Raw genomic sequence first — 230,686 nt, 5'->3', positions numbered from 1 at the left:
ACTTTTTTTAACGACCAATTGTTCCTCTTCATCGTGTTCATCATATATTTCCCCTACGACTTCCTCTAGAACATCTTCCATCGTAACCAATCCGGCAGTTCCTCCGTACTCATCCGCAACAATTGCTAAATGTTGTTTTTCTAATTGTAACCGGGTAAGTAAATCTGAAACGCGCATTGTATAGGAAACATACATTGGATCACGCATCACATCTGCAATTAAAAGATCATCTGTTGATCCATTTTCAATAATAGCAGAAAATAAGTCACGTTCATAAAGAATACCAACTATATTATCACGCGATTCATCGTAAACGGGAATACGTGAATATTTTTCTTCAAAAAATACATTTTTAACATTTTCAGTAGAATCATGAACATCTACGGCAACAACATCAACACGAGGAGTCATAATATCTTTTACGAATGTTTCACTTAAATCAAGAACACTCTGTAACATTTCAACCTCATCCTGTTGGAGTACCCCTTCTTCTTCCATAGTATCGATAATTACATTCAGTTCATCTTCCGTAACTGAAGGTTCGTCTTCTTTTTTACTGTATAATTTAGCTACAAAATCCTTTAATACCATAAAGATAAAGATTAAAGGCTTCATTACTTTTATCATATAATAGTAGATAGTACCTATTGACAATGCTAACGATTCAGAGTTTTCCTTTGCGTAAGATTTGGGTAAAATTTCACCAAAAATGATAATTAAAACGGTCATGACAGCCGTCGCAATTGGAGCACCCGAAGCACCTAGATTTAAAACTTCTGTTGCGACAATCGTTGCAAGCGATGCAGAGGCTAAATTAACAATATTATTTCCTATTAAAATTGCTAATAATACTTCATCAAATCGTTCCGCTACATTTAGTGCCTTTTTAGCTCCAGGTCTACCATCGTCTACATATTGACGTAAACGAATTAAATTTACACTTGAAAAGGCAGTCTCAGAGGCACTAAAAAAGGCAGATAGAATAATCATGATAACAAGTATTACATAATACATGGACGGGTCCAAGGCAATTCACACTCCTATAATTTTCTATTTTTATTATGTAGTTTACTATATCAATTTCAAGGGTATTTGTCAATAATACGTCCAGGTTTATACAAATTCACTACAAACTAGATAACAAAAAGAAACCCCTAATAATTAATATGCTCTAGAGTATATTAATTATTAGGGGTTTTCATTCCTTTAATTAATAAAAATCTAACGGATTAGGTGCGTAGCTTGGTTGACTTCCCGTATTTGGACGAATTTCAAAATGTAAATGTGGTCCTGTTGAGTTTCCGGTATTTCCAGCTTCACCAATCGTCTGTCCACCTTGGACACTGTCTCCTGCCGAGACATTCAATGAATTTAAATGCGCGTAACGAGTATAATAACCGTTTTTATGATCAATTAAGATATTATTTCCATATCCATTACTATATCCAGCACTAATTACAACACCGCCATCAGCTGCATAAACAGGTTGCCCAATATAAGCCTGAATATCGATAGCATAGTGTCCGCTATAACATAAATAGCCACAGGTTACTGAACGCGTAGTCGTTGGCCAAATCCAATTCCCACTTCCTACACCAGAAATAACCTTTGTCCCTCGTTTTACAATTTGTTTAACCGGTTCTGATAGTTGTGAATCTTCTACGACTGATAAAGAAGATTGTACGCCATTTTCGTAGACAATATTCAGCCGCTTTAAACTTTGCCCATTTTGGCCTTCTTGTTCAATGACAGTCTCTCCTTTTGGTAACGTACTATCATCAATATATTCCACGTCATATGGCAATTCTGTAATTTCAACTTTTTCTTTTTCAGTCTCTACAATAATCATTGGATTCAATGGCGTTACATCTAACTCCATTCCTAATAGCTCATTCCAAGATAAACCGTTGATTTGAGGATTTAATAAGTGTAATTCCTCTTCAGTCAAACCATTCTCTGTGGCAATATCCCATAATGATGAATCTTCATTAAAAAGTACCGTCTTTTGAGGCTGCGTTTGACGATATAACACCATTCTTCGCGTTTCCTCACGACTTAAAATACCATCTAAATTAGCATATTCAGTTTCTACCTTAACCGGTTCTAATAGTTTTGCACCAATATATTGTGAACCCGCCTCAGTTAAAGGAGTAATCTCATTTTCAATATCCATTATTTTCTGAATATCTTCCACTCCAGTGTAATGCACCATTAACTCTAAAAGTGTATTAGTCACTACATTGGCATCCTCTACTACAAACTGTTCCTCGTTAATTGAAATTTTATAGGCCGAAACCTGGAAATTTGCTTTTTCAGCCACTGTTTCTAAAACGGATTGACTATCTAGCGTATTTAACGGTAATAAAGTAACCTCTTTTTCAAGTCGAACATTAGTCGGCGATTTAATAACTGTTTGCTTTTCATATTTCTTTGATAATTCCTCTTTTTGTTTATTTACTAAATTATCATATTCACTTTTATCTGTTATAAGCCCAATAGGCTCTTCATCTACATATACACGATAAACAACATTTTGTGTTGTTACTGGAGCTGCCTCCACTAGTTTTTGCCTATTCCCCGTTATACACATGGTGACAATTAATGCACCAATTATCTTGTTCTTCATATCATTACGACCTCCACGCCTTATTTCACAATACAATAAGGTAATTTTTTAGTCTTGGTGACTGTTAGAATCTATATAAAATTAATTTTTTATCTAAGTTCCCTCTCTGACTTTAATTTTTTCACACAAATGTGTCCAATTTGTGTCTTTCTAAAGATTTTCTTAATAAAACGACTATAAATGAACAATTTTATCAGAAATTATACATCTTTTCCACATTAATTGTTGAATTTTTTCTATTTAATTAAAAATATTAAAGCGTGTCTCCTTTAGTAATGCTTAATTAATTTTTAACGATTAATATTTACCCTTAGTAATTCCAAGCCTTACCTTTTTAAGTATTTTTTATTATAAACTTTAAGGCATTATATCTTAAGATAAAGAAGAAAATTTTAAGTTTCTCAAGGTATCCACTCTAATCAATTAGATACCGAGTTATAGGATCTCTATTTGTCTTTGTTTAAATAATACCGAAACCGTGTCATTACATAAGAAAAAGCACCTCTCTCATAGAACTAAAACCAGACTAATCATAAAATATCATTTTTCTGGTTTATATCTATTATAAGGGCACTTTATTTCCCGTTATTTAATTACCTTTTCTAATTCACTATTGATGCAGTCTACCGTCTCATTCATAATCGTTTCAATCTGATACGGAAGTCGTAACATTTGTTGGGAAGCTCTTTGAAAAGGAAGGTACACAAAACTAAATTCAACTTGATTAGGCAATGGGATTGAGCGATGTAATTGTTTTTTCACGACATTATAATACTCCTCCTGAGAGATAATAGTAGCATAATCTACAGGGGCTATTCCCTTTGTTAAATCATATCGTACTTTCGCCACCTCTTCGGTTAATAAATAATTTAAATACTTGGCAGCTAACTCCTGATTCTTCGACGATTGAGTTATTTGATACGTGTCGATTTTTGTATATGTATACGGTAAAATATCCTCTACAAAGTTAGGAATCGCTTGATAGCCTAAATTAGGATACACCTCTAATAGAGAAGATACTAATGAGGCTGGAGCAATTAACAAATCTGATGACTGATTGATAAACGATCGATACACTTCAAATTCGGTTTGATAAACCAATGATTTATCTAATAAATAAAACATTGCGGCTATTCCTCGAATAGCATCCTCATTGTTTAACCCAATATCATAAAAATTAGTATCACCAAAATTATCAACACCCACGGTATATCCCCCAAATCCAGTAACAAATGGATTAATATGATATATACTTTGATAATCAATCGCTAAAGATATGTCCTCATCAAATAACTGCGAAAAAGATTGTATGCCGTATTTAAACATTTCCTTATTATAATACAAAATATCGGTCTGCGCATTATAAGGTACCCCATAATACTCGCCCTTTACCTTAAAAGCCGATTTTACATTAGGCAATATATTAAAGGAATCGAAAATATCACTCATTGGATGAATGGCATTCATTTCTACTAGATCAGAAATTAAAGTATGTGAAACATTAATAATATCCGGATACTCATTAGACTTTTTATATAGCGGCAGATTGGTTATGACTTTATCGGAGGGAATAATTTTCAATTGAACCTCTACGTTATACATACTCTCAAAAATAGGATTTACAGTTTCTAATACCTCATAATCCGATTCATTAACCCATACTTGCAATACCTCAGATGACTGTAGATTAATTTGATTAATGTACTTATATAAACCTAGCATTATAAAAATTAAAAAAATCAGATATACCATTCTCTTCATCCAAACACCCTCTCATATTCATTTATAAAGGATTATTTTTAACTATCATTTCCATTTATCTGATGTTTATTATATCAAAAAAAGAGGTGGCAAACACCACCTCTTTTCTATATAAAGGATAAATATAATTTATATTAAAGTTATAGAGTAACCTAAGTTTATTTGGCAGTTACTGACGACACTCTCTTATGCTTCGTACTAAACCGTAATGCTGTTAACAATCGAGGGGAAATTAATTCATATACACCCAATACAATTAAACCTTTCAATGCGTTAAACGGAACATAAACAAGCGCAATGGCAGCTCCATAACCTAAGTTAAAAGGTAATCCTGGAATAAAAGAATCCAAAGTTGCCCATTCTATAACATCTGTAAACCATAATCCCCCGAAATAAATAGGTGTAATAAAGAGATAATTACATATCGTTAAAATAAGAGAAAACCCTGTAATAACTAAAATGAATCGTAATGCCTTTTGTCCTATTTTTGATCCAGAAATATATTTTTTTATGATAACGTACAGAAACGCTAAGGTCGTAGAAGCAATAAAGGCTGTAATAGATCCGATATGCATAGGTGTTGCACTAAGACCTAGCATAATATTTAATAGGGACTTAAAGAAAGCCACCATAATTGCCGGAATCAATCCAAATAATTCAACAGTTAATAGTACAATTAATTCACTTAAATCAAATTTTAAGAAGGGAACTAATGGATAAGGAATTTCAATGAGCATTAAAATTGTCCCCAATGCAATAAAAACCCCTAGTAAAATTAAATTCTTTGTTTCTTTGAAACTTGTTGTTGCGTTTTTCATACACTCTCCTCCAATACATTTAAAGTTTTAGTGAAATGCAAAAAGATCTCACGTTAATAAACCTTCGTGAGATATATCCTAAAAAGAGTATATCAAAAACGAATCTTCTCCCATCCAGACTTTAACTGTCGGCTCTGGAATTTATACCAGATCAACCTTACGGCTTGCGGGCTTTACCGCCGGTAGGGATTTTCACCCTGCCTCGAAGATTTATTAAATGGATTCAATTTACACTGTCATTTTACCCCTTTATGACTCTCATGTCAATAATCCCCTACGGATTATTTCTTTATTTTACCATTTTCTTCGCGAATGAATACGTACCGTATAATTTTGGGGATTAGCGTATGTTTCAACAAATTCCAAAACTTGGCCATTCATTAAAACCGAAGTTAATTCTAAATAGAGTAAAGGTTCATTTAATGGTACCTCTAATAATCGAGATACTTCCTCGTTAGCCTTAATGGCTGTTACAGTTTGTGACCCGGATGCAATTTTAACATTTAATGCCTCATCCAAAAATGCATAAATCGAGGTATTAATAACTGATTGAGGTAACTCTTTAATCACAGATACAGGAATGTAATTATGTTCCAATGTCATTGGACGATTATCCGCCATACGAAGTCTTAATAAACTATGTACACGGTCATGAATCTTAATTTCTAACTTTTGGGCTAATCTCTCGTCCGCCTCAATTAGCTCATAACTAACAACCTTTGTATGAGGTCTCATTCCCTTACTACTTATTTCAGAAGTAAAACCTACTAATTCTGCAATAGGTTCATGCAGTTTATCATCAGCAACAAATGTTCCCACCTTATCTTTACGATATAGCTTCCCCTCCTGGATTAATGATTCAATCGCCTTTCTCACGGTCATGCGAGATACCGAATATTTTACGGCTAAGTCACGCTCTGATTGAATAATAGCATTAGGTACCAATTGTTTAATTTCCTCTTCAATTAACCCCTTTACCTTTAAATAAATTGGCTGTGTCATGTCCAAAACCCTCTTTCATAAAATAAAAGGGACGAATCGCCCCTCTAACTATTCAATCTCCATCAGATTATGATAAACACTTAAAACATCCTCATAATTAAATCCTTTTCTTATTAAAGCCGAAACAACCTTTGTTTTACGTTGATAGTCATTTAGACTCCGGTGCTTTTGATAATACTTTTGCACCTCTTTCCTTAAAATAGCTTGTTGATTATCTTGAGTATCTTCCACTTCTAACTGATTCATAACCCTATCGATTATTTGTTGATTAAATCCTTTATTAATTAACTGATTTATAACTTTTTGTCTAATAACGTGCACTCCGTATTTATAGTTACTATTGATTATACGATGGGCAATTTTTAATGCATGTTCAGTCTGATATTCCTCTCCATACGCAGGAAGATACTGATCAATTACCGATTCAGATACCCCTTTTCTTATTAACTCTAACTTTATTTTATTGGGACCCTTTTTCCCCATTACCATTTCTTGATGAATATACGATCTTACATATTCTCCATCATTTAATAATCCAGCATTAATTAAACGTCCTAAAACCTCATTAATAACATGAGCAGCATAATTTTTAGATTCTAATTTTTCTTGGATTTGAGCAGTAGTGTAAGAGCGCCGTGATAATAATTTTAACGTGTATTGATAGGCATCACCTAAATCCAACTTACCGTTCAATTCATCAATTTGTAACTCGTCTAATTCTTTCCCAACGACTAGCCTAAACTTTAAAACGAGCTCTTCATGAACGGGCAACAAAACAATTTGCCCATTCGGAACTCTTAAAGCAATTTCATAATCGGGACCATTTACATGGGTAAGCTTTAATACTTTATAGTTGTTGTTCGTAGTACTCATCACTATCTTTCAACACATCCTCAACAATTGTTTTAGCCGAATATGCTCGCGCTAACTGTTTAATATTACATTTCATTTCGTCCAGTAACCCGTCTTCATTTAAAATGATTAATACATGATAGATTAACTCTGCTTCACTCGTCACAATCACGGCAGCATTTTTATCTGAGAAATATTTTGCATTCTCTAATTCTTGTCCGTAAACTGGATTATATAAAATAACCGGAACACCTTTAATTGCAGCCTCAGTTAGTGAGATTCCACCTGGTTTCGTAACCATTAAATCAGCAATTGAGAGCAGCTCATGCATTTCCTGACAGTAACCTAATACCTTGAGATTTTCATATTCATCCAACAATTGAATTACTTGATCATATAACTTTGTATTATTTCCACAGACAACAATAACCTGAATCTGAGGTTGGGAAGCTAAGCGGGCTGCAATCTCATCAACATGTGAAACAACACCATGTGCCCCTGCTGCAACTAAAACTGTACGCTTTTGAGGGTCTAACCCATATTTTTTATAAATCTCTTGGCGGTTAAGCTCCTTATAAAACTTCCCATGAACAGGTATTCCTGTTAACATAAATTGACTTTGTGTCAATCCATTAGCGACTCCCCAAGCCACCATTCGATTATTGGCCACATAGTGACGGCGTGCCCCCTTGTAAAGCCATAGCCCACTTGCGTAATAATCAGTAATAACTGTGTAGATTGGAATTTTAAATCCTTTATCTTCTAATGTATATAAGGAAGTTACCGGAAAGACACTAATAATAGCATCGGGATTAAAAGACTCGATTTTATTTCGCAATGATCGCATTCCAAACTCCAAATAGGGTTTCAAAATTTTAGCTTGAAATGAATCATGAACGGCGTAACTAGACCCGTAATATAACATGCGATAAACGTCTTTACCAATCGGTTTATAACTTTTTAAATAAGCCTTTTGAATAGTTTTAGATAATGTCGGAAACTCTTCAGAATATAAATCATATTCTTCTACAATAACATTTTCGTACTTGGAGAATTCTTCCGTTAGTGAACTAGACACTTGTAAATGCCCGCTACCAAAAGGAGCAGTTAATATTAATACTTTCTTTTGATTTTTCATTATTTCCTCTCCCTCTCACTTAATCTCTATTACTATAAAATGTTAAAAATCTAAATAATATGATATCATAAAAAATATTTTGTATCCATTATTAAGAAATAATATCCATTAATTTAACACCTGTCAGGCACCTCTTAATTAAAATGTTAATTTACCATAATAACCTTTACCTTTTCCGTTAAGATTATACGTCCATTCTATACTCCACTCCCACATTCAACATAGGAAACTCTACCAAAAATAAAAAGGGGGATTCCCCCTTTTTATTTTTGGTATTTTACTCCAAGATACTCCACCGTTGCTTTTACAACCGCTTCGCCCCATGATTTCCAATCCGCAATCCATTCCTTATAATCTTTAGGATTATCGAGATATGCATATTCAATGAGTAGCGTTTCTGACCCATAATGTGGAATTGAATCATAGCTATTATTATGTTCAACTAATTCTGAAGACTGTGATAATGCCCCTCCTGTTTCACGAATAATGTATAAATAGTCAAGAGAATCATTAAGACAACCATATTTTTCTTCATAAGAAGATCCGCGGCAAACAAAATATTTTTTATATGACCCTTCTGAAGAACGAAATTCACTCTTTACCGAATCACGGGGATCTTGTCCCGCCTCCTTTAAGGCAGTAGAGACCCTTGAAGACCAATCATCGTCATTGATAACAGAACTATAAACCTCAAATCCTTCTAATGACTCATTAAAAGAATTCAAGTGATTAGAAATCATATATTTTGTCTGATAACGATAAACTTGCTCAACCCTTCCCTCGTCATAAAAAGGCGATTTTCCATAATCAGATTTACCAGGACCAGCAGGATCTACATCCTCAGTACGAGTTAACTTAACCTTCAGTCCATGATCCTCCAATCTTGAAGCTATATACTTAGACAGCTTAAGCGCCTCATTTGCCTCCGTTAATTCACCTGCAACCGTTCCGCCATCCAATCCCCCATGACCAGGATCAATTAAAATATCATACACATCTTCAGGAACTTCCTTCACTGAACGAACGATAAGATAGAGTAAGCCATTTTCTGATTTCAGCGTCACATGATTAGCTACACCATTTCTCAGAATACAGTACCACTGCTCGCTTAAGACTTCATCCGTGTATAAAGGAAGATCGTTTAACTTAACCACGTAATTTCCTTCCTTAAGATCCGCCAATTCAATCGCTTTATTTCCACCCTCTAAGTAAGCCTCATCAACAATAATATTACGAGATGCATCAACTAGTTGATACGTTAAAATATCCGTTGTCCCTATATTGAGGTGTAAGGATTCTGCATAAAATTGATGATTTTTATAATTCAGGTGGGGAAGGTCCTTATTAACTAAAATAAGGTTATCTGATTGAGGTAATAATTCGTAGCCATCTAAACCTTTGAATACCTGACTCCCTTTATTTACTTGAACAGGAATCGAGAGGGTATGATTATTTATCTCCATTCTCATTCTTAAAGCTAACACGGGTGCCTGCACTAACTTCTCAATCGGTATTTCGACTTGAAGATTAACCTCTTCTCTATCCTCGCTCTTGATGGTAACATCACCCTCAATGACAGATTGGTTAATCACATCGATGATTTCATAACGAATCTCTTCGGAATCAAATTTCATCTCTTTAGTTTTCTTTAGCGCGTGACTAAATAATAAAACATGATCCTTAATCTTTAAATCAGCAATTGATTGTTCTATCCTTTCATTATCGGCAAATGTACGAATCACGTCTTTTACCTTTTTAGAAAAGAACAGCCCCTTCCTCCTTGCCTGGAAGGTAATTTTATAATCGGTGTTAGGAGCCGACAAATCAACATCGAATCCTGTAGCCGTATTATCTAATACGTAGGACTTATCATTAATGTTGATTTGAATTTCCTTATAAGCATCTTTTTTCAACGGCTCCCAACTCAACGATAGTCGATACAAACTTTCCCCTTCCTTAGGATTAAGATCGTCCGTTAACGCTAAGGAAACATCAACCTTATCGGTTAATATCAGCTTTAATCCAAAACCGATACCGCTAAGAATAAGTAAACAGCTTAAGATAAATAGCGTAAATCTTACCTTATTAATTTTAATTTTCTTTTTTCTCTGACTGGGATAATAACTATAACTTCTATATTTCTTCTTCATTGCCATCTCTCTTTCAACATTACATTAAATATTCTTGCGGTTAATCGTCTTTCGTCTATACAACAAAAAATTTTATTTTCCTTAATAATGTCTCTAAAAAATAAAGCTATATTGTATCACGTATCTCCTAAAGTCGGTTGTTCTATCTCTAGGTTTACCATTAACATTAAATTTATCAAATAATTAATTGAGATACTGCTTCATGTTAAGATACCGCATTTTTAAACTATCATCGCATGACTTTTATCACATGCAAGTCCTTCAGTATTTTATCATAGGTCACGGGTAAATTAACTCTTTTACAAACTTTTTATAAAATTTTGTATACGTAAAACGCCTGCTCGCAACGTTTCAAAGTCACAACAATAAGATAAACGAACATATCCCGAATCATTTGGTTCAAAGGCCATACTAGGAACAATGGCTACTTGTTTACTTTTTAGTAAATTCATTGCGAACTCATATGAAGTTAACCCGTAATTACTTACGTCTATATAGAGATAAAAGGCTCCCTCCGGCAATACAACATGCTTAAAATACGGTTTTAACTGTTGGTAAACATAATTTCTATTTTTTTCGTAAAGTTGCTGAATGTTTTTCGTCAATTCTGGGTGATTTAATGCCTCAAGAGCCGCATATTGAGAAATAGTTGAAGCAGAAGCAACGAAGTTTTGATGAACAACGGCTACCGTATTGATAAACTCTTTTGGGCCTAATACGTACCCTATCCGCCATCCCGTCATCGCATATGACTTAGAGAAACCATTTAAAATAAATAAACGATCCCTTAATCGTGGATATTTTGAAAGCGAACAACATTTTTTCTGTTCAAACACGATTTCACGGTATATCTCATCACTAATCACAAAAATAGGTTTATCCTTTATACAGTTGTATATCACCTCATTTTCCTCTTCAGAAAATATTTTCCCCGTAGGATTACATGGAGAATTCACTAAAATAGCTTTCGTTTTTGCAGTAATTAACCTGCTTAATACCTCTTCCTTTACCTGCATATCATTTTCCACCATATCATATAAAACAACTTTTCCCCCATACATTTGAACATTCGTATTGTATAAAGTAAAGGATGGAGAAAAAATGATAACCTCATCGTCTTCCTCTAAAATTGTTTTAAAAACCGCACTAATAGGTTCAGAAACACCTGTTGTAATGATAATCTCTGAATATGGATCATAAATCTGGCCGTAATTATGCTTACAATACTCTGAAATTGCCATTCTTAACTCTATAATTCCATATTGATGAGAATAACCCAACGAAGATTCCATCATTTTATGATGTAACCCCTCTTGAATAACCTCATAGGTATGCCGAGATATATGGGGTTCCCCTAATGTAAAATCAATAACATCATTATATTTATCCGCTAACACTTTCATTTCCCGAATCAATGAAGGTTTTAGCATTGAAGCGTACCGATTAATTTTTAATTCCATTTGATCATCCCCCTAATTTTAAAATAATAAAAAGGCCATTTGTAAATAACAAATGACCCTCATATATTCCCCCTATTCATCAAAGTCTGGATCTACATTTAAATCGAAATAAAACTTTACACCTCGTGAGGTATTAACGACCCCGTAATGACTTTGGTGCATCTGCAAAATTTTACTCGTAATTAGTAGTCCTAGACCTGTTCCCCCACTGTCCCTATTTCTTGACTTTTCTAAACGATAAAAAGGTTCCCATATTCGATCCAATTCCTCTTCTGGAATAAAAATCCCCGTATTTTCAATTTCAAACTGAACCTTACTTCCAAAGCGTTTAAGACTTACATAAATGTGGTCACCATCAGGAGTATAACGAATAGCATTAGAATATAAATTTGTAACGACGGTCATAATCTTCGAAGAATCTGCCTCTACATATTCATCGTCCAAATCTAAATGAATATGTAATTTCTTCTCTCCCATTATATGCTTAACCTTATTATTTAAATGCTCAATTAACATTTTTAAATTGAAACTACTGTATTCTAAAATATCCTCCGGATTTTCCATCTTCATATAATTTAATGTATCTTGAACCATCACCGTCATCCGATTAACCTCTTCTATGATAGAGTTTAATTGTACCTTAACCTCGTCGGGAGACATTGAACGCGATTGAATTCGAGTAGCAATTCCCTTAATAATTGTAAGTGGAGTTTTTAATTCATGCGAAATTGTGGAAAAGAAAGTTGAGCGCATTTGTTCAAATTCTCGCTCGCGAGCAATATCATCTTTTAATCGTTCATTCGCTACTTGTAATTCAGTTAACGTCCTGTTTAAATTCTCACTCATAACATTAATATTTGTTGCTAACTCTCTTAGCTCATCATCTGAATTTACTTCACATTTTTCGCTAAAATCAATATTTGCAATATTAGTAGTAACCCGCTTCATATGCAATAAAGGTTTAGTAATATGCTCTGTTAACCAAATAGCAAAAATGAGTACCAAGATAGCTAAAATCATAAAGATAAAGATATAATAATTCGTAAAAACGGATAACATTTCACCTAAAACTTGTAAAGAATAGGAGATTTCAATAATCCATTCTTCTCCTTCCTTAAATTTAATTTTAGTATAGTAATGATACGTTGTCACATTTTTATCAGTCGTCGATTCGAAAAAGATATCATTATCCGTTAAATATTCTAAATTTAGCTGCGAAGTATTTGAACTATGTAATTTATATTTAATCAAATATTTATCTTCGATCCCATTCATATACGAAAAAAAATCATTCGTGAAACGTTGAAAGTTCGGAACCTCATCTTTTATTTCATAAACCAAGCGATAAATTTGATTTTGTTTATAACCCGGATAAGCAAAATCATAAAAATAGTATTGGGCAACAATATCTAAAAGAAGCGTCGTAAAAAACAAACCAAATAAAAGTAAAAAAATCTTTGTTGCTAAACGCAAGACTATATCACCTCAAACTTATACCCAACACCAAAAACAGTATGAATATATTTCGAATAGTCCCCCAATTTTTTTCGAATTTTTTTTATATGCGTATCCACAACACGAGTATCACCAAAATAGTCGATTCCCCAAACCGCATCTAAAATTCGATCGCGATCCAACGCAATTCGGTGATTTTCAATTAAAAAAACTAATAAGTCAAATTCCTTAGGTCTAAAATCCATCAGTTCATTATCCACACGAACCGTCCTCGATAATTTATTAACAACCAGACCATCAAAAGCTAATTCATAAGTTTCTACTTCATCGTCTTCATTAATACGAGATAGCAATCGATGAACTTTTGCTAATAAAACCTGATTATCAAACGGTTTTGTGACGTAATCATCTACCTTTAAATCATAACCACGCACTTGATCTTCCACACTAGAACGTGCCGTTAACATAATGACAGGTACCTTAGAAACCAAACGAATCTCTTTTAAAACAGAAAACCCATCTTTCTCAGGCATCATAACATCTAATAAAACTAAGTCAAACTGTTGTGAATGAAATAACCGAAGTGCTTCTAACCCATCTTTTGCCTCAATCACCTCGTAATCATCCATTAAGCAGTCTACAAGAATCTCTCTAATCTTTAACTCATCCTCAGCCACTAAGACCTTATATTTTATACTCATCCTAACACTCTCCAATAGGAAAAAAATCTCTCTTTAAAATTTAACATAAATGGATACAATTTGTACACAAGAAAAACATAATTTTTTTATTATTATATATAGAGGTAACTTCGCCTTTATCGGGCCTTCCTAATAAGTAAATCCAATGATTATATTTTATAAGCCTTTGACTGAATCACTTACTCTAACCACTGTTCATCTTTCCTTGCTAAATAAATTCATAAAAAATGAGGAGGAACTACCATTCATCGAATTAATTATCAGAAAATTATTGTTGTTCTACTCACCTGTACATTAATTACCCTTATCTTTCTATTATACTCACTTCTTTCAGAATTACTTGTTTTTCCAGGTGAAACAAAAAAAAATCATATCTCGGACGAGAACCTTCAAACGACTATTCAACTTTCACACCCAATAAGTGATAAATGCGAACTAATCGTCACATCTAAAAATAACGATTATTTAAAACAACTAAATCAAACATATCCCGATTGTAAAATTATTAATAAATCTAAAATTTATGGATTCCACCTTATTCACCAATTACTTCTTTTGTTCGACAATTAAAAGGTATACACTCCCTTTGAGATTATCCTACATCCCATGACCCTTTTTCGTTGCCCTCTCTTCTTTCCCTTTGATCAAAAGACCATGCATCGACCATCGTAAAAAGGCACCCTAAAAGTTCAGGGTACCTTACCATACGTATTTGATTTATTTATTATTTTTCTGCAAGATTAGAAACTGATGCAGCAACTGAAACTAACTCCTCTGTCTCTAATGTTTCAGAAACTAAGAAGCACTCAACGCCTCCCTCAACCCATGTAATTGAGTTATCGCTTAATGCTCCAATTGTACCATTAATCATTACAGGTTGTCCTGAAACAGGTTCTACCCCTGTAGACTCATTATATGCAGCAGGTTCTTGAATCATTGTAAACTCTTGATCCCCGCTAAATGTCATAATCACGCGCTCTCCATCTTGAATATCGATAGCTTGCTTATTAACTAATGTTGTTCCTTCAGGTAAATAAGCAGGATAGAGTTCACTTTCTAAATTTGCTAAAGCTCCCTCTCCCATTGTTTCCTGTGAATATTCCATTGTTTTTTGGCAATCGAAATATCCATCTTTAAACTTTTTATCAAAATCAAATGATGAAAACTTCATTGAAATACGTGGCTCACCTTTAGAATCTAAAACATAAACTTCTGTTGGTGTTAATTCTTTTTTATCAAAAGTAATTTTTTGAGAGACTAAATCGCGATTTCCGTGATAATTCGCTTTAGTTTCGAATGTATATGCATCCTCTGTGGCCTCGAATTTAGCTTCTGCATCATTTAAAATATCCGTAATTAATGATTGGTATAAATAAACTTGTGAACTTGATAATGGCCAATCACTTTGGAATTTAAATTGTTTATTTAATGCAGGTGTTAAAACGAAAACTCCCTCATCATTTTTTAAAATAATTTGCTCATTGTTCGTTGTTTCATTTTTTAGTGTTACTTTGTACTTGTTATCTTTTTGATAAGCCACTTCTACGTTGTACTGATACACTTGTCCATTATTATCAACTTCCATTACCCCTGTTGCATAATAAGACTTAGCATCTTCTACGTTACTAGTTAATTTGTCAACAACATCTTGCTGCGACATTTCCCCACATGCAGTTAATAGCACTGTAAGTACTACTGTGAACATTAAACATAATTTCTTCATCGCTATCCACCTCTTTATTAAGTTCAATTTCAATTAATCCTATGAGGAAGCAACTGAATTTATGCTTTACTAAAAGAAAAACTTATCGATGAAGTAAACACTTACCTCTCCTATCCTAAAATAAAATAAGAATTATATCTTTATTACGCAAAATTTATTCCATTTTAGAAAAGGTTGCCCTTCAGACAACTAACATTGTCTAGAATCGTCATTAGTTGCCTGAAACGATTCCTATTTTAATTATTCCCAAACAACAAAAGCCACCGCATAATGATCACAATGACTTATACTAAGATGAACATTTTCTATTACTGGCTTTAATAAGTAGGGTTTCCCCGTCTCATCATTGACAATACTAAAATCTTGATATTTTTTCCCGTGGCAAAATGACCCTAATGCCTTATATAAGGCCTCTTTAACAGCCCATCTCCCTGCAATAAATTCATTTTTTCTCTTTTCACTAACAAATTGGGAATACAAAGTGACTTCTTCCTCACTTAAAATTTTATCAATAAATCGTTCCTTTTGCCGCACTTCACTTATTCTTTTAATCTCAATGATATCAGTACCAATTCCCTTCATAAAAAAACCTCCATTTCCTCTTTCCTTTATAATAAAAAAAATCTCTAGAAAAATCTAGAGATTTTTTTTTACATCATTCCCATACCGCTCATGTCAGGTGATGCCGGTGAAACTTGAGGTTTTTCAATTTCTACAACCGCTGCTTCAGCCGTTAAGAAAGAAGCAGAAATACTAGCTGCATTCTGTAATGCTGAGCGAGTCACCTTCGTTGGGTCAACAATACCGGTTTTAAACATATCTACAAACTCATCTGTCGCAGCATTATATCCATATCCGGCCTCTAACTCTTTCAATTTATGAATAATAATAGATCCTTCAATTCCCGCATTTTCAGCAATCTGACGAACTGGAGCCTCTAATGCCTTCAATACAATCTGAATTCCTGTTGCTTCATCACCTGATGCCTCAATTTTTGATACCTCATTATAAATATTCATGTAGGCTGTTCCACCACCTGCGACAATTCCTTCCTGAACTGCTGCACGAGTTGCATTAAGGGCATCTTCAATGCGTAATTTTCTTTCTTTAAGCTCCGTTTCCGTTGCGGCTCCAACCTTAATAACAGCCACACCACCGCTTAACTTCGCTAAACGCTCTAATAATTTTTCTTTATCAAACTCCGATGTTGTATTTTCAAGTTCTGCGCGAATTTGAGCAATTCTAGCATTAATGTCCATTTGTGAACCTGTTCCTTCAACAACGGTTGTATGATCTTTGGTTACAATCACTCGTCCAGCACGTCCGCACTGATCCAACGTTGTATTTTTTAATTCTAATCCTAATTCTTCTGTTACTAACTGTGCACCCGTTAAAATAGCAATATCTTCTAACATGCGTTTGCGACGATCACCAAAACCTGGAGCCTTAACAGCTACAACATTAAATGTTCCACGTAACTTATTAACAACTAATGCTGCCAATGCCTCATTTTCAATATCGTCTGCTACAATGACCATTGGACGTCCTGTTTGAACCAATTGTTCAAGAATAGGTAAAATATCCTGTAAAGTACCTACCTTAGAGTCGGTTACTAAAATATAGGGATTATCCAAAACGGCTTCCATTTTATCCGTATCAGTCACCATATAAGAAGATAAGTATCCGCGGTCAAACTGCATCCCCTCAACAATATCCATTGTCGTTTCAAAACCTTTTGACTCTTCAAGTGTAATAACACCATCATTTCCAACTCGCTCCATTGCCTCAGCAATCAGTTTACCGATTTCCTCATCTGCTGCTGAAATAGCTGCTACGTTAGCAATTGATTCTTTGCCTTCAATTGGTTTTGAATTAGCCTTTAATGCTTCTACCGCTACTTTCACGGCACGCTCAATTCCACGGCGAATCGTTATTGGATTGGCTCCAGCCACAATATTTTTATTTCCTTCCCTAATCATCGCCTGTGCTAAAACTGTCGCTGTTGTCGTTCCATCACCCGCAACATCATTTGTTCGACTTGCAACTTGAGCAACTAATCTAGCTCCCATATTTTCAAATTTATCCTCTAACTCAATTTCCTTAGCTATTGAGACACCATCATTAATAATTTGGGGCGTTCCAAACTTTTGTTCTAAAATAACATTTCGTCCCTTTGGTCCTAAAGTTACCTTCACCGTATCAGCTAACTTATCCACACCACGAATCATTGCACGGCGGGCATCTTCTGCAAATAAAATCTCTTTTGCCATACTATAAAATCCTCCCTTATATTAATATCTATTTATAACTTACTCAACAACCGCTAAAACATCATCCGATGATAAAATAACTAAATCTTTTCCTTGATGGGAAACTTTTGTTCCCGCAAATCCATTATAAATGACACGTTGTCCTACACTAACAGAAGGCGTCTTAAGCGTTCCATTCTCTAAACACTTTCCTTCCCCAACGGCCACGATAACACCCTCTGAGTGACTTGGCTTTGAAGTCTCTTTTGAAAGAATGATCCCACTTGCCGTTTTCTTCTCAAGCTCAACAATTTCGATAACAACATTATCGTTTAATGGTCTTAACATGTCTTTCCCTCCTCGTTTTTATCACTCTATTATAATGAGTGCTATTAAATAAATTATACAGAGATGAATAAATAATGGCAATAATTTTAAGAAAAAATCCTTTTTATTATTATCTACCTACTGATTAATATGCTTCTTAGATCTATTTATTCCAAATACATGGGAGAGCCTTTTATTTATGATAAAAAAAGACCAAGTGTGGCACTTGGTCCCTATTTTTTAAAAGGTTTAAAATCCGCCTTTATTTTTATGATAAATGATTCTCATTCCTTTAAATGCAAGATCTGGATCATAAACATCAATCATATCAGTTTCGTTATATATAATGCGCCCCAATCCCCCTGTGGCCACTACTTTGATATCCTTTCCAACTGCCTCTTTTACCTTCTTAATAATATATTCTGTTTGGCCAATGTAACCGTAAACCAAACCACCTTGCATACTAGTAATCGTATTACGGCACATAATCGTTTCTGGCTTCTTAATTTCAATCTCTGGTAATTTAGCTGCCTGCGTCCATAGCGCCTGTGCCGAAATTTCAATCCCTGGAGAAGTTACTCCAAATTCAAACTCCCCGTTCTCATTTACATAATCATAAGTTGTGGCAGTTCCAAAGTCAATAACAAGCGCAGGGCCTCCATAAATATAATAAGCAGCCGCAATATCTACAATACGATCCGCCCCAACTTCACGAGGATTTTCCGTTCTAACACTAATTCCAGTCTTAATTCCAGGCCCTACAATCATTGGTTCAATATTAAAATATTTACGAATAGCATTAGTTAATGAATGCATAATTTTAGGAACTACACTCGAAATTAAAACAGCCTCTACCGCTTGGGGATTAATATCCTTTGTTTGAAGAAAAGAAAATAACGTAATTCCAAACTCATCAGATGTTCTTTGTAATTTAGTTGTTAAACGAAATGTAGCAATTAAATCGTCTTTATCATATACCCCTAACGTAATGTTAGTATTTCCGACATCAATAACGATTAACATATTGTTCCCCTTTTCTTTATTAAAATCTTCAATAACTGTTCCATAATTTCATATCCGAGGGCTTCCTTAGACATCTTATTCAATTTCACGATTCCATCTCTTTGAATAAGCGTCACCACATTTGTATCCCCCTTAAAACCTGCAAATTCTTCATTTAATTGGTTGGCAACGATTAAATCCGCATTTTTACCTAACAATTTTTTAGTGGCGTTTTCTTCTAAATTTTCAGTTTCCATTGCAAATCCACATATCACTTGGCTATCTTTTTTTTCTTTCCCCATAGCTAATAAAATATCTTTGTTCATGACTAAATCAAGTGTCGTCTGTTGACTTTGTTTCTTTAACTTATGTGGATTCACAAAAGAGGCCCTATAATCAGAGACTGCGGCAGATTTAATTAAAATATCATACTGATCTTTTAATCCAGATACTTCCTGAAACATTTCATCTGCTGTTCTTACTTCGATAATCGTCATAAAAACAGGTTTTCTCAAAGAAGTAGGCCCCGTTATAAGCGTCACCTCAGCACCTAAATTACGTGCGGCTCTCGCTAAGGCGTACCCCATTTTACCACTAGAATGATTCGTTATAAATCGTACAGGATCAATATCCTCCTGTGTAGGCCCGGCCGTCACAACAACCTTAATCCCAGCTAAAGGCTTATCCTTAATCAATAAACACTCAATGGCATCCTCAATATCTTCAATTTCTGCCAGGCGACCTTTTCCGACATCTCCACAAGCTAAGTAACCACTAGCAGATTCAATAATAGTCATCCCAAATTCCCTACATTGCTGGATATTACGTTGAGTAATTGGGTTATTCAACATCCCTGTATTCATTGCCGGAGCAATTAATTTAGGACAATTGGCAGCTAAAAAAGTTGTTGTTAACATATCATCAGCAATTCCATGGGCAATCTTCGCAATACAATTGGCTGATGCAGGTGCTAAGACAAATACATCCGCACGTTTAGCCAATGAAATGTGGTTAACGTCATACTGAAAATTTCGATCAAATGTTCCTACTGATACCCGATTATGCGTTAACGTTTCAAACGTCATCGGAGTAATAAACTCCGTTGCATTTTTTGTCATAATCACATGGACATCATAGCCCTTTTTATATAAATTACTCGCTAACTGTGCAGTCTTATAAGCGGCAATCCCCCCACAGATTCCAATGACTACTGTTTTTTTTTCCATTTACATCACCTTCTTAGTTATAGGTTCTAAAACCTTAGTTAGTGGTGCCACGATAACAACCGCTAAAATAGCTTCTAATAAACTATTTGTTGTAATAACACCTAATAATAAACCAAACAATGCTGAAACTTCAACACCCTTTGCCGACGCATAGCTTGGGCCAAAAAATACATAAATCATGCCTAATACTAAAATAGAATGAATAATTGTGCACACTAATGCCGTAAAACTACTTCCGATAACGGATAATTTATTGCCCTTATGTTTAAATAATTGATAGATTATCGCAGCTAAAACACCCAGTAATACGCGCGGCACAATCGCAATCACAAGACTCCAAAAATTTCCGCTATAATCGCCCAATGAATAAAAAGGAGTAAACACAAAAGACGTAATCGTAGGCGTCAATGTATTAATAACGACACTACTTACCCCAAAAACTAAACCTGTTATAGCCCCACCTTTTATGCCTAACAAAATTCCAGCTAAAATAACAGGAATATGCATCGTTGTAGCACGTACAAGTCCTAAAGGAATATACCCAAGCGGGGTTAACATTAAAATAACCTGGATACTGCAAAACATAGTTACTAAAATTAAAAACTTCATTCTCTTTCTTGCCTGATTCATCTTATCTTCTCCTCCACTGTCGCTCTCCTTTAGATGCAACGTCTCGAATAATCGTATGAAAAACGTTAGCTTCTTCTTAATTGATGTCAAAATAATCACCATTAACAACCGCTAACATTCTCATCGCCCACAATTATACCTATTTTTATGAATAATGGCAACAATTTACCATTAATAGAAAAAATCTATTCTCATATGAGAATAGATTTTTCATTCGACTTATTTTTTTAGCTGTTCGCGTTGAAAAACATAAAAGAATAACGTTTCTAACTCCATATTTAAATCAACTTCATGAACAAGGATATCCTCACTCACATTAATAACAGTTGAAGAAAGATTCAGAATTCCTTTAATACCTAATCCCTCTAATGAAGTCGCTACTTTTTGAGCAACAAATGGTGGAACCGCTAAAATCACATAGGTTACATGATTCTCTTCAATGTATGAAGATAAATTATCTAAATGATAGATCGGCAACTCCCCAATATGCTGACCCACTAAACTTTCATCTATATCAAATCCTGCGACTAAATTAACAGGTGTTCTAAATAATCGTCTTTTAAACTTATCCGAACTAAAATACTTTACTAAAGCGCGCCCTAAGTTTCCAACCCCAATCAAAATACAACGTTGCGCGTCATCTGGTTTCAATAAATTATTAAATGCCTCTAATACCACACGTACTTCGTATCCATAACCTTGGCGACCTAATTCACCTAAATATGAAAAATCACGTCGGATAGTTGCAGAATCAATCCCTATTTTTTGACTTAACTCTCCCGATTGAATTCGTCTCACTCTCATCTCATCGAGTTCTACGAAACAACGACGATAAAGTGCTAATCGTTTAAGTGTTGCGTTTGGTATATTTGATAGCATACAAAACCTCCTTTATCATATTTAAATAATAACATGAAAACAAATCATTGTGAATAGTATCCACAAATAAAACATCTATATGTTAAATTTTAAAGATTATTTGAGGCACTCCGTTGCCTATCTCTGATTTAAGCATTATACTTAAGATATTATCTTAAATGAGTGAATCTTCTAAGAAGTTAGTAAAGGAGAAACAAAATGATTTTATTACAAACAAGTAAACTAACTAAACTTTATTCGGGGACCCCAATTCTTGAAAATGTTCAATTTGAGGTAAAAAAGGGGGAACGCATTGCCGTTGTTGGGCGTAACGGGGCAGGAAAGTCTACCTTACTAAAAATGATTGCAGATGAAATTGACTATGATAGTGGGGAAATCCATAAGCCGCAAAGCGTCATCCTCGGATATTTTGCGCAATCTAGCCATATCAATTCAAATGATACCATTTATAATGAAATGTTAAAGGTTTTCCAAAAAACAATTATGCTTAAAGGTCAATTAGAAGCACTAAGTTTAAAAATGGCTGAAGAAGATCCAACGAGCGAGAACTATCTAAAAATTATTGATCAATATCAACAATTAAACCATCAATTTGAATTAATGAGTGGGTATACTTATGAATCAGAAATTAATAATATTTTAAATCGTTTTAAATTTAACGAAATCGGATTCGACCAAAAAATTTCTAACCTCAGTGGAGGACAAAAAACGAGATTAGCACTCGCTAAATTATTACTTCAAAAACCTGATCTTTTAATTCTCGATGAACCAACCAACCATTTAGATATTGATACCATTGAATGGCTTGAAGGTTATTTAAAAAAATACCCAGGTGCTGTTGTTATTGTTTCCCATGATAGATACTTCCTTGACCAGATAGCCACAACCGTCTATGAAATTGAGTACCGTAAATGTACAAAGTATAAGGGGAATTACTCAGACTATATGGATCAAAAGGCCATTTCCTACGCTGCCTTAATGAAACAATATGAAAAGCAACAAAAAGAAATCTCGAAGATGGAAGACTTTATTAGCCGAAATATAGTTCGTGCCTCAACAACTAAAAGAGCTCAATCGCGTAGAAAGCTCCTAGATAAAATGGAACGAATCGAAATGCCTAAATTAAATGATAAGTCTATAGGGATTACCTTTGAAATCGATCGTCGTAGTGGAAACGATGTTCTCAAGGTAGAAAATGTAGCCGTTGGATATGATGATAATAAGCCAATCTCAGATCATTTGGATTTCCATATCAATCGCCTTGAACGCGTGGCTCTCATCGGACCCAATGGAATTGGAAAATCTACAATCTTAAAAACAATCGCCGGGGACCTTCCACCACTAGAAGGTGATATTTTCTACGGAAAAAGCCTTGATATGGGATACTTTGATCAAGAGCAGGCTAATTTAACCTCAAATAATACAGTACTAAATGAGGTTTGGAACGTTTTCCCGAATAGACTAGAAAAAGATATTCGAACTCTACTTGGAAACTTTTTATTCACCGGTGATGATGTATTTAAAACAGTGCACCAACTCTCGGGTGGAGAAAAAGTCCGTCTTACCCTATGTAAACTCATGCTCCAAAGAAATAACTTCTTACTTTTAGATGAGCCAACTAACCACCTTGATATCGATAGCAAAGAAATGTTAGAACTTTCCCTCGAAGATTATGAAGGTACACTCTTTTTCATTTCACATGATCGTTACTTTATCGATAAAATTGCTACACGTATTTTAGAAGTAACGCCACATGGGGTCGTCTCTTATCTAGGAAACTATTCTGACTATATCGAAAAGAAACGTCTGATTAATGAACAAATGGCGTCTCAACAAAATGAAATGGCGAACAGTTCAACAAATAGCATTACCGACTATCAAAAACAAAAGGAACAACGACGATTAGAACAACAACGTAAACGACAATTAGAAGACATTGAAAATAAAATAAATGCGTATGAAGAAGAACTGGCTTACAAAAAGGCTGAGCTCTTCCAAGAAGAAGTTTACTTAGATTCGCAAAAATCGGCTCTAGTCCAATCTCGTATTGAAGAATTGGAGGAACTTCTTTTAGAAGCTATGGACACCTGGGAATCACTAGCACAAATAGATTAATAAAAACTCTATCTCATATGAGATAGAGTTTTTTCATATAATGAATCATCTTATCTACAGGAGGACAGGCATGGAAGCTAAAGAAATAACTATTCACAAGAAGGCATTTTTAACTTATCAACAATGGAGTCAATGGAAAAATGATAATCATTGTCAGACAATCTCTCCTGATTTTGATTGTGTCATTCAATCTGGGGATAACCCTGAAAATTCGACATCATACTTACTTAAAAGTATAGAAAATCAAATACAAGGTATACTTCAACTTGATCGCTCAAATCAAGATAACCGCTGTCTTCGTTTAGAATTCGAACTCGATTTAGAACATTCCTACATAGAAATGAAGAGGGTCTTAACACGACTAATCACCCAACTATTTGAAGAGGACATTCATCGAATCGAAATTGAGACTCCCCTCTTAAAACCTATACACCATCAATTTTTAACGGAAATAGGATTTAGGCATGAAGGCATTCGGCAACAAGCATTTTACAGCAAAGGGTCATATGAAGATATACATCTATATGGACAAATAAAAAAAGAACCAAGCAGACAGTTACAGGACTACCTCGATTATGCACTTCCACATTATCACAATCCTGAATCGCTTTACTCTATCATAAACCATCTTGGATTTTTTAATCCCGAGCAGTTAAATACTTCAAAATTATACTTTCTAGCAACATTCTGTGGATTACTTGAAAAACTACAAACTAATAGTAAGTTTATTCATGAAACCCTAATTAAATTAAACGATCTAAATTGGTCTGCTAAAGAAATTAACGAGGCATTACATAGCTTAGCTCGACAGTTATCCACACCTCTTACAGAGGAAGAAAAAATAATCCATGATCTTTATTATATTGAACAGATTAGCGCCTCTACCCTCATGAAAGTCATTTCAACAGAAGGATTAAATTCTAGTCTCATTCATAAAATAATAGAGGGCGATTTTCAATTTTTCACTTCCATAGGAAAACAAATGGGGTTAGAAAGATTAGAATATACGCAAAAAATAATTGCTCAATTATAGTGTTTCTCCTTATTGATAAATATAGCTCAATGGGGATGAGATCGTCATGATTTATAAGATGACTTAATTAATAGAGCTAACTATTAAACGAATCAACTCTATATAAAGAAAAGGCTCCTTCATCTTTTATTACCTACTTTGGGTACTAATCATTAGGCGGTAGAGATGTCAGACAATCATCTTGATCAAAATCTTAGACGATGTCTTTTATATAAAAAAACGGACCAATGTCGTCCGTTTTTTTATTCCTTTAAATAGATTTTAATTCCATACCTGATTGCCCATTCATCTCCATATTACTACGATGACCTCTTAAATAAGCCTGTGTTCCAGCGGCTCCAATCATTGCAGCATTATCGGTACACAACGAAAGCGGTGGAATTGTTAGTTTGAATTGCCCCTGTGCCTTAACCGCATTTTCAAGTGCGTGTCGCAATCCTTTGTTTGCCGAAACACCACCGGCTACAATAATTTGTTTAACATGAAACTCTTTTGCCGCACGCATCGTTTTCTCAACTAAAACTTCTACCACACTCGCTTGGAAACTTGCCGCTAAGTTTTCAGGTATAATCTCCTCGCCCCTTTGCTTAGCATTATGCACCGTATTGATTACTGCTGACTTCAGTCCAGAAAAACTAAAATCATACGAATCCTTATCCAGCCAAACCCGTGGTAATTTATAAGTGTCTTCCCCTAAAGCAGCTAAGCGGTCAATATGCGGACCTCCCGGATACGGTAATTTTAAAGTGCGCGCAACCTTATCATAGGCTTCCCCTACAGCATCATCTAACGTCTCACCAATAACCTTAAACTGATAATGGTCTTCCATATAAACTAATTCCGTATGTCCCCCCGAAACAACCAATGCAAGTAAAGGAAATTGAAGAGGTTCTACAAGTTGATTAGCATAAATATGCCCGGCAATGTGATGTACCCCCACAAGTGGAATATCATGTGCAAAGGCAAGTGCTTTAGCAGCATTAATCCCAATAAGTAATGAACCAATTAATCCCGGCCCCTCTGTTACCGTGATAGCGTCTATATCTTTCCAATCTATATTAGCCTTTAATAAAGCTTCTTCAAATACCATCGTTACATTCTCAACGTGATGGCGGCTTGCCACCTCTGGCACCACCCCCCCGAAACGTTTATGACTTTCAATTTGTGAAGAAACAACATTCGACAATATCTCAATACCATTTTTAATAACGGCCACACTTGTTTCATCACAACTACTTTCAACAGCTAATACTATAATATCCTTGTCCATGACCATCACCTACTTCTAATTAATTTTACGAGTCATTAATACGGCATCTTCAGAATCCGCATAATAATTTTTACGAATCCCTGCTGAAAGGAATCCACACTGTTCATATAAATGAATAGCTACATAATTACTACGTCGAACCTCTAACGTCATATTTTCTCCTCCATTTTCAGAGGCATCCAGAATAAAACGTTCCACAAGCAGTTTACCATAACCTAGTGAGCGATACCGTGGGTCAATCGCGACGTAAAATAAATCTGCCATTTCAAAAATAATTTGCCCAACCAAATAGCCCACAATCGTACAATCTACTTCAATGACAATACCATAATAAAAGTCTTGCTGCACCGCATAATCGATAAAGTTAAAGGCCTGGGAAAATAAATTCTCATGTAATAATGAGACCTCTGGAATATCCTCTACTGTCATTAATCTAATTAACATAACCATCTATTCCTTTATTTTTTGCTCCGCTAACCAATTAACCTCAGCTTCTGGTAAGCGATGATACGTCGGGCAAAAATGATGGATATCATTAACAGGTTTCCTATTCACAGCAATTTGAGCTAATATCGAAGCATGCGGAATATTTAAATCGGCATCTTCTACCTTAATCGCCTTATTTCCTAAAGTTTGTGTAATTACTTCCCAATACTTAACAACATCATTACCTAGGAAATATATTTTTTTATCCTTTTTCGATAAAATTTCTAGTAACTGAGATAAATCATAGTGACCATCGGCAATTACTGATTCATATGTTTTCCCATCATAGACTCCCGCAAAAACTGATTGGCGGCGCGCGTCAAATAAAGGGACTACATAGCCCTCTTCATAGAGATTACGAGCTAATATCTCTAAACTTGAAACTCCAACTAATGGTTTCTTTAACGTCCACGCCAATGTTTTAGCAACAGTAACACCTATCCTTACTCCCGTATAAGATCCTGGTCCCTTTGCAACCGAAATTAAATCTAAATCTTTAGGAAAACGTTGAGTTTGTTTAAACATACGATCAATTGCAGGCATTAAGCGTCTTGAGTGATCATTTTTAGTTGTCTCAATGATCTCATATAATATTTGATTATCTTCTACTAAGGCAATTGATAAAGTAGTATTGGACGTATCAATAGCGATTGTTAACATATTTACAACACCTTTCCAATCGTTTCATAATTTTTTCCTATAGGAGTTAATTCAATACAACGTTGATTTTCTCCCTCTCTAAATATTTTTATATCTAATCTTTCCATCGGAAGTAAATCCTCGATGCGACTTGCCCATTCAATAACACATACCCCATCACCAAACAAGTAATCATCTAATCCGATATCATCTCCACCACTTTCTAAGCGATAGACATCCATATGATATAAAGGAATTCGACCTTGATACTCCTTTATAATATTAAATGTTGGACTGTTTACATTGCGATTAATTCCTAATCCCTTCGCGAGCCCTTTAGTAAAAGTGGTTTTTCCGGCACCTAAATCACCCTCTAATGTTAAAATCATTCCATTACTTACCCATTTACCAATTTTATATGCGATATCTTGCGTCTGTTCCAACGACGTCGTTCTGATTTTATATGTCATACTATCACCTTATACCTCATAGAATAAAACTTACATTATTATGGATTAATTTTCATCAAAAATAACTTTCTAATCTATAATATTTTCTAATTATATTATAACATATCTATATCACATAATTATTGTTAATACGACATTTATCTATAAAAGCACTGAAAAATGATAGAAAACGACAGCCTTCTAAATGTTCTATCCTGTTGGTAACACGATGTAGCTATCTAAAAATTATTTATTTTTCTATTTATAAAGGTTAACAATTAAACCGATGGGTATAATAAAAAACTTTAATTAAATAATAGACACCTTAAATTAGAAACCCTTTTCATTGTACTCTGTCCCTCTATAGAAGAACAGCTAACTATGGACGTATAAAGAAAATCTCTAAGATAATTATGTACCATCCTATATTTAATCGACAACAAATAAAAAATTCCTGTGGATAAGGGGGAAATACAGCTACTTATATCCACAGGATTTAATTTAATTCTCGCCTGTTTAATCGTTCAAGAAATTAACTGATATAAAGCTAATAAAATAATCATAATACTCGCAACGTATTCGGCATACTTAACAGTATTTTGGCTCAACAAATTGTATGTTAATCGGCATCCTAGTTCGATAAAAAATATACTTAAAATCAGACAGGTTATTGATGTCAAATAAATATTAAGGCCTGTAAGGGCAGCGCCGATCCCAAGTCCAAAATTATTTATACATAGAAAAAAACCTAGCATGCACGCTTCCCGTAAATCGATAGATTTAGAATGATCCATATCAAATTGTTCAGCAACATTGGCAGCATCATCTAAGATTTCGCGATCATTTTTAGTTTTTAAATGCTTCCTGAATGACTGATAAAACATATAAATACCAAATAAAAATAGTAAGGCACTACCTATATACTGGGCAATCGAACCAACACAAAATCCATCAAATAAATTACCTATATACATTCCACCTAGGGTACCTAGGCATGAAATCATACCAACAATTAAATTGCTTAAAAAGCAAATTTTTATTTTTCTTGCACCATAGCTTAAACCTATTATGAGATTATCACAGGTAACCGATGCGGAAAATAATAGAATAGCTAAAAAGTTCATTTTCTATCCCTACCTTTACTTTATTACAAGATACTATATGAAATAAAGTAGTAATAGGGACTACAAAACAAAAAAAACATCCCAAAGGATGTTAATTGGCTATTTGGAGCGGGTGAAGAGAATCGAACTCTCACAGTCAGCTTGGAAGGCTGAAGTTCTACCATTAAACTACACCCGCATTTTTTTATGGCCTAGCGACGTCCTACTCTCGCACTTGCGTACTACCCTCGGCGCTAAGGAGCTTAACTTCTGTGTTCGGTATGGGAACAGGTGTGCCCTCCTTGCCCTTATCACTAGACCTTCTGTCAGATTTCATCAATCTCACAAAACTAGATATCTTCTGCTTACTTCTTCTTGTCCGGCAACTCTCGCATCACAGTGGTAAAGTTCAATAACTGTTCATCACCTTCGTGATTCCTCAGTTCTTTTCACTTTCTGCCTGTGATAATCGCTCGTTTTTGCCTTTCCTATTTAGTTAAGTCCTCGATCGATTAGTATCAGTCCGCTTCATCTGTCACCAAACTTCCACTCCTGACCTATCTACCTCGTCGTCTTCAAGGGATCTTACTTCTTTCGAATGGGAAATCTCATCTTGAGGGGGGCTTCACGCTTAGATGCTTTCAGCGTTTATCCCTTCCACACGTAGCTACCCAGCTATGCTCCTGGCAGAACAACTGGTACACCAGCGGTGTGTCCATCCCGGTCCTCTCGTACTAAGGACAGCTCCTCTCAAATTTCCTACGCCCACGACGGATAGGGACCGAACTGTCTCACGACGTTCTGAACCCAGCTCGCGTACCGCTTTAATGGGCGAACAGCCCAACCCTTGGGACCGACTACAGCCCCAGGATGCGATGAGCCGACATCGAGGTGCCAAACCTCCCCGTCGATGTGAACTCTTGGGGGAGATCAGCCTGTTATCCCCGGGGTAGCTTTTATCCGTTGAGCGACGGCCCTTCCATTCGGTACCGCCGGATCACTAAGCCCGACTTTCGTCCCTGCTCGACTTGTTGGTCTCGCAGTCAAGCTCCCTTCTGCCTTTACACTCTTCGAATGATTTCCAACCATTCTGAGGGAACCTTTGGGCGCCTCCGTTACTCTTTGGGAGGCGACCGCCCCAGTCAAACTGCCCACCTGACACTGTCCCCTGACCAGCTCATGGCCACGGGTTAGAACCCCAGTAACACAAGGGTAGTATCCCAACAGCGACTCCTCCAAGACTGGCGTCCTGGTCTCTTCGTCTCCTACCTATCCTGTACATGTGTCACCAGTGCTCAATATCAAGCTACAGTAAAGCTCCACGGGGTCTTTCCGTCCTGTCGCGGGTAACCTGCATCTTCACAGGTACTATGATTTCACCGAGTCTCTTGTTGAGACAGCGCCCAGATCGTTACGCCTTTCGTGCGGGTCGGAACTTACCCGACAAGGAATTTCGCTACCTTAGGACCGTTATAGTTACGGCCGCCGTTTACTGGGGCTTCAATTCAAAGCTTCGCTTGCGCTAACCTCTCCTCTTAACCTTCCAGCACCGGGCAGGCGTCAGCCCCTATACATCACCTTGCGGTTTAGCAGAGACCTGTGTTTTTGATAAACAGTCGCCTGGGCCTTTTCACTGCGGCTTGCTTTCACAAGCACCCCTTCTCCCGAAGTTACGGGGTCATTTTGCCGAGTTCCTTAACAAGAGTTCTCTCGCTCATCTTAGGATTCTCTCCTCGCCTACCTGTGTCGGTTATCGGTACGGGCACCTAATAAATTATCCCTAGAAGCTTTTCTTGGAAGCGTGACATCAGCTGACTTCACCCTTTCGGGCTTTCGGCATCACAGCTCAATGTTTCGCCATGCGGATTTGCCTACATGACCACCTCACTGCTTACACGTGAATCCATTCACACGCTCAACTTAGCCTTCTCCGTCACTCCTTCAGTTTATTAAGTGGTACAGGAATCTCTACCTGTTGTCCATCGGCTACGCCTTTCGGCCTCACCTTAGGTCCCGACTTACCCAGGGCGGACGAGCCTTCCCCTGGAAACCTTAGGCTTTCGATGGATAGGATTCTCACCTATCTTTCGCTACTCACACCGGCATTCTCACTTCTAACCGCTCCACAGCTCCTTCCGGTACTGCTTCTCCGCTGTTAGAACGCTCTCCTACCACTGACACTTCGTGTCAATCCGCAGCTTCGGCGGTCCGTTTAGCCCCGGTACATTTTCGGCGCAGAGTCACTCGACTAGTGAGCTATTACGCACTCTTTAAAGGATGGCTGCTTCTAAGCCAACCTCCTAGTTGTCTGTGCATCTCCACATCCTTTTCCACTTAACGGACACTTGGGGCCTCAGCTGGCGGTCTGGGCTCTTTCCCTTTTGACCATGGACCTTATCACCCACAGTCTGACTCCCGATCATATCTATCTGGCATTCGGAGTTTGATTGAGATCAGTACCCCGAGGTGGGGCCATCACCCATTCAGTGCTCTACCTCCAGTAGACTCTTATCGAGGCTAGCCCTAAAGCTATTTCGGAGAGAACCAGCTATATCCGTGTTCGATTGGAATTTCACCCCTAGCCACAAGTCATCCAAGCACTTTTCAACGTGCCCTGGTTTGGCCCTCCAGTCAGTGTTACCTGACCTTCAGCCTGCTCATGGCTAGCTCACACGGTTTCGGGTCTACAACATCGTACTCCTCGCCCTATTCAGACTCGCTTTCGCTTCGGCTCCGTCTCTTCAACTTAACCTTGCACGATATCGTAACTCGCCGGTTCATTCTACAAAAGGCACGCCATCACCCTTTAACGGGCTCTGACTAGTTGTAGGCACACGGTTTCAGGTTCTCTTTCACTCCCCTTCCGGGGTTCTTTTCACCTTTCCCTCACGGTACTGGTTCACTATCGGTCACTAGGTAGTATTTAGCCTTACGAGATGGTCCTCGTTGCTTCCGACGGGATTTCTCGTGTCCCGCCGTACTCAGGATCCCTTCCCTGCTTCACACAATTTCACCTACGGGACTCTCACCCCCTCCGGTTGGCCTTCCCAGACCATTCGGCTATCATGTTCAGTCATTTCTGAAGGTCCTTCTACCCCGGATTTCTCCGGTTTGGGCTCCTCCCTGTTCGCTCGCCGCTACTTGGGGAATCGATGTTTCTTTCTTTTCCTCCAGGTACTTAGATGTTTCAGTTCCCTGGGTCTGTCTCCTCTATGGCTATTGATTCACCATACGGTGCTAGCGTATGACCACTAGCGGGTTTCCCCATTCGGATATCCCCGGCTCTTTGCTTACTTACAGCTCCCCGAGGCGTTTCGCCGTTTGTCGCGTCCTTCTTCGACTCCTAGTGCCTAGGCATCCTCCGTGCGCCCTTTATTACTTAACTTTTCTTCTTCAGAAGATATCTAGTTTTCAAAGATCAATTCCAGGAAAATCGAAATTCTCCCAAAACTAAACAGAACGTCTCTTTCTCCATAGAAAGGAGGTGATCCATCCCCACCTTCCGGTAGGGATACCTTGTTACGACTTCACCCCAATCATCTACCCCACCTTAGGCAGCTCCCTCCTTGCGGTTAGGCCACTGACTTCGGGTGTTGTAAACTCTCGTGGTGTGACGGGCGGTGTGTACAAGACCCGGGAACGTATTCACCGCGACATTCTGATTCGCGATTACTAGCGATTCCAACTTCATGTAGGCGAGTTGCAGCCTACAATCCGAACTGAGATTGGCTTTATGAGGTTTGCTCCACGTCACCGCTTCGCTTCTCTTTGTACCAACCATTGTAGCACGTGTGTAGCCCAGGTCATAAGGGGCATGATGATTTGACGTCATCCCCACCTTCCTCCAGTTTGTCACTGGCAGTCTCGTTAGAGTCCCCATCTCACTGCTGGCAACTAACGACAGGGGTTGCGCTCGTTGCGGGACTTAACCCAACATCTCACGACACGAGCTGACGACAACCATGCACCACCTGTATCCATTGTCCCCGAAGGAAACCCTCTATCTCTAGAGGCGTCAATGGTATGTCAAGACCTGGTAAGGTTCTTCGCGTTGCTTCGAATTAAACCACATGCTCCACCGCTTGTGCGGGTCCCCGTCAATTCCTTTGAGTTTCAGTCTTGCGACCGTACTCCCCAGGCGGAGTGCTTAATGCGTTAACTTCAGCACTGAGGTTCGACCCCCAACACTTAGCACTCATCGTTTACGGCGTGGACTACCAGGGTATCTAATCCTGTTTGCTCCCCACGCTTTCGCGCCTCAGTGTCAGTTGCAGACCAGGAAGCCGCCTTCGCCACTGGTGTTCCTCCATATCTCTACGCATTTCACCGCTACACATGGAATTCCACTTCCCTCTTCTGCACTCAAGTCAACCAGTTTCCAATGACCCTCCACGGTTAAGCCGTGGGCTTTCACATCAGACTTAATTAACCACCTGCGCGCTCTTTACGCCCAATAATTCCGGATAACGCTTGCCACCTACGTATTACCGCGGCTGCTGGCACGTAGTTAGCCGTGGCTTTCTCATAAGGTACCGTCAATTGATAGTCATTTCCTCCTATCACCTTTCTTCCCTTATAACAGAATTTTACAACCCGAAGGCCTTCTTCATTCACGCGGCGTTGCTCGGTCAGGCTTTCGCCCATTGCCGAAGATTCCCTACTGCTGCCTCCCGTAGGAGTCTGGGCCGTGTCTCAGTCCCAGTGTGGCCGTTCACCCTCTCAGGTCGGCTACGCATCGTCGCCTTGGTAGGCCTTTACCCCACCAACTAGCTAATGCGCCGCAGGCTCATCCATCAGTGATGCCAGAAGCATCTTTAAACTTTCGTCCTATCCGGTATTAGCGATCGTTTCCAATCGTTGTCCCCGTCTGATGGGCAGATCACCTACGTGTTACTCACCCGTTCGCCGCTTCCCACCGAAGTGGTTCGCTCGACTTGCATGTATTAGGCACGCCGCCAGCGTTCATCCTGAGCCAGGATCAAACTCTCCATAATTGTTTGTTTCCTTAGCTTGCGAAATTTCTTTCGCTCATGATTCTTGACGTTCTGTTTAGTTTTCAAAGAACTTCTCTCGCCTTTTGGCGACTTCTTTATCTTACCACATTCGACTTTTTCTGTCAAATGTTTTTTTGTAAGATTTCTTGTCCACCTCTCTTGGCGACTTTTCTAGTTTATCATGTTCAACAACTTCTGTCAAACACTTTTTAACTTTTTTCTAACCACTAAATAATTTAATAAAATAATTATCCTATTAAAAAATTAAATGGTGACCCGTACGGGATTCGAACCCGTGTATGCATGCGTGAAAGGCATGTGTGTTAAACCGCTTCACCAACGGGCCATATAATATGGCGGTCCAGACGGGAATCGAACCCGCGATCTCCTGCGTGACAGGCAGGCATGTTAACCGCTACACCACTGGACCAAGAACATGAATTATACTATCATAGTTCACATTTCATGTCAATATTTTTTTTTTTTTTTGCAAAACACAGTCAATTATTTTACTGATCTCTCGCTCGTATAGATAATCGCATAACAACCATATAAATCGTGATTCCGCCCCTCCTCTTTCTATCTCTAAAATAGGAAATTCAAAAGCTCCATCTTCAATCAATATTTATTTATATTCAATAAATTATAAGTTTAATGTCTCTTTTTACGAATGATATTAATTTCTAAATATTTTTCTTCTCTCAGCAAATATTTTTATTTATAAAAACAAAAAAGAGTTCTTACAAACTCTTACTGTTATCTTTATTATGGCGCGCCCAAGAGGAGTCGAACCCCTAACCTTTTGATCCGTAGTCAAACGCTCTATCCAATTGAGCTATGGGCGCTGTTCTAGTTGTTTTTATGGTGCGGCCGAGAGGACTCGAACCTCCACAGGATTGCTCCTACCAGCCCCTCAAGCTGGCGCGTCTACCATTCCGCCACGACCGCCTATCATGGCTTTTTAACGGCATTTCACCAAAAAAAATTGGAGCGGGTGAAGAGAATCGAACTCTCACAGTCAGCTTGGAAGGCTGAAGTTCTACCATTAAACTACACCCGCTTATATATGGTCGGGAAGACAGGATTCGAACCTGCGACCCCCTGGTCCCAAACCAGGTGCTCTACCAAGCTGAGCCACTTCCCGAATAAATGGCGGTCCAGACGGGAATCGAACCCGCGATCTCCTGCGTGACAGGCAGGCATGTTAACCGCTACACCACTGGACCTTTTATTAAATGGTGACCCGTACGGGATTCGAACCCGTGTATGCATGCGTGAAAGGCATGTGTGTTAAACCACTTCACCAACGGGCCATACAACATTTTTTTATTATGGCGGAGCAGGAGGGATTTGAACCCTCGCGCCGGTTGCCCGACCTATACCCTTAGCAGGGGCACCTCTTCAGCCACTTGAGTACTACTCCGTTTGTTTTTTTAGCTCATCCCTGAGCACACATTTATAATACCATGTCCCCCATTAAAGGTCAACACTTTTTATAAAGTTTTTTTAAAAATTTATATTTTATTAGAATAATAGCTTTTATCCCCACTTTTATTAACTCATAAACAACATTTATCCCTAGAAATATTATCTAAAAAGAGCCTCCCATATCACTATGAGAGGCCTCATTTACTTACTGTTCTTCTTTTTCCCAACGTCTTAAATGCGGATAAGGATTAAATGCCCACTCACAGCGTCCATCATATTTATATAATCCAAAGTGTAAGTGAGGTGGAAACTTCCCACTCGTCCCTTCTTTACCATATCCTGTACTTCCAACATATCCAATAACTTGCCCCGGTTCTACGATATCCCCCTCCTTCAAATCGCCTTCATAACCTTGTAAATGAGCATAGTATTGATAAGTATTATAAATATCACGAATACCTATACGATAGCCACCATAATCATTCCATCCCATTATTTCTACCACTCCATATGCAGTTGCTAAAACGGGAGTTGAATAATTTGCAAAGATGTCAATTCCCTCATGAGACCGAGCACCTCCCCAACTTCGAGCAGTACCATAATTATCTTGAAAACTATAACTATATCTTTTAGAAACTGGAAGGCATCGCTTATCTAATACGATAGTATCAAAATGTTTGAAAAGCTGTGCAATTTCTTCAATAATTTTAACCGCCTGATCCTGTTGATAATAAGAGTTCAAGGCTTCTTTAAATGTATCAAATGATCTGATGTACTCAACCATCGTATACATCACATCTTCCTCATTATTAATATCAGCAACCCCGTCCCCATTTCCGTCTTTTCCAATTCCCCCAAACAAGTTAATCGTATAACTATCATTATCATAATAGTAAGGATTTTCAGGACCAGACCATCGCTCATTTGTAATAAAAATAGAAATGGTATCATACTTCAACTTATCTGATCCCTCTTTAAATTTATATGTATTTCTTTCATATTGATCGATAGCCGCGATTTCATACCATGGAACCCCTGATGCCAATTCATAATCCTTATACATTTTTAATCGTGCTTCATGATTACTATCTTCGGCATCAACAATCAGATTCGGAATGGACACTATAACAAACAGTAACAGTGGTATTAAAAGTCTATGCTTCATATTTTCACCCATTTCCAAAATTGAATTTACTTTACTAATAAACAGAAAGGTACTAAAGTCTCCTAACAGGATCATCATTTCCTCTTTATTAATAGTCTAATAATAGTATGCCAATTTTAAAAATATCGTATGCAAGATACGCGCATCATCCTTTTACCTTTTTTATACATTTAATTGCGGTTAACTTAAATCCCCACACCGTAAATCCAAAGCTGTAAAACTAAAAAAACAAACAAAAAGAAAGAGCAAAACAAACTCCCTATAAAACCAATTTTCTCATATTTAATTTTATACAGATAGTAAAACCCTCCACTTCCTAATAATAAAACAATAAACAAATACGTGATTATTCCTATCCCTCCGCTTATTATTAACAAAAGAGTGATTATGATATTAAAAACGATTGCTAATTGTACCCAACGGTCTTTTCCTTGAAAATTTAACTTTTTAGACTGAATAAGATAGTAAAATAGTACAATAAAAATAAATACTATTAATAATAAACCATATGCTAATGACATTGTTACACCTACTTTTTTTCCATTTCCTTTATTATAGCAGGATTAAAAAGGAATAACGAATTTATAATCATTGTTTTTTTAAAATTATGTCCAAACATTAGCCTACACCTATGCGTCATAAAGAATCCATTAATAAAAGACGACTTTCAGAGTTAGTAACTTTCCCTTTTAAATAGATTCAAAAATCATTCTTATCATCAGTTACGAATACTAACTATTAAAAACTCATAAAAAAACTGTTTCAAAGCATGGACAAATCACCCGCTTTAAAACAGTTTTTTATTTTATTATCCAATCGCAAATGTTAGTTCGGCCTCTACAGCAACCTTACCATTTAAAGTTGCAATTGCTTTGCCGACTCCAATACTCCCCTTCACTTTAACTAGTTCAGTTTCTAGAGTCAACACATCTCCAGGAACAACCTTTTGACGGAACTTCGCCGTTTTAATACCTGCAAAATAGGCAATTTTCCCCTTATTAGCTTCCAAACTTAAGATGGCAACTGCCCCTACTTGAGCAAGGGCCTCAATAATAAGAACCCCAGGCATCACATGTTGTTGCGGAAAATGTCCCATGAATTGCATTTCATTTGCAGAAACACATTTCGTCCCTAATGCTCTCTTACCAGGTTCTAATTCATCTATACGATCAACTAATAAAAATGGATAACGATGAGGAATAATTTCCTGAATCTGATTACTATTTAAAACCATTTAAGCACCCTCCATTTAATACATATAATATAGAAAGAAAAGTTAATCTTTTATCCGGCATATTTTTTGAAAATAACACACGCATTATGTCCACCAAATCCTAACGAATTTGATAACGCATATTCAATATCCATTTTACGTCCCTGATTTGGAACAATGTCTAAATCACATTCAGGATCAGGCTGTGAATAATTAATAGTTCCTGGAACAAAACCATCCTGTAACGATTTAACTGTAATAATGGCCTCCACTGCTCCCGCTGCCCCTAGAAGATGCCCTGTATGCCCTTTAGTTGAACTAAGCATCACATTTGTCTGATCACCAAATACCTTTTTTACTCCTAGAGTTTCTAACTTATCATTTAATGGCGTCGATGTTCCATGTGCGTTAATATAATCTATTTGATCTGCTGTAATATTTGCATCATTTAATGCCATTGTAAAACAAGCGGCAGCACCATTTGCCTCTGTATCAGGAGCTGTCATATGGAATGCATCACAACTTACACCATATCCAATAAGCTCGGCATAAATAGTTGCTCCACGTTTTTTGGCATGCTCGTATTCTTCCAAAATTAATGCTCCTGAACCTTCTCCCATAACAAACCCATTACGCTCAGCGTCAAAAGGGATAGATGCACGATTTTTATCTGTTGCTGTAGATAAGGCCTTCATTGAAGAAAATCCACCGATACCAAGCGGTGTAATTGAAGCCTCTGCACCACCCGCTAACATAATATCAGCATATCCATCACGGACATATTTAAAGGCCTCACCAATTGAATTAGTCCCAGCGGCGCATGCAGTTACAATATCTAAACAAGCTCCTTTAGCCCCTAGCATAATAGCAACATTTCCGGCAGCCAAATTTCCAATAGCCATTGGGATAAAAAATGGTGATACACGTTCATATCCCTTTTTGATTCCTTTTTCCTTTTCCGATTCAATTGTTCCAATTCCACCAATTCCCGAACTTAAAATAACTCCAAAGCGATTGGCTTCAATCTCATCCATATTAATTTTTGAATCCTCATAGGCTTGCTTAGCAGCTATTAAGGCCAGTTGGCTAAAACGATCCAATCGTTTAGCTTCTTTCTTATTAATATAATCTTCAATATTTAAATCTTTAATTTCTCCAGCTAATTTAACTTTAAAATCAGTTGTATCAAAATGAGTAATTTCATCGATTCCACAAACACCATTTTTAATATTTTCCCACATCGTATCAACATCATTACCAACGGGACAAACAGTTCCTAATCCTGTCACTACAACCCTACGCTTATTCACAGTCATTACACCCTCTTTCATTAAATAGCCATTCCACCGTCTACAACTAAGACTTGCCCTGTAATATATCGTGCCTCATCACTTACTAAAAAGGCCACGGCATTTGCAATATCCTCTACTTCTCCAAGTTGACCTAACGGGATATTTTCCAAAACTTTTTCAGTAACATCATCTGATAGTTTAGCTGTCATATCCGATTTAATATAGCCTGGAGCGATCGCATTTACTCGAATTTTACGTGATGCAAACTCTTTCGCTAATGATTTAGTCAATCCAATAACTCCAGCTTTTGAGGCTGCATAGTTTGCTTGTCCAATGTTTCCATTCATTCCAACAACAGACGATAGATTAATAATAACTCCCTCTCGCTGTTTTAAGATAGAGCGTGTCACACTTTTACAAACATTCCACGTTCCTTTTAAATTAACATCTATTACAGAATCAAAAGATTGTTGATCCATTCTCATCATTAAATTGTCCGCCGTAATCCCTGCGTTATTAATAATAATATCGAGATGTCCAAAATCTTTGATAATTTGCTTAGTCATGACCTCTACCTCGTCATAATTAGCCACATTAGCCTGATAAATTTTAGCATCTACACCTAACGATTGAATACGAGCTAATGTTTCTTCTGCTTTGTTAACATTCCCCGCGTAATTAATAGCCACATGGCATCCTAGTGATGCCAACTTTAACGCAATAGCGGCCCCAATTCCACGTGATCCTCCCGTTACTAGAGCTACTTTCCCTTGTAGTTTCATTTAAAATTCCTCCTATGCGCTCAATTCATTTAATGTTTTTTGTAATGAATCCATATCTTCAACGTTTAAGACTTTAGCCTGACGATTAATTTTTTTCACGAAACCGCTTAATGTCTTTCCGGGACCAATTTCAATAAAAGTATCCACTCCCGCATCCATCATTTGACGAATACTTTTTTCCCACTCAACACTCGTCGCCATTTGAGAAACCATTAACTCCCTTAAGTCTCTATCTGAACGATAGTAATCCCCGAGTACATTTAGAACAAGTGGAATCTGAGGCTCATTTATCTCTTTAGACTCTAAAAGTTCACCAAAATCTTTTGCCGTCTCTTGTAATAAAGAGGTATGGAAAGGACCACTGACCGGTAAAACAATGGCTCGTTTTGCTCCATAATTTTTGGCAATTTCACAGGCATAGTCAATTGCTTCTACCGTTCCACCAATCACAATTTGTCCTGGACAATTTAAATTAGCGACTTCAACAATTCCTTTATCTGATGCCTCCTGACAAAGAGCCTCTGCCTTTTCTTTATCTAGTCCAAGTATAGCTGCCATTTTTCCATTCGTAACTGCTCCCATTAAAGCTCCACGATCTGCAACTAATGAAACACCTGCATTAAAATCAAACACTCCTGCTGCACAAAGGGCTGAGTATTCCCCTAAACTAAATCCCGCTAAAACGTCTGGTTTAACCCCCGCCTCTTCTAATAATGATAATGCCATTTGAGAAACAACGAAAATAGCGGGTTGTGTATAAGTCGTTTCATTTAATCTTTTTTCCGCATCTTCAAAACATAATTCCTTTATGTTAAAGGGTAAGATTTCGTTCGCTTTATCCATTAATTGACGCGCTCTCTCATTAGATTCATAAAAAGATTTACCCATTCCAGCATATTGTGATCCCTGACCAGAAAATAAAAATGCGATTTTCGCCATAATATGATTGCCCCTTTCTCTCTTAGCTGACTTTTAAATCTTCCATAACCTTTGATGCATGGTTATAAATATCCTCAATAATTTCAGAGACTGTTTGTACTTTTGAAAGCATTCCGGCCACTTGTCCAACCATAACCGAACCACCTTTAACATCCCCATCAAGAACAGCCTTACGTAATGATCCTAATGTTAAATACTCAAGTTCCTCAGCAGAAACTCCTTTTTTCTCAAGAGCCACGTATTCTCTAGTCATTGGATTTTTCAAACAACGAACAGGGACTCCAACACTTCGTCCCGTAACAACTGTATCCGTATCCTTCGCCTTTAAAATAGCCTGTTTATAGTTCTCATGAACCGGACATTCCTTTGCTGTTAAGAACCTTGTTCCAATTTGAACACCACAAGCTCCTAGAGCCATCGCCGCCACCATTCCGCGACCATCGGCAATTCCACCTGCCGCAATAACCGGTAAATCAACGGCATCAACTACTTGAGGTAAAAGGGCCATCGTTGTTAGCTCACCTACATGTCCGCCCGATTCTGTTCCTTCAGCAATAATAGCATCTACACCTAATCGCGCAACACGCTTTGCAAGAGCCACCGAAGGCACGACAGGAATAATTTTGATTCCAGCTGCTTTAAACATCTCGATATATGGACCGGGGCTTCCAGCACCCGTAGTAACAACTTTAACTCCCTCTTCTACAATAACTTTAGCCAGCTCATCACAATGTGGGTTCATTAACATTAAATTAACCCCAAATGGCTTATCTGTTAACTTCTTGCATTTTACAATCTCATCTCTTAATCGATTGGCATCCCAGCCACCAGAACCAATAATACCTAATCCGCCTGCATTAGAAACTGCTGCTGCTAGCTCCGCTAAAGAAATATTCGCCATTCCTCCTTGAATAATTGGATATTTAATATTTAATAAAGTTGTCAAAGACATCTTTTTATCCTCCCTTATGTTCATATTTTAAATAGAGACGATGCATCCGCCCCATGTTAATCCCCCACCGAATCCTATTAGCATGACACGATCCCCAGATTTAACTATCTGTTTATTCATTGCTTCATTTAATGCAATTGGGATACTCGCTGCCGATGTGTTTCCATATTCGGAGACATTTAAAAAGAATTGCTCAGATGACGCGCTTAAATCTTTAACAACTTTATCAATAATCCTTTTATTAGCCTGATGTGGGATAATTAAATCAATATCTTCTAATGTTAGTTGATTTTCCTTTAATAATTTTTCAATAGTTTCTTTAATCGCTGTTACGGCAAATTTAAAGACTGCCGCACCATGCATATGAAAAGAAATAGGTGTTATCTCCGTTTGATAAAGCGGATTGTTAACAGGAAATTTACTTGTACCTAGTACACCTTCTTCGTCACCCTTACAATTTAAATAAAAGCTTGGCGACGGCGTACCATCATACTCAATAACAGCCGCACCTGCACCATCACCAAATAATACGCAGGTTGAACGATCATTCCAATCCATAATTTTCGATAAAACTTCTGCACCAATCACTAAAGCTTTCTTGATTGGATTAGCTTTTAAAAATTGTTCCGCAGTTACAAGTGCGTATACAAAACCGGTACAGGCAGCATTCATATCAAATGCAATAACAGGTTGACTAATACCTAACCTTGCCTGAATTAGACATGCTGTTGACGGTGTTAATTGCTCAGGAGTAAATGTGGCAACAATAATTAAACCAATCTCATCAAAATCAATAGCCGCAGATTCAATCGCACCTTTGGCTGCACCATAAGCTAGATCCGTTGTATCTTCGGTTGTAGCAATATAACGATTCGATATCCCGGTTCGTGTAAAAATCCATTCGTCCGTTGTATCCACAATGGACTCTATCTGCTTATTATTTAATTTAGCAGCGGGAACGCAATATCCACTCCCTAAAATCTTAATCCCCACTCAGTTCACCTCTGCTTTCTTAAATGCTAACGATTAAGGGAATCGTATTCCCCAATCAATCTATATTTTTTATAACGTTTATTTAACAATTGTCTTGTTGTCATTTTTTTCACCTGTGAAAGGTACCCATTTAGCTGTTCTTTTAATTGGTCAAATACGTATTGTGGAAATTGATGGGCCCCACCAATAGGTTCTTTTATAATTTTCTCAATAATTCCTCGATCTAAGTATTCCTTAGCTGTTAGTTTCATCACCTCGGCCGCTTCCTGCGCGCGTGATCCATCCTTATATAAAATAGAGGCGAATCCCTCTGGGGATAAAATAGAGTAAATCGCATACTCTAACATCCAAATTTCATCGCTAACTCCCAAGGCTAAAGCCCCACCACTTCCACCTTCACCAATAACAATTGATAAAGTTGGAACCGTTAAATTTGACATCTCACGTAAGCACTCTGCAATAGCATGACCTTGCCCACGTTCCTCGGCCTCGGGTCCCGGATAGGCCCCTGGTGTATCAATAAAAGTGATAATCGGACGATTAAATTTTTCAGCCTGTTTCATCAAACGTAATGCCTTTCTATATCCCTCAGGATGAGGCATTCCAAAATTACACTTAATATTTTCAGCTGTTGTACATCCTTTTTGGTGGGCAATAACAGTGACTGCTTGATTCCCTAACTTTGCAATTCCCCCAATAATCGCTTCATCATCACGATATAACCGATCACCATGTAACTCAATAAAAGAATCAAAAATATATTCTATGTAATCACGTGCCTTAGGACGTTTGGAGTGACGGGCTAATGTAACATGATCCCATGCTGTTAGATGTTGATAGGCGCGTTTTTTATAACGATTTAATTGTTGCTGTAGTTCCTCTATCTCCTCCTGATCGTCTAATGAAATTTCATTTAATTTCATTTCAATCTCAGAAATCTTTACTTCTAAATCAAGAATAGACATCTAACATTCACTCCCTTCGTGCAATTCAATTAACATTGCAAGTTTATCTCTTAACTCATATCGACTAACAACTAAATCCACTAGTCCTTTTTCCTGTAAAAATTCAGCTGTTTGAAAATGATCAGGAAGTTTTTGTTTAATCGTCTGTTCAACAACACGACGCCCCGCAAATCCAACAGAGGCACCCTTTTCTGCAATGATAATATCTCCTAAAGTAGCAAATGAGGCAGTAACTCCACCCATCGTTGGATGGGTCAAAACACTAATATATAACAAGCCTGCTTGGTTATGTTTAGCAAGTGCCGCCGATGTTTTAGCCATCTGCATAAGGGAATAAATTCCCTCCTGCATCCGCGCACCACCCGATGTACACACCATAATAAGTGGAATTTTACGTGAAGTAGAGACCTCGATTAAACGCGTAATCTTTTCACCAACGACTGAGCCCATACTTGCCATTAAAAAATGGCTGTCCATAATACCGATAGCAACGCTGTATCCGGCAATTTTACCAATTCCGGTCACTACTGCTTCATTTAATTGAGTTTTCTCCATTAATCCTTCGATTTTTTTCTCATATCCTGGAAAGGATAACGGATTAAGCGTATGTAAGCGACGATTTATTTCTTTGAAACTTCCCGGATCAATCAGACTATCCAACCGTTGTTGTGCCGTCATCCGATGATGAAATCCACAACTTGGACAAACTCCTAAATTAGTGTTTAATTGTCTAACCGATACAACCTCTTTACATGATTCACATTTTGTATAAACTCCCTCGTTGATATCTCGTTTAGGAGTTGATGATTTTAACTTCTTCTGCCGTTGTAGAAAAAATCCCATTTATTATCCCACCTCCAATTCACGCATATGTTGTTGAATAAAACTCGTATCATAATCATTACTAATAAAATCTGGATGATCCATAATTGCATATTGGAAATCAATATTTGTATCAATCCCCGTTACTACCAATTCCTCTAATGAACGCTTCATTTTTGCCACAGCCTCATCACGGTTCTCCCCGTGAACAATTAACTTTCCAACCATTGAATCATAAAATGGAGGAATTTCATATCCTTGATAAACAGCCGTGTCAACACGTACACCAAATCCACTCGGTAGATTTAAAACCTCTATTGTCCCCGGAGAAGGTTTGAAATTTTGATGCGGATTTTCAGCGTTAATTCTACATTCCATGGCATGCCCTTGAATCTTAATCTCATCCTGTGTAAAAGATAACGGTAAATTAGAAGCAATTTTAATCTGTTCTTTAATTAAGTCAATTCCCGTGATCATCTCTGTAATCGGATGCTCAACTTGAATTCGTGTATTCATCTCAATAAAGTAAAACTGATGATGCTTATCTAATAAAAATTCAATGGTTCCCGCATTTTCATAGCCAACCGTTTTTGCAGCAAGGACCGCCATCTCTCCCATCCGCTGACGAGTCTTTTGGTCTAAAACAGGAGACGGTGCTTCTTCAATAACTTTTTGATTACGTCGTTGTACTGAACAATCGCGATCATATAAATGAACGACATTTCCATATTGGTCAGCTAAAATTTGAAATTCGATATGTCTTGGATTCTCAATAAACTTCTCCATATACATCGAATCATCCCCAAATGCCATCTTGGCTTCTAACTTAGCCGTTTGAAATAGCTCTTCAAATTCAGAATCATCACGAATAATACGCATCCCACGTCCTCCGCCGCCGGCAGAGGCTTTGACTAACACAGGATAACCGATTCGATTTGCAATTGCTTTCCCCTCTTCAACAGTTTCAATTAATCCATCTGAGCCCGGTACAACCGGTACGCCTGATTGAATCATCATCTCACGTGCTTTAGCCTTATTCCCCATCTGATCAATGACAGTCCCTTTAGGACCGATAAATTTAAGACCTAACTCCTCTGTTAATGTTGCAAAGGTACTATTTTCGGATAGGAATCCAAATCCCGGATGAATAGCATCGCACCCTGTAGCAACAGCAGCACTCAAAATATTATTCATATTTAAATAACTATCCTGAATTTTAGTAGGTCCTACACAAATCGCCTCGTCAGCTAAATCAACATGTAATCCCCGATCATCTGCCGTTGAGTAAATTGCTACGGTTTCAATCCCCATTTCCTTACATGCTCGAATAATTCGAACCGCAATTTCTCCACGATTCGCAATTAATATCTTGTGTAACATTTTTACACCTCACCTTTTTCACCAAAAACTTAATCATTCTATTCAATACGCATTAATACTTGATTGAATCCAATAGCCTCTTCATTCTCAACCATAATGTCCTTCACAACCCCATCATAAGGCGATTCAATCTCATTCATGACTTTCATTGCCTCAACAATGCATAAAACCTGTCCCTTTTTAACGGTATCACCGACAGAAACAAATGGTTTCCCACCAGGTTCATTAGAACTATAGAACGTTCCTACTAATGGCGCCTTCACTTCTTTAAGGTTATTCGTCGAAGAAACTTCAACCCCCTCATTATTAACCGAAACAATCTGTGTTTGTGTCACTGGAACAACTTCCGTCACCGAAGGTTGAACCGATGAAATTGTCTGAATAATCTCCTTAACCTCTCTTTGAAGTGAAACTTTAAACCCCTCAACTTCTACCTTTAACTGTGTCATATCACTATTTGAAAATCGATCCATTAACTGTAAGACATTATCCATATAATCAGTCGTTACGTCATTACGATCTAATTCTTTCACTGATTGACTCATCTCTATTCCTCCTTTGTTCCAAAATCAAATATTAACCTTTTCAAATATTTTGAAGTTCAAATATATTATTTAATATAAAGGACAGTTAGATATCTGTCAACCCTAGAGGGCTATTCTTTTACTTTTTTATTAGGCAGATAAGAGTTCCTGCTTTAAAGTTTGCATCAGATCATCGACAGTCGTTAACTCATTGACTCGATAGGCATTTGACCCACAAAAAAGTAATGCTTCATCTACCTCACCACGCACCGCATGTAATAAGGCTTTACTAATACAATAAATGGTCGTCGCCGGATTACACGGTTTTACGCAGTTATAACATTTTCTAATTTTTTCACGTTTAATTCCGTACTTTTGACTAAATGGATTTAAAATTGCTCGTCCTGGCATTCCAACCGGACTTTTTACTAAAATAATATCTTCCTTTTTTGAATTGATAATGGCGTTTTTGAAATTTATATGCGCATCACATTCTTCTGTTGCAATAAATCGAGTTGCCATTTGAACACCAGAGGCTCCTAATTTTAAATAATGAGCAATATCATTTCCGTCAAAAACTCCCCCTGCAACAATAACTGGAATCTCCTTCTGATACTTTTGCGCATAATCATTTGAAATTTCGATAACATCTTTAACAATTTGGTCTAGATCGATAGTATCCTTCTCAATATCCTCTAATTTGAACCCTAAGTGTCCCCCAGCCTTAGGGCCCTCTATCACTATCATATCCGGTGCAACTTGGTATTTACGGTCATAATTTTTAAGTAACGCTTTGGCAGCACGGGCACCTGAAACGATAGGTGCAAACATTGTATCAGACCCTTTTAGCAACCCTGGTAAAGTAAGCGGTAATCCAGCCCCCGAAATAATAATATCAACTCCCGCATCAACAGCAGCTTGTACATGTTCCTCGTAGTTTTCCATCGCAACCATCAGATTAATTCCAATCATCTTCCCATTGGTTGCTTCCTTTGCCTTTTTAATATGTTTTTTAACAGCTCTTAGATTTGCTTGTAACGTGTTCGTCTCAAAATCAGGTTCATCATGGCCAATTTGTGCACCTGATAGGACACCTAGCCCACCGCTATTTGAGACAGCCGCCGCTAAATTTGAGCGCGAAATTCCGATTCCCATTCCACCTTGAACGATTGGAAGATCCAATTCGAATTTTCCAATTTTTAATGATTTAAATTCCATTTTATCCACCACCTATAATTATGTAGTATTTAAAACTATATAATAGGTTTAAATACTCTATTTATTAACTATGGTGGAATTATAGCACATCTCTTTTCTAAAAGGAGATTATTTTTTTGAATTTCAAAGTTTTTTTACATTATCTCGTGAAAATAGGAAACATTTATTTCTCTATCTCACCCATTAACTATATGTTTAGCGTCTTTTTTTTTGAACATTAGGCCTTATTTTTAGCAAATACCTCCCTAATCAAAGGAGAAAAAAACTCACCGAAACCGCTTTCTAAGTAGAAGAAATTAAAATTTACACGAATACCGTATAAATAACGTCTTCACAGAAATGTAGCCGCTCGTTCCAACTTATCCCCCCTCTTTCGGCACTATGATTTAAAAACTGTTTATCACCACAATCGAATCTCCACTCAGTATGGCTAGCTTCTATTATTAAAAAGCTGTAATATATAAGTAGACGACGGTTACTACGGAAGATTTCACATCATTAACGATTTAAAAAAGCCTAAAAGGAAGTATTACCTATCACAAGGGTGGAATCCTAATGAAGATATTCATTACTAAATCACTTCATTGATGAACGAAAGAAATGGAGGTCTATTCACATGAAACAATTTCTTCAAAACTACGTGCCCGCTATTAAACAATTGCCCTTGAAAAAAAAATACACAAAAGAGGAATTACTCACACGTGATTTTCTAATTGAAGAAGGAAATGGTGTTCAAATTTATTACGCTCCTCACAATGAATATATCAATCCCCACGCTAAAATTTTTATTGTAGGTATTACACCGGGGTTCGAGCAAATGAACACGGCTATTAGCACAGCCCGCTCCTGTCTCGAAACAGGATGTTCACTTGAGGAAATAAAATATCAATGTAAAGTTCAGGCAAGGTTTAGTGGGGCACTACGTAAAAACCTATTAGACTTACTTCGCCAATTAAAACTAAATGAATTTCTCCACATCGACGATGTGGAGGAACTCTTCACAACTCACGATGAATTACTCCACACCCTGTCCCTCATTCCCTACCCTGTATTTGTAAAAGGAAAAAATTATACCGGGCATCAACCTAAATTATTAAAAACCCCCATTTTACTCAAATATATCGAACACTACTTTGTGGATGAACTATCAAATCTCCATAATGTACTCATTATTCCGTTAGGAAAAGGCGTGGAGGAAGCTTTGTTATACCTAGCAAATCACCAGATGATAAATGAAAAGCAAATCCTCCGGGGGTTTCCCCATCCATCTGGGGCCAATGCCCACCGCTTTAAACAATTAGAAGATAATAAACCTTACATGATGAAGCAGTTAAACGACTATTTTCTAGGAGGTAATAAATGACAATAATAAGAAAAATGGGAGATTCGGATATTGATTCGATAATGGATATTTGGTTTCAAAGTACGGTAGATGCCCATCCCTTTATTGATCTTCACTATTGGGAAAAAAGTTATGAAGTTGTGAAGCGGGAATATCTTCCACAATCAAAAACTTTAGTGTTTGAAGAAGGCGGAGTCATCAAAGGATTTATTAGCCTTATAGAGGAAGCTTTTATTGGTGCACTCTTTATCTTGCCTCGCTATCAACATCAAGGAATTGGCAAAAAACTATTAGAAGCTGTTTTTCGGCACCAATCAGAACTTACCCTAGCTGTCTATGAAGAGAACAAAAATGCCGTCCTGTTTTATAAAAAAATGGGATTTCAAATCATCGATCGTCAACTGAATGTAGATTCAGGTAAAGCTGAATACATCATGAAAAAAAGGGTCTTAATGTAGTGAACCCCAAAAGTTGAACTTAATATTATGCAGCTAATTGGCTGGTACGAATTCGGTATTTGACTGGACTCATACCAGCCAATTTTCTTTTAATTCGTTTATGATTATAGTAGTAGATATAGTTTTCAATGGCTTCTTTTAACTCCTCATAGGTTTTAAATGTCTTTCCATAGTACATTTCTTGTTTAAGGATTCCAAAGAAGTTTTCCATCGGTGAATTATCTAGACAATTTCCTTTTCGTGACATACTTTGAAAAATTTTATGTGTTTTTAATGCTTTAACCCATTTTTGATGTTGATACTGCCAACCTTGATCGGAATGAAGGGTTATTCTATATTTTGCTTGTTTGAGAATAGGTAGGACCTGATTCAGAGATTCCATGACAAAATTCAAGTCAGGTTTATGGCTCATTGAATAGGACAAAATTTCACCGGTTGCCATGTCCATGATTGGGCTTAAATATAATTTCTTTCCTTCCTGCGTTTTAAACTCAGTCACATCTGTTGTCAATTTCTGATACGGATAAGGGGTATTAAATCGGCGGTTAATTCGATTCTTAGCCACTGTTCCAACAGTTCCTTTATACGAACGATATTTACGTGATTTATGACTAAACTTAACGCAAATAATTCCACGCTTTTTCATCAGACGATAGACTTTCTTATGGTTAACCCGATGACCTCGATGATGAAGCTCATCTGTGATTCGACGATAACCATAATTCTCATCATTTTCTTTAAAAATGCTTAAAATAAGATTTTCAAGTTCTTGATCTGGATTCTCTTGCGCCATCTTTTTAACCCAATAATGATAGGTTGATTTAGGAAATTTTGTGACCTTTAAAATATCACTTAATTTAAAATTAGCCGTTAATTCTTGGATGATTCTTGTCTCGATTTGATTCTTTGGTTCCATGGCGTAATCCCATGGGCGTGACACTTTTTTAAGTATTCATTCTCAATTCTGAGTAATTTAATTTCTTCTTCTAATTGTTGTTCACGTGTTAAAGTTTTCGGTTGTTTAGATGCTTTTAATTTTGGCATAGGGCTTTGAGACCTTCCTTTCGGTTTAAGTAATGCCTCTACACCGCCTTTTAGAAACGTTGCATTCCAATTCGCAATCGTTCCTATATCTGATATTCCAAAATGAATAGCAGTTTGGCTATATGAAGCACCTGTTGTCTTGATATAGTTTAATACATTTAATTTAAATTCTCCAGTATATACTTGTTTTTCTTTTGGTTGTAATCCGTTTTTTCCTTCTTGTTTATACTGTCTAACCCATGTTTCAATTTGTGATTGACTTGGAATCTGATATTTCTTAGCAAGCGATCGATAACCTAAAGTCCCTTGTAAATATTCATTAACAATCCTTAATTTGAATTCTGGACTATATTTAGCCATAGAAAAAACACCCCTAACGTTAGATTTTTTAGTCTAACATTTGGGGTGCACATCATAATTAGACCCTTTTTAAAATAGTGAAAATCCGGTGGTTGGAATATCATGTACCTCTACATCAACCGTTATAATAGTGGTCGCCCCATTAGAATCTTGTACGCGATAGGTCACTTCATAAATACCTATTTCATTGACATTAACAGTATTATTAATTACTTCGATGTTAGCAGTCAATTCGCCGTCTTCTTCATCCATTGCCGTCACACCTTCTAATGGATTAAAGCTATCTCCCTTGTTAACAATACGATTCTGTGCATTAATAACTGGAGATTGGTTTCCGATAACTGGAGTCGCAACAGTCACAAGTCGGTGCACGGTTTCGATCTGACCCTCACTATCCGTTACGCGGTAAATAATTTCATAATCCCCTGCTGTAAAAACATCAATTTCTCCTTCAACTACAATTTGTTCCGTTAAATCTACCCCCTCAGCATCTTGCGCCGTAACTCCCTCTAATAAATCAAATTCTTTACCATATGGAATCTCAATATCATCTACCCCGTATAAAATAGGCAACCCGCCTAATGTTGTTTGAATATCCATTGTCACCGTACCAGTGAAATCAATTTTCCCCCCATACTTAGGATAGTCAATCGTCGCTTCAAAGGCGTATTCCACCGTTTGATCCTCCGTCACATTTTCTATCATAATCTGATTGGTAGACTCATCATATATTCCGTTTTTAACCGTAATATCCTCGACTCCCCCTTCAACAGTCTTTATTGGATTGTCGATAATCACATCGCTCCCTTTTTTCACCTTTTGAGTAGGAAGGACTATCTGTTGTTTAGTTAAATCCCCATATCGTAATTCATGATATCGGGTTAGACAACTAATATCACTGACTTGATTACCTGAATAATCAAATACATCTAGTTTTTCCAAATGAGCTGTCGGGGAAATATCTTTAATTTGGTTATTATTCACATACAAATAACCTAGGCCATGAATCTTAGTAAGAGATTCTAACGTTCCTAAGTTATTACCATTAAGATTTAAAGAGACTAAATGTTCTAGGCCTTCTAGGGGGGAAATATCTTCAAGTTGATTACCTTGTAAATCTAAAATATTAAGGTTATCCAACTTATGTAATGGGGTGATGTCTGTTAGTTGATTAAACCCTAATTGTAGATGATTAACATTTTCAAAATACTGAATCCCCTCTAGATTTTGAATTCCCTTATTTGAAAGGGGTAAAAATTGTACCTTTTGTGCCTCTGCTACTGAAATCTTATCGTTTTCCTTTTTCCCCATTTCCTCAAGAATCGCAACTTCTAAACGCTCATCTGGAAATTCAATAAACTCACTCGCATAAACATTCAACGAGGAAATAAATAAAAAGCTAATCAGGCTTGTCATTAGAAGAAGTCTCTTTCTCATTTCGATTACTTCCTTTCAAAAATTTGTTATTTTTAATATGTGTCGTTAAAGGACGATTTATGAATTATTTTTAAAACTTCTCTTTTTTACATTTTTATGGAACTAAAAAAGGATGCCTAAAAGGCATCCTTTTAATTCGTATAATGAGACGTTTCTACCGGTAATCCTTTATAACGCAATCTCGCCTCAATAATATCTTTAATAATTGAATAAATAACCGCAAACATCGGCACCCCAATAATCATTCCTATCAATCCAAATAATTTTCCAGCAACTAATATCGCAAATAAAATCCAAAATGCTGAGATTCCAATGGAATCACCTAAAATCTTAGGTCCGATAATATTTCCATCCACCTGCTGAATGACAAGAACAATAATTAAGAACCATAAAGCTTGAATAGGTGAAACAAATAAGATAATGATGGCCGATGGAATAGCTCCAATAAACGGACCAAAGAATGGAATAACATTCGTAATACCAATAATCACCGAAATTAAAACCATATATGGCATTTTAAAAATTGCCAAGATAATCAGGGTGAGGATCCCAATAATCACCGAATCGACAATTTTTCCTCCAATAAACTTTCCAAATGTTAAGTTAGTTCGATTCGCTAAATCAAGAATAATGGTTGTATGTTTTGAATTAAAGAGTGAAGTTACTATCTTTTTACCTAAAGCAAAGAATTTTTCTTTATCCGTTAACAAATAAATAGAGATAATAACTCCTAAAATAATATTCCAAATACTTGAGGCTACCGACATGACCATATTTCCTATTAAAGGAAGAATATTCGTTAACAACTGGATGACCCAGTTAGTAATTTCTACAAATTTTTCATTAATAATGGCCATATATTCTTGATCTATATTTCTTTCATATAGTTCTGTTTCAATAAGACTTGTTAACTCTCTTACATATCGTGGAATATCATTAATTAATCCACTAATACTTTCAATCAATTGAGGAAGAACAAATTGCATAAAGAGGTAAACAATGATGAGTGCTGTCACATAAGAAAACAAAATCCCTAATCCTCGGGAAGGAAAATTTCTTATTTTTTTTATCATCTTTATTTTAAAGACTTTTTCTTCATAAAACTTAAGAATAAAATTTAATAAATAAGCAATAACAAATCCAATAATAAACGGTTGGAAAACGACCAGGATTTGATTTAACTTTCCAGTAAAAACATCTAGTTTAGAAATCACATTATTAAATACGATACTTAAACTAATCACAATTAATGCATAAACAGCAATTGTTGTATACTTCTTATCCCAATTGATTTTCATAGCTCCTCCTTAAAACAAACTTTCCCTAGTATTTTTATGCCACTACCTAACGATATAAAAACAGAGCCGTTTTCTACATTTAATACAACAACCAATATCTAAACTGAAGAGATTAGTTAAGAGAACCTCATCTACAACACAAGGTTTTTTTATGATGTAAAAAACTTATCTAGACTTATATACTTATATATATCATAAAACAAAATAAACTTATATATTTATGGATATTTTTATAATTTTTTTCTACATCTATACGTAGCGCTCATACATTTTGGATGATGGATCTAAAATAGAAAAACTGTGTAAATGATAAACATCCCGGTGATTCCCATTATAAAAAGTTAAATGCACATCATCACGGAGATAAATAGCATTGTATCTCCCCTTTCAATAGCCGTATCTTGAATATCGCTATAAGGAGAATAAAACAATAAAAAAAGCACCCCTAACATTAGATTTTTAGTCTAACATTTGGGGTGCACACCAAAGATGATTTTTATTTTAATTTAACATTTCCTGCTAATACATCATATCCCGTATAAGCAAGAGCCGTTGTTGCTATCACTAAGCGATCATGGGCAAAATCTGTAACAGTTGCATCTACCATCTGTTGAGAATGTCCCGTAATTTCACAATCAGCAATTCCGATATACGGATGAATAGTTGGACAAATATTACTAATATTTCCGATATCTACTGACCCTGTGCTCTTAGACGGCTTTTTAATTTCTTCGATTCCTAATGAACGAATATTCTCATTAAATGTCTCTGAAAGAAGTTCATTTGTTTTTAAATCGTCATATGAAATCTCGTAGTTACTCACCTCTAAAGTGGCTCCCGTCATTAAAGCAGCGCCGTTAGCAATCCCTAATACCTTTTCCTTCACAACGGCTAGGTACTCTTTCGTTGCTGCACGAATATAAAATTGGGCGGTTGCATGTTCCGGTACAATATTTGCTGCCACTCCACCGTTCGTAATAATTCCATGCATTCTTACATCTGGCGTCACATGTTGGCGTAAGGCATCAATCCCATTAAATAATTGAATCACCGCATTTAATGCATTAATTCCCTTTTCTGGTGCGGCGGCCGCATGCGCTGGACGGCCTGTGTAATCAAATTGCAACGCCTCCATTGCTAACGATGTCCCGCTCTCTGTCGTAAATCCCGAGGGGTGCACCATCATTACAGCATCCATTCCATTGAACAATCCGGCCTCTGTCATTGTAACTTTAGCACCATTTGTTTCCTCTGCTGGTGTTCCGAAGACATAGACTTTTCCACCAATCTCATCAATTACCTTACTTAATGCAACACCTGCCCCTGCACTCATTACACCGATCATATTATGTCCACAACCGTGTCCAAGTTCAGGTAGGGCATCATATTCACACAAATAAGCCACTGATAATCCAGGTTTTTTACTATCATAAACCGCCTCAAAGGCTGTGTCTAATCCGGCAACTGGACATTTAATTTCAAATCCATTTTCTCGTAAAAAAGTTGTTAATACATTTACCGCTTCGTGTTCCTGATTTCCAAGTTCAGGATGGTCATGAATATATCGATTCATTTCAACTAAACGATCTTTTAACGACTCACTAATTACTTTTAATTGTTCTTTCATGATAAATCCCCCTTACGACCATCCCATAAGAATAGCAATAGTAATAAAAATAATAGCTAAAGCACCAAAAATTAATTGTAATGGCCAAATCCATTTCATCCATTTAGACCATGGAATTCCCGATACACCAAGACAAGCCATTAAGACAGCACTTGTTGGGAAAATCGCATTTGAGAATCCGTCTCCAAATTGGAAAATTAAAATTGATGTTTGTGGCGTAATACCGACTAATTCACCAAGTGGAGCCATAATTGGCATCGTTAATGCCGCTTGTCCAGAACCTGATGAAATAAAGAAGTTAATAAACATTTGAACAAAGAACATCACATAACCTGCTACTAATGATGGTAATTGACCAATAACGTTCGATAAATTATATAAAATGGTATCAATAATTTGACCGTCTTGGGCAATAATCACAATCGCGCGGGCAAAACCTACAACAACAGCAGCACTAATCATATCTTTTGCACCGTGAATAAATGCTGTAGCCATATCATCAAAACTTAAACGTCCGATGATTCCACAAACAATTCCTGTCGCTAAGAACACCGCAGAAATTTCAGGAATAACAAAACCAAATTTCAAGACCCCTACAATGATAATGCCTAAACAAACTAAGATAGAGGCTAAAATTACTTTATGACGCATCGTAAATTCTAATTGTTCTGACTCCATTGCATCCATATCCTGGCGACGAGCTTGATCGATTTCATAAGCTGGACTTAAAGTTGGATTCTTTTTAATACGTCGTCCGTACCACATTAAATATAAGGTTGAAACGATGGTTGTCACTAACCAAATAACTGTACGGAAACCAACACCTGTTCCGGCTGGAACTTGCGCAATGCTTTGAGCAATCCCAACAGAAAATGGATTTAACATTGCCGTAGCAAATCCGACAATACATCCCATATAAGAAAGCGCCATCGCCATGATACTGTCATAACCTAATGCTAAACATAAAGGAATTAACATGGCGATAAATGGAATTGCTTCTTCCGTCATCCCAAAGACAGCTCCACCTAATGAGAAAAGACCCATAATAACAGGAATCATTAATAATTCTTTTCCTTTAAATGATTTAACCGCGTTTGTAATACCCGCGTCAATAGCACGAGTTTTAGTAATAATCGCAATCGAACCACTCACAATAAATAAAAAGGCAATAATTTCAGCTGCCCCCACGATTCCATGGATTGGAGCCTGTAGTAAACTAAATAATCCTTGAGGTGTTGATTCAACATATGAAAATGAATCATTTACAACGACCGTATTTCCTAAATCATTTACGACACGTTCATACGTTCCGGCTGGGATAATCCAAGTTGCAATGGCAACCAAAACTAAAATTGCAGTTACAATCACCAACGTGTGTGGAACTTTAAATTGTTTTTTTTCTTTCACACTTGCACATGTTGTTTTGTTTTCTAAACTGATCATAATACTCCCCCTACTCTTTAATTTTTAAATAGTTCTAGATAAAAAAAGCCTTGAGCTTTTCACTCAAGACTTCTCAAAAAGAATACACGATTCCTATTGGGGATTCTTAAATGATAGCTCTCCACGATGATCAAACCGTGACAATGTTAAATATATTTTATTTAACACCAGCTCTATAATCTTAAAGTATCAATTATAGGCTTCGGCGAGAATTCCTTTCCTATTGCATCAACATCTTCACTCCTCAATAGTACTCTTAATTACCGCACCTCTATCTAAAAACTATTCAAATAAATATGTTCTTATCATACCCTATTCCCTAGTGAAAGACAAGGTCCTTTTCATTAAATTTCCCTGTCCTACTCCTGTTTTTTCAATGAATACGCTCTCTGTTTAATTAAACTAAAAAAAAGAATCAAACAGATCCACTGTTTGATTCTTTTTCCATGATAATATGCTAACAGGATTCCCCTGTGATTTATCATAATAGATTGCTCCCCAACCCTAATTCTCTTTTTTATTTAATTCTTTAAAAAGCCCTGAGGGCCATATCAGGACTTTTTAGATATAACCGTACTAAGTTGGGATGATTTAAATGCGAAATGATAGCGATCCATAAATTATCCACAGATATACATTGAATTGGGTTAACCCTGTTTGACTTAACTCCCTCATCCTAATTTCCACTGTTTCATTACGGTTTCTTACAAAAATTAATTTCTTATCAAGCATTCGTCCTAATCCGTCAATAAGATAGTTAATCTTCGCAATGCTATCCACAACGTATTTAATTACACTGTCATTTTATCTTACTTTTCAACTAAATACAACGTTTTATATCCGTTAAAATGTCAAATTTTCTATTTTTATCGATTAATACGCATAAAAATAGAAAATTATCATTTATTTTATGTTTTATCCCTTCGAAATGTCGAAAAAAGATATTATATGTAGGCGGAATAGCGTTGTGGATAATCTATCCCAAACCTGTGGATAATTGAATCAAACTGTGGAAAAAGGCACAAGATAGACTCACTCTATTTTATGTCTTATCTCATCCATCAAACTATTTTTTTAATGAGATCGAGCGGATGAAGCGGTCGGTATCCATTAAAAAAGCGATTATTATTTTGAATCAAAAAATTTTCGAAAAAAATAACAATCTTTAATTCCCATCATAAACTACATTGAAGGGGGCGATTTAATGAGTACCTTTAATGAGAATAAGTTATGGGTCAATAACCGATTAAACCGTTTATACCAATTACACCCTAGACGGTACACATTGACCCACTCTGATCAGACGGGAGAACTCTTTTTAGTCATTGGATCCGAATTTGCCTATGAACAACTAACAACAAAGCGTGATGAGGTCGTTGGTGAATGGTTAGCTCATCAGTCTGGTCACCCTTACTTTTATATTTACATTCGGCTTGATGGAATTGATGGAACTGCCTCAACAGAAAAAAGAAATGAAATCTTTCTACGCGAACTCCCTTTAGCATTAAAAGCTATTAAAAAGGGGGATGAATCCTTTTTTCAATTCTATCCCCAGTTTCTACAAGCCCCTATTTATGTTTTTTTCCAATCCCAAGATTCCCACCTAAATCGGACGGATTGTTTTGGTTGCTTTAATGACTATTGAATCCTTTTATAAAACCCGGTACATTCGTGAACACGTTTGTACTTTTTCTTTATCTTCTCACTATCCTTTCCAACATACTGACAAAAAGTTTGTACCGGAATTAATCCATCAACTTTGGATGCGATCCCATCACTGCCCTCAATGTAAACATGTAAATAGGTCCCTAATTTTTCAAATTGTTGATGAAGGTACCATTCATGAACCCATAGATCGTCACGGGTCCACGCCTCGAGATAAGTAATCTCACTCTTAACTAATCTATTTTGTGCTTCTAATAACAAAGCCTGCCCTACCCCTTGCCTACGATAATCCGGGTGCACGGCCAAATGCGTAATCATCCCCCCTAACGTCTGATCCGCCGTGCAAAGAGTCATCGGTTTCTCTTCACACTCGATATCTAAAAGACCAATGACTTTATCATCCTCTATCGCAACGAGTTCAATAGCCGGGTTTCTATAGGTTTCCTTTTGATTAAGGACAATATCATAGTAGGCTGTATCTAGAAAAGATAACACCCGACAATGTAACCACCCACGCTCATCCTCCTGTTGATAAGTGCGAATTTCCATTTCATCATCTCCCCAACCTTTTTATTTTTATTATATACATCCGTCCTAATGACCATGCCATTTTTATCTACATTGAATCATTCAAAGTTTCATTTATTAATTTATCTTAGCATATCCTTTACTGTACAAGAATGAGTTCTTTAAATCCTTTCATGGGGAAGTGATAACATGGGATGGTTTAACGGAAGAACGGCTGCTATTTGTATTATTCTATTCATCGTCTTTGCCTTGTTATACACTGATTTCTTTGATGAAATTAAACGGTAAGACGATAATAAAGGGTACCTTCGTCTTCGGTTTCATGTATGAACTATACGACTGGTACCTTTTCTTATGACCCAAATTATGACTCAAACAGGAAGTCAGAGAATACATCTTGCGCAAAAGATTTATTCCTAATTGCTCAAAAGGAGAAAATAAACTAAAAGATACGTCCTACCGTACTCGTCTAAACTGTCTCCGACTAAAGAAATCGCCTATTCGTTTTATTCAACAAGTAACTTTTCCCACGTGATGCGATTAAATTTTTTTCCTGATAAAACATGATTCGCATTTACGGCCCCTGATTCAAAATAAATTTCTAACGGTTTCAGATGATGAGATTACCTACGTTAAACGCCACTCACATGATAGGCAATAAAAAAACAGATGGAGTCATCCACCTGTTTTTTTATTGCCTATGAATGTCAACTGACAACGCTCCATTTAAACTTACACCAATGGTCGGTCATATAATCCCCACTCTAAATGTACATAACGATACATAGGATTCCCCTCTTGCATTCCCACGTTAAGGCCACTTATTAATGTTTTGGTTCCTTTTTCATTCGCCCATTGTTCACAGGCCCTAATTAATTGCATTAAATATTCCCGACATCGATAGTCTTCCTTTAAAAATAAACCTTCTAAATAAGATTCCCCCTGTCTTAACCTCACATACGCTAGACCAATTACCTCATGATTCAAAATGGCTAAAAAGTATGCCGCGTCTTTTCCTTGAATCGATTCTAATACGTTAAGTGCCATCGCATGTAACGAATGATCTGGCCACAATACAAGGGCCAATTGGGCTACATCCAATACATCTTTTACATTTCCTCGTCTAACCTCCACTAAATTCCCTCCCCGTCTATTATCATAAATCTTATAAAAGCAATCTCTATTCAATCAACACGACTTCCCTTCATTTTTACACTAATTAACTGATGGGCCCCTTTTATTAAAGCGCATACAGTTTCATTAACTCTCATTATAACATATGCAAAAAAGTGCTTACAAATAATCTTACTTACTTATTTAAAATATGGTATAATGTCTTCGAGAAGGAGGGGATTTTAGACTATGTACTGCTTCAAACCAAAAGCTGACTACTCACGACTAGACTTTATGCTTTACTACTGTGGAACAAGTCAAGTAGAAAAACATCAGTCTTGGGGACCGGGGATTCGTGACTACTATAGTTTATATTATGTAACGGAGGGGTCTGGCTACTTAACTATTGATGGACAAGATTATACGCTAGTGGAGGAAACGTGTTTTTTAGTTCCGCCCGGTGCAATCGTTAACTATAAACCAGACCTACTAAATCCATGGACCTACTACTTTGTGAGTTTTAATGGTGAACACGTCCCAGAATATTTAGAGCGAATTGGTTTATCGGAGAAAACACCTATTTTAAACTGTCAAAATAGCAAACAAATCGAAACGTGCTTTGATTATATTTTAGAATCTGCTAAACATCCAAAAAGCGCAGATTTACAAGCAATCAGTGGATTTTACTCTCTACTTGGGGCACTTTGTGACCACAGCTTGCCACAACCGCCTAAAGTTAAAGTATCTAATCGACAATCGGATTATATTCGTCAAGCCATCGAATATATTGAAACCAATTATTCACGACCGATTACGATCGAAGAGATTTCAAATCATATCGGAATCAATCGCAAATATTTAACAAAATTATTTAATGAAAGAATGGATAACTCTCCTAAAAATTATCTCATTCATTATCGAATAGACAAGGCCTGTCAACTTCTTAAACAATCAACGCTTAGCATCAAAGAGATTTCACATTCAGTCGGGTATACGGATGCACTTGTCTTTTCTAAAATATTCAAAAAAGTAACGGGAACATGCCCCCGAAAGTATCGTAATACCCACAACGCAACTTAAAGATGCCCTATTGGGCATCCTTTTTTTGTGATAATCAACGGAAAATAAGCGTATGATAAAAAAAGCAAATAGATATAACTTTTTAGGATAACGTTGCTAGACTTACGATTCAATGAATCTATTTCAGCACCTATAACGCCTTTTTTACATCCTACATACATTTATAATTTGGAGGAAAAAAAGAATGATTTTTTACTTATTTATTAGCCTAATACTCATTGGTATGGGTGCCCATTATAGTGGTCGTTTATTTGAACGAATTAAACTACCTTCATTAATTGGAATGATGCTACTCGGAATGGTAATTGGCCCCTCTTTCTTAAATATTGTTCCTAATGTGACTCTTCAACTTTCACCAACCTTAAAAGATATTGCACTCGTTACCGTCTTATTTATCGGTGGACTTGGGATAAGCTTAAAACAAATGAAACAAATTGGACGCCCTGCTATTTTACTAAGTACCATTCCCGCTACTCTTGAGGGATTCACGATCGCCCTTTTAGCGATGCCCCTGCTTCATTTTAATTTTATTCAGGGGGCTATTTTAGGTTTTATTATTGCAGCTGTTAGTCCAGCCGTCCTTATTCCCTCTATGATTGATTTAATTGATCGTCGAATCGGACAAGATAAGGCCATTCCTCAAATGCTTTTAGTCGGGGCAAGTGCGGATGATACCATAGCCATTACTTTATTTACTACTTTTTTAGGAATTTATACCCAAGGAGGACGTACCCCATCAATTGGATTACAAATTTTAATGATTCCAATTTCCATCATCTTTAGTCTCTTTATTGGATACCTTCTTTATCTTCTTACCAAGCCCCTTCTAAAACATACGACTTCCATTTATATAAAAACTTTGATTTGTTTTGGAATTTGTTTAATTTTACGTTTCATCGAAAAAAAGTTTCACCTTGAATTATTTAATTCACTTTTAACAGTTATGATTTACGGATTTTGGATTCGAAATTTCATCGTTGATAACGCCCCTTCTATTTTAGCGCTCATGAATTCAATCTGGAAAGTTGGGAAACTCTACTTATTCGCCTTTGTAGGGATGGCTATTAATCCAAATCTCGTCGGGCAATTTTTCTTAATTGGTTGCGCCCTTTTAATTGTTTCATTAACCCTTCGCTCGATTGGGGTTTTAATTGCCCTAATTGGAACAAACCTCTCCTATAAAGAAAGATTATTTTGTGTGATTGCCTATCTTCCAAAGGCAACTGTTCAATCAGCAAAGGCCGCCATTCCGTTAGAAATGGGGGTTGCCGGCGGAGAAATTATGCAAGCAATCGCTATTTTAAGTGTGCTAATTACAGCTCCAATTGGTGCCATTGGAATTAAACTAACAAGTGATAAGTTTTTGCAAAAGGAAACAAAAGAAGCCGGGTCCCATTAGGACCCGGCTCTCTTTTATTTTATTAGGCATTTGATGATGATTGACGAATTTCATTTAATTTATCTTCAATCATCTTTAATACTTTTTTCTTATCATTTTCATTATTAACGTAGTCAACCTCATCAATATTAATGACTAGCACCTCACTTGCTTGATAATGCTGCTCAATCCATTGATCGTATCCCTTCCAAAGTTCGTAATAATAAGAAACAAGTCCTTCATCTAATTCATATTCACGTCCACGTTTTTTAATACGGTCAATAATAGTTTCGAAACTTCCTGATAAATAAATCATTAAGTCCGGTGCCTTTTTAGGCATCCCCTCTAACTCTTCCATCATATTATTCAAAAGTGATTCGTATAAACTGAATTCTAAGTCAGAAATACGTCCTAAATCTTTATTTACCTTTGCAAAATACCAATCTTCATATATACTTCGATCTAATACATTATTATCCTCAACTAACGCTTGCTTAATGCTTTTAAAGCGAGTGTTTAAAAACCATAATTGTAGTAAAAAAGGATATCGTTTGGTTTGAATCTCTTCATCAGATGCTGTATAAAATAAAGGTAAAATCGGATTATCATCCACACTCTCATAAAAAACTTCCGAATTGAAATGTTTAGCCACCAATTCTGCTAAACTTGTTTTTCCTGCACCAATCATCGCTCCAATTGTAATCAACATTATTCACCCATACCTTTCATACTGTCCTTTAAAATGATAAAACTTTTAAAATGATGTTTTAAAAAGTTTGAACGTTGTCAATAATAGCACAAATATCGACGAAAATCACACATAATACTTAGCCAAATTCATCCATATTTTTCATTCCACATGAGATGTGGATAAACGCTAAAGAATAAGTCCTATGCCTTCCTCTATTCCTTCTCCCTATCCTAATTATTTAATACACTTATCCACAAATAAAAAATATTTTAAAAAAGTTTCCTCCTGTCGACATCTTCACCTGATTTCTCTTGATACAATAAAATTATTCACGTTGAAGGAGGAGCCTTTTCATGGAACGAACATTATATGGATTAAGAGTGATTAGTGTGTTAGGATTTTTCATTCAAGCATTTCTTTTAGTTCTTAACTTAATTCTAGGTCTATTTTTTAAATCGTTAGATCGAATTCTCTTATACTCCTGGAAACTATTCTTTATTGTTGCGATGCTTGCCTTAGTTGCAGCACTGGCTGGTTACTTTTTAAACAAACCCAATAGCAGTCTTTAAATCAAAAAATAGCCCAAGTCATGAGCCTGGGCTATTTTTAGTTTGAATAAATTCCTTTGATGGTTTCCTGTGCTAAAATATGGCCCTCCATCTGTTGATAGAGTTCATTATAGTAAAAGCCAGGTTTTAAATCTAGCATTTTGTCTAGGGCATACACATGAAGTTCGTAAAGGTGTGGAGCATCCGGTGGTGCCATTCCTCCATAGTAGGAACAAGCCTGTGCTGGGGTATTTCCCCCCTGATCACTGATCCAACTATTCACACCTTGAACGAAATCTGTTGCAGTTTGACTCTCATTCTCTTCAATCACCGTTCGCACAATATTAGCAGCTGTCCAATGAATCCACGAGAATCCTGATACCGGAAAGGCATCTTTATCTTCTAACACCAGTGCATAAGACACTGTCCCCTGAGGGGCATCTTTAATCGTAAGGGGTAAAGAATAGGTCGGCATTTCATACTCGTTCATTTCGCCACGGCATCCATATTGATCCATAATCACACCGTTTACAATACCCGAACTTGTCACTTTCATGTCATCACCTCCAACTTTAACTCCCTTTATTATACAACGTTTAGGTGATATTTAATCCTGTAATAGAACGTTTTAACCAAACTTCTTTTTTAATTTTGGAAGATCCTCAGGATCAATCCACTCTTCGGCGTATCCGCACTCACAACAAACATATCTCGGTACTTTGACATAAGAAAAAATCGTAGCGCCAATTGCTATATTATTCCCCGTTCCGTAAGGGCCGGCAGTCCCCTCTACGCGAATCATCTCTGTACTCTCACATTTTGGACATCTCTTTGACACTTTCATTTTAATCCCCCTAAATTTATAGCTTTCGGATAATTCCTATACTCTTCAACTTATTCACTTAAATCAGGAATATTTCATTTGTTTAATTAACATTGTTATCCTTCTTATCAACACGATATGGTATAATAATCATGTAATTTTTACCATATCGTGTTGATAAGTTCAAGACCTGAGGAAAATTTAGATGTTCAAACTTTAGATTACTGTAAACTTTTATCAATTAAATGACCATCAAACATTTGTGGAGGGATATGTTATGACTAATGAGTTCGTGGGAAATATGATCATTTGTTGTTTATTATCTTTAATCATTGGAGGAATTGGATTTTTACAATATAAATCTAATATTCTTTTTAATGTGAACTATTCTTCAAATCAAAAAATTTGTAAAATTATAGGATTACATGTTATCTTTGCTGCAGTCGTTATATTCGTTAGCCCCTTTATTTTAGAAGTACTTCAAGATACGCATTATCTATTAAAAAAAGCAATTCCAGTGACGTCGATGTTGATTATTATATTAGACATGTTTATCCGCATCAGAAAGTTGGAATCCTAACTTATGGCGTAAGAATCCATTAATCGTTATCTATCGTGTGATAAGACCTGATTACTAGCTAGCGTTCTAGGGCGCTAGCTTTTACTTTGTTGAAGTCTCTATCGTTGCCACTTTTGCTCATTTTTTTAAGACGTGTTTACTGTAGTAGCTACTTCCTAAAAGAGCACCCTATTTCTTGTCCACTTCATTTATCCATCACACCATCATCAGTATACAGCTTCCGTTTAAGCTCTCCTTAGGGATACACACAAGAGCCCATGCGCCCCTCTATTTCGGACGCTCACCCGGTTGTTTGATTCACCGTAAACCTAATCACCTTCTCTTCTAAACTAATAGCTTGAACGATTCTACGATAAAAAAAGGGGGGGATGTTGCACACACTTTACGTACTCAACAGACTGAATTCTTCCAAAAAAGGGACGGTTTAAAAGCCGTCCCTTTAATCATTCAAAATCCATACTTTTTCATACACTTGTCCATATTCAATATAGCACGTAAATCCATTCCGATCGTGTAAAAATAATTTATCAGTCATGGAATCTTTCTTTAATTCACCTGAAAGATAAACCATTTCATCATAACATTCAATTTGTAGCTTTTGTCCGAGCTTCACCGAATCTAAAAATTCTCTTGTAAAATAATCATAAATATGCAATTCATCTTGACCTAACATAAATAAAACATCTTTAAACACAATCGTCACATCCCCACTTTTTCTCAGATTTTTCTTATCTGTACTATATCACAGAACTAAAGATAAATTAAGCAATATGCTATCAAATCTCCTCTGCAGGATGCCCTCACAACGCTATCATAGATAGGACTGAATATCTATGATAGAAAACTTATCTGCACTTATATAGAATGTGTTACGGCTTACCAGCTAGGTCATGTCATTTCACTCCCTTTTATTTGCTATCTTAAGAATTTATTAAGAATTTCTTTATAATTTGGATGGCTGTTTCTTAATATTTACACGCTATACTTGATTCAAGAACGCAGATGAGCATTTTAAAGGAGGTTTCTTATGTTAGAGATGAAAAATGTAACGAAACGTTATGGGAAAAAAGTTGTTCTCGATGATGTTTCCATTCAATTTCAAAAAGGAGCAATTACTTGTTTACTTGGACTCAACGGGGTGGGGAAAAGTACGACAATGAAATCAATCATGAAACTCGTCCCTATTAATAAGGGAGAAATTTTAATTGATCAAACCCCCATTACGTCACAAAATATTAACCAATTAGCCTATGTTCCTGATATTCCAATTCATGATTTAGGATGGACCATTCCTAAAAACTTAGAATTTGCCCAAGTCTTTTATGAAGGATTCGATATTGAAAAAGCGTGGCGAATGATTAAATTTTTTAAGGTACCTACTGATAAAAAACTAAAGGAACTTTCAAAGGGAAATTTAGCTCGCTTTAACATTATTATTGGATTATGCCAAAACACCCCTTATCTATTATTAGATGAGCCATTTAGTGGAATTGACGTCTTTACCCGTCAAACATTTATCAATTTACTTAAATCAGAGTTTTTAGAAAAAGATCAAACCGTCATCTTAACAACTCATGAAATTGATGAAGTTCAAGACATTGCCGATCATATCGTTCTCCTTGAAGACGGAAAAGTATTTGCAACGTTCTCAAAAGATGAGGCTGAAAAAGAAGGATTGACGATTGTTGAAAAAATGAAATCTTTATATAGCGAGGTATAATTATGAAATTTTTAACACTAATTGAAATTGAGATAAAGAAGCTGCTTCCATGGATGTTAACCTTATTTATCACACTAAGTGCCGTATCGACCGGCCTATTTTATAAACTCATTAATAAAACTTATCAAAAAGAAATTCTCCCACAAATTATGGAGAGCTCTTTAGAAACCTATGTCAAAGAAAATGGTCGTGTCAGTCTAACACTATTATTTGATTCAACACCCGTTCCCCTTCTCTTTTTATTAAGTGCCATTCTATTAGTTTGTTTTGCCTTTTATCTTTGGTATAAAGAATGGTTTGGGGCATCAAAACGAATCTATATGTTACTGACACTTAAAGGAAGTCGTCTGAAAATCTTCTTCTCTAAATTACTCGTCACCGTCTTCTCGGTTTTTTGCTTTTATGGATTAATTCTATTCATTTTATGGATTTTAAGTTTTGTCATGACACTTGTCTTCCCTAAAGAGTTAATTGCTCCCCAACCGGTAACGAGTTTATTGCATTACTCTAACTCAATTGGTCTTGTTTTACCACTTTCTATGGGAGATTTTATTTATAAACTAGGATTCATTATTTTAATGTTTAGTCTGATCTCTTTCTTCGTCTTGTGCGATCGTTCAAAAAAAGTGATTGGAATTATTTGTGGCGGTGCCTTTTTATTGGCTAATATCGCTCTCTTCCTCTACACTAAAACACTATACTTATATATGGATGAACGTTTAATCGTCGATTACGGATTTGTGTTTGTTATGAGTGCACTGACGATGGGCTTATGTACATGGTTAATCAATAAGAAAGTTTCAATTTAGGTGAGGTGAGAGAAATGAAGTTATATCATATGATTGGATTAGGTACGGCTGGCCTATTATCACTAACGGCCCTTGGATTTATGACACCTAAGAGTGAGGTTCCAGAAAACGTTGAGTATAAAATTGAAACATTATCGGGCGATGCGAATCTTTTAGCCGATTTACAATTCGAAGCCATTGCGAAAACGGGGCCCAACCAATACTCGAAGGTTGTCTTAACCCATGATGGTGCACAACTGACGAAGACAAAGTATGACCCTTTAAGAGGTGCTGGTGAAAAGGTTTTAAATAACCGCGATTTATTTCGTCATTTAGGATGGGCAACAAAACTTGAAACAACAGATTATATTGTGCTTGCAGAATTTAACTCGTCTTATCTTTATACGAATGAAGAGCCTCTTTTAAGACTTCGCTCAAAAGAATTGAGTACAGGCGAAGTACTTAAAAAGGATATTATCTTAAAAGAGTTAAATTACGGAGAAAGTACATTAGATGAATATTTAACTGAATATGAGGGAGACTATTATTACATTACAAGAGTTTATAGTCAGTTAGCAGATAAAAATAATAAACTTTTAATCTATCAATTAAATCCTCAAACATTAGAATTAACACTTAAATTCGAAGAGGAATTTTCAGCAACTAACTACCCTGCCATTTTGGTAGAAGGCGGTAAGATGTATGAGGTAGATTTATCACTTGGACAATTAAAAGTACGCAACTTAAAAACGAATGAATCGACGGTTTATTCATTATCTTATAAAGATGAAAATGCCTCTATCAATGAGCTTGTTCCATTAAATAACGATTACTTCTTCAATCTAGCAGATACATTAGTTAAAGGTATGGTCAATGAGGAATCGAAATCGATTGAGTTGGTCGAAATGGTTCAACCTAAATTTCTTGCGACATTAAATGAAAAGTATGATTTAAGTTATATAAAATCGATGGTTTCCCACGATGATCTCCTTTATGTCACATACGTCGGACGTAAAAACACATCAAGTGCAGAGTTTATTGCCATCATCAATCCAAAAACAAATGAAGTAGTTTACGAAGGAAAACTAGATACCTCTTTAACGCAAGGATTAGCAGAGGATTACAAACTTCATTTTACAGATAATGATTCCAAATAATTAAAATTAATAGAAGGAGGATGGCACGTTTATGATTGCCGATTTCAAAAAAACAATCATTAATGTTCTGAAGGAAATCAAATTATCAAACATCGGGTTTTTACTTTTAATTATTCTATTCCTTATTGTCGCCTTGCCGACGCTAACCCCTAAACTTTTCTCTTCACTTCTTAAATTTATCTTCCCTTTCCTCCTTCTCTCCCCATTGCTTTTCTTTCTTTTAAAATAAACAAAAGCATTCTAATGAAAAACGTTCCCTTGGGACGTCGTTCAATTAGAATGCTTTTTCTGTTTCCTTTTAACCAACTTCTGCTTTTCTCACCTGTCGTTGCAACGTATAAGCTCGCATGAAGCATAGGAACGCTAAAACAAAATTAACACCGGGGAATATGATTGAAATCCGAATAAATACCGCTAATATAACCCCAATTAACAACCAAAGATTTCGTTTGGCTTTTAACCCCATTCTTTTTCACCCCCTTTCAATCACCCAATGAAACAAGGGATGGTATTAGTTTTTTTATGAAATATGAAAAAATTTCCTATTTTTATCTCGCTATAAAAAATTATAACTTTTTTTTCTTAATTAATAAATAGTTTATATCACATTGTAAAAACTATAAATGGTTAGAGATTAATCTTCTAACCAAAGTTCCTCCTTTTATCTGATTTTACGCTCCTATTTTAAAGCCCACGCCAACTGATCATTGACGTGGACTTTTCGCGTTCAAAAATAATGATCCTCCCTTTAAACTAGCGAGATGCATCAATCAAAAACTCAATGAGTACCTGTTGATAAAATATAGCAACGTGAACAAAGGAATCTATCCTCTTTTAAAATAATGACTCCTAACCCTCTTCACTCTATCGGTCTTCGCTAAAAACCACTCCTTAAGGAGTGGTTTTTAGTAACTTCAATACATTAAAAGAATACATGGCCATTAAACAGGTTAACGAGTTTGCTCATCTTTGCTTTTCGATTTAAGGTGATCTTTATAAATCGCTGCCTTCGTAAGCGTACTTCCTCGTTTTAAATTTAATTCATTAAGACTATGTAACTGAGCAGGTGCTAATTTCATAACACGCGCCTCCTTTAATATTAAGTTACAGTCTTAATATTCCAAACTGTTCCAACCTTTATGCGTTATTTGTTTAAGATATTTAAAATGGTGACTAATCGATTCACCATTTCTTGATCAACGACTTGGAAACTTGCAAGGGCGCGAATAGGCATCTCTTGGATCATCCCTATATCTAATTGATAATCTTCTTTCATCGTCTCAATTAATTCCGTTATCATTTGACTCAACTTCGGATTTTTAATAAGTTCATTAAACGTTGTATTCGTCGTTATTCCTGTTGGTACCTTTGTTTTCCCTTTTACTTTAATGGTTCCCCTAAGAACAATATCTCTCGATGATTTAGCTAAAAGGATTCCATACTCCCCCGTCTCTACATACCAATCATGAAGCGTCGGATGATAATATGAAAAATCACGTTTAGTTAACGTAAAAGTCACCGTCTGCGTCTGTTTAGGACTTAATGCAACTTTCTTAAACTGACGTAACTCCTTCACTGGACGAATTGTATCACCAGTGGGATTTTCAACATAGAGTTGGACAACCTCTTTACCAAAATAATTTCCTGTATTCGTTACATTCACCTGAACCACCAACGGCTCATCCTCAGCTATTTGTCCCCGACTGAGTTTTAATTGATCATACTGAAAAGTCGTGTAACTACATCCATGACCAAACGGAAATAAAACATCCATCTTTCTTGCATCATAATAACGATACCCCACAAACAGACGCTCATTATAATACACGCGATGGTCAACCACTTTTGTGGATAAGTAAGCTGGATGATCCTCTAAACGAAGAGGAAACGTTTCCGCTAACTTCCCTGATGGATTCGCCCGACCAAATAATAAATCCACCGTCGCTTCCCCAACAGCCTCGCCAGATAAATACATCTCTAAAATGGCGTTTACTTCATTCACCCACGGCATCTCCACAGGTGCTCCATTATGAAGAACAACAACCGTATTTTTCTGAACCTTCGCAACCTCCTGAATCAGTTTATTTTGAACAGCAGGTAACTTCATATGGGGACGATCATAAAATTCCGTTTCAAAGGATTCTGGCAACCCTGCAAAAATAACAGCAACGTCACACGATTTTGCCAACTCAATCGCCTGATGTAATAAACGCTCATTAAGCGGGTGGTCCTCGAGTAAAAACCCTTGAGCAAACGACACATCCGTTATCCCCTTCACCGCTTCTAATGCCGTATCTATCTGATAAGGGTGAATATGCGAACTCCCCCCACCTTGATACCGCGGCGCCTTGGCAAACTCCCCAATAAACGCAAGTCGATTTCCCGATTCTTTAAGTGGCAATACCCCCTGGTTCTTTAATAAGACCGCGCTCTCTACCGCAATTTCTTTCGCCAGTTGATGGTGTTGATCTTTACTAACTACAACCTGCTTATTATTCTCATAAGACTTAAAAACCTTTTTTAATAGGCGCTTCACACTCTGATCTAAAACTTCTTCATCTATTTCGTTATGTTTTACTGCCTTTAATAAAACATCGTCATTCATTCCATGATGACCCGGCATCTGTAAATCCATCCCCGCCTTTAAAGCAGAAACCCGGTCATTCACGGCACCCCAATCGCTGACTATAAATCCATCAAATCCCCATTTATCTCTTAGAAGATTCGTTAGTAGCGAGTAAGACTCGCCAACATACTCCCCATTTAAACGATTATACGAAGACATCACACTCCAAGGCTTTGCCTCTTTTATTGCCTTCTCAAATCCAGGAAAATAAATTTCATGCAACGTCCGCTCATCAACTTCTGAGCTCGCCGTCATCCGATAACTTTCTTGATTATTGCAAGCGAAGTGTTTGAGACACGCTCCAACCCCTTTTTGCTGTAAACCTAAAATATACGCGGTTGCCAACTCACCTGTTAAATGAGGATCCTCTGAAAAATATTCAAAGTTTCTTCCTCCTAACGGCGAACGTTTAATATTAATGGCAGGACCGAGTAAAAGACCTACCTTTTCAGCTTGGCACTCCTCCCCAAGCGCTTGCCCTAATCTTTTCAATAACTGGACATCAAACGAACAGGCTGTCGTGGCAGCCGTTGGAAAACAGATGGCTTCTTCGCTATCATTCATCTCTAAAAAATGAGCATCCCCGGGTTGCTTCCTTAGCCCATGAGGACCATCACACATCATCAGACTCGGAATATTAACATGAGGAATTGATTTAGTATGCCAAAAATCTTCTCCCGAGCAGAGTGCTACTTTTTCCTCTAACGACAACTGACTAACTAACGTATCGAGTGATTGCATTCTCTCTCCTCCTCTCTTTTACCCAGTATATTCACAGGGTTTAAAAGTTATTTATACCAATAAAATAAAGTTTTCTTACACTTTTTAGGACGTAATAATGATATACTAAGGTTAAGCGTTTATTGGAGGGGATTTTAATGCATACAACGGACACGCGATCACACGAGTATCAGGAGGAGAAGGTCGAATCAGAAACACGAATGATGCGCACACTGTTTGATTCTATGACTCACCTAATGGGGGCCTCAATTAAAAAGGGGTTAGATACTTTACGAAAAGATAATCGTTCGTTGCTGACGGGATTACTTGTTGTCAGTGCACTATCGTGCCTTTTTACTGGAACGATTGCCTACTATACGATGAAACAACCACAACCGTCTCGCGAAGAAATTATCGCAAATTACATGAATGGAAACCCTTATTACTTTGATTCTCAAATTCCGGGGGACCTTCCAACTGAAATTGAAGAGTTTTTAGAAGAATGGTTTTTCGACTTTACGAATCCTTCTACTTCTCCTGAACAACCTTTTCAAGAATTTTAATTCAATACGATAACCATAAAAGCGAATCCTTCACACGGTTCGCTTTTATACAGTGCATCGCTTAGCGCTAACAATGCGCACCTCTTGTTTTTCTTAAGGAACTTCTCAAAATTTAAACAATAGGAACCCTTTTTTTCCCTGATGTCTAGACTCATCGTTAAAGTCATGACATAATTTTAACGATATCGCCTAAAGGAGTGAAGTTATGAAACGAATTCAAATTAAAGATACGACCTTATCCTTATGTCCAATTGGCTTTGGAACCGCAAATGCCGGAATTGCTTGGGATAATGAAGAGGCCTTTAAAATGCTAGATTTATATGTGGAACTAGGTGGAAATGTCATCGATACTGCCCGTATTTATAGCGATTGGGTTGCTGGGGAAATTGGCCGTTCTGAACGTGTCATCGGTGATTGGTTAAAACATCGAGGACATCATGAGGATTTAGTTATCATTTCAAAGGGAGGTCATCCCCCACTAAACGAAATGAACACGAGCAGACTCAGTAAAGAAGAGATGACCTACGACTTAAATAAAAGTTTAGAGGCCCTCGGAATTGACTGCTTGGACATTTATTTTTACCACCGTGATGATCTAAATCGTCCTGTTGCCGAACTCATCGAAACGATGCAGGACTTTGTTCGTGCCGGAAAAATAAAATATTACGGTTGTTCAAACTGGACAACTGCGCGAATAAAAGAGGCCATGGACTATTGTAAAGAAAAAGGGTACCGCGGATTCGTTGCTAATCAAGCACTTTATAATGTAGCTTCTAACACGATGGCACCTTATCCCGATGAAACAATGGTGACGATGGATGAGGAAATGCTAGCCTTCCACAAGGAATCCAACGTGTTAGCTATGCCTTATTTTAGTTTATGTAGCGGATTCTTTACAAAGCTTAACAATGGCGTTGATGTGAGTCAAAGCCCATACTATACAGAAGAGAATCTTCGTCTTGCTCATCACTTAAATCATTTAGCAACAAAGTATGACGCAACGCTATCACAAATCATCATGGGTTATTTAACGACGCAAACACTGCCAATGTGTGCATTGGCCGGCGCAAGTCGCCCTGAGCAGTTAATGGATTTTATGAAAACTCTCGATTTGCCTATCGATGCCAAAGATTACTATTAAACTTTTCTAGGGCAAGCAATTTTAAACTAGGGAGGATTCCATGGACGATTTAACTGGTAAAATAAGTTTATTTTTGAAGATTCGAAAGGTGATGGTCTATTCTAGCCTTTTACTCGGTTTATTTCTAATTATTTTCTTAAAGGCACACTTGGGTTTAGCCACGCTGTTGCTTCTGATTAATGGATTCTCTCTTTGTTATGATCTTTTGACGGATAGGAAAAAGGAGCGGTTAATTAAAACCTGTCATCGCTTGCGTGAGACTAGTGGTCGCTCTAAGGCTTACCTCTTCTTAGGAATTACCCTACTCTTCGTCCTATTCATTAAACTTATCTTTCCTATTATTCTGATCATCTACACTTAACTTTTTAACACTATTTATCATTAGAGGTATGATTTTAATATTTTAGGACAATATAATAAACGGCTATCTATAGTCTTATATGCTAAGTAATTCTAACTTTTAGCCTTCTTTCTACTTCCTAAACAAAAAGAAAGCCACGATGGATTCCCCTTCGTGGCTTTCGTCATTTATAAATAAATTACCATAAGTACCGAAATAACAATATTTAAAATCAACACCAAGTGATCGGTTAAATACCCAATCATAAAATAACTCGCTTTTTCTTTTCCGGCAATTAACTGTTCTAAGGCAAAATCACCAATTAAGTGAAACATCGATAATAAAAAACAGGCCATTGTCACCCCAGGACGTTGATAAATAAAGGCCCCAATCACAGGATGGAAGACCAATGCCATTCCCATTAATCGAACAATCCGATTAATCAGTGCGCTAACATCTACAACAATCCCCGCTTCCTGATACGTCTCCGTCGCTACCTGAACAATATCAGTATTTAATTCCGCAATCCCCGATTTTACTCCCTCTACATATCTTTTATATGAGATTAATCGCTCACGTCTAATAATCGATCGAATACTCCTAATTGTTAGAAAAATAAAACTAAATAAAACAGCCGCCTTTACAATAAACATAGCTTTCCTACTTTCTCCCCAAGTGGTCAAATTTCGACATTACCTCTCTATCATAAAAAAATAATCCGAGATAATCAAGTCTAACGAACGAGATTCTTAATATTTCTTCTCTCCCTCCTTATATCTTATGATAAAGTCCTTAAATCATTAAAAAAATTAAGATAAAAACGATGACAATCCTGCCATCGCTTCAAAATAGACCTAAGGGGAAAAAGAATGAGACGATTACCTAAACCTTATCCATCCCCATTAGCTTAACCGATTTCCCCTTGATATTCCACAAACTTATAGAGAAGATAAGCGGGCAATCCATATTTAAACCCCGCTTTTACAATAGCGCCGGATAGCTTCAATATAAGGAGTAAAAATATAATTAAACACGTTAAGGTTAACATCATAACCTTCCTCCTACCCATTAATATAAGGACTTTTAGCAATACCGAAAAGACTCCCGCCCAACGTTAAAAGCTATTTTTTTATCAAACCCATTTACATATAAACAAAACCACCCTTCATCCTTTATAGACCTAATTCCAACACCCATCAGATGATGATACAACTAGACCTGTTAACCCTGTCAAAAAAGTATCGGTTCTGTTATCACTGGCCCCATCTTTGATTCTCGGCATCTTCCAAGTAAGCCATTGAATACAGGGCGTGTTATCACATATGCCATCCGTTGTGCATGGTATATAGACTTATATAGTTTATGTTCATGAATAAAAAATGGTCTTTACTTTTGGTATTTTTTTAAAAATTGTTCGTTCCATTTAGCGTGTTGTCTAATATATGGCGTAATGTCTTTTCCCTTTAAAAGGGCAATCAACATCGGGGAAAGAGTTACTAATGTATCCCGATAACCCATTTGAATCTTTTCTGTAATTGATGCCTGATTAAAGTTTAGAGTTCCTGATCCATTGATTAATTCTAATGAGTTAGAGGGATAAATCTCAATCAAGCGGGCATGTGGATAAAGTCGTCGGTCGACTTTATCCGTATAAGTTAAGTGGACTACAATAATTAAATCTAAATCATGATTTTTTAACGGGGCAATGGGGACATTATCCGCATTAGCCCGACTGTATCGAGGATTATTAATCCCCCCATCAGCATACTGCTTTCCTTTAAACGTGATTGACGGAAAAATATACGGAACCGCACATGAGCCGAGTGTAATATCAATGACCTCTTCTTCACTATACTCGTTTAATTTAAAATATTCTGGATAACCATCTGTCACGTTATATGCGCAACAATAAACCTCTATCTTCGTTTGATTTAGTGTCCCAACGTCTACAAACTCCTGAATGTAATCACGGATACCTTTTTGCGAGATTAATCCTAACTCACTTAACTCAAGACCGGAAGCTTTAGTGAAATCACCGGTATGCGTTGTAAATCGTTTAATCAGGTCACTCAGATAACTAAGTTTAATGGAGTCCGATTTAGTAACGATTTTCGAATACGAGAGTGATCGCCAGCTACGTTCGATCAAATCCTTATCTTTCATGCATAAGCAAAGGGCATTCAATGTACCAATTGAAACGCCGGATACGACATCGATATTATTAATTAAGTCTAGATCCCACAATGCGCGTATGACTCCTGCTTGGTAGGCCCCTTTAGCCCCTCCACCTGCTAATACTAAACCAACTTTCAAGTTAAATAGCTTTCGTCCACGAAATATCATCGTATCCCTCCTAGTTCACATCCATAGATGATGAAAAAAGTCTAACGAGCAGCTAGACTTTTCTTTCCTTTATAATAAACATACTTAATATATCCACAAATAGCGAATAAGCTCATAATAATAATGATGCTAATAATCATAAATAGTTGCTCAGGTAACGCTAAGATAACAGGATCTGTTCGATAATCAAACATCCAATAATTATTATTAAAAAAGAGTTTATGAAACACGGTGAATGTTCCCGAAAAATTGATAGTAATAAAGAAGATTAAAATTCCAAACGTTAAGAAGGTTAAATTAGCCCCTCGATTAAACGTCGATAAAATACATTTATCCTTATGATGATGTCGTGTGACAAGAAATACCCCAAATGCTAGAATAAATAACAGAACAATCACGTATAACACAAGAAAGATATGCTTAACTTCCGCAAAGTGTATCATTCCCGCCTCACTCATTGAAAAATCCGGTAACTGTAACATCCCACGTGAAGGGCTTTGTAAATAGGAAATCATACTTTTATAATTGAGCATTAGTTTTTCCTCTGATAACCCAGTTATCGTTGTTAATTGGTACCGATTAATCACATATCGATAAATTGGAGTACAATTTAGTACAATTAATACCACCGTTGAAACGAGCGCTAAAAAAAACCAAATGGCGCCTACTCCCTCTACAACGACTTCTTTAATTGACTTACGCTTTAACATCTCTTAACTCTCCCTTTAAATAATATTATTTCATCATACAAAATAGCTTCTTTAAATAAGGTAAATGACTTTCACCCCTGATGAAACGGATTCAGTTGTTTGATTAGGATGATAGAAGAACGGTCTAATTAGACAATAAACTATTCAAAGCTTTATTCAACGCCACATCGACCTCTTGTTGCCATTATCTTACCACCATTACGGGGCTAAGTCTATAGACTGATTCAAACGAATACTCCTCCTCCATCCTGGCGTTTGATACCACATTCTATTCACTCTGTCCTAAAATTATGCCCCATTTTTTATAAAATAAAACAACAAATTCTCTCCCCAACAGTCACTAAGCTGAAGGGGCCACTGTCAATTAATGATGATAAGTAATCTCCTCTAAAAACTTCTAAAACAACTGAAATGTGATAGAATAGTACTATTACGAAAATTTTTAAAGGGAGTGATAAAGTTTGAATTTCAATCAGGTTGAAGAAAAAACAGAGACAGATATCTGTAAAAAACGCGTACATGCGATTAGTCAAGAAATTGAAAGCTATATCGGTCATGGTCCACTTGAAGTCATGGAATTCGGATGTCAAACAGGTCTAATCTCCTTAAATCTACAACACAAAATCGCATCAGGACTCATGGTGGATAGCTCAAAACGAGACATAGAAGTCTTCGAGAACACACTTAAAGCACATCATATTAGTCATATTAAAACATTTACGGGAGATATTCTAACGTCTAACTTCGATCAAACCTTTGACGTTATTTACGCCGCCATGGTGATGAGTCCTATCAAAGACGTCCAACCTATCATCAATAAGTTAGCGAGTTATTTAAAAAAACATGGAAAACTCATTATTGTCGATTTACTTCGTGATAACGGAGCCTTTTACTCTGAAGAACCAAATTTTGAAGGACATCATGGATTTAAAATTAATGAAATGGTGACTCATTTAACAGATGCCGGACTAAAAGACGTTCTCGGACGTAAGTTTTATTCGGGATACAAGCCATTAAAACATAAAAACCATCCTTATAGCCTATTTAGTATCGTTGGGGTAAAATAAATCAAAAAAAAGATGACCACCTAAGTCATCTTTTTTTATTATGTTGTTGTTGACACTTAGTAATAAAAGCTAAGATTGCCTCTTCTAATTGTGTCCCCTCATCATTTCGATAGTAGAAATGCCCCGATTCGCATAATTCAAGCAGTTCGTAATCATGTCCTCTCAATTTATTCTTTAAAATTTTTGTGGTTTTACCGCGGACAAATTCGTCCTGTTGACAGTGAATAAAAAGCAAAGGTTGTCTCACCGAAGGAAGCTCTCTTTTCGTTTCGTACATTAAATGAAATAAATCCAAATACCTTGGAATCCAATGAAGATAATCGCCCCACGATCCCTTCGAAATACTCCATGCCCGATAACTGGCCAAAACGTAATCATCCTCTTGACTATATCGCCCGGTTAAAACCTTTAATGAACAAATAAACCCTTTTAAATTGACCTTTACTGCTAAAGGGGTTGCTAAACAAACGACACCAATAATCGAGGGATGCTTACGACAAGCAAGTAATGAAAGCAAAGTCCCCATTGAATGTCCGACCAAAATAATTTGTGGATATCTTTTTGAAATCGCCTCAATTTGACAATCGACATAACGGACCCATTGACGACGATGACTTTTCGCAAACTGTCTCGCACTTCCTCCATGACCTGGGAGTAAAAGACCAAATGAGGAAACCCCTAAGTCTAAAATTTTCTCAGATAATCCATGAAATTGATACGGACCTTCTAAAATTCCGTGGATAAAAATAACGGCCGTTTTAGCGCCTGCAATTTCACATGAAAATGGTTGATGCGCAACTTCCTTTTTTAAATTCATAATATCATTCCCTATCTTATAGTACTCTTATTCTTACAATATTTCTCAATTTTTATTCGAGCGTTTAACACTTTTAATGAGAATAAGTGCCTCCTATTTAGGACAAGCTATAGATAAACAAAAATTTATCCGTTAGATGAAGACTCCTAATTTTCTTACCCAACATAAATGACAACTAATAATGAGGAATATTTCATGAAAAAACAACGACTTTCTTTGCTATTCATACTCGGTTTTCTTTACCTTATCCTTTTTAATTTTGGGCGCCCTCCTGTCCATGCGGCAGATGAAAAGCAGATTTTTTTAAACAAGACGGCTGCGGATTGTCCCTATAAACTCATTCATCATAAACAGGAATTGCTAGTTCCATTCGAATGGTTCATAAAAAATATGGGCGGCACTAACTACTCCTATCACCCAGAAACAAAAACCATTTCTGTTACTGTTGATAATTATCTCAAACAACAAGAATACTTATCCTACCTCAATGGATTGGCCAATGCCTCTTTAGATTACCCTCTTGCAAGTCGACTTCAAGGATTCACCCTATCGCCCTACCCTATTTCTAATGACAGTCCCGCTATTCTTAATCAGACGCCCCTTTACCTTGAAATCCATTCCGGTTCCTTTGCGATTACGTTTACCCTTTACGATTACCAACTGGGCACAGAACAACTGTATGTGGGTGCTAACTGGTTAAACACTTTATTTCTCGCAACCATTGATGAAACAAAATCGGAAGTTCACATTACTTATCCAACCCGTGACATGTTAGACGAAAAAATCACTCATTTCCAACGCGTCCTCTCCCCTTTGACTAAAGAAGAAGCACTTGCTTTGTGGATTCACGGGCTTCAATATCGTAACGGGGGACTTCAATACGTCGCACTTTCTAAACCATTAAGATCTAAGGTCCTATCCTATATTCAAACAAATGGATTCGTAACAGGGGGATCATCTCCATCATTAGAAACAGCCCACGTCGTCTCTGCTACGATGCCTTCTGATGATGAAGTCATCTATACGGTTGAATTTCAGGAACGCCTCGTTTCTAACGAATATGCCCCTCATCCATTAACGCAAATCATTACTATAAAAAAAGAAATCGTTGATTCAAAGGAATTTTGGTTTATCCAAAAAGTTGAAGGGCGTTTAGACTACTATACTATTCTCAATTAGGAAAAAGGGATTGCCAGCTGGTAATCCCTTTACTCATTAAGGAAACGTTCATATAAATTAATCGCATCAGAGATGTTGGTTTGTTCAGTTCTTGGACCTCCTGGTGCCCCCGCAGTAACTAAAATATACTCAGACTCACCATCTGACGCTAAACTCGCAAGACAAAGGCCCGCCTCTTCTGTATATCCCGTCTTCCCACCTAAAAATTGACCGCCCCTAAAGGTCACATCATTTAATTTAGCGAACATTCGACTCGCCATGAATAGACCTGAAGGGTGATTGGTTGTGGATGGCATTTCATACTGAATAGCGGTAAAAATCTGTTTAAATCGTTCATTCGAAAGCGCGTCATTTAATAAAATGGCGAGATCCTTCGCTGTTGTATAATGTCCTTTGTCATGAAGTCCTGTCACGTTTTCAAAATGGGTCTGATTCATTCCAAGTTCTCGTGCTTTTTGATTCATCAATGCAACAAAATTATCCACAGAACCCGAAATATTCTGTGCTAAACTTTCTGCCGCCTCTGCCCCTGATGAAAGCATGGTTCCGTACAGTAAATCGATCGCACGAACAGTCTCTCCTGGGAAAAATCCAGCAAGCGCCGCCCCCGACTCATATAAATTTGTAAAATCAGAAATAACAGTCATCTCTTCCTCTTCTAATTGCTCAATGGCCACTAACACAGTCATGATCTTAGTTAAAGATGCCGGATACATCTTTTGGTTTGCTTTTCGTTGGTATAAGACACGTCCGGTTTCTCGGTTCACAAGCAAAGCATATCGACTCTGAATATTCCATGAAGAATCGTCCACGGGTTGATAAGCATTAAGATCAAAACCAGGTTGTTGATTTGAGTGTCGTTGGAGAGATAAACCCTCTTGTGGATCAAGTATTCCTTGTCCAAAATGAAATAGTAATCCTATTAAAGTGATTAAAACAATCCCTCTTAAAAAAATTTTTGCTCGTTTCATTTTTTCACGCCCTCTCATAAATGATGTATTTGAAAACAGAGATACGGGTTTTCATCCATTGAATCAACCCATTCTGTTATCTCCTCATTCTCTACTCCGGTCCAACCCTTATTTCCGGATACCTTTATTTAACCATCATTGATGAGAAAGTTTTTTAACGGCGTCTTTCAAAAACCTTACGAATTTCTTACGATCGCATCTACCTTTCGTGATTAACAAATCAAGAAGCGTGAAAAAATATCACAACTTGCGATAATCTTTTTCAACACACATGCCTAATAACAGGCATAAAAAAAGACACCAACTCATGTCGTGCCCCTTTCATCCATCAACTAGTATAAACATCTATCTTTCGCCTATGTTAAGATCAGCTTAATCACCTCTTTAACATCCCTTAACACACATAACCCTGACCCAAAACATTAAAGGCTCATTAATATTTTTCACTCCTTTGACTCCTTTATCTAATATCCGCTTTCCTAAGTCGTCTCACTTAATAACTTTCACTTAACTTCTTCTGAGTAATACCTCTAATCCCCTTAAACTCCCAATCTTTAAGGATTAAATAATGTCCCAATATTCTATATTCAACATGAAGATACGACAACAGATAAGATAGATTAAAAAATAAATCACCAAAAATAACTTTTTCATTATCTTGAAAAGCTTTTTTCCCCACAAGAGTATCATCACCAAGATGAGGAAGTAATTTAAATGAACCTACTACAACAATAATGAATAACATTAAAACTATTAAAATCTCCCTAACTTTTTTTACTTATCCCTCTTAAAATTCTTCGAACAAAATAATACATAAAATAAAATAATAGAAATAATAATGATATCGACTAAACTTCTCTTCACTCTCATTTCCTCAAAACAAAAGTCATAAAACCCCATCCTTTGTATAGGAATCGCATAAAGAAAGCATATAAAAAGAACGACTAAAATAAAGTAATCTTTATCTGTTTTTATTTTACTTATTTTTATGAAGAAAAAAAGTTTATCGTCTTCCTTTTGTTTCATTTCCTTCCTCCTATCTTTTGATATTTTAGGATCCACTTAACCCCTTATTTTTTCACAAGGTATAAAATAACCTCTCTTATTTAATTTTAAAACATATTTTTTTATTTAATGTCCCAGGCTCGTTGATTCAGTTTGACATGGTAGTTTAGATTTAGTTTTGTTGAAAAAGATTTAATCGCCTGAAAGACTTTCTTAGAGAAATAGAATTTTTCAAAAGATTCTTTATTAAAGTCTGGTTGTGTGATGAAATGGACATAGAGTGCCCCATTAATAATGGATACATCGATACTATCGATGTATTGGATTTCATTTAATCCATCAATCTGATAACCTGCTGGAGCAAGACGTTGGTTTGTAATATCAAGTTTATCTGCAAGAATGAGAACAAGTGTCATGAGATTATTACATTCAAAACCATTACTATGTTCTTTAATCGCATCAAGAATAAGTTTTTCATGTCTTAAATTTAAACGGTGATGCTTAAAATAATTTTTAGCATATTCGTAACTCCGTTGAGCGTGATCTGCTTTCCCATCTAGACTACCAATGTCATGTAAGAGAGCCGCTACTTTAACTTCTTCAATGAAAAATTCATCTTGATTTAAATGACGAAGTAATTGTTCCGTTAAATTCGCTACATTTTTAACATGTGTAAGATTATGATATGCCCAACCTCCGGTCTCTACTTCCATTTTTTCTATTTCATGATAAATCGCTACAATTTCTGAATCATTTAAAATTTGCTCTACCATTTTAAGTCCCCTTTATCAATAAAATTTTTTCTTCATCCCATCATGAACCATTATTTTAATGTCCTCGGTGCTACCTTCAATGAAGTCATCAAAATCTGAAAGATTTACTTTATCTTTTAATTTAGAATTAACCTTATATTTAATCACATTTTCATGATGATTTACGATGCTCACCGTTTCAACGGCCGACAAAAGTTCTTCTTCAGCAAATACCATAAATAGAATTAAAATCATCAACCTTTTTTTCATTTAGTTCCCTTTTAATATCCTAATATTACCACACCCTATCTATGCGTTCTATCATTATTTACATATAAGGTGTAAAAAACCTTTTTTTATTAAATTTCTTCCTTATTAAATGATTTTTATCGATAAAAAACAAAAATCGACTAACTATCTTGTAGAAAAATGTATATTTTTGATTGATGAAATGCATAAACCATGTTATAAATAAATGGCACTGAGTGAGGACAATTGTCAATTTATAACTAAAGGAGTTTTACAACATGAAAAAATCATTAATAACTTTATGTGCTATTGCGGTTATCGCACTAACAGCAATGGTTGGATGCTCAAATTCATCAGCAAAGGATGTGCAGCCGTTAGGGATTATCGGAGCGATGGAGGAAGAAGTAGAAATAATTAAATCAAAAATGAATGTTCAAGAGACTGTTGAAATCGCCAATATGACGTTTTATCGTGGAACAATTGATGGGAAAGAAATCGTATTAGTGCGTTCAGGAGTTGGTAAAGTCAATATGGCTGCTTGTACACAACTTTTAATCGATCAATTTAATGTGGAGGCCCTAATTAATTCTGGTGTTGCCGGAACACTAAATCCTGAATTAAATCAAGGTGATATCGTTCTATCAACTGCAGCAGTACAACATGATTTTGATACAACAGCGGTTGGTGGAAAATTAGGTGAAATTGATCGTTTAGGGATCGACTTTTTCCCAGCAAGTCAAGAACTCTTAGCAACTGCAAAGAAAGCGGCCAGCACTCTAACTGACATTTCAGTCGTAGAAGGAGACGTCGCATCAGGTGATCAATTCGTTGCTGGTGGTGAAACAGCACAGAAAATTAAAGATCATTTCGGTGAGGTTTCGGCCGTAGAAATGGAAGGTGCAGCAATGGCACAGGTTGCCTACTTAAACGAAATTCCCTACCTCATCATTCGTTCAATTTCTGATAAAGCTGACGGTGGGGCCGACTTATCCTATGAAGAATTTTTACCTTTAGCAGCGAAAAACTCAAGTGAGTTTGTCTTAAAACTCATCGAACTTTACTAATCCAACTCCCCTCTTCTAAATACAGAAGAGGGATTTTTTATTTAATCCCTCCCACTCCATGCCCCCTTCACTTTATAAAATTTCCAAATTGTGATAGACTATTATTCGTAAGCAGATAGGTAGGGGGTACTTTATGAATAACACAGTTAAAAAAACACTAATTGTTTTAGTAACAATTTTAGGGGTATTCTTTGTTCTTTTTCTTGGGGTCGTTTTACTTTATAACCTTTTATTCCTTCCATAATAATATTAAGTTGTATTAGACAAAAATATTAATCATAGACAGATAGATGTTGATAGCTAAAATGGACGCGTAAATACGCGTTCATTTATATAAAAAAGAGATGTACATTTTAGTACACCTCCCTTTGAGCGATTTTAATGATTAATTTATTAACTTAATGACATTGAAAAAAGTTCTACATTTTTTCTTATATTACAAGATAGACTAGAGATATGTGCACATATCCCTAGTCTATCTTTCATTTAAATAATGTTCATAACTTATTTCTTTTACTATTGTTGGATCAAAACTTATGATGTCGTATACTGCAACATTAGTATCAACAGGTGGTTTATGAGCTCCAGTAAATGTTTCAAATTCTATCGTTAATCTATACAAATAGGGTTCAGGATAATATCCACGTTCAATGTTTATGATTCTATAATCCCAAGATGTTCTTTTATTCTCTCCATAAACATTGTTTACTGATTTTTCAATGGATTTGTAAAGAATTCTTTCTACCATTAATTGATATTCTGATATTTGTTCTTCATAAGATAAGGAATTAAATGAAGTTGAATTATCATTTGCAAAAATATTACTTGGAAATTTATTAAGTATTTTTAAATCAATAAGTATGGTTAAAAATAACATTAAAATTATTGTAATTTCATATTTTTTTTGACATCGTTTAACCCCGTTTTGATTAGATTTTACGATGTTATTATTTATTTTTAGTACAGGTTACTATAAATCCTTATAAAGCTATTATCTCATCTAGGACATCTATTTATACCGATAACATGAATGTAAGGCCTATAAAAAATGAAGATTTTGTTCTGGCAGGGTCATTCATCATTATGAATAGCAATAAAAATTTCATTGGGGATAAGTGATTTCTCTAATAGAATTCCTTATATTTTTTTAGGGAGAGATTTATACGATTTTATAATAGGAAAATAATAATAATAATAATATATAGCTTTTATGAAAGGAACCTTATGAATCAGCATTTAATCAAATTAATGCAGAAAATGTTTTTGGTTTAAAAGCTGGAGAATTTGTTAATCAAGTGCGGGCTCTAGTTTAATAGTAGCCCTCACTTTCTTTATTAAAATCCTGGAACTTTAATTACCCATAAAAATTAATAACTAAGTGCTTAATACCCATCACTAAAAACCCCCTCTTGCTATCCACACGTAACAAGAGGGGGGTTCTTTATTTAGAATAAGGAAGCGTAATGGTGAAGATCGTTCCCGCTTCACTACTTTCGACTTCAATAGTTCCTTTATGAGCAACGACAATTTCTTTAGCAATGGCTAATCCAAGTCCCGATCCCCCAGTTTGGGAGGTTCTTGAAGTATCTAAACGATAAAATTTTTCAAAGATCGTTTCTAGTTTGTGTTTAGGAATCGTCTTTCCTTGATTCTTAAAGGTCAATGTAACTTCCGCTACCGTTTTAAAAATATGAAGTTCAATGATCGATTGGGGATAACTATAAGCAACGGCATTTTTCAATAGGTTATTAAACACCCGCACTAACTTATCCACATCTCCATAAAATTCAACTTCTTCTTCATACATAAGATTAATCTTTAAGTTCTTTTCTAGCAAAAGAGGATAAAACTCATCCACTAATTGTTCCATCATAAAGGTTAAATTAAATGTCTCTTTTTCAAGGACGACTTCGTGAATATTAAAGCGAGTAATCTCGAAAAATTCATTAATTAATGTTTCCAAACGATAAGATTTATCTAAACAAATCCCCGTATACTTCTGCCTAAAGGTGCTCGGTAATTCTTGAGATTCCTCAAGTAAACTCAAATATCCAATAATAGAAGTTAACGGAGTCTTAATATCATGAGCCAAATACATGACCAAATCATTTTTACGCTGTTCACTCTCTCGGGCCACTCGTTCGCGATGTTTAAGAACGCGCTTCACCTCGTTTAACTCAGTTGCCATAAACTCGAGACCATCACTCATGACAATCGGCTCATCTGATTCATCTAATAATTTGTGCACCGCTTGGGCCATTTCTTGGTAATAGCGCGTTAACCTCATCCCCATCACATAAAGAGCCCCGCCAAGTAACAATAAAAAAGCTCCACCTAAAATCATCGGCTTATTGTAGACAAAGATTTTAAGATAAATCTGACGTGCCGCATAATAATCTAGCCCCATCCAATTTTGAAGCCACGTCACAAATCCTTCAGCAAACCATGATTCCAAGACACCATCCACAAATAAATGTAAAAATATCGCGCCCAAAATGACACTCATCACAATGAGACCAATCGCCTCTAAAAGCAACTTCCGTTTTAACTTTTTAAAATTATCCTTCAATTTTATAACCTACTCCCCATACCGTCTTAATCAGCTTAGGTTTCCCGGGTGGCTCATGCAACTTCTCACGAAGGCGCCGTATATGGACCATCACCGTATTATTCTCGTTTTTAAAATACTTATCCTTCCAAACCGCCTGAAACAACTGCTCCGAACTTACCACGCATCCACGGTTCTGACATAAATACCATAAAATCGAAAATTCTGTTGGGGTAAGAGAAATAGGCTGATTATTCAAAAAACATTGATGAGTTTGATAATTGATCGATAATCCCGCAATATCAATCACCTCTTCATTTTTTAAGACAGTGATTTCATGATACTGAGTCAGACGTCTCATCTGAGCTTTCACGCGTGCCACAATTTCTAATGGATTAAAAGGCTTCGTCACATAATCATCCGCTCCTAGTGTTAATCCCGTTATCTTATCCATATCTTCGTTTCGCGCCGTTAACATAATAATCGGAAACTTATAATGTTCGCGAATTTTTGAGCAAATCGTAAATCCATCCATATCAGGTAACATTAAATCTAAGATTGCCAAATCATAGGTGTTCTCTTGGAGTGAGTCCAATGCATCTTTCCCATTAGGAAATAAAAAACACGAGAATCCTTCATTTCTTAAATAAAGCGCCAACAACTCCAAAATTTCTGGTTCGTCATCCACAATTAAAATTCGTTTATTCATTCCATTCTACTCCATTATCATTAAATTCTACCTTTATTATATACCAATTTAATTAGTTTGAACTAAAAAAGGAAGATTCTATCTTCCTTCTTCCTCTATTTCGCAATCAAGTACTGGGCACCACTTTGTAAATCTTCAATCAAAACTTCCTCTGACTCCTCATCATTTAAAAAATAATCATAGGCAGTTAAGGCATCTAATACATGATATTGTGGTGTATATGAATTTCCATTGGCATGGGTCGTTACAAGCGCATATTCGTTCTCCCCATCTGTTGCATAACTTGCAAGACAAAGGGCCGCTTCATGTGTATAACCTGTTTTCCCACCAAGAACCTGACCGCCCTCGAAGTTTGGATCTCCCATGCGATCAAACATTCGGCTCGTAAAAATTAATGGTTCCCCATTACTACCCGCGACGCTTGCTTGGTACGATGGTGCTGAAAAAATTTCACGAAACTCATCATTTGATAAGGCTACTTTTTCTAAAATCGCTAAATCCCATGGCGTGGAGTAATGATTATCATCATGAAGACCAACGACATTCGTAAAATGAGTATCTTTCATGCCTAAACGTTGGGCCTTCTCGTTCATCAGTTCAACAAACCCTTCCTCCGAACCTGCCACAACTTTAGCTAACATCTGTGCCGCATCGGCCCCTGAGGGTAGCATGACACCGTATAATAAATCATCATAACTTACCGATTGTCCATTATAAAAGCCAGCAATGGCTGCCCCCTCATCGGCTAATATTGCAAAATCAACGTCCATCACAATATCAACATCCATTCGATGTTCCAGTCCCACAAGAACCGTCATCATTTTCGTCAATGAAGCTGGATACGTTCGTTCATGTGCCCGTTTTTCATAAATAACCTCATTCGTTGTTAAATTAACAAGCAGTGCATAATCGCTCCTTAAAGGAACATCAACATCTGTCTCCATTAAGGCATGACGATCATTAAACCCGAATCCATACTTGATAATATCTACTACCTCTTGCCGATTCGTTTGATAAAAATCTTTATACGTCAAATGAAACTCCATTTGCTCTTTATCTATCGCTAACGCATGGAATCCCCCACTTAACGCTAATCCTAATACTAGAACTCCCGATGTTATCTTTCCTAATTTCCACATAAAAAAATCAACTCCTCTTATATGTCTATTAAACCATATAATCGAAATTGATTCCTTATAATTTTTTTGACATCATTTTCCTTAATTAGTGATAGTCGAACAAGTTTTACTCGATTCACTCCAATTTTTGTTCCATCACTTCATCCTATCTGTTGAAGTCGGTTCCGTTTGATGTAATCCCGACGGATACGTCTTTTTACTGTTGATGTTTTTCCTGCAACTTTTTAAAGAAGCGGTAAATACTTTCTAAAGCTAGAACTAAATCTTCGCGAAACTCTAAATCTTTTAAAGCAGCATTCACTAACTCTTCATGAAAAGCCTCATGGATTTCAAACACCTGTTGACCTTTCTCTGTTAAATCGAGTAGAACAACACGACGATCATTCACATCACGCTTACGTGTGACATATCCTTTTTCCACTAATCGATTCACTGAAGTCGTTAATGTACCCATCGTAATCATCAATCGCTTAGACACGGTTCCCATGGTCGGCGGTTCACATTTACGAATCGCTTCAATGACATGAATCTCGGTCATCGTCACATCGACTGCATCATGCTCTGTTAAATTTCGCTCTTCTAAAATCAAAATTTGGTTAAAGACGTCAGTTAACAAATCATTGACCACTTTTCTCGAACGATCCATTAGCCTCACCTCCTTATATCTTTCTCTTTAAAAAACACAATCGCTTACATTATTTAATCTCTACCCTTAGAGTGAGCGAATTTATCTAAATTATAACTTTTATCTTCTTGTTTAAAAAACTAGGAGAATGACTCAAATCACGCTCCTAGTTTGGAATCAAATTATTGATGACTTTCAATATAATCAACGATGTTTTTAACGCTTTTCATTGTTTTTGCATCGTCTTCAGCGATTTCTAAATCATACTCTTCTTCTAAAGCCATGATTAATTCTACAGCATCTAATGAGTCAGCCCCTAAATCTTCTAATGTTGATTCAATTGTTACTGATGCCTCTTCTACACCTAATTCATCTACAATAATTTCTTTCACGCGATTAAATACCATTTTTACTTCCTCCTTCATCTAACTTATAATATTATTATAATTAGTTTGAACTACAAAGTAAATAGTTTTTTACGCTTTTTCAACTGTGTATTTTGATTTTAATCCTTGAGTGAAGTTTGAATACATCTCATTTTGTTTTTTAGACATTAAATATTGCTCGATTTGTCCTTTTACGTCTGTAAATGGAACCTCATCTTTTTTATCTAATAATTTAATTAAATGGTATCCAAATTGTGTTTTCACAATTCCTGAAACCTCTCCGATGTTTAAGGCAAATGCTGCTTGTTCAAATTCAGGAACCATTTGTCCACGTCCAAAATCACCTAAGTCTCCTCCACGTGCTCCTGATGGACATTTAGAGTTGGCACTTGCTAACTCGTGGAAATCTGCTCCCCCTTCGATAGCTGCTAATAATTCTTTAGCTTGTGCTTCTTCCTCAACTAAAATGTGAGCTGCACGAACCATTTCTTCTTTAAATTGCTCTTTATTTTCATTATAGTAAGCTTCACATTCAGCATCTGTTACCGTAATTGTTTTAAACATTTGTCCAATGCTGTGTTGGAAAACAAACTCACGGTATAATTTTTGGAATTCCTCTGTTTGTGTTAAACCAGATTCAATCGCATCTTCAACGACTAACTGACGAGCAATTAATTCATCTAATAAATCTTGCTTTTGTTCTTCTGATGTAATGTTAATATGTTGTTGAGTACGTAACGCATCAACTGTTTCATTTAACATCTCCTCAGTAATCGCATAATCTTTAACTTTTGCTAATACTTTTGACATAGTCTGTAACATCCTTTCAGGTTTCTTTTATAAACCTATTGTATTATTTATTCCTATTTAAGTAAACCTATATCCCAGATTATTCATGAAACCTTTATCATTATACCTATTTTTTGTATTAAAAGACCACGTATTCTTCTTGATCATTGGTGTACTCCCTTAAATACCCCTCATAAATTAACTCAACGTCCTCAATCATTGAAAAATCATAAGGTCTCATCATTCGTCCCGAATGAGATTCACGAATAATATTCACTTGCATTAATAAATGAGCGACGAACTCGGAGCAAACAAAGTGATAGCGACGATTGAGTGGAATCCCCATCCATATAAAAGGTAATCCTAAAAAATTATAGCGGTATTGCTCGGGATTTTTTAAAAATGGATCTAATGCTAATAAGAGTTGCTCATACTGCTTTGGGGTTAATGGTAATTTGTACACCTGACATCGTGTTTGTGTTTTTATCTTGAACATTCCCTCATCTGGATTCTCTTCAATAAATCCAGCAATCCATGGACAATAAATATTTCTTCGGGCGAAGCTGTACATCGCATTTAATTCCCGATCTAACGAAATCGAGACATGATTGTAAGGATGCCGTGTAGCTACCTTTAATGCCCGGGAAAAAAGAGTCCCTGTTTGGGAAATAACAATATAAATTTCTGGCAATTCATAACTCATCCTACGTTCCTCTTTTTCTCTTGTTATCTCATCTCTCTTACTATATATAGACATTTACCAACAAAAAAGTCTTGTTTTTTAAAAATCTATCGTTTATCTAGTTATTCATTCAAAAAAAATAAAAAAGAGAAAATATTATTTCATCAAAATTCTCTCTTTTTTCGTTATTTATCTTAAGTACTAAATAAGACAGTCCCCGATGGGAAACCAATTAATTAAAAAAATTAAATTATTCCAATTCAAACGCACTCCGAATCTAACCCCTACCGTTTAATTAATAGGCGGATATTTAACTGTTTTGTTGGTTACTCCTATTTCCACATTTTCACTGTCATAAACAAAGCATCGCATACTATCTTTTAATTCTTTTTCACCTGGAAAATATATATATTCATATCGATAATCTGGGTCATCTGCATATACTATAGATATTGTGTATCCACCTATTTTGTAATCTTTAAGAATTTCTTTAGATTGTATAACTGCACTCGATGTTCCTTGGATAATCATATATTCTTCTAAATTTTTTTCTGCAAAATATTTTTGAACAGGATAAAAATATATTGCATATGAAAAGAATGCAATTGAGATAAGTAACAATATTTTAAACTTCATAACTCTCCCCCCTCCTTCTACAAATTCACCATATAATACCATAGAAACATCAACACTATTTTAAAACAGAGCCTTTATTTCAAATTAATATTAAAATCTTTAAAGTGTCCTAACGTATAAATCGCAACAATGAACGCATAGATCCCATTTCCAATGAAAGGTTGAGTCTGTGCTTGAAAACAACCTATTCATTTATTCCCTATCGGTTGCTTCCGATCCATGACCTCATCTCCTTTAATGGATTATTATAGATTGATTCATTTATTTTTTTATATTTTTTATAATAAGTTTGATTGATAATAAGATACACAGTATAGCCCCTATGAAGGAAATCAAATGTGTGATGTAAAATATGCAATCCCCTAGATAACTACCGAACATTATTAAATTTCCTAAAAAACCATTCCGTAGGTCATCCGAAATTCCTAAAGCATATACGTGAGAAAATCCTAGAGCGTCTTGAAATGGCGAGCTCCTTATTAAAACCAGCACAAAACATCCTATGATAGAATAAATCAACGACATATTTTCTTTATCCAATTCTTTCACCCCTTTTTAACAAACTATAACATAATTATTCAGAATTATCCATTATTGTATATTCCTTTCCATAAACGAAGACGACTCTCATTCTAACTACTAAGCTGCTATCACGAAATGTTTTTTTAACACTAAGGGCTCCTACAAGTCATAGCTATTCAACAGGTTATGCCAATGAAACGACTTACTACGCAAGCACCTCTATTCAATTTCCATATACTTATTCACTCTATTACAATTTATCTCACGGATCTATCTCCCCTATTAATGATGAAGAGATAGAGCCCTTTTGCTTCTTCAAACCTTTAAATAACTAACTCATCTCTAATGATCGAGAATGCGTTGTCCGATAATGGTTCAATCACTATTCAATAAGGGCTCTAGAATCTATTTTTATCGGCAAAACAAAAAGGCTACTTCTAAACGTAGCCTTTTTTGTTTTATTTCGCTTCTGGTTCAATCATGGTTAGAGCCAATCGCTTACGTTGTAAGTCAACAGATTCTACCCAGACTTTAACAATGTCACCTACTGAAACAAGTTGCATCGGATGTTTTAAAAATTGTTTGCACATTTTTGATAAGTGGACAAGTCCGTCCTCTTTAACCCCACAGTCAACAAAGACACCAAAGTCAACGACATTACGTACTGTTCCTTGAAGCTCCATTCCTGGTTTTAAATCTTCAAGCTTTAAGACGTCTGAACGTAAAAGTGGGGCCTCTATATCATCACGCGGATCGCGATTTGGGGCAACAAATGCATCTAAAATATCATTCAATGTATGCTCTCCGACACCGAGCTCATCGACTAAAACAGAACGATTCGCTTTCTCTACTGCCGACTTTAGCGCCTCCGTCCCTAAGTCATCTTTTGTAAATCCTAATGTCTTTAATACTTGTTCCGCTATTTTATAGCTTTCCGGGTGAATCCCCGTTTTATCTAACGGATTTACACCATCCACGATACGCAAGAACCCAATGGCCTGCTCATAAGTTTTCGCCCCTAAACGAGAAACTTTCTTTAATTCCTCACGCTTTGTAAACTTTCCAACTTCATCGCGGTGTTTAACAATATTATTGGCAATCGTTGTTGAAAGTCCCGCTACATATTTAAGTAACGCTGGAGAAGCTGTATTGACGTTAACCCCTACCTGATTCACCGTCGTCTCAACCACGAAGTTTAAAGAATCATTCAATTTAGATTGTGTCACATCATGTTGATACTGACCAACACCAATCGATTTCGGATCAATCTTTACAAGCTCTGCCAACGGATCTTGAAGACGTCTTGCAATCGAAACCGCCGAGCGTTCCTCAACCTGTAAATCTGGAAACTCCTTACGGGCCAATTCTGACGCCGAGTACACAGATGCCCCCGCCTCATTCGTAATAATATAATAAATAGGATGCTTAATCTCTTTTAAAACATCGGCAATAAAACTTTCCGTTTCACGAGAAGCCGTTCCATTTCCGATAGAAACAATCTCCACTTGATATTTATTAATTTTATCAATGACTTTCGCACGAGCCTTTTGCACAAGAGCAGGATCTGCTTTCGAACCTTTAGATTTTTCATGTGGATAAATCACATCGATATCTAAAACTTTCCCTGTTTCATCCACCACAGCTAACTTACATCCCGTACGATAAGCCGGGTCAACACCTAAAACAACCTTTCCTTTCATCGGTGGTTGCAATAATAACTGGCGAACATTTTCAGAAAAGATATGAATGGCTTGATTTTCAGCCACTTCTTTTAAACCAGCACGAATCTCACGTTCAATTGATGGCTTAATTAAACGTTTATACGCATCTTCAATTGCTAAACGAACTTGTTTCGTTGCTTCTGTAACCTCGCGTATTGGAATTAATTCTTTGACCAAATAACGATGTACACCTTCTGCATCATCTAAAATAGAAATACGTAAAATCTTTTCAGATTCCCCTCGATTCATCGCAAGTACGCGGTGTGGCACTACGCGTAAAACAGGTTCACTATACTCATAGTATTGCTCATATACTTTACGCTCATCTAAAGTGGCATCACGAACCTTTGATTGAATTTGACCCTTTTTCGTCATATACTCACGAATCCATTTTCGGTAATCCGCATGATCTGCAATCATTTCTGCAATAATATCTCGCGCTCCTTGTAAAGCCTCGTCAACGCTCGTCACTTCTTCATTTAAATATTTCGCTGCTTCCGTTTGTAACTCACCTTCTGGATAAGTTAATAAATACTTCGCCAACGGCTCTAATCCTTTCGCCTTCGCCTGTGTGGCGCGTGTTTTTTTCTTTTCTTTAAACGGACGATATAAATCCTCAATCTCTGTTAGCTTTTCAGCCTTTAAAATATCCTGTTTTAAGGCTTCTGTTAACATCCCTTTTTCATCAATTAAACGAATAACATCTTCTTTACGTTGTTGTAAGTTAACACCATACTCATACGTCTTAGAAATTTCACGAATCTGTTCTTCATCAAGTGCCCCCGTTACTTCTTTACGATAACGTGCGATAAACGGAACAGTTGAACCTTCTTCTAATAATTTAAGAACCGCGTTAATCTGGTTTGTTGTAATATTTAACTGCTTTGCAATTTGTTTATATAATTTTTGCATAAATTGTTGTTCCATTTAACTTGTGCCCCTCCTCTATCTTTACTCCAAAAAAAGATTGCTCGATTTTCTATCAATAACGTAAAATATTGTATCACAAAACTTAAAATAAAGAAGTAATCCCTCATTTTTTGCTAAAATTCTACATAATCCCTTAACCCTCCCTCTAAAATCTAATAATCCTTATTGTCTCCTTTATTTTTATTCAAAAATCACATTCCATTTCCCCGATTTCCCTTTATAATTACGGAATAATCTCGCAACAGACGTTATAAAAAACGTTAGTTTTTACCAAACTAAAAGAAATGACATCGTTTTAAAGGGGAATGCTTATGACAGATATTAAATACGGTTTAACTCAAGAAGAGGTTCAAAAACGTCGCTCACTTGGGCAAGATAATCATCTTATTGAATACAAAACAAAATCAGTTAAACAAATCCTGATTGATAACTTGTGCACATTTTTTAATATGATTAACTTTATTTTAGGGCTCTTTATTTTGACCACAGGTTCTTACAAAAATCTTTTATTTTTGGGCGTTATTGTGTGCAATATTATTATTGGGATTGCAGTCGAACTTCGGGCAAAACGATCCCTCGATAAAATTAATCTCATTACCCGTACAAAAGTTTTCGTGCAACGAGAAGGAAAAAAACAAGAATGTTATCCAGAGGACCTCGTTTTAGGTGATATTCTCTATCTCACTACCGGAAATCAAATCGTTGTGGATGGACAGGTCGTCGATGGACACCTTGAAGTAAATGAAGCCTTACTAACGGGTGAGAGTGATACAGTCATAAAGAACGTTGGAGATACAGTCTATTCCGGTAGCTACGTGGTGGCCTCAAGCGCCCTTATTGAAGTCACTGCCGTTGCGGAACAAACCTATGCTAATCAATTGGGAAAAGAAGCAAAGGAATATAAAAAACATCCTTCGCAACTCAGAGAAACACTAAATCTTATTTTAAAGACAGTGAGCCTGTTCATTATTCCCGTTGGACTCTTGATGCTAGGTAAATCCCTCGTTTTCAATCATCTCCCATGGAATGATGCCATTTTAAAAACGGCTGCTGCCCTTATCGGAATGATTCCCGAGGGTCTATTCCTCCTCTGTAGTATTTCCCTTACCGTCGGGGTCATTAAACTCATTAATAAGAAAACACTCGTTCAAGAAATGTTTTGCATTGAGTCAATGGCCCGAATTGATACACTTTGCCTTGATAAAACAGGAACGATTACCCAAGGAAAAATGCAAGTCCATGAAGTTAAATGGTATGTGGATCAAAAGATTTCGAGTCGGATCGGAAACTTGCTCCACGAGTTAAACGAGACTAACTTTACAGCGCAGGCCCTTAAAGCCTACTTCACAGAAAATGATCAAGCAACACCGAGTGAACTTTATTACTTTACTTCTGCTAATAAATATAGCGGTGCAAAGTACAGTGATGGCGTGTACCGAATTGGATCTTATCCACATATAGTCGAGCATCCGGATGAACAAATAACGAAGGAGATTGAAGCCCTAGCAAGTTGTGGATATCGTGTCCTAACTGTTGTTAAAACCGTTAATGACCATCATGAAGTCCTTGCACTCATTACTCTCATTGATCCCATTCGTGAAAATGCCCCTCAAATTTTCGATTATTTCTTAAACCAAGGGGTTGATTTAAAGGTAATTTCGGGGGATCACCCTCAAACGGTCGCACATATTGCTAAACAAGCAGGATTAAAAAATGCTGATCGTTTTGTGGATATGTCACAATACCCAGACGATCACTTAGACGGTTTAGTCAATGAGTATACCGTATTCGGTCGTGTCAGTCCTAAACAAAAAAAATCACTGATTCAGGCCTTGAAAAAACAAGGACATTTCGTCGCTATGATGGGAGATGGAATTAACGATGTTCCAGCAATGAAAGAAAGCAACTGCAGTATTACAGTGAATAATGGGAGTGAAATCACTAAAAGTATTGCCGACATTCTACTCCTTAACTCCGATTTTTCCTCACTTCCCGCTGCGTTGCTTGAAGGACGTCGGGTCATCAATAATATTCAACGAGTTTCAACGCTCTTTTTAACCAAAACAGTTTATTCGATTTTAATTGCCTTTATCGTTTTACTTACCCCGCTTAGATATCCCTTTGTCCCGATCCAAATGACGCTAATTAATCTCTTTACAATCGGACTCCCAGGATTCTTCTTAGCGATTGAACCCAGTCGAGAAAGAATTAAAGGAAACTTTTTAACTGAGGTTTCAAAAATAGCCATTCCAGCGGGATTTTCCGTTATCGGATGTCTGTTAATTGGACTTATGATTCCAAGTCTTCATCGAAATCACGCTTTGTTTGATACGTACTGTTTTTGTATCGCAATGGTTAGCGGTCTTTGGGTTCTCATCAGAAGTTGTCTTCCCATTAACCTAAAAAAAATAGCCATTCTCTTCATTAGTATCACCGGTATTACCCTTTCAGTTCTTAAATTTTCAAACCTATTTATGTTAAGTCATGTGACGCCTATTCAACTTATTCAATGGGTACTTCTAATCGTCCCACTTTATGCTCTCCTTTTCTTTGTTTTAAAACATATGTTTCATCAAATATTATCTAAACTAAATATCCAGTCAAATTAATTCTCGCCCCTCTTGTCTTCTATCTGATGAGTTGCTATAATGCAAACAGATAGCATATACAAGGGGGGCTTTTCGTGAAAAAGGCAATTATTTTTGACATGGATGGTTTAATGATTGATAGTGAAAGAGTAACTTATGAAGAATACACGAAGACAATGAAAAAATTTAATTATCCTTTTGATAAAAGCTTTTATCTCCGTTGTCTTGGAAAAAATAGAACAACGATTTGTCAGCTATTCACCCAACAATACGGCGAAGAATTTCCGATGCAAGAAATTTGGGAAGATGTCCATCTCTCGCTAGACGATCGTTTGACGACATCTACTCCATTAAAAAATGGAATTGTTGAATTACTAACTTATTTAAAAGACCATCATTATAAAACAATCGTAGCAACAAGTAGTTCAAAAGAACGTGCAGAAAAAATATTAGCTGCGGCACGTTTAAGAAACTACTTTGACGATATCATTTGTGGTGATGAAGTAACCTGTGGAAAACCCCATCCTGAAATATTTTTAACCGCTTGTCAAAAGCTTGGGGTTACTCCTGATGAAGCGTTAGTATTAGAAGATAGTGAGGCAGGAATAACTGCGGCCCATTGTGGTGGAATTGATGTCATCTGTATTCCGGATATGAAATATCCAGAAGAAGAATTTGCAAACAAAACCTTAAAGATATTAACTAGCCTTCACGACGTTATCACTCACCTTCAATAGAAAAAAAGATGTTATCCAATCCGGATAACATCTTTTTTTAGTGATTATTTAAACATACTCTTATATATTATTAAACGAACGATAGAACGAATATTTAATAGATTACCTCCATAGTTTACTAAATAAAGTTATATAATTTATGTAGAAATATAATGATTATTGTAGAAATTCAATACTGCTCTAGGCTTCAATAAGTAACGAGTCTGAGATTAAAGCAAAACCTTAACTCTTTTTTATATCTAACGTCGTTCGCCTAAAAAACGAAAAACTACCATTCACTATGAGGCATTCAGTCTTATCCACAATTAAATCAATCCTAATTCTTTACACGCATAATAAATTCCATCTTCACTCACTGGTTTGGTTACATAATCTGCATGTTTTTTCAGTTCCTCATGCGCATTCCCCATCGCAACACCACATCCAACGGCTTGCAACATTTCAATATCATTTAATCCATCGCCGAAAGCAATCGCTTGTTCAGGGCCTAATCCTAGCTTTTCTAAAATAGCTAAAATAGCTGTAGCCTTTGATCCCGTACGAGGAAGTAAATCAACCCCTTTAGGTTGCCATCTTACGACGCGAACTTCTTCTAGTGGATAAAAAATATGCTCATTTTCTACAGTTACCCCTGCTACCATTTGATAAATCTTATCGTTAGTTGATTTCATTCCTGTTTCAATTAAAGGCTCTGGTAAATTCATATTCTTTAAAGCTTCGAGCAAAAATTCTTGATGTTCCCCCGATAAAATATAATGCGTCTTAGGCATCCATAATAACGGGACATTATTTTGACTCGCAATCTCAACAATACGGTCAAGCAACTCTTTCTTATACGGAGCCTCATACATAACCTGATTATGCATCACCGCATACTGTCCATTTGTACAAATATAACTATCAATTGAAAGTCCCTCTAATAAGGATTCAATCATAAATGGGGATCTCCCCGTCGCAATAAAAGGGGTGATTCCCTTTTCCTTTAATAAACGAAGTGCCTCAATCGTTGATTGTGGGACAAGCTCCATATCAGACGATTGATTTTGCTTTGAATGATTATCCACGATTGTTCCATCCACATCAAAAAACGCTACCTTAATATTCATCTTTAAAATCCCTCCTATGTGTCAATATTCATAGAATACTACAAAAACACGCCCAAATCCAACAAAATAAAAAAAGGAACGCCCTCTTCTTAAAAAAATATCGCTTATGAGATTCATGAAAAAAACTATTCTATGTATGAACTCCTCCCTGTTTACTTATACTGAAGTATAAAGGAGGAAACATATATGCCAGTAGAATCAATTAATACCCCACTACAAGCCTTTACTTACATCGGTAGCAATCTTATTATCTTACTTGCCGTCGTATCAATTTTAACGTTTCTCTTCTTAAAAGGATATGACTTTATCATGAAAAATAATTCATCTAGATAAAAAGGTCGACGTTTAATTAACCATTAATTAAACGTCGACCTTATATTTTGCGTAGTAGTTTCCATCACTATTTTTTTTTACCTTCTTTATTAAATGAAATATTAACACGCCATTCTGTTAACCCAATGACTAGCCCCCCAATAATAATGAGTTCGATTACGTTAATAACAATTAATTCCCAGATGGCCAATGTTCGAAAATAAGAATTTAAAATAACACCAAAAATCAGTAATAATCCTCCGAATACAAGTAATACTTTTGCCGCAAATTTATTAGATACTTGCCACGTCTCAACGGTTTGCTTAACGGTTAATACACGATAGCCAATTTTTTGATGTGGTAAATCAGATTCTAAATAAGTAATTAATCCTAAGAACATAAATACAAGTGGTGCGATAAATATGCTAAACTCTTTCATCCAAATTACCTCCTTATAATTGTAATATATTCTATATTATAGTATATTTGGGCGAAACTATAAAGTGAACAAAAAAAGAGCGACAAATTTGTCGTCTTTTTGCAATATTAAATTAAAAGCGTTATTTGACCAGAAGTTGCTCGCTATTTCTTCGATAAAGAATGGTTAATAAGACGGTACTCACAATATAAGACATTATAATATAAGGTGTATTATAAACAATCGAAAAGACCCATGGATTCTCCCCCGTGACAGGTGCAAAAAATACTGCCCCTGAAATAACGTGACAAATCAATCGAAGAAATGAACCTAAACCTGTTGCACACCAAATATAAACCATCTGTTTAATCCCTGTTGTCCCATTTACTTTATTTGCAAATACCCCAGCAAATCCAAGGGCAGCATAAGGTAATGGGTAATCAAATAACACCTGGATAGGATGCATAATATATGCCCCCGTTAACAATTGTAATAACCCCATGATAAACCCACCCATCACTCCGGCAAGCCATCCATAACGGAAAGCAATGATTGCAATAGGGATTAAAGAAATAGAAATAGATCCTCCTTGTGGCCATAACCACCCCATAAAAAGATTTGATGCGTAATCAAGGATAAATGCCAAAGCAATTAAGATACTGATTTCCACACTCTTTTTGGTTTTTGAATTTCTCATAAAAAAATCCTCCCTTTCATTAGGAGGCTTTACGGCATCATTAAAAGTATAAGAATATCCCATTTATTAAAAATAAAAAATTCGTCTACTTCCCTCCGCTAGTCCTAACTAGTTCAGGTTCAAAGGGTTATGCATCATGCACTCTCAGCCGTAAGGCACCCCTAGTATTTCGTTTCCTTTTTTATTCTATCATACGACTCAATAATTAGCAAATATTTCAAGATTCAATATTCTTTAAAATACGTTGATGGGCAGTTACTAATGGATAGTCCGTCATTTGTTGTTCACTTATCCACAAGTAGTCATTTTCAGCGATGACTTCTTCGTATCCAGTTTGAATTGAAATAAAATAGCTTTCCATTTCCCAAATCCGATGTGAAAAAACGTGATTAAATGTTCCGATAAATTGAACCGATTCAACCTTTTTACAAATTGGGGATAACTTTTCTACTAAAAATTCCTTCGGTTCCTTCTCCCCTAGGTACTCAAAATTTAGGAATTCATAAAAATTAGCGAGCAATCCAGTATTAGGACGTTTACTAACTAAATACTCTCCATGTTGATTCTTTACAACGGCTACAACTAATTTCATTTTAGTTTGGGAAGTTGCTTTTGTTTTTACGGGTAATAAATCATCAACCCCCTGATGATAAGCCTGACAATAAAACTGAACTGGACACTGTAAACACTTTGGAGATTTAGGTGTACAAATCGTTGCCCCTAATTCCATTAATCCCTGATTAAATGCACTTGGATCTTCATGTGAAATTACGCGTGATACAACAGCCTCAAAAGTTTTTCTCGTTTTCGCCTTTGCGATATCCTCGTAAATACAACATACTCGACTCATTACACGAAAAACATTTCCATCGACAGCTGGTACCGGAATATCAAAGGCAATACTACTCACTGCCCCCGCTGTGTAGGGTCCAACTCCCTTCAATTTTAAAATTTCCTCATGCGTTTTTGGAAATCCACCCATTTCTTCAATCATTCGTGCACTTTCACGTAAGTTACGAGCCCGAGAATAATAACCTAAACCTTCCCATGCCTTAAGCAATGTTTGATCGTCTGCCATTGCTAACCCTTTAGTCGTTGGGAATAGTTTCATAAAACGTTCATAGTACGGGATGACTGTTGCCACTTGCGTTTGTTGTAACATAATTTCAGAAACTAAAATTCGATAAGGATCTTGATTTATTCGCCAAGGTAAATCGCGTTTTACCGAATGGTACCACTGAATTAAATCACGTTGAAATCCGTCTATATCTAAATGTTCGATGTATTGTTCTATCAATCATTTCACCTACTTTTTTAATCATTTATTCTACTACTGATTTCTGTTCGTATTCATCCCCCTAAACCCAACAAAGTAACGGAGATCTATTGAAATAAAAAAAGCACCTGCAGGACTTTAGGTACAGTTCGGTGCTTTTTTATAAACTCGCTGAAACTATCATCGTAAACCCAGGTATAGTTTCATCTTAATTAGCATTATACTCTGCTCTTTATGAAAATACTAGTGGTATTATCCACCACTCTATTCTTTCTAAATGAAATACGATACTCCTTTAAATATTATTCTTATACTTAACTAAAGAATACTTCTACGTCCCATATTCCATGATTATTTTGATAATACCACAGCATCCTTCTCATCAAGTTCAGTTAAATACACCTGGACAGCTTCAGAATGAGAAGTCGGTATATTCTTCCCTACATAATCCGCGCGAATTGGAAGTTCTCGATGACCTCGATCGATAAGAGTAGCTAATTGTATATTTTTAGGACGTCCATATTCTAGAACCGCTTCTAATGCCGCACGAACCGTACGACCTGTGTATAACACATCGTCTACTAAAATAACCGTTTTACCGTTAAGCATCATTGGAACCGTACTCTGATTCACAATAACCTCTTTCATTTCGCGTGTAATATCATCACGATACTTTGTAATATCTAATTCCCCTAAAGGAACTGTTACACCTTCAAATACCTCGATTAAACGTACTAGACGCTCAGCTAAATAAGCCCCACGCGTTCTAATTCCAATAATGACAATATCATTTAAATCATCATTTTTCTCTAAAATTTCATGTGCAATTCGCTTTAAAGAACGCATAATCGTATCATGGTCAAACAATACCTTATTCATCTTATTAAACCCACCTTTCGTACAAAGAAGTTCACTGTCTTTAGAATATCATAAAATATAGCGTTTTTAAATATTAAACGACCGATAAAGGGGAAGCTGAATATATTTTATCCACTAATTAAACTAATTATCCACAACCTGTCCCCACCCCAATGAGGAGGCACTAAAACAGGTTGAAGACTTTCTATTTAATAAAACAGACTTAGCTACTTTTCGATGCGAGGGACACCCGATGAACAATCACGTTCATCCTTTTCCATCATCAAAAACTTACTACAACCTACAAAATCGAATCAAGCTATCATTATTTTTTAAACCTGCAACTACCTCTCTAATGATGTAGCTTAGGTGTTTTACAACGTTAAACGATTCAAAGAATTCATCCGATTCTTTACCTAACAAAAGAACTGACGATGAGAACCACATTAAAAAGATGAATGCCGTTCCCTATATGAATTTATTTCTAGTTAAACTTTCAACACTTCATGCAATGATACTCTATCCAACTGTCCTCTAGATAGCAAAAGAGAAATCCAGTAAGTAACTCCTACAGTCAGCACTCCAATTACAAATTGGGTCAATGTAAAGTCCGTCGGAATAGCCATTGGAAGCTCAGAAGCTATTTGGGTCATAATGTAATCTATCCCCACCCTAGTAAGCGGGACACTGACGAAATAGGCGAGCATCACAAATGGAAAATAAATGGTTAAAACGAGTTTAGAAACTTCCTTTCTACTGTATCCCATCACCTTTAAAATTGAAATTTGTCGTTGATTTTCCTCAATGATAAAGGTCGTAATTAATACCATCATCAGACTTCCTAAAATAACCGTCACAACAACCATTACTAATAGTGAAATACGAATCATTTCCATGCCTACTTTAATATTTCTTGTTAAGTCATCAATAGAAAAAATATAGGAAATATTCTTATCATTTAACGGTCTCTCAGAACTCCATTTCCCGTTATATAGATTCGAATTCAAACCTAGGTCAGTCGCTAATTTCTCTAGGGAGGTATACATCATTGGCCCATTATAATGATCCACAACCTCAACAATCGGATATGTTAATTCCATTCCCTTCACTTCAAAGGATAAACGATCTCCTATTTGAAGCGCATAAGCCCGGGCAATAAATTCATTAATGATTAATCCATGTTGCGCCATCGCGGTAATTTCCTCCCCTTGACTATTGTAAAGAGGACTTACTTTATTTTCGGGTATGATTCCATATAAATAAAATGGGGTCGTCTTTTCTCCAATCACCGGGTGGGTCGTATACTGTAAAAACGGAGATTCCGTGTCAGCTAAAGAGGCATCGATAAGCCGATTATACTTAATCTGATAACTATACTTGGCCCCCTTAAATGCTTTATCCACAATACTTTCAAAGGAATGAAAAACAATCGAGGAAAAGACTAAAAAGATGCTTGCCACCACAACGACGCTAAATAGAGAAGTAATTTTTCCGATATTACGAAAAGCTAACGAATATTTAAACCGTGTTTCGAATTTAAATGGCTTTAATATTCGCATAACCATCCTTGAACCTCTCGACACCTTTAAATGACTACTTTCCCTCATTAACGTCAAAGGATCATCTTTCAATAAAAGAAGTAAGATAATCAAACTCGAAACCCCAACTACGATCAATGGTAAAATAATTCCCCCGATGATTAATTTTGACGTCAAGTAAAATCCTACAAAGGGAACCACATAGTTTGTCATATAGGTATTAGCCAAATGAATAGACAGACCAATTCCTAAAAAGAATCCAATTAAACTTCCAAACACTGTGGATAACAATGGATACCCCAAGTAACTAAGTGCAATCTCATAGCGACGATATCCCATCGCCTTTAAGATGCCAATCTGAACTCGTTCTGAGTTAATCCGTTTTTTCATGACCAATAAAATAACGAAAACAGACATGGCTAATAAAAGAACGGTAAATGTCATTGATAATAATTGATTACTATTTAGATGAATGTCTACCGCATTAATCCTAACATTTTGGTCTCTACTCATGGCATAGGAAACCCCATCAGCATTTGAAATTTTAGAAACAGCCTCCTCTAGGTCTCCGATTTCCTGATTAAAATAGCCACTATATAAAACCCATTGCTTCTCATCAAATTGTTGATACGCGGCTTCCGTGACAATGGCTACCGTCTCACGTGTAGGCTCGTATAGGGGACTATCATAATTAAAGATTGGGTAAATATAATCCGGTACAGCTATGAACGCTGTTATCGTAAATGATCGTTGATTTAAGGTTAATGTATCTCCTATATTCAACTGATTTCCATCGGCAAATGTTTTAAACACAGCAATTTCATTTTCCTTAGCCGGCAGTTTTCCCTCTAATAAATAGGTCAAATTTACTGAGTCCGTGGGATTTATAACTCGGTATCTAAACGTGTTTCCGTCTACATCATTTACCACATCCCGGTAAAAACGACCTTCTAACGTGACATCAAACTCCTCTGCTAATGACTCAATTTGCAGATTATAATAATCAATCAAACTATAGTTCTGTAATGTTTTCTTTTGTGAAGATAATTGATTTAGAAAAACAGAGGTATCCTCACGTTTACTACGGTTTAGTTTGTTTAAATCCTCTTTACTCGGAGCAGATAAAACCACAAAAAAGTCTTCCTGTCGTGTTTGATGCGTATAATCATTTAAAAAATAGGTGACAGAATCAATAGAGCCTTGCAAACAAACATAAATAAATGAAGCCATTGCAATGAAAGTTACAATCGATAAAAATTGGAAAGGTTTCAGACGAATAAACCTCATACTATTTTTAGATAACATTAGGCCCAACTCACTTCGCTTGCACGTACTTTATGAGGATTTTGCATCACTTCAACAACCATTCCTGATTTCATCTTGATGACTTTATCCGCCATTTGTGCAATACCTAAATTATGGGTAATTAAAATAATCGTCGTCTGAAACTCTTCATTAACTCGCTGTAATACTTCTAGGACTAACTTTCCGGTTTCCTCATCTAACGCCCCGGTTGGCTCATCACAAAATAAAATCGATGGATTTTTAGCAATAGCTCTTGCAATTGCTACCCGTTGCTGCTGACCCCCGGATAACTGATACGGAAAATGATGTAACATTTCATCAAGCATTACCTCTTTTAATACCTTTTGCACGTCCAGTGGACAACGACTTAATCTCGCACCTACCTCTACGTTTTCAAATACCGTCATATTAGGCATTAGATGATACTGTTGAAAAATAAAACCTAATTCTTTACGACGAAAATTAGTGAGCTGCGATGATTTCATTTTCGTAATCTCACTCCCATTAACAATGATTTTTCCATCGCTCACTTGATCCAATCCACCACTTACATGAAGCAGCGTCGACTTTCCAGAACCCGATGGACCTAATACGACAACGAATTCCCCTTTTTTTACTTCTAAATTTACGTCTTTTAACGCCGTCGTTGTAACTTCACCTAATTGATATTCCTTACAAACATTTTGAAGAGAAATCAACATCTTCCCACCTACTTCCAACCATATTTTATCTTCATTATTAACAAAATAAGTGATTTTAAACTTCCATTGTTCAAAAAAGTGGTAAAGTTGTTTTTTATATCCAAAATCTTTAAATTCCTATCTAAAAGACCATAAAAGATATAGGTATCTAAAGTCGGTTTATGCTAAAATGAAAAGGATAAAAAAATGAGGTGTTAAATAATGTCAGTTATACTTAGTACGTTAAATTCAAAATATATTCATACCAATTTGGCTATCCGCTATCTTAAAGCTAATGCAAAAGATTTTGATATTACGCTAAAAGAATATACGTTAAAAGATTCTCTCGATAACATACTTAATAATCTATTATCGATGCGTCCTAAAATTATTGGTTTTAGTGTTTATATCTGGAACGTTGAAAAAACGTTACAACTCATCAACCTTCTTAAAGAAAAAGATCCAACCTTAACAATCATTATGGGAGGACCCGAGGTTTCTTACGATTTTGATGTTTGGTTTTCTCGCAGCTCTGTGGATTATATTATCTATGGGGAAGGAGAATTATCGTTTAAAGAGCTAATGGAATATTTACATGGGAGACGTGACCTTGCGGATGTTCGTGGCATCGTCTATCGTAACTTATTAACGAAGGAGCTTGTTCAAAATCCTCCCGCTCCTATTCTCGACCCTAAAGAAATTCAGTCACCTTTTTATTTTGAAGAGGATATCCCTTTGCTTCCAACACGAATCCAATATATCGAAACCTCTCGCGGATGCCCATATTCTTGTCAATACTGTCTTGCATCTGTGGATAATAAAGTTCGTTACTTCGATATCGAAAAAGTAAAAGACGAAATCCGTTATTTAATGAGTCACGGAGCCAAAACATTTAAGTTTTTAGATCGAACCTTTAATATAAACAAAAAATACGCACTCGACGTATTTAACTTCATTATTGAAGAACACGTAGAAGGAACACAGTTCCAATTTGAAATTACCGCGGATATTATGCCAACCGAACTGATTGACTACTTAAATGAACATGCTCCTGCCGGTCTATTTAGATTCGAAATCGGAATTCAGTCTACCTATGACTTAACAAATAAACTCGTGAAGCGCCGCCAAAACTTTGATAAACTCACAACAAATATTCTACGAATTAAAGAAGGTGGAAAAATCATTTTACACCTTGATTTAATTGCAGGTCTTCCAGAAGAACCTTACGATCGATTTGAACAATCATTTAACGACGTATTCGCACTCCGTCCTGAAGAACTACAACTTGGATTCCTAAAACTACTACGCGGAACCGGATTACGTAAACAATCCGATGAATTTGGATATGAGTACGACCAATTCGCACCTTACCAAATGAAACGTAACAACACCTTATCAGAAACAGATGTTCACAACATCCACTTGGCTGAGGAGATTCTAGAACGTTACTGGAATGCCCATCGCTTAGACCATACAATGAAGTACTTAGTAGATGGACCATTCGCCGCTTCGCCTTTTGCTTTTATGCAAGATTTCGGTGCCTTTTGGGAATCCCGCTACCCTTGGATAAACTATCAATTAAGTGACTTATACACAAGGCTATACGACTATTTAATCGCGACTGATTTTCCTCATTTAAAAACTGTTCTTTCTTATATGAAAGTCGACTACCTCACTCAAAGTAAAATCAAACCAAAAATTTGGTGGGAAGACCGACTCCATAAACAGGAACGTCGTCAAATCGTTAATCATTTAGCTGAACACTCACCAACTATGATGACCCTACTTAATACCCACCAAATTACATTACCTGATATCTTTAAATATGCTGTGGTCGAACCTATTTACTTAAATGACCAATTAATTCCAGTCAATGATCTACACTATCTCATTGTCGTTTACACGCCTAATAAACCAACAAGTTACTATATTATTAAAAATGTTTAATAGGCCGTCATCTTAAGTTGTGGATTATTGAAATCCTATCTGCAGATAACACTATGCATCTCCTACTCATGGAATCAATTATCATCATTGCCATATAATAACGTTTTTATTGGATTGCGTCATAAATTTTACACTTTTTTTGTTGCTATTAATGATATAATCAAATTCAAATCACTAGCATTATGCTATGTTTATCAACTATTAAAAGGAGTGCCATCATGTTCATTTTTCAAAAGATTCGGGGACTGCTTCATTCTACCCCGACACGTTTAATTGCCGGCTATTACTTTCTATTCACGGTCGGATTTGCTATTTTGCTTTGGTTACCTTTCAGCTTGCAAGAGGGAGCATCTCTTTCCTTTCTTGACGCTCTCTTTGTATCAACGAGCGGATTAAGTAATACCGGTTTATCACCGATTTCAACAGTTGAAACTTTTAGTCTTCCAGGAATCTTAATTTTAGCACTCAACCTCCAAATTGGTGGATTGGGATTAATGATGATTTCCACAGCCATCTGGTTATTAGCAGGACATAAAATCTCTACTCGAGAACGTGCCCTCATTATGACAGATCAAAACCAAATTAATCTAAGTGGTGTTGTTAAATTGGTTAAATCCGTCTTAATCTCCTTTCTAGTGATTGAGCTTATCTTCATGCTTATTCTAGGACACTATTATTATTTTGCAGGCTATTATCCTGTCTATTGGATTGCGATGCTTCAGGGATTTTTTACAACCGTCTCTGCCATCACCAATTCTGGATTCGATATTACAGGGGCGTCATTGATTCCTTTTCAACATGACTATTTCGTCCAAACGCTTCATATGATGCTCATGTTTTTTGGAGCCATGGGATTCCCGGTAATTTTAGATATTCAAAAATACGTCCACTGCAAACGAACGAATCAACGTTTCAAATTCTCCATCTATACAAAATTAACGATGGTAACAACGCTTATCCTGTGGATTGTTGGGATTATTGGATTCTATCTCTTTGAATACAATCACTTTCTTACAGATAGAGGATTAATTGAAGGATTCTATTTTGCAACATTTAACTCATTAAGTACACGTAATGCAGGTTTTGCAACCGTAGATATGAATGCCTTCTCTCCCGCTACATTAACGATGTTCTGTGGACTTATGTTCATTGGTTCTTCACCTAATTCATCAGGAGGCGGAATTCGTACAACAACATTTGCCATCATGGTGCTGGCTATCCTCTCCTTTGCACGTGGAAGACAGTATGTGAATATTTACGGAAGAGAAATTGAAACTCAAACGGTCTATAAATCTTTTATGATTTATATTGTCGCTACCTTAATTGTTTGTCTGTCGACACTTCTTATTTGTATGAGTGATTCGTTCTCATTAATGGAAATTTTCTTTGAAGTTTGCTCAGCTTTTGGAACAACCGGATTATCTATGGGAATAACGGGGGCCCTAACTTCATTTGCTAAGATTGTTCTCATTGCAACGATGTTTATTGGCCGCATCGGTATTATTACCTTCCTACTCATCTTCAGAGCAAATGCTCACCCAGCAAAAGTTCGTTATCCAAAAGCAGACATTATTATTGGATAATTTATGAATTTGAATATTTTTATACAATGAAAACATTTTTATATGGTAAATTAAAGGTAGTCCATTTTTTAAACGAGACTACCTTTTTTTATGGCTACTTATCTCATCAAAAGATTATTAAATATCTAAGAAAAATCTTATTCCTTGTAAAATCTTTTACTCATATGACATAATGATGTTTTATTTAGAATGTTATATGAGAGTTGAAAAAAAGCCTTAAAAACATTATGATATTATTATATGATACCGTTTTAAATAGAATTGGAGGAATCATCTGTGATACTTGATCGTTCAAAGGATTCTAAACCTTTATATTTACAAATTAAAGATGTCCTAAAACACAAGATTATAACCAATGAATATCCTGTTGGAAGTACTATTCCTTCCGAAAATGAATTAGAAGATATGTTTGATGTCAGCCGCATGACTATTCGACAGGCGGTCAACGAATTAGTAAACGAGGGCCTTCTAAAAAAGGAGCGTGGGCGCGGAAAAGGAACTATTGTTCTTTCAAATGCTATTGCTGATAAGTTATCCACAGTAAAAAGTTTTACACAAAAAATGTCGGAACAAGGATTACTCCTTAAAAATAAACAAATAAATATCTCTTTAGTAACTCCTGATGAAACAATTAAATCCGCTCTAAACCTTTCTACAAATGAAAAAGTTTTACGATTAAACCGCATTCGTATGGTTAACAACGATATTATCATGTACTCTATCTCCTATTTACCTGAATCACTAAACCTTCCATTTGATGCAGAACAATATGGTTCTTTATACGATTTATTAGCGACAAAAAATATACACATTACCCATGCTGAAGAATACATTGAAGCCATGTTAGCAAATGAGGTCATTGCTGATGCCTTAGAAATTTCTACAAACGATGCCGTATTAAAAAGAACTAGAATCAGTAAAGACCAACACAATCAAAGCATCGAGTATACGACAACTTATTATCGATCAGACAAATATAAATACGTTGTAGAACTGACGATCTAAAACTAAAATGTGTATAAAAAAAGAGACGCAAACGTCTCTTTTTTTAAATTCCCTTTTCAATAATATCTAGCAGGGCATCCGGCCCCTTTTCTAACAACTCTTCAAGGCATCCGCCACGTTCACAATAAGAGATAACAGCAAACATTCCGGATATTGAGGCATATTTATCCCAAAATGACCCGGTGTTCGCGTTCCTAAAAGCCTCATGTGTTAATGCCTCTTCCTGTGTCAAATAATAACGTAATTTTTGATAAACTGAATTTCGGCGGTTATTCATTTTATCTGTATGCCAATCTACCGACAATACATCCTCCTCATAAGATAGAAAATGGGCAATTCCTTCATCAAAAACGAGTTGTTTTAAAACCTCTATTTTAGGAACCTTCTTAGAATAGGGATACTTTTGACTCACAAGCACATGGGAAAGCTCATGCGTTAAAAAATCAGCGGCTATAAAGTCAAGTTCTTCCAAACTATCTGCATAAGTACATAACCTTACCAAATCCAAAATAATACATCTCATTCCCACCTTATCTTCCCTCACAACGGCATCGTATGGTTGAGGTAAACCGACAATCAGGTAAATCGCAGTAGTATCCGGAATTTGAAGATTACTAAATATTTTATGCCATAGTCTCTCATTTAACGGTTTAAAATTATACAATCTATTTTTAATTGTCTCATATAAATGGACTAGTAATTCCCTATTAACATTTTTAGGTTCTTCGAAAGTGAATTGTCCAGGGACAATAGCCTGGTAAATCCAATGGTCCTTTACGGCATTCAAATTCCCATACTCTAAAAATGAATCTATAATTTCCGTTTTAATAATCATTCAGGTTTCCCCCTTCCCTCCTATTTTACCATAATTTAATAACTAACTGTGTCCTTCACCTAAACATCTACAAAATTTATCCATTTTAAATTTATTTAGACTTAATATTTTTAAAAGGGGAGCCTTGAGGCTCCCCTTTTAATTTTCTTTATTCACGTTGACGCATATTGCCGTCACACTGAGTACCGATAACAAAATAATAGCAGTTAATTCAAACCAATTTTTTTCATAATCTAATCTTAGATAATCTACTTTCACGGTAGAATCATAATGACCATTACAAACAACCCAAAATTGAAGATTCACCTGATTATCTAAATCACCTTCCGGTAAAGCCTTCTCTAATACCTCACTGATATTATAACTAAAGGTTCCCGTCTTATCCGTTGGATATTGTAAATAATAGCCTCGATTCTCACCTTCAATATAAACGAGTAATGACCATAATTCGTCTACCTCATCCACCTTAATTTTAAATCTTGGATGTTTACTTAAATCCACCTCAAAATAGTGAGTTTGCATGCCTCCATTCCCGTCTGGATTTAAATTTCGAATAACTGCCTGACCTTTATAGTAATTTAGTCGTGCTAACGCATTAAACCGCGATTGCCAATGCGTAATCTTTTCTGTTCGAAATGAGGTTTTCCATTTGCTCTCCTCAATCGTTTGAATTCCTTCATTAAATATCTGTACCTGTTTTAATGTGACCGTTGAATTCTCATCCGGTAGAACAACTAATTGCACCTCATGTTTTCCAAGTAAATTAAATTTGCCCGGATTTAATCGATGAAGTACATAATTCATATTAGATATGATATGACCCGCATCCGTACTATCCTTTAATAAATAAAATTCATGTCCACTTTCAACATCTCTTAAGAGTACTGACCAAGACCCACTAAATGCTGCTACCTCTAAATCAAGAAGTGGAACCTGGCTAAAATCAATCGCAAAAGGTTGACTTACGATTCTTCCTTGAATTAAGGCATCCTTATCTTCATTGGTAAGTGAAATATCCCTCTCAGAATCATACTCCCATTTGGTAATATCGATTGCCTGATTATTTAAAATATACGGCTGATCGTCTTTTTGGATAAATACGCGTGCATAGGAATAATCCTTTAATCCTCCTTTAGCAGTAACCTCAACCTCCAACAAGTGATATCCATTCTCCAACTTTGTAGCCTCTAATTCGTATGGTTTAGTATAATTAACATTTTGGAAAATAGGCTCCCCGTCTAGTGAAAGTTTAATATTTGAAACGGCTGCCTCATCTGTCGTTTGAATATCAATATTAATCGGGTATTTATCATCAATAACTCCATAACGCGGTATATCTAAAATATTTACCGCCAATGGAACATCGGCACTTACCCCGTGCTCTACCTTCCGATCGATACTATACTGATTTTCTCCCTCCTCTATTGGAATCTCTAATATCATCACCGCCTCATTGCCTTTAATTTCAATATCTGTTTTTCCTTTAATATTCTCTTTAAGAAATTGATGACTCACGACATCATATAAACTTACGCATCCCGTTGTCTGAGGCTCGTACTCAACTACCTTCTGATCTTCATGAGGATTAAATAATAAGTATAAGGGACGTTCTTTAGCCTCTTCTACATAATAATCATTTTGATTAATATCCACTTTTAAAATTCCCTCAACGTTTGTTGGTTCAATCATAGTGGCTAGTAATCCCAAATAAGTCCCACTCAAAATAGAGTGCCGTTGTCTTGCATCCCCATCCTTTTCGACCCTTTCTAGAGGAACGATATTAGCATTATCTGATGAATCCTCATCATAAAATAAATTCAAATTATTTGTCACATTCAAAAGGTATCGGCCCACTTCAATCGCATAACGTTGGTCATATTTTAACATCGGTACTAGTGCGGTTGCCCCGATAATACTTTGAAATGACGATGGACTACCACCATATTGAGTACGCTCACCTATTAATCCGGTGGCATAATCATCGTTGAAAATACCATATTCCCGACGATAGTCACTCTCGGTAAAGAAAAACTCCATATACTTCGCTGTATTAAAGTGATAATCACCCGTTGAATTTAGACGGGCGGACAGATAGGGCAAATATAAATATAATAATTCATATCCTGGATTCCGATCAAAATCGTCCATATATTCCATACATAAATTTGCCGCCTTCATATACTTACGATCCCCAAACTTTTCAAAAGCATAATACTGAAGAAGTGCAACCCCTGCTGCTGCATCAGGTTCAATCCACTTTCCATTATCAAATGGGATCTTATTTTTGAAATCATAGCCTGTGTATCCAAAATCGACGATTCCATCACTTCCTCCCAAATCCATGACTACTTCATACCACGTATCCGCAATATTTTGTAACATCGCATCGGAATCAACGGTTGGAGAATAACGATCCATTAACATAAAATAAACAATTGAGGGATAAAGTTGTTGCCAAAAACTCATTTCTTTACTATTACCCTCTTGATAATTTAAAAAGGTTCCCTCTCCATTTTCAATATTATAATAAGACTCTATAGACTCCATTAATTTGCTTATCTCTTCCTCATTTAGAATATTTAAATTCAATGCTTCTGTGGATAAAAGAGCCCCAATTAGGGTTAATGCTTGAGACGGCTCTTCCATTCCTTCATCGAGATATGTTTTAATCCCAAGCGCGGCACGACCCGTATTTTTTTCTTCCTGATTAAATATTATATCCGCTGTATTCGTCTTAAACAAAAAGTTATTAAACTCTACCGCCCTTTGGCGCCAATCAATATAGCGATAATGATCAGGTAAATACGGAATATCCTGAGTCGCCTGAATCGTTTTAGAGATTAACTCTGATTTTTCTTCCTCTGCCTTAACCAAAATAGGTTGAAAAACCAATGTCGTCATACAACAGATAAACAATAGTCCATATAACCAAAAACGTTGTATCTTCATCCTGACCACCTCAAAATGTTAAATTATCTCTATTAGTATTCTCGAATAAAGTTGTACTATGTAAAATTTGGACGAAAGGATAAAACAAAAAGAGTTATAACAAATGTTATAACTCTTTTTCATTCATCATTAAACACTAAAAGTAATCGTATAAATATCTAACTCATTCAACCAATTTATCAAATAATTTTTTATTTTACTATCCATCAATATTCTATTTTAAAGGAATTAAGAAAAGTTATCTCCTTATTCACAATTATTAATTAAGTAATTCCCTGTATTTCTCTACAAATGTCTTGGCAACCCTATAAACCGATTCATATCCCCCTAATTTAATATTTTCAGTTAAAGAACTACCAATCGCAATTCCCCAGGCCCCACTTTGATACCATAACTGCATATTTTCTAATGAAACACCACCAGATGGCATCAACCTAACATCAGGTAACGGTCCACGAACATCTCTGATAAAATCCGGGCCTAAAATACCGCCCGGAAATAGTTTTACAACCTCAATTCCATGGTCTAAGGCATTACAAATTTCTGTTATAGTTGCACAGCCCGGAAAATATGGAACCTTATGTTCTTGACAAAACTCAGCTATTTTTAATGAAAAGTGAGGACTTATAATAAACTCCGCTCCCGAATTAATCGCCAGTTTTGCATTCTCCACCGTCATCACTGTTCCAGCTCCTACAAAGACATCCCTATCCTTTATAAGAGAACGTAAGCCACTAATGGCTACTTGAGCATTTGGCGTTGTAAATGTAATCTCAATATTTTTTATTCCCCCCATAATAGCCGCCTTTGAAATTTCAATAGCGTCCGTTTCACTGGTCCCACGTATAACAGCAAATAAATAATTACTATGTAAATGATCAATTATATTCACAGCCATTCCTCCACTCCTTGCTGACATTCCTTAATATTTATATCTCAAGATCATTTCTACTATCACTTTTAAACCATTTTGTTATAACTAGATAAAACATCATAAATCTATCATAACATTACACAATTAACTTTACAAATTCAAATTTAGTATTTATGTTCCTAATATAAAATACTAGTTATGAAGCAACAATATTTCTTTCATTTTAACATGTTTTTGAAATTTTATCCTTATAATTTATAATAGTTTCATCTTTAAATCTTTATCTAGCACCCCACATATTTTATCTACAAAATAAAAAAAACATCCCGAAGGATGTTGATTGGCTATTTGGAGCGGGTGAAGAGAATCGAACTCTCACAGTCAGCTTGGAAGGCTGAAGTTCTACCATTAAACTACACCCGCATTTTTTTTATGGCCTAGCGACGTCCTACTCTCGCACTTGCGTACTACCCTCGGCGCTAAGGAGCTTAACTTCTGTGTTCGGTATGGGAACAGGTGTGCCCTCCTTGCCCTTATCACTAGACCTTCTGTCAGATTTCATCAATCTCACAAAACTAGATATCTTCTGCTTACTTCTTCTTGTCCGGCAACTCTCGCATCACAGTGGTAAAGTTCAATAACTGTTCATCAGCTTCGTGATTCCTCAGTTCTTTTCACTTTCTGCCTGTGATAACCGCTCGTTTTTGCCTTTCCTATTTAGTTAAGTCCTCGATCGATTAGTATCAGTCCGCTTCATCTGTCACCAAACTTCCACTCCTGACCTATCTACCTCGTCGTCTTCAAGGGATCTTACTTCTTTCGAATGGGAAATCTCATCTTGAGGGGGGCTTCACGCTTAGATGCTTTCAGCGTTTATCCCTTCCACACGTAGCTACCCAGCTATGCTCCTGGTAGAACAACTGGTACACCAGCGGTGTGTCCATCCCGGTCCTCTCGTACTAAGGACAGCTCCTCTCAAATTTCCTACGCCCACGACGGATAGGGACCGAACTGTCTCACGACGTTCTGAACCCAGCTCGCGTACCGCTTTAATGGGCGAACAGCCCAACCCTTGGGACCGACTACAGCCCCAGGATGCGATGAGCCGACATCGAGGTGCCAAACCTCCCCGTCGATGTGAACTCTTGGGGGAGATCAGCCTGTTATCCCCGGGGTAGCTTTTATCCGTTGAGCGACGGCCCTTCCATTCGGTACCGCCGGATCACTAAGCCCGACTTTCGTCCCTGCTCGACTTGTAGGTCTCGCAGTCAAGCTCCCTTCTGCCTTTACACTCTTCGAATGATTTCCAACCATTCTGAGGGAACCTTTGGGCGCCTCCGTTACTCTTTGGGAGGCGACCGCCCCAGTCAAACTGCCCACCTGACACTGTCCCCTGACCAGCTCATGGCCACGGGTTAGAACCCCAGTAACACAAGGGTAGTATCCCAACAGCGACTCCTCCAAGACTGGCGTCCTGGTCTCTTCGTCTCCTACCTATCCTGTACATGTGTCACCAGTGCTCAATATCAAGCTACAGTAAAGCTCCACGGGGTCTTTCCGTCCTGTCGCGGGTAACCTGCATCTTCACAGGTACTATGATTTCACCGAGTCTCTTGTTGAGACAGCGCCCAGATCGTTACGCCTTTCGTGCGGGTCGGAACTTACCCGACAAGGAATTTCGCTACCTTAGGACCGTTATAGTTACGGCCGCCGTTTACTGGGGCTTCAATTCAAAGCTTCGCTTGCGCTAACCTCTCCTCTTAACCTTCCAGCACCGGGCAGGCGTCAGCCCCTATACATCACCTTGCGGTTTAGCAGAGACCTGTGTTTTTGATAAACAGTCGCCTGGGCCTTTTCACTGCGGCTTGCTTTCACAAGCACCCCTTCTCCCGAAGTTACGGGGTCATTTTGCCGAGTTCCTTAACAAGAGTTCTCTCGCTCATCTTAGGATTCTCTCCTCGCCTACCTGTGTCGGTTATCGGTACGGGCACCTAATAAATTATCCCTAGAAGCTTTTCTTGGAAGCGTGACATCAGCTGACTTCACCCTTTCGGGCTTTCGGCATCACAGCTCAATGTTTCGCCATGCGGATTTGCCTACATGACCACCTCACTGCTTACACGTGAATCCATTCACACGCTCAACTTAGCCTTCTCCGTCACTCCTTCAGTTTATTAAGTGGTACAGGAATCTCTACCTGTTGTCCATCGGCTACGCCTTTCGGCCTCACCTTAGGTCCCGACTTACCCAGGGCGGACGAGCCTTCCCCTGGAAACCTTAGGCTTTCGATGGATAGGATTCTCACCTATCTTTCGCTACTCACACCGGCATTCTCACTTCTAACCGCTCCACAGCTCCTTCCGGTACTGCTTCTCCGCTGTTAGAACGCTCTCCTACCACTGACACTTCGTGTCAATCCGCAGCTTCGGCGGTCCGTTTAGCCCCGGTACATTTTCGGCGCAGAGTCACTCGACTAGTGAGCTATTACGCACTCTTTAAAGGATGGCTGCTTCTAAGCCAACCTCCTAGTTGTCTGTGCATCTCCACATCCTTTTCCACTTAACGGACACTTGGGGGCCTTAGCTGGCGGTCTGGGCTCTTTCCCTTTTGACCATGGACCTTATCACCCACAGTCTGACTCCCGATCATATCTATCTGGCATTCGGAGTTTGATTGAGATCAGTACCCCGAGGTGGGGCCAGTCACCCATTCAGTGCTCTACCTCCAGTAGACTCTTATCGAGGCTAGCCCTAAAGCTATTTCGGAGAGAACCAGCTATATCCGTGTTCGATTGGAATTTCACCCCTAGCCACAAGTCATCCAAGCACTTTTCAACGTGCCCTGGTTCGGCCCTCCAGTCAGTGTTACCTGACCTTCAGCCTGCTCATGGCTAGCTCACACGGTTTCGGGTCTACAACATCGTACTCCTCGCCCTATTCAGACTCGCTTTCGCTTCGGCTCCGTCTCTTCAACTTAACCTTGCACGATATCGTAACTCGCCGGTTCATTCTACAAAAGGCACGCCATCACCCTTTAACGGGCTCTGACTAGTTGTAGGCACACGGTTTCAGGTTCTCTTTCACTCCCCTTCCGGGGTTCTTTTCACCTTTCCCTCACGGTACTGGTTCACTATCGGTCACTAGGTAGTATTTAGCCTTACGAGATGGTCCTCGTTGCTTCCGACGGGATTTCTCGTGTCCCGCCGTACTCAGGATCCCTTCCCTGCTTCACACAATTTCACCTACGGGACTCTCACCCCCTCCGGTTGGCCTTCCCAGACCATTCGGCTATCATGTTCAGTCATTTCTGAAGGTCCTTCTACCCCGGATTACTCCGGTTTGGGCTCCTCCCTGTTCGCTCGCCGCTACTTGGGGAATCGATGTTTCTTTCTTTTCCTCCAGGTACTTAGATGTTTCAGTTCCCTGGGTCTGTCTCCTCTATGGCTATTGATTCACCATACGGTGCTAGCGTATGACCACTAGCGGGTTTCCCCATTCGGATATCCCCGGCTCTTTGCTTACTTACAGCTCCCCGAGGCGTTTCGCCGTTTGTCGCGTCCTTCTTCGACTCCTAGTGCCTAGGCATCCTCCGTGCGCCCTTTATTACTTAACTTTTCTTCTTCAGAAGATATCTAGTTTTCAAAGATCAATTCCAGGAAAATCGAAATTCTCCCAAAACTAAACAGAACGTCTCTTTCTCCATAGAAAGGAGGTGATCCATCCCCACCTTCCGGTAGGGATACCTTGTTACGACTTCACCCCAATCATCTACCCCACCTTAGGCAGCTCCCTCCTTGCGGTTAGGCCACTGACTTCGGGTGTTGTAAACTCTCGTGGTGTGACGGGCGGTGTGTACAAGACCCGGGAACGTATTCACCGCGACATTCTGATTCGCGATTACTAGCGATTCCAACTTCATGTAGGCGAGTTGCAGCCTACAATCCGAACTGAGATTGGCTTTATGAGGTTTGCTCCACGTCACCGCTTCGCTTCTCTTTGTACCAACCATTGTAGCACGTGTGTAGCCCAGGTCATAAGGGGCATGATGATTTGACGTCATCCCCACCTTCCTCCAGTTTGTCACTGGCAGTCTCGTTAGAGTCCCCATCTCACTGCTGGCAACTAACGACAGGGGTTGCGCTCGTTGCGGGACTTAACCCAACATCTCACGACACGAGCTGACGACAACCATGCACCACCTGTATCCATTGTCCCCGAAGGAAACCCTCTATCTCTAGAGGCGTCAATGGTATGTCAAGACCTGGTAAGGTTCTTCGCGTTGCTTCGAATTAAACCACATGCTCCACCGCTTGTGCGGGTCCCCGTCAATTCCTTTGAGTTTCAGTCTTGCGACCGTACTCCCCAGGCGGAGTGCTTAATGCGTTAACTTCAGCACTGAGGTTCGACCCCCAACACTTAGCACTCATCGTTTACGGCGTGGACTACCAGGGTATCTAATCCTGTTTGCTCCCCACGCTTTCGCGCCTCAGTGTCAGTTGCAGACCAGGAAGCCGCCTTCGCCACTGGTGTTCCTCCATATCTCTACGCATTTCACCGCTACACATGGAATTCCACTTCCCTCTTCTGCACTCAAGTCAACCAGTTTCCAATGACCCTCCACGGTTAAGCCGTGGGCTTTCACATCAGACTTAATTAACCACCTGCGCGCTCTTTACGCCCAATAATTCCGGATAACGCTTGCCACCTACGTATTACCGCGGCTGCTGGCACGTAGTTAGCCGTGGCTTTCTCATAAGGTACCGTCAATTGATAGTCATTTCCTCCTATCACCTTTCTTCCCTTATAACAGAATTTTACAACCCGAAGGCTTTCTTCATTCACGCGGCGTTGCTCGGTCAGGCTTTCGCCCATTGCCGAAGATTCCCTACTGCTGCCTCCCGTAGGAGTCTGGGCCGTGTCTCAGTCCCAGTGTGGCCGTTCACCCTCTCAGGTCGGCTACGCATCGTCGCCTTGGTAGGCCTTTACCCCACCAACTAGCTAATGCGCCGCAGGCTCATCCATCAGTGATGCCAGGAGCATCTTTAAACTTTCGTCCTATCCGGTATTAGCGATCGTTTCCAATCGTTGTCCCCGTCTGATGGGCAGATTACCTACGTGTTACTCACCCGTTCGCCGCTTCCCACCGAAGTGGTTCGCTCGACTTGCATGTATTAGGCACGCCGCCAGCGTTCATCCTGAGCCAGGATCAAACTCTCCATAATTGTTTGTTTCCTTAGCTTGCGAAATTTCTTTCGCTCATGATTCTTGACGTTCTGTTTAGTTTTCAAAGAACTTCTCTCGCCTTTTGGCGACTTCTTTATCTTACCACATTCGACTTTTTCTGTCAAATGTTTTTTATCTTTTTTGTAAGATTTCTTGTCTACCTCTCTTGGCGACTTTTCTAGTTTATCATGTTCAACAACTTCTGTCAAACACTTTTTAACTTTTTTTGTTTTCTTTTCCATCGCCCTTTTGGCGACTTATTTATAATACCATTCTAGAATCTTATTGTCAATTAAATTTTATCAAATTTCTTATTTTATTAAAAAATCTTGATCTAGCAATCATACTAGATCAAGATTTTTTTAACGATTGAGCCGTTATATTAGAATTCTAATAATCCTAAGAATGATTCTACATCTAATGATGCTCCACCAACTAATGCCCCATCGATTTCTGGTTGAGCCATTAATCCTGCTACTGTGCTAGGTTTAACAGATCCTCCATATTGAATACGAATTGCATCTGCAGCCTCTTGTCCATGCTCACGTGCAACAACTGAACGGATATATCCGATTGTTTCATTTGCTTGTTCATTTGTAGCAGTTAATCCTGTTCCGATAGCCCAAATTGGCTCATATGCGATAACTGTTTCTTTAACTTGTTCTAAAGATAATCCAGCTAAAGCGCGTTTAATTTGCGCGTCTACAACTTGGTTAGTTGTTCCGTTTTCGCGTTCTTCTAATGACTCTCCACAGCATACGATTGGAATTAATCCATTAGCAAATGCTGCATGAGTTTTTTTGTTTACTGTTTCGTCCGTTTCATTAAACATCTCACGACGTTCACTATGACCTAAAATTACATAAGTAACCCCTAAGTCTTTTAACATTCCTGGAGCGATTTCTCCTGTAAATGCTCCATTTGCTTCAAAGTGCATGTTTTGAGCACCAATACGTAAGTTTTCTCCTTGATGTTCTACTAATGAACGTAAGTATAATGCTGGTGCACAGATTGCTGTTTCAACTTTATCTGAACTAGGCACTTTATTAGCAACCGCTTTTACGAATTCTATAGCCTCGTCATAATTTTTGTTCATTTTCCAGTTTCCTGCGATAATTGGTTTTCTCATGAAACTCACCTCAGTTAAATATTTTTTTTCGTAATTTAGTGTGTGTAAGTGTGCGTTTTAAAAAAGGAATTCACAAAAAGGCGAATTCCTTTGAGTTTTAGTTAAAAATTATTTGCATCCACATCCGCAGCATTTATCGCTTAATGAAGCTACACCTGGTAATTCTTTTCCTTCTAAATATTCTAAAGAAGCTCCTCCACCAGTTGAGATGTGAGAGAATTTATCAGCATATCCTAATTGCATTGCTGCTGCAGCTGAATCTCCTCCACCAATGATTGTAATTGCATTCTCTAAATTAGCGATTGCTTCACAAACACCGATTGTTCCTTTTGCGAAGTTAGACATTTCGAATACCCCCATAGGTCCATTCCATACTACTGTTTTAGCATCTTTTAAAACGTTAGAGAATAATTCTACAGTAGCTGGCCCTACGTCTAATCCCATTTCGTCATCAGCTAATTCATCAACTGAAACAATGCGGAATTCAGTATCGTTAGAGAATTCTTTAGCCGCAACAGTATCGATAGGAAGGATTAACTTATCTCCACCTTTTTCTAATAATGCTTTAGCTAAGTCTAATTTATCTTCTTCACATAAAGATTTTCCGATGTTTTTACCTTGTGCTTTAAGGAATGTAAACATCATTCCTCCACCAACTAATACTTTATCTGCTTTATCTAATAAGTTTTCGATAACTCCGATTTTATCTGAAACTTTTGCTCCACCTAAGATTGCTACCATTGGACGTTGTGGTGCATCAACAGCTCCACCAATGAATTCGATTTCTTTTTCTAATAAGAATCCAGCTACTGCTTCTAAGTTAGCAGAGATTCCCACGTTTGAAGCATGTGCACGGTGAGCCGTACCGAATGCGTCATTTACAAATACATCTCCTAATGAAGCCCAGTATTTTCCTAATTCAGGATCGTTCTTAGATTCTTTTTTACCATCTAAATCTTCGAAACGAGTGTTTTCAAACATTAAGACTTCTCCATCTTTTAATTCTGCAATTGCTGCTTCTAATTCAGCCCCACGTGTTTCAGGGATAAATTTAACGTCTTTTCCTAATAACTCAGCTAAACGCTCAGCTGCAGGACGTAAAGACTTAGATGCTTTATCTTCCTCTGACTTAACTTTTCCTAAGTGAGAGAATAAAATCGCGCGTCCACCATTTTCTAAAATATATTTAATTGTAGGTAAAGCGGCTACGATACGATTATCGTTTGTAATTTTTCCGTCCTTCATTGGTACGTTAAAGTCTACACGTACAAGGACTTTTTTTCCGTTTAACTCAACATCTTTAACAGTTTTTTTGTTCATGTGATGAGTCCTCCTTAGATTATTTTTCACAAATATTATTTTAACGCTTTTTAACATATAATTCAAACATTACCTTTTATTAAAGCGCTTTTATGTGATAGTAAAGCCAATATAATGCCTCGGCAACGGTACGCTGTCTTATTTTTTCACGGTTTCCATTAAAAATGTATGATTTTAAGAAAATTTGACCGCAAACATCGATAGCCATATAAACTAACCCGACTGGCTTTAATTCACTACCACCACCTGGACCAGCTATCCCTGTTATACTCACCGTCACATCTGCTCCACTTATCTCCCTTAAATTTACCGCCATATCATGAGCAATCTCTTCCGAAACTGCCCCATATTCCATTAATCGGTCAACATTAATATCTAGACGTTTTAACTTAGATTCATAACTATAGGAAACAATTCCTTCTAAAAATACAGTCGAAATACCTTCAACGTTAATTAGGGTAGATGAGAGCAAACCCCCACTACAACTTTCAGCCGTTGCTAAAGTTAAACCTTTTTCCTTTAACAAACGCACGATTTCGCTTGGAAGATCCGTACTTTGATTTCCAATGTAGTAATCCTTCATAATAGTCCTAAACTCTTCGTCAAAGGCCTCTAATTCCGTTCTATAACGTTCTAATGTAGTAACAATATAGTCTACCTTATCTACCGCACAATAGGGGGCAATATTCAAGTGAGGGTATTGTTTATATAGGTGTATAATTTTACCCTCTGCAACCGATTCTCCAATTCCGCATAGCCTATAACTATTAGTTATTTTTCGTTCTTCGATTTGGCTAACTAAATAAGGGCGAACACTATCATTAAAAATTAATTCTAGTTCTGATGGTGGACCTGGAAGTAAAAAGATAGTTTGAAAATCTTTTTGCAAAAATAAAGCTGGGGCTGTTCCGTTATTATTAGGAAGTACCAATCCACCCGCAAATTTATACGCTTGACGGACATTATTCTCAGGAATATCTTGATGACTTCTTTTAAAATAGTCACAAATTCCCTGATAGATATCCTGATCATATACTAATTCAACCTCAAAATACTTCGCCACACCATCACGCGTTAAATCGTCCACAGTAGGTCCAAGACCTCCTATGGTAATCACTAAATCTGCATAAGTATATGCTGTCTCTAGTCCTCTAACAATTTCCTCTATTTGATCTGGTACTACTTGTTGATGAGTGACCTTTCCGCCCATGCCTTCCACTTCACGCGCAATAAACATACTATTGGTATTAAGGGTCTTTCCACAGAGAACCTCATTACCTACTGCTAAAATTGCAACCTTCACCCTTTTTCACCTCTTGTTTAAAATGACCTACTCTCTATCTTTTTATGCGAATTCATAGATGAAAATGAAAAAAGCTATCTCATATTGAGATAGCTTTGTAAATTATTCGCTTAATTTAAATTATTTAATTAAAGAAGCGAAGTATCCTAAAGTACGGATTAATTGGTTAGTGTAAGACATTTCGTTGTCATACCAAGCAGCAACTTTAACTAATTGCTCACCGTTAACTTCCATTACTTTAGTTTGTGTTGCATCAAATAATGATCCGTAAGAAATTCCGATTACGTCAGCAGAAACGATTTCATCTTCAGTATATCCGAATGATTCGTTAGCAGCAGCTTTCATTGCTTCATTGATTTCAGCAGCAGTTACTTTAGTGTTTAAAGTACATACTAATTCAGTTAATGAACCAGTGATTACAGGAACACGTTGAGCTCCACCATCTAATTTTCCTTGTAATTCAGGGATTACTAAACCGATTGCTTTAGCAGCTCCAGTTGAGTTAGGAACGATTGATGCAGCAGCTGCACGTCCACGACGTAAGTCACCTTTTCCGTGAGGAGCATCTAATGTATTTTGATCGTTAGTGTATGCATGGATTGTAGTCATGAATCCTTTTTGTACACCGTATTTGTCGTTTAATACTTTAGCCATTGGAGCTAAACAGTTAGTTGTACAAGAAGCTCCTGAGATAACTGTTTCAGATCCGTCTAAGATATTTTGGTTTACGTTGTAAACAACAGTTTTGATATCTCCAGTTGCTGGTGCTGAGATAACAACTTTTTTAGCTCCTGCTTTTAAGTGTAATCCAGCTTTTTCTTGTGAAGTGAAGAATCCAGTACATTCTAATACTACATCTACACCTAATTCTCCCCAAGGTAATGCTTCTGGGTTACGCTCAGCAGTAACTTTGATTTCTTTACCGTTAACAACGAAAGCTCCGTCTTTAACTTCGATTTCTCCGTTGAAACGTCCTTGAGCTGAATCGTATTTGAATAAGTGAGCTAATGTTTTAGCATCAGTTAAGTCATTGATTGCAACTACTTCGAAGTCGTTGTTTTCGATCATTAAACGTAAAGCTAAGCGTCCGATACGCCCGAATCCATTAATCGCTACTTTAATTGCCATGTAAAGATTCCTCCTAAGATATTATCAAATTGGTTACTTTTCACATCATACGTTCAAAGAACACATAATATATTGTGAAAAATTACTACGTTTTTTATTCTAACAATTTGTACCATAATAATCAAGTTATAAAGTTATGTAAGCGTTTATAATAAATTATTAAAGTTTTTATTAATAAAAATGAATATCTCGCCTTCCATCACATTAGAATAGAGTATGGCCATCACAATACTATGATTTTTCGTATGGTTGTGGTAGAATGTGCTATATAAAACTTTCAAGAAAAAGAGGGGTGCCTTATGAGTAGTTATTTAGTACCGACAGTCATTGAACAAACAGCCCACGGTGAACGTGCGTACGACATTTATTCTCGTCTATTAAAAGACCGTATCATCATGCTGAGTGGTGAAATTAACGATTATACCGCAAATATCGTGGTTGCACAACTTTTATTTTTAGCTGCTGAAGACCCAAATAAAGATATTAACCTTTATATTAATAGTCCTGGTGGATCTGTAACAGCTGGTTTTGCTATTTTTGACACAATGAATTACATTAAATGCGACGTTTCAACAATTTGTGTCGGAATGGCAGCATCAATGGGGGCCTTCTTACTTTCAGCTGGTACAAAAGGTAAACGTTATGCATTACCAAATAGTGAAGTAATGATTCACCAACCACTTGGTGGTGCACAAGGGCAAGCGACAGAAATTGCAATTGCTGCAAAACATATCTTAAAAACTCGTGATAAATTGAATCACATTTTATCTGAACGTTCAGGTCAACCACTTGAAAAAATTGAACAGGATACAGAACGCGATAACTTCATGTCTGCTGAAGAAGCTGTTGCTTACGGATTAATCGACCAAGTAGTCACACGTCCTGTCGATATTTCAGAGAATAAATAAAAAAAGTAGAGATCTTCATCTCTACTTTTTTTATGAAAAATATCATCATCATTATTAAAGGAGAGCCAGTATTGGCTCTCCTTTAATAATATTTTAGGCCTTTACTCCTTTTGCTCCCTTTGTTCCCCCCGCTTGTAATGAAAGAACATTAGATTCAAATGAGAAAGTTAAATTTTCACGTTCACGTTGACGCTTCAATGCTAACTCCACTAAACTTGTCATTAACTCCGTAAAATTACGGTCTGTTTTTTCCCATAAGTAGAAAGATAACGATCCCGGAATTGTATTAATTTCATTAACATAAACCTCATTGTTTTCAGCGTTAATTAAGAAATCAATACGAGCAACCCCTGCGCTTCCTAACACGCGGAAAGTTTGTACTGCAAGATCCTGAACATACTTCGTTCCTTCCTCTGTTAAACGGGCCGGAATAATGCGGTTTGTACTAGCCATTCCTTGAGATTTAGTTCCAGAAGTTTTAGCTCCCTTAGAACCTCCCCCGCCTTCATACTTATCACGGAAACTTAAGAATTCATCTGATCCCATCACCTCTTCTAGAACCGAAGGCTTAGCAGATGAGAAATCTCCAATAACTGAACAGTTAACCTCTACTAATTGTGTTACCATTTCCTCAACAATAAATTTTTTGTCAAAACCAATAGCTTCTGTAATTCCCTCTTCAAGTGATGCACGATCAGTAGCCTTAGAAATTCCCACACTTGATCCTAAGCTTGCTGGTTTAATCATTACCGGGTAATTTAATTTCTCCTCAATCGTGTCTAGACAAGATTCCTGATCAGCGAACCAGTCAGATGAATAGTACCAGACATATTTAGTAATCGGTAATCCTGAGTCACGCAAAATATTCTTCATAAACACTTTATCTTGCCCAACAGCGGCCGCGGCAACCTCGCATCCTGAATACGGAATTCCATTTAACTCGAAAAATCCTTGTAACGCTCCATCTTCACCATTTGTACCATGAATAACTGGAATAGCAACATCAATTGTATTTACCACGTTATTCCCAAATTTTTTTGCTGGATAACGTTCCATTTGAATTTTTCCATTATTAGGAACGATAACAACACGCTGACATTTTTTTAATAAGCCTTCAAGATTCTTATATTCCTTTACATCAAATAACGCATCTCCTGTGTACCATTCACACTTCTTTGATAAATATACTGGTACAACATCGTATTTAGTTTTATCAATGGCATGCATTGCCTGGTTAGCAGAAATAATCGAAATTTCGTGCTCTACCGACTCACCGCCGAAAAACACACCAACTTTTAACTTCATGAGGAAGCCCCCTTTATTTAAGTTTAGTATCTCTTTTAAGTATACTCTATATGAACGTAAAAACATACGTCTATTTTATCAAGAAATAACATTCAGAAGAACTATTTTTTCAAAAAATCATTCAAAATATGTTTCCAATTTTTCCTTATATACATGATATGCCTTTTGAATCTCTTCTATTGAATTCTTACGAGATAAACTTGGAAGATTAGAAACCTCAAACCAGCCTATATCCTCCGTTTCATGATTACACTTCGCCTCACCTGCGACAACATTCCCCAGGAAATAAAGACAATACACATCATATAATGACTTTTTAATATAATGTCTTCTATCAAATACCGCAAGTAACTTTGTACACTCTATAACATAACCAGACTCTTCATAAGTTTCTTTAATCGCCGTTTCCTTTGGCGTACAGTCTATGTCACACCATCCACCAGGTAACGACCAAAGACCACTGTCTTTTTCCTTTACAAGCAAAAGCTTATTATCTCTTACGACAAGGGTACGTACGGCTGGTTGTGGTGTTGGATAAATAAAATCTTTATACAACTCACATTCGTCATCTGGAAGAGAGGTATACTCTTTTAACATTCTTATACTAATCTTTCTTAACTCTTCATAATTATCGATAGCATATGGATCCGTCGAAAAAGATAGCCCGATTTGTGCAATAGACTGAACCTTTTTTATAAACTCTAACACCTGATTTTCCATCCCGCTTCCCTACCTTCTTCAAAAACTAAATAGTCCTACTCTGCAAATAGTTCAGGCAGGTCATTCTCAATTAAAACAAATGCCCCTGGTTCAACTACCTCATACATTACTTTAAAAGCTTCTGTTAAATTTTCCGCTACCGTAATATTCTCTTTAGGGAATCCAACTTCTGCTAGCCCTTCTTGAATTGGTTCTGTCTGCTTTTTACCAACAAGAATAACATAATCACAAGTATCCTTCATGTACGTTCCAAAGGCCTTATTCAACTCATATTGAGCAGATCCTAAATCAACCATACCTGGGGTTAACACAATGCGCTTCCCACTCATTTGACCTAGAACCTCAAGTGCCATTTTAGATCCTACTGGATTTGAATTGAAGGCATCATCAATAATAGTAAAGTTTCCATTACGGCGCAATTCTAATCGATGGGTCACAGGTTTCATTTTGCGAACGGCAATTTTCATCTTTTCAACCGGAATTCCGAGTTCATTTCCTAAAGCTATACTTGCAACGGTATTATAAATATTATGAAGACCTAATAATTTCGTTTGAAATTCATGAACACTTCCATCTCGAAAAACAACATTAAAAGTCGTTCCCTTTTCACTAACGACAATATCTTTTGCACGATAGTCTGCCTTCTGATTAATCCCATAAGTATATACGGTACAAACACCTTTAAATTTATTTTCATAATAATCACGAATATTTTCATCATCTATATTGATAAAACCAATTCCATCTGCAGGTAAGAACTCAATTAATTCAAATTTTGTTTGTTTAACATGATCAATCGTCTTGAAAGTTTCTAAATGTTGCGGCCCTACAGAAGTTAAAATTCCATACTTAGGGTATGCGATATTACATAACTCATTAATCTCGCCAACTTTGTAAGCTCCCATCTCTGCAATAAACTTACTATGAATGGGTTTTAAATAATTACGAATGGTAATTGTAATTCCCATCGGTGTATTATAACTCTCTGGCGTCATTAACGTATTAAACTGTTCGGATAAAATGGCATTTAAAGCATGCTTCGTACTTGTTTTCCCATAACTTCCTGTAACCCCTACTACATCTAATGATTGAGAATTTTTAATAATTCGACGGGCATCATTGATAAATCCTAAACGAATACTATTCTCCATCGGCTTATTAAGCCAATTGGCTACTAGCATAAGAAAATACGCAAATAAATTAAATATTAATAACCAACCAATGACTTGTACCCCTACTAATTCAATATGAGATTCTAACAACGCTAAACCTAATCCAGAGAATAATAACATTACTACAACACCAGTAGCAATAATTCGCCAAACGCGAGCTGTAATTTTTAATGGCTTTTTAGATTCCTTAGAAACCCCGCTACTAATTTTAATCATTCCCACTCCTAAGAGACTAATAATTAAGGCTCCCCAAGTCAAAGCCACCTCTGATATACCCGTTGAGAGGCTCGTTAGAACCATCAGTCCCCAATAAATCACTACTAAAACACTAAGTGGTAATGGAAAAGCAACTAAACGATGGCCTGCAATCCATGTCGTAAAACGGTCATTCATATAATGACATTGTTGAAGCATTTGAAGGGCATGCGCCATTCGTTTCCATAATGTAAAAACCAATGTAAAACCTATAGCCAAAAGTAATAATGATGTAATAATCATCATTTTATTCACCTCTCTCTTTCTCTAAAAATACATCCATGACACGTAAAAATTGACCAAGACAATCCAAGTATGAATAGTGACCCGCTCCGTTAAAAACAACTAATCCTGCCCCGGGAATTTTTCGCTCCATTATTTTAGCATCGCTTAGAGGTGTCGCATCATCTAACTCCCCCCACACGAGTAATGTCTCAGCTTCAATCGAAGGCATAAGATGTTGCAAATCTTCGTTTACAACCTTACTCATAATTTGTCGCATCATCGGGGTCGAGTTTTTATAATCTGATGAACCTGCATTCTCCATCATTTTTTCTTTATATGCTCGTAGACCAGGTAATCCTAAAACTTTTTTACCTAATTTATATGTGTATACTCGGGTATAATAATCTAATCCACGTTTAGGTTTAACCCCAGCACTATCGATTAAAACCAGTTTGTTTAAATCATTTTTGCGCCCAGCATAAATAATAGCAACTCGTCCCCCAAAAGAATGTCCAAAAATAGTCGGATGAACAATCCCCAACTTTTCAACAAATTTTTCTACCATATCCGCATAATCATAAATTGACCATACCGTTTTCGGTTCATCACTTTGACCAAATCCCGGAAAATCTAAACTATATACCTGAAAATTATTTTTTAAATAATCGAACACAGGTTTAAACGCCGCAACACTTTGCCCCCAACCGTGTAATAGTAAAATCGGATGCCCTTGTCCTTCCACCTCATAATAAACCTTCACATCATCTATCTTAATGAACACAATTCATCACTCCTCACCTATATTCTTTATTATTATATGATAATCGTCCATAAAATTTAAGGGCATATCCGAAAAAAACTAAGAATTACATGCTTAATAAACGTTCCCCCCTCGTTTAAATCTTACTTTTCTTGTAATCCTCAAAAAAAGTCCAATGACTGCAGAAATGAAACCTACTTTTAGTATATACACTAACGAAAAAAAATTGTCTCAAATTAATTCGAGACAATTTTTAAACGACGACTATATCGATAAGAAAACGTCGATAAGATAATCAAGATAGTTATCCCCGATAAAACACACCCGATTATAACCCCTGGTGAAGAATAGATCAATTCCACTTCATAAGTGCCACCTTCTAACAATCCTATTCCTATAAATCCGTTATTAACCTCATACAAGGGAATTTGTTTACCATTTGCATAAGCTTTCCATCCTTTATTATATGGGATCGTATACGTTATTAATTTAGGCTCACTTATCACGTAATCATGCATGATTCTATTTTGACTATATCGTACATTCTCTACACCTAGTTGTTGACGAATAGCAGCGGCATCAAAATATTGAATTTCCCCTGGATTCTTTTCTATATCATTAATATCCAGTCGTTCTAAGTGATAACGATTAGCAAACTCCTCATCATCTAAAATAATCGCTTTTAAAAACACGTAATGTTGTTGTGCTCGGCTTAACTGATTAAAATCAGATTTAAGCATATAAAATGGACTACTTGTTCCCACCGGCAAGAAATAATTGTTTTTAAATATCGTAATCCCCTCAATCCGATCATAATATTCATAACCTGGAAGTTGCGTCTCATAATCAGGGGTAAAGTAATACTTAGCGGACAGAGCGGTTGTTAACATATAGTCCGTCGGAGAGATAGATAAACTTTCCTCAACTTTTCTATCTAACATCCATGAAACATCTTGGGAAGACACAATTAAATAAGGATTAGCGATTGAAAAGCCATTATAATTTTGATATAGCGGTTCATTATACTGCACTTCATAGCTATTAATAATTCGATAAAAATCAGAGTCCATTGTTTGAAGATAGTCTGCCACTGCGTAGGTTTTATTCCCAATCGAATCATTATCCTTTATATAATGACTCGCAAAATAGGATTTATCCATATCCGTGGCAAAGTAAATATAGGCCACCGAAACACACTCTACAGTTAAAATAAGGATAGTCAAATGAAGCCCTACCTTTAAATCTCTTTTAAATAAATTTATCATAATAAACGTATAGGCGTTAATCAATAATATCATGGCTAGACCCAACATAAAATATGGGGATAACAACGTAAACCCTCTCCCTATCTCAGATAGAAAGGGACTTAAACTCTCTTCCCCACCTAAGCGGACTTCAAAAATAAGAATAACTGCTAAAAGGCTGATCAACCCGACTTTTAGAACCGAAGAGGTCTTTCTTAATAATCGAGTATCTAACTGCAGTGGATGATTAAAAGAATAAGCCGCTAATAATGAATTAAATAAAATCAATAAAATTGAGAGAACATTGGTATTTAAAGGCGCCAAAGAAGTTATATTAACTAGCTCCAATGACTGGGTAACAAACACGATAAACAAAGTCACACTATAAGAAAAAAGTACTATTCTTCTTACCTCTTTTCGCATCCCCTTTATTGCTTGAGGCAACATTAACATAACGATTACTGACTGGTACAACGCTACAATACTTACATCCACCGAAAAAATATTTAACGATTCAGTAAAACGATCATTGAGCGGAGGAAATAACCCTTTAATACAAAATAACAATAAAGATGAGAGCGTCATTCCCTCCTGCAACTCAATGGATACGGCATTTAACGCGAGAAAAAGAGGTAAAATTACAATCATATTCCCCCCTATAATTAAACCAAATGCCTGAAGAAGGTGCCTTGTCCGATCCCTAATATCTGTCTTACTCATATACAAGCGGATGATAATATATCCGATTAAAAAACCTAAAAAAAGAAGTGTAAATGTAAAATGGGAAATTAACAATAGCGAAAAGAACGCAACAAAATATCTTTTTTTCCCGAGTCTAATTAACTTTTCCACTCCATATAGGACTAATGGGACAAAAAACAATAATTCTATGGTCACAAATTCAGTCAAATTACTCAAATACCATCCATTAAATAAATACAAAATGCATGCAATTATAATCGTATAGGGTTTAAACCAGCCTGTCTCCTTCATGTAAAAGAATAATGCCCCTGCGGACAAAATGGTTTTTAAAAATAATAGAGGAAAATAAAGTTTAGGTAGCATCGTACTCTGAAAAAATAAGGTAATTAAAAAAAAGGGATTAAAAATAGAATATACATTTTGTGCCCCTAAAAAATTTCCACCTAAAAAGAAATTAGAAGACCACATCGGAATTTCTGATCGGGATAATAAGACATGGGCGTTCGTATAAATAGATAAATAATTTTCAACATATTGCCCCCCTATAATATCCATAGGCCCCCCAGTAAAAACAAGACCAACAAATATAACTAAAAAAATAATTGTAATGAACTGCACTATTTTTCTTAAACCTATAGTACCTTTAAACACACTATCACACCTAACCATAAAGACTACTACCATTTTACCATAAAATTATTTAATAATTACCAAAAAATAGACATTAAATTAGGACACTTTACGCGCATCAACCGCGAATATTTGATATACTAAAAACGGTGATAAAAATGGAAAGATATAATATTATAACGGAAAAGTTTCCTAGAGAAATTGTTCTTCTAAAAAGTAAGCCTTGTTCATATGGTAAATGTGCCTTTTGTGATTACATCGATGATAATTCCACTAATGTGGCTAAAATCAACCAAGTAAATCAAGAAGTATTAGCCAATGTTAAAGGTATTTATAATACGTTAGAAGTAATCAATTCTGGAAATATATTCGATTTACCTAAAGATTCTTTGGCGCTAGTAAAAGAAACAGTAGAGATTCATCAATTTGATAAGTTATTTGCAGAGGCCCACTGGATATTTCGTAATCATCTAACGAAAATGCGAAATCGGCTCGATGTAGATATAATGTTTAAAACTGGGGTCGAAACATTTGATTACGATTTTCGCGAAAAAGTTCTAAAAAAAGGGGCCCCTTTTCAAAGTGTTGATGAGTTAAAGCAATATTTTGATTCCCCTTGTATCATGGTAGGTGTTAAAGGTCAAACAAAAGATATGATAAAACGAGATATAGACATCGTCCTTAATCAATTTAATCATGCAACAGTAAATGTCTACTGTGAAAATACAACGGCCATCAAACCTGATCCTCAATTAAAGGAATGGTTTTACAACGAGTACAAATGGCTCGATGATATCAAACATCTCGAAATCTTATGGAACAATACCGATTTTGGAGTTGGCGACTAAAAAAAGACAAGAATCATCTTGATTCATGTCTTTTTTTATAGACGATGAACTACTTTTTAAAAATTATTTTTTTCTAACAAACGAATAAGGATAGCTTAATATTCCTTGATATAACGTTATCCACAATAACAACGTATGTATAGTTTAATGTATAGTCAAATGATTTTGATCCTCATTTTCCTCTATAATATTACTTTTTATTTTCGTCTGTACAGTTGAATGTATATCTAAAATAACCTAATTAAACTTTCCTCTTTTCCCCAATAAAAAAACCGGTTCATAGACCGGTTTATAAATCAAGTGGATTAACCTTTTTTAATAAATAGACAAACGGAGTATCTGAAATACTTAAAATAACTTTAAATAAGTAGGTAACGATAAAAATTTCAATCGAATCCCCCACTGTCCATAAACCAAAGGCCACTACAATTGCCGTAAATAATAATGTATCGATAAATTGACTGATTAACGTACTCCCATTATTACGTAACCATAACCATTTATCTTCTGGAAACTTTGCCTTAATAATATGAAAAATAAACACATCCACATTTTGTGAAACAATAAATGAACTCAGCCCTGCAATTGTGAATACGGGTAATGCTAAAGAAAATAATCCCTCCATATGCGGTTGAGCCCAATCAGAAGCATCCGGAGCAAACCATAGAGAAAACTGGGTCACCACTAAAAAAGATAATTGCATAAAAAAGCCGATAAATACGGCCGTCATCGCTGCCTTTTTTCCATACTTTTCACTCAGTAAATCGGTCGCTAAAAAGATTCCACTAAACATTGTATTACCTAGTGTTGCCGTAATTCCAAAAATGGTAATTGTCTTCGCGACTTGAATATTAGCCGCAATTACACTCATTGCAATGTATGCGTACAATCCCTTCCGCCCAAAGAGTTTATAGCTTAAAACCACTAAGCTAAAATTTACGATAATAAACATTAGAGCAATTAATTCATTTGTCATACTAATCTCCCTTACCTTATAAATTATAACAACAAAAAAACTCCTAAACAAACAGGAGCAGATATAAGATCACAGCAAAATAAACGTACATCAACCTGTAACGTTTACTAGATTAGACCTCCTATTTTTGATAACGCTGGATTCTGCCAACAGCATGAGGATTTTATTCTTGTTATGTTTCATATTATAACACGAAAAATATTAAAACTGTAGTATCCTCTTCATCCTCGACTCTAATTTTTACTTTTTTAGGGTCATTTGCTAATATATTTCCGTTATTGGGTACCCTATTATTAATAATATACTTAAAGCATTAGAAAGAAGGTTATTATGAGGGATCAAACATTTTCAAATTTAAATGGACATTATATTAACTTCCAACAATTAACCCAAAAATTAAAAGAAATTGCCCATGAAAAGGGCATGACACAAAGTGAATTAGCCGAAGGGATTACCCCCCGAGAACATTTAAATAAAATACTCAATGGAAAGCGAAATCCGAGTTTAATTCTCCTTTATCAATTATGTAACAAATTAAACGTTGATATTCGCTTACTAATTGAACAGGGCTATTACGTTAATTACGAACAAACATCTAACTATATCCATCGTATGAAACAATGTATTACGCAAGGAAATTTTGATAGGTTAGAAGAGCTGGTTAATTTTTGTTCAACGATCGATGATTTTAAAAATGGGATTGCCAAACAATTTCTCACTTATCAAAAGGGAATCATCCAATTAAAAAAGTACCATAACCCTTCCCAGGCGCTCGAATATATAGAAGAGTCTCTATCCACAGCATTTCAAAAAGGATACGAGGGAAGTAGTTCATCCCATTTTCTAACGTTAGAAGAAAAAAATATAAACATTGATAAAGCCATTTGCCTTTTCCAATTAGGGGATACGGAACAAGCTATTAATATTTTAGTATCAATTATAAACAACAGGCTTGCCATCTATGAAAATACCGAAACCTATCATTTATTACGAGCACACTTCTATCTCGCAAAGTTTTATTTAGAAACTCAGCAAATTAATTTTTGCCTCGAGGTAGCTAAAAAAGGAATTGATTTGGCGCATTGCAAGTTTGTTTATATCTATGTAGGTGATTTACACGCTCTTACTTCCCTAGCCTTTCATGCACTACAAAATGATAAGGAAGCCAATTTTCACTATAATAAAGCACAAGACTTCTATCGTCTTCTCGGAAGTTCACAACCTTTTAAATCCCCTAAAAGGGATTTTATATCCCCCATCAAAAAAGATCCGTCTCCAAAATAATTATGGTGATTCACCCCATTCTCCTCCTCCTTCAATCGAAGAGAAGAAAAAGTATACTAAAATAAAGACCTCCCACTATAAACGGAATCAATATAAACTCGAAAATCAAGCACCAATTCACACCCGTGATAGAATTAACTCTATGCTTCACCTTGCTTATTTTTACAATACCTATAAAAAATTGTTTAGTAAGAACACTTTAAACTGTACCCTACTAAACAATCAATGGAAAATTATTATATTACGTTTAAATGTCGCTACCTTATAGATAGAGACTTTTCTAAAAAGAATACGAAAAATTCATTTCTAGCCCACTTTTAAAATCATGCCCCCTCTGATGCAGAAGACACTCTATCTCTAGTATAATTATCTGAAGAAACAACATGTAACTTTCTAATTGAAGAGAAGAAAACAATTCCTGTAATAATAGAAGCCAATCCATCAGCAACCGGACCTGATAACCAAACCCCCATCAATCCAAAGTTACCAATATGAGGCAAAATAAGCAAGCAAGGAATTAATAAAATAACTTGGCGTAATAAACTTAAAAACATAGAAATTCTTGCCTGACCAATGGATTGAAAATAATTAGAGCTAATAACTTGGAACCCAAGAACAGGAAACATAAATAAAAATATCTTTGTACCCTCAATGGCCATTCCTAACAACTCTTGATCATTACTAAAGATTCTAATCAACATCTGAGGAGCAAACTGGATTAATAACCAGCCAAACGTCACAATAACCGTTGCAATGATGACAGGAATTTTAACTGCATCTTTAACACGATTATACTTTTTAGCTCCATAATTATACCCAATAATCGGTTGTGATCCCTGATTTAAACCGAATAATGGCATCATAAAAATCATAGATATACTATTTACAATAGTCATAGCCCCAATCGCTAAATCACCACCGTACTGCTTTAAAGCATTATTTGCTAATATTAAAACAATACTTTGAGCAATTTGCATAGAAAAAGGGCTCATTCCAATTGAAAAAATACTCATTACAGTAGACCATTCTAATTTCATACTTTCACGTGAAATCTTAATAGTACTTTTTCCCTTAGTAAAATAATAAAGAATCCACATGGTGGAAGCAATTTGAGAAATAATAGTGGCTAAAGCGGCCCCACGCACCCCCATTCCAAGTCCAAAAATAAAAATAGGATCTAATAAAATATTAGTTCCAGCCCCTATTAACATCGAAAACATAGCCAGTTTAGGATTGCCATCACTACGAATTGAATGATTTAATCCAAAGCTAAGCATATTAAAAATAGTACCTATAAAAATAATTTGCATGTATTGAGCAGCATATTCCTCAGTTTCAGTACTTGCCCCAAACATTTTAAGAATCGGGGACATAAAAAATAATCCTAAAACAGTAATGAAAATACTGATCAGTAGAATTAATGTGAAGGCATTTCCCAAATGTTTTTCGGCTTCTAGGCGTTTATGTTCTCCTAACTTTAAAGAAATACGCGCACTTGCTCCAAGACCTACAAGCATCCCAAAAGCTAATATGATTGTCATAATAGGCATCGTAATTCCGACACCGGTTAAAGCCAATCCTCCGACATTCGGTATATTTCCAATAAACATTCGATCAACAATATTATATAAGACGTTCACCATCATCCCTATAATGGCAGGAACCGAGAATTGGAAAAGCAACTTAGTTACTTTCTCTTCCCCTAGCATTTGTTGTTTATTCACTTAATAATTCCTCCTCTACTATAAAATTATGCATATTAAAAGCACCTGATCGTATTTAACGAATCAAGATAATTCTACTACCAATACCTATACTATCATTAATAATTTTCAGATACAATATCTCTTAAAAAAAGGTGTGAGACATTGCTCACACCTTTCCGACATTACTACTAAATCTATTATTCCACAGTAACTGATTTTGCTAAATTACGTGGTTTATCAATATCAAAATCACGTTGTAATGCTGCATAATAAGAAATTAATTGCGTTGGAACAACCGTTACTAATGGCGTTAATAATGGATGCACATCATCGATGACAATTTGGTCTGTTTCAGAGCTTAATGAACGTAAGGAAATAATAACTGTATTTGCCCCACGCGCTTTAACCTCCTTAACATTTGAACGCGTATTTAAATTAACTGCCTCTTGAGAGATAATTGCAATGACTGGTGTTCCCTTTTCAATTAAAGCAATAGTTCCGTGTTTTAATTCTCCAGCCGCAAACCCTTCCGTTTGGATATATGAAATCTCTTTTAATTTTAAAGCTGCTTCTAATGCGACATAATAATCCACATGTCGCCCAATATAGAAACAATTTCGTTGTGTTAAATATTCTTTCGCGATTTCTTCATATTGTTCCTTGTGATCTGTAATACTTTCCATCACATTAGCTACAATCGCTAATTCACGAGATAAATCTAAATCTGACTTTCCAGCCACTTTAGCAGCTAAAACCGCCTGGACTGCTACCTGGGCTGTGTAAGCCTTTGTTGAAGCAACTGCGATTTCAGGCCCTGCATGCAATAATAATGTATGATCAGCCTCACGTGATAACGTTGATCCCGGTACATTTGTAATAGTTAGAGATGGATATCCTAATTGTTTAATCTTAACTAATACGGCACGACTATCTGCAGTTTCACCTGATTGAGAAATAAAGATAAATAATGGATTCTTACTTATAACAGGTGTATTATAAACAAACTCAGATGAAATATGCACCTCTGTTGGGATACCAGCTAACTGTTCAAATAATTGTTTTCCAACAAAACCAGCATGCATACTTGTCCCTGCAGCAATAATATATAAACGATCAGCAGATTGTACCGCATCTACAATCTTTTGATCCATTTTAATTTGACCATCTTCAAAGTATTGCTCTACAATTCGTCGGATAACATAAGGTTGTTCATCAATTTCTTTTAACATGTAATGAGGGTATGTCCCCTTTTCAATATCTGAAGCATCTAATTCAGCAGTAAATGGTGAACGTTTAACAGGAACTCCTAACAGATTATAGATAGTAACTCCCTCACGAGTTAATTTAATAAATTCCTCATCTTCAATTTCAACAAATTGATTCGTACATTGAAGCATTGCCATGGCATCAGATCCAATCATGTTAAATCCTTCACCTAATCCAATTAACATTGGAGACTTATTTTTAGCTGCATATAAAACATCTGGATTCTCTGCATCAATGACTCCTAATGCATAAGAACCATGTAATAGGCTCATAACGTGACGAATTGCTAATTCTACATCCTCTTTCTCTAAAACAAAGTGTTCAATTAGAGCGGCAATCACTTCAGTATCTGTATCAGAAATAAATTTATAGTTTGGTAAAAATTCTTGACGTAATTCTAGTTCATTTTCAATAACCCCATTATGGACAATCGTAAAACGTCCTGTACTTGATTGATGAGGATGTGAATTACGTTGATTAGGGGCACCGTGAGTTGCCCAACGTGTATGCCCAATTCCTACAGTAGATAAAACAGTTTCATCTACAACCGTACGTAAATGTGCAATACGGCCTTTATCTTTAAAAATATGTACACCATTCTCATTCACAACTGCGATTCCCGCAGAGTCATACCCTCGGTATTCTAACTTCTCTAAACCATTTAACAGAATATCTTTAACATCCTGTGTACCAATATATCCTACAATTCCACACATATTTATAACAACTCCTTCTTTTTTTAATAGATACAAAAATAGAGTCGCTTTCTTAATTACCTTTTCTTCAATTTTGTCGTAAGGGTTACCCCTTAGTTTTGTTTGAAGACCACGACTGAGGTATACAGCCGGAAGGCATCCGCCGAATAATCGATTAACCTTCACCTCGTCAGCTAATGAAATATATTCAAGAGCTCTGGCGCTTTATGAATAGACAAAACTTATCTACCCCAAATCCTCCTTCCCCATAGAAAGCAACATCTCAATTATATCATATGCGACAAAAAAAAGTATGTTATTTTAGTCCCAAACAAAATAATTCTTTTCAGAAAAAAGCCGTCTCTAATTGAAGGCACGTAGATTTATTTAGAGATATAAAAAATTACCCATCCTACAATTAGAATTTTTACAGGAATGTAGCATTTAACAACGTCTTAAACATGTAAAAAGGGAGACACAAGTCTCCCTTTTTATCCTTATTTCAATTCACGTTCTACAACATTTAAGATTCGCTCTACATATGACTCACATAACTCCTGGGTTTTAGCTTCAACCATTACCCTAACTAACGGTTCTGTTCCAGAAGGACGAACTAACACTCGTCCCTCACCAGACATTTCGGCCTCAACTTCAGCTATTACCTTTAAGATGGCTTCATTTGTCATCATCGCATTTTTATCCTCAACACGAAGATTTTTTAATAATTGCGGATACTTTGGCATTGCCTTAGCTAAATCTGCTAAACTCTTTTCCTTTTCTGCAACAATTTTAGCAAGTTGAACAGCACTTAACATTCCATCTCCCGTTGTTCCATAGTCTAGAAAAATTAAATGTCCTGATTGTTCACCACCAAAGTTATAATCGTTCTTTAACATTTCCTCTAAAACATAGCGGTCACCCACTTTGGTCTGAACACTATGTAGCCCATTCTCTTCAATAGCATGATAGAATCCCAAATTACTCATTACTGTTGAGACGACAGTACCTTTTTTCAATAACCCATTCTCATTTAAATACTGACCGACAATAAACATAATATGATCTCCATCAATGATAGCTCCCGTATGATCAACTGCAATTAATCGATCACAATCGCCATCAAACGCAAAACCTAAGTCTGCCTCGTGCTTAACAACTTCTTTTGCTAACGCCTCTGGATGTGTTGATCCACAATTATGATTAATGTTAATTCCATCCGGATTTGAAGAAACCGTTACAATATCTGCATCTAAATCTGCAAATAATTGGGGTGCTAATGCAGAGCTAGCGCCATTCGCACAGTCTAATACAATTTTTAATCCTGTTAATTTTTGACCTACAGTCCCTTTAATAAAGTTAACATATTTTTGAGATCCCATTTGAAAATCTTCAATACGCCCAATCTCACCAGCTATAGGTCGAGGTAATTCATCAGCTAAATCAATTAAATTCTCAATTTCTTCTTCCTCTGAATCACTTAATTTATAACCACTATGACTAAAAATTTTAATTCCATTATCCTGTACCGGATTATGAGACGCAGAAATCATTATCCCCGCATCTACATCTAAACTCTTTGTTAAATAGGCAACCCCAGGAGTAGTAATAACCCCTAGCGTAAGAACATCTGCACCAGATGAAACTAATCCGGCAATTAATGCACTTTCTAATAACTCACCTGAAATTCGTGTATCACGGCCAATTAATACCTTTGGGCGAGTATTCTTAGACTTTAAATGGTTCCCTAAAATTCTTCCTAATTTCAATGTAAACTCTGGAGTTAATTCAGTATTAGCAATTCCTCTAATTCCATCTGTACCAAAATATTTTCCCATTTATCATAACCTCACTTTTATTCTGTAATAATAATATTTATCTTTGCCCTACTTGGATCAATGATTACGTTATCAACTGTCTCTATTGTAACCGGAATTTGATATTCACCTGGCGTATATCCGTTTAAATCAATAAAAACCTTAATATCTTCATTAGAGAGCAAATCTAAACGTGTTTTAGCTCCGCTTAATGTTAAATCAACCATAGCATCATCTAGAGATTTGGCCTTTACTTTATAGCGAGAGTCCAAATTTTTAAATTCAATCGGAACATCCTCTAGAATCTTCTTCTTTGTTTCTTCAAATTTCACTTTCACCTTTACAGTATCAGTATCCATTTTATGTACATTTTCTGGTTTTTCGAGCTTTACTATAATCTCATTATTCTCATCTAACTGATATAAATCAACCTGAGCTATCAGTTCAGTATACACATCGATTACATCAGATTCACCATACAATTTAACTTTTGATGGTTCTATACTAATGGATTCTATGCTATAACCCTCTGGAGGATTTCCTGTAATAACCTCCTTAATAGGAATAACCTTACTTGGAGTGGTCACTTGTGTTGAAACCATTACCCTTTCTGGCCTAATCTCAACATCAAGCTTATTACCAAGTCTATCGTAAGCATAAACCGGAGCCTCGTAATCAGAAAGTTTAGAAAGATCCGAAACATCCACTATAGCCTTAACACTAGCTATTTGATCTACAACAATTTGAGGACCCTTTATTTTCACGGTATCGACAGCCACTTGAGGATCACCTAATACATACATCTCATCAATTTGATCTAAATTTACAAAGTCTGCCCTTATCGGCTTATCCGTTTCTATTAAGGACATGATAGTAACAACAATCGTACTAGGATCTAACTTAACGTCCAGGTCATTGCTGAGTTTACTATATTCTAAATTAACCTTATGGGTTCCTGGAGGTAGATTCCTTAAATCGGCATAAACCTCAAAGTTAGATTTTGCTTTAGCAATATCAACTTTTCCTCGATCACCAATTAGTGTAACATCTACAGTAGCAGGTAATCCATCAACTACCATTCTGTCTTGGTCATAATACTGACTCAGTGGATAATTATTAATATCCGCAGAGTACCGCTCCTTAGCATTGGGAACATACCTTATATTTATAGCAAATACGATCGCTACTACTAACGCTAGTAACTTAATTAATCTTTCATTACGAAGTAAGCTTTCGTATATATGGTCCAATTTTTGAAACCTTAACACACTTAATAACATTCCCGGATTAGTCAAAACTCTTCCCAATGTTTTGGAAAAGTCTATAACTTTATGTATAAATTTTTCTGTCCCGTATGCTTGATTAGTTTCCTCATGTTCGCGCTGTTCCTGCATATTCTCTTTTTTCATAAAACACCACCTTTATAGATTACAATCGCTGGATTAACTAACCTAAATACTTCTCTAAATCGGCCTTAAATGTATCTATACGATCGTAAACCTTTAGCTCCCCCTTGTACGCAATCGAGTATCTTCCAGTTTCTTCAGATACAACCAAGGTTAAACTATCAGAAATTTCACTAATTCCGATAGCTGCCCGATGCCTTGTTCCAAATGCCTTATTAATATCCTCTCTTCTCGTCGAGGGAAGATAGGCACCAGCACAATAAAGTTTTCCATCTCTAATCATAACGGCACCATCATGAAGTGGGGTGGTGGGTACAAAGATAGTCGTCAACAACTCCTGAGAGATTTCACCATCAATGATTGTAGACGGTGTTATAAATTCATCTAATTTTACGCCTCTCTCAATAACAATTAATGCCCCAATACGTCGCTTTGCTAGAAACTCTACTGAATTGGCTAGTATACTATGTATATCATTTACGGCAAGGCTATTCTTTTCCCGATTCATCGTGCTATTACGTCCAATTTGCTCTAAACCACTACGAATTTCTGGTTGAAAAATAATAATGACAGCAAGTAATCCCCAATCAATAATATTACCGATTAATGCACTTAGAGTATATAAATCAAATATTTGACTAATAATATCAATCAAATATATGAGCATAACTCCCTTAAGGATTTGAACAGCACGAACATTTGATTTAATCAATTTTAATATGTAGTATATAATCAACCATACGAAATAGACATCTAAACATACTAATAACAGTTCAAAAAATGTAAAGTTTTCTACCGTATTAATCAAATCAGAGCCTCCTTTTTTCTACTAGTTTTATTATAACACAATTCAATCAAATATAAATAAACCTCTAGTCTTTTATAGATAATATTCCAGTATATGCTTATAAAACGATATTTTATCTACCATCTGTTCTACTAAGCAATACTCTAATGTATTAGAATAATCATTCTAAATTTACTAAAAATATATTTTTTATTAATTATCCGTTGGCGAAGAAAATATTTAAAACTACTATATGAATGCTAACATAAATGTGGTTCTTCCTGACTTTTGGTGATAAAACGCTTTACCTGATATAATGAAAAGACATCGTAGAGAGGTATATCATCATGAATCTTAATGTCTTTTTCCCTGAAAATCTTATGATTCAATCCATTGAAAATAATGAGCATATAATCTTGATTTGTTTAAAATCTGAATCAAAATTTAACCACTGTCCCTTATGTGGGATGAAAAGTCACCAGGTACACAGTACGTATCTTAGAAAACCATTAGATGCGTCTATCCTTAATAAACCTGTTCAATTAAGGATACAAGCTAAAAAGTTTTTTTGTTTAAATCCTAACTGTAAACGTCAAATTTTTACTGAAAGATTTACTGGCTTTTTAAATGCCTATCGGCGTTTAACCATTCGTCTTGAAGAGGTTTTTCTTCAATTATCATTATCGATGAGTGCGGAAGCTTTATCACGCTTTCTTTTTAAACTTGGATATAAACGAAGTGGAGATGCACTATTAGATTTATTACGACGTATCGATTCTACTGAAAAAGATATAAAAAATCAGTCATTAACCCATATTGGGGTTGATGACTTTTCTTTTCGTCGAGGGGTCGACTTTGGAACGGTTATTTGTGATTTAGAAACGCATCGTCCGGTTGAAATTCTGGCCTCTCGTTCGACTCAAGCGTTTAAAGAATGGTTGGAAAAACATCCCTCAGTTGAATTAGTGACACGTGATCGTGCAACAACTTATACTAAAGCCATTCATTTAACGAATCCTAACATTATTCAGGTTGCCGACAAGTGGCACTTTCTTAAAAACCTATTAACGGTTGTTAAAGAAACCATTAGTTCTCGTTTTCCTAAAGGATGGTTTATCATGCCTGAATCTTCAATCACTAAAAAAACAGATCCAGCGACAGATATAACGATTACTAACGTGAACTCAATATCCAGTCATGAATCATTATCTGAAAAGGAACAAGCAAAATGGGCACTCATTTTGGAGATTCAAAAGGTCTACCAACAAGTAGGCTCTATTCGTCAAACAGCCAGACAACTTAAGTTAAGTCGGACAACCGTAGCGAAGTATATTCAGTTATCTGAACCTCCCAAGCAAATACGAAAGCCCCGTGTTAATCAATTTGTCCCCTATTTAAATCAAATCACACAATGGTGTCAGGAGGGAAAAACTGCTCGTTGGATTCATGAACAACTCATCCACCAAGGGTTTAAAGGAGGAGCTTCTTCAACTCGTCGAAAAGTTTAAGAAATTAAAGCAAATCTCCCCGTAAAAACAAGTGAGAAGGCAACAGAAAAAATATCAAAAAAATCTAGTAAATTATTGAAAGCAACGAAGTTTCAACTCACCTCATTCATTTGGCGAAAACCAACGTCTTTAACTCAACCAGAATTAAATTTATTAAATGAACTCTTTCAAGCTCATGCAGACTTAAGTGAACTATATACAGCCATCCAAGTATTTAGAGATTTGGTCACGATGGGGCAAGTATTCAAATTATCTCAATGGCTAGAACGTTACGCTACTCATGAGATTAAATTACTGCGTGAGTTTTGTCTTCGAATGAAACGTGATGAGCAATCGATCAGTAACGCATTAGTTTATCCATACACTAATGCGATTTGTGAAGGGAATGTCAACCGAATTAAAATGATTAAACGCCAAATGTATGGACGAGCAAGTTTTGAACTTCTACGTATTAAAGTGCTCTATTCCTAGAAAGGGCTTTTCACCAAAATAGCGGAAGAACCACTTTTTTATTGACATTTATAGAAGAATCACTTTTTTATTGACATTTATACTACTAGATCCTATTCTTTTGATTGAATAAAATAATTGAGTTAATTTTATTATTTATAAGATACATTTTCATATATTTTAAATAAATATTATATTAACTACTATTAAATGGATACAAATGCTTATCTCACCAAATGTATAACACATTTTCTATACTATATATCCTGATTATTAGAATTCAACGATATAGTAAAATATGTCTAAGATTAAATTTAAAATCCTAGCGATATAAGCACTAGGATTTTAAATTTAATTTTTTCGGTTCTATAATATTTAGTGTTGCTGATTAAGCAGCGCTTTTTTCATAGGATAAAAAAAAAGAGACTTCAAGTCTCAATCCTGTTACAATGTTATCGACTAAAACAATATTGAAAGGATAAGATTTAATGTCTCACTCATATTTTACTAGAAAACTTTTAAATATTAAAGATAAAAATATTACATTTTCAGAAGATTATCTTGAGGAAGTGAAGTTGAACGGAATTACTAGCTTTATCTTTAAAGGTATTCTTACGTATCAACCGACTCATTGTCAAAAATGCGGAACCCTATTTGATTCAAAATTTAAGAAGCATGGATTTAAAACCTCTCGAATTGTCATTCCAAAAGTCTCTCTTCACGATACCTACTTAGACCTAAAAAAACAGCGTTATTATTGTGGGCATTGCCAGTCTACTTTTACACTAAGTACTTCAATTGTTGAAAAGAACTGTTACATTTCTTATCATACGAAACACGCCATTGCTTTAGAGGCCTAAAATAAAATTTCTGAATGTGATATCGCACGTCGCCATCAGGTCTCTCATTCAACCGTCAATCGAATCATCCATAGCTTTTATGAATCTCAAACCTTAAACCTTAATTATTTACCTGAAAATCTCTGTTTTGATGAATTTAAATCCGTTAAGTCTGCTGAGGGGCATATGTCTTTTATTTTTTGCGATGCTGACTCAAAACAAATCATCGATATCGTTGAAGATCGTCGTTTAAACTCCCTTCAAGCTTATTTTAAACGATACACAAAGGAAGCACGTCATCGAGTAAAAAATATTGTGATTGATATGTACGCTCCTTACATCAGCCTCATTAAGGATCTTTTTCCTCATGCCCAAATTATCATTGATAAATTTCATCTCGTTCAACATCTCTCTCGTGCACTGAACAAAACTCGAATCCGATTCATGAAAAAGTTCAAAAAGCATGGTCGTAAATTCAAACGTTATTGGCGCTTATTTTTAAAATCTCACGCTTTACTTAATACCACCACTTATCGATCAGTTTACTGCTTTAAACAACCCATGCGTGAAATTGATATCTTAAACTTTCTACTTGATTTATCTCCTGAATTAAAAGCAACCTATGATTTATATCAAGAGTTACTTTTCGCTCTTCAGACAAAAAACTTAAAACGATTTAATCATTTACTCGAAACGGAACATCCGCTTGTTTCTCCTGAGTTTCAAACGGCTTTCCAAACCTTTAAAACTTATCAATCCTATATTAAAAATACACTCTCAACTCATTACACAAATGGTCCCATCGAAGGAATTAATAATAAAATTAAGGTCATTAAGCGTATTGCCTTTGGATATCGTAGTTTCTATCACTTTAAATCTCGTATTCTCATGGTTCAAAATCTAACAAAGCCTAAAACGAAAATCCTAGCAGCATAGCTACTAGGATTTCGATTTGAATTTTCGTTGTAACAGGTTACAAATTAATCAGCAACACTATTTGACAAAGAACCATTTTTTCATACTAACAATTCAAATTCATCTTCAGGATTATAGCATAAAAAAAACCATAGAAGATAAAGTCCTCTATGGTTCTAAAAATTATACTAACTCGATAACTACCATTTCAGCTGCATCCCCACGACGAGGTCCAACTTTTAAAATACGAGTGTATCCACCGTTACGCTCAGCATAGCGAGGTGCGATATCAGAGAATAATTTTTGTACAGCTGTTGCTCCAGTTTCATCGTTTGCAACTTCAGCGCGTACATATGCAGCTGCTTGACGACGAGCATGTAAGTCTCCGCGTTTACCTAAAGTAATTAATTTTTCAACTACTGAACGTAATTCCTTTGCACGAGCTTCAGTTGTAACAATGCGTTCGTTAATGATTAAATCTGTTGATAAATCACGTAACATTGCTTTACGTTGATGACTAAGACGTCCTAATTTTCTATAAGCCACTTAAAATTCCTCCTTCCATATGAAAATGGAATTATAACATTATTTATTTAGTGCAACCTAGGCTTAATCCTAATTCGTCAAGTTTGTCCTTAACTTCTTTTAATGATTTTTTACCTAAATTACGAACCTTCATCATATCTTCTTCAGAATGACGAGCTAACTCTTCAACCGTATTGATTCCAGCACGACGTAAACAGTTATATGATCTAACTGATAAATCTAACTCTTCGATTGGCATTTCTAATACTTTATTTTTTTCTTCATCTTCTCGTTCAACAATAAATGCTGCAAGTTGTCCAGCTTCATTTAAATTAACTAAAATGCTGAAGTGTTCAACTAAAATTTTAGATGCCAAAGAAATTGCTTCTTGAGGATTCACGCTACCGTTAGTCCATACCTCTAAAGTTAATTTATCATATGATGCATCTTGTCCTACACGTGTTTTTTCTACATCGTATGAAACGCGTGTTACTGGAGTATAAATAGAATCAATTGCAATTTCACCAGTGCTTTCTAAAAGTTTTTTATTATCATCCGCACCTACATAACCATTTCCACGACGAGCTTTCATAGTCATTCTTAAACGACCAGTAGCTGATAATGTAGCAATATGTAAATCTGGATTAATAATTTCTACTTCTTCGTCACACTCAATGTCAGCGGCAGTTACTGCGCCTTCTCTTGCAACATCAATACGAAGTTCTTTAACTTCCTCTGAATCAATAGATAAAATTAAATTTTTTAAATTTAAAATAATTTGCGTTACATCTTCAACAACACCATCAATAGAGGTAAATTCGTGTTGAACTCCTTCTATAGAAATAGATGTTACCGCAGCTCCAGGAAGTGATGATAGTAATACTCGACGTAAGGAATTCCCTAACGTAGTACCATATCCACGTTTTAGAGGCTCAATAACAAATTTCCCATAGAATTCATCTTTGATGTATTCTTCAATTTCAATTCTTGGTTTTTCGATTTCTAACATCGATTTCCCTCCTCAGGATCGCTTAATAGTAGGGTACTACTTTCAAATAACTTCCTGATTAACCACGTGGGTGTTTTGGTGGACGGCATCCGTTATGAGGAACCGGAGTAACGTCTTTAATAGCTGTTACATCTAATCCTGCAGCTTGTAAAGCACGGATAGCTGCTTCACGACCAGGACCAGGACCTTTAACAGATACGTCTACACTTTTCATTCCATGATCCATTGCAGCTTTTGCAGCAGCTTCTGATGCCATTTGAGCAGCGAATGGAGTTGATTTACGAGATCCTTTAAATCCTAATGCACCTGCACTTGACCATGAGATTGCATTACCATGAGGATCAGTAATCGTAACAATTGTATTATTGAAAGTCGAGTGGATATGTGCTACACCTGTAGCAATATTCTTTTTAACACGACGTTTACGACTAACTTGTTTACGTGCCATATGATGACCCTCCTAACTATTTTTTCTTATTAGCAACTGTTTTACGTGGACCTTTACGAGTACGGGCATTATTTTTAGTATTTTGTCCGCGTACTGGTAAACTTCTACGATGGCGGATACCACGGAATGAAGCAATTTCCATTAAACGTTTAATATTTAATGAAACTTCACGACGTAAGTCTCCTTCTACTTTTAATTTATCTACTTCAACACGGATACGGTTTAACTCGTCTTCAGTTAAATCGCGTACACGTGTATCTTCTGATACACCAGCAGCAGCTAAGATTTGTTGAGCTGTTGGTTTACCAATTCCATAGATATATGTTAATGAAATTACAACGCGTTTATCGCGAGGAATATCTACACCAGCAATACGTGCCATACATTGCACCTCCTAAAGCTTATCCTTGTTTTTGTTTATGTTTTGGATTTTCACAAATTACCATTACTTTTCCTTTACGGCGAATAACTTTACATTTATCGCAGATAGGTTTAACAGATGGTCTTACTTTCATGAATTAAAACCTCCTCATTTTTCAGTATATCGGAGTCTATTTGTGACGATATGTAATGCGCCCACGTGTTAAGTCATAAGGAGATAATTCTACTGTTACTTTATCACCTGGTAAAATACGAATGAAATTCATACGGATTTTACCAGAAACGTGAGCAATTAATTGATGACCATTTTCTAATTCTACTTTAAACATAGCGTTTGGCAAATTATCGATAACGGTAGCTTCTACTTCAATAACGTCTTGCTTAGCCATTGATTATGCCTCCTTACCTTTATAACTTAGTTAATATTTCATATCCATTCTCTGTAACGACAATGGTATGTTCAAAATGAGCACAGAGTGACTTATCACGAGTGACTACAGTCCAATTATCAGGTAGAGTACGAACATATCTCTCCCCGTAGTTAACCATAGGCTCTATTGCTAAAGTCATGCCCTTTTTTAATCTTGGTCCTCGTCCAGGAGGTCCATAGTGTGGAATCGAAGGATCTTCATGTAGATCTTGGCCGACACCATGTCCAGCATACTCGCGAACAATCGAGAAATTATTTGATTCCACATATTCTTGTATAGCATGTGAAATATCAGATAAACGATTCCCCGCTTTAGCATATTCTAGACCGACAAATAATGATTTTTTTGTTACATCAAGTAAGCGTTGAGCCTCAGTTGAAATATTTCCTACAGGATAAGTCCATGCTGAGTCTCCATGATAACCATGATACTTGGCACCAATATCAATAGAGATAATATCTCCGTCCTTTAATATACGGTTTCCAGGAATACCATGAACCAATTCATCATTTACTGATGCACAAATACTTGCAGGGAACCCATGATAACCTTTAAAAGAAGGTATTGCGCCATGACTACGAATTACATCCTCAACAATTTTATCTAATTGTTTAGTTGTTACACCAGGTTTAATATGCTTTTGAACCTCTTGATGAGCTAAAGCTACAATACGCCCGGCTTCTCGCATAATATCAATTTCGCGTGGAGTTTTACAAATAATCATTACTTATTGCCTCCAAGCACCTCACGGATTTCTTCAAATACAAGATCAATTGATTGTTGACCATTAATATTAACAAGATTTCCTGCTAAAGAGTAATAATCTAATAAAGGCTTAGTTTGACTAACATAAACATTTAAGCGATTACCAACCGTTTCTTCATTATCATCTTTACGTTGATATAATTCTCCACCACATTTATCGCAGACATCTGCATTTTTAGGTGGATTGAAGATCATGTGATATGTTGCCCCACATGAACGACAAATACGACGTCCTGTTAAGCGCTCTTTAAGAATGTCCAAATCAACATCAATATTAATTACATAATCAATCTTCGAATCAAGAGAAGTCAGTATTTCATCTAAGGCTTTTGCCTGATCTACTGTTCTCGGAAAACCATCTAATAGGAATCCCGACTTGCAATCTGATTCAGACAAACGATCCTTTACAATACCAATTGTAACATGGTCAGGTACTAATGCACCTTGATCCATGTAACGCTTAGCTTCCATACCTAATTCAGTTTGGTCTTTTATCGCCTTCCTAAACATATCACCAGTTGAAATATGTGGAATTTGATAATTTTCAACAATTTTTTCTGCCTGAGTACCTTTTCCAGCACCCGGAGGCCCCATAAATACGATTTTCATCATATCACCTCAATTATTTGATGAATCCTTTATATTTTTGATCCATTGTTTTTGTTTGGATTTGCTTAGCAGTTTCGATTGCAACACCAACTACAATTAATAAGCTTGTACCACCAATTTCAACACTACTTGGTAAATCAGTGATTGCCCCAAAAATAATTGGTAATCCTGCAATAACCACTAAATAAATAGCTCCAATAAAAGTGATACGAGATAAAATTTTTGATAAATATTCTTCAGTATCAACACCAGGTCTTACACCAGGAATGTATGATCCTTGCTTTTTTAAATTCTCTGCTACTTTTTCTGGACTTACTTGTACGAAAGCGTAAAAGTAAGTAAAAGCAACAATTAGTACAATATATAAAATAAATCCAATTGGTTGCTGGTAATTAAAGATAGCTTTAATTACATTCGCAACGCCTGATTCAGGCAAGAAATTAACCACAGTTAATGGTAAGCTCACAAGTGAAGCTGCAAAGATTACCGGTATTACTCCTGCTGAATTTAATTTCAACGGAATAAATGAATCTTTGCGTCCCGATAACTGAGCTGAATTATGTCTATTTGCATATTGAATTGGTAATTTTCTAGTTGCGCTCTGTAAATAAATAACAGCAATAATAGTCAGAGATAACAATGCTAGCACCGAGATAAATGCTAACACGTTAGAAACTGTTATATTTACCAAGTACTTTGTGTATAAATCGTTTAGCATATATGGAACTCGAGATAAAATACCAGCTACGATAATCATTGATGTACCATTACCAATCCCTTTACTAGTAATTTGGTCAGCAAGAAAAATCATAACAGCTGTCCCCGCAGTCATAGTTAATGCAATATATAGATAAGTAAGAATTGAATGACTTTCAAGTAATACTCCACCATATCCTAAGTCAAAACCAATTGACATCGCAATGGCTTGAACAAATGCAAGAACTAAAGTAACATAACGGGTTAGTTGATTTAATTTACGCTTCCCTGTTTCACCCTCTTTTGCCCATTCAGACAAAATCGGAACTACATCCATTTGAAGCAACTGTATTACAATTGATGCGGTAATGTAAGGGGAGATTGACATTGCAAACAATGAAAATCTTTTTAAAGCCCCTCCGCTTAACGTATCAAAGAATCCAAGCATCGGAGTTTGTGTTGCCTCAAGAACCGATGTATTAATTGTTGGCACAGGAATATAAGATCCAATACGATATACGATAAAAATCAATAAGGTAAATAAGATTCTTTTGCGTAAATCATCATTCTTCCATATTTTACTGAAAGTAGTCATTATAGCACCTCGATTGATCCACCTTGAGCCACAATTTGTTCTTCTGCTGTTTTTGAGAATTTAGCTGCTTTTACAGTTAATTTCTTATCTAGTTGTCCGTTTCCTAAAACCTTAAGCCCTGAGTGTAATTTTTTAATTACTCCAGTTTCTAATAAAAGTTCTGCAGTAACAACTGTACCTTCTTCGAATCTATTTAATTGATCTAAATTAACGATGGCGTATTCTTTACGGTTAATGTTAGTAAACCCGCGTTTTGGTAAACGACGGAATAAAGGAGTTTGTCCACCTTCGAATCCTAAGCGAACTCCACCACCTGAACGAGCGTTTTGTCCTTTGTGTCCTTTACCGGCAGTTTTACCTTGACCTGAACCGTGTCCACGACCGATACGTTTTCTATCTTTACGAGACCCTTCAGTATACGTTAACTCATGTAATTTCACCGAAAGCCACCTCCTCTTTAATTATTTCTCTACTACAGTCAATAAATGAGATACTTTATTAATCATTCCGCGAATAGCTACATTATCAGTCTTAACAACTGTTTGGTTTAATTTTTTTAAACCTAATGCTTTAACTGTTGCACGTTGAGATTCATTTTGACCGATTACACTACGTGTTAAAGTAATGTGTAATTCTTTAGCCATTGGAGTTCCCTCCTTATCCTAAGATTTCTTCAACAGTTTTCCCGCGTAATTCAGCTACACGTTCAACTGTTTTTAAATTTTCTAAACCATTAATTGTTGCACGTACCATGTTAATTGGTGTGTTTGATCCTAAAGATTTTGATAAGATATCTTGTACACCAGCTAATTCTAATACCGCACGAACAGGTCCACCTGCGATAACTCCTGTACCGGCAGAAGCAGGTTTTAATAATACGTTACCTGATCCGAATTCCCCAATGATTTGATGTGGAATTGTAGTTCCAACTGTAGGTACATAAATTAAGTTCTTTTTAGCACTTTCTACTGCCTTTTTGATTGCTTCTGGTACCTCTTGAGCTTTACCAGTACCGAAACCAACGTGACCATTTTTGTCACCGACAACAACTAATGCAGCAAAACGGAAACGACGTCCACCTTTTACTACCTTCGTTACACGATTAATAGTAACTACACGTTCTTCAAGTGTTAAGTTACTAGGGTCAATGATTTGACGCATCTTTGTCCCTCCTTCTTTAATTAGAATTTTAATCCATTTTCACGAGCTGCTTCTGCTAATGCTGCAACACGTCCGTGATAGATATATCCTCCACGGTCGAAAACAACTGATGAAATATTTTTTTCTAAAGCGCGCTTAGCAATTGAAGCACCTACTGCTTTAGCTGCTTCAACGTTACCTGTAGAAGCGATGTTTAAATCTTTATCTAAAGTTGATGCACTAACTAATGTAGTACCAGTTACATCATCAATGATTTGCGCATAAATGTGTTTGCTAGAGCGGAAAACATTTAAGCGTGGGCGCTCTGCAGTTCCTGTAACTTTAGCACGTACACGGTAATGTCTTTGTTTACGTAACTCATTACGTGATACTTTCTTAATCATTCAGGCCACCCCTTTCAATTATTTTTTAGCTTTTTTACCTTCTTTACGACGAACATGTTCACCTTTGTAACGGATTCCTTTTCCTTTGTATGGTTCAGGAGCACGTACAGCGCGAATGTTAGCAGCGAATTCTCCAACTACTTGTTTGTCGATCCCTTTTACTACAACAGTAGTATTGTTAGGTACTTCAATAGTTACACCAGCTGGTGCTTCCATTTCTACAGGATGAGAGTATCCAGCATTTAAAACAAGTTTTTCTCCTTGTTTTTGTGCACGATATCCAACCCCGATAATTTCTAATTCACGAGTGAATCCTTCTGAAACACCAACAACCATGTTATTTAATAAAGCACGTGTTGTTCCGTGTAACATTTTATTTTCTTTATTGTCATTTGGACGAACTACAGTTACTTCGTTTCCTTCAACTGTAATTTGCATATTTGAATTAAATGTACGAGAAAGTTCCCCTTTAGGTCCCTTCACAGTAACTAAATTATTTTCAGCAACAATCACTTCAACACCAGAAGGTAATGCTACTGGTTTATTACCAATACGAGACATTTATGTGACACCTCCTGTCTTTATTTATTACCAAACGTAAGCTAATACTTCTCCACCAATTTGTTGTTGACGAGCTTCTTTATCAGCCATAATTCCTTTAGATGTAGATAAGATAGCGATACCTAATCCGTTTAATACTTTAGGAACTTCGTTATTTTTTACATAAACACGTAACCCTGGTTTAGAGATACGTTTTAAACCTGTAATAACACGCTCGTTGTTTTTACCGTATTTTAAAGCAACACGTAAAACACCTTGTTTGTTATCTTCAATATATTCTACATCGCGAATAAAACCTTCACGCTTTAATAATTCTAATACTTCACGTTTCATCTTTGAAGCTGGCATTTCAACCACTTCATGACGCATTTGGTTTGCGTTACGAATACGTGTTAACATATCTGCAATAGGATCTGTCATTACCATTTATTTTTCCTCCTTCCCGTTTAAAGAGAATTAAGTTTATTACCAGCTTGCTTTTTTTACACCTGGGATTTGTCCTTTATATGCTAATTCACGGAAGCAAATACGGCATAATTTAAATTTGCGTAAGACAGAGTGTGGACGACCACAACGTTCGCAACGTGTATATTCACGAACCGCGAATTTTTGTTTACGCTGTTGTTTAATAATCATAGATTTTTTAGCCATGAGTGACGCCTCCTTTCATTAATTATTTTTGAAATGGCATCCCTAATTGAGTTAACAACTCACGAGCTTCTTCATCTGTGTTGGCAGTTGTAACTACAACGATATCCATTCCTCGAACTTTATTTACTTTATCGAAGTCGATTTCTGGGAAAATTAATTGTTCTTTAACACCTAATGTATAGTTTCCACGTCCATCGAATGATTTTTTAGAAACACCACGGAAATCACGTACACGTGGTAAAGAAACTGATACTAACTTGTCTAAGAAATCATACATACGCTCTCCACGTAATGTAACTTTACATCCGATTGGCATTCCTTCACGAAGACGGAAACCAGCGATAGATTTCTTAGCGCGTGTAATAACTGGTTTTTGTCCAGTAATTAAAGCTAATTCAGCTACAGCCTCATCTAAAACTTTAGAGTTGCTAACAGCATCTCCAATCCCCATGTTGATAACGATTTTATCAATAGTAGGAATTTGCATTACAGATTTATATCCGAATTTTTCAACCATTTGGTTTTTTACTTCATTTTCGTATTTTTGACGTAAACGATTCATGCAGGTTTACCTCCCTTCGTTGTTAAACTTTATTATAATACTTCACCTGATTTTTTAGCGAAGCGTACTTTTTTACCGTCAACGAATTTATATCCTACGCGTGTTGGTTTTCCGCTTTTTGGATCTACAATCATAACGTTAGATGCATGGATCGGTGCCTCAAATTCAACGATTCCACCATCTGGATTCATTTGTGAAGGACGTACATGCTTTTTAACAACATTTACACCTTCAACAACAACTTTATTTTTAGATGGGTGTGCTGCAAGAACAACCCCTTCTTTTCCTTTATCTTTACCTGAAATGATAACTACTTTATCTCCAGTTTTAATTTGCATATCGTGCACCTCCTAATCTTAAGGATTAAGTGTTAATTAAAGTACTTCTGGAGCTAATGAAACAATACGCATAAAATCTTTATCGCGTAATTCACGAGCTACTGGTCCGAAGATACGAGTACCACGTGGAGATTTATCGTCTTTAATAATAACTGCTGCATTTTCATCAAATTTAATATATGATCCATCAGCACGACGAGCTCCAGTTTTCGTACGGACGATTACTGCTTTAACAACATCACCTTTTTTTACAACTCCACCTGGTGCTGCTGACTTAACTGTAGCAACAATAACATCACCGATGTTTCCAGTTTTTTTGTGAGAACCACCTAAAATTTTAATTGCTAATAATTCTTTAGCTCCTGAGTTATCAGCAACTCTTAAACGTGTTTCTTGTTGAATCATGATTGGACCTCCTTTCAAGACTCCAGTATTTCATAGAATAAATTAAATAATAACTGCTTTTTCAACAATTTCAACTAAACGGAATTTTTTTGTTTTTGACATAGGACGGCATTCTTCAATGCGAACTAAATCTCCAACTTTTGCATCATTTAACTCATCGTGAGCTGCATATTTTTTTGAATATTTAACTCGTTTACCGTATAGAGGATGTACTTTATAAGATTCGATAAGTACTGTAATTGTTTTATCTGTTTTATCTGAAACTACACGTCCAGTAAAGGTTTTTTTAGTACGTTCCATAACTGAACCTCCTCTCAAGCTCATTATTTATTATTTTCGCGTTCGCTAATGATCGTTTTCATTCGTGCAATTCCTTTACGTACTTCACGAATACGACCTGTATTTTCTAATTGTCCTGTAGCTAATTGGAAACGAAGGTTGAATAACTCATCTTTTAATTCGTTAATTTTAGCTTCGATTTCTGTAGTGGTTAAATTACGGATTTCATTAGCTTTCATTACTATCACCACCGTCTACACGTTTTACAAACTTAGTTTGAACTGGTAATTTGTGAGAAGCAAGACGTAAAGCTTCACGTGCGATTTCCTCAGATACTCCACCAATTTCAAACATTACTTTTCCTGGTTTTACTACTGCAACCCATCCGTCTGGAGCCCCTTTACCAGATCCCATGCGGACTTCTAAAGGTTTTGCAGTTTTAGCTTGATGAGGGAAAATTTTAATCCAAACACGTCCGCTACGTTTCATATAACGAGTCATAGCAATACGTGCTGCTTCGATTTGGCGGTTAGTGATCCATGCACCAGTTGTTGCCTGTAAACCATATTCACCAAATACTACAGTTGTTCCACCTTTTGCACGTCCTTCATAAGACAAGCGGTGAGGGCGACGATATTTTGTACGTTTAGGTACTAACATATTATTTACCCTCCTTTGTTACTTGACGATTTTTTGTAGGTAATACTTCACCTTTATAGATCCATACTTTAACACCTAATTTACCGTAAGTTGTATCTGCTTCAGCAGTTGCATAATCAATATCAGCACGTAATGTATGTAAAGGTACATTTCCTTCGCTATACCCTTCAGCACGAGCCATATCTGCTCCACCTAAGCGTCCTGATACTTGTGTTTTAATCCCTTTAGCACCGAATTTAATTGCACGTTGGATTGCAACTTTTTGAACACGACGGAAAGAAGCACGATTTTCTAATTGTTCTGCAATTGAATTTGCAACTAATTGCGCATCAACTTCAGGACGTTTAATTTCAACAATACGGATGAAAACACGTTTACCTGTCATTTTCTCTAATTGAGCAACAGCTGCATCTTTTTCTGATCCACCACGACCAATTACCATACCTGGTTTAGCCGTATGAATAATAATATTAACACGGTTTTTTGCACGTTCAATTTCAACGCGTGATACCGAAGCTCTTTTGAATTTGTTATTAATGTAATCACGGATTTTTAAGTCTTCGTGTAATAAAGTAGCGAAGTCTTTGTCGTTTGCGTACCAACGAGCATCCCAATCACGAATTACACCAACACGTAAACCAATTGGACTAACTTTTTGACCCACTTCGTATCCCTCCTTTAATTATTTTTTCTCAGCAACCACGATTGTGATGTGAGATGTTCTTTTGTTAATTTGTGATGCACGACCTTGTGCACGTGGACGGAATCGTTTTAATGTTGTACCTTCATTCACATATGCTTCCTTAACATATAATGAATTAATATCTAAGTTTAAATTGTGTTCAGCATTTGCGATAGCTGATTTTAAAACTTTCTCTACAATAGGAGATGCCGCTTTAGGAGTATGTTTTAAAATTGCATATGCTTCGCCAACTTGTTTTCCTCGAATTAAATCAATCACTAAGCGTGCTTTACGAGGAGCAATGCGAACTGTTCTAGCCATAGCTTTAGCTTCCATAGCCATGTCCTCCTCTCAATATTAACGTCTAGTTTTTTTATCTTCTTTAACATGTCCTTTATAAGTACGAGTTGGTGCGAATTCACCTAATTTGTGTCCTACCATATCTTCAGTAACATATACTGGAACATGCTTACGTCCGTCATATACAGCGATTGTGTGCCCTACAAATTGAGGGAAAATTGTTGAACGACGTGACCAAGTTTGAATAATTTTTTTGTCGCCACTTTCGTTAGCAGCTACGACTTTCTTCATTAAATGATCGTCACAGAAAGGTCCCTTTTTTAAACTACGTCCCATTCTTAATTTCCTCCTTTCGAACATTTAAGATTAGCATATATTTTTATTATTTGTTGCGTCCGCGAACAATTAATTTAGTTGATGCTTTTTTCTTGTTACGAGTTTTTAAACCTAAAGCTGGTTTACCCCAAGGTGTAACTGGAGATTTACGTCCGATTGGCGTACGCCCTTCCCCACCACCATGTGGATGGTCATTTGGATTCATTACAGAACCACGAACAGTTGGACGAGTACCTAACCAACGTGTACGTCCTGCTTTACCGATGTTAACTAATTCGTGATCCGCATTACCTACTTCACCGATTGTAGCACGGCAAGTACCTAATACTTTACGAACTTCACCAGAAGCTAAACGAACTAATACATAACGTTCTTCACGTCCTAAAATTTGTGCAGATGTTCCTGCAGAACGAACTAATTGTCCACCTTTACCTGGTTTTAATTCAATGTTATGAATTAATGTACCAACAGGGATGTTCATAATTGGTAACGCATTACCAACTTTAATATCGGCATTAGCACCTGATTCAATTTGCATTCCTACTTTTAATCCTTTAGGAGCAATAATGTAACGTTTTTCCCCATCAACATAATTGATTAATGCAATATTTGCTGAGCGGTTTGGATCGTATTCAATTGTAGCAACACGTCCCGGAATACCGTCTTTTGTACGTTTGAAATCGATGATACGGTATTTACGTTTATGTCCACCACCATGATGACGTACTGTGATTTTACCATGATTATTGCGTCCTGCTTTTTTACTTAAAGGAGCTAATAATGATTTCTCTGGTTGATTAGTCGTAATTTCGTCAAAAGTTAAAACAGACATATTACGACGACCATTTGTGGTAGGTTTATACTTTTTAATAGCCATCTTGTTCCCTCCTTTTGCGACTTATTAATTAAACTTCAAACTTTTCAATTGTTTGTCCTTCAGCTAATGTTACAATAGCTTTTTTCATTGAAGGTTTAAATCCTTCGTAACGTCCAACACGACGTTTTTTAGGACGAACGTTAATAATGTTAACTTTTTCAACTTTTACATTGAATAAAGTTTCACATGCTTTTTTAACTTCAATTTTATTAGCTTTTTTATCAACTTCGAAAGTAAACTTACCTTCATTCATTAAATCGTATGATTTTTCAGTGATAATTGGGCGCTTAATAATATCTCTAGCATCTTTCATTATGCAAGCACCTCCTCAATCTTTTTAACTGCATCTTGAGTAATAACTAACTTAGTTGCATCTAAAAGATCTAATACATTTAATTGATCTACAGTTAAGAATTTAACACCAGGAATGTTACGAGTTGATAATTCAACTGATGAATTTTCTTCAGCTGTAACAACTAATGCTTTAGATGTAATATTTAAAGACCCTAAAACAGAAATCATTTCTTTCGTTTTTGGTGCAGCGAATGCTAATGCATCTAAAACTACAATTTCATTATCAACAACTTTTGTTGATAATGCAGATTTTAATGCTAAACGACGAACTTTTTTGTTTAATTTGTATGCGTAACTACGTGGAACTGGTCCAAATACAATTCCTCCACCACGCCATTGAGGGGCACGAATAGATCCTTGACGAGCACGTCCAGTACCTTTTTGTTTCCAAGGTTTGCGTCCACCACCGCGTACCTCAGTACGTGTTTTTGTTTTATGCGTTCCTTGACGCATTGATGCACGTTGCATAATTACAGCATCAAACATTGCTTGTTTATGTGGCTCAATACCGAAAATCGTTTCATTTAACGTGATTTCCCCAACTTGAGCACCTTGTTGGTTATATAATGCTACTTGTGGCATTATGAATCCTCCTTTCCTACTGTACTAAACTATTTTGCTTTAACAGCAGAACGAACCATCACTAATGATTTTTTAGCTCCTGGTACATTTCCTTTAATTAATAAAACGTTACGTTCCGTATCAACTTTAACTACTTCTAAGTTTTGAACAGTTACGATGTTTCCACCAGTTTGTCCAGGTAATTTTTTACCTTTTAAAACACGGTTAGCAGCAATTGATCCCATTGAACCAGGACGACGATGGTAACGAGAACCGTGAGCCATTGGACCACGAGATTGACCATGACGTTTAATAACCCCTTGGAATCCTTTACCTTTAGTCTTACCTGTTACGTCAACAACTTCTCCTTCAGCAAAAGTGTCAACTTTGATCTCTTGACCAACTTGATATTCCGCTACATTTACATTACGGAATTCACGAACGAAGCGCTTAGGCGCTGTTTCAGCTTTAGCAACATGTCCCATTTCTGGTTTATTTGCTAATTTTTCGCGTTTATCTTCAAAACCAACCTGAACAGCTTCATATCCGTCAGTTTCATTTGTTTTAACTTGTAAAACAACATTAGGTGTTGCTTGCACAACTGTTACCGGAATTAATTTTCCTTCTTCAGTGAAAATTTGAGTCATACCAATTTTTCTACCTAAGATTCCTTTGGCCATGAGTTACACCTCCTATTTTTCATATATTATAATTTAATTTCAATGTCTACACCAGATGGTAAATCTAAACGCATTAATGAATCCACTGTTTGAGCAGTTGGTTCAACAATGTCAATCAGACGTTTGTGAGTGCGCATTTCAAATTGCTCACGAGAATCTTTATATTTATGTACCGCACGTAAAATCGTGTAAACTTGCTTTTCAGTTGGTAGTGGGATTGGTCCAGCTACTTTAGCACCTGTTTTTTTAGCACTTTCTACGATTTTTTCTGCAGATTGATCTAAAATTCTGTGATCATAAGCTTTTAAACGAATTCTGATTTTTTGTTTTGCCATTTTATTTCCTCCCTTCGCCTATTTTAGGAATAGACTAGCTCCATGAAAATTACCTGTCACAATGCCATGGCAAATCGGCCGGGTGTGTCAGCAACCTTTCATCTCAACGCTTAAGTCAACATATCTATTATACATGAAAAAAATAAAGAAAGCAAATGTTTTTTATATTTTTTTGTTTATTAATGTATAATTGACTATCAACTTATCTCTTCACTGTTTTCGGACTAATTTACATTTATAAATTTAACATATCTTTAACCCATAATCAAATATTTATGACAAGTAAATATTGTATTTTGAATCAGAGTTTGGTGTATTTTTTAAAAAATCACTTTATCTATGTAATACTTTATTCTAATTATTCATTGTCTAAATTACTTATAAAGATTCTATCCAACTATTAAAAATTTTAGCGCTCTTCTATGATACACTTTATTTTTTTGCATCAGGGAGATGGGAATACAACAATACAAAGATATCATTATCAACCATTTTTAGAAAGTTCCTCTAATATGACCTTCGTATAAGAAACAGTTTTTATTTTACAACTAATCTTTCTTAATATTAATGAACGCTACTAAAAATCTAATAAATCTATCTATTAGTATTAAATAAGTTATTCAACGCGCCCCTGCTACTCATAGTCTCCAATTTATATATTTTTTTATGTATCAACCCTTAATAATTTTATTTTAAAATTATTAATTTATTATTCCCTAAATATAATACGTTTAGATTATTGAATATATATGTTATATGAATAATATAATTTAAGCAAACTGCAAATAGATATGGGAATGCTCTCTTTGTATCTTTTCTCTTTAGTATGCTAATTTTTATTTTATAATTCGATCATTAGTAATCCTAGCTTATCTTTTCCCAACCTAATCTAATTTAAAAACTAATCTCCATCAAACCATAAGGTAATTAAGAGTAGTTTTATAGATACATCATATCTCAATTTACCGTAAAAGCATAATTCCATATGAAGTATCCGCATCCGAAATAAATTCAATACTCCTTGCTTCCATTGGAATAGGTCCAATCTAAAAGGGTTCTATAATATTTGGTGTGGGTGGGATTACTCACACCTTTTTGATTGCCATAAATATTGAGACAAAAAAAGAGACATAGTCCCCAAAATCCTATACAATGTAATCGGCTAAAACAACACGAAAGGATTGGTTTTATGTCTCACACTAATTGTATCTCAACTTTACTTGATTTAAAAGATAAAAATATTACTTTTTCAAAAAATTGTATCCAAGAAACTCAGATTAAGAATGTTCGTTCTAAACTTATTTTGGGAACTCTTTCTTTTCAACCGACTCATTGCTACCACTGTGGTCATTCTTTTGACTCAAATATCATTAAACACGGCTTCAAAACTTCACGTATTAAGCTAGTCAAAATTTCCGGATTTGATGCTTATCTAGACTTAAAAAAACAACGTTATAAATGCCGTCATTGTGACCGAACATTTACCCTAGAAACATCTCTTGTTAACCCTAATTGTTTTATTTCCACTCCCGTAAAACAAGCCATCTTTTTAGAAGCTAGTCATAAGAAATCCGAAACAGATATTGCACGTGAGCTTAACGTTTCTCATTCAACCGTTAACCGCGTCATTCATTCTTCCTATGAAGAACAGCCGCTTCCCTTTAATTCTCTCCCAAAAGTTCTTTGTTTTGACGAGTTTAAGTCGGTTAAATCGGCCGAGGGAGCAATGTCCTTCATTTTTTGTGATGCGTCCAATGGAAAGCTAATTGATATCGTTGAAGACCGTCGCTTAAGTACACTAAGGACTTATTTTATGCGATTTTCTAAAGCAGCTCGTGAAGGTGTAACCCACGTCGTCATTGACATGTACGCCCCTTATATGACACTCATTAAAGAGGTATTCCCTAAGGCTAAGATTGTTTTAGATAAATTTCATATCGTTCAACTAGTCTCTCGTGCTCTTAATAAAACACGCATTCGTTTCATGAATCAAAATAAAGAGTTTTATAATAAATTCAAACATTATTGGCGACTTCTCTTAAAAGCCCAAGAAGATCTTAATGCCACTCATTACTTCTATTCCAACTGCTTCAAAAAGATGATCTCTCAACAAGAAATTATTGACTTTTTATTAGCCCTAGACCCTGAACTAAAGGAGACTTATGATTTCTACCAAACTGTCCAACAGGCTATTAAACTTCGTAACCTTGAAATATTTCATCATGCCATTCAACACCCCTCTGATCTGCTTTCACACGAAATGAAAACAGCTTTAAAAACACTCACTCATTATCAAGACTATGTCAAAAATACAATTGAAACTCCTTATACCAATGGAGTACTCGAAGGAATTAACAACAATATCAAAGTCATTAAGCGAATCGCTTTTGGATATCGTAGTTTCTACCATTTCAAAGCAAGAATTTTGATTATTCATAAATACACTTTTGAACAAAAAAAGAAGAGGAATCAAACCATCTAAAGAATAGCCTAATTCCTCCCGATTATATGTATAGATTTTATTCACCCACACTATTTGACAAAGAACCTCTAAAAGATAATAACTTTATAGTTAAAGTTACCTGCACATTCTTATACTAACTTTTTCGAAAAATAAAAAAAGTCCTAGAGGTTTTAACCTCTAGGACAGAAGATTCAAAGGATAGATATTAATTATTCAATGATATCTACAACTGAACCTGCACCTACTGTACGTCCACCTTCACGGATAGAGAACTTAGTTCCTTTTTCAACAGCGATTGGCGCGATTAATTCTACAGTCATAGCCACGTTATCACCTGGCATTACCATTTCTACACCTTCTGGTAATTGGATAACTCCAGTTACGTCAGTTGTACGGAAGTAGAATTGAGGACGGTAGTTTCCGAAGAATGGAGTATGACGTCCACCTTCTTCTTTAGATAATACGTAAACCTCTGAAGTAAATTTTGTATGAGGTTTAACTGATCCTGGTTTAGCTAATACTTGACCACGTTGAATTTCTTCACGAGAAATACCACGTAATAAAGCTCCGATGTTATCTCCAGCTTCTGCTTGATCTAATAATTTACGGAACATTTCAACACCTGTTACAGTAGTTGATTTAGTTTCATGGTAACCGATGATTTCAACAACGTCACCAACTTTAACAACACCACGTTCAACACGTCCTGTTGCAACAGTACCACGTCCAGTGATTGAGAATACGTCCTCAACTGGCATTAAGAATGGTAAATCAGTTTGACGAGCTGGAGTTGGGATGTACTCATCTACAGCAGCCATTAATTCGTTGATTTTAGCTTCCCATTCAGGTTGTCCTTGTAAAGCTAATAATGCAGATCCGTGGATTACTGGAACTTCATCACCTGGGAAATCGTACTCAGATAATAAGTCACGAACTTCCATTTCAACTAATTCTAATAATTCTTCGTCGTCTACCATGTCACATTTGTTTAAGAAAACAACTAAGCGAGGTACACCAACTTGGCGAGATAATAAGATATGCTCACGAGTTTGAGGCATTGGTCCATCAGCAGCAGATACTACTAAGATACCACCGTCCATTTGTGCAGCACCAGTGATCATATTTTTAACGTAGTCAGCATGTCCTGGGCAGTCAACGTGTGCGTAGTGACGGTTGTCAGTTTCATACTCAACGTGTGCAGTTGAGATAGTGATTCCACGTTCACGCTCTTCTGGAGCACCATCGATTTGGTCGTATGCGCGAGCTTCTGCTTTACCTGCTTTAGATAATACAGTTGTGATAGCAGCTGTTAATGTAGTTTTTCCGTGGTCAACGTGACCGATTGTACCGATGTTAACATGCGGTTTAGTACGTTCGAATTTAGCTTTTGCCATGCTAATATCCTCCTCTAAGTTACATTTTTGTATTTAACATTTTTATTTTACAATACCACTAATAAGAATGCAAGTACATTCTTATTAGTAGTGTATATATGAACACATCAATTAACAGGGATTATCCGCGATGTTTCTTGATGACTTCATCAGCAATTGATTTTGGAACTTGTTCGTAGTGGTCCATTTCCATTGAATAGTTTCCGCGTCCTTGTGTATTTGAACGTAAAGCAGTAGCATATCCAAACATTTCTGATAATGGAACATAAGCACGAATAACTTGTGCGTTACCACGAGCTTCCATTCCATCTAAACGTCCACGGCGAGAAGTAATATCACCCATTACATCCCCTAAGTATTCATCTGGAATAACAACTTCTACTTTCATAACTGGTTCTAAAAGAACTGGTTTACATTTGTCGTAAGCATTTTTTAATGCCATAGAAGCTGCGATTTTGTATGCCATTTCACTTGAATCGACATCATGGTAAGATCCATCAAATAAAGTAGCCTTAACGTCAACAACAGGGAATCCTGATAATTGTCCGTTTTGTAATGCATCTTTTAAACCTGCATCTACAGATCCAATATATTCACGTGGTACAACCCCACCTACTACTGCATCTACGAATTCGTATCCAGCACCAGCTTCTTGTGGTTCAAATTTGATCCATACGTGACCATATTGTCCGCGTCCACCTGACTGACGTACGAACTTACCTTCAACGTCAGCAGCTTGAGTAAATGTTTCACGGTAAGCAACCTGTGGTGCACCAATATTAGCCTCAACCTTGAATTCACGGCGCATACGGTCAACGATAATATCTAAGTGTAACTCACCCATACCAGAGATAATAGTTTCACCTGTTTCTTCATCAGTATGCGTACGGAATGTTGGATCTTCCTCAGCTAATTTTTGTAATGCAATACCCATTTTATCTTGGTCAGCTTTTGATTTTGGCTCAACTGATAACGAGATAACTGGCTCTGGGAATACCATTGACTCTAAAATTACCTCGTGATCTGGATCACATAAAGTATCTCCAGTTGTAGTATCTTTTAATCCTACTGCTGCAGCAATATCTCCAGCATAAACTTCTGAGATTTCTTGACGGCTGTTAGCGTGCATTTGTAATAAACGTCCAACACGTTCACGTTTACCCTTAGTCGAGTTTAATACATATGTACCTGATTGAATTGTACCAGAATACACGCGGAAGAATGTTAACTTACCTACGAATGGGTCAGTCATAACTTTGAATGCTAATGCAGCAAATGGCTCGTCGTCTGATGCATGACGTTCAACTTCTGTTCCATCTTCTAATGTTCCTTTGATTGCAGGAATATCAGTAGGAGCTGGTAAATAGTCAATAACAGCATCTAACATTAACTGAACACCTTTATTTTTGAAGGCAGATCCACATAATACTGGGAATAATTCAACATTAATTGTTGCACGACGAATTGCCGCCTTTAATTCCTCAATAGAAATTTCTTCACCTTCTAAATATTTCATCATTAACTCTTCATCTAAGTTTGATACTGCTTCAATTAATTGGTCACGATACATTTCAGCATCTTCTAAATGAGCTGCATCGATTTCTCCAACTTGAATATCAGTACCTAAATCGTTTGTATACATATATTGTTTCATTTCAACTAAATCGATAATACCTTCGAAATCATCTTCAGCACCGATTGGTAATTGAATTGGAAGTGCGTTAGCCCCTAAACGATCATGTAATGTTTTTACAGAATATAAGAAGTCTGCACCTGTTTTATCCATTTTATTAACAAATACGATACGTGGAACACCGTATGTAGTAGCCTGACGCCAAACTGTTTCAGTTTGAGGCTCTACACCTGATTGTGCATCTAATACAGCAACCGCACCATCTAATACACGTAATGAACGTTCAACTTCAACCGTGAAGTCTACGTGTCCTGGAGTATCAATGATATTTACGCGGTGACCATTCCAAGCAGCTGTTGTTGCAGCTGAAGTAATCGTAATCCCACGCTCTTGTTCTTGAGCCATCCAGTCCATTTGAGAAGCACCATCGTGAGTTTCTCCGATTTTGTGAATACGTCCAGTGTAGTATAAGATACGTTCTGTAGTAGTCGTTTTACCAGCATCGATGTGAGCCATGATACCGATATTACGAGTATGATTTAAAGAGAATTCTCTTGCCATGTTTCGTTACTCCTCTCATAGTAAAATACTAAACTTTTAGGATTACTAGAAATCCAGTAATCCTATAGTTATTTAAAATATTACCAACGGTAATGAGCAAATGCTTTGTTTGCTTCAGCCATTTTGTGAGTATCCTCACGTTTTTTCACTGATGCACCAGTATTATTAGCTGCATCGATAATTTCGTTAGCTAAACGTTGTTCCATAGTTTTTTCTCCACGTGAGCGAGAATATTGAACTAACCAACGTAATCCTAAAGTAATACGGCGTTCAGGACGAACCTCAACTGGTACTTGATAGTTAGCCCCACCAATACGACGAGCTTTTACCTCTAATACAGGCATAATGTTTTCGATTGCTTCTTCGAATACTTCCATTGGCTCGCGTCCAGTTTTTTCAGCGATAAGATCAAATGCGTTATATAAAATTGTTTGTGCAGTACCTTTTTTACCATCTTGCATGAGATTGTTAATTAAACGAGATACTAATTTAGAGTTATAAATTGGATCTGGCAAAACATCACGTTTTGCTACATGTCCTTTACGTGGCATAATTTAGCCTCCCTTCCATATTTATCGAAAAAGTTAAATTACTTTTTAGCTGCTTTTGGTTTTTTTGTTCCGTATTTAGAACGACCTTGCATACGTCCATCAACACCTGTAGCATCTAATGTACCACGAACGATATGATAACGTACCCCTGGTAAGTCTTTTACACGTCCACCGCGAATTAATACAACGCTGTGCTCTTGTAATTTATGTCCAATACCAGGAATGTATGCTGTTACTTCTAAACCGTTTGTTAAACGAACACGGGCATATTTACGTAAAGCCGAGTTTGGTTTTTTAGGCGTCATTGTAGCAACACGAGTACATACCCCACGTTTTTGCGGAGAATATAAGTTAGTTTGTTCTTTCTTTAAACTATTGTATCCTACATTTAAATGACGAGATTTAGATTTTGTTTCTTTACTTTGACGTCCTTTACGAACTAATTGGTTAATAGTTGGCATATTAGTCCTCCTCTCATAAACTTAGTCCACTTATCCAGGTGGTTCATTTTTGTTAGAAAAAGTAAGCTTTGCTATTAAGCAAAACTCACTTTACGTTTTTAAAAGCCTTTATTAATCTAACATTTTTTTCGACTAATGTCAACAGAACTACGAAAAACTATGAATTTTTTTAAAAATTAGTTACTAAATATCGTTTATTCCTCATCAGTATCTAAAAAATCTGTTTCATCAAAATCAAGCTCTATATCTAATTCGTCTAAATCATCTTCTAATGAAATATCAATTTGACTTTCTGAATTAGAAATTCCTGACATTTCTAATTCGTAAGGTAATACATCATCTTCTAATTCATCCTCATTTTTATGAACAGGTAAGATATGGTCTTCGCGTAATACACCAGTACCCGCAGGAATTAATTTACCGATGATAACATTCTCTTTTAATCCGATTAATTCATCCACTTTACCTTTGATTGCCGCATCAGTAAGAACGCGTGTTGTTTCCTGGAATGAAGCAGCTGATAAGAATGATTCCGTTTCAAGAGATGCCTTTGTAATACCTAATATTGTTGGAATACCTACTGCTGGACGTTTACCACGTTGAATTGCCGCTGCATTAACGCGAGTATAGTGCGTAATATCAATTAACGATCCTGGTAAAATATCCGTATCTCCACCGTCAATAACTTTTACCTTTTTCATCATTTGATGAACCATGATCTCGATATGCTTATCAGATAGTTCTACCCCTTGCGCACGATATACATTTTGAACTTCTTTCAAAATATACGCTTGCACGGCAGCGACATCCTTAACGCGTAGTAATTCTTTCGGATCAATTGAACCTTCCGTTAACATATCTCCGGCTAAAACCTCGTCTCCTTCAGAAACAAGAGGTTGAACACCATAAGGAAGTAAATAATTACGACTTTCTAATTTATTTGTTAATGTAATCTCATAACGATTTTTAGTATTAGCCTTAATTGTAGTAATTACCCCATCAATCTCGGCAATAATAGCACGCCCTTTTGGATTTCGTGCTTCAAATAACTCCTGAATACGAGGTAAACCTTGTGTAATATCGGCTCCGGCTACCCCACCAGTATGGAATGTACGCATCGTTAACTGAGTACCTGGTTCACCGATTGATTGGGCCGCCATAATACCTACAGCTTCCCCTACCTCAACCTCTTTACCAGTTGCTAAGTTTTGACCGTAACATTTTTTACATACACCCTTCTGAGCATTACATGAATAAATTGTACGGATATCCACACCCTCTATTCCAGCATCAACTATGATTTTTCCAAGTTCATCTGAAATGTAAACATTTCTATCAGCAATTTTTTCTTTAGTTACTGGATGGTAGATTGGCTTAGCCGTATAACGTCCCACAATACGGTCAAATAAAGTTTCAACAGTTTGTCCACGTTGTTTTAATTCAGTAATATATTGTCCTTTATCCGTTCCACAGTCATCTTCACGTACAATAACATCTTGTGCAACGTCAACTAAACGACGTGTTAAGTATCCTGAGTCGGCTGTCTTTAATGCCGTATCGGCTAACCCTTTACGCGCACCATGGGTAGAGATGAAGAACTCGGTTACAGTTAAACCTTCGCGGAACGAAGACTTAATTGGTAATTCGATTGTTTTACCAGATGGGTTGGCCATTAATCCACGCATACCAGCTAACTGAGTAAAGTTTGAGGCATTACCACGGGCCCCAGAATCACTCATCATATAAATATGATTATCTGCCGGTAATTCATTCATTAATACATGTTGAATCTCGTCTTTTACTTTTGCCCAAACATCGATAACTAAACGATAACGTTCATCATCAGTTAACAATCCACGATTATAAAACTCTTGGATCTGCGCAACTTTATCGTCACCTTGTTTTAATAAATCTTTTTTCTTTGAAGATACGACTACGTCCGCCACACCAACAGAAATACCTGCAACAGTTGAATACTTGAATCCTAAATCTTTTAGTCGGTCCAACATACGTGACGTTTCTGTCGTTTTATAAATACGGAAAACTTCCGAAATAATATCACCTAAGAATTTCTTTTTAAATGGGGATACAATTTTAACGTCTGATAAATACGCCTTGATATCAGTTCCTTTCTCAACGAAATATTGAGAAGGAGTAGCCCCTTGTAAATTTTTCATTGTAGGTTCATTTAAATAAGGGAATGTTTTAGGAAGGATCCCATTAAATATTACCTTACCTAAAGTTGTGATAATGTATTTATTATTTTGATCTTCTGTGAAAGTCATATTATTTAATGCTCTTGCATTTAATGCAATACGAGAATGTAATGTAACATAACCATTTGCATAAGCCATCATAAGCTCATTAGTATCTTTATAAATATTCCCTTCACCGATGGCTCCAACTTCCTCCATCGTTAAGTAATAGTTTCCTAGTACCATATCCTGAGACGGAGTTACTACTGGTTTACCATCCTTAGGGTTTAAGATATTATTGGCAGCAAGCATGAGTAAACGTGCCTCGGCTTGAGCCTCTTGAGATAATGGAACGTGAACCGCCATTTGGTCCCCATCAAAATCGGCATTGAATGCTGTAGTAACAAGGGGATGTAAACGGATGGCACGCCCCTCAACAATTTTAGGTTCAAATGCCTGAATACCTAAACGGTGTAACGTAGGGGCACGGTTTAATAATACTGGATGTTCGCGAATAACATCTTCAACAACATCCCATAACGCATCATCCATGCGTTCAATCATCTTCTTAGCACTTTTAATGTTTTGTGCTAAATCACGTTCAACAAGCTCTTTCATTACGAACGGTTTAAATAATTCCAGGGCCATTTCTTTAGGTAAACCACATTGGTACATTTTTAAATCTGGTCCTACAACGATAACTGAACGTCCAGAGTAATCAACACGTTTACCTAATAAGTTTTGACGGAAACGTCCTTGTTTACCTTTTAACATATGTGAAAGTGATTTTAATGGGCGATTCCCAGGCCCAGTAACTGGTCGACCACGGCGTCCATTATCAATTAATGCATCCACTGACTCTTGGATCATACGCTTTTCATTATTAATAATGATATTCGGGGCACCGATTTCTAAATAACGAATTAAACGATTATTACGATTAATAACTCGACGATATAAATCATTTAAGTCAGATGTTGCGAAACGTCCTCCATCTAATTGAACCATTGGACGTAATTCAGGCGGTATTACTGGTAAAACGTCTAAAATCATCCACTCAGGACGATTTCCTGAGTTACGGAATGATTCTACTACCTCAAGACGTTTGATTACTTTCCCACGCTTTTGTCCCTGTGCAACCTTTAATTCAGAGCGTAATTCTTTTGCTAATTTATCTAAGTCTAACGATTCTAGTAGTTTCTTAATGGCCTCTGCACCCATTCCTACTTCAAATTCGTTACCCCATTTTTCATACACTTCACGGTATTCTTTTTCAGTTAAAACTTTTTGTTTTACTAAATCAGTCTTACCTGGATCAATTACAACATAATTTACAAAATAAATTACCTCTTCCAATTCACGTGGAGACATATTTAATAATAGCCCCATACGACTTGGAATTCCTTTTACATACCAAATATGAGCTACAGGAGCAGCTAGTTCGATGTGCCCCATACGTTCACGTCGAACTTTTGCTACTGTTACTTCAACACCACAGCGATCACAAACGATTCCTTCGTGGCGAATTCTTTTATATTTACCGCAAGCACACTCACAGTCCTTTTGTGGACCGAAAATACGCTCACAGAATAATCCATCTTTTTCAGGTTTCAATGTACGATAGTTAATCGTCTCAGATTTTTTAACCTCTCCATAAGACCATTTACGAATAGTATCCGAAGATGCCAAACCAATCTTCATATATTTAAACTTGTTAACATCTACCAAGGCGATTCCCTCCTTGCCGCTAATTATTCTTCAACTGTTTCTGGAACAACAATTTGATGAGTTTTTACATTTTCAAGATCGCGAATTTCAATTTCATTTTTCGCATCAGATAAGATTTTAACATCCATACCTAATGACTGTAACTCTTTCACTAATACACGGAATGATTCTGGAATACCTGGTTCAGGAACATTCTCACCGCGTACAATTGCTTCATAAGTTTTAACACGTCCTGTGATATCATCCGATTTTACTGTTAAGATTTCCTGTAATGTATAAGCTGCACCATATGCCTCTAATGCCCATACCTCCATCTCACCAAAACGTTGTCCACCGAACTGTGCTTTACCACCAAGTGGTTGTTGTGTAACTAATGAATAGGGTCCAATTGAACGAGCATGTAATTTATCATCAACCATGTGCGCTAATTTAATCATATACATTACACCGACTGAAATTCGATTATCAAATTTTTCACCTGTACGCCCATCATAAAGTACAGTTTTCGCGTCTGGATCCATGCCAGCTTCTGCGATAATTGCCTCTAAATCTTCCGTTTTAACACCATCGAATACCGGTGTAGCAACATGGATTCCTAATTTCTTAGCAGCCATACCTAAATGAATTTCTAAAATTTGTCCGATATTCATACGTGATGGTACCCCAAGTGGGTTTAACATGATATCAACTGGTGTTCCATCTGGCATATAAGGCATATCTTCTTGAGGTAAGATTTTAGAGATAACCCCTTTATTACCGTGGCGTCCGGCCATTTTATCTCCCTCAGAAATTTTACGTTTTTGAACAATATAAATACGAATAACTTCGTTTACACCTGGTGATAAATCATCACCATTTTGTCTTGAGAAATACTTAACGTCATGTACGATTCCATCTCCACCATGTGGTACGCGTAAAGATGTATCACGTACTTCACGAGCCTTCTCACCGAAAATAGCGTGTAGTAAACGTTCCTCTGCAGTCAACTCAGTTTGTCCTTTAGCTGTAACCTTACCAACTAAAATGTCGTCCTCTTTTACCTCTGCACCGATACGAATAATTCCACGATCATCTAAGTTCTTAAGTGCCTCTTCACCGACTCCAGGGATGTCACGTGTGATTTCCTCTGGACCTAACTTTGTATCGCGAGCCTCTAACTCATATTCCTCTATATGGATTGAAGTATAAACGTCGTCTTTCACTAAACGCTCACTCATGATAATGGCATCCTCATAGTTGTAACCATTCCATGTCATGAATGCTACTACTACGTTACGACCTAAAGCTAATTCTCCACTTTCCATTGAAGAACTGTCAGCTAAAACTTCTCCAGCATTAACCTTATCCCCTAAACGAACAATTGGTCGTTGGTTAAGAACCGTACTTGAATTTGAACGAACAAACTTAATTAATGGATAACGATCTAATCCACCATCAGCTTCTCTACGAATACGGATTTGTTTAGAATCTACATATTCCACCGTACCTGTATTATGAGCAACAACGGCTTGCCCTGAATCCTTTGCAGCTACATACTCCATCCCTGTCCCAACAAATGGTGCCTCTGGAATTAATAACGGGATTGCCTGACGTTGCATGTTGGCCCCCATTAATGCACGGTTGGCATCATCGTGCTCTAAGAAAGGAATACATGCTGTTGCCACAGATACAATTTGTTTTGGAGATACGTCTACAAAATCTACGCGTTCTGCAGGAACAATTAAGTTCTCACCACGATGACGCACGATTACTTTTTCTGGTAAACAATCATTTTCATCTAAATCTAAACCTGCCTGAGCGACAACATAACGATCCTCTTCATCAGCAGTTAAATAACGGATTTCTCCTGTTACTTGCATCTTAGTTGTTCCCGTTACACTATCCTCAATTGGAACCACTTTACGATATGGTGTCTCTATAAATCCGAATTCATTAACTTTTGCATATGATGATAACGAGTTAATTAATCCGATATTTGGTCCCTCTGGTGTTTCGATTGGACACATACGACCGTAGTGTGAGTAGTGAACGTCACGCACTTCCATTCCAGCACGTTCACGTGTTAACCCACCAGGCCCTAAAGCTGATAAACGGCGCTTATGCGTTAACTCAGATAATGGGTTTGTTTGATCCATGAACTGTGATAACTGAGAACTTCCGAAGAACTCCTTAATAGCCGCTGTTACCGGACGGATATTGATTAAACTCGATGGCGTAATCCCTTCACTTTCCTGAATAGACATTCTCTCTTTAACAACACGTTCCATACGAGAAAGACCAATTCGGAATTGATTTTGTAACAACTCACCAACTAAACGTAAACGGCGGTTTCCTAAATGGTCGATGTCGTCTAAATATCCTACAGAATCTAAAAGATTAAAGAAATAACTAATCGACGCAAAAATGTCCGATGTTGTAATATATTTACACTCATCTTCCACATTACCGATAATTTTTACAATTTGATCTCCTTCATTCACTCTAGGAGAATATACTTCAAACTCCTGAATGTATGTAGCTGAATCCTCCAATGGATTTACTAATTCAACTCTTTTAATATTTAAACGATCTATTTTATCCGCTAAAACTTCTTCAAAAATTCGGCGAGTAATAACTGTTCCTTCTTCTACAAGAATCTCACCTGTTTCTGAATCAAAAATATCGCTAGCTAATTTTTGATTTAACAAACGCTCTTGGGCATTTAATTTCTTATTAAATTTGTAACGTCCAACATGAGCTAAGTCATAACGTTTTGGATCGAAGAAGCGAGAGATAAACAACGTACGAGCACCATCGATTGTTGCATGCTCACCTTGACGAAGTTTTTGGAAGATTTCTAATAAAGCTTCATCAGAATTCACTGTTTGATCTTTTTCTAATGTGTTTAAAATGTATTGATTCTCACCAAACATTTCAATAATTTGCTCTTTCGTTGAAAGCCCTAATGCACGTAATAAAACAGTGATTGGAATTTTACGTGTTCTATCTACACGAACATAGACGATGTCTTTTGCATCTAACTCATACTCTAACCATGCACCACGGTTTGGAATAACTTGAGCTGCATATTTTTCTTTACCACTTTTTTTATCAATCTCTTTATTATAATAAACACCTGACGAACGAACTAATTGTGATACGATTACACGCTCAGAACCGTTAATTACAAATGTCCCTGTTGGAGTCATTAATGGGAAATCACCCATGTATACTTCACTTTCTTTAACTTCCTTAATCGCGTGTGTTTCTTCATCTTTAATATGCAGACGAACCTTAACACGTAAAGGGGCAGCATAATTAGCATCGCGTTCTTTCGCTTCCAAAACAGAATATTTTGGTTCTCCTAAACTGTAACCAACAAATTCAAGTGCTAAATTTCCATTATTGTCCTCAATTGGTGAAATATCTTTAAACATTTCACGAATACCTTCATCAAGGAACCACTGATAAGAAGCAGTTTGAATTTCAATTAAGTTAGGGAGTTCGAGTGCAACATTAATTCTTGAGTAATTACGACGTTGTCTCTTTTTACCATATTGAACAATTTTCCCTGCCACGCGTTTCACCTCTTTGTTTATTTATGTTAACTTTTATTGTTTTTTTCCTCAATACCTAATTTTTTTCGACTTAACTCACATTAAATACAAGCAGTATTAGGCATTTTACAATAATATCATTTTTTTTCAATACTGTCAAGATTTTATAGACCTTAAAATAAAATATCCTTTATCTTTAGAAATAACCTCACAATTACCATAAACCTCTTCCATTTTCTTTTTAGCCGATGGGGCCCCTTGTTTTTTTTGAATAACCACCCACAACTCTCCACCATCCACTAAATGATGTTGAGCCTCTTCTAAAATTCCATGAACAACTTTCTTACCAGCTCGAATAGGTGGATTGGATAAGATGGCCGCAAACTTCCCCTTTACCCCTTCATAACAATAACTTTCGTAAATAGAAACATTTAAAATGTTATTATTTTTAGCATTTCTTTTAGCTAACTCTAACGCTCGGTGGTTAACATCTACCATATGAATATTTCGATTCTCATAACTCTTAGCTAAACTCAAACCGATAGGTCCGTAACCACAACCAACATCTAAAATATCCCCCTCTACTTCAGGAACAGTAAAACTTTCTATTAATAATCTTGACCCAAAGTCAACCTCCTTCTTAGAAAAGACTCCAACGTCCGTAGTAAATCTAAAATCATAGCCTCTTAGCCTATAATTAAAGCTCTTCTCATCTGAGTGAGCATCGACATTGTTAGTATAATAATGCATGATCACAACCCCTTTTGATTTTACCTAAAAATTAGAGAATATGAACATTTTTACACGTTCTATTATTGCCATAATAAAGTAAATTATTACATTTTTTATGTATTAAATAAAAACCTGAGCGATACTACTCACTCAGGTTTTTAAATTTATTTTTTTATAGCTTCTTAAAAGTTAATTATTTAACTTCTACAGATGCTCCAGCTTCTTCTAATTTAGCTTTTAATTCTTCAGCTTCTTCTGGAGAAACTTTTTCTTTGATTTTAGCAGGAGTTCCATCTACTAATTCTTTAGCTTCTTTTAATCCTAAACCAGTGATTTCACGAACTACTTTGATAACACCGATTTTTTTAGCTCCAGCGCTTGTTAAGATTACATCTACTTCAGATGGTCCAGCAGCAGCTTCAGCTCCACCAACAACAGCTACAGGAGCAGCAGCAGTTACACCAAACTCTTCTTCGATAGCTTTAACTAAATCATTTAATTCTAAAACTGACATTTCTTTGATTGCTTCAATCATTTCAGCAGCAGTTAATTTTGCCATTATATTTTCCTCCTTCAAAATAGGGCTATACCCTTATAGGTTTTTTTATTTTAAAAATTACTCAGCAGCTTCTTCAGTTACAGGTGCTTCAACACCAGCTTCTTTTTGTTCAGAAACAGCTTTAACAACACAAGCCATATTGCGCATTGGAGCTTGTAATACAGAAAGTAACATAGATAATAAACCTTCGCGGTTTGGTAACTTAGCTAATTCCATAACTTGCTCTAATGAAGCAACACTTCCTTCGATTAAACCAGCTTTTAATTCTAATGCTTGGTGTTCTTTTGAGAAGTTGTATAATACGCGTGCAGGCGCAACAACGTCTCCTTTAGAATAAGCAACAGCCGTTGGACCAACGAATGCTTCACCTAAACCTTCGAATCCTGCTTCAGTCACAGCACGACGTAAAATGTTGTTTTTTAATACTTTAAACTCAACACCTTCAGCACGTAATTGTTGACGTAATTCAGTTACTTCAGCAACAGTTAATCCGCGGTAATCAACAACAACTAAAGAAGCTGATTCTTTGAATTGTGCTGCATATTCAGCAACTAATTGAGATTTCATTTCGATTGCAGTAGCGCTCATCATTCACACCTCCTATATTCGTTATTAGTCCGTAGAAAAACCCTTATATCCATTAAGTTGTGGACAGAAGGGTATAACTAAGGCATGAAAATAAATAGTATATATATCCAAAACCTCGGTAGGACATTAAGCCCAAGGCCCCTACTGTCTACGGTAATTCTATTCAATTATCAAAAAGAAAAAATTATTTTTCTAATGATTCAGATGCAACTTTGATACCAGGACCCATTGTTGAAGAAACAGCAATGTTTTTCACATAAGTTCCTTTAGCTGCAGATGGTTTAGCTTTTAAGATAGTACCAAAAATAGCTTTGAAGTTTTCGATTAACTTTTGGTTATCGAATGATACTTTTCCAATTGGAACATGAACATTACCAGCTTTATCAACACGGTATTCAACTTTACCAGCTTTGATTTCATTAACTGCTTTTGTTACGTCCATTGTAACTGTACCAGTTTTAGGGTTTGGCATTAAACCACGTGGACCTAACACGCGTCCTAATTTACCAACTTCAGCCATCATATCTGGAGTAGCTACTACTACATCAAAATCCATCCAACCTTGTTGAATTTTATTGATCATATCGCTATCTCCTACGAAGTCTGCTCCAGCCGCTTCAGCTTCTTTAGCTTTTTCACCTTTAGCGAAAACTAAAACTGAGCGATCTTTACCAGTTCCGTGAGGTAATACCATAGCTCCACGAATTTGTTGATCCGCTTTACGTGGGTCAACTCCTAAACGGAAAGCTACATCTACAGTTGCGTCAAATTTAGCAACATTAGTTTTTTTAACTAACTCAACAGCTTCTTCTACAGAGTATAAAGTAGTAGAATCAACTAATTTTTTGGCTTCGATGAATTTTTTACCTTTTTTAGCCATCTCAAATACCTCCTAAATTGTGGTTAACGGAATCTCCTCCCACAGATTTAGGTTGTAATCTACAACCTAAAACGGTAGATTAGTCTTCTACAACGATTCCCATTTGTCTTGCAGAACCTTCAATAATACGCATTGCAGCTTCTACTGTATTCGCGTTTAAGTCTGGCATTTTTTGCTCAGCGATTGCACGAATTTGATCTTTAGTTAAAGTAGCAACTTTCTCTTTATGAGGTAAAGCTGATCCACTTTGAATTCCAGCCGCTTTTTTTAATAAGTCTGATGCTGGTGGAGTTTTTGTAACGAATGTAAATGAACGATCTTCATAAACTGTGATTACTACTGGGATAATACTTCCCATTTGTTCACGTGTACGTTCATTGAATTCTTGACAGAATCCTTGAATGTTCGCACCGGCTTGTCCTAATGCTGGACCTACTGGTGGAGCTGGATTTGCTTTTCCTGCAGGAATTTGTAATTTAATAATACTTTTTACTGCTTTTGCCACGCGACACACCTCCTCTAAGTCCGTGATGTGGTTATTTGGGTGTTTCACCCTCCCACTTGATATGAATCTCATATCGACTACGCTAGTTTATCACCTTTTTTTATTTTTCGCAAGGATTTTTTTTATTCGACTTCACAAATTTGTCCGAAATCCAATTCTACTGGCGTTTCACGTCCAAATAAATCCACTAATACACTTACCTTACCATGTTCTTTGTCGATTGTTTCAATTTTTCCAACTTGCCCTGAGAAAGGACCCGCTGCAACTAATACTTGTTGACCTACTTCAATATCAACTGAAACTTCCACGCTTGTAATTCCCATCTTTTTAAGAATCGGTGTGATTTCTTCAGTTGGAAGTGGCACTGGACGTGTTCCCTTACCACTTGATCCTAAGAATCCCGTAACACCTGGTGTATTACGTACCATGTACCAAGAATCATCAGTATCGATCATTTCAACAAGAACGTATCCAGGAAAAGTTTTCTTTAATTTTTCTTTACGGACACCATCTTTAATTTTAACTTCTTTTTCTTCCGGAATTAATACTCGAAAGATTTTTTCTTGCATATTCATTGTTTCAATACGCTTTAACAAATTGGTCATTACCTTATTTTCATAACCAGCATACGTTTGAACAACATACCAACGTTTTTCCACTAATATGACCTCCTATCCAAGTAACCCGATTACTTGGGAAATCACTAAGTCAACAGCGAAGAAGAAAACTGATAACACAATAACGAAACACATTACTTGTACTGTGTAAGTTTTCATCTCCTTCTCTGTCGGCCAAGTTATCTTCTTTAATTCAGCAGACACACCTTTAAAAAAACCTTTTACCTGACTCATCCTGTGGCCCCCTATACCAACTTTATTTAGTTTCCTTGTGCATTGTATGTTTCCCACAACGCTTGCAGAATTTTTTAACTACAAGACGTTCATTGTGTGTTTGTTTATTTTTTACGGTTGAATAGTTGCGACTTAAACATTCATCACAAGCTAAAATTATTTTTGTGCGCATGATTTAACCTCACAATTTCTTATTTCGTAACTCTATTTACTCTATCAAAAACATCTTCTATTGTCAATAAAACTAACAATATTGCCCAGTAGATGAACTATTTTTATTTAATGCCTTTAATTTCATTTTACAACGTTGTAAAGCATTATCTACTTTTTTAGGAGGCACACTTAACATTTGTGCTATCTCAATATAAGTATTATCTAACAAATAATATTTCAAACACATTTTTTCAAAATCGGATAAAAATCCTTCTTTTTTAAAGGCGTACTCCATAAATAATTTTTCATCTAAGTTAAAATACCCTCGATCTAAATAGGATGCCTGTGACTCCGCTACAACACAAACTTCTGTTGTGCTATAATCCGTCAATAAATCCAGACCGGCGCTTCTTTTAACCCGACGATACTCTGTTATAATCGCATTTCTTACACATGTCATTGAATAAGAATAAAAACTAAACTCTGCCTCTTGGTCATAGGTGTAAATAGACTGGATGAAGGCTAATTGCCCTTCTTGAAAAAAATCTTCAGGATCTATACCGATTCCACGATAAGAATAGGCTATTTTTTTTATTAACAGTGAGTATTTCTTGATGAGTGTATCCAAAGCAACTTTATCTTGTTCTCGAACTAAACGTACCAATTCATAATCACTACACTTAACCTTCACCATATCCCTCCTAGGACACTATTTTATCGGATTTCTCTTATTATAAATTTCATACATCAGTAATGCAGCAGCGACCGACGCATTTAACGAGGTAACATGACCTCTCATCGGTAAATAGACTTTAAAATCACAAGCTTCACGAACCAGACGACTAATTCCCTTTCCTTCGCTACCTATTACAAGACCTAAAGGTAATTGCGCATCTAACGTTCGATAGTCTTGTGCTTCGTTAGCATCTGTTCCAGCTATCCAAAGCCCCGCTTCCTTTAACTGATTAATTGCAACTGTTAAATTCGAAACACACGCAACTGGAACATGTTCAATAGCACCCGTTGATAATTTAGCTACCGTACTCGTCAACCCAACAGCTCGGTCTTTACGAATAATGATTCCATCGACCCCTGCCGCATCAGCAGTTCGAAGAATCGCACCTAAATTATGCGGATCCTCCAGGCCGTCTAAAATAATAATAAAAGCCGGTTCGTCCTTATTAGTCGCCCTTTGGATCAAGTCTGCTAATGGAAGATATCCATAAGGTTCTACGATGGCTAAAACACCTTGATGATTTCCCTTAACATCGTACTTATCCTTTACAACTTGTTCAAATTTTTGTTTAGGAAGCACGCGGCACGTAATATTTCTCTCGGCCAATAAATCCATTAATTTCACATCGTTTTTAGACACCGCATCCGCGACGACAACTTCAAATATTTTACGATTTGAAGATAAAACCTCGTTTACTGTATTCTTTCCGTAAACGACTTCGCGTCCACTATCTTTTTTATTCATTGGCTTCGCCTCTTTTTTATTCATGCGTTTAGGGTTTTGATCATTCTTTTTCCCTTTATGATACTTGCTCATTATTTCGTCACCTCACCCTTAGATTCAATACTATAGGAAATAATCTCGTCTAATCGTTGCATCTGATTAGTTAAATATAAATATCCAATCAACGCTTCAAAAGCTGTTGAGTGTGTATAAGTTAAAACATCCGTGTTTTTAGGAACTGATCGACTCTTTGTATTCCGTCCCTTTTTTACAACCTCTACTTCTTTCTCATTCAATAAATTATTTTCTATTAAGTAGGTTAACGTTGCTGCCTGAGCATGCGCAGAAACATACTTTACCGCTAATTGATGCAGACGTTTAGGTTTATTAATTCCCATTCGGCACAACGTCTCTCGAATTCTTAAATCATAGTACGAATCCCCTACAAAGGCCAACATTGTACTATTCATTTGCTTTACTTCCATTGTCTCACACGCCTTTTCTAATCTCGTCATTATTATACACTAAATTTTCCCGCTTTAACGAAAAAGCATTTTTTTACCCTCACTTTCTTAGATTCAATGCTTTTCAGCGAAAAAAGTCATTTTTCGACCCTGTTTTCTATCCCAATCACGCCCTTATTTTCTTAAGCCACATAAAAAAGATTCCACCTTTTCAAATGGAACCTTTTTTATCATAACGTATTTTAAATGACATTTAAAGCCTGTAATCTTTCTCTTAATGCGTCAGCCTGCGTAAAGTCTTTCGCCTTTCTAGCAGCTTCCCAAGACTTGAACAAGTCTCTTTCTTCAGAGGTTAGACGCTTTTTCTTCAAATCAAAACCAAAAATATACGTCATATTTTGAAGAGTCATCAGCGCATATTTATAGGCTCCTTCGCTAACCTTCGCACGCATCATCTTATTCACTTCTTTAACCACTCCATATAAACTTGTAATAGCATTTGATGTATTGAAGTCATCCTCTAACGCGTCCGTAAATTGTTGCATTAACGCCGCTATTGCGTCGACTTTTTCCTCTTTCACATCTAGCGCCTCCGCCACATCAAGTTTCAGATGCAACTGATTAAACGTTGTTTTAATTTTTTGCCACTCTTTCATCGCTAACTGGATATTTTCCTCTGTGTAGTTGATCGGTTGACGATAGTGAACCGACAACATAAATAGGCGAAACGCATTAGCATCAATTTTCTCAATTAAATCTTTAACATTAATCACATTTCCTAAAGATTTACTCATTTTCTCGTTATTAAGACCTAAACGTCCTACGTGCATCCAATAATTCGCTATACTGTGACCATGCATACATAATGACTGCGCAATTTCATTTTCGTGGTGAGGGAATTGAAGATCTGTTCCGCCTCCATGAATATCAATCTTACCTTTAAATTCTTTCTGAATCATAACGACACATTCTGTATGCCATCCTGGGCGACCTGCTCCCCACGGTGAATCCCAAGTAATTCCCTTATCTGTTTTTTTCCATAAAACAAAGTCTAAAGGATTTTCCTTTTTAGAGTCTTCTGCAATACGTGCACCAACTTCTAATTCTTCTATCCTTTTACCTGATAATTGTCCATACTCCCGAACCTTATCGATACGGAAATAAACGTCACCCTCTACTGCGTACGCATACCCTCGCTCAACTAACGCATGAATAAAATCAATCATTTCTTCCATATTTTCCGTGACTTTAGGCATTTTATTAAACGGTAAGGCATTCAAAAGTTGATTACACTCTAAAAAGTATTCTAAATACTTTTTCGCAATTTCTGCCTCTGTTACCTCTTCTTCAATCGCACGATTAATAATCTTATCATCCACATCTGTCACATTAGAGACATAATCTACTTCGTATCCTAGATAATTAAAGTAGCGGTGAACAAGGTCAAAAAATAAAACTGGACGTGCATTTCCGATGTGAACATAATTATAAACAGTTGGTCCACAAATATACATCTTGACCTTATTTTCTTCAATCGGCTTAAATTCCTCTTTCTGACGCGTATACGTATTATAAATTAACATTACAGGTCCCAACTCCTATCTTCCGAAACGATATCTTCATTTTAATATATTTCACCAAACTTTGCTAGTTTGTATACTCAATCTCATAATTTGCCTCTAATAATTTTTCAATGACGCGTTTTTTATGTTCTTCATCAATCGTCTCAATAACAACCGATACTTCTAATTGATACATCGATAATCCTTCCTTATGACGATTTTGATGAATAACCAACACATTTCCGAATTCTTTCGCTATAGTATCTAAAAAGAGACTTAGCTCTCCTGCCCGGTGATTTAATAAAACTTTAATTTCTGTTCGACGGCCGGTTGTAATCATCGCATGATTAATAATACTTTCAATTAAATTAATATCTATATTTCCCCCTGAGAGAACGGCCCCTACCTTTTTACCTCTAACATCTAGATGACCGGATAATAACGCCGCAACTGGAACGGCACCAGCGCCTTCGCACACTAGGTTACAATTTTCAAGAAGAAATAAAAATGCTTGAGAAATTTCTGTTTCAGTCACTGTCACGATTTCGTCTACATAGCGGCAAATAAGGGGAAACGTCAAATCTCCCGGTCTACCAACTGCGATGCCATCAGCAATGGTTCGATGAATATTAACTTTTTCTATCTTTCCTAATCGAACCGATTCATACATAGAAGGTGCATTTTCTGTTTGTACCCCGATCACACGAATTTTGGGATTAATCGTTTTTACCGCTAATGCTATCCCTGCCGCGATCCCCCCTCCACCGATAGGAACTAACACCACATCTAAATCCGGTTGTTCCTTTAACATCTCTAGACCAATCGTCCCCTGACCTGCAATGACATACGGATCATTGAACGGATGAACAAAGGTTGCGCCAGTCGCCTCTTTAATTTCTAATGCTTTTTGGTAGGCCTCGTCATAAACATCCCCCTCTAACACCACTTCTGCCCCATATTTACGCGTCGCCGAAATTTTTGCGAAAGGTGCATTCTTAGGCATCACGACGGTGGACTTAAGACCTAATTTGCTTGCACTAATGGCCACCCCCTGCGCGTGATTTCCAGCACTTGAAGCTACAACACCACTTTTTTTCTCATCCTCTGTTAAATGAACCATTTTATTATAAGCCCCTCGAATTTTAAACGATCCCGATTGTTGTAGGTTTTCAAGCTTTAAATAGATTTCCCCCTTTGTCAATCCACTCAACGTTTCTGCATAACAAAAATCAGTTTCTTTAATGATTCCCTTTAACTCTCTAGCCGCCTCAATGACCATTTGAAAGGTTACATTTTCCATTTCAAATTCCTCCAATAAATCAATTATTATTCCCCTTTATTTTCGCACTTCTAGCTTATCTTATTCTTTTGCCTATTAATTTGCCCCCAATAAACCACACTATTTATAGGACTATGTTATTATAAAATGATGGGAGATATTCTCATCACTCTTGTCTTAAAAAGGAGGAATTTTAATGAACATTATTTCAACAAACGCTGCACCCCAAGCTATCGGACCTTATTCACAAGCTATCGAGGTCAACAACACCCTCTATATTTCTGGACAAATACCTCTTGATCCTCAAACGATGGAAGTTATTGCCGATGATGTTGCTACGCAAACGCACCAATGTTTAAAGAATATTGACGCCATTTTAACAAAAGCGGGGTACTCGCTTCATAATGTAGTGAAATGTGGGATTTTTTTAACCGATATGAACGATTTTTCAATTGTCAATGAAGTATATGGCCAATACTTTCACTCACATAAACCTACCCGTTCATGTGTGCAGGTTGCTAAACTTCCTCGAGAAGTTAAAATTGAAATCGAGGCCATTGCCGTTAGAAATTAAACGGTTCTCTCCCGACGATTAACCTTCTTCAACAACAAGGTTAATCGTCTTTTACTTTACATTGAGAAAAAACTCAACACGCGTATTAGAACATGCCCTCCCTTTCAAACAAAGTTACCTTCTTTCTTTAACCCCTGTTGAAATAAAAGCAAAAAAAGTCCCTTGTGGATAACTTTTTTTCGTTTAACTGAAAGATTCTTAAATCATTTTCATTATTCCTTTTCATCGCTACATAATTCATTCCTAGGCGTCCATTCTAATAAAAAGGTTGAATTCGGAGGTTTACATCCATGTCAAATAAATTGAAATTTCAGAAGTATCTCGTGCTAATGGCCTGCTTTCTGATTATGTCGGTCTCGTTTAGTATCGTTAATAATATTACTTCACTCTTTCTTGACCCCGTGACGAAACATCTAGGTTTATCAATTTCCTCATTTTCTTTAATTTTCACGATTGGGGCTGTGACAACAGCACTAATGTCCCCCATAACGGGACATCTAGTTTCAAAAGTACCATTAAAGTTATTAATGGCCATTGGATCTATTTTAGCCGGTGGAGGATTTTTTTGTTACGCCCTCGCCAAAACGATCTGGATGTTTTATCTGATTGCTATTATTGTTGGAATCGGAATCTCGTGTCTAACGACTATTCCAATCGCCACTGCACTAACTTCTTGGTTTGAGGATCGAAAAGGATTTGCCTTAGGTATTGCGATGGCGGGTGCGGGAACTGGCTCTTTTGTTTGGATGCAGGTTGTCTCGCGGATGTTAAATCATCTGACCTATCAAACAACGTATGCCCTTTTAGGCGGAATTATCTTAATTGTTTGCCTGCCCCTCTCTCTATTAGTCATGGCGTTGCCACCTGATGCAACCATTGAGTCGAAGAAAAAAGAAAAATTATCATTCAACGATATCCATTGGAGCACTCAATTGATTCTATTTTCTTTGGGGCTTTTTCTTCTAGGAATGAGTGTTTCGGGAACAAAGATGCATATTCAACCGTATTTAACAAGTCTTCACCATCCCCTAAGCTTTAATGCTAATGTAGGTTCTACGCAAGCTATCTTCGCCCTCATCGGGAGCTTAGTTGGCGGAATCGTTTTCGATAAACTCGGATTAAGAACATCAATCGCCTCCTTTGTTTCCATGGCGCTTATCGGTTATCTTTGCCTCATTTTTGGATTTTACCCCTCACTTCTATTCATCTTTGCCGCCCTGTTTGGACTATGTTTGTGTCTTCCCTCACTCCTTCCCTCTTATGGAACAAGTGCCTTATTCGGAAAAGATCATTACTCCATGCATCTCGGCTTTATTAATATGATTTTTACACTAGGAAGTGCCTTAGGTCCTGTTATCTCTGGTTTTATCGCCGATCATTTAACTTATCGTTTGGTGTGGGTCATTTACTTTATCATCACTACTCTCTACTTAATCCTTTTCCTTCTCGCCTTTAAAAAGAAAAAACCTCAGAATTAAATTCTGAGGTTTTTTTCTTAAATAAATTTTTCAATACGTGAAACGACAGTTTCTTTTCCAAGTAAAGCTAACGCTTTTGGTAAATCTGGTCCATGCATTTGACCTGTTGTCGCAATTCGACAAGGCATAAACAACATTTTTCCTTTTGCTCCACTTGCTTTCCCAGCAGCTTTAACAGAAGCTTGGATCCCTTCTGCTGTAAAGTCCTCTAAAGATTCTAATTGATCTTTGAAAGCCTTTAATGTTGCTGAAATACCTTCTTGATTAATGAATGCTTGTGCTTCTTCATCTAATGTTAATTCTTCTGAGAAAAATTCATCGTATAAATCAACGATTTCTGCACCATATGATAAACGGTCATGGAATAACGAAACTAATTCTACCGCCCATTGGTGTGTACGCCCTTCTAAGATTCCCGCTTCTACTAAGTGAGGCATACAAAGTTCAAGTAATTCTTCAGCGTCTAACGCTTTAATATAGCGATTATTAATGTAAGCTAATTTAGCTTTATCAAACGTTGAAGGTGATTTAGATAAACGATTTTCATCGAATAATTCCACTAATTGTTCATGTGATAAAATTTCTTCTTCAATTCCTGGAGACCATCCTAATAAGGCGATAAAGTTAAATAAGGCTTCTGGTAAATATCCCATGTTCGCATATTGTTCGATAAATTGCACCGTATCTTTGTCACGTTTCGATAACTTTTTCCCGTGTTCGTTTACAATTAACGTCATATGTGCAAATGTTGGGACATCCCATCCAAACGCACGATAAATCATCATTTGTTTTGGCGTATTTGTAATGTGTTCTTCTCCACGGAAAACGTGAGTAATTTTCATTAAGTGATCGTCCACTACAACCGCAAAGTTATACGTTGGAATTCCATTACTCTTCATGATGACCCAATCACCAAAATCTGATGAGTTAAATGTAATTTCTCCACGAACGATGTCATTGAATGTATAAACTTCATTTTCTGGAACTTTAATACGAACAACATATTCCCCACGTGCTTCTAACTGTGCACGTTCCTCAGCTGTCGCATTTAAACAACGACGTGAGTAATGAATATTATCATGCCCATGAGTTGACATAGCCTCGCGTTCAGCTTCAAGTTCCTCACTTGTACAGTAGCATTTATAAGCTAATCCTTTTTCAATTAACTCGTCTACATATTTACGGTAAATATCTAAACGCTCTAATTGGCGGTAAGGCCCGTAGTCTCCACCAACATCAAATGACTCATCCCATTCAATACCTAGCCAACGTAAATAGTTCATTTGCGATTCTTCTCCGCCTTCTACATTACGCTCAACATCAGTATCCTCAATACGTAAAATAAAGTCACCACCATGGTGCTTTGCAAATAAATAATTATATAATGCTGTTCTAGCATTTCCGATATGTAAAAATCCTGTTGGACTTGGTGCATAACGAACACGAACTGTCATAATCTTGCCTCCTAATTAAAATACTACTTTATTCTTTTCATATTATATACGATTGAAACAAAATATTAAATATTTTCACCGAAAAAAGCACGAGTCCCGATTAAGAAAATTCCCTCACCACCTTCCCCCACTGATTGGAAAGACCTAAATCCCGCTAAAACGACAAAGTCTTCATAACAAAAGGAAGCTTTCTAAGAGGCTCTCCCCCCCTTTTTCTCCTGTTCGGTTGCTTGTGGATAAGTTCTTTCCTCGTAACAGGAGAATCATTATTTACAATCTGGGGGGATATACCCTATTATTTTAAATTTAAAATTTTTATCTCATTATCTTATGGAATCACCCCTATTAGGAAGTCTATTACTTGATCATGTTCTATCTCTACTAAATTTGGGACATCGGAATTAGAAACATAGCCTAGACGATAAAAAGACAATAACCGGTTAAAAAAGATTCTTTTCAAATCAAATATCAGTCATGTAACTAGTCTGACTTTAAACATCAGACATACTGATGCTAACCATTAATGAGGACCCATTCAAAAAAGTAGTCACTAACCTCGATAGCCAAAATATCGCTCACCGTTAAGGGCCTAAATAGTCGTGTTTAGACAGCCTACTTCCTCATTTAATAGCGTTCCCCGTGGCATCATAAAACATTGGACAAATCCAATATTATTATAGTAAACTTTACGTGATGAGGGGGGCTGTAAGATGAGTGAGTATAGGACCATTCAGATTAAACGAATGTTTACTTATGATGGAATAAAAAAGAAGATTTTTGAAATTAATATGAATTCTTTAGCCAAAGACGGTTGGGAACTGTTTGAAATAGATTTATTTAATCATCAATTGTATTTAAAGAAAACTCGTTCAAATATCATCTATGAATATAAATTAATTCATATCAAAAATTTATTTACCCTAAATTTTTTACCTCTACTATTAAAAAAACTCTATAAAAGAGAGGAAACATTAACTAATTTCGAAAACACGATGAATTCATTAGCTAAGGAAGGTTGGGAACTATTTAAATGCTATAAATGGGTGAGTTTATTTATTTTACGTCGTCCACTAACTAAGGAACTCTAGCGATAAAAAAAGCCAGAGTTATCTTGCAACGTCATCCATTTATTCATTTACCGACGCTCGTCTAATAAAGCATTTTCTGCAAGGCTACCCTTCCCGATTAACGGCTAGTCTCCTAAAAGGAAAAATATTTACTTTTAAATCTTTTATTTTTATAATAAAATTAACCATATTTGGAATTAATTTTATAAAAAGTATATAGTTGGTGGTAGATTAAAAAAAAAGAAAGAAGAATATTTTTTTAAAATTTTTAATATTAGTAAAATTAAATATGATAAGGATTATTTTATTTTACTAACTATATTTTTAATTTCACTTTATGGAATACCTATAAAAACTATGGGGTTTTATAATTTTAATATTAATGATATGAGGGTAATAAAAAGCTTAAGTATTGTTACGATTATTTCTGGCTGTTTATTATATGTATTATTTTGTCCAAAGAGTTTTGAAGGGAGAGAAAAAAATAAAAAAAGGTAAGCAGTATAACTGGGCGAGTTTATTTATTTTACGTCGTCCACTGACTAAGGAGCTCTAGCAATAAAAAAAGCCGAAGTTATCTTGCAACGTCATCCATTAATTCATTTACCGACGCTCGTCTAATAAATCATTTTCTGCAAGGTTATCCTTCCTGATTAACGGCTAGTATCCTCAGTGGATAACTGCCACTTTGTTCAAGCGACTTATATTTGTCACCTTTGATAACTACTAACGTTATTCCCATTCTAACGGGGACCCCTTAAAAGAGAGTTACAAATTCTAATAAAAAAGTGATTTTCCGTAACTGGAAAATCACTTTTTTATTTCAACTTTATTTACAAGGCATTCTTTTTAAAGAGTAGAACCACGCATTCTGACGCAATTCCTTCTTCACGACCGACAAAGCCTAACTTTTCGCCACGTGTGGCTTTAATGTTAACCTGCTCCATCGTCGCCCCTAAATCGGCGGCAATATTTGCACGCATCGCATCAATATGGGGACGCATCTTCGGACGCTCAGCATAAATTGTTGCATCTAAGTTTCCAAGCACATATCCCGCTTCATCTAACATTTCCTTAGCCCCACGCAACAAAATGCGAGAATCTACCCCTTTATATTTAGGATCTGTATCAGGAAAATGAGTTCCGATATCGCCTTTAGCTAATGCCCCAATAATAGCCTCCGTCACCGCATGACATAAGACATCCGCATCACTATGACCGAGCAACCCTTTCGAATGCTCTATCTCTACCCCACCTAAAATTAACTTTCGCCCTTCAACCAGTTGATGAATATCCGTTGAATGTCCAATTCGAATCATACTTATCTTCCTTTCCAACTAACTAAAATCAATCTCAAATAAGTCGTCAAAATCAAGAATCCCCTGCGACCTCTCTTCAATCAAGTCAAATAACTCCCCTTCCGAAACCCCTTGCTTCAAAAACGGATTCGTATAAATACTCCCAACAAAGACCGCACTTCCCACTATTATAGCAACAACACGCGAAACTATTAAATACCTTTCAATTCCTTTTTTCCTACCCCGTTCTCTTTTTTCCCGATTCCAAACTAACCACCCAACATATCCTGAAGCAATTGCTAAATTAAAGGCCACGATGGCGGCGAAAAAGAGAGCAATCATTAATCCCAACGAGATTAGTGAGATAAAAAAGCCTCCGATCACTAAACGAAGCATCATAAGAAATGACCAGCAAGCAATAAAAAGACAAATCCCCATCACCGCAATCCCAAACAATTGTTTACCGCGATTCGTTTCCCGAGAGGGACCTTTCCAAACATTTACCTCTTCTTCTAACGCCTCATCCACGATAAACGACTCAAGAACTTCTTTGGCTACCTGCTTTGGAGAACCAATTTCAGATAAAATATCTGATTCCTTTATCCCACAAGACACCATCTCATTTATTTGTTCCCGGTAACTTTCTAAAATGGCCTCCCGATCCTCAGGAGAAATGCGTTGTAAATCCCCGGCGAGTTCCTCTAACCACTGATTCAAAATCTCCATCTTTTAGTCTCCCTCCTCTAATAATCGTTGCACGGATTCCACCATCTGATTCCATTCCTTTAAAAGAGTCGTTAAATAGACCTCTCCCTCAACCGTCATCGAATAATATTTTCGCGTCGGTCCCTCTGACGACGCCTTATTGTACGTCTGCAAATACCCTTCCTTTGTTAAACGACGAAGAAGTGGATAAATCGTACTTTCAGTCACTTCAATATATAAAGAAACTTGTTGTACCATCTCATACCCGTATAAATCACGACGCTTAATTAATCGTAAAACACATAATTCTAAAACACCTTTTTTATATTGTGCATTCATATCTTTCCTTCTATAACAATCCTGTTACATTAAACCTCCCTCTTCACGACGCTGCCACCCGTTGAAAACTCGACCTTAGTCTATTTTGTACTCGCCCGAAGCACTTGGCCATCTACTGCACTAATCTCATATTCGTACTCTATCCCATTCGCTATAACATTTACTTCATAAATGGGAGTTCCGTCGTCAGTATCTAAAGAAATTTCCGTTACAACTCCGCCTTGAACCTGGGCACTCGCCATTGACTTCGCCTGTTCGACATCAATTGTTAACGCCTGTTGATTAGGGGCAATCACCTGATTAATTAATTCTTTTTCTTGATGAATGACATGACCATCTCGTGCATCAATTTCATATTCATACGTATATGTTTCATCAACCACTGTTACCTCATAACTCGCATGATGGTCTTCTTTCTCTAACTGAACGCGAACAATCGTTCCATTTCCTAACGTTTCGACAATCTCACGTACTCGTGGCTCTTCTAAGAGTGGAGCTTCCGAATAATTTTTTGTCTGGTGCTTTAAAACACTTCCGTCAATCGCACTAATTTCAACTTCGTGTTCAACCCCATCATTCACAATTTTAAATTCATAATGTGGCAACTTATCGTCATGATCATAGGAGAAATCAATAATGCTCCCGCTTCCTACTTCCTGAAGCGCTAGCTCCTTTGCCTGAGCCTCGGTCATCGTAGAGAGCGATGATTGCTCCTGATTAAGATCACCTGGTGACTTCGAACACCCCAATAAAAGGGCACCCATCACAACCATTGAACATAAAGAGACCTTGTTCATTTCTAAAACCTCCTCATTTATTGATGAAAAGAAACATCTTCTTATCTACTGTGTAAAGCATAATAGAGTATACCATTAACTACTATACATTGTCCAGTAGTGTAAAAAAAGTCATTTATCAAATTCTTTAATCCTTATTCCGATCATTACTAACTAACTTTCTAGAATAATGAGGTTAAAAAACCGTACACTCACTTAAAATTTATCGCTACCTCTAAATATCGTACCCTTTTCTCCCTTTTCTCATACGGTGAAACAAACCCTATTCCCAAGTAAAATAGATTTTCACCTGGCTTGCTTACCTTCCGTAATCCTCTTCTAAAAAAGGGCGATAATTTCATCAACCATTCAGCCCTAACGTTTAAATTCGCCCTGAAACAGGCCACCAAAGATAGAAATCAAAAAAATTTATAAATCTATTCATTTTAGTGAATAACTTTTACTTATTTTACCATAACAAATATGTAAGTGATAAACTTACATCCCCCCCTAAAATTTTTTCACATATTACTCTCCCAAAACTTTTATATATTTAAAAAAACGTTCATTCCCCCATGAACGTTTTTTTAGTTTTCGAATCAACAACTGAGGTCATGTCTTCCTATCTAAAATAGGACTCACCCTTTTTCAATGATTGAATACACCAACTCCACCTAATTAAAAGGGAGATCGCCGAACATATGATCGGTGACCTCCCTTTTAAATTGCGCCTATAACATTTCTTACCACGCTAAACCCTCAAAACTACCAAATAGATCACAACGACTTGACTGAAAAATTTAATAGCCTCTTAATAATTCATACGGTAAGTTATACTTTTGTGACAATTTCTTTATTTCTTTATTTGCCTTTGAATATTCAGCTTTATCTTTTAGTAAAACATCCCCTTCTAATTGAGCATACGTTATCTTTTTTCGTAAATCCTCATCTATTTTATCACTCATTTCTTTAAACGAAGGAACTAAAATTCTAGTATCTAAAGAATATTCATTCCAATCTTGGTTAATGACTTCATCATCTTCTAAAAATCCTTGGACAACCCCTGTCCATTCCTCAGAAAAATATAATAAAGGAATTTCGTCACCTATGTCATAATATTCTTTAAACTCACTTCCTAAAATTAAGGGCAGTTTTTTTTCAGTTAAACTATAATCCGTCCCTGCAAATTCATTCCCCTCGCTTAACGATAAATCATATAAATCCCATGCATCCTGATCCATAGAAATACAATTAATCGGCGTAATTAATAATTCTTTATTATTCACATGAACGGTTTGATTTTTTAAATCAGCCCCATATTCATATCCATTTACTAATTGATTTGGCTTATCCCATTCCCCAATAAACTCTACAACATTAGGTAAAAATTCAATAAATGTAAATTTCTCACTTTCCTTTAATTCTTGCTTAAAGTTATTTAATCTTTCTAAAATATTATCTTGATCTAATAATTGGCCTAGCGAATCATTTTGAATATTTTGTAAATCAGCTAGATGAAAATATTGTTGTTCAAAATCGTTTTTTTCTTGATACATCATAAAAAGACTCACACAAGATAATACACTAATGATAATAAAGATTACTATAACCTTCATCCGTTCTTTCATTACAAATTCCTCCTATAAAAAAACAACAATATAAATTTATATTGTTGTTTTTTTTTTTGATTATTTTACAGCCCAATATACATGTGGAGTTCCAGCTGTTGGAGTAGTTCCAGTTGTTGCCCAAACTTCTCCTGTTCCCCATGCAGAAGCTGAAACTAATGTGTTAGTAACAAACAATACTTTCTTTTCTAAAGTTACAGTCGTTTTATGATATAAAGCATTTCCTGTTGTACTTTCAACAACATTGGTTGCTCCCTTAGCATAATACTGACCCGTACTATGATTTACATAACGTGAAACACCACTACTGAGTAATTTAGCAACTCTTGATTGTGGAGCCTCTCCATTATAAATAGCAGTATCATACTCTACTAAATCTAGTCCGAACCCTGGAAGTGGCTCTTGTGGTTCAATTCGATCTAGTGTACTTGCTGAAGCAAATAAGTTACCCCCCTGAAAATACACCGAATAAAGATAATGCTAATAATCCTTTTTAAAATCCATCATTTCTACATCTCCTTTTCTCCAAATATAAACAACTTGATTGTAACTCCCCCCCCCGTGTTGAAAAAGCAAGAAATACGAACACCAAAAGGTTAAATTTACATTTTCTATTAAAAAATTCCTTATACATTTGATGATAGCGTTACCCAACGTTTCCAATCTTTTTAGGATGAGTTTGATTATTTCCCTAAAGAGATTCTAGTCTTCCATTCACTTCACGAGTGCACCCTTCACCTAAGGTTCGCGCCACACTTTAGATAATAACTATTCTTTACAAATCAACTAAGCTTTTTTTTACCACAATCCATACATAAAAATGAGAAGGTAATCTTTTTTCTTTTATCGTTATCACATGACTGAAAATATTTCTTGTGGATAACTTTATCCTTAACTTTCTAGATGAAGAAGTTGCTCAGCTAATACTAAATCTTCTGGCGTTGTTAATTTGATATTCGTGTATGAGCCCTTCACAATGTGCACCGGCGTATCTGTAAATTTCTCAATTAAACTCGCCTCGTCTGTTCCTAAGAAATGATGTTGTCTTGCCCCTAAATGAGCCTGCTTCAAGACCGAAGTCGGTGCTGCTTGAGGGGTTTGTACGCTATACATTTCATCACGACGAGGGGTTTCAACGACGACTCCGTCAATCACCCGCTTCATCGTGTCTTTTACGGGAACCGCAACAATCGCTGCCTTTTCCTCTTGCGCCAATGACACACATTCCGCGATCATCTGTGAGGTAACAAACGGACGGGCCCCGTCATGCACAAGCACCACCTCTTCACGAACAACTTGAAGCCCATGATAAACACTGTATTGACGTTCACTCCCACCACTCACTAATTCAATCCGATCATCGTTAATCTGTGCCTTATCTAATAATTGTTCCATCATTTGATGTTCTAACTCATTGACTACTAAAATAAGTTGTCCACAGTTTATATCTTTTAAGAATTTTTTGATGGTATGAACAACGACTGGTTGTCCTTTTAGCGAATGTAACATTTTATTATAGCCTAGTCCCATGCGACTCCCAATTCCTGCTGCTAAAATAATGACACTATACATCGACTCACTCCTCTTATGAAAGAAGCTCCCATTTAGTTGATGGGAGCTCTTTTTTTATCATAACCAATTTTTATAAAATAATCTCTTTAATTTGTTCATCTTTACGATCTAAATAATGCACGGATTGAATGCGACGAACGGTACGTGATTTCCCACGAATTAATAATGTTTCAGTCGTCGCCATTCCATCTTCACATACAATTCCATCTAATAAATCACCTTTTGTGATTCCCGTTGCAGAGAACATGACGTTATCACTTTTAGCCATATCTTCTAATTTTAAAATTTGACCAGGTTCAACTCCCATTTCTTTACAACGACGCGCTTCATCTTCACTCATACGAATGTTTTCTTCCGTTTCACCTTTTACATCTTTGCGTAAAACTAAACGTCCTTGCATATCTCCATCTAAAGCGCGAATAACAGCAGCAGATACAACACCTTCTGGCGCCCCACCAATTCCATAAACCATATCCACTTCACTAAATGGCATACACGTTAGAATAGAGGCTGCAACATCTCCGTCTGGAATTGCGAATACACGCACACCCAACTGTTGCATTTGTTTAATTTGTTCATCATGGCGTGGTTTGGCAAGTGTCATCACCGTAAATGCAGATAACGGTTTATTAACTGCTTTTGCGACACGCTTAATATTTTCTTCTAAAGATAAGTCCAGGTCAATAACACCTTTGGCTTTTGGACCGACAATTAACTTTTCCATATACATATCTGGCGCCTTTAAAAATGAACCCTTTTCTCCAACGGCAAGGGTTGTCATCGCATTGGCCTGCCCCATCGCCGTCATGCGTGTTCCTTCAATTGGATCAACAGCAATATCTACATCATCACCAAATCCTGTTCCAACTCGCTCCCCAATATATAACATTGGAGCCTCATCAATTTCACCCTCACCAATCACAATCTCACCACGAATATTAATTTCATTTAATACATGACGCATCGCAAGAACGGCAGCACCATCCGCCTCATTCTTATCTCCACGACCTAACCATTTATACCCTGCTAAAGCCGCTGCCTCTGTCGCACGGGAAAACTCAATTGCCAACTCACGTCTCATGTGTAACCCTCCTAAAAGTTAAAATTCCTCTTTCATTATATCAAAAAATGTTAAACTATGTTTTATTTTCTCATCATTCTCCCCATAAAAAAATTGCCCATTAATCGTTTGACCTTACTCCTAGCGAAAGATTCCTCTAGGGATTTCCCCTTTTAAACGACGTGACCAGCCAATCATCAAAAAGTTCCCTCTTATTTCAAACACTTGACTAATAAAGGAATCATTATCTTTACATCCCCCGACTACAGGCTCTATAAAATCAACCGAATAATATATCCGTGTATAAAAAAATCACCTGTTCCCACAAGGGAAGAGGTGACTCGTTTTACGATTGGGCCCGAACTAAAGCCTCAAAACTGACATCTAACCATTCCGAATACTTTTCATCCTCTAATTTTCCCATTTCAAGGTAATGATAGGCATCGACAATGGCCTCATGGGGATTGTTTTGAGGAGTCTTGATTAAATGATTCTTTTGTTGCTCATATAAATCAATATAATGTTCCTTAATGTCTTTTCTTCGAATTGGAAATAACCACTTATTTCCTAGATAGGCAATGACAGCACCTACTACAATATAAAACAAGCGATTACCAATAACAATTGAACCTGTTGCGGTTAAAAGAGCCCCTCCTAATGCCTGGATCGTAATAAAAATCATTTTAAAATCATAACGGTTCATATACATTCCGATATAAGAAGAGAGTAAGACGATAATCATTTGTTGAGATTCCTCTTTAAAAATCGTAATCAAAGCAACAAAAATAGTCGCTCCAACGCCTGTTCCAATTAAACGTTCAATTGTTTTCTTGTGACTAGATTCAGCATCCGGTTGAACAAGTGCTGCAATTGTAAAACATAACCAACGCCCATAACTTAATCCGAATAATTGACTAATAAACAAACATACCGATAATAAAATCGATAATCTCATCGCAAACTTAAATGCATAAGATTCGCGATCTATTGGTTTAAGAAACTGCTCCCATAATGTACGTTGATCATGTGAATACTCGTCTCGCTCCGCTGTCTGTAAAACAAGTAGCACCTGTTTTAACTCTTTCACAGACGTCGCGCCTTGATCAAACATCGATACACCTGAGTAAGCATGATGCCCACCTCGATGTTCTTTAATAAACACAATTAAGTCTTCTATCGTCTCATCATCGATTAATCCAGCCTCGTAATCTTTAGCGACCTCGTCTAATAAATAATACATTTTTTCATAAGCGACCATATGAGTAACCTGTTCTACGCCTTCTTTATTAAACGATCCATTTGTTCCAAAACGCTCATAAATCGCCTTCATAAATCGTCCCATACTCGCTTTTAAAGCATGAACTTCTTCCTCGCATGAACCGGAATCTTTCGCCAACAGGCGCTCAAGACGATGAATTAATTGGTTAAGAACTTGATCCAATCGCGAATTTAAAACTTTATCGTACGTTTTATGATTAAATAACCATTGCAATCCAACGATTAAAAAGGCCCCTCCTATTAAAGCAATCAAACGACCTGGCAAATCAGTCGGTGCAGAGGGTGAAAGAAAGATCAAGAATAAATACCCTAAAATAAAGGGGAAGTGATAAGGTTTTTTATTTCCCTCAACCATCACATACGTTGCATAAAAAATAAAACCGAAATTAAGAATTAACCCCAAAATAGGATTTAATAAACTTAAATAACTAAAGATCCCCATTGCAAGTAGAAAACATAATAATCGAATCACCAAAAGGCCCAAGTTATACGTTAAATCTTTCTCACAAATACCAAGTCCGATAATTAAAACCGTAATTCCAACCATTTTGTTAGAAACACCGAATACATTTTGAAAAAAAGAAATAAACAGCAGCATAAAGATAAACATCAATGTATTTACAATGATCTTCTGCTTCATTTTCTCACCCCTCTAAAAAATTAATATTAAATACCTTACCAAAGAATGATAATTTTGTCAAATTAAATCCAGATTGCCAAAAGTCCCTCTAATCGGCTAATTCGCTTGATTGAGAAAGTGACTCACATATATTTTAACCAACTCAAAATGTATAGACAGGCGATTATCTACCTTGCATCGCCTAATCATTTGTACTAAAAACAAATACGCCTAATGTTTCTGTTTATACGTTATCTCTATCTATTAAATGAAAACGAATCTAAATGGAAAATTTTATTATTTATTGGTTGTAAATGCCTGGTGTGAGTAGTATAATTTCTCAATGTAAAACCTAAGGGGGGAATAGTAAAAATGTTATCTTATGAATTTCTATTTGACATTGCTTTAATTTTAATGAGTACAAAATTACTCGGACTCTTAACCAAACAAATTAAATTACCACAAGTGGTGGGTGCCTTATTAGCTGGTTTATTACTTGGACCTGCTTGCCTAAATATTCTACACGAGACAGACTTCATCATCCAACTCGCTGAACTAGGGGTCATTGTGTTAATGTTTACTGCTGGACTCGAAACGGATATTAATGAGCTAAAAAAATCAGGAAAAGCTTCTCTGATTATCGCTATTTTAGGAATGATTATTCCATTAGCAGGGGGATTTATACTTGCATCGATCTTTAACAAAGGGGGAATTTCTGATGCGAGCGCACTTCCTTTCTTACAAAATATCTTTATTGGGATTATTTTAACGGCAACTTCTGTTAGTATCACGGTAGAAACATTAAAAGAACTAGGAAAATTAAGCACTCGAGCTGGAAATGCGATTTTAGGTGCTGCAATCATCGATGATATTTTAGGTGTTATCGCCTTAACAGTTGTAACAAGTGCCACAGACCCAAATGTAAGCATTGCGGTTGTCTTAATAAAAATCGTCCTATTCTTTATCGTTGGGGGATTAGCAGGATTTTTATTTTCGAAATTTATGGAAACTTCAATGCGACGCAGTAAAATGGATCTCCGACGTTTTGTTATCCTATCTTTCGTTTTCTGTTTAATATTATCTTACTGTGCAGAACATTTCTTTGGTGTTGCAGACATTACGGGTGCGTTTATGGCAGGTTTATTTTTATCTAATGCGCCTCGTAAACACTACATCATGAATCGCTTTGAAACGACGGCTTACATGTTATTATCCCCTATCTTTTTTGCAAGTATCGGGATTAAAGTTGTGATCCCAGAAATGACACCGGCCCTCATCACGTTCTCAATCGCCTTAGTCATCATCGCTATTTTAACAAAAGTCCTAGGATGTGCACTGGGTGCTAAGATGTGTAAATACTCTACAACAGAGGCTATCCAAATTGGAACAGGAATGGTCTCACGAGGAGAAGTGGCTCTAATTGTAGCTAGTAAAGGTGCCTCACTTGGACTCATGGGATCCATATTCTTTGGCCCTATCGTTATTATGGTTGTTATCACAACCGTCATTACCCCAATTTTATTAAAAATTGTATTTTCTAATAAAGAACAGGAAACAAACTGTGTGCCTGTCTATAAAAAAACAACGGCTTAATCACCAATGAAAAAAACAACGTTTAATCGGCGATAACATTTAATCATAAAAAAAGTAATCTGAATGAAAGATTACTTTTTTTGTGCAAACGATAAAATGGATAATTAAACGCCCCCTGATCCTAGTAAAACTATCACCAAAGGAAAACTATTTTTTAGTCGCGTTCATACCACTCGTCTGTGGCATTCCTCCCCTCTCTTTCTTCCCCGTTAATAACTCTCTATCTATTGATACGAACATGAACTTCTTGTCATTAATAATAAAAGCCGTTCGTTTTTGAACACCATCCACTTGAAGTTGGCGACTCTAATTTTGTATAATTAGACAAGACACAATTGTCCCCTCATTAACACTATCATTTACAACACGAACCTGATGTTAAAACGGATGCGTTTCATTTCCTTTTTTAAACCGACACTTCTTTGTACCCATCTCCCACACATAAACAAAAAACCTTCGCTCGCATGGAACGAAGGTTTTCTTATCTATTTTGCATTCTCTTTAACAACAAAAGAAAGAATCATGCCACGATTAAAATAAAGGGCATCTTCTGAAATCTTATTCAATAAATCAGTTTTCAGAAGATCATTTTTCACGAGCTCGTCTTCATCGCTCTCCACTTTTAAAACAATATGGAATGTATCCTCCTCGAAAGATACCTCTTCCATCTCATACCCGTTTTTTACAAGATAGCTTTCCACATTTTTTATTTGCTTATTCACTAACCATGAATAGCCCCCGATTGACACTCCCATTAAAATAAATAGACTTATGGTTACTCCCACTACTTTCTTCATTCTCATCCCCCTTTTTTGTTACTTGATTACCTATTATTACACATTATCCCTTAATATGCAAGTTTTTGTAAAAGCGTTATAGATGTTGCTAAAAAGGAGACTTCAGTTGAAGTCTCCCCTTTTTTTTCTTATTCATCAGATGATAAGGAATATCCAAATAAATACACATCCTCTGCCTGATTAGAGTCTTCCCCCGACTCCGTGCTTTCCTTAAAAGAAAAAACATTATTAAAGGCAGTCATCCCGCTTCCAACGCTAAATCTTCGCGTCTCTTTATACGTCACTTGACAGTCCTCATTGATATTAGGAACCGTTGTTAACGTTTCATACACTAACTGGCCATTAGCATCTAATCCCTTGCGCACAATTTCTGTTGTCGCCTCATAATTCACGTTCTGATAAACAAACGATTCCGTCCACTGATTTCCAACCTCAAGAGGCGCCTTTAACACCACCTTATTTGGAATAATCGAACTCAATAAATTATCCTGCCGTAACACACTATAACGATCTTGATTTTTTACATGCTCAATCACTTCTTGATCGTTCACTTCATAAGTCAATAAAAAGGAACGACTCTCACTTTGGCCATATCCATCTCGCATATTCCCTTTAAACTCGATAACAGTTGCACCTTCTGATTCAGAAATGGAACTTAATGTTTGTGTATGACCATACTCACCCTGTCCACTGAATCGCTGTAAATACCCAACCTGTGTTGGAAATAACTCAATCAATGAATCAATTCGCATCTCCTCATCTAAAACATAACGGTGCTCAATCACCTCATATGAATGGGCAACCGCCTGTTGTGGATAACTATTTGATTCCATTTTCTTCACTTGAACACGAATTATCATTCCCGGTTGGGCACCCGAAATATTCTTCACTCGAACCAACTCGTACGCCCCATCTAACCACGATTTTTCATCCATTTCTAAATCCTCAATCGTCAAATCCGAACGCTTAGACATCAAAACCTCCGATTCCCCCGTCGCTAGAACCATGCCTTCTAGACTGAATGAATCTCCCCGCTTATTCAAAAAAAGACTACCGAGCAAAACAATCGCAACAACCCCGACAATAAAAAACCCCTTCTTCATCTCTTACCACCCTTTCAAAAAATCCATCTGCTTCTCCATCTGATAGGTTCTGAACTAATCCACGTCAACTTTCTACTCCGTCATTATTACTAACATATGCCCCTCCATCCGCAAACTTTCCTCATAACATTCGCCTATTCCCTCTCTATTTCGCCACCTCCGTCTTTGTGATAACTAAGAATTTAGGATTTGTTAGCATCCAGACATATTCTTTACACAAAAAAAGACGGTGAGTTTTACCCACCGTCACCCGCTATTAAATTCATCATCATCGCGATTGAAGACTCCCCATCGCCTTCATCACCTGTCTCTTTCATTTATTTCCCATTCCCTCTATCCATTTAAAATTTTAAATCCTCCTTAAACATCGCCTTCAATGCTTCCGCAATCGTATCCACTCCTACAACCTCAATTCCTGATGGCACCTTCCAACCACTCATATTTTTCTTAGGAATAATAGCACGAGTAAATCCTAACTTTTTCGCCTCTTTCACGCGCTCTTCAATGCGTGAAACACGGCGGATTTCTCCCGTTAATCCAACCTCTCCCATATAAACATCACCGCTCGGTGTCATCTTATCCTTATAACTTGATACAATACTTGCGACAATCGCTAAATCCACTGCCGGTTCATCCACTTTTACCCCACCTGTGACCTTTACATACGTGTCTTGATTTTGCAGGAAAAAGCCCATGCGCTTTTCAAGAACCGCCAAAATTAAAGAGACACGATTATAATCAACCCCAGATGCCATTCGCTTCGGATTCCCAAACGACGTCGGCGTTAACAACGATTGAATCTCGACAAGAATCGGACGCGTCCCCTCAATGGATGCCATAATAGCCGTCCCTGGTAATCCCTTCGTGCGATCCTCTAAGAAAACCTCCGATGCATTCGTCACCTCATCAAGGCCCTCTTCTTTCATATCAAAAATTCCAATTTCATTCGTTGAACCAAAACGATTTTTAACGGCGCGTAAAATACGATACGTATGATGCCTTTCCCCTTCAAAATATAACACCGTATCCACCATATGTTCAAGTAAACGAGGCCCCGCAATATTCCCATCTTTCGTCACATGGCCCACAATAAAAATAGAAATCCCCCCTATCTTCGCAATCCTCATTAACTGCGCCGTACACTCGCGAACTTGTGACACACTCCCAGGGGCTGAAGTGACCTCAGGCATATGAATCGTTTGAATCGAGTCAATAATAACAAATTCCGGTTTTAACTGCTGAATTTGACGATCAATTAACGTCAAATCGGTCTCAGCATAAATGTAGAGATGATCACTTGTAACCCCTAGACGTTCGGCACGCAACTTAATTTGACGCGCAGACTCCTCTCCTGAAACATATAACACTTGAACACCTTTATGCGCCAAATCTTGAGCCGTTTGTAAAAGAAGCGTTGATTTTCCAATCCCCGGTTCTCCACCACAAAGAACTAATGAGCCTCGAACAATTCCTCCACCTAATACACGATTTAATTCGCTCATCGACGTGTGAATACGAGACTCCTCTTTCGTTTCAATCTCATGTAAACGTTGAGGCTTTGCCATACTTTCACTTGCCACAAATCCGCGGCGTTGCTCCGCCTTCGTTGGCTTCAATTCCTCCACCATCGTATTCCATTCACCACAACCGGGACATCTACCGACCCACTTTAAACTTTCCATTCCACACTGTTGACAAAAAAATGATGTTTTCGCCTTTGCTCTTGCCATACTGACCCTCCTTACAAATCGTTACCATTTCTATCTAAACCAAAAATATAGTTCACTTTTTTCAAATTGCCCAAACCATTTAAACATGGGACAGTTCCCGTCTGACCATTGTCTATCCAAATATTTTACCCAATCAACCCCTTATCCCAACTAATATCCCTCTCCCATTATCACATAAATCATGAAATTTCGCTAATCATTCATTAAAACCTTACCCTTTCATTATGATAAAAAATAAAAATCTTCAAACGCCTAACGCTAGAAGAACGTATTTTATAAATCTTTTTTCGTCAAACGCATACACTTATAACAAAGAACAATTAAATTTTGCGTCAACTCGCTCATCTAATCTAATTGTTCTCAGTTCGTAAACCTTACTTTTATTTACGATATTATTTCTATTTTACCAATTATTTAGTAAACTTATAATAGCTTTGAAAAATATAACTTTGAGGTGATGAAATGGAAGAAATCATTCAACGCGCCATCCTAGTCGGAGTCGATTTAAATAACGATAAAAACTTTGACTACAGTGTAGAAGAACTTAAAAATTTAGCTGAAGCATGCTCAGTCGAAGTGGCCGACGTTCTAACCCAGAAACTCGAACGGGTAAACTCTGCCCACTATATCGGCTCAGGGAAAGTTGAAGAGGTCGCACACCTTGTTGCGAAAAACGATGCGAACCTCGTCATTTTTAACGACGAACTCTCACCCTCTCAAATCCGTAACCTTGAACACGAACTTCAATGCAAGGTTATTGATCGAACCATTTTAATCCTCGATATTTTTGCTAGCCGTGCCAAAACACGCGAAGCCCAACTTCAAGTCGAAGTAGCCCAGCTTAAATACATGATGCCTCGTCTGATTGGACTTAATGCCTCTTTATCTCGCCAAGCAGGGGGAATCGGTTCAAAAGGACCCGGGGAGAAAAAATTAGAACTTGATCGCCGTCGCATTGAAGAACAAATTCATAAACTAAACAAAGAATTAGACGCCCTCGTTCTAGCCCGTCAAAACCAACGTAAACTACGCAAAAAAAATGCAACCCCTGTCGTGGCCCTCGTCGGTTATACCAACGCTGGTAAATCAACGACAATGAATGCCTTACTAAACGTGTCAAACGCCGAGGCAGATAAAAGTGTCTTCGAAAAAAACATGCTCTTTGCAACACTCGAAACATCGACTCGACAAATTCAACTTCCAGATAATAAACAATTTTTATTAACGGACACCGTCGGATTTGTTAGCAAACTCCCACACCAATTAGTAAAAGCTTTCCGATCAACACTTGAAGAAGTGACAGAGGCAGATTTGCTCCTTCACGTCGTTGACTTATCACATCCGGAATTCCAAGCTCAAATCGAGATTACCAATAAAGTACTTGATGAATTAGGAGTAAAAGAAACACCAATGGTTTACGTCTACAATAAAGCTGATCTTGTGGATAATGAATTTACGCCTAGTACACAAGAGGCTGTTCGAATTTCTGCTAAAAATCTAACCAACATTGATACCCTAATTAATAGTATTAAATCACACCTATTTCACCATTACGTGAAAGAAACTTTCTTGATTCCTTACGATAAAGGCAATATTATCTCTTATCTCAATGACCATGCAACCGTCTTCGAAACTGAATATTTAGATAACGGAACGCTTATTACAGTCGAATGTTCAGACCAAGATGTTGAACGCTTCCATCAATATAAAAAAAGTTCACTCCTTTAAACGGGTGAACTTTTTTTTGTGGATAACTCGATATCTCAAATAAACATTTGACTTATCCACAGATTCTATTTTATAGCTGACGAGATAAAAATCCCCTCATCCTCCTCATTTAAAATCTTTTTTAACTTTAAACGTGCCCTCGATAAACGGCTACGTACAGTTCCCATCGGAATTCCTAAGACGGCTGAAATTTCCTCATACGTTAATTCATCATAATAAAATAAGAGAATAACCTCACGATCGTGATCAGAAAGTTTTTGAAGACAGTCATCAATCGCACAATCCCTTTCCCAGCGGATAATATCAAACGGTGGCTCAACCTGCCCCATTAACCCATCATCAACAACTGATGTTTGTACTCTCTTTAGCCATCCATTTTTTAATAAATCCTTACACGTATTAATCGTAATCCGAATTAACCACGTCTTCTCGCTACTTCTATGATTAAAATTAGCATAATTTTTCATTGCCTTATAAAAGACCTCTTGCGAGACATCCTCCGCTAATTGCCAATCCTTCATATAGCAATAGGCGATTTTATATACATCCCCACTATACAAATCAATTAAACGTTCTAGTGATTCATGGGAATTCAACTTCACACATCTCCCCCTTTCCGAAAGAAGATCTTCAACGGAAGAATAAAAAGGGTGACCGCTTTGGCCACCCTTTACTATTATAATCAAGATAAGAAGTTTGAGTCAATATCACCTAAATACTCTTCGTCTTTATCTTTTGATTTCCCCATCCTTTTACCATCCATAACCACCTGAACAACAGCCGGCCCTCCATCGTTTGAAAGGGCACTAATGTCTTGTCCCACTAGCTGGTCTAACATATCTTTAAAAAATTTAAACTTATGCTCTTCATACATCGAAATAATTTGAACTAATAAATCATTTGTTAAATGAATACCCTGATCCTCTAAGCAACGACATACTTCATCAATAAATTCCGAATCTGGTTCTAAAAAAGCATCAAATCCTAAATCCATATCCTGCTTCATCGAATTTCACCTCTTCATAATAAAGATTATCCTAATGCCTCATTCCTCTATCATCTCTATTATGACCTATTTCTTACAATTAAACAACTAATTTTCCTTGATAATAACTTCCACTTACCACATCGATTCCAAAATCACTCATTAAATGTAAGCTTGATTCATTCTCAATTTCCGAACAACATAACTTAACATCCTTGCTCATACATACATTAATTAATGAGTTCATCATACTCAAATAATTTTTAGAAGACTTTAAATATTGAATAAAACAAGAACTTATCCTTAAATAATCAATACTTAAGTTACGAATCGATCCCGTTAATGCCCCGGCACCATACTCATCCAATGCAATATTCACATCATATTCACGCAATCGTTTTACTGCCTTTTGAATAAGGTCATTTTGTTCAAATAAAATATCCTCATTAACACTAATAATGACCTGATTAGGGTCAATTTTATGTTCCTTTAAATAAGAAATAACTCGAGAAGGCATCCATTTATGCAATAAAGCTTGTCTCGAAAATTTAATAAATAGAGATAACTTAACCCCATGCTCCTCTTCATGCCTTTTCAAATAATCGCAACCGACTTCAAATAGGTACATTTCCCGTTCAATATTTAATAACTCGCGCCCAATAGTCGCATCCTCAATTGGAAGTTGCGATAAAATGCGATTTTCATCTAGCACCGTAGAGCATTCAATTCCAAACAACTCATTACTCTCGCGATGATAAAGAGGCGCATACTCAATATTAATTTCTCCTCGGTAATCAGCCATCTCAATCGCTTGATGCACTTGATCCAATAAGTTATAAGCGATCGGTTTCCCCTGGCAATAATTCATCTGATACGGTAACTTGGGATTCGAGTTCAACACCATTTGACAAAAATGCCTCTTAACCTGATTAGACGTCTCCTCAAAAGATGCTGCCGTTAAGCGTGGAATACAAAAAGTTACGAAATACGGTTGTCCTAACTTTTCATAACAGTATTCTACAAATCGATTTATTTTACGTTTTAGCTTCACTTCTCCACAAGAAACTTCAAAATAAAACCATAACCCTTCCTTCTCTACAGAAAAAGTAATTCCTTCTCCCACAAACTCCTCTTGAATAACATCAATCACTGACTTTAATAACGAAGGTTTAAAATCATTATAAAAACACGCGTCAAATTTAAAATAACCTAGTAGTGTTTTTGGGGTATAGTCATACTGATATAACATCGGTAATCGATTCCAACTCACCACACGGAATTTTCCTTTATTCGGCATCAACTGAATCCCTTTATAATAATTCCGATAACTATTATATAAGCCTTGAATTCGAGGTCTAGAACGTTGTTCCTCATAATGAATCTGCTGGTTAACCTCGCTTAATCCCACCTTTAACTTACTCATCATCCACTCATTCTTTTGAATACGAGCCGACTGAACAAATAAATGACAAACAAAAGCTAACCAACCATGTTGATTCTTATCTTTTAACTTACGCATCATATTATTCATATATCGCTCTAACTCTTCATCTTTATCGTGCACTAAATGATAGGTCAGATGATACATTAAACGATAGACATTCAATGGCAATGAAACACTAATATCTAGTAATTGAAGATCCCACTCAATCTCCTCAACACGATTCAATTGTGCTAATGCATAGGCCCCTATAACCTCTTGCATAAAACCTTCTTCAGAGCGATATTCTTCTCCATAAATTTTGACGATTTCTTCAAAATCTTGAGTAGCATAGAGCTTTAACCATCGGAGTTGCTTTCTTAAATAAATTGGGACATTTTGCAACGAATATTTTTTATCTAACTTATCAATACGCTCTAGCTTTTTATACTGAACCAGAGTCATAAGAACGCGAATTAAACGCTCTAATGAATAAGACATCAGTATTAACAAGTTATGATCCTTTCCGAAAGAAGCCGCAAGCTCATAATAAAATTCCGCCTCTTTAAACATCCCTTTTGTTTCATAAATATAACCTAACTCCGCATAGATATATCCTTTTAAAATATGATTCTTTTCTAAATTTTCTAAAATACACTGACACTCAATTAAGTACATGACAGCTAAATTATTCGCTTTTTGACACGCATAATAACGCGATAGTCTAATTAATATTGGGATTAAACATTCTACATTTTGATATTCGCGGTAATCTTTTACCACCTCTTCAAGTCGAGCGTTACCCTTGACCAATTCCTCATCTAAAATCCTTCCAATTTTATCGTAATCCTCCAATAGGCAGCATGAATCAACAAAAAACTTTAATAGTGATTCCCGTGTTACCCTCTCCCCCATGTATATCTCTCCATTCTTTGTTAACCGTTTTCATCCTTAATCTAATTATACTAATGCCACTTACAAAAATAAATAAGATAATTTGCCAGATTCTCACGAATCACCAAAGCGTTAAAATTAAATACATTTTCACCTGTTCTTTTTAAACATTCCCTTTTAGTATCATCCACACTTAAAAGATCATCAGACCTCTTCGGCAGATAGACTAGACATCCTATCCTATGCCTATTCATCCAATATCATGACTCTTTCTGTAAAAAATTTAATTAAATACATATTGATCATGCGTATAAATATATCTTAATAAGTCATCATATGTAATCACAGCCTTAATCTCTTCCTCTACCGTCCCATTTTCCGTTAATAACAGAGCATCCAATTTTTTAGGCGATGTTTGATATAATCGCCAGGCTTCATAAATGGTCATAGATGTCGGAATAAACTCATACTGAGATTTTTTTTCAAAATCAAGTAATTCGCCGACTGTCCCAGATAACTCAATATTATTATTTTGAATATGTTTTTGTAACCATTTAGCGATCGCCCTTGAAGTCACTAATCCACTAAACTGGTTACCATCATACAAAGGAAGCTTCAAAATCTCTTTTTCCCCCGAAATCTTTAATACCTCTTGAATAGAATCCTTCATATCAAATTTAATAACCTCTGCCTGAAATACCCCGACTGTGGATGGATCAACGAGTCGTTGCTCAATAAATTTGATTCGCTCCACAGCCTCATCACTAGGTGTTGCCACGAGTTGTTCAAAATTATCGGTTTGATGAACAATAATATTTCTTAACTTTCGAAATAGATGTAGTTCATCTAAGTAAAGATTAATCATAGGGTGACCCTTTGCTTTATAGATTAAATCACTAAATGGGACATTATCATCCGAGTTCGTATACTTTTTTAAATATTTATGGATATGATTAAATGACTCAATAAACTCTAAGTATCCTTCTTGTTCTGCCACTGTTTACACCTCCCGAATATAAATCGGCCGATACGTTAACACACCGTCAATATTCGTACTTTCATATAATGTAATATTATTAACTATTGTTTCTTTAGAAATTTCTATTCCCCGTGATAAATCAACAGATGGAACGAGTAACTTCGCCTGACGACAAAGCGTGATATGCGGAGTATAGATAAACTCCTCAGCAGAAGTTAACCCCTTTTCAACCAAGGCGTCGTGCAAATCAATTGCAATCTGAGTTAAAGCCTCATTTGGATGTAATCCCATATAAATCACATACCGATTTTTCTTCTTAAAAAAGCCAATATGGTCAAAATATAACGTCAGCTGATTAACTTCAATGTGATTAATGACATCAATCAAGGTATTAATCGTTGACTCATCCATCATTCCTAAAAATTTAAGTGTTAAATGAAAGTTTTCTCTTCTCGTATACTTAGCCGTCTCACAATACTTCTCAACCATAAGAGCAGCATCTTGAAAATATCCCCTCAATTCCGATGAAAATCCTACACCAATAAATAATCTTCTCATGAACTGTCACCCATCTATTTATTTAGTCCTCAAACCAGACTTAATACACAACTACACTATAACACGCAGCATAAATTAGCCTCACTAATTTTCCTGTATTATTAGGATACACTAAATAACTGAAACTATTTGTCAGTTTTACAACCAATTTACAAATCTATAAAAAAAATAAAAAAGGGGGCCTGACTCTACTCGCCAGTACCCCCCTAAAACACATTGTGGATAACTTAAATAATCTAACAAGATCATGATAATTCACACCCAGTAACGACAGGATAGACCCATTACTTCCCTGCTATACATCCTATCACCTATTACAAGGATATCTAAGGAATTGATAATTATAACTTAAAGTTATCCACATCTATTAAAATTGGTTCTCCCTCTAAACGAAGATATCCATTCCGCACAACAATTGATGAATGCCCCACTAAATTCTCGTAAATGCCATCCGGAATATCGACAGAAAGTTCACCGTCTTTAAGTCCAAAGTTAAAAATAGCCACTCGAGTTTTTAACTCGGTTTCATACTTCAAAATAACAGAATCTGAAATATTACCTGACATGATCGTATAAACCCCATCTCGCATCACATCATCTTTCTTGAGGCGTGCTAACTTCGCCATCAAATCGGCAATACCATCTTTATTATATGATGACCAATCCACCTTATCCACATCAAATAAACTTGGTGTATGCTTACACGCAGCCTCTTGTCCTGCATAAATCATCGTTGTTCCCTTCTGCAAATAAACAAAAGTTGTCCACATGATTAACTGTTCAACCGTCTTAACTAAAGAAGCAATCCGACGTTGGTCATGATTTTCCAAACAACGTAATTTAATATAATTCCCCGGGTAAATAACCTCCTGATCTTGAAGTCGTCTTATATATAAATCTAAAGACGATTTTCCAAGTAAATAAGATTTAAATGCCTCATAAACATCGTAGTCATAACAAATATCAAAGGCCTGATACATTTCACAATCACTATGTACAGAAAAACCGAGTGAACGAATTGTTCTAATAAAATCTTTATCCACAGTTTCTGCTAGCCATATAAAATGAGGATTAATTTTTGAAACTTCACGACGGGCTCTTAACCAAAACTCTACAGGAACAAATGACGCGACATCACATCGATAACCATCCACACCTAATTTAGCCCAGTAGGTTAAACAATCAATAAGTTCCTCCCAAAGAGATTCATGTTGACTATAGTCAAAGTCCGTAATATCCGACCAATCCCCAACACGATTAGCAAATTCTCCTTCGGCATTTTTATAAAACCATTCAGGATGATGCTGTAATAAATAAGAGTCGCGTGAGGTATGATTATACACCACATCAATCATGATCTTCATATCCCATTCATGTACAGCCTCAATTAAAGCCACAAAATCCTCTAACGTTCCGTACTCTGGATTAACCGCACGATAGTCTGAAATAGAATAAGGACATCCTAATGTTCCCTTCTTATCCTTCTTTCCTATTGGATGAATAGGTAATAAATAAACAATATCCACACCTAAAGATTTTATACGTGGTAAATCCTCAATTAACTCACGAAATGTTCCACTCTCATTATGATTTCGATTATACACCTGATAAATAATAGATTGCTTTAAAGATGAATCTGTACACGTAGCCATTTATTTTCCCCCTTTAGTATTAGGTAATTCTAATATACCCATCCGTCCTGTCATAACTTGTAAAAACACTTCCTTACCCTAAAAAAAGACGGAATTACTTTAAGAGAAAATAATCGTCTCTCCTTTCGATATCGGTATCCCTGATAAATAAAAAAAACATCCCGAAGGATGTTGATTGGCTATTTGGAGCGGGTGAAGAGAATCGAACTCTCACAGTCAGCTTGGAAGGCTGAAGTTCTACCATTAAACTACACCCGCATTTAGTGTCTAGTACCGTTCGCATCTTCTCTATAAACTTATGCACACTCTCATGGCTTTCAGCCATTTCTGTGTTCGCTAAGTTTTATTCGAAGATAATCGCTCACTTGTACTTTTCTTTATTTATGGCCTAGCGACGTCCTACTCTCGCACTTGCGTACTACCCTCGGCGCTAAGGAGCTTAACTTCTGTGTTCGGTATGGGAACAGGTGTGCCCTCCTTGCCCTTATCACTAGACCTTCTGTCAGATCTTATCAATCTCACAAAACTAGATATCTTCTGCTTACTTCTTCTTGTCCGGCAACTCTCGCATCACAGTGGTAAAGTTCAATAACTGTTCATCACCTTCGTGATTCCTCAGTTCTTTTCACTTTCTGCCTGTGATAACCGCTCGTTTTTGCCTTTCCTATTTAGTTAAGTCCTCGATCGATTAGTATCAGTCCGCTTCATCTGTCACCAAACTTCCACTCCTGACCTATCTACCTCGTCGTCTTCAAGGGATCTTACTTCTTTCGAATGGGAAATCTCATCTTGAGGGGGGCTTCACGCTTAGATGCTTTCAGCGTTTATCCCTTCCACACGTAGCTACCCAGCTATGCTCCTGGCAGAACAACTGGTACACCAGCGGTGTGTCCATCCCGGTCCTCTCGTACTAAGGACAGCTCCTCTCAAATTTCCTACGCCCACGACGGATAGGGACCGAACTGTCTCACGACGTTCTGAACCCAGCTCGCGTACCGCTTTAATGGGCGAACAGCCCAACCCTTGGGACCGACTACAGCCCCAGGATGCGATGAGCCGACATCGAGGTGCCAAACCTCCCCGTCGATGTGAACTCTTGGGGGAGATCAGCCTGTTATCCCCGGGGTAGCTTTTATCCGTTGAGCGACGGCCCTTCCATTCGGTACCGCCGGATCACTAAGCCCGACTTTCGTCCCTGCTCGACTTGTAGGTCTCGCAGTCAAGCTCCCTTCTGCCTTTACACTCTTCGAATGATTTCCAACCATTCTGAGGGAACCTTTGGGCGCCTCCGTTACTCTTTGGGAGGCGACCGCCCCAGTCAAACTGCCCACCTGACACTGTCCCCTGACCAGCTCATGGCCACGGGTTAGAACCCCAGTAACACAAGGGTAGTATCCCAACAGCGACTCCTCCAAGACTGGCGTCCTGGTCTCTTCGTCTCCTACCTATCCTGTACATGTGTCACCAGTGCTCAATATCAAGCTACAGTAAAGCTCCACGGGGTCTTTCCGTCCTGTCGCGGGTAACCTGCATCTTCACAGGTACTATGATTTCACCGAGTCTCTTGTTGAGACAGCGCCCAGATCGTTACGCCTTTCGTGCGGGTCGGAACTTACCCGACAAGGAATTTCGCTACCTTAGGACCGTTATAGTTACGGCCGCCGTTTACTGGGGCTTCAATTCAAAGCTTCGCTTGCGCTAACCTCTCCTCTTAACCTTCCAGCACCGGGCAGGCGTCAGCCCCTATACATCACCTTGCGGTTTAGCAGAGACCTGTGTTTTTGATAAACAGTCGCCTGGGCCTTTTCACTGCGGCTTGCTTTCACAAGCACCCCTTCTCCCGAAGTTACGGGGTCATTTTGCCGAGTTCCTTAACAAGAGTTCTCTCGCTCATCTTAGGATTCTCTCCTCGCCTACCTGTGTCGGTTATCGGTACGGGCACCTAATAAATTATCCCTAGAAGCTTTTCTTGGAAGCGTGACATCAGCTGACTTCACCCTTGCGGGCTTTCGGCATCACAGCTCAATGTTTCGCCATGCGGATTTGCCTACATGACCACCTCACTGCTTACACGTGAATCCATTCACACGCTCAACTTAGCCTTCTCCGTCACTCCTTCAGTTTATTAAGTGGTACAGGAATCTCTACCTGTTGTCCATCGGCTACGCCTTTCGGCCTCACCTTAGGTCCCGACTTACCCAGGGCGGACGAGCCTTCCCCTGGAAACCTTAGGCTTTCGATGGATAGGATTCTCACCTATCTTTCGCTACTCACACCGGCATTCTCACTTCTAACCGCTCCACAGCTCCTTCCGGTACTGCTTCTCCGCTGTTAGAACGCTCTCCTACCACTGACACTTCGTGTCAATCCGCAGCTTCGGCGGTCCGTTTAGCCCCGGTACATTTTCGGCGCAGAGTCACTCGACTAGTGAGCTATTACGCACTCTTTAAAGGATGGCTGCTTCTAAGCCAACCTCCTAGTTGTCTGTGCATCTCCACATCCTTTTCCACTTAACGGACACTTGGGGGCCTTAGCTGGCGGTCTGGGCTCTTTCCCTTTTGACCATGGACCTTATCACCCACAGTCTGACTCCCGATCATATCTATCTGGCATTCGGAGTTTGATTGAGATCAGTACCCCGAGGTGGGGCCATCACCCATTCAGTGCTCTACCTCCAGTAGACTCTTATCGAGGCTAGCCCTAAAGCTATTTCGGAGAGAACCAGCTATATCCGTGTTCGATTGGAATTTCACCCCTAGCCACAAGTCATCCAAGCACTTTTCAACGTGCCCTGGTTCGGCCCTCCAGTCAGTGTTACCTGACCTTCAGCCTGCTCATGGCTAGCTCACACGGTTTCGGGTCTACAACATCGTACTCCTCGCCCTATTCAGACTCGCTTTCGCTTCGGCTCCGTCTCTTCAACTTAACCTTGCACGATATCGTAACTCGCCGGTTCATTCTACAAAAGGCACGCCATCACCCTTTAACGGGCTCTGACTAGTTGTAGGCACACGGTTTCAGGTTCTCTTTCACTCCCCTTCCGGGGTTCTTTTCACCTTTCCCTCACGGTACTGGTTCACTATCGGTCACTAGGTAGTATTTAGCCTTACGAGATGGTCCTCGTTGCTTCCGACGGGATTTCTCGTGTCCCGCCGTACTCAGGATCCCTTCCCTGCTTCACACAATTTCACCTACGGGACTCTCACCCCCTCCGGTTGGCCTTCCCAGACCATTCGGCTATCATGTTCAGTCATTTCTGAAGGTCCTTCTACCCCGGATTACTCCGGTTTGGGCTCCTCCCTGTTCGCTCGCCGCTACTTGGGGAATCGATGTTTCTTTCTTTTCCTCCAGGTACTTAGATGTTTCAGTTCCCTGGGTCTGTCTCCTCTATGGCTATTGATTCACCATACGGTGCTAGCGTATGACCACTAGCGGGTTTCCCCATTCGGATATCCCCGGCTCTTTGCTTACTTACAGCTCCCCGAGGCGTTTCGCCGTTTGTCGCGTCCTTCTTCGACTCCTAGTGCCTAGGCATCCTCCGTGCGCCCTTTATTACTTAACTTTTCTTCTTCAGAAGATATCTAGTTTTCAAAGATCAATTCTTTTTGGTGGAGACTAGGGGGATCGAACCCCTGACCTCCTGCGTGCAAGGCAGGCGCTCTCCCAGCTGAGCTAAGTCCCCATTCTCTTTTTCTTTTATGGTGGCCTAAATGGACTCGAACCATCGACCTCACGCTTATCAGGCGTGCGCTCTAACCAGCTGAGCTATAGGCCCATTCCACCTTAGGAAAATTGAAATTCTCCCAAAACTAAACAGAACGTCTCTTTCTCCATAGAAAGGAGGTGATCCATCCCCACCTTCCGGTAGGGATACCTTGTTACGACTTCACCCCAATCATCTACCCCACCTTAGGCAGCTCCCTCCTTGCGGTTAGGCCACTGACTTCGGGTGTTGTAAACTCTCGTGGTGTGACGGGCGGTGTGTACAAGACCCGGGAACGTATTCACCGCGACATTCTGATTCGCGATTACTAGCGATTCCAACTTCATGTAGGCGAGTTGCAGCCTACAATCCGAACTGAGATTGGCTTTATGAGGTTTGCTCCACGTCACCGCTTCGCTTCTCTTTGTACCAACCATTGTAGCACGTGTGTAGCCCAGGTCATAAGGGGCATGATGATTTGACGTCATCCCCACCTTCCTCCAGTTTGTCACTGGCAGTCTCGTTAGAGTCCCCATCTTACTGCTGGCAACTAACGACAGGGGTTGCGCTCGTTGCGGGACTTAACCCAACATCTCACGACACGAGCTGACGACAACCATGCACCACCTGTATCCATTGTCCCCGAAGGAAACCCTCTATCTCTAGAGGCATCAATGGTATGTCAAGACCTGGTAAGGTTCTTCGCGTTGCTTCGAATTAAACCACATGCTCCACCGCTTGTGCGGGTCCCCGTCAATTCCTTTGAGTTTCAGTCTTGCGACCGTACTCCCCAGGCGGAGTGCTTAATGCGTTAACTTCAGCACTGAGGTTCGACCCCCAACACTTAGCACTCATCGTTTACGGCGTGGACTACCAGGGTATCTAATCCTGTTTGCTCCCCACGCTTTCGCGCCTCAGTGTCAGTTGCAGACCAGGAAGCCGCCTTCGCCACTGGTGTTCCTCCATATCTCTACGCATTTCACCGCTACACATGGAATTCCACTTCCCTCTTCTGCACTCAAGTCAACCAGTTTCCAATGACCCTCCACGGTTAAGCCGTGGGCTTTCACATCAGACTTAATTAACCACCTGCGCGCTCTTTACGCCCAATAATTCCGGATAACGCTTGCCACCTACGTATTACCGCGGCTGCTGGCACGTAGTTAGCCGTGGCTTTCTCATAAGGTACCGTCAATTGATAGTCATTTCCTCCTATCACCTTTCTTCCCTTATAACAGAATTTTACAACCCGAAAGCCTTCTTCATTCACGCGGCGTTGCTCGGTCAGGCTTTCGCCCATTGCCGAAGATTCCCTACTGCTGCCTCCCGTAGGAGTCTGGCCGTGTCTCAGTCCCAGTGTGGCCGTTCACCCTCTCAGGTCGGCTACGCATCGTCGCCTTGGTAAGCCTTTACCCCACCAACTAGCTAATGCGCCGCAGGCTCATCCATCAGTGATGCCAGGAGCATCTTTAAACTTTCGTCCTATCCGGTATTAGCGATCGTTTCCAATCGTTGTCCCCGTCTGATGGGCAGATCACCTACGTGTTACTCACCCGTTCGCCGCTTCCCACCGAAGTGGTTCGCTCGACTTGCATGTATTAGGCACGCCGCCAGCGTTCATCCTGAGCCAGGATCAAACTCTCCATAATTGTTTGTTTCCTTAGCTTGCGAAATTTCTTTCGCTCATGATTCTTGACGTTCTGTTTAGTTTTCAAAGAACTTCTCTCGCCTTTTGGCGACTTCTTTATCTTACTACATTCGACTTTTTCTGTCAAATGTTTTTTTATCTTTTTTGTAAGATTTCTTATCTGCCTCTCTTGGCGACTTTTCTAGTTTATCATGTTCAACCATTTCTGTCAAACACTTTTTAACTTTTTTGTTTTCTTTTTCATCGTCTTTTTGACGACTCATTTATAATATCATTCTGCCATCTGATTGTCAAACACTTTTTATCTTTTCCCATTATATAAACCCTAAGTCCCTGAAGAATCAATTACCTCAAAGTCTTCCCCCCATTATCCTTTACACTTCCCGCTGCATTTAATAAAATTCATGTAACTTATTTAGAGATTTCAAGCATTTCATTGATTTGTTCCTACATCCCCCACAAAAAAAGATGACTCCTAATCATTGGAAATCATCTCATACTTATAAGCTAAAATCTTAAGGGTACTAAAACCTCTCCACATGCAGATAAATATATCTCTCTGTTTTACAGTAGCTAAAATCTTAAGGGTACTAAAACGCCTGTGTGAATTTGTTTCCACCTGATTTGGTTTTACAGTAGCTAAAATCTTAAGGGTACTAAAACTTATTATTGAGGTTGGATTTCAACAATCGCGTTTTACAGTAGCTAAAATCTTAAGGGTACTAAAACCCCTGGGGTTGCAAACTTAAAAACTGCTCTGTTTTACAGTAGCTAAAATCTTAAGGGTACTAAAACCTTGCCGAGATAAAATCCTGCTGTACTTAAGTTTTACAGTAGCTAAAATCTTAAGGGTACTAAAACTCAAACATGCAAAATCAACTCTTTCTATTGTTTTACAGTAGCTAAAATCTTAAGGGTACTAAAACAAGAACGTGTGACTAGCTTATCACCTTTTGGTTTTACAGTAGCTAAAATCTTAAGGGTACTAAAACAAACGGATATTGGGATTCTTCTGGGTTATCGTTTTACAGTAGCTAAAATCTTAAGGGTACTAAAACAAACGGATATTGGGATTCTTCTGGGTTATCGTTTTACAGTAGCTAAAATCTTAAGGGTACTAAAACTCGATTCTGCTCAAATGATTTTGCCATGCGCGTTTTACAGTAGCTAAAATCTTAAGGGTACTAAAACAGTTGCTTCAGTTTTTTTCTTATACACCATGTTTTACAGTAGCTAAAATCTTAAGGGTACTAAAACCCTGAAATACCGAAATTTCTCATCAGTGAGTTTTACAGTAGCTAAAATCTTAAGGGTACTAAAACAGAATATAATGACGCCCTTTCTAATTTTAAGTTTTACAGTAGCTAAAATCTTAAGGGTACTAAAACTTACAAGGGTTTAAACGGTTCAAGTGAGGGGTTTTACAGTAGCTAAAATCTTAAGGGTACTAAAACTAACAAGATGACAATTCCTGTGATTGTTCAAGTTTTACAGTAGCTAAAATCTTAAGGGTACTAAAACATCAGGGCTGAACTTTGATGACTTTGATTGTTTTACAGTAGCTAAAATCTTAAGGGTACTAAAACAGAACGATTAGGTGGCGTTGGTGCTCTCTGTTTTACAGTAGCTAAAATCTTAAGGGTACTAAAACTTACATAAGATGATGAATTTAAGGCTTTGAGTTTTACAGTAGCTAAAATCTTAAGGGTACTAAAACTTTAGAAAAAATGGGGTAATTTATGAAAAAGTTTTACAGTAGCTAAAATCTTAAGGGTACTAAAACATGATGTTAAGCCAGACGAAACCTGGTATTGTTTTACAGTAGCTAAAATCTTAAGGGTACTAAAACAATCTCAATAAAAGATAGTTATAGCACTGTGTTTTACAGTAGCTAAAATCTTAAGGGTACTAAAACCAATTCAACCTCAAATTCATTAAGCGTGATGTTTTACAGTAGCTAAAATCTTAAGGGTACTAAAACAAAAGGATTATTTGGTTATCGGTAAACTTTGTTTTACAGTAGCTAAAATCTTAAGGGTACTAAAACGTTCCATGCTACACCCCCAAATAGCGTTGAGTTTTACAGTAGCTAAAATCTTAAGGGTACTAAAACTAGCGAAGACCCTCGAGAACCAACACCTGAGTTTTACAGTAGCTAAAATCTTAAGGGTACTAAAACAAATAGTGAGACATCTAACTCGTCGATTTGGTTTTACAGTAGCTAAAATCTTAAGGGTACTAAAACTCTGTCGGATGTAAGCATGGAGATGGCTGGGTTTTACAGTAGCTAAAATCTTAAGGGTACTAAAACCTTCGCGTGGTTTAAATTTATATCGTCCATGTTTTACAGTAGCTAAAATCTTAAGGGTACTAAAACATCTCCTTTACATGATTAAAGCTCACTATAGTTTTACAGTAGCTAAAATCTTAAGGGTACTAAAACCTCAAATTGATCGTCAAGGCTTTAGCACTTGATTAAATTATAACGTAGCCCTTAAAATTTATAAAGCTTTTCCCTTAAAAAATTCATTTCGAGTGGGGAGAGTTCATCAATTTCGTCAGAATGATACTGATAGAAACAAAATCCCTCATTTAATAAAATAAATACTACTAAATCCCGCTGGCGATGAACATGTCGAACTCCTTCTTTACTTAAAAGATATGGAATCACTCGTTTTAAGGTCAATAGTAACTCCTCTTCACGCCATTGGAATAAAGTAGGATAATGTCGTTCAATATACTCCAAAATACTTGTCCAATCATAGAAAGACTGGCACTCTTGATCCCCACAAATCAAAATAGCTTCTAAATCCTCCTTCTCAACTAAAAGATCGTCGGGTTCCCGCCCAATATTTACAATCATTAAGTCATAATCTTCACTTAATTGTTTCAGATTCTTTAATATACGGACAATCTCCTCAGAAGAAATTAATTGAGATAAATGTTCCAAGCAAATTAAATAACGGGTTGCCGTTCGTTCCAATAGAACGTTTAGAATCTTAAGAAATACCTCTAATAAATAATTAGTTTCCATAAATTCCGAACTATATACCCCGTAATGACTTAAATAGGCAATTAAATGTTGTTGAGTAAGTAGCGATAGCGTCATGGGTTTAATTTCAAATTCATAATCAAGTCCGTAATCTGCACATCGTCTCTGGTACTCAATAGCTACTCGCTCTAAGAGTTCATTTATTTGTGCAAGATAATCGGCAACCATGACCCCATCATTCACTTGCTCTAAAAAGGTCGCAAGTAGGGATCCCTTTCTTCCACTTAACTGGTACAACAAATCTTCACGTGAAGCAATTTTAATATAGTGATACTCACCCTTTTTAATGACTTTCTCATCGCAGTACCAAATGAGTTCTTGATTCCCCAATGACTCCGCCTCAAGTTCGTTATACCGATGACCGAGCACTGAAAATTCTAGCACCTGCTTTAAGTATACCTGAGCCTTTCGGTTACACCCGGTTAGTTGAATAAAATTCTCCCCTCTATGATCCACTCTTTCCATTAAGGGATGTTTAAACGAGTAATTTTTCATATGACGACCACCTTATTCGTTCCAATGACTGATTCTTGGTGATTTTTCACTCCGATTATCAACGCCATATCCTCAAATTGCTTTTCCGTGACCATTAATAGGCGAATATGTCCATGCTCAGGTGCTTCTTGATTAATAATCCGATAAAACTTTTTCGCGTGTTCGCGATTGGGACATGTCCTCACATAAACGGAATATTGTAACATCTCAAATCCATTCGAAATTAATAATTTACGAAATTGACGATACGCTCGCTTTTCAGTCGCCGTCTCCGTTGGTAAATCAAAAAAACATAATATTCTCATCACATCATACCTCATACTAATTCCTCAAATCCCAGCAAGCTTGGCTCCTGTAATCGTTCTAAGTTTTCATGCTCTAATACCGCAACAAAATCCATCACATACTTTTCAAGTACCACCTGTAGCGTATAATTTCCACCCTTATACTGACAACGCTTCGTCATCAATCCAATGAGCGCCTGCCGATGCTCGCTTTTAAAATAACGTTCATCTTTAAAATATTTATACACCATATAATCAACAAACGGTCGAAAAGGTTCGATTAAATCATCCACCAAATTAAAAGCATTATACTCACTTCGATGAAAAACCCCAAGCAATGGAGAGAGTCCATACCCTACCACCAATCGTGAAAGATGGGCACGAATAATCGAATACCCATAGTTTAAACATGCATTAATCGTATTGTCTTGTTGACGAGTGAAGTCTTTTCCGAACAGGGCGTTAAAATATACCTTCGCTGCATGTCCCTCACGATTCGTTCGATCATACGTTTTTACCTCTTGAACATATTGGTTCAGTCGTTCAATCGCTAAATCGTCTCGTTCAAATTCCACAAGGACCGCTAACTGATTACGAATTTTAAATGTAATCAATTGTTGCCAAATCAAATCTCTAAGTTCCTCTTTTAAAGCAATTTGACGGTGAATGAGCTTACTCGCCCGCACATGTCCCACCATCGTATTAAACATCCCACAGGGATGATGAGACTCATCGCACGTCACTAACGTAATATTATATTTACTTAAATGCGTTAACAACCTCGTCGATATCGATGTCCGTTGGCCATCGACCACAATCACCGAAAGATCCGCAAGAGGCAACGTATACTGCTTATTATTTTTATCCACGACCAAATTATCTAGTTTTAACTTTAAACACTCTCCATCCTCAATCAACACACTACGCCAACTCATACCAATACCCCCTATTTTATTTTTAAATACAAAAAAAAGCCCCCGAAGCGGGGGCTGATTTCGGCATAAAGCCTTATTTTAGTAGATCCTTAAGATTTTAGCTACTGTGCAAGCGTCCTTGCACTTTTATTATATAATAATTCACAAGGTTTAACAAGAAGATTTAAACGATAATTTTAACTTTTCTCGTTTAATAAAATACTGATACCCAAGTACATCAACCTCAATTTTATAAAAATCATGAATTCCTTTTTTTAAGGTTTTCATTCCTAAAGCCTGTTTCTCATACTTAGACTTCTCAATTGGTTTAACCTCAATCATATTCGAATTACTCAAATTTCGTGACAAGAAACGATACTGATGCACTTGATCTTTTTCATCCGTCCATTGAAGTAAATTATTTTTATACAACGAGAAGCAGAACTCATAATTAGAATCCGTCGATTCCCCGTTAAGAATAGCTTCTAACTCTTCAACACTCAACAGAATGTTCTCCGACTTTAAAACCTGTTGATATTTTTGAAGAGATATCCCATACTCCCCACTTCCCTTTTGGTAAGATAAATCAGCATACTTTATCCCCGCGACCATATACCGATTTTCTTTCTTGTTGTAATAAATATCACTACGCCATGGATTTAATGATTGTAAAACAACCTTTCGATTTTTTTCATGTTCTTGCTTTAACTCAATATGAGTCCCTAGTTTCTTATCGAAATATTTAACACTTCTAATTTCTGGTCCATTTCCTTTTTTCGCATATTTTTGAAGCGGTCCATGCTCTTCACGATACATCGCAAATGGATTTTTCTCTTTTGAATATTGTCTTATCGCATCTTCTAGAATCGCAAAGGTTTGTGGATCATGATGGTACATTAAAAACTGTGTTTTATCTTTTTTATAACGATCCATAAAACGTTTCGCATCTGCGTCATCATAAATATTCTTAATCTTCGCCACCACATAGTGCTCTTTACTATCAGGATCTAGCACAAACTTCTTCTCACCTTTTGTTTCCTTCACTACCCCTTGGCGTGTCGAGTAAATAGTCGCATCCGCCACCTGACGATTAAACTTGCGATCTACCTTGTATGAATAACGACATTCGAGTGAAACCCGACGTAAACCGGTAAAGAACTTTTCAAATGGGGGTTGATACGCTAACTGATTATAACTATCTTCAATGATTTCCCCCGTCTCCTCATTCACCGTCACTGAATAATCATCCACACGAATATCCTCTTCCTTAAAGATGTCTTGTTTCTTCCACAGGCTGAGGTATGGAACGCATGCTACGGTTAGCGCATCAATCGCATGGTGCGAATGGCTTTCATCACGATCTTTTTTAATACCCCAATGCTTTCTTAATTGAGCCGTAAACTTTCCACGCACAACCCCAACCGTTGTATTCGGATAATTAACGGACATAAAGTCTTGTAACGTATTCAAAACAACGCGTGAAGCATAACGTGTATCTACCAGGTTACGATTAATAAACTGTCGGCGCACTTCGTACTTATTAATATCCTCCTCGAATAATAATAAATCCATTTTAGCCCGAGTCAACTTCCCTTTTCCATCATTGTACAATTTAACAATTTGGCTTTTATACTTGTCATAATTCCACTGCGAATTTTGTTTTCGTTTAAAATAACGGAATGGCGTTTGATTCCCTTTCCAACGATTTTCACTCGCATAACATAACACCTTATTATTTAAGCTATCGTCAAAGGAAATAGACTTAGGAATAATATGGTCAATATCAAACTGGTTCGGATTCATAATTAAATCCATCACTTTAATCGTTTTTCCACTATAGAGGCAACACTTTCCTTGCTCATACCATAAACGCAGCTTCGTATTTAAATCTTGATGATGACGATAAGCCTCTTCGCTAAAACCATATTCCTCTTGGGCCACTTTAATTGCGGTATCTTTGTGGGTCTTATTATCCTTTTTCGCTTGATCTAACCGTTTCTTTTCTTCCTTTTCATTAGCATCTCGTGGCATCTCAAGAACAATTTTATCTAACGCTCCATATTTTTTTAGCATCATATTGATGACCTTAATACTTTCACTAATCGAACTCCGAACAACTGGATTGTAAATCTCTTCGAGCAACATCTCTTTCTTAATATATTTCAGTCCCTTATAGAGATCCTTATTCGATTTAAACACACCCAACTCAGTGTATAACTGCATTTGATTCTTATGAGTTGACCATAGATCATCCATAATTTCATGCATCGCTTTTAACGATAAACTATGCCATTTAGAGAATAGCGTCCCATTCTTCTTTCTAAAATCGGCAATCGCATCGATAGCCTCATCACTTAATAACAGATTTAACTTCTTCACTTGCTCAACAATTTGTTTATATTCTGTACTCAACGTTAGCTGGACAGCGAGTTCATCAAAGTCAGCATCACTCCAGGTGGTAATATCAACATTGACCTCTTTCATCTTATTTCTAAACTTTCGATAAGCTTCAAAAGTATGAAATTCTGGTTTATCTTTATTATCGACCCTAAATCCTTTAATATCTTCCTTAATACACCCTGTCACCTTCATGATAATCTTCATCATATTAACCGTTTTAGAAGACATGATTTGCTGATAAATACTGCGTTTTTGATCCTCTGTTAACTTTTCACCAGCAATAGACAAGTTGTTCATGTCATTGAGAAAATCAAATAACTGAGCTGTATAAGAAAATTTTGCTGCACGACGTTCATCAGGATACACTGTACACTTTCCAATTAAAATATCGAATAGGTTATCTAGTGTTTCTCCATTTTCACGATAAATTCCATAATCGGTACGTGACTTCTCATTTCCAGGTCCGACATAATAAAGGCGTTTATCTGTTAAAATTTTTATATACGATTCAACAAATTTTGTATCAATTTCCGGATAAAATTCACCTTGTTTCGAAAGAATCGCTCGCGCTTCCTTTTCATAAGCTGAGGTAGGGAAAATATTAACTAATAACTCGGGTTCACCCTCCTTAGTAAAAGTTTCAATAATCCCTCGAATTTGACCATACGTCTCATATCGAGCCATTTGAATTTGGCATGGATAGTACTCCTTCAACAACTCAACGTTATGACTTAACGAACTTCCATCCGCCTCATCTAGCTCAACATCCTCTAAATAGGAAATTCCACGATGTTTAGCCAAGTTATATAAAGCAGCGTACAACTCCTCACGACTTAGCTTCTCACTTAATCCTTTAACTCTTAAATGATACGGCGTCAGTGCCATAACATCACCACGGAAAAATCCGCTCTCTTCTAACAAATGCGCAATACGCGTTAATCGATGAACCTTCCGACGATTAAGACGTCGTGCCTGTCTTGAACCCCGACGCGTTTGATTATTCTCTGGATTAACAGAAGAAAAAAGTCGCACACCAGCTTCTAAAATAGTTCCATCCTCGGTATCAATAAGCCCGTATCCAACCGAACCTATTCCTAAATCTAATCCTAATGAAAGTCCCATAGCCATCCTCCTATATCATTATTACCACAATAATATCATATAACATTTAAAAAAGCACATTTTTTCACATATTTAGAGTTTTTGTAATATAAAAAAACTAACCTAATAAAGGTTAGTCCATTAATATAAGATTAAAAAAAAACATCCCGAAGGATGTTGATTGGCTATTTGGAGCGGGTGAAGAGAATCGAACTCTCACAGTCAGCTTGGAAGGCTGAAGTTCTACCATTAAACTACACCCGCATTTTTTGTCTAGTACCGTTTGCATCTTCTCTATAAACTTACGCACACTCTCATGGCTTTCAGCCATTTCTGTGTTCGCTAAGTTTTATTCGAAGATAATCGCTCACTTGTACTTTTCTTTATTTATGGCCTAGCGACGTCCTACTCTCGCACTTGCGTACTACCCTCGGCGCTAAGGAGCTTAACTTCTGTGTTCGGTATGGGAACAGGTGTGCCCTCCTTGCCCTTATCACTAGACCTTCTGTCAGATCTTATCAATCTCACAAAACTAGATATCTTCTGCTTACTTCTTCTTGTCCGGCAACTCTCGCATCACAGTGGTAAAGTTCAATAACTGTTCATCACCTTCGTGATTCCTCAGTTCTTTTCACTTTCTGCCTGTGATAATCGCTCGTTTTTGCCTTTCCTATTTAGTTAAGTCCTCGATCGATTAGTATCAGTCCGCTTCATCTGTCACCAAACTTCCACTCCTGACCTATCTACCTCGTCGTCTTCAAGGGATCTTACTTCTTTCGAATGGGAAATCTCATCTTGAGGGGGGCTTCACGCTTAGATGCTTTCAGCGTTTATCCCTTCCACACGTAGCTACCCAGCTATGCTCCTGGCAGAACAACTGGTACACCAGCGGTGTGTCCATCCCGGTCCTCTCGTACTAAGGACAGCTCCTCTCAAATTTCCTACGCCCACGACGGATAGGGACCGAACTGTCTCACGACGTTCTGAACCCAGCTCGCGTACCGCTTTAATGGGCGAACAGCCCAACCCTTGGGACCGACTACAGCCCCAGGATGCGATGAGCCGACATCGAGGTGCCAAACCTCCCCGTCGATGTGAACTCTTGGGGGAGATCAGCCTGTTATCCCCGGGGTAGCTTTTATCCGTTGAGCGACGGCCCTTCCATTCGGTACCGCCGGATCACTAAGCCCGACTTTCGTCCCTGCTCGACTTGTTGGTCTCGCAGTCAAGCTCCCTTCTGCCTTTACACTCTTCGAATGATTTCCAACCATTCTGAGGGAACCTTTGGGCGCCTCCGTTACTCTTTGGGAGGCGACCGCCCCAGTCAAACTGCCCACCTGACACTGTCCCCTGACCAGCTCATGGCCACGGGTTAGAACCCCAGTAACACAAGGGTAGTATCCCAACAGCGACTCCTCCAAGACTGGCGTCCTGGTCTCTTCGTCTCCTACCTATCCTGTACATGTGTCACCAGTGCTCAATATCAAGCTACAGTAAAGCTCCACGGGGTCTTTCCGTCCTGTCGCGGGTAACCTGCATCTTCACAGGTACTATGATTTCACCGAGTCTCTTGTTGAGACAGCGCCCAGATCGTTACGCCTTTCGTGCGGGTCGGAACTTACCCGACAAGGAATTTCGCTACCTTAGGACCGTTATAGTTACGGCCACCGTTTACTGGGGCTTCAATTCAAAGCTTCGCTTGCGCTAACCTCTCCTCTTAACCTTCCAGCACCGGGCAGGCGTCAGCCCCTATACATCACCTTGCGGTTTAGCAGAGACCTGTGTTTTTGATAAACAGTCGCCTGGGCCTTTTCACTGCGGCTTGCTTTCACAAGCACCCCTTCTCCCGAAGTTACGGGGTCATTTTGCCGAGTTCCTTAACAAGAGTTCTCTCGCTCATCTTAGGATTCTCTCCTCGCCTACCTGTGTCGGTTATCGGTACGGGCACCTAATAAATTATCCCTAGAAGCTTTTCTTGGAAGCGTGACATCAGCTGACTTCACCCTTGCGGGCTTTCGGCATCACAGCTCAATGTTTCGCCATGCGGATTTGCCTACATGACCACCTCACTGCTTACACGTGAATCCATTCACACGCTCAACTTAGCCTTCTCCGTCACTCCTTCAGTTTATTAAGTGGTACAGGAATCTCTACCTGTTGTCCATCGGCTACGCCTTTCGGCCTCACCTTAGGTCCCGACTTACCCAGGGCGGACGAGCCTTCCCCTGGAAACCTTAGGCTTTCGATGGATAGGATTCTCACCTATCTTTCGCTACTCACACCGGCATTCTCACTTCTAACCGCTCCACAGCTCCTTCCGGTACTGCTTCTCCGCTGTTAGAACGCTCTCCTACCACTGACACTTCGTGTCAATCCGCAGCTTCGGCGGTCCGTTTAGCCCCGGTACATTTTCGGCGCAGAGTCACTCGACTAGTGAGCTATTACGCACTCTTTAAAGGATGGCTGCTTCTAAGCCAACCTCCTAGTTGTCTGTGCATCTCCACATCCTTTTCCACTTAACGGACACTTGGGGGCTTCAGCTGGCGGTCTGGGCTCTTTCCCTTTTGACCATGGACCTTATCACCCACAGTCTGACTCCCGATCATATCTATCTGGCATTCGGAGTTTGATTGAGATCAGTACCCCGAGGTGGGGGCAGTCACCCATTCAGTGCTCTACCTCCAGTAGACTCTTATCGAGGCTAGCCCTAAAGCTATTTCGGAGAGAACCAGCTATATCCGTGTTCGATTGGAATTTCACCCCTAGCCACAAGTCATCCAAGCACTTTTCAACGTGCCCTGGTTCGGCCCTCCAGTCAGTGTTACCTGACCTTCAGCCTGCTCATGGCTAGCTCACACGGTTTCGGGTCTACAACATCGTACTCCTCGCCCTATTCAGACTCGCTTTCGCTTCGGCTCCGTCTCTTCAACTTAACCTTGCACGATATCGTAACTCGCCGGTTCATTCTACAAAAGGCACGCCATCACCCTTTAACGGGCTCTGACTAGTTGTAGGCACACGGTTTCAGGTTCTCTTTCACTCCCCTTCCGGGGTTCTTTTCACCTTTCCCTCACGGTACTGGTTCACTATCGGTCACTAGGTAGTATTTAGCCTTACGAGATGGTCCTCGTTGCTTCCGACGGGATTTCTCGTGTCCCGCCGTACTCAGGATCCCTTCCCTGCTTCACACAATTTCACCTACGGGACTCTCACCCCCTCCGGTTGGCCTTCCCAGACCATTCGGCTATCATGTTCAGTCATTTCTGAAGGTCCTTCTACCCCGGATTACTCCGGTTTGGGCTCCTCCCTGTTCGCTCGCCGCTACTTGGGGAATCGATGTTTCTTTCTTTTCCTCCAGGTACT

Annotated in this window: 207 protein-coding genes, 15 tRNA genes, 11 rRNA genes, 1 CRISPR repeat array, 3 riboswitches and 1 other annotated feature (2 of these 238 running past the window's edge); of the genes, 37 read left to right on the top strand and 196 right to left on the bottom strand. The window is 37.0% G+C overall.

All coding sequences use genetic code 11. The features are described 5' to 3' along the window. The 19 genes from AACH31_RS01345 to AACH31_RS01255 form a co-directional block, all read right to left on the bottom strand. Window positions 1–1,026, bottom strand: partial view of a hemolysin family protein gene (locus tag AACH31_RS01345; protein ID WP_161832291.1) — the 5' portion only. Its footprint begins 252 nt before the window's first position; 1,026 of the gene's 1,278 nt are visible here — the first part of the coding sequence; it begins with the start codon at window positions 1,024–1,026; the stop codon falls past the left edge of the window. Window positions 1,027–1,210: 184 nt separating this feature from the next. Continuing rightward, entirely contained in the window at window positions 1,211–2,626 is a 1,416-nt protein-coding gene (locus tag AACH31_RS01340; RefSeq protein WP_161832292.1) for a peptidoglycan DD-metalloendopeptidase family protein, read from the bottom strand. A 585-nt stretch (window positions 2,627–3,211) separates the two neighbouring features. Then, on the bottom strand, window positions 3,212–4,387 hold the full coding sequence (locus tag AACH31_RS01335; protein ID WP_161832293.1) for a sugar ABC transporter substrate-binding protein: 1,176 nt from the start codon (window positions 4,385–4,387) through the stop codon (window positions 3,212–3,214). Window positions 4,388–4,545: 158 nt separating this feature from the next. Continuing rightward, a complete protein-coding gene (locus AACH31_RS01330; protein ID WP_161832294.1) occupies window positions 4,546–5,205 on the bottom strand; it encodes an ECF transporter S component in 660 nt (219 codons plus the stop codon). Between the two features lie 98 nt (window positions 5,206–5,303). Beyond that, window positions 5,304–5,419: riboswitch (FMN riboswitch) on the bottom strand. Between the two features lie 80 nt (window positions 5,420–5,499). Next, entirely contained in the window at window positions 5,500–6,207 is a 708-nt protein-coding gene (locus AACH31_RS01325; protein WP_161832295.1) for a GntR family transcriptional regulator, read from the bottom strand. Between the two features lie 48 nt (window positions 6,208–6,255). Then, on the bottom strand, window positions 6,256–7,080 hold the full coding sequence (locus AACH31_RS01320; protein ID WP_161832296.1) for a RecX family transcriptional regulator: 825 nt from the start codon (window positions 7,078–7,080) through the stop codon (window positions 6,256–6,258). Continuing rightward, complete coding sequence (locus AACH31_RS01315; RefSeq protein WP_161832297.1) at window positions 7,055–8,197, bottom strand: MGDG synthase family glycosyltransferase; 1,143 nt, start codon at window positions 8,195–8,197, stop codon at window positions 7,055–7,057. The genes AACH31_RS01320 and AACH31_RS01315 overlap by 26 nt, the downstream gene beginning before the upstream one ends. Window positions 8,198–8,460: 263 nt before the next feature. Further along, window positions 8,461–10,347, bottom strand: coding sequence for an N-acetylmuramoyl-L-alanine amidase family protein (locus AACH31_RS01310; RefSeq protein WP_161832298.1), 1,887 nt, complete (start codon window positions 10,345–10,347; stop codon window positions 8,461–8,463). Between the two features lie 299 nt (window positions 10,348–10,646). Next, window positions 10,647–11,807 (bottom strand): pyridoxal phosphate-dependent aminotransferase, encoded by a 1,161-nt coding sequence (locus AACH31_RS01305; RefSeq protein ID WP_161832299.1) that lies wholly within the window; start codon window positions 11,805–11,807, stop codon window positions 10,647–10,649. 72 nt (window positions 11,808–11,879) lie between these two features. Then, the gene (locus AACH31_RS01300) at window positions 11,880–13,280 is read right to left on the bottom strand and encodes a sensor histidine kinase (RefSeq protein ID WP_161832300.1); all 1,401 of its coding nucleotides are present in this window, start codon (window positions 13,278–13,280) and stop codon (window positions 11,880–11,882) included. 2 nt (window positions 13,281–13,282) lie between these two features. Continuing rightward, window positions 13,283–13,963: a response regulator transcription factor gene (locus AACH31_RS01295; protein WP_161832301.1), complete on the bottom strand. Its 681-nt coding sequence runs from the start codon at window positions 13,961–13,963 to the stop codon at window positions 13,283–13,285. Between the two features lie 724 nt (window positions 13,964–14,687). Next, window positions 14,688–15,686, bottom strand: a complete 999-nt coding sequence (locus AACH31_RS01290) for a LolA family protein (RefSeq protein WP_161832302.1) — start codon at window positions 15,684–15,686, stop codon at window positions 14,688–14,690. Window positions 15,687–15,926: 240 nt separating this feature from the next. Then, window positions 15,927–16,268, bottom strand: a complete 342-nt coding sequence (acpS, locus tag AACH31_RS01285) for a holo-ACP synthase (protein ID WP_161832303.1) — start codon at window positions 16,266–16,268, stop codon at window positions 15,927–15,929. 68 nt (window positions 16,269–16,336) lie between these two features. Further along, window positions 16,337–17,956, bottom strand: coding sequence for a chaperonin GroEL (groL, locus tag AACH31_RS01280; RefSeq protein ID WP_161832304.1), 1,620 nt, complete (start codon window positions 17,954–17,956; stop codon window positions 16,337–16,339). A gap of 39 nt (window positions 17,957–17,995) precedes the next feature. Beyond that, window positions 17,996–18,283, bottom strand: a complete 288-nt coding sequence (locus tag AACH31_RS01275; protein WP_161832305.1) for a co-chaperone GroES — start codon at window positions 18,281–18,283, stop codon at window positions 17,996–17,998. Window positions 18,284–18,511: 228 nt separating this feature from the next. After that, on the bottom strand, window positions 18,512–19,285 hold the full coding sequence (locus AACH31_RS01270) for a type III pantothenate kinase (protein WP_161832306.1): 774 nt from the start codon (window positions 19,283–19,285) through the stop codon (window positions 18,512–18,514). Further along, entirely contained in the window at window positions 19,279–20,490 is a 1,212-nt protein-coding gene (gene coaBC / locus AACH31_RS01265) for a bifunctional phosphopantothenoylcysteine decarboxylase/phosphopantothenate--cysteine ligase CoaBC (protein ID WP_161832307.1), read from the bottom strand. The genes AACH31_RS01270 and coaBC overlap by 7 nt, the downstream gene beginning before the upstream one ends. Continuing rightward, the gene (locus AACH31_RS01260) at window positions 20,491–21,120 is read right to left on the bottom strand and encodes an ECF transporter S component (protein WP_161832308.1); all 630 of its coding nucleotides are present in this window, start codon (window positions 21,118–21,120) and stop codon (window positions 20,491–20,493) included. Window positions 21,121–21,339: 219 nt separating this feature from the next. Beyond that, entirely contained in the window at window positions 21,340–21,999 is a 660-nt protein-coding gene (locus AACH31_RS01255; RefSeq protein WP_161832309.1) for a redox-sensing transcriptional repressor Rex, read from the bottom strand. Between the two features lie 198 nt (window positions 22,000–22,197). Between AACH31_RS01255 and abc-f the strand changes: the two genes are divergently transcribed. Together abc-f and AACH31_RS01245 are read left to right on the top strand one after the other, a co-directional pair. Beyond that, window positions 22,198–24,114, top strand: coding sequence for a ribosomal protection-like ABC-F family protein (abc-f, locus tag AACH31_RS01250; RefSeq protein WP_161832310.1), 1,917 nt, complete (start codon window positions 22,198–22,200; stop codon window positions 24,112–24,114). A 70-nt stretch (window positions 24,115–24,184) separates the two neighbouring features. Next, window positions 24,185–25,147, top strand: coding sequence for a GNAT family N-acetyltransferase (locus AACH31_RS01245; protein WP_161832311.1), 963 nt, complete (start codon window positions 24,185–24,187; stop codon window positions 25,145–25,147). Between the two features lie 250 nt (window positions 25,148–25,397). Here AACH31_RS01245 and tsaD read toward each other — a convergent pair whose 3' ends face one another. The 31 genes from tsaD to AACH31_RS01090 all read right to left on the bottom strand — a co-directional run bounded on the left by tsaD (window position 25,398) and on the right by AACH31_RS01090 (window position 47,761). Then, window positions 25,398–26,417, bottom strand: coding sequence for a tRNA (adenosine(37)-N6)-threonylcarbamoyltransferase complex transferase subunit TsaD (tsaD, locus tag AACH31_RS01240; protein ID WP_161832312.1), 1,020 nt, complete (start codon window positions 26,415–26,417; stop codon window positions 25,398–25,400). Between the two features lie 15 nt (window positions 26,418–26,432). Further along, entirely contained in the window at window positions 26,433–26,861 is a 429-nt protein-coding gene (gene rimI, locus AACH31_RS01235; protein WP_161832313.1) for a ribosomal protein S18-alanine N-acetyltransferase, read from the bottom strand. Window positions 26,862–26,867: 6 nt separating this feature from the next. Next, the gene (gene tsaB / locus AACH31_RS01230; protein WP_161832314.1) at window positions 26,868–27,563 is read right to left on the bottom strand and encodes a tRNA (adenosine(37)-N6)-threonylcarbamoyltransferase complex dimerization subunit type 1 TsaB; all 696 of its coding nucleotides are present in this window, start codon (window positions 27,561–27,563) and stop codon (window positions 26,868–26,870) included. Window positions 27,564–27,565: 2 nt separating this feature from the next. After that, window positions 27,566–28,012: a tRNA (adenosine(37)-N6)-threonylcarbamoyltransferase complex ATPase subunit type 1 TsaE gene (gene tsaE, locus AACH31_RS01225; RefSeq protein WP_161832315.1), complete on the bottom strand. Its 447-nt coding sequence runs from the start codon at window positions 28,010–28,012 to the stop codon at window positions 27,566–27,568. Window positions 28,013–28,515: 503 nt separating this feature from the next. Continuing rightward, window positions 28,516–29,115, bottom strand: coding sequence for a sporulation membrane protein YtaF (gene ytaF, locus AACH31_RS01220; protein WP_161832316.1), 600 nt, complete (start codon window positions 29,113–29,115; stop codon window positions 28,516–28,518). A gap of 104 nt (window positions 29,116–29,219) precedes the next feature. Further along, window positions 29,220–29,293 (bottom strand) — tRNA-Gly (locus AACH31_RS01215). Between the two features lie 11 nt (window positions 29,294–29,304). After that, a 5S ribosomal RNA gene (rrf, locus tag AACH31_RS01210) occupies window positions 29,305–29,413 on the bottom strand. Between the two features lie 173 nt (window positions 29,414–29,586). Then, window positions 29,587–32,479 (bottom strand): 23S ribosomal RNA (locus tag AACH31_RS01205). Window positions 32,480–32,571: 92 nt separating this feature from the next. Continuing rightward, window positions 32,572–34,088 (bottom strand): 16S ribosomal RNA (locus AACH31_RS01200). Together the 16S, 23S and 5S rRNA genes with 10 tRNA genes alongside form the textbook arrangement of a ribosomal RNA operon. 269 nt (window positions 34,089–34,357) lie before the next feature. Next, window positions 34,358–34,434: transfer RNA gene (locus AACH31_RS01195), tRNA-Glu, on the bottom strand. Between the two features lie 8 nt (window positions 34,435–34,442). Beyond that, window positions 34,443–34,518: transfer RNA gene (locus tag AACH31_RS01190), tRNA-Asp, on the bottom strand. A 338-nt stretch (window positions 34,519–34,856) separates the two neighbouring features. Next, window positions 34,857–34,933 (bottom strand) — tRNA-Arg (locus AACH31_RS01185). 17 nt (window positions 34,934–34,950) lie between these two features. Continuing rightward, a tRNA-Leu gene (locus AACH31_RS01180) sits at window positions 34,951–35,036 on the bottom strand. A gap of 38 nt (window positions 35,037–35,074) precedes the next feature. Then, window positions 35,075–35,148 (bottom strand) — tRNA-Gly (locus AACH31_RS01175). 7 nt (window positions 35,149–35,155) lie between these two features. Continuing rightward, window positions 35,156–35,232, bottom strand: a tRNA-Pro gene (locus AACH31_RS01170). A gap of 6 nt (window positions 35,233–35,238) precedes the next feature. Next, window positions 35,239–35,314, bottom strand: a tRNA-Asp gene (locus AACH31_RS01165). A 10-nt stretch (window positions 35,315–35,324) separates the two neighbouring features. Next, a tRNA-Glu gene (locus tag AACH31_RS01160) sits at window positions 35,325–35,401 on the bottom strand. Window positions 35,402–35,420: 19 nt separating this feature from the next. After that, window positions 35,421–35,511 (bottom strand) — tRNA-Ser (locus AACH31_RS01155). Window positions 35,512–35,721: 210 nt separating this feature from the next. Then, a complete protein-coding gene (locus tag AACH31_RS01150) occupies window positions 35,722–36,681 on the bottom strand; it encodes a M23 family metallopeptidase (protein ID WP_161832708.1) in 960 nt (319 codons plus the stop codon). 185 nt (window positions 36,682–36,866) lie between these two features. Then, window positions 36,867–37,202 carry a hypothetical protein gene (locus tag AACH31_RS01145; protein WP_161832709.1) on the bottom strand — a complete coding sequence of 112 codons (336 nt, stop codon included), beginning with the start codon at window positions 37,200–37,202 and terminating at the stop codon, window positions 36,867–36,869. Window positions 37,203–37,489: 287 nt separating this feature from the next. Then, entirely contained in the window at window positions 37,490–37,915 is a 426-nt protein-coding gene (gene fabZ / locus AACH31_RS01140) for a 3-hydroxyacyl-ACP dehydratase FabZ (RefSeq protein WP_161832710.1), read from the bottom strand. 50 nt (window positions 37,916–37,965) lie between these two features. Beyond that, the gene (gene fabF, locus AACH31_RS01135) at window positions 37,966–39,204 is read right to left on the bottom strand and encodes a beta-ketoacyl-ACP synthase II (protein ID WP_161832711.1); all 1,239 of its coding nucleotides are present in this window, start codon (window positions 39,202–39,204) and stop codon (window positions 37,966–37,968) included. A 20-nt stretch (window positions 39,205–39,224) separates the two neighbouring features. After that, the gene (gene fabG / locus AACH31_RS01130) at window positions 39,225–39,968 is read right to left on the bottom strand and encodes a 3-oxoacyl-[acyl-carrier-protein] reductase (RefSeq protein ID WP_262950345.1); all 744 of its coding nucleotides are present in this window, start codon (window positions 39,966–39,968) and stop codon (window positions 39,225–39,227) included. A gap of 12 nt (window positions 39,969–39,980) precedes the next feature. Continuing rightward, window positions 39,981–40,907 carry an ACP S-malonyltransferase gene (fabD, locus tag AACH31_RS01125; protein ID WP_262950343.1) on the bottom strand — a complete coding sequence of 309 codons (927 nt, stop codon included), beginning with the start codon at window positions 40,905–40,907 and terminating at the stop codon, window positions 39,981–39,983. A gap of 22 nt (window positions 40,908–40,929) precedes the next feature. Next, window positions 40,930–41,859 (bottom strand): enoyl-[acyl-carrier-protein] reductase FabK, encoded by a 930-nt coding sequence (fabK, locus tag AACH31_RS01120; protein ID WP_161832714.1) that lies wholly within the window; start codon window positions 41,857–41,859, stop codon window positions 40,930–40,932. Window positions 41,860–41,886: 27 nt separating this feature from the next. Beyond that, window positions 41,887–42,852: a beta-ketoacyl-ACP synthase III gene (locus AACH31_RS01115; RefSeq protein WP_262950341.1), complete on the bottom strand. Its 966-nt coding sequence runs from the start codon at window positions 42,850–42,852 to the stop codon at window positions 41,887–41,889. Window positions 42,853–42,878: 26 nt separating this feature from the next. Further along, window positions 42,879–43,817 (bottom strand): acetyl-CoA carboxylase carboxyltransferase subunit alpha, encoded by a 939-nt coding sequence (locus AACH31_RS01110; RefSeq protein ID WP_262950339.1) that lies wholly within the window; start codon window positions 43,815–43,817, stop codon window positions 42,879–42,881. Next, complete coding sequence (gene accD / locus AACH31_RS01105) at window positions 43,818–44,660, bottom strand: acetyl-CoA carboxylase, carboxyltransferase subunit beta (protein ID WP_161832717.1); 843 nt, start codon at window positions 44,658–44,660, stop codon at window positions 43,818–43,820. It lies immediately after the preceding gene. 3 nt (window positions 44,661–44,663) lie between these two features. Next, window positions 44,664–46,019: an acetyl-CoA carboxylase biotin carboxylase subunit gene (locus AACH31_RS01100; RefSeq protein ID WP_161832718.1), complete on the bottom strand. Its 1,356-nt coding sequence runs from the start codon at window positions 46,017–46,019 to the stop codon at window positions 44,664–44,666. A gap of 38 nt (window positions 46,020–46,057) precedes the next feature. Beyond that, complete coding sequence (accB, locus tag AACH31_RS01095; protein WP_161832719.1) at window positions 46,058–46,564, bottom strand: acetyl-CoA carboxylase biotin carboxyl carrier protein; 507 nt, start codon at window positions 46,562–46,564, stop codon at window positions 46,058–46,060. A gap of 129 nt (window positions 46,565–46,693) precedes the next feature. Continuing rightward, entirely contained in the window at window positions 46,694–47,761 is a 1,068-nt protein-coding gene (locus tag AACH31_RS01090) for an NAD(P)H-dependent flavin oxidoreductase (protein WP_262950337.1), read from the bottom strand. A 616-nt stretch (window positions 47,762–48,377) separates the two neighbouring features. On the opposite strand from AACH31_RS01090, the gene AACH31_RS01085 reads away from it, so the two are divergent. After that, window positions 48,378–49,124 carry a hypothetical protein gene (locus tag AACH31_RS01085; protein ID WP_338506348.1) on the top strand — a complete coding sequence of 249 codons (747 nt, stop codon included), beginning with the start codon at window positions 48,378–48,380 and terminating at the stop codon, window positions 49,122–49,124. Then, entirely contained in the window at window positions 49,121–49,561 is a 441-nt protein-coding gene (locus tag AACH31_RS01080; RefSeq protein WP_338617763.1) for an N-acetyltransferase, read from the top strand. Before AACH31_RS01085 ends, AACH31_RS01080 begins: the two co-directional genes overlap by 4 nt. Before the next feature lie 25 nt (window positions 49,562–49,586). Here the strand turns inward: AACH31_RS01080 and AACH31_RS01075 are convergent, their stop codons facing one another. The 6 genes from AACH31_RS01075 to AACH31_RS01050 form a co-directional block, all read right to left on the bottom strand. Continuing rightward, window positions 49,587–50,477: an IS3 family transposase gene (locus AACH31_RS01075; RefSeq protein WP_161832944.1), complete on the bottom strand. Its 891-nt coding sequence runs from the start codon at window positions 50,475–50,477 to the stop codon at window positions 49,587–49,589. Then, window positions 50,432–50,965, bottom strand: coding sequence for a helix-turn-helix domain-containing protein (locus AACH31_RS01070; RefSeq protein WP_161832943.1), 534 nt, complete (start codon window positions 50,963–50,965; stop codon window positions 50,432–50,434). Before AACH31_RS01070 ends, AACH31_RS01075 begins: the two co-directional genes overlap by 46 nt. A 69-nt stretch (window positions 50,966–51,034) precedes the next feature. Beyond that, complete coding sequence (locus AACH31_RS01065; protein ID WP_161831019.1) at window positions 51,035–52,402, bottom strand: immunoglobulin-like domain-containing protein; 1,368 nt, start codon at window positions 52,400–52,402, stop codon at window positions 51,035–51,037. 131 nt (window positions 52,403–52,533) lie between these two features. Beyond that, complete coding sequence (locus AACH31_RS01060; protein ID WP_161831018.1) at window positions 52,534–53,700, bottom strand: AI-2E family transporter; 1,167 nt, start codon at window positions 53,698–53,700, stop codon at window positions 52,534–52,536. Window positions 53,701–54,196: 496 nt separating this feature from the next. Next, window positions 54,197–55,327, bottom strand: a complete 1,131-nt coding sequence (locus AACH31_RS01055) for a M20 family metallopeptidase (RefSeq protein WP_161831017.1) — start codon at window positions 55,325–55,327, stop codon at window positions 54,197–54,199. A gap of 12 nt (window positions 55,328–55,339) precedes the next feature. After that, window positions 55,340–56,770, bottom strand: coding sequence for a YfcC family protein (locus AACH31_RS01050; RefSeq protein WP_161831016.1), 1,431 nt, complete (start codon window positions 56,768–56,770; stop codon window positions 55,340–55,342). A gap of 106 nt (window positions 56,771–56,876) precedes the next feature. Beyond that, window positions 56,877–57,052: riboswitch (Lysine riboswitch) on the bottom strand. Between the two features lie 922 nt (window positions 57,053–57,974). On the opposite strand from AACH31_RS01050, the gene AACH31_RS01045 reads away from it, so the two are divergent. Next, window positions 57,975–58,415, top strand: coding sequence for a staygreen family protein (locus tag AACH31_RS01045; protein WP_262951005.1), 441 nt, complete (start codon window positions 57,975–57,977; stop codon window positions 58,413–58,415). Here AACH31_RS01045 and AACH31_RS01040 read toward each other — a convergent pair. Next, window positions 58,409–58,984 (bottom strand): GNAT family N-acetyltransferase, encoded by a 576-nt coding sequence (locus AACH31_RS01040; RefSeq protein WP_262951004.1) that lies wholly within the window; start codon window positions 58,982–58,984, stop codon window positions 58,409–58,411. The genes AACH31_RS01045 and AACH31_RS01040 overlap by 7 nt on opposite strands. 711 nt (window positions 58,985–59,695) lie before the next feature. After that, window positions 59,696–60,097: a GNAT family N-acetyltransferase gene (locus AACH31_RS01035; protein ID WP_161831013.1), complete on the bottom strand. Its 402-nt coding sequence runs from the start codon at window positions 60,095–60,097 to the stop codon at window positions 59,696–59,698. A gap of 228 nt (window positions 60,098–60,325) precedes the next feature. Here AACH31_RS01035 and AACH31_RS01030 point away from each other — a divergent pair, with 228 nt between their 5' ends. Further along, complete coding sequence (locus tag AACH31_RS01030; protein WP_161831012.1) at window positions 60,326–61,156, top strand: AraC family transcriptional regulator; 831 nt, start codon at window positions 60,326–60,328, stop codon at window positions 61,154–61,156. Between the two features lie 184 nt (window positions 61,157–61,340). Next, a complete protein-coding gene (locus AACH31_RS01025; RefSeq protein WP_161831011.1) occupies window positions 61,341–62,555 on the top strand; it encodes a cation:proton antiporter domain-containing protein in 1,215 nt (404 codons plus the stop codon). Window positions 62,556–62,577: 22 nt separating this feature from the next. Here AACH31_RS01025 and AACH31_RS01020 read toward each other — a convergent pair whose 3' ends face one another. Continuing rightward, window positions 62,578–63,240 (bottom strand): deoxynucleoside kinase, encoded by a 663-nt coding sequence (locus tag AACH31_RS01020; protein WP_237658868.1) that lies wholly within the window; start codon window positions 63,238–63,240, stop codon window positions 62,578–62,580. A 338-nt stretch (window positions 63,241–63,578) separates the two neighbouring features. On the opposite strand from AACH31_RS01020, the gene AACH31_RS01015 reads away from it, so the two are divergent. Further along, window positions 63,579–63,794: a hypothetical protein gene (locus AACH31_RS01015; RefSeq protein ID WP_161831009.1), complete on the top strand. Its 216-nt coding sequence runs from the start codon at window positions 63,579–63,581 to the stop codon at window positions 63,792–63,794. Between the two features lie 37 nt (window positions 63,795–63,831). On the opposite strand, the gene AACH31_RS01010 is transcribed toward AACH31_RS01015, so the two are convergent. Beyond that, window positions 63,832–64,329 (bottom strand): YbhB/YbcL family Raf kinase inhibitor-like protein, encoded by a 498-nt coding sequence (locus tag AACH31_RS01010; RefSeq protein ID WP_161831008.1) that lies wholly within the window; start codon window positions 64,327–64,329, stop codon window positions 63,832–63,834. A 72-nt stretch (window positions 64,330–64,401) separates the two neighbouring features. Beyond that, complete coding sequence (locus tag AACH31_RS01005; RefSeq protein WP_161831007.1) at window positions 64,402–64,617, bottom strand: hypothetical protein; 216 nt, start codon at window positions 64,615–64,617, stop codon at window positions 64,402–64,404. A 256-nt stretch (window positions 64,618–64,873) separates the two neighbouring features. Between AACH31_RS01005 and AACH31_RS01000 the strand changes: the two genes are divergently transcribed. Continuing rightward, window positions 64,874–65,176 carry a hypothetical protein gene (locus tag AACH31_RS01000; RefSeq protein ID WP_338617759.1) on the top strand — a complete coding sequence of 101 codons (303 nt, stop codon included), beginning with the start codon at window positions 64,874–64,876 and terminating at the stop codon, window positions 65,174–65,176. Window positions 65,177–65,615: 439 nt separating this feature from the next. On the opposite strand, the gene AACH31_RS00995 is transcribed toward AACH31_RS01000, so the two are convergent. After that, complete coding sequence (locus AACH31_RS00995; RefSeq protein ID WP_262953858.1) at window positions 65,616–65,870, bottom strand: hypothetical protein; 255 nt, start codon at window positions 65,868–65,870, stop codon at window positions 65,616–65,618. A 333-nt stretch (window positions 65,871–66,203) separates the two neighbouring features. Here AACH31_RS00995 and AACH31_RS00990 point away from each other — a divergent pair, with 333 nt between their 5' ends. The 3 genes from AACH31_RS00990 to AACH31_RS00980 are packed head-to-tail and all read left to right on the top strand — an operon-like array spanning window position 66,204 to window position 68,841. Next, window positions 66,204–66,896 (top strand): ABC transporter ATP-binding protein, encoded by a 693-nt coding sequence (locus tag AACH31_RS00990; protein WP_262953857.1) that lies wholly within the window; start codon window positions 66,204–66,206, stop codon window positions 66,894–66,896. Between the two features lie 2 nt (window positions 66,897–66,898). Continuing rightward, the gene (locus tag AACH31_RS00985) at window positions 66,899–67,705 is read left to right on the top strand and encodes a hypothetical protein (RefSeq protein ID WP_161831003.1); all 807 of its coding nucleotides are present in this window, start codon (window positions 66,899–66,901) and stop codon (window positions 67,703–67,705) included. Window positions 67,706–67,719: 14 nt separating this feature from the next. Beyond that, window positions 67,720–68,841 carry a hypothetical protein gene (locus AACH31_RS00980; RefSeq protein WP_262953856.1) on the top strand — a complete coding sequence of 374 codons (1,122 nt, stop codon included), beginning with the start codon at window positions 67,720–67,722 and terminating at the stop codon, window positions 68,839–68,841. 298 nt (window positions 68,842–69,139) lie between these two features. Here AACH31_RS00980 and AACH31_RS00975 read toward each other — a convergent pair whose 3' ends face one another. The 3 genes from AACH31_RS00975 to AACH31_RS00965 form a co-directional block, all read right to left on the bottom strand. Continuing rightward, window positions 69,140–69,307 carry a hypothetical protein gene (locus tag AACH31_RS00975; protein WP_161831001.1) on the bottom strand — a complete coding sequence of 56 codons (168 nt, stop codon included), beginning with the start codon at window positions 69,305–69,307 and terminating at the stop codon, window positions 69,140–69,142. Window positions 69,308–69,791: 484 nt separating this feature from the next. Further along, entirely contained in the window at window positions 69,792–69,920 is a 129-nt protein-coding gene (locus AACH31_RS00970; protein WP_255421455.1) for a hypothetical protein, read from the bottom strand. Between the two features lie 65 nt (window positions 69,921–69,985). Next, a complete protein-coding gene (locus tag AACH31_RS00965; protein ID WP_262953855.1) occupies window positions 69,986–72,208 on the bottom strand; it encodes a glycoside hydrolase family 3 C-terminal domain-containing protein in 2,223 nt (740 codons plus the stop codon). 137 nt (window positions 72,209–72,345) lie between these two features. On the opposite strand from AACH31_RS00965, the gene AACH31_RS00960 reads away from it, so the two are divergent. From AACH31_RS00960 to AACH31_RS00950, 3 genes are all read left to right on the top strand, one after another. Next, window positions 72,346–72,750 carry a hypothetical protein gene (locus tag AACH31_RS00960; RefSeq protein ID WP_262950990.1) on the top strand — a complete coding sequence of 135 codons (405 nt, stop codon included), beginning with the start codon at window positions 72,346–72,348 and terminating at the stop codon, window positions 72,748–72,750. A gap of 205 nt (window positions 72,751–72,955) precedes the next feature. Next, window positions 72,956–73,891 (top strand): aldo/keto reductase, encoded by a 936-nt coding sequence (locus tag AACH31_RS00955; protein ID WP_161830998.1) that lies wholly within the window; start codon window positions 72,956–72,958, stop codon window positions 73,889–73,891. Between the two features lie 40 nt (window positions 73,892–73,931). Further along, window positions 73,932–74,252 carry a hypothetical protein gene (locus tag AACH31_RS00950; RefSeq protein ID WP_161830997.1) on the top strand — a complete coding sequence of 107 codons (321 nt, stop codon included), beginning with the start codon at window positions 73,932–73,934 and terminating at the stop codon, window positions 74,250–74,252. A 167-nt stretch (window positions 74,253–74,419) separates the two neighbouring features. Here AACH31_RS00950 and AACH31_RS00945 read toward each other — a convergent pair whose 3' ends face one another. The 4 genes from AACH31_RS00945 to AACH31_RS00930 all read right to left on the bottom strand — a co-directional run bounded on the left by AACH31_RS00945 (window position 74,420) and on the right by AACH31_RS00930 (window position 77,284). Next, window positions 74,420–74,884 (bottom strand): hypothetical protein, encoded by a 465-nt coding sequence (locus tag AACH31_RS00945; protein ID WP_161830996.1) that lies wholly within the window; start codon window positions 74,882–74,884, stop codon window positions 74,420–74,422. 254 nt (window positions 74,885–75,138) lie between these two features. Continuing rightward, window positions 75,139–75,282, bottom strand: a complete 144-nt coding sequence (locus AACH31_RS00940) for a hypothetical protein (protein ID WP_338506359.1) — start codon at window positions 75,280–75,282, stop codon at window positions 75,139–75,141. Window positions 75,283–75,617: 335 nt separating this feature from the next. Then, entirely contained in the window at window positions 75,618–76,574 is a 957-nt protein-coding gene (locus tag AACH31_RS00935) for a patatin-like phospholipase family protein (protein WP_161830994.1), read from the bottom strand. Window positions 76,575–76,615: 41 nt separating this feature from the next. Further along, entirely contained in the window at window positions 76,616–77,284 is a 669-nt protein-coding gene (locus AACH31_RS00930) for a TIGR01906 family membrane protein (protein ID WP_161830993.1), read from the bottom strand. A 461-nt stretch (window positions 77,285–77,745) separates the two neighbouring features. Between AACH31_RS00930 and AACH31_RS00925 the strand changes: the two genes are divergently transcribed. Next, window positions 77,746–78,351 (top strand): class I SAM-dependent methyltransferase, encoded by a 606-nt coding sequence (locus AACH31_RS00925; protein ID WP_161830992.1) that lies wholly within the window; start codon window positions 77,746–77,748, stop codon window positions 78,349–78,351. Window positions 78,352–78,376: 25 nt separating this feature from the next. On the opposite strand, the gene AACH31_RS00920 is transcribed toward AACH31_RS00925, so the two are convergent. Next, window positions 78,377–79,168, bottom strand: a complete 792-nt coding sequence (locus AACH31_RS00920) for an alpha/beta hydrolase (RefSeq protein ID WP_161830991.1) — start codon at window positions 79,166–79,168, stop codon at window positions 78,377–78,379. A 195-nt stretch (window positions 79,169–79,363) separates the two neighbouring features. Between AACH31_RS00920 and AACH31_RS00915 the strand changes: the two genes are divergently transcribed. Beyond that, a complete protein-coding gene (locus tag AACH31_RS00915) occupies window positions 79,364–80,347 on the top strand; it encodes a hypothetical protein (protein WP_262953854.1) in 984 nt (327 codons plus the stop codon). 29 nt (window positions 80,348–80,376) lie between these two features. Here AACH31_RS00915 and AACH31_RS00910 read toward each other — a convergent pair whose 3' ends face one another. The 5 genes from AACH31_RS00910 to AACH31_RS00890 form a co-directional block, all read right to left on the bottom strand. Further along, the gene (locus AACH31_RS00910; RefSeq protein WP_262953853.1) at window positions 80,377–81,318 is read right to left on the bottom strand and encodes a D-alanyl-D-alanine carboxypeptidase family protein; all 942 of its coding nucleotides are present in this window, start codon (window positions 81,316–81,318) and stop codon (window positions 80,377–80,379) included. Window positions 81,319–81,811: 493 nt separating this feature from the next. Next, entirely contained in the window at window positions 81,812–82,063 is a 252-nt protein-coding gene (locus AACH31_RS00905; protein ID WP_161830988.1) for a hypothetical protein, read from the bottom strand. 29 nt (window positions 82,064–82,092) lie between these two features. After that, on the bottom strand, window positions 82,093–82,344 hold the full coding sequence (locus AACH31_RS00900) for a hypothetical protein (RefSeq protein ID WP_161830987.1): 252 nt from the start codon (window positions 82,342–82,344) through the stop codon (window positions 82,093–82,095). A gap of 101 nt (window positions 82,345–82,445) precedes the next feature. Continuing rightward, complete coding sequence (locus tag AACH31_RS00895) at window positions 82,446–83,096, bottom strand: HD domain-containing protein (protein WP_161830986.1); 651 nt, start codon at window positions 83,094–83,096, stop codon at window positions 82,446–82,448. 15 nt (window positions 83,097–83,111) lie between these two features. Further along, complete coding sequence (locus AACH31_RS00890) at window positions 83,112–83,345, bottom strand: hypothetical protein (protein ID WP_161830985.1); 234 nt, start codon at window positions 83,343–83,345, stop codon at window positions 83,112–83,114. A 257-nt stretch (window positions 83,346–83,602) separates the two neighbouring features. Here AACH31_RS00890 and AACH31_RS00885 point away from each other — a divergent pair, with 257 nt between their 5' ends. After that, window positions 83,603–84,388 carry a 5'-methylthioadenosine/adenosylhomocysteine nucleosidase gene (locus AACH31_RS00885; RefSeq protein ID WP_202618689.1) on the top strand — a complete coding sequence of 262 codons (786 nt, stop codon included), beginning with the start codon at window positions 83,603–83,605 and terminating at the stop codon, window positions 84,386–84,388. 475 nt (window positions 84,389–84,863) lie between these two features. Here AACH31_RS00885 and AACH31_RS00880 read toward each other — a convergent pair whose 3' ends face one another. The 10 genes from AACH31_RS00880 to AACH31_RS00835 all read right to left on the bottom strand — a co-directional run bounded on the left by AACH31_RS00880 (window position 84,864) and on the right by AACH31_RS00835 (window position 95,072). Then, window positions 84,864–85,136: a DUF3888 domain-containing protein gene (locus AACH31_RS00880; protein WP_338617755.1), complete on the bottom strand. Its 273-nt coding sequence runs from the start codon at window positions 85,134–85,136 to the stop codon at window positions 84,864–84,866. Between the two features lie 693 nt (window positions 85,137–85,829). After that, a complete protein-coding gene (locus tag AACH31_RS00875) occupies window positions 85,830–86,957 on the bottom strand; it encodes a sensor histidine kinase (RefSeq protein ID WP_262953851.1) in 1,128 nt (375 codons plus the stop codon). Beyond that, complete coding sequence (gene vanR, locus AACH31_RS00870) at window positions 86,947–87,645, bottom strand: VanR-ABDEGLN family response regulator transcription factor (protein WP_161830982.1); 699 nt, start codon at window positions 87,643–87,645, stop codon at window positions 86,947–86,949. The genes AACH31_RS00875 and vanR overlap by 11 nt, the downstream gene beginning before the upstream one ends. Window positions 87,646–87,740: 95 nt before the next feature. After that, window positions 87,741–88,784 carry a D-alanyl-D-alanine carboxypeptidase family protein gene (locus AACH31_RS00865; RefSeq protein ID WP_161830981.1) on the bottom strand — a complete coding sequence of 348 codons (1,044 nt, stop codon included), beginning with the start codon at window positions 88,782–88,784 and terminating at the stop codon, window positions 87,741–87,743. Window positions 88,785–88,980: 196 nt separating this feature from the next. After that, window positions 88,981–89,430, bottom strand: coding sequence for a MarR family winged helix-turn-helix transcriptional regulator (locus AACH31_RS00860; protein WP_161830980.1), 450 nt, complete (start codon window positions 89,428–89,430; stop codon window positions 88,981–88,983). Between the two features lie 161 nt (window positions 89,431–89,591). Next, window positions 89,592–89,816, bottom strand: a complete 225-nt coding sequence (acpP, locus tag AACH31_RS00855; protein WP_161830979.1) for an acyl carrier protein — start codon at window positions 89,814–89,816, stop codon at window positions 89,592–89,594. A 69-nt stretch (window positions 89,817–89,885) separates the two neighbouring features. Further along, a complete protein-coding gene (locus AACH31_RS00850) occupies window positions 89,886–90,605 on the bottom strand; it encodes a peptidylprolyl isomerase (RefSeq protein WP_161830978.1) in 720 nt (239 codons plus the stop codon). A 118-nt stretch (window positions 90,606–90,723) separates the two neighbouring features. Continuing rightward, complete coding sequence (locus tag AACH31_RS00845; RefSeq protein ID WP_161830977.1) at window positions 90,724–91,287, bottom strand: hypothetical protein; 564 nt, start codon at window positions 91,285–91,287, stop codon at window positions 90,724–90,726. 270 nt (window positions 91,288–91,557) lie between these two features. Then, complete coding sequence (locus AACH31_RS00840) at window positions 91,558–91,902, bottom strand: DUF3139 domain-containing protein (RefSeq protein ID WP_161830976.1); 345 nt, start codon at window positions 91,900–91,902, stop codon at window positions 91,558–91,560. A 980-nt stretch (window positions 91,903–92,882) separates the two neighbouring features. Continuing rightward, window positions 92,883–95,072 carry a Tex family protein gene (locus tag AACH31_RS00835; RefSeq protein ID WP_338506367.1) on the bottom strand — a complete coding sequence of 730 codons (2,190 nt, stop codon included), beginning with the start codon at window positions 95,070–95,072 and terminating at the stop codon, window positions 92,883–92,885. Between the two features lie 314 nt (window positions 95,073–95,386). On the opposite strand from AACH31_RS00835, the gene AACH31_RS00830 reads away from it, so the two are divergent. Beyond that, window positions 95,387–97,684, top strand: coding sequence for a cation-translocating P-type ATPase (locus AACH31_RS00830; protein WP_262953708.1), 2,298 nt, complete (start codon window positions 95,387–95,389; stop codon window positions 97,682–97,684). A gap of 74 nt (window positions 97,685–97,758) precedes the next feature. Beyond that, window positions 97,759–98,400: an HAD family hydrolase gene (locus AACH31_RS00825; RefSeq protein ID WP_262953709.1), complete on the top strand. Its 642-nt coding sequence runs from the start codon at window positions 97,759–97,761 to the stop codon at window positions 98,398–98,400. Window positions 98,401–98,705: 305 nt separating this feature from the next. Here AACH31_RS00825 and AACH31_RS00820 read toward each other — a convergent pair whose 3' ends face one another. Next, window positions 98,706–99,506 carry a Cof-type HAD-IIB family hydrolase gene (locus AACH31_RS00820; protein WP_161830972.1) on the bottom strand — a complete coding sequence of 267 codons (801 nt, stop codon included), beginning with the start codon at window positions 99,504–99,506 and terminating at the stop codon, window positions 98,706–98,708. A 186-nt stretch (window positions 99,507–99,692) separates the two neighbouring features. On the opposite strand from AACH31_RS00820, the gene AACH31_RS00815 reads away from it, so the two are divergent. Next, a complete protein-coding gene (locus tag AACH31_RS00815; RefSeq protein ID WP_161830971.1) occupies window positions 99,693–99,839 on the top strand; it encodes a hypothetical protein in 147 nt (48 codons plus the stop codon). Window positions 99,840–99,906: 67 nt separating this feature from the next. On the opposite strand, the gene AACH31_RS00810 is transcribed toward AACH31_RS00815, so the two are convergent. The 6 genes from AACH31_RS00810 to AACH31_RS00785 form a co-directional block, all read right to left on the bottom strand. After that, window positions 99,907–100,257 (bottom strand): SdpI family protein, encoded by a 351-nt coding sequence (locus AACH31_RS00810; protein WP_161830970.1) that lies wholly within the window; start codon window positions 100,255–100,257, stop codon window positions 99,907–99,909. Window positions 100,258–100,378: 121 nt separating this feature from the next. Continuing rightward, window positions 100,379–100,933, bottom strand: a complete 555-nt coding sequence (gene thiT, locus AACH31_RS00805) for an energy-coupled thiamine transporter ThiT (protein WP_161830969.1) — start codon at window positions 100,931–100,933, stop codon at window positions 100,379–100,381. A gap of 73 nt (window positions 100,934–101,006) precedes the next feature. After that, a riboswitch (TPP riboswitch) is annotated at window positions 101,007–101,106 on the bottom strand. 44 nt (window positions 101,107–101,150) lie between these two features. Continuing rightward, window positions 101,151–102,230, bottom strand: coding sequence for an A/G-specific adenine glycosylase (mutY, locus tag AACH31_RS00800; protein ID WP_338617752.1), 1,080 nt, complete (start codon window positions 102,228–102,230; stop codon window positions 101,151–101,153). Between the two features lie 330 nt (window positions 102,231–102,560). Beyond that, window positions 102,561–103,088 (bottom strand): bifunctional pyr operon transcriptional regulator/uracil phosphoribosyltransferase PyrR, encoded by a 528-nt coding sequence (gene pyrR / locus AACH31_RS00795; RefSeq protein ID WP_161830967.1) that lies wholly within the window; start codon window positions 103,086–103,088, stop codon window positions 102,561–102,563. Between the two features lie 467 nt (window positions 103,089–103,555). Next, on the bottom strand, window positions 103,556–105,910 hold the full coding sequence (locus AACH31_RS00790) for an ABC transporter permease (RefSeq protein ID WP_161830966.1): 2,355 nt from the start codon (window positions 105,908–105,910) through the stop codon (window positions 103,556–103,558). Further along, a complete protein-coding gene (locus AACH31_RS00785) occupies window positions 105,910–106,611 on the bottom strand; it encodes an ABC transporter ATP-binding protein (RefSeq protein ID WP_161830965.1) in 702 nt (233 codons plus the stop codon). Before AACH31_RS00785 ends, AACH31_RS00790 begins: the two co-directional genes overlap by 1 nt. A gap of 201 nt (window positions 106,612–106,812) precedes the next feature. Here AACH31_RS00785 and AACH31_RS00780 point away from each other — a divergent pair, with 201 nt between their 5' ends. From AACH31_RS00780 to AACH31_RS00770, 3 genes are all read left to right on the top strand, one after another. Beyond that, window positions 106,813–108,537 (top strand): B12-binding domain-containing radical SAM protein, encoded by a 1,725-nt coding sequence (locus AACH31_RS00780; protein ID WP_161830964.1) that lies wholly within the window; start codon window positions 106,813–106,815, stop codon window positions 108,535–108,537. 218 nt (window positions 108,538–108,755) lie between these two features. Beyond that, entirely contained in the window at window positions 108,756–110,120 is a 1,365-nt protein-coding gene (locus AACH31_RS00775) for a TrkH family potassium uptake protein (RefSeq protein ID WP_161830963.1), read from the top strand. A 276-nt stretch (window positions 110,121–110,396) separates the two neighbouring features. Further along, entirely contained in the window at window positions 110,397–111,125 is a 729-nt protein-coding gene (locus tag AACH31_RS00770; protein WP_161830962.1) for a GntR family transcriptional regulator, read from the top strand. 43 nt (window positions 111,126–111,168) lie between these two features. Here AACH31_RS00770 and AACH31_RS00765 read toward each other — a convergent pair whose 3' ends face one another. The 11 genes from AACH31_RS00765 to gap form a co-directional block, all read right to left on the bottom strand. Continuing rightward, window positions 111,169–111,960 (bottom strand): hypothetical protein, encoded by a 792-nt coding sequence (locus AACH31_RS00765; RefSeq protein ID WP_161830961.1) that lies wholly within the window; start codon window positions 111,958–111,960, stop codon window positions 111,169–111,171. A gap of 138 nt (window positions 111,961–112,098) precedes the next feature. Further along, window positions 112,099–114,909 carry a hypothetical protein gene (locus AACH31_RS00760; RefSeq protein WP_161830960.1) on the bottom strand — a complete coding sequence of 937 codons (2,811 nt, stop codon included), beginning with the start codon at window positions 114,907–114,909 and terminating at the stop codon, window positions 112,099–112,101. A 259-nt stretch (window positions 114,910–115,168) separates the two neighbouring features. Next, on the bottom strand, window positions 115,169–115,807 hold the full coding sequence (locus AACH31_RS00755; RefSeq protein WP_161830959.1) for a bifunctional 4-hydroxy-2-oxoglutarate aldolase/2-dehydro-3-deoxy-phosphogluconate aldolase: 639 nt from the start codon (window positions 115,805–115,807) through the stop codon (window positions 115,169–115,171). A gap of 325 nt (window positions 115,808–116,132) precedes the next feature. Beyond that, a tRNA-Gly gene (locus AACH31_RS00750) sits at window positions 116,133–116,206 on the bottom strand. A 12-nt stretch (window positions 116,207–116,218) separates the two neighbouring features. Continuing rightward, window positions 116,219–116,327: ribosomal RNA gene (gene rrf / locus AACH31_RS00745) — 5S ribosomal RNA — on the bottom strand. Window positions 116,328–116,500: 173 nt separating this feature from the next. Beyond that, window positions 116,501–119,395, bottom strand: a 23S ribosomal RNA gene (locus AACH31_RS00740). A 92-nt stretch (window positions 119,396–119,487) separates the two neighbouring features. Continuing rightward, window positions 119,488–121,004: ribosomal RNA gene (locus AACH31_RS00735) — 16S ribosomal RNA — on the bottom strand. A gap of 383 nt (window positions 121,005–121,387) precedes the next feature. Beyond that, window positions 121,388–122,134, bottom strand: coding sequence for a triose-phosphate isomerase (gene tpiA, locus AACH31_RS00730; RefSeq protein WP_161832746.1), 747 nt, complete (start codon window positions 122,132–122,134; stop codon window positions 121,388–121,390). 108 nt (window positions 122,135–122,242) lie between these two features. Further along, on the bottom strand, window positions 122,243–123,454 hold the full coding sequence (locus AACH31_RS00725) for a phosphoglycerate kinase (protein ID WP_338506378.1): 1,212 nt from the start codon (window positions 123,452–123,454) through the stop codon (window positions 122,243–122,245). Between the two features lie 79 nt (window positions 123,455–123,533). Then, entirely contained in the window at window positions 123,534–124,757 is a 1,224-nt protein-coding gene (locus AACH31_RS00720) for a competence/damage-inducible protein A (protein ID WP_338617749.1), read from the bottom strand. A 120-nt stretch (window positions 124,758–124,877) separates the two neighbouring features. After that, on the bottom strand, window positions 124,878–125,885 hold the full coding sequence (gap, locus tag AACH31_RS00715) for a type I glyceraldehyde-3-phosphate dehydrogenase (RefSeq protein WP_161832749.1): 1,008 nt from the start codon (window positions 125,883–125,885) through the stop codon (window positions 124,878–124,880). Between the two features lie 299 nt (window positions 125,886–126,184). Here gap and clpP point away from each other — a divergent pair, with 299 nt between their 5' ends. Next, window positions 126,185–126,793 carry an ATP-dependent Clp endopeptidase proteolytic subunit ClpP gene (clpP, locus tag AACH31_RS00710; RefSeq protein WP_161832750.1) on the top strand — a complete coding sequence of 203 codons (609 nt, stop codon included), beginning with the start codon at window positions 126,185–126,187 and terminating at the stop codon, window positions 126,791–126,793. Between the two features lie 93 nt (window positions 126,794–126,886). On the opposite strand, the gene AACH31_RS00705 is transcribed toward clpP, so the two are convergent. From AACH31_RS00705 to AACH31_RS00685, 5 genes are all read right to left on the bottom strand, one after another. Continuing rightward, window positions 126,887–128,098 (bottom strand): D-alanine--D-alanine ligase family protein, encoded by a 1,212-nt coding sequence (locus AACH31_RS00705; RefSeq protein WP_262951025.1) that lies wholly within the window; start codon window positions 128,096–128,098, stop codon window positions 126,887–126,889. 117 nt (window positions 128,099–128,215) lie between these two features. Continuing rightward, on the bottom strand, window positions 128,216–128,818 hold the full coding sequence (locus AACH31_RS00700) for an NUDIX hydrolase (RefSeq protein WP_161832752.1): 603 nt from the start codon (window positions 128,816–128,818) through the stop codon (window positions 128,216–128,218). Between the two features lie 35 nt (window positions 128,819–128,853). Next, complete coding sequence (locus AACH31_RS00695; protein WP_161832753.1) at window positions 128,854–130,491, bottom strand: Mur ligase family protein; 1,638 nt, start codon at window positions 130,489–130,491, stop codon at window positions 128,854–128,856. A gap of 1 nt (window position 130,492) precedes the next feature. Beyond that, window positions 130,493–131,251, bottom strand: a complete 759-nt coding sequence (locus AACH31_RS00690) for an alpha/beta fold hydrolase (protein ID WP_161832754.1) — start codon at window positions 131,249–131,251, stop codon at window positions 130,493–130,495. Between the two features lie 215 nt (window positions 131,252–131,466). Further along, window positions 131,467–133,845: a YfhO family protein gene (locus AACH31_RS00685; protein WP_161832755.1), complete on the bottom strand. Its 2,379-nt coding sequence runs from the start codon at window positions 133,843–133,845 to the stop codon at window positions 131,467–131,469. 119 nt (window positions 133,846–133,964) lie between these two features. Here AACH31_RS00685 and AACH31_RS00680 point away from each other — a divergent pair, with 119 nt between their 5' ends. Beyond that, complete coding sequence (locus AACH31_RS00680) at window positions 133,965–134,654, top strand: radical SAM protein (RefSeq protein WP_262951024.1); 690 nt, start codon at window positions 133,965–133,967, stop codon at window positions 134,652–134,654. 289 nt (window positions 134,655–134,943) lie between these two features. Here AACH31_RS00680 and AACH31_RS00675 read toward each other — a convergent pair whose 3' ends face one another. After that, window positions 134,944–135,630 carry a queuosine precursor transporter gene (locus AACH31_RS00675; RefSeq protein WP_262951022.1) on the bottom strand — a complete coding sequence of 229 codons (687 nt, stop codon included), beginning with the start codon at window positions 135,628–135,630 and terminating at the stop codon, window positions 134,944–134,946. A 330-nt stretch (window positions 135,631–135,960) separates the two neighbouring features. Here AACH31_RS00675 and AACH31_RS00670 point away from each other — a divergent pair, with 330 nt between their 5' ends. After that, window positions 135,961–136,914 carry a helix-turn-helix domain-containing protein gene (locus AACH31_RS00670; RefSeq protein WP_161832857.1) on the top strand — a complete coding sequence of 318 codons (954 nt, stop codon included), beginning with the start codon at window positions 135,961–135,963 and terminating at the stop codon, window positions 136,912–136,914. Between the two features lie 323 nt (window positions 136,915–137,237). Here the strand turns inward: AACH31_RS00670 and AACH31_RS00665 are convergent, their stop codons facing one another. The 5 genes from AACH31_RS00665 to cdaA all read right to left on the bottom strand — a co-directional run bounded on the left by AACH31_RS00665 (window position 137,238) and on the right by cdaA (window position 144,609). Then, window positions 137,238–138,638 carry an MATE family efflux transporter gene (locus AACH31_RS00665; RefSeq protein ID WP_161832858.1) on the bottom strand — a complete coding sequence of 467 codons (1,401 nt, stop codon included), beginning with the start codon at window positions 138,636–138,638 and terminating at the stop codon, window positions 137,238–137,240. Between the two features lie 179 nt (window positions 138,639–138,817). Beyond that, window positions 138,818–140,602, bottom strand: coding sequence for a glutamine--fructose-6-phosphate transaminase (isomerizing) (gene glmS, locus AACH31_RS00660; protein WP_161832859.1), 1,785 nt, complete (start codon window positions 140,600–140,602; stop codon window positions 138,818–138,820). A gap of 476 nt (window positions 140,603–141,078) precedes the next feature. Then, on the bottom strand, window positions 141,079–142,416 hold the full coding sequence (glmM, locus tag AACH31_RS00655) for a phosphoglucosamine mutase (RefSeq protein WP_161832860.1): 1,338 nt from the start codon (window positions 142,414–142,416) through the stop codon (window positions 141,079–141,081). 17 nt (window positions 142,417–142,433) lie between these two features. Further along, the gene (locus AACH31_RS00650; RefSeq protein ID WP_161832861.1) at window positions 142,434–143,804 is read right to left on the bottom strand and encodes a CdaR family protein; all 1,371 of its coding nucleotides are present in this window, start codon (window positions 143,802–143,804) and stop codon (window positions 142,434–142,436) included. Between the two features lie 37 nt (window positions 143,805–143,841). Continuing rightward, complete coding sequence (cdaA, locus tag AACH31_RS00645) at window positions 143,842–144,609, bottom strand: diadenylate cyclase CdaA (protein ID WP_161832862.1); 768 nt, start codon at window positions 144,607–144,609, stop codon at window positions 143,842–143,844. 326 nt (window positions 144,610–144,935) lie between these two features. On the opposite strand from cdaA, the gene AACH31_RS00640 reads away from it, so the two are divergent. The 4 genes from AACH31_RS00640 (at window position 144,936) to AACH31_RS00625 (ending at window position 148,321) form a co-directional block, all read left to right on the top strand. Beyond that, window positions 144,936–146,096: an ISL3 family transposase gene (locus tag AACH31_RS00640; RefSeq protein ID WP_338617747.1), complete on the top strand. Its 1,161-nt coding sequence runs from the start codon at window positions 144,936–144,938 to the stop codon at window positions 146,094–146,096. Window positions 146,097–146,099: 3 nt separating this feature from the next. After that, window positions 146,100–146,567 carry a transposase gene (locus AACH31_RS00635; protein WP_338618081.1) on the top strand — a complete coding sequence of 156 codons (468 nt, stop codon included), beginning with the start codon at window positions 146,100–146,102 and terminating at the stop codon, window positions 146,565–146,567. A gap of 467 nt (window positions 146,568–147,034) precedes the next feature. Then, window positions 147,035–147,406, top strand: coding sequence for a transposase family protein (locus AACH31_RS00630; RefSeq protein WP_338617262.1), 372 nt, complete (start codon window positions 147,035–147,037; stop codon window positions 147,404–147,406). Window positions 147,407–147,412: 6 nt separating this feature from the next. Further along, entirely contained in the window at window positions 147,413–148,321 is a 909-nt protein-coding gene (locus AACH31_RS00625) for an ISL3 family transposase (RefSeq protein ID WP_338618079.1), read from the top strand. A gap of 162 nt (window positions 148,322–148,483) precedes the next feature. On the opposite strand, the gene rplQ is transcribed toward AACH31_RS00625, so the two are convergent. The 30 genes from rplQ to rpsJ are packed head-to-tail and all read right to left on the bottom strand — an operon-like array spanning window position 148,484 to window position 162,884. Then, the gene (gene rplQ / locus AACH31_RS00620; RefSeq protein ID WP_161831738.1) at window positions 148,484–148,846 is read right to left on the bottom strand and encodes a 50S ribosomal protein L17; all 363 of its coding nucleotides are present in this window, start codon (window positions 148,844–148,846) and stop codon (window positions 148,484–148,486) included. Between the two features lie 43 nt (window positions 148,847–148,889). Continuing rightward, entirely contained in the window at window positions 148,890–149,834 is a 945-nt protein-coding gene (locus tag AACH31_RS00615; protein ID WP_161831739.1) for a DNA-directed RNA polymerase subunit alpha, read from the bottom strand. A gap of 58 nt (window positions 149,835–149,892) precedes the next feature. Then, window positions 149,893–150,282 carry a 30S ribosomal protein S11 gene (rpsK, locus tag AACH31_RS00610; protein WP_055242986.1) on the bottom strand — a complete coding sequence of 130 codons (390 nt, stop codon included), beginning with the start codon at window positions 150,280–150,282 and terminating at the stop codon, window positions 149,893–149,895. A 16-nt stretch (window positions 150,283–150,298) separates the two neighbouring features. After that, window positions 150,299–150,664, bottom strand: a complete 366-nt coding sequence (gene rpsM, locus AACH31_RS00605; protein WP_161831740.1) for a 30S ribosomal protein S13 — start codon at window positions 150,662–150,664, stop codon at window positions 150,299–150,301. A 19-nt stretch (window positions 150,665–150,683) separates the two neighbouring features. After that, entirely contained in the window at window positions 150,684–150,797 is a 114-nt protein-coding gene (gene rpmJ, locus AACH31_RS00600) for a 50S ribosomal protein L36 (protein ID WP_006784454.1), read from the bottom strand. 36 nt (window positions 150,798–150,833) lie between these two features. Next, entirely contained in the window at window positions 150,834–151,052 is a 219-nt protein-coding gene (gene infA / locus AACH31_RS00595) for a translation initiation factor IF-1 (RefSeq protein WP_006784453.1), read from the bottom strand. A gap of 19 nt (window positions 151,053–151,071) precedes the next feature. Further along, window positions 151,072–151,818: a type I methionyl aminopeptidase gene (map, locus tag AACH31_RS00590; RefSeq protein WP_161831741.1), complete on the bottom strand. Its 747-nt coding sequence runs from the start codon at window positions 151,816–151,818 to the stop codon at window positions 151,072–151,074. Then, window positions 151,818–152,468, bottom strand: a complete 651-nt coding sequence (locus AACH31_RS00585; protein WP_161831742.1) for an adenylate kinase — start codon at window positions 152,466–152,468, stop codon at window positions 151,818–151,820. The genes map and AACH31_RS00585 overlap by 1 nt, the downstream gene beginning before the upstream one ends. A gap of 13 nt (window positions 152,469–152,481) precedes the next feature. Beyond that, window positions 152,482–153,759: a preprotein translocase subunit SecY gene (gene secY / locus AACH31_RS00580; protein ID WP_161831743.1), complete on the bottom strand. Its 1,278-nt coding sequence runs from the start codon at window positions 153,757–153,759 to the stop codon at window positions 152,482–152,484. After that, window positions 153,759–154,199: a 50S ribosomal protein L15 gene (gene rplO, locus AACH31_RS00575; RefSeq protein ID WP_161831744.1), complete on the bottom strand. Its 441-nt coding sequence runs from the start codon at window positions 154,197–154,199 to the stop codon at window positions 153,759–153,761. Before rplO ends, secY begins: the two co-directional genes overlap by 1 nt. A gap of 21 nt (window positions 154,200–154,220) precedes the next feature. Continuing rightward, window positions 154,221–154,403 (bottom strand): 50S ribosomal protein L30, encoded by a 183-nt coding sequence (rpmD, locus tag AACH31_RS00570; protein ID WP_161831745.1) that lies wholly within the window; start codon window positions 154,401–154,403, stop codon window positions 154,221–154,223. Between the two features lie 13 nt (window positions 154,404–154,416). After that, window positions 154,417–154,920, bottom strand: coding sequence for a 30S ribosomal protein S5 (gene rpsE / locus AACH31_RS00565; protein ID WP_161831746.1), 504 nt, complete (start codon window positions 154,918–154,920; stop codon window positions 154,417–154,419). A 20-nt stretch (window positions 154,921–154,940) separates the two neighbouring features. Next, on the bottom strand, window positions 154,941–155,303 hold the full coding sequence (rplR, locus tag AACH31_RS00560; protein ID WP_161831747.1) for a 50S ribosomal protein L18: 363 nt from the start codon (window positions 155,301–155,303) through the stop codon (window positions 154,941–154,943). A gap of 18 nt (window positions 155,304–155,321) precedes the next feature. Beyond that, window positions 155,322–155,864 (bottom strand): 50S ribosomal protein L6, encoded by a 543-nt coding sequence (rplF, locus tag AACH31_RS00555; RefSeq protein WP_161831748.1) that lies wholly within the window; start codon window positions 155,862–155,864, stop codon window positions 155,322–155,324. Window positions 155,865–155,891: 27 nt separating this feature from the next. Continuing rightward, the gene (gene rpsH / locus AACH31_RS00550; RefSeq protein WP_161831749.1) at window positions 155,892–156,290 is read right to left on the bottom strand and encodes a 30S ribosomal protein S8; all 399 of its coding nucleotides are present in this window, start codon (window positions 156,288–156,290) and stop codon (window positions 155,892–155,894) included. A 39-nt stretch (window positions 156,291–156,329) separates the two neighbouring features. Continuing rightward, the gene (locus tag AACH31_RS00545) at window positions 156,330–156,515 is read right to left on the bottom strand and encodes a type Z 30S ribosomal protein S14 (RefSeq protein WP_055243006.1); all 186 of its coding nucleotides are present in this window, start codon (window positions 156,513–156,515) and stop codon (window positions 156,330–156,332) included. Between the two features lie 22 nt (window positions 156,516–156,537). Then, window positions 156,538–157,077 (bottom strand): 50S ribosomal protein L5, encoded by a 540-nt coding sequence (rplE, locus tag AACH31_RS00540; RefSeq protein ID WP_055243008.1) that lies wholly within the window; start codon window positions 157,075–157,077, stop codon window positions 156,538–156,540. A gap of 32 nt (window positions 157,078–157,109) precedes the next feature. Beyond that, window positions 157,110–157,415, bottom strand: a complete 306-nt coding sequence (rplX, locus tag AACH31_RS00535; protein WP_161831750.1) for a 50S ribosomal protein L24 — start codon at window positions 157,413–157,415, stop codon at window positions 157,110–157,112. A 36-nt stretch (window positions 157,416–157,451) separates the two neighbouring features. Beyond that, window positions 157,452–157,820: a 50S ribosomal protein L14 gene (gene rplN / locus AACH31_RS00530; protein ID WP_055243011.1), complete on the bottom strand. Its 369-nt coding sequence runs from the start codon at window positions 157,818–157,820 to the stop codon at window positions 157,452–157,454. 42 nt (window positions 157,821–157,862) lie between these two features. Next, entirely contained in the window at window positions 157,863–158,120 is a 258-nt protein-coding gene (gene rpsQ / locus AACH31_RS00525) for a 30S ribosomal protein S17 (protein ID WP_161831751.1), read from the bottom strand. 23 nt (window positions 158,121–158,143) lie between these two features. Further along, entirely contained in the window at window positions 158,144–158,338 is a 195-nt protein-coding gene (gene rpmC, locus AACH31_RS00520) for a 50S ribosomal protein L29 (RefSeq protein ID WP_055243015.1), read from the bottom strand. Continuing rightward, complete coding sequence (gene rplP, locus AACH31_RS00515; protein ID WP_161831752.1) at window positions 158,328–158,759, bottom strand: 50S ribosomal protein L16; 432 nt, start codon at window positions 158,757–158,759, stop codon at window positions 158,328–158,330. The genes rpmC and rplP overlap by 11 nt, the downstream gene beginning before the upstream one ends. 1 nt (window position 158,760) lies before the next feature. After that, window positions 158,761–159,423, bottom strand: a complete 663-nt coding sequence (gene rpsC / locus AACH31_RS00510) for a 30S ribosomal protein S3 (protein WP_161831753.1) — start codon at window positions 159,421–159,423, stop codon at window positions 158,761–158,763. An 18-nt stretch (window positions 159,424–159,441) separates the two neighbouring features. Next, window positions 159,442–159,777 carry a 50S ribosomal protein L22 gene (gene rplV / locus AACH31_RS00505; RefSeq protein WP_055243020.1) on the bottom strand — a complete coding sequence of 112 codons (336 nt, stop codon included), beginning with the start codon at window positions 159,775–159,777 and terminating at the stop codon, window positions 159,442–159,444. 21 nt (window positions 159,778–159,798) lie between these two features. Continuing rightward, window positions 159,799–160,077: a 30S ribosomal protein S19 gene (gene rpsS / locus AACH31_RS00500; protein WP_161831754.1), complete on the bottom strand. Its 279-nt coding sequence runs from the start codon at window positions 160,075–160,077 to the stop codon at window positions 159,799–159,801. Between the two features lie 46 nt (window positions 160,078–160,123). Beyond that, the gene (gene rplB / locus AACH31_RS00495) at window positions 160,124–160,954 is read right to left on the bottom strand and encodes a 50S ribosomal protein L2 (RefSeq protein ID WP_161831755.1); all 831 of its coding nucleotides are present in this window, start codon (window positions 160,952–160,954) and stop codon (window positions 160,124–160,126) included. 28 nt (window positions 160,955–160,982) lie between these two features. Then, complete coding sequence (gene rplW, locus AACH31_RS00490) at window positions 160,983–161,267, bottom strand: 50S ribosomal protein L23 (protein WP_161831756.1); 285 nt, start codon at window positions 161,265–161,267, stop codon at window positions 160,983–160,985. Continuing rightward, window positions 161,267–161,890: a 50S ribosomal protein L4 gene (gene rplD, locus AACH31_RS00485; RefSeq protein ID WP_338617745.1), complete on the bottom strand. Its 624-nt coding sequence runs from the start codon at window positions 161,888–161,890 to the stop codon at window positions 161,267–161,269. The genes rplW and rplD overlap by 1 nt, the downstream gene beginning before the upstream one ends. A 29-nt stretch (window positions 161,891–161,919) precedes the next feature. After that, the gene (gene rplC, locus AACH31_RS00480) at window positions 161,920–162,549 is read right to left on the bottom strand and encodes a 50S ribosomal protein L3 (RefSeq protein WP_161831758.1); all 630 of its coding nucleotides are present in this window, start codon (window positions 162,547–162,549) and stop codon (window positions 161,920–161,922) included. A gap of 26 nt (window positions 162,550–162,575) precedes the next feature. After that, window positions 162,576–162,884: a 30S ribosomal protein S10 gene (gene rpsJ, locus AACH31_RS00475; RefSeq protein ID WP_055243029.1), complete on the bottom strand. Its 309-nt coding sequence runs from the start codon at window positions 162,882–162,884 to the stop codon at window positions 162,576–162,578. A 1,189-nt stretch (window positions 162,885–164,073) separates the two neighbouring features. Here rpsJ and AACH31_RS00470 point away from each other — a divergent pair. After that, a complete protein-coding gene (locus AACH31_RS00470; protein WP_338507311.1) occupies window positions 164,074–165,366 on the top strand; it encodes an ISL3 family transposase in 1,293 nt (430 codons plus the stop codon). A gap of 191 nt (window positions 165,367–165,557) precedes the next feature. On the opposite strand, the gene tuf is transcribed toward AACH31_RS00470, so the two are convergent. From tuf to ilvA, 19 genes are all read right to left on the bottom strand, one after another. Continuing rightward, window positions 165,558–166,742, bottom strand: a complete 1,185-nt coding sequence (gene tuf / locus AACH31_RS00465) for an elongation factor Tu (protein WP_161831759.1) — start codon at window positions 166,740–166,742, stop codon at window positions 165,558–165,560. Window positions 166,743–166,863: 121 nt separating this feature from the next. After that, the gene (gene fusA, locus AACH31_RS00460) at window positions 166,864–168,936 is read right to left on the bottom strand and encodes an elongation factor G (RefSeq protein WP_161831760.1); all 2,073 of its coding nucleotides are present in this window, start codon (window positions 168,934–168,936) and stop codon (window positions 166,864–166,866) included. An 80-nt stretch (window positions 168,937–169,016) separates the two neighbouring features. Continuing rightward, window positions 169,017–169,487, bottom strand: coding sequence for a 30S ribosomal protein S7 (gene rpsG / locus AACH31_RS00455; RefSeq protein WP_338617742.1), 471 nt, complete (start codon window positions 169,485–169,487; stop codon window positions 169,017–169,019). Between the two features lie 38 nt (window positions 169,488–169,525). After that, the gene (gene rpsL / locus AACH31_RS00450) at window positions 169,526–169,948 is read right to left on the bottom strand and encodes a 30S ribosomal protein S12 (protein WP_055243034.1); all 423 of its coding nucleotides are present in this window, start codon (window positions 169,946–169,948) and stop codon (window positions 169,526–169,528) included. Between the two features lie 194 nt (window positions 169,949–170,142). Next, window positions 170,143–173,871, bottom strand: a complete 3,729-nt coding sequence (gene rpoC, locus AACH31_RS00445) for a DNA-directed RNA polymerase subunit beta' (RefSeq protein WP_161831762.1) — start codon at window positions 173,869–173,871, stop codon at window positions 170,143–170,145. Window positions 173,872–173,894: 23 nt separating this feature from the next. Then, window positions 173,895–177,428: a DNA-directed RNA polymerase subunit beta gene (rpoB, locus tag AACH31_RS00440; RefSeq protein WP_161831763.1), complete on the bottom strand. Its 3,534-nt coding sequence runs from the start codon at window positions 177,426–177,428 to the stop codon at window positions 173,895–173,897. A gap of 135 nt (window positions 177,429–177,563) precedes the next feature. Continuing rightward, window positions 177,564–178,157 (bottom strand): class I SAM-dependent methyltransferase, encoded by a 594-nt coding sequence (locus AACH31_RS00435; RefSeq protein WP_161831764.1) that lies wholly within the window; start codon window positions 178,155–178,157, stop codon window positions 177,564–177,566. A 175-nt stretch (window positions 178,158–178,332) separates the two neighbouring features. Next, window positions 178,333–178,698, bottom strand: a complete 366-nt coding sequence (rplL, locus tag AACH31_RS00430) for a 50S ribosomal protein L7/L12 (RefSeq protein ID WP_161831765.1) — start codon at window positions 178,696–178,698, stop codon at window positions 178,333–178,335. 57 nt (window positions 178,699–178,755) lie between these two features. Beyond that, window positions 178,756–179,286: a 50S ribosomal protein L10 gene (gene rplJ, locus AACH31_RS00425; protein WP_338617741.1), complete on the bottom strand. Its 531-nt coding sequence runs from the start codon at window positions 179,284–179,286 to the stop codon at window positions 178,756–178,758. Window positions 179,287–179,311: 25 nt separating this feature from the next. After that, window positions 179,312–179,458, bottom strand: a sequence feature (ribosomal protein L10 leader region). 12 nt (window positions 179,459–179,470) lie between these two features. Then, window positions 179,471–180,166, bottom strand: a complete 696-nt coding sequence (rplA, locus tag AACH31_RS00420; RefSeq protein ID WP_161831767.1) for a 50S ribosomal protein L1 — start codon at window positions 180,164–180,166, stop codon at window positions 179,471–179,473. 79 nt (window positions 180,167–180,245) lie between these two features. Beyond that, complete coding sequence (gene rplK, locus AACH31_RS00415) at window positions 180,246–180,671, bottom strand: 50S ribosomal protein L11 (RefSeq protein ID WP_161831768.1); 426 nt, start codon at window positions 180,669–180,671, stop codon at window positions 180,246–180,248. A gap of 122 nt (window positions 180,672–180,793) precedes the next feature. Next, complete coding sequence (gene nusG, locus AACH31_RS00410; RefSeq protein ID WP_161831769.1) at window positions 180,794–181,330, bottom strand: transcription termination/antitermination protein NusG; 537 nt, start codon at window positions 181,328–181,330, stop codon at window positions 180,794–180,796. Between the two features lie 12 nt (window positions 181,331–181,342). Continuing rightward, the gene (secE, locus tag AACH31_RS00405) at window positions 181,343–181,522 is read right to left on the bottom strand and encodes a preprotein translocase subunit SecE (RefSeq protein WP_161831770.1); all 180 of its coding nucleotides are present in this window, start codon (window positions 181,520–181,522) and stop codon (window positions 181,343–181,345) included. Between the two features lie 22 nt (window positions 181,523–181,544). Next, window positions 181,545–181,694, bottom strand: coding sequence for a 50S ribosomal protein L33 (rpmG, locus tag AACH31_RS00400; RefSeq protein WP_161831771.1), 150 nt, complete (start codon window positions 181,692–181,694; stop codon window positions 181,545–181,547). Window positions 181,695–181,766: 72 nt separating this feature from the next. Then, window positions 181,767–182,366 (bottom strand): sigma-70 family RNA polymerase sigma factor, encoded by a 600-nt coding sequence (locus AACH31_RS00395; RefSeq protein ID WP_161831772.1) that lies wholly within the window; start codon window positions 182,364–182,366, stop codon window positions 181,767–181,769. A gap of 18 nt (window positions 182,367–182,384) precedes the next feature. Beyond that, entirely contained in the window at window positions 182,385–183,227 is an 843-nt protein-coding gene (rlmB, locus tag AACH31_RS00390; RefSeq protein ID WP_161831773.1) for a 23S rRNA (guanosine(2251)-2'-O)-methyltransferase RlmB, read from the bottom strand. After that, window positions 183,227–183,649: a Mini-ribonuclease 3 gene (locus tag AACH31_RS00385; RefSeq protein WP_237658909.1), complete on the bottom strand. Its 423-nt coding sequence runs from the start codon at window positions 183,647–183,649 to the stop codon at window positions 183,227–183,229. The genes rlmB and AACH31_RS00385 overlap by 1 nt, the downstream gene beginning before the upstream one ends. Window positions 183,650–183,840: 191 nt before the next feature. After that, window positions 183,841–185,181, bottom strand: a complete 1,341-nt coding sequence (gene cysS / locus AACH31_RS00380; protein WP_161831774.1) for a cysteine--tRNA ligase — start codon at window positions 185,179–185,181, stop codon at window positions 183,841–183,843. A gap of 64 nt (window positions 185,182–185,245) precedes the next feature. Beyond that, a complete protein-coding gene (gene ilvA, locus AACH31_RS00375) occupies window positions 185,246–186,460 on the bottom strand; it encodes a threonine ammonia-lyase (protein WP_161831775.1) in 1,215 nt (404 codons plus the stop codon). 175 nt (window positions 186,461–186,635) lie between these two features. Here ilvA and AACH31_RS00370 point away from each other — a divergent pair, with 175 nt between their 5' ends. Together AACH31_RS00370 and AACH31_RS00365 are read left to right on the top strand one after the other, a co-directional pair. Continuing rightward, window positions 186,636–187,013, top strand: coding sequence for a RidA family protein (locus AACH31_RS00370; RefSeq protein ID WP_161831776.1), 378 nt, complete (start codon window positions 186,636–186,638; stop codon window positions 187,011–187,013). 290 nt (window positions 187,014–187,303) lie between these two features. Beyond that, window positions 187,304–188,491 (top strand): MFS transporter, encoded by a 1,188-nt coding sequence (locus AACH31_RS00365; protein ID WP_338506420.1) that lies wholly within the window; start codon window positions 187,304–187,306, stop codon window positions 188,489–188,491. A gap of 17 nt (window positions 188,492–188,508) precedes the next feature. Here AACH31_RS00365 and gltX read toward each other — a convergent pair whose 3' ends face one another. Beyond that, window positions 188,509–189,945 (bottom strand): glutamate--tRNA ligase, encoded by a 1,437-nt coding sequence (gene gltX, locus AACH31_RS00360; protein WP_262953624.1) that lies wholly within the window; start codon window positions 189,943–189,945, stop codon window positions 188,509–188,511. A 710-nt stretch (window positions 189,946–190,655) separates the two neighbouring features. On the opposite strand from gltX, the gene AACH31_RS00355 reads away from it, so the two are divergent. Continuing rightward, window positions 190,656–191,033: a hypothetical protein gene (locus AACH31_RS00355; protein WP_262953623.1), complete on the top strand. Its 378-nt coding sequence runs from the start codon at window positions 190,656–190,658 to the stop codon at window positions 191,031–191,033. An 812-nt stretch (window positions 191,034–191,845) separates the two neighbouring features. Here the strand turns inward: AACH31_RS00355 and ispF are convergent. The 9 genes from ispF to AACH31_RS00310 all read right to left on the bottom strand — a co-directional run bounded on the left by ispF (window position 191,846) and on the right by AACH31_RS00310 (window position 200,308). Continuing rightward, window positions 191,846–192,331 (bottom strand): 2-C-methyl-D-erythritol 2,4-cyclodiphosphate synthase, encoded by a 486-nt coding sequence (gene ispF / locus AACH31_RS00350; RefSeq protein WP_161831798.1) that lies wholly within the window; start codon window positions 192,329–192,331, stop codon window positions 191,846–191,848. An 18-nt stretch (window positions 192,332–192,349) separates the two neighbouring features. Next, window positions 192,350–193,036: a DUF1700 domain-containing protein gene (locus AACH31_RS00345; protein ID WP_262950116.1), complete on the bottom strand. Its 687-nt coding sequence runs from the start codon at window positions 193,034–193,036 to the stop codon at window positions 192,350–192,352. 3 nt (window positions 193,037–193,039) lie between these two features. After that, entirely contained in the window at window positions 193,040–193,354 is a 315-nt protein-coding gene (locus AACH31_RS00340; protein ID WP_161831800.1) for a PadR family transcriptional regulator, read from the bottom strand. Window positions 193,355–193,434: 80 nt separating this feature from the next. Further along, window positions 193,435–194,151: a PepSY domain-containing protein gene (locus tag AACH31_RS00335; RefSeq protein ID WP_161831801.1), complete on the bottom strand. Its 717-nt coding sequence runs from the start codon at window positions 194,149–194,151 to the stop codon at window positions 193,435–193,437. Between the two features lie 779 nt (window positions 194,152–194,930). Next, complete coding sequence (locus AACH31_RS00330; protein ID WP_262950118.1) at window positions 194,931–195,758, bottom strand: hypothetical protein; 828 nt, start codon at window positions 195,756–195,758, stop codon at window positions 194,931–194,933. A gap of 60 nt (window positions 195,759–195,818) precedes the next feature. Then, window positions 195,819–196,223, bottom strand: coding sequence for a hypothetical protein (locus AACH31_RS00325; RefSeq protein ID WP_262950119.1), 405 nt, complete (start codon window positions 196,221–196,223; stop codon window positions 195,819–195,821). Window positions 196,224–196,649: 426 nt separating this feature from the next. Continuing rightward, entirely contained in the window at window positions 196,650–197,330 is a 681-nt protein-coding gene (gene ispD, locus AACH31_RS00320) for a 2-C-methyl-D-erythritol 4-phosphate cytidylyltransferase (protein WP_161832631.1), read from the bottom strand. 70 nt (window positions 197,331–197,400) lie between these two features. Then, a complete protein-coding gene (glpX, locus tag AACH31_RS00315; protein WP_161832630.1) occupies window positions 197,401–198,411 on the bottom strand; it encodes a class II fructose-bisphosphatase in 1,011 nt (336 codons plus the stop codon). A 325-nt stretch (window positions 198,412–198,736) separates the two neighbouring features. Next, on the bottom strand, window positions 198,737–200,308 hold the full coding sequence (locus tag AACH31_RS00310; protein ID WP_262950120.1) for an FUSC family protein: 1,572 nt from the start codon (window positions 200,306–200,308) through the stop codon (window positions 198,737–198,739). Between the two features lie 351 nt (window positions 200,309–200,659). Between AACH31_RS00310 and AACH31_RS00305 the strand changes: the two genes are divergently transcribed. After that, on the top strand, window positions 200,660–201,880 hold the full coding sequence (locus tag AACH31_RS00305; RefSeq protein WP_161832628.1) for a cation:proton antiporter: 1,221 nt from the start codon (window positions 200,660–200,662) through the stop codon (window positions 201,878–201,880). A gap of 485 nt (window positions 201,881–202,365) precedes the next feature. On the opposite strand, the gene AACH31_RS00300 is transcribed toward AACH31_RS00305, so the two are convergent. The 3 genes from AACH31_RS00300 to radA form a co-directional block, all read right to left on the bottom strand. Next, a complete protein-coding gene (locus tag AACH31_RS00300; RefSeq protein WP_262950121.1) occupies window positions 202,366–202,677 on the bottom strand; it encodes a hypothetical protein in 312 nt (103 codons plus the stop codon). Window positions 202,678–202,805: 128 nt separating this feature from the next. Continuing rightward, the gene (locus AACH31_RS00295; RefSeq protein WP_338617732.1) at window positions 202,806–203,780 is read right to left on the bottom strand and encodes a hypothetical protein; all 975 of its coding nucleotides are present in this window, start codon (window positions 203,778–203,780) and stop codon (window positions 202,806–202,808) included. A 341-nt stretch (window positions 203,781–204,121) separates the two neighbouring features. Continuing rightward, window positions 204,122–205,510, bottom strand: coding sequence for a DNA repair protein RadA (gene radA / locus AACH31_RS00290; RefSeq protein ID WP_262950124.1), 1,389 nt, complete (start codon window positions 205,508–205,510; stop codon window positions 204,122–204,124). 462 nt (window positions 205,511–205,972) lie between these two features. Here radA and hflX point away from each other — a divergent pair, with 462 nt between their 5' ends. After that, entirely contained in the window at window positions 205,973–207,238 is a 1,266-nt protein-coding gene (gene hflX / locus AACH31_RS00285; RefSeq protein ID WP_161832624.1) for a GTPase HflX, read from the top strand. Window positions 207,239–207,303: 65 nt separating this feature from the next. Here hflX and AACH31_RS00280 read toward each other — a convergent pair whose 3' ends face one another. The 20 genes from AACH31_RS00280 to AACH31_RS00185 form a co-directional block, all read right to left on the bottom strand. Beyond that, the gene (locus tag AACH31_RS00280) at window positions 207,304–207,840 is read right to left on the bottom strand and encodes an RNA polymerase sigma factor (RefSeq protein ID WP_262950125.1); all 537 of its coding nucleotides are present in this window, start codon (window positions 207,838–207,840) and stop codon (window positions 207,304–207,306) included. Between the two features lie 80 nt (window positions 207,841–207,920). Further along, window positions 207,921–208,244 carry a hypothetical protein gene (locus AACH31_RS00275; protein WP_161832622.1) on the bottom strand — a complete coding sequence of 108 codons (324 nt, stop codon included), beginning with the start codon at window positions 208,242–208,244 and terminating at the stop codon, window positions 207,921–207,923. 79 nt (window positions 208,245–208,323) lie between these two features. Continuing rightward, window positions 208,324–210,558: an EAL domain-containing protein gene (locus AACH31_RS00270; protein ID WP_338617731.1), complete on the bottom strand. Its 2,235-nt coding sequence runs from the start codon at window positions 210,556–210,558 to the stop codon at window positions 208,324–208,326. 262 nt (window positions 210,559–210,820) lie between these two features. Then, window positions 210,821–211,534, bottom strand: coding sequence for a CBS domain-containing protein (locus AACH31_RS00265; protein WP_161832620.1), 714 nt, complete (start codon window positions 211,532–211,534; stop codon window positions 210,821–210,823). Window positions 211,535–211,537: 3 nt separating this feature from the next. Continuing rightward, window positions 211,538–212,074 (bottom strand): RNA 2',3'-cyclic phosphodiesterase, encoded by a 537-nt coding sequence (thpR, locus tag AACH31_RS00260; RefSeq protein WP_338617728.1) that lies wholly within the window; start codon window positions 212,072–212,074, stop codon window positions 211,538–211,540. Between the two features lie 341 nt (window positions 212,075–212,415). Next, window positions 212,416–213,726: an alpha-amylase family glycosyl hydrolase gene (locus AACH31_RS00255; RefSeq protein ID WP_338617727.1), complete on the bottom strand. Its 1,311-nt coding sequence runs from the start codon at window positions 213,724–213,726 to the stop codon at window positions 212,416–212,418. 184 nt (window positions 213,727–213,910) lie between these two features. Then, window positions 213,911–213,984: transfer RNA gene (locus tag AACH31_RS00250), tRNA-Gly, on the bottom strand. A 128-nt stretch (window positions 213,985–214,112) separates the two neighbouring features. After that, a 5S ribosomal RNA gene (gene rrf, locus AACH31_RS00245) occupies window positions 214,113–214,221 on the bottom strand. 173 nt (window positions 214,222–214,394) lie between these two features. Beyond that, window positions 214,395–217,288, bottom strand: a 23S ribosomal RNA gene (locus AACH31_RS00240). Between the two features lie 44 nt (window positions 217,289–217,332). After that, a tRNA-Ala gene (locus AACH31_RS00235) sits at window positions 217,333–217,408 on the bottom strand. Window positions 217,409–217,425: 17 nt separating this feature from the next. Then, window positions 217,426–217,501, bottom strand: a tRNA-Ile gene (locus AACH31_RS00230). 61 nt (window positions 217,502–217,562) lie between these two features. Beyond that, window positions 217,563–219,078, bottom strand: a 16S ribosomal RNA gene (locus tag AACH31_RS00225). 103 nt (window positions 219,079–219,181) lie between these two features. Next, complete coding sequence (locus AACH31_RS00220) at window positions 219,182–219,340, bottom strand: hypothetical protein (RefSeq protein WP_338617725.1); 159 nt, start codon at window positions 219,338–219,340, stop codon at window positions 219,182–219,184. A gap of 298 nt (window positions 219,341–219,638) precedes the next feature. Next, a CRISPR array of direct repeats spans window positions 219,639–221,520; the repeat unit is 36 nt; unit sequence GTTTTACAGTAGCTAAAATCTTAAGGGTACTAAAAC. A gap of 51 nt (window positions 221,521–221,571) precedes the next feature. Further along, entirely contained in the window at window positions 221,572–222,624 is a 1,053-nt protein-coding gene (gene csn2-St / locus AACH31_RS00215; protein ID WP_161832900.1) for a CRISPR-associated protein Csn2-St, read from the bottom strand. After that, on the bottom strand, window positions 222,621–222,929 hold the full coding sequence (gene cas2, locus AACH31_RS00210) for a CRISPR-associated endonuclease Cas2 (protein WP_237658998.1): 309 nt from the start codon (window positions 222,927–222,929) through the stop codon (window positions 222,621–222,623). The genes csn2-St and cas2 overlap by 4 nt, the downstream gene beginning before the upstream one ends. An 11-nt stretch (window positions 222,930–222,940) precedes the next feature. Further along, a complete protein-coding gene (gene cas1, locus AACH31_RS00205) occupies window positions 222,941–223,843 on the bottom strand; it encodes a type II CRISPR-associated endonuclease Cas1 (protein ID WP_338617723.1) in 903 nt (300 codons plus the stop codon). 150 nt (window positions 223,844–223,993) lie between these two features. Next, entirely contained in the window at window positions 223,994–227,344 is a 3,351-nt protein-coding gene (gene cas9 / locus AACH31_RS00200) for a type II CRISPR RNA-guided endonuclease Cas9 (protein WP_338617721.1), read from the bottom strand. Window positions 227,345–227,513: 169 nt separating this feature from the next. Then, window positions 227,514–227,587 (bottom strand) — tRNA-Gly (locus tag AACH31_RS00195). A gap of 128 nt (window positions 227,588–227,715) precedes the next feature. After that, a 5S ribosomal RNA gene (gene rrf / locus AACH31_RS00190) occupies window positions 227,716–227,824 on the bottom strand. A 173-nt stretch (window positions 227,825–227,997) separates the two neighbouring features. Beyond that, window positions 227,998–230,686: ribosomal RNA gene (locus AACH31_RS00185) — 23S ribosomal RNA — on the bottom strand; it runs 206 nt beyond the window's last position.

The sequence above is a fragment of the Turicibacter faecis genome, from assembly GCF_037076425.1.
Lineage (GTDB): Bacteria > Bacillota_I > Bacilli_A > MOL361 > Turicibacteraceae > Turicibacter > Turicibacter faecis.
This window is presented reverse-complemented; position numbering and strand designations above follow the sequence as displayed.

Bases quoted from the DNA above. Each gene is read 5' to 3' on its own strand.
- AACH31_RS01090 (WP_262950337.1), bottom strand. From the start codon at position 47,761: ATGGAATTTAAATCATTAAAAATTGGAAAATTCGAATTGGATCTTCCA.
- fabD (WP_262950343.1), bottom strand. From the start codon at position 40,907: ATGGCGAAAATCGCATTTTTATTTTCTGGTCAGGGATCACAATATGCT.
- AACH31_RS00815 (WP_161830971.1), top strand. From the start codon at position 99,693: ATGCCAGTAGAATCAATTAATACCCCACTACAAGCCTTTACTTACATC.
- pyrR (WP_161830967.1), bottom strand. From the start codon at position 103,088: ATGAATAAGGTATTGTTTGACCATGATACGATTATGCGTTCTTTAAAG.
- rpsL (WP_055243034.1), bottom strand. From the start codon at position 169,948: ATGCCAACTATTAACCAATTAGTTCGTAAAGGACGTCAAAGTAAAGAA.
- AACH31_RS00785 (WP_161830965.1), bottom strand. From the start codon at position 106,611: ATGTTGATTTCTCTTCAAAATGTTTGTAAGGAATATCAATTAGGTGAA.
- AACH31_RS00725 (WP_338506378.1), bottom strand. From the start codon at position 123,454: ATGAACAAAAAAACTGTTAAAGATGTTGAGTTAAACGGAAAAAAAGTC.
- AACH31_RS00300 (WP_262950121.1), bottom strand. From the start codon at position 202,677: ATGAAGAAAGTAGTGGGAGTAACCATAAGTCTATTTATTTTAATGGGA.
- AACH31_RS01335 (WP_161832293.1), bottom strand. From the start codon at position 4,387: ATGAAGAGAATGGTATATCTGATTTTTTTAATTTTTATAATGCTAGGT.
- glpX (WP_161832630.1), bottom strand. From the start codon at position 198,411: ATGAGACGTGAGTTGGCAATTGAGTTTTCCCGTGCGACAGAGGCAGCG.
- AACH31_RS01075 (WP_161832944.1), bottom strand. From the start codon at position 50,477: ATGGAACCAAAGAATCAAATCGAGACAAGAATCATCCAAGAATTAACG.
- ilvA (WP_161831775.1), bottom strand. From the start codon at position 186,460: ATGGAAAATGTAACCTTTCAAATGGTCATTGAGGCGGCTAGAGAGTTA.
- rpmG (WP_161831771.1), bottom strand. From the start codon at position 181,694: ATGCGCACAAAAATAATTTTAGCTTGTGATGAATGTTTAAGTCGCAAC.
- AACH31_RS00310 (WP_262950120.1), bottom strand. From the start codon at position 200,308: ATGAAGCAGAAGATCATTGTAAATACATTGATGTTTATCTTTATGCTG.
- glmM (WP_161832860.1), bottom strand. From the start codon at position 142,416: ATGGGAAAATATTTTGGTACAGATGGAATTAGAGGAATTGCTAATACT.
- tsaD (WP_161832312.1), bottom strand. From the start codon at position 26,417: ATGGACAAGGATATTATAGTATTAGCTGTTGAAAGTAGTTGTGATGAA.
- AACH31_RS00670 (WP_161832857.1), top strand. From the start codon at position 135,961: ATGAGGGATCAAACATTTTCAAATTTAAATGGACATTATATTAACTTC.
- AACH31_RS00945 (WP_161830996.1), bottom strand. From the start codon at position 74,884: ATGTTTATTGTAAAGGCGGCTGTTTTATTTAGTTTTATTTTTCTAACA.
- acpS (WP_161832303.1), bottom strand. From the start codon at position 16,268: ATGAAGGGAATTGGTACTGATATCATTGAGATTAAAAGAATAAGTGAA.
- thpR (WP_338617728.1), bottom strand. From the start codon at position 212,074: ATGAGAAGATTATTTATTGGTGTAGGATTTTCATCGGAATTGAGGGGA.
- rpsJ (WP_055243029.1), bottom strand. From the start codon at position 162,884: ATGGCAAAACAAAAAATCAGAATTCGTTTAAAAGCTTATGATCACAGA.
- AACH31_RS00910 (WP_262953853.1), bottom strand. From the start codon at position 81,318: ATGAAACGAGCAAAAATTTTTTTAAGAGGGATTGTTTTAATCACTTTA.
- AACH31_RS00765 (WP_161830961.1), bottom strand. From the start codon at position 111,960: ATGATTATTAAAACGGAAATTATAGATTCATTTTTAGAGTATGGGAAT.
- AACH31_RS00830 (WP_262953708.1), top strand. From the start codon at position 95,387: ATGACAGATATTAAATACGGTTTAACTCAAGAAGAGGTTCAAAAACGT.
- AACH31_RS01325 (WP_161832295.1), bottom strand. From the start codon at position 6,207: ATGACACAGCCAATTTATTTAAAGGTAAAGGGGTTAATTGAAGAGGAA.
- AACH31_RS00970 (WP_255421455.1), bottom strand. From the start codon at position 69,920: ATGAAATTAGCACCTGCTCAGTTACATAGTCTTAATGAATTAAATTTA.
- AACH31_RS00255 (WP_338617727.1), bottom strand. From the start codon at position 213,726: ATGGCTACGTGTACAGATTCATCTTTAAAGCAATCTATTATTTATCAG.
- AACH31_RS01315 (WP_161832297.1), bottom strand. From the start codon at position 8,197: ATGAAAAATCAAAAGAAAGTATTAATATTAACTGCTCCTTTTGGTAGC.
- rplX (WP_161831750.1), bottom strand. From the start codon at position 157,415: ATGCAAATTAAAACTGGAGATAAAGTAGTTATCATTTCAGGTAAAGAT.
- AACH31_RS01320 (WP_161832296.1), bottom strand. From the start codon at position 7,080: ATGAGTACTACGAACAACAACTATAAAGTATTAAAGCTTACCCATGTA.
- rplD (WP_338617745.1), bottom strand. From the start codon at position 161,890: ATGCCACAAGTAGCATTATATAACCAACAAGGTGCTCAAGTTGGGGAA.
- AACH31_RS01050 (WP_161831016.1), bottom strand. From the start codon at position 56,770: ATGATCAGTTTAGAAAACAAAACAACATGTGCAAGTGTGAAAGAAAAA.
- ispF (WP_161831798.1), bottom strand. From the start codon at position 192,331: ATGATTCGAATTGGACATTCAACGGATATTCATCAACTGGTTGAAGGG.
- coaBC (WP_161832307.1), bottom strand. From the start codon at position 20,490: ATGGAAAAAAAAACAGTAGTCATTGGAATCTGTGGGGGGATTGCCGCT.
- gap (WP_161832749.1), bottom strand. From the start codon at position 125,885: ATGGCAATTAAAGTAGCGATTAATGGATTCGGGCGTATCGGACGCTTA.
- fabG (WP_262950345.1), bottom strand. From the start codon at position 39,968: ATGAAACTACAAGGGAAAGTAGCTCTAGTAACGGGAGGATCACGTGGA.
- AACH31_RS00920 (WP_161830991.1), bottom strand. From the start codon at position 79,168: ATGAATTTAAAAAAGGAAGTTGCGCATCAACCATTTTCATGTGAAATT.
- accB (WP_161832719.1), bottom strand. From the start codon at position 46,564: ATGAGTCAATCAGTGAAAGAATTAGATCGTAATGACGTAACGACTGAT.
- AACH31_RS00680 (WP_262951024.1), top strand. From the start codon at position 133,965: ATGGAAAGATATAATATTATAACGGAAAAGTTTCCTAGAGAAATTGTT.
- AACH31_RS01000 (WP_338617759.1), top strand. From the start codon at position 64,874: ATGACTAATGAGTTCGTGGGAAATATGATCATTTGTTGTTTATTATCT.
- AACH31_RS00980 (WP_262953856.1), top strand. From the start codon at position 67,720: ATGAAGTTATATCATATGATTGGATTAGGTACGGCTGGCCTATTATCA.
- AACH31_RS01305 (WP_161832299.1), bottom strand. From the start codon at position 11,807: ATGGAATTAAAAATTAATCGGTACGCTTCAATGCTAAAACCTTCATTG.
- AACH31_RS00840 (WP_161830976.1), bottom strand. From the start codon at position 91,902: ATGAAGTTTAAAATATTGTTACTTATCTCAATTGCATTCTTTTCATAT.
- rpsK (WP_055242986.1), bottom strand. From the start codon at position 150,282: ATGGCACGTAAACAAGTTAGTCGTAAACGTCGTGTTAAAAAGAATATT.
- AACH31_RS01030 (WP_161831012.1), top strand. From the start codon at position 60,326: ATGTACTGCTTCAAACCAAAAGCTGACTACTCACGACTAGACTTTATG.
- AACH31_RS01085 (WP_338506348.1), top strand. From the start codon at position 48,378: ATGAAACAATTTCTTCAAAACTACGTGCCCGCTATTAAACAATTGCCC.
- rplC (WP_161831758.1), bottom strand. From the start codon at position 162,549: ATGGCCAAAGGAATCTTAGGTAGAAAAATTGGTATGACTCAAATTTTC.
- ispD (WP_161832631.1), bottom strand. From the start codon at position 197,330: ATGTATAGTGTCATTATTTTAGCAGCAGGAATTGGGAGTCGCATGGGA.
- rpsQ (WP_161831751.1), bottom strand. From the start codon at position 158,120: ATGGAACGTACTAAAAAAACCTTTACTGGACGTGTAGTTTCAGATAAA.
- AACH31_RS01270 (WP_161832306.1), bottom strand. From the start codon at position 19,285: ATGTTAATCGTTATTGATGTCGGAAATACTAACATTACGTTAGGGGTA.
- vanR (WP_161830982.1), bottom strand. From the start codon at position 87,645: ATGAATAAACGAATTTTAATTGTGGATGACGAACCAGAAATTTTGGAG.
- AACH31_RS00975 (WP_161831001.1), bottom strand. From the start codon at position 69,307: ATGGGGTTAAAAGCCAAACGAAATCTTTGGTTGTTAATTGGGGTTATA.
- AACH31_RS00435 (WP_161831764.1), bottom strand. From the start codon at position 178,157: ATGCATTATTATACTAACAATGTCGATGCTCACTCAGATGAGAAGAGC.
- AACH31_RS00295 (WP_338617732.1), bottom strand. From the start codon at position 203,780: ATGAAGAAGGGGTTTTTTATTGTCGGGGTTGTTGCGATTGTTTTGCTC.
- AACH31_RS00675 (WP_262951022.1), bottom strand. From the start codon at position 135,630: ATGACAAATGAATTAATTGCTCTAATGTTTATTATCGTAAATTTTAGC.
- AACH31_RS01255 (WP_161832309.1), bottom strand. From the start codon at position 21,999: ATGCTATCAAATATACCAAACGCAACACTTAAACGATTAGCACTTTAT.
- gltX (WP_262953624.1), bottom strand. From the start codon at position 189,945: ATGACAGTTCGTGTTCGTTATGCACCAAGTCCAACAGGATTTTTACAT.
- AACH31_RS00780 (WP_161830964.1), top strand. From the start codon at position 106,813: ATGTCAGTTATACTTAGTACGTTAAATTCAAAATATATTCATACCAAT.
- AACH31_RS00760 (WP_161830960.1), bottom strand. From the start codon at position 114,909: ATGAAGATACAACGTTTTTGGTTATATGGACTATTGTTTATCTGTTGT.
- rplE (WP_055243008.1), bottom strand. From the start codon at position 157,077: ATGAATCGTTTACGTCAAAAATACGAAAATGAAGTAAAAAACCAAATG.
- AACH31_RS00775 (WP_161830963.1), top strand. From the start codon at position 108,756: ATGTTCATTTTTCAAAAGATTCGGGGACTGCTTCATTCTACCCCGACA.
- AACH31_RS00955 (WP_161830998.1), top strand. From the start codon at position 72,956: ATGAAACGAATTCAAATTAAAGATACGACCTTATCCTTATGTCCAATT.
- AACH31_RS01245 (WP_161832311.1), top strand. From the start codon at position 24,185: ATGGAAGCTAAAGAAATAACTATTCACAAGAAGGCATTTTTAACTTAT.
- AACH31_RS00695 (WP_161832753.1), bottom strand. From the start codon at position 130,491: ATGATGATTATTACATCATTATTACTTTTGGCTATAGGTTTTACATTG.
- AACH31_RS01290 (WP_161832302.1), bottom strand. From the start codon at position 15,686: ATGAAGAAATTATGTTTAATGTTCACAGTAGTACTTACAGTGCTATTA.
- AACH31_RS00880 (WP_338617755.1), bottom strand. From the start codon at position 85,136: ATGGTAGAAAGAATTCTTTACAAATCCATTGAAAAATCAGTAAACAAT.
- AACH31_RS01330 (WP_161832294.1), bottom strand. From the start codon at position 5,205: ATGAAAAACGCAACAACAAGTTTCAAAGAAACAAAGAATTTAATTTTA.
- rpsS (WP_161831754.1), bottom strand. From the start codon at position 160,077: ATGGGACGTAGTTTAAAAAAGGGACCTTTCTGTGACGATCATTTAATG.
- AACH31_RS01015 (WP_161831009.1), top strand. From the start codon at position 63,579: ATGGAACGAACATTATATGGATTAAGAGTGATTAGTGTGTTAGGATTT.
- AACH31_RS00950 (WP_161830997.1), top strand. From the start codon at position 73,932: ATGGACGATTTAACTGGTAAAATAAGTTTATTTTTGAAGATTCGAAAG.
- radA (WP_262950124.1), bottom strand. From the start codon at position 205,510: ATGGCAAGAGCAAAGGCGAAAACATCATTTTTTTGTCAACAGTGTGGA.
- AACH31_RS01010 (WP_161831008.1), bottom strand. From the start codon at position 64,329: ATGAAAGTGACAAGTTCGGGTATTGTAAACGGTGTGATTATGGATCAA.
- AACH31_RS00940 (WP_338506359.1), bottom strand. From the start codon at position 75,282: ATGATGTTAACCTTAACGTGTTTAATTATATTTTTACTCCTTATATTG.
- AACH31_RS00915 (WP_262953854.1), top strand. From the start codon at position 79,364: ATGAAAAAACAACGACTTTCTTTGCTATTCATACTCGGTTTTCTTTAC.
- AACH31_RS00820 (WP_161830972.1), bottom strand. From the start codon at position 99,506: ATGAATATTAAGGTAGCGTTTTTTGATGTGGATGGAACAATCGTGGAT.
- AACH31_RS00545 (WP_055243006.1), bottom strand. From the start codon at position 156,515: ATGGCTAAAAAATCTATGATTATTAAACAACAGCGTAAACAAAAATTC.
- AACH31_RS00900 (WP_161830987.1), bottom strand. From the start codon at position 82,344: ATGAAACAAAAGGAAGACGATAAACTTTTTTTCTTCATAAAAATAAGT.
- AACH31_RS00365 (WP_338506420.1), top strand. From the start codon at position 187,304: ATGTCAAATAAATTGAAATTTCAGAAGTATCTCGTGCTAATGGCCTGC.
- fabK (WP_161832714.1), bottom strand. From the start codon at position 41,859: ATGTCTTTGACAACTTTATTAAATATTAAATATCCAATTATTCAAGGA.
- AACH31_RS00355 (WP_262953623.1), top strand. From the start codon at position 190,656: ATGAGTGAGTATAGGACCATTCAGATTAAACGAATGTTTACTTATGAT.
- AACH31_RS00700 (WP_161832752.1), bottom strand. From the start codon at position 128,818: ATGGAAAATCAGGTGTTAGAGTTTATAAAAAAGGTTCAGTCTATTGCA.
- AACH31_RS01055 (WP_161831017.1), bottom strand. From the start codon at position 55,327: ATGAAAGAACAATTAAAAGTAATTAGTGAGTCGTTAAAAGATCGTTTA.
- AACH31_RS00615 (WP_161831739.1), bottom strand. From the start codon at position 149,834: ATGTTAGAAATCGAAAAACCAAGAATTGAAATTGAAGAATACATCAAA.
- AACH31_RS00305 (WP_161832628.1), top strand. From the start codon at position 200,660: ATGTTATCTTATGAATTTCTATTTGACATTGCTTTAATTTTAATGAGT.
- AACH31_RS00960 (WP_262950990.1), top strand. From the start codon at position 72,346: ATGCATACAACGGACACGCGATCACACGAGTATCAGGAGGAGAAGGTC.
- AACH31_RS00220 (WP_338617725.1), bottom strand. From the start codon at position 219,340: ATGAGTCGTCAAAAAGACGATGAAAAAGAAAACAAAAAAGTTAAAAAG.
- rplN (WP_055243011.1), bottom strand. From the start codon at position 157,820: ATGATTCAACAAGAAACACGTTTAAGAGTTGCTGATAACTCAGGAGCT.
- AACH31_RS00930 (WP_161830993.1), bottom strand. From the start codon at position 77,284: ATGTTAAAGCGTAAGTCAATTAAAGAAGTCGTTGTAGAGGGAGTAGGC.
- AACH31_RS00685 (WP_161832755.1), bottom strand. From the start codon at position 133,845: ATGGTTAGGTGTGATAGTGTGTTTAAAGGTACTATAGGTTTAAGAAAA.
- AACH31_RS00370 (WP_161831776.1), top strand. From the start codon at position 186,636: ATGAACATTATTTCAACAAACGCTGCACCCCAAGCTATCGGACCTTAT.
- AACH31_RS01045 (WP_262951005.1), top strand. From the start codon at position 57,975: ATGAGTACCTTTAATGAGAATAAGTTATGGGTCAATAACCGATTAAAC.
- acpP (WP_161830979.1), bottom strand. From the start codon at position 89,816: ATGGTATTTAATCGCGTGAAAGAAATTATTGTAGATGAATTAGGTGTA.
- AACH31_RS01080 (WP_338617763.1), top strand. From the start codon at position 49,121: ATGACAATAATAAGAAAAATGGGAGATTCGGATATTGATTCGATAATG.
- AACH31_RS00630 (WP_338617262.1), top strand. From the start codon at position 147,035: ATGTCTCACTCATATTTTACTAGAAAACTTTTAAATATTAAAGATAAA.
- AACH31_RS01150 (WP_161832708.1), bottom strand. From the start codon at position 36,681: ATGAAGCATAGACTTTTAATACCACTGTTACTGTTTGTTATAGTGTCC.
- AACH31_RS01040 (WP_262951004.1), bottom strand. From the start codon at position 58,984: ATGGAAATTCGCACTTATCAACAGGAGGATGAGCGTGGGTGGTTACAT.
- AACH31_RS00990 (WP_262953857.1), top strand. From the start codon at position 66,204: ATGTTAGAGATGAAAAATGTAACGAAACGTTATGGGAAAAAAGTTGTT.
- AACH31_RS01275 (WP_161832305.1), bottom strand. From the start codon at position 18,283: ATGTTAAGACCATTAAACGATAATGTTGTTATCGAAATTGTTGAGCTT.
- rpmD (WP_161831745.1), bottom strand. From the start codon at position 154,403: ATGGCTAAAGAATTACACATTACTTTAACACGTAGTGTAATCGGTCAA.
- AACH31_RS01070 (WP_161832943.1), bottom strand. From the start codon at position 50,965: ATGGCTAAATATAGTCCAGAATTCAAATTAAGGATTGTTAATGAATAT.
- AACH31_RS01025 (WP_161831011.1), top strand. From the start codon at position 61,341: ATGATTTTTTACTTATTTATTAGCCTAATACTCATTGGTATGGGTGCC.
- infA (WP_006784453.1), bottom strand. From the start codon at position 151,052: ATGGCTAAGCAAGACGTTATTGAAGTAGAAGCTACCGTTATCGATAAT.
- AACH31_RS00705 (WP_262951025.1), bottom strand. From the start codon at position 128,098: ATGAAGTTAAAAGTTGGTGTGTTTTTCGGCGGTGAGTCGGTAGAGCAC.
- AACH31_RS00845 (WP_161830977.1), bottom strand. From the start codon at position 91,287: ATGAGTTATGAATTGCCAGAAATTTATATTGTTATTTCCCAAACAGGG.
- AACH31_RS00860 (WP_161830980.1), bottom strand. From the start codon at position 89,430: ATGGATCGTTCGAGAAAAGTGGTCAATGATTTGTTAACTGACGTCTTT.
- AACH31_RS01110 (WP_262950339.1), bottom strand. From the start codon at position 43,817: ATGTCTATTCTTGATTTAGAAGTAAAGATTTCTGAGATTGAAATGAAA.
- AACH31_RS01310 (WP_161832298.1), bottom strand. From the start codon at position 10,347: ATGAAGAAGAAATATAGAAGTTATAGTTATTATCCCAGTCAGAGAAAA.
- groL (WP_161832304.1), bottom strand. From the start codon at position 17,956: ATGGCAAAAGAGATTTTATTTGCAGAAGATGCCCGCCGTGCAATGATT.
- thiT (WP_161830969.1), bottom strand. From the start codon at position 100,933: ATGAGAAATTCAAAAACCAAAAAGAGTGTGGAAATCAGTATCTTAATT.
- AACH31_RS01005 (WP_161831007.1), bottom strand. From the start codon at position 64,617: ATGAAAGTGTCAAAGAGATGTCCAAAATGTGAGAGTACAGAGATGATT.
- rpmC (WP_055243015.1), bottom strand. From the start codon at position 158,338: ATGAAAGCTAATGAAATCCGTAATTTAACCACTACAGAAATCGAAGCT.
- AACH31_RS00965 (WP_262953855.1), bottom strand. From the start codon at position 72,208: ATGCAATCACTCGATACGTTAGTTAGTCAGTTGTCGTTAGAGGAAAAA.
- AACH31_RS00755 (WP_161830959.1), bottom strand. From the start codon at position 115,807: ATGGCTGTGAATATAATTGATCATTTACATAGTAATTATTTATTTGCT.
- fabZ (WP_161832710.1), bottom strand. From the start codon at position 37,915: ATGGTTTTAAATAGTAATCAGATTCAGGAAATTATTCCTCATCGTTAT.
- rpmJ (WP_006784454.1), bottom strand. From the start codon at position 150,797: ATGAAAGTAAGACCATCTGTTAAACCTATCTGCGATAAATGTAAAGTT.
- secE (WP_161831770.1), bottom strand. From the start codon at position 181,522: ATGAGTCAGGTAAAAGGTTTTTTTAAAGGTGTGTCTGCTGAATTAAAG.
- tpiA (WP_161832746.1), bottom strand. From the start codon at position 122,134: ATGAGAAAACCAATTATCGCAGGAAACTGGAAAATGAACAAAAATTAT.
- AACH31_RS01145 (WP_161832709.1), bottom strand. From the start codon at position 37,202: ATGTCATTAGCATATGGTTTATTATTAATAGTATTTATTTTTATTGTA.
- rplL (WP_161831765.1), bottom strand. From the start codon at position 178,698: ATGGCAAAATTAACTGCTGCTGAAATGATTGAAGCAATCAAAGAAATG.
- rpsG (WP_338617742.1), bottom strand. From the start codon at position 169,487: ATGCCACGTAAAGGACATGTAGCAAAACGTGATGTTTTGCCAGATCCA.
- AACH31_RS00470 (WP_338507311.1), top strand. From the start codon at position 164,074: ATGTCTCACACTAATTGTATCTCAACTTTACTTGATTTAAAAGATAAA.
- tsaE (WP_161832315.1), bottom strand. From the start codon at position 28,012: ATGACATATAAAATCAGAACGACGTCGTTGGAACAGACGCAAGATATC.
- cas9 (WP_338617721.1), bottom strand. From the start codon at position 227,344: ATGGGACTTTCATTAGGATTAGATTTAGGAATAGGTTCGGTTGGATAC.
- csn2-St (WP_161832900.1), bottom strand. From the start codon at position 222,624: ATGAAAAATTACTCGTTTAAACATCCCTTAATGGAAAGAGTGGATCAT.
- AACH31_RS00345 (WP_262950116.1), bottom strand. From the start codon at position 193,036: ATGGAGATTTTGAATCAGTGGTTAGAGGAACTCGCCGGGGATTTACAA.
- AACH31_RS01340 (WP_161832292.1), bottom strand. From the start codon at position 2,626: ATGAAGAACAAGATAATTGGTGCATTAATTGTCACCATGTGTATAACG.
- cysS (WP_161831774.1), bottom strand. From the start codon at position 185,181: ATGTTAATTTATAATACGTATACGCGTCAGAAAGAGGAATTTAAGCCG.
- cas1 (WP_338617723.1), bottom strand. From the start codon at position 223,843: ATGAGTTGGCGTAGTGTGTTGATTGAGGATGGAGAGTGTTTAAAGTTA.
- secY (WP_161831743.1), bottom strand. From the start codon at position 153,759: ATGACTACTTTCAGTAAAATATGGAAGAATGATGATTTACGCAAAAGA.
- rpsM (WP_161831740.1), bottom strand. From the start codon at position 150,664: ATGGCACGTATTGCTGGTGTAGATATTCCTCGCGATAAACGCGTTGTA.
- AACH31_RS01060 (WP_161831018.1), bottom strand. From the start codon at position 53,700: ATGAAAATCAATTGGGATAAGAAGTATACAACAATTGCTGTTTATGCA.
- AACH31_RS00585 (WP_161831742.1), bottom strand. From the start codon at position 152,468: ATGAAAATCGTATTTATGGGGCCTCCGGGTGCTGGAAAAGGTACTCAG.
- AACH31_RS00850 (WP_161830978.1), bottom strand. From the start codon at position 90,605: ATGTCAAAAGTATTAGCAAAAGTTAAAGATTATGCGATTACTGAGGAG.
- rplR (WP_161831747.1), bottom strand. From the start codon at position 155,303: ATGATTAAGAAAGTATCACGTAATGAGTTACGTAAACAAAGACATTAC.
- AACH31_RS00790 (WP_161830966.1), bottom strand. From the start codon at position 105,910: ATGTTATCTAAAAATAGTATGAGGTTTATTCGTCTGAAACCTTTCCAA.
- tuf (WP_161831759.1), bottom strand. From the start codon at position 166,742: ATGGCAAAAGCTAAATTCGAACGTACTAAACCGCATGTTAACATCGGT.
- AACH31_RS00865 (WP_161830981.1), bottom strand. From the start codon at position 88,784: ATGTGGAAATTAGGAAAGATAACATCGGGAGTTCTAGTATTAGGATTA.
- AACH31_RS01100 (WP_161832718.1), bottom strand. From the start codon at position 46,019: ATGTTACACAAGATATTAATTGCGAATCGTGGAGAAATTGCGGTTCGA.
- rpsH (WP_161831749.1), bottom strand. From the start codon at position 156,290: ATGGTAATGACAGATCCTATTGCAGATATGTTAACACGTATTCGTAAC.
- abc-f (WP_161832310.1), top strand. From the start codon at position 22,198: ATGATTTTATTACAAACAAGTAAACTAACTAAACTTTATTCGGGGACC.
- AACH31_RS00895 (WP_161830986.1), bottom strand. From the start codon at position 83,096: ATGGTAGAGCAAATTTTAAATGATTCAGAAATTGTAGCGATTTATCAT.
- rplA (WP_161831767.1), bottom strand. From the start codon at position 180,166: ATGGCTAAAAAAGGTAAAAAATTCATCGAAGCCAAAAAATTAGTTGAT.
- rpsE (WP_161831746.1), bottom strand. From the start codon at position 154,920: ATGCGTCAAATCATTGACCCTAGTAACTTAACACTTGAAGAACGTGTA.
- rplW (WP_161831756.1), bottom strand. From the start codon at position 161,267: ATGAAAGATGCTAGAGATATTATTAAGCGCCCAATTATCACTGAAAAA.
- rplB (WP_161831755.1), bottom strand. From the start codon at position 160,954: ATGGCTATTAAAAAGTATAAACCTACCACAAATGGTCGTCGTAATATG.
- cas2 (WP_237658998.1), bottom strand. From the start codon at position 222,929: ATGAGAATATTATGTTTTTTTGATTTACCAACGGAGACGGCGACTGAA.
- rplP (WP_161831752.1), bottom strand. From the start codon at position 158,759: ATGTTAGTACCTAAACGTACAAAATATCGTCGCCCTCACCGCTTGTCT.
- fusA (WP_161831760.1), bottom strand. From the start codon at position 168,936: ATGGCAAGAGAATTCTCTTTAAATCATACTCGTAATATCGGTATCATG.
- AACH31_RS00270 (WP_338617731.1), bottom strand. From the start codon at position 210,558: ATGGGGGAGAGGGTAACACGGGAATCACTATTAAAGTTTTTTGTTGAT.
- AACH31_RS00885 (WP_202618689.1), top strand. From the start codon at position 83,603: ATGAAAAAATCATTAATAACTTTATGTGCTATTGCGGTTATCGCACTA.
- AACH31_RS00640 (WP_338617747.1), top strand. From the start codon at position 144,936: ATGAATCTTAATGTCTTTTTCCCTGAAAATCTTATGATTCAATCCATT.
- AACH31_RS00275 (WP_161832622.1), bottom strand. From the start codon at position 208,244: ATGAAGCAGGATATGGATTTAGGATTTGATGCTTTTTTAGAACCAGAT.
- map (WP_161831741.1), bottom strand. From the start codon at position 151,818: ATGATTATTTGTAAAACTCCACGCGAAATTGATATTATGCGAGAAGCC.
- rplF (WP_161831748.1), bottom strand. From the start codon at position 155,864: ATGTCTCGTATTGGTAATAAACCAGTAGCATTACCTTCTGGTGTTGAA.
- AACH31_RS01295 (WP_161832301.1), bottom strand. From the start codon at position 13,963: ATGAGTATAAAATATAAGGTCTTAGTGGCTGAGGATGAGTTAAAGATT.
- AACH31_RS00385 (WP_237658909.1), bottom strand. From the start codon at position 183,649: ATGACGAGATTAGAAAAGGCGTGTGAGACAATGGAAGTAAAGCAAATG.
- AACH31_RS00985 (WP_161831003.1), top strand. From the start codon at position 66,899: ATGAAATTTTTAACACTAATTGAAATTGAGATAAAGAAGCTGCTTCCA.
- AACH31_RS00650 (WP_161832861.1), bottom strand. From the start codon at position 143,804: ATGAAAAAAGAGAATATGCAGGAACAGCGCGAACATGAGGAAACTAAT.
- AACH31_RS01260 (WP_161832308.1), bottom strand. From the start codon at position 21,120: ATGAATCAGGCAAGAAAGAGAATGAAGTTTTTAATTTTAGTAACTATG.
- rplJ (WP_338617741.1), bottom strand. From the start codon at position 179,286: ATGAGCGCTACTGCAATCGAAATGAAATCTCAATTAGTTGCTGAATAT.
- glmS (WP_161832859.1), bottom strand. From the start codon at position 140,602: ATGTGTGGAATTGTAGGATATATTGGTACACAGGATGTTAAAGATATT.
- AACH31_RS00905 (WP_161830988.1), bottom strand. From the start codon at position 82,063: ATGTTATTCATTATTGTTGTAGTAGGTTCATTTAAATTACTTCCTCAT.
- rplV (WP_055243020.1), bottom strand. From the start codon at position 159,777: ATGGAAGCTAAAGCTATGGCTAGAACAGTTCGCATTGCTCCTCGTAAA.
- ytaF (WP_161832316.1), bottom strand. From the start codon at position 29,115: ATGAACTTTTTAGCTATTCTATTATTTTCCGCATCGGTTACCTGTGAT.
- AACH31_RS00935 (WP_161830994.1), bottom strand. From the start codon at position 76,574: ATGATATTTCGTGGACGAAAGCTATTTAACTTGAAAGTTGGTTTAGTA.
- AACH31_RS00330 (WP_262950118.1), bottom strand. From the start codon at position 195,758: ATGAAAGAACGGATGAAGGTTATAGTAATCTTTATTATCATTAGTGTA.
- rlmB (WP_161831773.1), bottom strand. From the start codon at position 183,227: ATGAGCAAGTATCATAAAGGGAAAAAGAATGATCAAAACCCTAAACGC.
- AACH31_RS00335 (WP_161831801.1), bottom strand. From the start codon at position 194,151: ATGAACAAGGTCTCTTTATGTTCAATGGTTGTGATGGGTGCCCTTTTA.
- AACH31_RS00890 (WP_161830985.1), bottom strand. From the start codon at position 83,345: ATGAAAAAAAGGTTGATGATTTTAATTCTATTTATGGTATTTGCTGAA.
- rimI (WP_161832313.1), bottom strand. From the start codon at position 26,861: ATGTTAATTAGATTAATGACAGTAGAGGATATTCCAGAGGTCTCATTA.
- tsaB (WP_161832314.1), bottom strand. From the start codon at position 27,563: ATGTTAACAATCGCTATTGATACGTCCAATACTACTTTATCAATTGCC.
- AACH31_RS00810 (WP_161830970.1), bottom strand. From the start codon at position 100,257: ATGAAAGAGTTTAGCATATTTATCGCACCACTTGTATTTATGTTCTTA.
- AACH31_RS01065 (WP_161831019.1), bottom strand. From the start codon at position 52,402: ATGAGAAAGAGACTTCTTCTAATGACAAGCCTGATTAGCTTTTTATTT.
- AACH31_RS00835 (WP_338506367.1), bottom strand. From the start codon at position 95,072: ATGGAACAACAATTTATGCAAAAATTATATAAACAAATTGCAAAGCAG.
- clpP (WP_161832750.1), top strand. From the start codon at position 126,185: ATGAGTAGTTATTTAGTACCGACAGTCATTGAACAAACAGCCCACGGT.
- hflX (WP_161832624.1), top strand. From the start codon at position 205,973: ATGGAAGAAATCATTCAACGCGCCATCCTAGTCGGAGTCGATTTAAAT.
- AACH31_RS00340 (WP_161831800.1), bottom strand. From the start codon at position 193,354: ATGAATGCACAATATAAAAAAGGTGTTTTAGAATTATGTGTTTTACGA.
- accD (WP_161832717.1), bottom strand. From the start codon at position 44,660: ATGGGATTTTTTCTACAACGGCAGAAGAAGTTAAAATCATCAACTCCT.